215 protein-coding genes, 5 tRNA genes, 3 rRNA genes and 2 pseudogenes (2 of these 225 running past the window's edge) are annotated in these 228427 nt (G+C 57.0%); 108 read left to right on the plus strand and 117 right to left on the minus strand.

Annotated features, from left to right (window positions below):
• On the minus strand, positions 1 to 744 hold the 5' portion of the coding sequence (mak, locus tag B8P98_RS21890) for a fructokinase (RefSeq protein ID WP_087806145.1). 171 nt of this gene lie to the left of the window's left edge; 744 of the gene's 915 nt are visible here — the first part of the coding sequence; its start codon is at positions 742 to 744; its stop codon lies off the left edge, out of view.
• Positions 745 to 835: 91 nt separating this feature from the next.
• Between mak and rdgC the strand changes: the two genes are divergently transcribed.
• Entirely contained in the window at positions 836 to 1747 is a 912-nt protein-coding gene (gene rdgC / locus B8P98_RS21895) for a recombination-associated protein RdgC (RefSeq protein WP_025710616.1), read from the plus strand.
• A gap of 72 nt (positions 1748 to 1819) precedes the next feature.
• On the opposite strand, the gene ppnP is transcribed toward rdgC, so the two are convergent.
• The 4 genes from ppnP to aroL all read right to left on the minus strand — a co-directional run bounded on the left by ppnP (position 1820) and on the right by aroL (position 3909).
• Entirely contained in the window at positions 1820 to 2104 is a 285-nt protein-coding gene (gene ppnP / locus B8P98_RS21900) for a pyrimidine/purine nucleoside phosphorylase (RefSeq protein WP_002890284.1), read from the minus strand.
• A gap of 77 nt (positions 2105 to 2181) precedes the next feature.
• Positions 2182 to 2862 (minus strand): AroM family protein, encoded by a 681-nt coding sequence (locus B8P98_RS21905; RefSeq protein ID WP_087806147.1) that lies wholly within the window; start codon positions 2860 to 2862, stop codon positions 2182 to 2184.
• 250 nt (positions 2863 to 3112) lie between these two features.
• On the minus strand, positions 3113 to 3304 hold the full coding sequence (locus tag B8P98_RS21910; protein ID WP_002890278.1) for a YaiA family protein: 192 nt from the start codon (positions 3302 to 3304) through the stop codon (positions 3113 to 3115).
• 71 nt (positions 3305 to 3375) lie between these two features.
• Positions 3376 to 3909 (minus strand): shikimate kinase AroL, encoded by a 534-nt coding sequence (aroL, locus tag B8P98_RS21915; protein WP_080897015.1) that lies wholly within the window; start codon positions 3907 to 3909, stop codon positions 3376 to 3378.
• Positions 3910 to 4238: 329 nt separating this feature from the next.
• Between aroL and B8P98_RS21920 the strand changes: the two genes are divergently transcribed.
• Positions 4239 to 4937 carry a DUF2076 domain-containing protein gene (locus tag B8P98_RS21920; protein WP_087806149.1) on the plus strand — a complete coding sequence of 233 codons (699 nt, stop codon included), beginning with the start codon at positions 4239 to 4241 and terminating at the stop codon, positions 4935 to 4937.
• Here B8P98_RS21920 and B8P98_RS21925 read toward each other — a convergent pair.
• Positions 4934 to 5392: a YaiI/YqxD family protein gene (locus tag B8P98_RS21925; protein ID WP_080897016.1), complete on the minus strand. Its 459-nt coding sequence runs from the start codon at positions 5390 to 5392 to the stop codon at positions 4934 to 4936. The two genes, B8P98_RS21920 and B8P98_RS21925, sit on opposite strands and share 4 nt — an antisense overlap.
• A gap of 116 nt (positions 5393 to 5508) precedes the next feature.
• Here B8P98_RS21925 and proC point away from each other — a divergent pair, with 116 nt between their 5' ends.
• Positions 5509 to 6318, plus strand: a complete 810-nt coding sequence (gene proC, locus B8P98_RS21930; RefSeq protein ID WP_025710611.1) for a pyrroline-5-carboxylate reductase — start codon at positions 5509 to 5511, stop codon at positions 6316 to 6318.
• Positions 6319 to 6382: 64 nt separating this feature from the next.
• On the opposite strand, the gene B8P98_RS21935 is transcribed toward proC, so the two are convergent.
• The 5 genes from B8P98_RS21935 to B8P98_RS21955 all read right to left on the minus strand — a co-directional run bounded on the left by B8P98_RS21935 (position 6383) and on the right by B8P98_RS21955 (position 10925).
• Complete coding sequence (locus B8P98_RS21935; RefSeq protein WP_025710610.1) at positions 6383 to 6700, minus strand: PsiF family protein; 318 nt, start codon at positions 6698 to 6700, stop codon at positions 6383 to 6385.
• Between the two features lie 91 nt (positions 6701 to 6791).
• Positions 6792 to 8222, minus strand: a complete 1431-nt coding sequence (gene phoA, locus B8P98_RS21940) for an alkaline phosphatase (RefSeq protein WP_025710609.1) — start codon at positions 8220 to 8222, stop codon at positions 6792 to 6794.
• Between the two features lie 89 nt (positions 8223 to 8311).
• The gene (iraP, locus tag B8P98_RS21945; protein ID WP_004204875.1) at positions 8312 to 8572 is read right to left on the minus strand and encodes an anti-adapter protein IraP; all 261 of its coding nucleotides are present in this window, start codon (positions 8570 to 8572) and stop codon (positions 8312 to 8314) included.
• A 300-nt stretch (positions 8573 to 8872) separates the two neighbouring features.
• The gene (locus tag B8P98_RS21950) at positions 8873 to 10072 is read right to left on the minus strand and encodes a multidrug efflux MFS transporter (protein ID WP_025710608.1); all 1200 of its coding nucleotides are present in this window, start codon (positions 10070 to 10072) and stop codon (positions 8873 to 8875) included.
• A 169-nt stretch (positions 10073 to 10241) separates the two neighbouring features.
• Positions 10242 to 10925 (minus strand): extensin-like domain-containing protein, encoded by a 684-nt coding sequence (locus B8P98_RS21955; RefSeq protein WP_080897017.1) that lies wholly within the window; start codon positions 10923 to 10925, stop codon positions 10242 to 10244.
• 99 nt (positions 10926 to 11024) lie between these two features.
• Between B8P98_RS21955 and ddlA the strand changes: the two genes are divergently transcribed.
• Positions 11025 to 12122 carry a D-alanine--D-alanine ligase gene (gene ddlA, locus B8P98_RS21960; protein ID WP_042929014.1) on the plus strand — a complete coding sequence of 366 codons (1098 nt, stop codon included), beginning with the start codon at positions 11025 to 11027 and terminating at the stop codon, positions 12120 to 12122.
• A gap of 32 nt (positions 12123 to 12154) precedes the next feature.
• Here ddlA and B8P98_RS21965 read toward each other — a convergent pair whose 3' ends face one another.
• Positions 12155 to 12358, minus strand: a complete 204-nt coding sequence (locus tag B8P98_RS21965) for a DUF2754 family protein (RefSeq protein WP_012968852.1) — start codon at positions 12356 to 12358, stop codon at positions 12155 to 12157.
• Between the two features lie 252 nt (positions 12359 to 12610).
• Here B8P98_RS21965 and B8P98_RS21970 point away from each other — a divergent pair, with 252 nt between their 5' ends.
• Positions 12611 to 12913 (plus strand): YaiY family protein, encoded by a 303-nt coding sequence (locus tag B8P98_RS21970; protein ID WP_025710605.1) that lies wholly within the window; start codon positions 12611 to 12613, stop codon positions 12911 to 12913.
• Here B8P98_RS21970 and B8P98_RS21975 read toward each other — a convergent pair.
• The 3 genes from B8P98_RS21975 to B8P98_RS21985 form a co-directional block, all read right to left on the minus strand.
• Complete coding sequence (locus tag B8P98_RS21975) at positions 12910 to 14016, minus strand: DUF1615 domain-containing protein (protein WP_025710604.1); 1107 nt, start codon at positions 14014 to 14016, stop codon at positions 12910 to 12912. The two genes, B8P98_RS21970 and B8P98_RS21975, sit on opposite strands and share 4 nt — an antisense overlap.
• Before the next feature lie 18 nt (positions 14017 to 14034).
• Positions 14035 to 15255, minus strand: a complete 1221-nt coding sequence (gene sbmA, locus B8P98_RS21980; protein WP_025710603.1) for a peptide antibiotic transporter SbmA — start codon at positions 15253 to 15255, stop codon at positions 14035 to 14037.
• A 117-nt stretch (positions 15256 to 15372) separates the two neighbouring features.
• Entirely contained in the window at positions 15373 to 15885 is a 513-nt protein-coding gene (locus B8P98_RS21985; RefSeq protein ID WP_165931886.1) for an isochorismatase family protein, read from the minus strand.
• A 219-nt stretch (positions 15886 to 16104) separates the two neighbouring features.
• Between B8P98_RS21985 and ampH the strand changes: the two genes are divergently transcribed.
• The 4 genes from ampH to B8P98_RS22005 all read left to right on the plus strand — a co-directional run bounded on the left by ampH (position 16105) and on the right by B8P98_RS22005 (position 20990).
• Positions 16105 to 17265, plus strand: coding sequence for a D-alanyl-D-alanine-carboxypeptidase/endopeptidase AmpH (gene ampH, locus B8P98_RS21990; RefSeq protein ID WP_004178722.1), 1161 nt, complete (start codon positions 16105 to 16107; stop codon positions 17263 to 17265).
• A gap of 106 nt (positions 17266 to 17371) precedes the next feature.
• A complete protein-coding gene (gene hemB, locus B8P98_RS21995; RefSeq protein ID WP_002890201.1) occupies positions 17372 to 18346 on the plus strand; it encodes a porphobilinogen synthase in 975 nt (324 codons plus the stop codon).
• Positions 18347 to 18601: 255 nt separating this feature from the next.
• Positions 18602 to 19051, plus strand: coding sequence for an REP-associated tyrosine transposase (locus B8P98_RS22000; protein ID WP_071993228.1), 450 nt, complete (start codon positions 18602 to 18604; stop codon positions 19049 to 19051).
• A 220-nt stretch (positions 19052 to 19271) separates the two neighbouring features.
• Positions 19272 to 20990: a bifunctional ornithine lipid synthase OlsF gene (locus B8P98_RS22005; protein WP_080924519.1), complete on the plus strand. Its 1719-nt coding sequence runs from the start codon at positions 19272 to 19274 to the stop codon at positions 20988 to 20990.
• 142 nt (positions 20991 to 21132) lie between these two features.
• Here the strand turns inward: B8P98_RS22005 and tauD are convergent, their stop codons facing one another.
• The 7 genes from tauD to B8P98_RS31175 form a co-directional block, all read right to left on the minus strand.
• A complete protein-coding gene (gene tauD, locus B8P98_RS22010; protein ID WP_004147277.1) occupies positions 21133 to 21984 on the minus strand; it encodes a taurine dioxygenase in 852 nt (283 codons plus the stop codon).
• A complete protein-coding gene (gene tauC, locus B8P98_RS22015; protein WP_008805332.1) occupies positions 21981 to 22808 on the minus strand; it encodes a taurine ABC transporter permease TauC in 828 nt (275 codons plus the stop codon). Before tauC ends, tauD begins: the two co-directional genes overlap by 4 nt.
• Positions 22805 to 23572, minus strand: coding sequence for a taurine ABC transporter ATP-binding subunit (gene tauB, locus B8P98_RS22020; RefSeq protein ID WP_009307890.1), 768 nt, complete (start codon positions 23570 to 23572; stop codon positions 22805 to 22807). Before tauB ends, tauC begins: the two co-directional genes overlap by 4 nt.
• Positions 23573 to 23583: 11 nt before the next feature.
• Positions 23584 to 24546, minus strand: a complete 963-nt coding sequence (tauA, locus tag B8P98_RS22025; RefSeq protein ID WP_025713484.1) for a taurine ABC transporter substrate-binding protein — start codon at positions 24544 to 24546, stop codon at positions 23584 to 23586.
• 225 nt (positions 24547 to 24771) lie between these two features.
• Entirely contained in the window at positions 24772 to 25704 is a 933-nt protein-coding gene (gene mmuM / locus B8P98_RS22030; protein ID WP_025713483.1) for a homocysteine S-methyltransferase, read from the minus strand.
• Positions 25691 to 27100: an S-methylmethionine permease gene (mmuP, locus tag B8P98_RS22035; RefSeq protein WP_025713482.1), complete on the minus strand. Its 1410-nt coding sequence runs from the start codon at positions 27098 to 27100 to the stop codon at positions 25691 to 25693. The genes mmuM and mmuP overlap by 14 nt, the downstream gene beginning before the upstream one ends.
• An 82-nt stretch (positions 27101 to 27182) precedes the next feature.
• On the minus strand, positions 27183 to 27311 hold the full coding sequence (locus B8P98_RS31175; RefSeq protein WP_165931837.1) for a hypothetical protein: 129 nt from the start codon (positions 27309 to 27311) through the stop codon (positions 27183 to 27185).
• Between the two features lie 62 nt (positions 27312 to 27373).
• Here B8P98_RS31175 and eat point away from each other — a divergent pair, with 62 nt between their 5' ends.
• The 3 genes from eat to eutC are packed head-to-tail and all read left to right on the plus strand — an operon-like array spanning position 27374 to position 30924.
• Positions 27374 to 28753 (plus strand): ethanolamine permease, encoded by a 1380-nt coding sequence (eat, locus tag B8P98_RS22040; protein ID WP_004177284.1) that lies wholly within the window; start codon positions 27374 to 27376, stop codon positions 28751 to 28753.
• A 9-nt stretch (positions 28754 to 28762) separates the two neighbouring features.
• Complete coding sequence (locus B8P98_RS22045; protein WP_025713481.1) at positions 28763 to 30151, plus strand: ethanolamine ammonia-lyase subunit EutB; 1389 nt, start codon at positions 28763 to 28765, stop codon at positions 30149 to 30151.
• Complete coding sequence (gene eutC, locus B8P98_RS22050; protein WP_023297110.1) at positions 30148 to 30924, plus strand: ethanolamine ammonia-lyase subunit EutC; 777 nt, start codon at positions 30148 to 30150, stop codon at positions 30922 to 30924. Before B8P98_RS22045 ends, eutC begins: the two co-directional genes overlap by 4 nt.
• A gap of 439 nt (positions 30925 to 31363) precedes the next feature.
• Here the strand turns inward: eutC and B8P98_RS31180 are convergent, their stop codons facing one another.
• Positions 31364 to 31507 carry a hypothetical protein gene (locus B8P98_RS31180; protein ID WP_042929599.1) on the minus strand — a complete coding sequence of 48 codons (144 nt, stop codon included), beginning with the start codon at positions 31505 to 31507 and terminating at the stop codon, positions 31364 to 31366.
• On the opposite strand from B8P98_RS31180, the gene B8P98_RS22055 reads away from it, so the two are divergent.
• Genes B8P98_RS22055 through B8P98_RS22075 form a run of 5 tightly spaced genes read left to right on the plus strand, consistent with a single transcriptional unit; the run spans position 31500 to position 36031 of the window.
• Positions 31500 to 32606: an ABC transporter substrate-binding protein gene (locus tag B8P98_RS22055; protein WP_004147267.1), complete on the plus strand. Its 1107-nt coding sequence runs from the start codon at positions 31500 to 31502 to the stop codon at positions 32604 to 32606. The genes B8P98_RS31180 and B8P98_RS22055 overlap by 8 nt on opposite strands.
• A 19-nt stretch (positions 32607 to 32625) precedes the next feature.
• A complete protein-coding gene (locus tag B8P98_RS22060; RefSeq protein WP_002890128.1) occupies positions 32626 to 33525 on the plus strand; it encodes a branched-chain amino acid ABC transporter permease in 900 nt (299 codons plus the stop codon).
• Entirely contained in the window at positions 33525 to 34574 is a 1050-nt protein-coding gene (locus B8P98_RS22065) for a branched-chain amino acid ABC transporter permease (RefSeq protein ID WP_025713480.1), read from the plus strand. Before B8P98_RS22060 ends, B8P98_RS22065 begins: the two co-directional genes overlap by 1 nt.
• Positions 34561 to 35343 carry an ABC transporter ATP-binding protein gene (locus B8P98_RS22070; protein WP_025713479.1) on the plus strand — a complete coding sequence of 261 codons (783 nt, stop codon included), beginning with the start codon at positions 34561 to 34563 and terminating at the stop codon, positions 35341 to 35343. The genes B8P98_RS22065 and B8P98_RS22070 overlap by 14 nt, the downstream gene beginning before the upstream one ends.
• Entirely contained in the window at positions 35336 to 36031 is a 696-nt protein-coding gene (locus B8P98_RS22075) for an ABC transporter ATP-binding protein (protein WP_004204908.1), read from the plus strand. The genes B8P98_RS22070 and B8P98_RS22075 overlap by 8 nt, the downstream gene beginning before the upstream one ends.
• 116 nt (positions 36032 to 36147) lie before the next feature.
• Here the strand turns inward: B8P98_RS22075 and B8P98_RS22080 are convergent, their stop codons facing one another.
• Positions 36148 to 36318: a hypothetical protein gene (locus B8P98_RS22080; protein WP_002890108.1), complete on the minus strand. Its 171-nt coding sequence runs from the start codon at positions 36316 to 36318 to the stop codon at positions 36148 to 36150.
• Positions 36319 to 37079: 761 nt separating this feature from the next.
• On the opposite strand from B8P98_RS22080, the gene B8P98_RS22090 reads away from it, so the two are divergent.
• The 4 genes from B8P98_RS22090 to B8P98_RS22105 are packed head-to-tail and all read left to right on the plus strand — an operon-like array spanning position 37080 to position 40137.
• Complete coding sequence (locus B8P98_RS22090) at positions 37080 to 37889, plus strand: ABC transporter substrate-binding protein (protein WP_002890106.1); 810 nt, start codon at positions 37080 to 37082, stop codon at positions 37887 to 37889.
• Between the two features lies 1 nt (position 37890).
• Positions 37891 to 38709 carry an amino acid ABC transporter ATP-binding protein gene (locus B8P98_RS22095; RefSeq protein ID WP_025713478.1) on the plus strand — a complete coding sequence of 273 codons (819 nt, stop codon included), beginning with the start codon at positions 37891 to 37893 and terminating at the stop codon, positions 38707 to 38709.
• Positions 38706 to 39458, plus strand: a complete 753-nt coding sequence (locus B8P98_RS22100) for an amino acid ABC transporter permease (RefSeq protein WP_012968860.1) — start codon at positions 38706 to 38708, stop codon at positions 39456 to 39458. The genes B8P98_RS22095 and B8P98_RS22100 overlap by 4 nt, the downstream gene beginning before the upstream one ends.
• A complete protein-coding gene (locus B8P98_RS22105; RefSeq protein WP_012968861.1) occupies positions 39448 to 40137 on the plus strand; it encodes an amino acid ABC transporter permease in 690 nt (229 codons plus the stop codon). The genes B8P98_RS22100 and B8P98_RS22105 overlap by 11 nt, the downstream gene beginning before the upstream one ends.
• 3 nt (positions 40138 to 40140) lie before the next feature.
• On the opposite strand, the gene B8P98_RS22110 is transcribed toward B8P98_RS22105, so the two are convergent.
• From B8P98_RS22110 to ecpR, 6 genes are all read right to left on the minus strand, one after another.
• Positions 40141 to 40851 (minus strand): fimbrial biogenesis chaperone, encoded by a 711-nt coding sequence (locus B8P98_RS22110; protein WP_025713477.1) that lies wholly within the window; start codon positions 40849 to 40851, stop codon positions 40141 to 40143.
• Positions 40820 to 42463, minus strand: coding sequence for a fimbrial adhesin EcpD (gene ecpD / locus B8P98_RS22115; protein ID WP_025713476.1), 1644 nt, complete (start codon positions 42461 to 42463; stop codon positions 40820 to 40822). The genes B8P98_RS22110 and ecpD overlap by 32 nt, the downstream gene beginning before the upstream one ends.
• Positions 42453 to 44978 carry a fimbrial biogenesis outer membrane usher protein gene (locus B8P98_RS22120; protein WP_095033403.1) on the minus strand — a complete coding sequence of 842 codons (2526 nt, stop codon included), beginning with the start codon at positions 44976 to 44978 and terminating at the stop codon, positions 42453 to 42455. Before B8P98_RS22120 ends, ecpD begins: the two co-directional genes overlap by 11 nt.
• 25 nt (positions 44979 to 45003) lie before the next feature.
• Positions 45004 to 45672, minus strand: a complete 669-nt coding sequence (locus tag B8P98_RS22125) for an EcpB family pilus assembly chaperone (protein WP_095033404.1) — start codon at positions 45670 to 45672, stop codon at positions 45004 to 45006.
• A 59-nt stretch (positions 45673 to 45731) separates the two neighbouring features.
• Positions 45732 to 46319, minus strand: a complete 588-nt coding sequence (gene ecpA / locus B8P98_RS22130; protein ID WP_095033405.1) for a common pilus major fimbrillin subunit EcpA — start codon at positions 46317 to 46319, stop codon at positions 45732 to 45734.
• Positions 46320 to 46393: 74 nt separating this feature from the next.
• Positions 46394 to 46936 carry an ECP biosynthesis operon DNA-binding transcriptional regulator EcpR gene (ecpR, locus tag B8P98_RS22135; RefSeq protein WP_025713472.1) on the minus strand — a complete coding sequence of 181 codons (543 nt, stop codon included), beginning with the start codon at positions 46934 to 46936 and terminating at the stop codon, positions 46394 to 46396.
• 815 nt (positions 46937 to 47751) lie between these two features.
• Between ecpR and phnC the strand changes: the two genes are divergently transcribed.
• The 6 genes from phnC to B8P98_RS31830 all read left to right on the plus strand — a co-directional run bounded on the left by phnC (position 47752) and on the right by B8P98_RS31830 (position 53031).
• On the plus strand, positions 47752 to 48594 hold the full coding sequence (gene phnC, locus B8P98_RS22140) for a phosphonate ABC transporter ATP-binding protein (protein ID WP_095033406.1): 843 nt from the start codon (positions 47752 to 47754) through the stop codon (positions 48592 to 48594).
• Between the two features lie 22 nt (positions 48595 to 48616).
• The gene (gene phnD, locus B8P98_RS22145) at positions 48617 to 49555 is read left to right on the plus strand and encodes a phosphonate ABC transporter substrate-binding protein (RefSeq protein WP_095033407.1); all 939 of its coding nucleotides are present in this window, start codon (positions 48617 to 48619) and stop codon (positions 49553 to 49555) included.
• A gap of 67 nt (positions 49556 to 49622) precedes the next feature.
• Positions 49623 to 50495 carry a phosphonate ABC transporter, permease protein PhnE gene (gene phnE / locus B8P98_RS22150; RefSeq protein ID WP_012968864.1) on the plus strand — a complete coding sequence of 291 codons (873 nt, stop codon included), beginning with the start codon at positions 49623 to 49625 and terminating at the stop codon, positions 50493 to 50495.
• The gene (gene phnE / locus B8P98_RS22155) at positions 50492 to 51376 is read left to right on the plus strand and encodes a phosphonate ABC transporter, permease protein PhnE (RefSeq protein ID WP_095033408.1); all 885 of its coding nucleotides are present in this window, start codon (positions 50492 to 50494) and stop codon (positions 51374 to 51376) included. Before phnE (B8P98_RS22150) ends, phnE (B8P98_RS22155) begins: the two co-directional genes overlap by 4 nt.
• Before the next feature lie 274 nt (positions 51377 to 51650).
• A complete protein-coding gene (locus B8P98_RS22165; protein WP_025714927.1) occupies positions 51651 to 52637 on the plus strand; it encodes an IS110 family RNA-guided transposase in 987 nt (328 codons plus the stop codon).
• Positions 52638 to 52896: 259 nt separating this feature from the next.
• A complete protein-coding gene (locus B8P98_RS31830; protein ID WP_265090810.1) occupies positions 52897 to 53031 on the plus strand; it encodes a hypothetical protein in 135 nt (44 codons plus the stop codon).
• 570 nt (positions 53032 to 53601) lie between these two features.
• Here the strand turns inward: B8P98_RS31830 and B8P98_RS22180 are convergent.
• On the minus strand, positions 53602 to 54279 hold the full coding sequence (locus B8P98_RS22180; protein ID WP_025714943.1) for an HAD family hydrolase: 678 nt from the start codon (positions 54277 to 54279) through the stop codon (positions 53602 to 53604).
• Positions 54280 to 54373: 94 nt separating this feature from the next.
• The gene (locus B8P98_RS22185) at positions 54374 to 55243 is read right to left on the minus strand and encodes a DMT family transporter (protein WP_025714944.1); all 870 of its coding nucleotides are present in this window, start codon (positions 55241 to 55243) and stop codon (positions 54374 to 54376) included.
• 412 nt (positions 55244 to 55655) lie between these two features.
• Here B8P98_RS22185 and B8P98_RS22195 point away from each other — a divergent pair, with 412 nt between their 5' ends.
• Entirely contained in the window at positions 55656 to 56222 is a 567-nt protein-coding gene (locus B8P98_RS22195) for an NlpC/P60 family protein (protein ID WP_025714945.1), read from the plus strand.
• Between the two features lie 44 nt (positions 56223 to 56266).
• Here the strand turns inward: B8P98_RS22195 and phoE are convergent, their stop codons facing one another.
• Positions 56267 to 57319: a phosphoporin PhoE gene (gene phoE, locus B8P98_RS22200; protein ID WP_025714946.1), complete on the minus strand. Its 1053-nt coding sequence runs from the start codon at positions 57317 to 57319 to the stop codon at positions 56267 to 56269.
• 290 nt (positions 57320 to 57609) lie between these two features.
• Here phoE and proB point away from each other — a divergent pair, with 290 nt between their 5' ends.
• The 5 genes from proB to B8P98_RS22225 all read left to right on the plus strand — a co-directional run bounded on the left by proB (position 57610) and on the right by B8P98_RS22225 (position 62231).
• A complete protein-coding gene (gene proB, locus B8P98_RS22205) occupies positions 57610 to 58713 on the plus strand; it encodes a glutamate 5-kinase (RefSeq protein WP_025714947.1) in 1104 nt (367 codons plus the stop codon).
• A gap of 10 nt (positions 58714 to 58723) precedes the next feature.
• The gene (gene proA, locus B8P98_RS22210; RefSeq protein WP_080924522.1) at positions 58724 to 59977 is read left to right on the plus strand and encodes a glutamate-5-semialdehyde dehydrogenase; all 1254 of its coding nucleotides are present in this window, start codon (positions 58724 to 58726) and stop codon (positions 59975 to 59977) included.
• Between the two features lie 113 nt (positions 59978 to 60090).
• Positions 60091 to 60166: transfer RNA gene (locus tag B8P98_RS22215), tRNA-Thr, on the plus strand.
• A 287-nt stretch (positions 60167 to 60453) separates the two neighbouring features.
• Positions 60454 to 61503, plus strand: coding sequence for a DUF262 domain-containing protein (locus tag B8P98_RS22220; RefSeq protein WP_095033409.1), 1050 nt, complete (start codon positions 60454 to 60456; stop codon positions 61501 to 61503).
• Positions 61504 to 61505: 2 nt separating this feature from the next.
• Entirely contained in the window at positions 61506 to 62231 is a 726-nt protein-coding gene (locus B8P98_RS22225) for an MAE_28990/MAE_18760 family HEPN-like nuclease (RefSeq protein ID WP_095033410.1), read from the plus strand.
• Positions 62232 to 62234: 3 nt separating this feature from the next.
• On the opposite strand, the gene B8P98_RS22230 is transcribed toward B8P98_RS22225, so the two are convergent.
• Both B8P98_RS22230 and B8P98_RS22235 read right to left on the minus strand, forming a co-directional pair.
• Positions 62235 to 63287 carry a DNA cytosine methyltransferase gene (locus B8P98_RS22230; RefSeq protein WP_095033411.1) on the minus strand — a complete coding sequence of 351 codons (1053 nt, stop codon included), beginning with the start codon at positions 63285 to 63287 and terminating at the stop codon, positions 62235 to 62237.
• Between the two features lie 406 nt (positions 63288 to 63693).
• Positions 63694 to 66459: a LuxR C-terminal-related transcriptional regulator gene (locus B8P98_RS22235; RefSeq protein WP_095033412.1), complete on the minus strand. Its 2766-nt coding sequence runs from the start codon at positions 66457 to 66459 to the stop codon at positions 63694 to 63696.
• Positions 66460 to 66710: 251 nt separating this feature from the next.
• Between B8P98_RS22235 and B8P98_RS22240 the strand changes: the two genes are divergently transcribed.
• The 12 genes and pseudogenes from B8P98_RS22240 to B8P98_RS22300 all read left to right on the plus strand — a co-directional run bounded on the left by B8P98_RS22240 (position 66711) and on the right by B8P98_RS22300 (position 79477).
• A complete protein-coding gene (locus B8P98_RS22240; RefSeq protein WP_002889884.1) occupies positions 66711 to 67670 on the plus strand; it encodes a thiamine pyrophosphate-dependent dehydrogenase E1 component subunit alpha in 960 nt (319 codons plus the stop codon).
• Between the two features lie 11 nt (positions 67671 to 67681).
• Positions 67682 to 68701, plus strand: a complete 1020-nt coding sequence (locus B8P98_RS22245) for an alpha-ketoacid dehydrogenase subunit beta (protein ID WP_002889881.1) — start codon at positions 67682 to 67684, stop codon at positions 68699 to 68701.
• 3 nt (positions 68702 to 68704) lie between these two features.
• Positions 68705 to 70240: a 2-oxo acid dehydrogenase subunit E2 gene (locus tag B8P98_RS22250; RefSeq protein WP_095033413.1), complete on the plus strand. Its 1536-nt coding sequence runs from the start codon at positions 68705 to 68707 to the stop codon at positions 70238 to 70240.
• Positions 70230 to 71627 carry a dihydrolipoyl dehydrogenase gene (lpdA, locus tag B8P98_RS22255; RefSeq protein ID WP_095033414.1) on the plus strand — a complete coding sequence of 466 codons (1398 nt, stop codon included), beginning with the start codon at positions 70230 to 70232 and terminating at the stop codon, positions 71625 to 71627. The genes B8P98_RS22250 and lpdA overlap by 11 nt, the downstream gene beginning before the upstream one ends.
• A 219-nt stretch (positions 71628 to 71846) precedes the next feature.
• Positions 71847 to 72056 carry a hypothetical protein gene (locus tag B8P98_RS22260; protein WP_243812733.1) on the plus strand — a complete coding sequence of 70 codons (210 nt, stop codon included), beginning with the start codon at positions 71847 to 71849 and terminating at the stop codon, positions 72054 to 72056.
• A 513-nt stretch (positions 72057 to 72569) separates the two neighbouring features.
• Positions 72570 to 73361 (plus strand): class I fructose-bisphosphate aldolase, encoded by a 792-nt coding sequence (locus B8P98_RS22270; RefSeq protein WP_002889868.1) that lies wholly within the window; start codon positions 72570 to 72572, stop codon positions 73359 to 73361.
• A 14-nt stretch (positions 73362 to 73375) separates the two neighbouring features.
• Positions 73376 to 73927 carry a glycerol-3-phosphate responsive antiterminator gene (locus B8P98_RS22275; protein ID WP_002889866.1) on the plus strand — a complete coding sequence of 184 codons (552 nt, stop codon included), beginning with the start codon at positions 73376 to 73378 and terminating at the stop codon, positions 73925 to 73927.
• Positions 73928 to 73947: 20 nt separating this feature from the next.
• Positions 73948 to 75486, plus strand: coding sequence for an FGGY-family carbohydrate kinase (locus B8P98_RS22280; RefSeq protein ID WP_095033416.1), 1539 nt, complete (start codon positions 73948 to 73950; stop codon positions 75484 to 75486).
• 11 nt (positions 75487 to 75497) lie between these two features.
• The gene (locus B8P98_RS22285; protein ID WP_095033417.1) at positions 75498 to 76259 is read left to right on the plus strand and encodes an SDR family NAD(P)-dependent oxidoreductase; all 762 of its coding nucleotides are present in this window, start codon (positions 75498 to 75500) and stop codon (positions 76257 to 76259) included.
• A 16-nt stretch (positions 76260 to 76275) separates the two neighbouring features.
• Positions 76276 to 77271 (plus strand): 2-hydroxyacid dehydrogenase, encoded by a 996-nt coding sequence (locus tag B8P98_RS22290; RefSeq protein ID WP_023283243.1) that lies wholly within the window; start codon positions 76276 to 76278, stop codon positions 77269 to 77271.
• Between the two features lie 88 nt (positions 77272 to 77359).
• Positions 77360 to 78622: a PTS galactitol transporter subunit IIC gene (locus B8P98_RS22295; protein WP_004204671.1), complete on the plus strand. Its 1263-nt coding sequence runs from the start codon at positions 77360 to 77362 to the stop codon at positions 78620 to 78622.
• A gap of 217 nt (positions 78623 to 78839) precedes the next feature.
• Positions 78840 to 79477, plus strand: a pseudogene (locus B8P98_RS22300) (glutathione S-transferase family protein).
• Positions 79478 to 79517: 40 nt separating this feature from the next.
• Here the strand turns inward: B8P98_RS22300 and B8P98_RS22305 are convergent.
• Entirely contained in the window at positions 79518 to 80267 is a 750-nt protein-coding gene (locus tag B8P98_RS22305) for an SAM-dependent methyltransferase (protein WP_080897020.1), read from the minus strand.
• 57 nt (positions 80268 to 80324) lie between these two features.
• Positions 80325 to 80582 carry a YjhX family toxin gene (locus B8P98_RS22310; protein WP_095033418.1) on the minus strand — a complete coding sequence of 86 codons (258 nt, stop codon included), beginning with the start codon at positions 80580 to 80582 and terminating at the stop codon, positions 80325 to 80327.
• A 461-nt stretch (positions 80583 to 81043) separates the two neighbouring features.
• On the opposite strand from B8P98_RS22310, the gene glaH reads away from it, so the two are divergent.
• The 6 genes from glaH (at position 81044) to csiR (ending at position 88359) form a co-directional block, all read left to right on the plus strand.
• A complete protein-coding gene (glaH, locus tag B8P98_RS22315; RefSeq protein ID WP_025714951.1) occupies positions 81044 to 82021 on the plus strand; it encodes a glutarate dioxygenase GlaH in 978 nt (325 codons plus the stop codon).
• 27 nt (positions 82022 to 82048) lie between these two features.
• Positions 82049 to 83317, plus strand: coding sequence for an L-2-hydroxyglutarate oxidase (lhgO, locus tag B8P98_RS22320; RefSeq protein ID WP_025714952.1), 1269 nt, complete (start codon positions 82049 to 82051; stop codon positions 83315 to 83317).
• A gap of 23 nt (positions 83318 to 83340) precedes the next feature.
• Entirely contained in the window at positions 83341 to 84789 is a 1449-nt protein-coding gene (gene gabD, locus B8P98_RS22325) for an NADP-dependent succinate-semialdehyde dehydrogenase (protein WP_025714953.1), read from the plus strand.
• A gap of 12 nt (positions 84790 to 84801) precedes the next feature.
• Positions 84802 to 86085 carry a 4-aminobutyrate--2-oxoglutarate transaminase gene (gene gabT, locus B8P98_RS22330; protein ID WP_095033419.1) on the plus strand — a complete coding sequence of 428 codons (1284 nt, stop codon included), beginning with the start codon at positions 84802 to 84804 and terminating at the stop codon, positions 86083 to 86085.
• 135 nt (positions 86086 to 86220) lie between these two features.
• The gene (gene gabP, locus B8P98_RS22335; protein ID WP_002889795.1) at positions 86221 to 87621 is read left to right on the plus strand and encodes a GABA permease; all 1401 of its coding nucleotides are present in this window, start codon (positions 86221 to 86223) and stop codon (positions 87619 to 87621) included.
• A 45-nt stretch (positions 87622 to 87666) separates the two neighbouring features.
• Positions 87667 to 88359 carry a DNA-binding transcriptional regulator CsiR gene (gene csiR / locus B8P98_RS22340; RefSeq protein ID WP_025714955.1) on the plus strand — a complete coding sequence of 231 codons (693 nt, stop codon included), beginning with the start codon at positions 87667 to 87669 and terminating at the stop codon, positions 88357 to 88359.
• 97 nt (positions 88360 to 88456) lie between these two features.
• Here the strand turns inward: csiR and crl are convergent, their stop codons facing one another.
• The 3 genes from crl to gpt all read right to left on the minus strand — a co-directional run bounded on the left by crl (position 88457) and on the right by gpt (position 90721).
• Complete coding sequence (crl, locus tag B8P98_RS22345) at positions 88457 to 88855, minus strand: sigma factor-binding protein Crl (RefSeq protein WP_025714956.1); 399 nt, start codon at positions 88853 to 88855, stop codon at positions 88457 to 88459.
• Between the two features lie 57 nt (positions 88856 to 88912).
• Positions 88913 to 90157, minus strand: coding sequence for an esterase FrsA (frsA, locus tag B8P98_RS22350; protein ID WP_025714957.1), 1245 nt, complete (start codon positions 90155 to 90157; stop codon positions 88913 to 88915).
• 105 nt (positions 90158 to 90262) lie between these two features.
• Positions 90263 to 90721: a xanthine phosphoribosyltransferase gene (gpt, locus tag B8P98_RS22355; protein ID WP_002889733.1), complete on the minus strand. Its 459-nt coding sequence runs from the start codon at positions 90719 to 90721 to the stop codon at positions 90263 to 90265.
• 257 nt (positions 90722 to 90978) lie between these two features.
• Here gpt and pepD point away from each other — a divergent pair, with 257 nt between their 5' ends.
• A complete protein-coding gene (gene pepD, locus B8P98_RS22360; protein ID WP_095033420.1) occupies positions 90979 to 92436 on the plus strand; it encodes a cytosol nonspecific dipeptidase in 1458 nt (485 codons plus the stop codon).
• A gap of 42 nt (positions 92437 to 92478) precedes the next feature.
• Here the strand turns inward: pepD and B8P98_RS22365 are convergent, their stop codons facing one another.
• Complete coding sequence (locus tag B8P98_RS22365) at positions 92479 to 92931, minus strand: GNAT family N-acetyltransferase (RefSeq protein ID WP_080897022.1); 453 nt, start codon at positions 92929 to 92931, stop codon at positions 92479 to 92481.
• A gap of 2 nt (positions 92932 to 92933) precedes the next feature.
• Complete coding sequence (dinB, locus tag B8P98_RS22370) at positions 92934 to 93989, minus strand: DNA polymerase IV (protein WP_025714960.1); 1056 nt, start codon at positions 93987 to 93989, stop codon at positions 92934 to 92936.
• 159 nt (positions 93990 to 94148) lie between these two features.
• Here dinB and B8P98_RS22375 point away from each other — a divergent pair, with 159 nt between their 5' ends.
• On the plus strand, positions 94149 to 95015 hold the full coding sequence (locus B8P98_RS22375; protein ID WP_025714961.1) for a glycerophosphodiester phosphodiesterase family protein: 867 nt from the start codon (positions 94149 to 94151) through the stop codon (positions 95013 to 95015).
• 221 nt (positions 95016 to 95236) lie between these two features.
• Here the strand turns inward: B8P98_RS22375 and nqrM are convergent, their stop codons facing one another.
• The 7 genes from nqrM to B8P98_RS22410 are packed head-to-tail and all read right to left on the minus strand — an operon-like array spanning position 95237 to position 101297.
• Positions 95237 to 95452 (minus strand): (Na+)-NQR maturation NqrM, encoded by a 216-nt coding sequence (nqrM, locus tag B8P98_RS22380; protein ID WP_004204638.1) that lies wholly within the window; start codon positions 95450 to 95452, stop codon positions 95237 to 95239.
• Between the two features lie 2 nt (positions 95453 to 95454).
• Positions 95455 to 96678 (minus strand): NADH:ubiquinone reductase (Na(+)-transporting) subunit F, encoded by a 1224-nt coding sequence (nqrF, locus tag B8P98_RS22385; RefSeq protein WP_025714962.1) that lies wholly within the window; start codon positions 96676 to 96678, stop codon positions 95455 to 95457.
• 12 nt (positions 96679 to 96690) lie between these two features.
• The gene (nqrE, locus tag B8P98_RS22390; RefSeq protein WP_004177335.1) at positions 96691 to 97287 is read right to left on the minus strand and encodes an NADH:ubiquinone reductase (Na(+)-transporting) subunit E; all 597 of its coding nucleotides are present in this window, start codon (positions 97285 to 97287) and stop codon (positions 96691 to 96693) included.
• 6 nt (positions 97288 to 97293) lie between these two features.
• A complete protein-coding gene (locus B8P98_RS22395) occupies positions 97294 to 97932 on the minus strand; it encodes an NADH:ubiquinone reductase (Na(+)-transporting) subunit D (RefSeq protein ID WP_002889716.1) in 639 nt (212 codons plus the stop codon).
• Entirely contained in the window at positions 97925 to 98719 is a 795-nt protein-coding gene (locus B8P98_RS22400; RefSeq protein WP_025714963.1) for a Na(+)-translocating NADH-quinone reductase subunit C, read from the minus strand. The genes B8P98_RS22395 and B8P98_RS22400 overlap by 8 nt, the downstream gene beginning before the upstream one ends.
• Positions 98712 to 99950 (minus strand): NADH:ubiquinone reductase (Na(+)-transporting) subunit B, encoded by a 1239-nt coding sequence (locus B8P98_RS22405; protein ID WP_025714964.1) that lies wholly within the window; start codon positions 99948 to 99950, stop codon positions 98712 to 98714. The genes B8P98_RS22400 and B8P98_RS22405 overlap by 8 nt, the downstream gene beginning before the upstream one ends.
• Positions 99951 to 99953: 3 nt before the next feature.
• Complete coding sequence (locus tag B8P98_RS22410) at positions 99954 to 101297, minus strand: Na(+)-translocating NADH-quinone reductase subunit A (RefSeq protein ID WP_087805551.1); 1344 nt, start codon at positions 101295 to 101297, stop codon at positions 99954 to 99956.
• A 411-nt stretch (positions 101298 to 101708) separates the two neighbouring features.
• On the opposite strand from B8P98_RS22410, the gene dpaA reads away from it, so the two are divergent.
• Positions 101709 to 102449, plus strand: a complete 741-nt coding sequence (gene dpaA, locus B8P98_RS22420; protein ID WP_025714966.1) for a peptidoglycan meso-diaminopimelic acid protein amidase — start codon at positions 101709 to 101711, stop codon at positions 102447 to 102449.
• Here the strand turns inward: dpaA and B8P98_RS22425 are convergent.
• Both B8P98_RS22425 and lpcA read right to left on the minus strand, forming a co-directional pair.
• Positions 102420 to 103187, minus strand: a complete 768-nt coding sequence (locus tag B8P98_RS22425) for a class II glutamine amidotransferase (protein ID WP_004204630.1) — start codon at positions 103185 to 103187, stop codon at positions 102420 to 102422. The genes dpaA and B8P98_RS22425 overlap by 30 nt on opposite strands.
• A gap of 74 nt (positions 103188 to 103261) precedes the next feature.
• A complete protein-coding gene (lpcA, locus tag B8P98_RS22430; protein WP_004145825.1) occupies positions 103262 to 103843 on the minus strand; it encodes a D-sedoheptulose 7-phosphate isomerase in 582 nt (193 codons plus the stop codon).
• Between the two features lie 239 nt (positions 103844 to 104082).
• Between lpcA and fadE the strand changes: the two genes are divergently transcribed.
• The 3 genes from fadE (at position 104083) to B8P98_RS22445 (ending at position 108823) form a co-directional block, all read left to right on the plus strand.
• Entirely contained in the window at positions 104083 to 106527 is a 2445-nt protein-coding gene (fadE, locus tag B8P98_RS22435; RefSeq protein ID WP_087805555.1) for an acyl-CoA dehydrogenase FadE, read from the plus strand.
• A 178-nt stretch (positions 106528 to 106705) separates the two neighbouring features.
• Positions 106706 to 107476: an amidohydrolase gene (locus B8P98_RS22440; protein ID WP_095033661.1), complete on the plus strand. Its 771-nt coding sequence runs from the start codon at positions 106706 to 106708 to the stop codon at positions 107474 to 107476.
• A gap of 246 nt (positions 107477 to 107722) precedes the next feature.
• On the plus strand, positions 107723 to 108823 hold the full coding sequence (locus B8P98_RS22445; RefSeq protein ID WP_025714969.1) for an AI-2E family transporter: 1101 nt from the start codon (positions 107723 to 107725) through the stop codon (positions 108821 to 108823).
• A 28-nt stretch (positions 108824 to 108851) separates the two neighbouring features.
• On the opposite strand, the gene eamB is transcribed toward B8P98_RS22445, so the two are convergent.
• The gene (gene eamB / locus B8P98_RS22450; protein WP_025714970.1) at positions 108852 to 109442 is read right to left on the minus strand and encodes a cysteine/O-acetylserine transporter; all 591 of its coding nucleotides are present in this window, start codon (positions 109440 to 109442) and stop codon (positions 108852 to 108854) included.
• 103 nt (positions 109443 to 109545) lie between these two features.
• Between eamB and B8P98_RS22455 the strand changes: the two genes are divergently transcribed.
• Positions 109546 to 110427, plus strand: a complete 882-nt coding sequence (locus tag B8P98_RS22455) for a LysR family transcriptional regulator (protein ID WP_025714971.1) — start codon at positions 109546 to 109548, stop codon at positions 110425 to 110427.
• A gap of 59 nt (positions 110428 to 110486) precedes the next feature.
• Here the strand turns inward: B8P98_RS22455 and B8P98_RS22460 are convergent.
• A tRNA-Asp gene (locus B8P98_RS22460) sits at positions 110487 to 110563 on the minus strand.
• A gap of 133 nt (positions 110564 to 110696) precedes the next feature.
• Positions 110697 to 111428: a DNA polymerase III subunit epsilon gene (gene dnaQ, locus B8P98_RS22465; protein ID WP_004204621.1), complete on the minus strand. Its 732-nt coding sequence runs from the start codon at positions 111426 to 111428 to the stop codon at positions 110697 to 110699.
• A 64-nt stretch (positions 111429 to 111492) separates the two neighbouring features.
• Between dnaQ and rnhA the strand changes: the two genes are divergently transcribed.
• Positions 111493 to 111960, plus strand: a complete 468-nt coding sequence (gene rnhA, locus B8P98_RS22470; RefSeq protein ID WP_004204620.1) for a ribonuclease HI — start codon at positions 111493 to 111495, stop codon at positions 111958 to 111960.
• On the opposite strand, the gene B8P98_RS22475 is transcribed toward rnhA, so the two are convergent.
• Entirely contained in the window at positions 111957 to 112679 is a 723-nt protein-coding gene (locus tag B8P98_RS22475; RefSeq protein WP_025714972.1) for a class I SAM-dependent methyltransferase, read from the minus strand. The two genes, rnhA and B8P98_RS22475, sit on opposite strands and share 4 nt — an antisense overlap.
• A gap of 32 nt (positions 112680 to 112711) precedes the next feature.
• Here B8P98_RS22475 and gloB point away from each other — a divergent pair, with 32 nt between their 5' ends.
• Entirely contained in the window at positions 112712 to 113467 is a 756-nt protein-coding gene (gloB, locus tag B8P98_RS22480; protein WP_095033422.1) for a hydroxyacylglutathione hydrolase, read from the plus strand.
• A gap of 71 nt (positions 113468 to 113538) precedes the next feature.
• Positions 113539 to 114906: a murein transglycosylase D gene (gene mltD / locus B8P98_RS22485; RefSeq protein ID WP_025714974.1), complete on the plus strand. Its 1368-nt coding sequence runs from the start codon at positions 113539 to 113541 to the stop codon at positions 114904 to 114906.
• Positions 114907 to 114965: 59 nt separating this feature from the next.
• On the opposite strand, the gene B8P98_RS22490 is transcribed toward mltD, so the two are convergent.
• From B8P98_RS22490 to B8P98_RS22500, 3 genes are all read right to left on the minus strand, one after another.
• Positions 114966 to 115736 carry a class I SAM-dependent methyltransferase gene (locus B8P98_RS22490; RefSeq protein WP_080897026.1) on the minus strand — a complete coding sequence of 257 codons (771 nt, stop codon included), beginning with the start codon at positions 115734 to 115736 and terminating at the stop codon, positions 114966 to 114968.
• An 87-nt stretch (positions 115737 to 115823) separates the two neighbouring features.
• Positions 115824 to 116621, minus strand: a complete 798-nt coding sequence (locus tag B8P98_RS22495) for an endonuclease/exonuclease/phosphatase family protein (protein ID WP_087805559.1) — start codon at positions 116619 to 116621, stop codon at positions 115824 to 115826.
• Between the two features lie 102 nt (positions 116622 to 116723).
• On the minus strand, positions 116724 to 117914 hold the full coding sequence (locus B8P98_RS22500) for an MFS transporter (RefSeq protein ID WP_025714977.1): 1191 nt from the start codon (positions 117912 to 117914) through the stop codon (positions 116724 to 116726).
• Between the two features lie 104 nt (positions 117915 to 118018).
• Between B8P98_RS22500 and yafC the strand changes: the two genes are divergently transcribed.
• Positions 118019 to 118924 (plus strand): DNA-binding transcriptional regulator YafC, encoded by a 906-nt coding sequence (gene yafC / locus B8P98_RS22505; RefSeq protein ID WP_008805249.1) that lies wholly within the window; start codon positions 118019 to 118021, stop codon positions 118922 to 118924.
• A gap of 45 nt (positions 118925 to 118969) precedes the next feature.
• Here the strand turns inward: yafC and dkgB are convergent, their stop codons facing one another.
• The 8 genes from dkgB to gmhB all read right to left on the minus strand — a co-directional run bounded on the left by dkgB (position 118970) and on the right by gmhB (position 126335).
• Positions 118970 to 119773, minus strand: a complete 804-nt coding sequence (gene dkgB, locus B8P98_RS22510; RefSeq protein WP_025714978.1) for a 2,5-didehydrogluconate reductase DkgB — start codon at positions 119771 to 119773, stop codon at positions 118970 to 118972.
• A 164-nt stretch (positions 119774 to 119937) separates the two neighbouring features.
• A tRNA-Asp gene (locus B8P98_RS22515) sits at positions 119938 to 120014 on the minus strand.
• Between the two features lie 57 nt (positions 120015 to 120071).
• Positions 120072 to 120187 (minus strand): 5S ribosomal RNA (rrf, locus tag B8P98_RS22520).
• 196 nt (positions 120188 to 120383) lie between these two features.
• A 23S ribosomal RNA gene (locus tag B8P98_RS22525) occupies positions 120384 to 123364 on the minus strand.
• A 165-nt stretch (positions 123365 to 123529) separates the two neighbouring features.
• Positions 123530 to 123605 (minus strand) — tRNA-Ala (locus B8P98_RS22530).
• Between the two features lie 106 nt (positions 123606 to 123711).
• Positions 123712 to 123788: transfer RNA gene (locus tag B8P98_RS22535), tRNA-Ile, on the minus strand.
• A 71-nt stretch (positions 123789 to 123859) separates the two neighbouring features.
• Positions 123860 to 125399, minus strand: a 16S ribosomal RNA gene (locus B8P98_RS22540).
• Together the 16S, 23S and 5S rRNA genes with 3 tRNA genes alongside form the textbook arrangement of a ribosomal RNA operon.
• Positions 125400 to 125768: 369 nt before the next feature.
• Positions 125769 to 126335, minus strand: coding sequence for a D-glycero-beta-D-manno-heptose 1,7-bisphosphate 7-phosphatase (gmhB, locus tag B8P98_RS22545; RefSeq protein ID WP_064142869.1), 567 nt, complete (start codon positions 126333 to 126335; stop codon positions 125769 to 125771).
• A gap of 188 nt (positions 126336 to 126523) precedes the next feature.
• Here gmhB and metN point away from each other — a divergent pair, with 188 nt between their 5' ends.
• The 7 genes from metN to B8P98_RS22580 all read left to right on the plus strand — a co-directional run bounded on the left by metN (position 126524) and on the right by B8P98_RS22580 (position 133013).
• A complete protein-coding gene (metN, locus tag B8P98_RS22550) occupies positions 126524 to 127555 on the plus strand; it encodes a methionine ABC transporter ATP-binding protein MetN (RefSeq protein WP_025712365.1) in 1032 nt (343 codons plus the stop codon).
• Complete coding sequence (locus B8P98_RS22555; protein WP_004204478.1) at positions 127548 to 128201, plus strand: methionine ABC transporter permease MetI; 654 nt, start codon at positions 127548 to 127550, stop codon at positions 128199 to 128201. Before metN ends, B8P98_RS22555 begins: the two co-directional genes overlap by 8 nt.
• Positions 128202 to 128244: 43 nt before the next feature.
• Complete coding sequence (gene metQ / locus B8P98_RS22560; RefSeq protein ID WP_025712363.1) at positions 128245 to 129060, plus strand: methionine ABC transporter substrate-binding lipoprotein MetQ; 816 nt, start codon at positions 128245 to 128247, stop codon at positions 129058 to 129060.
• Between the two features lie 107 nt (positions 129061 to 129167).
• Positions 129168 to 129575 carry an Rcs stress response system protein RcsF gene (rcsF, locus tag B8P98_RS22565; protein ID WP_025712362.1) on the plus strand — a complete coding sequence of 136 codons (408 nt, stop codon included), beginning with the start codon at positions 129168 to 129170 and terminating at the stop codon, positions 129573 to 129575.
• Entirely contained in the window at positions 129572 to 130279 is a 708-nt protein-coding gene (tsaA, locus tag B8P98_RS22570) for a tRNA (N6-threonylcarbamoyladenosine(37)-N6)-methyltransferase TrmO (protein ID WP_025712361.1), read from the plus strand. Before rcsF ends, tsaA begins: the two co-directional genes overlap by 4 nt.
• A 112-nt stretch (positions 130280 to 130391) precedes the next feature.
• A complete protein-coding gene (proS, locus tag B8P98_RS22575) occupies positions 130392 to 132110 on the plus strand; it encodes a proline--tRNA ligase (RefSeq protein ID WP_025712360.1) in 1719 nt (572 codons plus the stop codon).
• Between the two features lie 60 nt (positions 132111 to 132170).
• Positions 132171 to 133013, plus strand: a complete 843-nt coding sequence (locus tag B8P98_RS22580) for a YaeF family permuted papain-like enzyme (RefSeq protein ID WP_080897893.1) — start codon at positions 132171 to 132173, stop codon at positions 133011 to 133013.
• 148 nt (positions 133014 to 133161) lie between these two features.
• On the opposite strand, the gene nlpE is transcribed toward B8P98_RS22580, so the two are convergent.
• From nlpE to B8P98_RS22595, 3 genes are read right to left on the minus strand one after another with little or no spacing between them, the layout of a single operon-like run.
• The gene (gene nlpE, locus B8P98_RS22585) at positions 133162 to 133860 is read right to left on the minus strand and encodes an envelope stress response activation lipoprotein NlpE (RefSeq protein WP_087805079.1); all 699 of its coding nucleotides are present in this window, start codon (positions 133858 to 133860) and stop codon (positions 133162 to 133164) included.
• Positions 133861 to 133902: 42 nt separating this feature from the next.
• The gene (gene arfB, locus B8P98_RS22590) at positions 133903 to 134316 is read right to left on the minus strand and encodes an alternative ribosome rescue aminoacyl-tRNA hydrolase ArfB (RefSeq protein WP_080897891.1); all 414 of its coding nucleotides are present in this window, start codon (positions 134314 to 134316) and stop codon (positions 133903 to 133905) included.
• Entirely contained in the window at positions 134313 to 134858 is a 546-nt protein-coding gene (locus B8P98_RS22595) for a YaeQ family protein (RefSeq protein WP_080897890.1), read from the minus strand. Before B8P98_RS22595 ends, arfB begins: the two co-directional genes overlap by 4 nt.
• Positions 134859 to 135054: 196 nt before the next feature.
• On the opposite strand from B8P98_RS22595, the gene B8P98_RS22600 reads away from it, so the two are divergent.
• On the plus strand, positions 135055 to 135255 hold the full coding sequence (locus B8P98_RS22600) for a YaeP family protein (RefSeq protein WP_002889429.1): 201 nt from the start codon (positions 135055 to 135057) through the stop codon (positions 135253 to 135255).
• Complete coding sequence (rof, locus tag B8P98_RS22605) at positions 135242 to 135502, plus strand: Rho-binding antiterminator (RefSeq protein ID WP_002889424.1); 261 nt, start codon at positions 135242 to 135244, stop codon at positions 135500 to 135502. The genes B8P98_RS22600 and rof overlap by 14 nt, the downstream gene beginning before the upstream one ends.
• A 13-nt stretch (positions 135503 to 135515) precedes the next feature.
• Here the strand turns inward: rof and tilS are convergent, their stop codons facing one another.
• From tilS to rpsB, 20 genes are all read right to left on the minus strand, one after another.
• Positions 135516 to 136829 (minus strand): tRNA lysidine(34) synthetase TilS, encoded by a 1314-nt coding sequence (gene tilS, locus B8P98_RS22610; protein WP_095033423.1) that lies wholly within the window; start codon positions 136827 to 136829, stop codon positions 135516 to 135518.
• Between the two features lie 53 nt (positions 136830 to 136882).
• Complete coding sequence (locus B8P98_RS22615) at positions 136883 to 137272, minus strand: VOC family protein (protein WP_095033424.1); 390 nt, start codon at positions 137270 to 137272, stop codon at positions 136883 to 136885.
• A 46-nt stretch (positions 137273 to 137318) separates the two neighbouring features.
• Positions 137319 to 139472, minus strand: a complete 2154-nt coding sequence (locus B8P98_RS22620) for a lysine decarboxylase LdcC (protein WP_002889384.1) — start codon at positions 139470 to 139472, stop codon at positions 137319 to 137321.
• 113 nt (positions 139473 to 139585) lie between these two features.
• Positions 139586 to 140545 (minus strand): acetyl-CoA carboxylase carboxyl transferase subunit alpha, encoded by a 960-nt coding sequence (gene accA / locus B8P98_RS22625; RefSeq protein ID WP_004145855.1) that lies wholly within the window; start codon positions 140543 to 140545, stop codon positions 139586 to 139588.
• Between the two features lie 12 nt (positions 140546 to 140557).
• Positions 140558 to 144040 (minus strand): DNA polymerase III subunit alpha, encoded by a 3483-nt coding sequence (gene dnaE, locus B8P98_RS22630; RefSeq protein WP_080924769.1) that lies wholly within the window; start codon positions 144038 to 144040, stop codon positions 140558 to 140560.
• Positions 144041 to 144057: 17 nt separating this feature from the next.
• Entirely contained in the window at positions 144058 to 144657 is a 600-nt protein-coding gene (gene rnhB, locus B8P98_RS22635) for a ribonuclease HII (protein WP_025712352.1), read from the minus strand.
• On the minus strand, positions 144654 to 145805 hold the full coding sequence (lpxB, locus tag B8P98_RS22640) for a lipid-A-disaccharide synthase (RefSeq protein WP_025712351.1): 1152 nt from the start codon (positions 145803 to 145805) through the stop codon (positions 144654 to 144656). The genes rnhB and lpxB overlap by 4 nt, the downstream gene beginning before the upstream one ends.
• Complete coding sequence (gene lpxA / locus B8P98_RS22645; RefSeq protein ID WP_025712350.1) at positions 145805 to 146593, minus strand: acyl-ACP--UDP-N-acetylglucosamine O-acyltransferase; 789 nt, start codon at positions 146591 to 146593, stop codon at positions 145805 to 145807. The genes lpxB and lpxA overlap by 1 nt, the downstream gene beginning before the upstream one ends.
• Positions 146594 to 146596: 3 nt before the next feature.
• Positions 146597 to 147052 carry a 3-hydroxyacyl-ACP dehydratase FabZ gene (gene fabZ, locus B8P98_RS22650; protein ID WP_004145858.1) on the minus strand — a complete coding sequence of 152 codons (456 nt, stop codon included), beginning with the start codon at positions 147050 to 147052 and terminating at the stop codon, positions 146597 to 146599.
• Between the two features lie 105 nt (positions 147053 to 147157).
• Positions 147158 to 148183 (minus strand): UDP-3-O-(3-hydroxymyristoyl)glucosamine N-acyltransferase, encoded by a 1026-nt coding sequence (gene lpxD / locus B8P98_RS22655; protein WP_025712349.1) that lies wholly within the window; start codon positions 148181 to 148183, stop codon positions 147158 to 147160.
• A gap of 3 nt (positions 148184 to 148186) precedes the next feature.
• The gene (gene skp, locus B8P98_RS22660) at positions 148187 to 148672 is read right to left on the minus strand and encodes a molecular chaperone Skp (RefSeq protein WP_002889325.1); all 486 of its coding nucleotides are present in this window, start codon (positions 148670 to 148672) and stop codon (positions 148187 to 148189) included.
• A gap of 121 nt (positions 148673 to 148793) precedes the next feature.
• Positions 148794 to 151223 (minus strand): outer membrane protein assembly factor BamA, encoded by a 2430-nt coding sequence (gene bamA, locus B8P98_RS22665; RefSeq protein WP_095033425.1) that lies wholly within the window; start codon positions 151221 to 151223, stop codon positions 148794 to 148796.
• Positions 151224 to 151254: 31 nt separating this feature from the next.
• On the minus strand, positions 151255 to 152607 hold the full coding sequence (gene rseP, locus B8P98_RS22670; protein WP_025712347.1) for a sigma E protease regulator RseP: 1353 nt from the start codon (positions 152605 to 152607) through the stop codon (positions 151255 to 151257).
• A gap of 11 nt (positions 152608 to 152618) precedes the next feature.
• The gene (gene cdsA, locus B8P98_RS22675) at positions 152619 to 153476 is read right to left on the minus strand and encodes a phosphatidate cytidylyltransferase (protein ID WP_025712345.1); all 858 of its coding nucleotides are present in this window, start codon (positions 153474 to 153476) and stop codon (positions 152619 to 152621) included.
• 12 nt (positions 153477 to 153488) lie between these two features.
• Positions 153489 to 154247, minus strand: a complete 759-nt coding sequence (gene ispU, locus B8P98_RS22680) for a (2E,6E)-farnesyl-diphosphate-specific ditrans,polycis-undecaprenyl-diphosphate synthase (protein ID WP_002889316.1) — start codon at positions 154245 to 154247, stop codon at positions 153489 to 153491.
• Positions 154248 to 154484: 237 nt separating this feature from the next.
• Complete coding sequence (gene ispC / locus B8P98_RS22690) at positions 154485 to 155687, minus strand: 1-deoxy-D-xylulose-5-phosphate reductoisomerase (protein ID WP_095033426.1); 1203 nt, start codon at positions 155685 to 155687, stop codon at positions 154485 to 154487.
• Positions 155688 to 155915: 228 nt separating this feature from the next.
• Positions 155916 to 156473, minus strand: coding sequence for a ribosome recycling factor (frr, locus tag B8P98_RS22695; protein ID WP_002889308.1), 558 nt, complete (start codon positions 156471 to 156473; stop codon positions 155916 to 155918).
• Between the two features lie 149 nt (positions 156474 to 156622).
• Positions 156623 to 157348: a UMP kinase gene (pyrH, locus tag B8P98_RS22700; RefSeq protein ID WP_004098747.1), complete on the minus strand. Its 726-nt coding sequence runs from the start codon at positions 157346 to 157348 to the stop codon at positions 156623 to 156625.
• Between the two features lie 149 nt (positions 157349 to 157497).
• Complete coding sequence (gene tsf / locus B8P98_RS22705; RefSeq protein ID WP_025712342.1) at positions 157498 to 158349, minus strand: translation elongation factor Ts; 852 nt, start codon at positions 158347 to 158349, stop codon at positions 157498 to 157500.
• Positions 158350 to 158468: 119 nt separating this feature from the next.
• Positions 158469 to 159194, minus strand: a complete 726-nt coding sequence (rpsB, locus tag B8P98_RS22710) for a 30S ribosomal protein S2 (RefSeq protein ID WP_025712341.1) — start codon at positions 159192 to 159194, stop codon at positions 158469 to 158471.
• A gap of 322 nt (positions 159195 to 159516) precedes the next feature.
• Between rpsB and map the strand changes: the two genes are divergently transcribed.
• From map to B8P98_RS22730, 4 genes are all read left to right on the plus strand, one after another.
• Positions 159517 to 160311: a type I methionyl aminopeptidase gene (gene map / locus B8P98_RS22715; protein WP_025712340.1), complete on the plus strand. Its 795-nt coding sequence runs from the start codon at positions 159517 to 159519 to the stop codon at positions 160309 to 160311.
• A 57-nt stretch (positions 160312 to 160368) separates the two neighbouring features.
• Positions 160369 to 163032: a bifunctional uridylyltransferase/uridylyl-removing protein GlnD gene (gene glnD, locus B8P98_RS22720; protein ID WP_095033427.1), complete on the plus strand. Its 2664-nt coding sequence runs from the start codon at positions 160369 to 160371 to the stop codon at positions 163030 to 163032.
• A 30-nt stretch (positions 163033 to 163062) separates the two neighbouring features.
• A complete protein-coding gene (dapD, locus tag B8P98_RS22725) occupies positions 163063 to 163887 on the plus strand; it encodes a 2,3,4,5-tetrahydropyridine-2,6-dicarboxylate N-succinyltransferase (protein WP_002889295.1) in 825 nt (274 codons plus the stop codon).
• A gap of 107 nt (positions 163888 to 163994) precedes the next feature.
• Positions 163995 to 164381 carry a DUF3461 family protein gene (locus tag B8P98_RS22730; RefSeq protein WP_002889292.1) on the plus strand — a complete coding sequence of 129 codons (387 nt, stop codon included), beginning with the start codon at positions 163995 to 163997 and terminating at the stop codon, positions 164379 to 164381.
• Positions 164382 to 164472: 91 nt separating this feature from the next.
• On the opposite strand, the gene cdaR is transcribed toward B8P98_RS22730, so the two are convergent.
• The 3 genes from cdaR to dgt all read right to left on the minus strand — a co-directional run bounded on the left by cdaR (position 164473) and on the right by dgt (position 168880).
• Complete coding sequence (gene cdaR, locus B8P98_RS22735) at positions 164473 to 165630, minus strand: DNA-binding transcriptional regulator CdaR (protein ID WP_002889289.1); 1158 nt, start codon at positions 165628 to 165630, stop codon at positions 164473 to 164475.
• Positions 165631 to 165797: 167 nt separating this feature from the next.
• Positions 165798 to 167231, minus strand: a complete 1434-nt coding sequence (gene degP / locus B8P98_RS22740; RefSeq protein WP_025712337.1) for a serine endoprotease DegP — start codon at positions 167229 to 167231, stop codon at positions 165798 to 165800.
• A gap of 134 nt (positions 167232 to 167365) precedes the next feature.
• Positions 167366 to 168880, minus strand: a complete 1515-nt coding sequence (gene dgt, locus B8P98_RS22745; protein ID WP_025712336.1) for a dGTPase — start codon at positions 168878 to 168880, stop codon at positions 167366 to 167368.
• Between the two features lie 83 nt (positions 168881 to 168963).
• On the opposite strand from dgt, the gene mtnN reads away from it, so the two are divergent.
• From mtnN to B8P98_RS22760, 3 genes are read left to right on the plus strand one after another with little or no spacing between them, the layout of a single operon-like run.
• Positions 168964 to 169662, plus strand: a complete 699-nt coding sequence (mtnN, locus tag B8P98_RS22750; RefSeq protein ID WP_095033428.1) for a 5'-methylthioadenosine/S-adenosylhomocysteine nucleosidase — start codon at positions 168964 to 168966, stop codon at positions 169660 to 169662.
• A complete protein-coding gene (gene btuF / locus B8P98_RS22755; RefSeq protein WP_025712335.1) occupies positions 169655 to 170455 on the plus strand; it encodes a vitamin B12 ABC transporter substrate-binding protein BtuF in 801 nt (266 codons plus the stop codon). The genes mtnN and btuF overlap by 8 nt, the downstream gene beginning before the upstream one ends.
• A gap of 35 nt (positions 170456 to 170490) precedes the next feature.
• On the plus strand, positions 170491 to 171117 hold the full coding sequence (locus tag B8P98_RS22760; protein ID WP_023292038.1) for a TRIC cation channel family protein: 627 nt from the start codon (positions 170491 to 170493) through the stop codon (positions 171115 to 171117).
• Positions 171118 to 171185: 68 nt separating this feature from the next.
• Here the strand turns inward: B8P98_RS22760 and erpA are convergent, their stop codons facing one another.
• Both erpA and clcA read right to left on the minus strand, forming a co-directional pair.
• A complete protein-coding gene (gene erpA, locus B8P98_RS22765; RefSeq protein WP_002889275.1) occupies positions 171186 to 171530 on the minus strand; it encodes an iron-sulfur cluster insertion protein ErpA in 345 nt (114 codons plus the stop codon).
• 81 nt (positions 171531 to 171611) lie between these two features.
• Entirely contained in the window at positions 171612 to 173030 is a 1419-nt protein-coding gene (clcA, locus tag B8P98_RS22770) for a H(+)/Cl(-) exchange transporter ClcA (RefSeq protein ID WP_095033429.1), read from the minus strand.
• Positions 173031 to 173210: 180 nt separating this feature from the next.
• Between clcA and hemL the strand changes: the two genes are divergently transcribed.
• Positions 173211 to 174491 carry a glutamate-1-semialdehyde 2,1-aminomutase gene (gene hemL / locus B8P98_RS22775; protein WP_025712332.1) on the plus strand — a complete coding sequence of 427 codons (1281 nt, stop codon included), beginning with the start codon at positions 173211 to 173213 and terminating at the stop codon, positions 174489 to 174491.
• A gap of 338 nt (positions 174492 to 174829) precedes the next feature.
• Here hemL and B8P98_RS22780 read toward each other — a convergent pair whose 3' ends face one another.
• From B8P98_RS22780 to mrcB, 6 genes are all read right to left on the minus strand, one after another.
• A complete protein-coding gene (locus B8P98_RS22780; RefSeq protein ID WP_095032646.1) occupies positions 174830 to 175852 on the minus strand; it encodes an IS110 family RNA-guided transposase in 1023 nt (340 codons plus the stop codon).
• A 159-nt stretch (positions 175853 to 176011) separates the two neighbouring features.
• Positions 176012 to 177994, minus strand: a complete 1983-nt coding sequence (gene fhuB, locus B8P98_RS22785) for a Fe(3+)-hydroxamate ABC transporter permease FhuB (protein ID WP_095033430.1) — start codon at positions 177992 to 177994, stop codon at positions 176012 to 176014.
• The gene (gene fhuD / locus B8P98_RS22790) at positions 177991 to 178884 is read right to left on the minus strand and encodes a Fe(3+)-hydroxamate ABC transporter substrate-binding protein FhuD (protein ID WP_095033431.1); all 894 of its coding nucleotides are present in this window, start codon (positions 178882 to 178884) and stop codon (positions 177991 to 177993) included. The genes fhuB and fhuD overlap by 4 nt, the downstream gene beginning before the upstream one ends.
• A complete protein-coding gene (fhuC, locus tag B8P98_RS22795; protein ID WP_087805046.1) occupies positions 178884 to 179681 on the minus strand; it encodes a Fe3+-hydroxamate ABC transporter ATP-binding protein FhuC in 798 nt (265 codons plus the stop codon). Before fhuC ends, fhuD begins: the two co-directional genes overlap by 1 nt.
• Positions 179682 to 179726: 45 nt before the next feature.
• The gene (fhuA, locus tag B8P98_RS22800) at positions 179727 to 181940 is read right to left on the minus strand and encodes a ferrichrome porin FhuA (RefSeq protein WP_080897879.1); all 2214 of its coding nucleotides are present in this window, start codon (positions 181938 to 181940) and stop codon (positions 179727 to 179729) included.
• A 234-nt stretch (positions 181941 to 182174) separates the two neighbouring features.
• Complete coding sequence (mrcB, locus tag B8P98_RS22805; protein WP_080897878.1) at positions 182175 to 184727, minus strand: bifunctional glycosyl transferase/transpeptidase; 2553 nt, start codon at positions 184725 to 184727, stop codon at positions 182175 to 182177.
• A gap of 390 nt (positions 184728 to 185117) precedes the next feature.
• On the opposite strand from mrcB, the gene B8P98_RS31185 reads away from it, so the two are divergent.
• Both B8P98_RS31185 and gspS read left to right on the plus strand, forming a co-directional pair.
• Positions 185118 to 185252, plus strand: a complete 135-nt coding sequence (locus B8P98_RS31185) for a hypothetical protein (protein WP_042929853.1) — start codon at positions 185118 to 185120, stop codon at positions 185250 to 185252.
• 62 nt (positions 185253 to 185314) lie between these two features.
• Entirely contained in the window at positions 185315 to 185689 is a 375-nt protein-coding gene (gene gspS, locus B8P98_RS22815) for a type II secretion system pilot lipoprotein GspS (RefSeq protein ID WP_042929858.1), read from the plus strand.
• A 38-nt stretch (positions 185690 to 185727) separates the two neighbouring features.
• Here gspS and gspB read toward each other — a convergent pair whose 3' ends face one another.
• Together gspB and pulA are read right to left on the minus strand one after the other, a co-directional pair.
• On the minus strand, positions 185728 to 186291 hold the full coding sequence (gene gspB, locus B8P98_RS22820) for a type II secretion system assembly factor GspB (RefSeq protein WP_080897877.1): 564 nt from the start codon (positions 186289 to 186291) through the stop codon (positions 185728 to 185730).
• Between the two features lie 256 nt (positions 186292 to 186547).
• Positions 186548 to 189841 (minus strand): pullulanase-type alpha-1,6-glucosidase, encoded by a 3294-nt coding sequence (gene pulA / locus B8P98_RS22825; RefSeq protein ID WP_087805048.1) that lies wholly within the window; start codon positions 189839 to 189841, stop codon positions 186548 to 186550.
• Positions 189842 to 190025: 184 nt separating this feature from the next.
• On the opposite strand from pulA, the gene B8P98_RS31190 reads away from it, so the two are divergent.
• The 14 genes from B8P98_RS31190 to B8P98_RS22890 are packed head-to-tail and all read left to right on the plus strand — an operon-like array spanning position 190026 to position 201769.
• On the plus strand, positions 190026 to 190145 hold the full coding sequence (locus B8P98_RS31190) for a hypothetical protein (protein ID WP_042929856.1): 120 nt from the start codon (positions 190026 to 190028) through the stop codon (positions 190143 to 190145).
• A gap of 2 nt (positions 190146 to 190147) precedes the next feature.
• Positions 190148 to 190990: a type II secretion system protein GspC gene (gene gspC, locus B8P98_RS22830; RefSeq protein ID WP_087805050.1), complete on the plus strand. Its 843-nt coding sequence runs from the start codon at positions 190148 to 190150 to the stop codon at positions 190988 to 190990.
• 9 nt (positions 190991 to 190999) lie between these two features.
• Positions 191000 to 192973 (plus strand): GspD family T2SS secretin variant PulD, encoded by a 1974-nt coding sequence (pulD, locus tag B8P98_RS22835; RefSeq protein ID WP_087805051.1) that lies wholly within the window; start codon positions 191000 to 191002, stop codon positions 192971 to 192973.
• Positions 192970 to 194463: a type II secretion system ATPase GspE gene (gspE, locus tag B8P98_RS22840; protein ID WP_080897873.1), complete on the plus strand. Its 1494-nt coding sequence runs from the start codon at positions 192970 to 192972 to the stop codon at positions 194461 to 194463. Before pulD ends, gspE begins: the two co-directional genes overlap by 4 nt.
• Position 194464: 1 nt before the next feature.
• The gene (gene gspF / locus B8P98_RS22845) at positions 194465 to 195679 is read left to right on the plus strand and encodes a type II secretion system inner membrane protein GspF (RefSeq protein ID WP_025714380.1); all 1215 of its coding nucleotides are present in this window, start codon (positions 194465 to 194467) and stop codon (positions 195677 to 195679) included.
• A gap of 20 nt (positions 195680 to 195699) precedes the next feature.
• Complete coding sequence (gspG, locus tag B8P98_RS22850; RefSeq protein WP_087805054.1) at positions 195700 to 196122, plus strand: type II secretion system major pseudopilin GspG; 423 nt, start codon at positions 195700 to 195702, stop codon at positions 196120 to 196122.
• Positions 196122 to 196637: a type II secretion system minor pseudopilin GspH gene (gene gspH / locus B8P98_RS22855; protein WP_087805056.1), complete on the plus strand. Its 516-nt coding sequence runs from the start codon at positions 196122 to 196124 to the stop codon at positions 196635 to 196637. Before gspG ends, gspH begins: the two co-directional genes overlap by 1 nt.
• Positions 196634 to 196999, plus strand: a complete 366-nt coding sequence (gene gspI / locus B8P98_RS22860) for a type II secretion system minor pseudopilin GspI (RefSeq protein ID WP_002889025.1) — start codon at positions 196634 to 196636, stop codon at positions 196997 to 196999. Before gspH ends, gspI begins: the two co-directional genes overlap by 4 nt.
• Positions 196996 to 197592 (plus strand): type II secretion system minor pseudopilin GspJ, encoded by a 597-nt coding sequence (gspJ, locus tag B8P98_RS22865; RefSeq protein WP_087805058.1) that lies wholly within the window; start codon positions 196996 to 196998, stop codon positions 197590 to 197592. Before gspI ends, gspJ begins: the two co-directional genes overlap by 4 nt.
• On the plus strand, positions 197589 to 198569 hold the full coding sequence (gene gspK / locus B8P98_RS22870; protein ID WP_025714376.1) for a type II secretion system minor pseudopilin GspK: 981 nt from the start codon (positions 197589 to 197591) through the stop codon (positions 198567 to 198569). The genes gspJ and gspK overlap by 4 nt, the downstream gene beginning before the upstream one ends.
• Positions 198562 to 199758, plus strand: coding sequence for a type II secretion system protein GspL (gene gspL, locus B8P98_RS22875; protein ID WP_025714375.1), 1197 nt, complete (start codon positions 198562 to 198564; stop codon positions 199756 to 199758). Before gspK ends, gspL begins: the two co-directional genes overlap by 8 nt.
• Positions 199751 to 200236, plus strand: coding sequence for a type II secretion system protein M (locus tag B8P98_RS22880; RefSeq protein WP_025714374.1), 486 nt, complete (start codon positions 199751 to 199753; stop codon positions 200234 to 200236). The genes gspL and B8P98_RS22880 overlap by 8 nt, the downstream gene beginning before the upstream one ends.
• A complete protein-coding gene (locus B8P98_RS22885; protein WP_025714373.1) occupies positions 200226 to 200972 on the plus strand; it encodes a type II secretion system protein N in 747 nt (248 codons plus the stop codon). The genes B8P98_RS22880 and B8P98_RS22885 overlap by 11 nt, the downstream gene beginning before the upstream one ends.
• On the plus strand, positions 200969 to 201769 hold the full coding sequence (locus tag B8P98_RS22890) for a prepilin peptidase (protein ID WP_087805062.1): 801 nt from the start codon (positions 200969 to 200971) through the stop codon (positions 201767 to 201769). Before B8P98_RS22885 ends, B8P98_RS22890 begins: the two co-directional genes overlap by 4 nt.
• A gap of 47 nt (positions 201770 to 201816) precedes the next feature.
• Here the strand turns inward: B8P98_RS22890 and hrpB are convergent, their stop codons facing one another.
• Positions 201817 to 204246 (minus strand): ATP-dependent helicase HrpB, encoded by a 2430-nt coding sequence (gene hrpB / locus B8P98_RS22895; protein ID WP_095033432.1) that lies wholly within the window; start codon positions 204244 to 204246, stop codon positions 201817 to 201819.
• Positions 204247 to 204318: 72 nt separating this feature from the next.
• On the opposite strand from hrpB, the gene thpR reads away from it, so the two are divergent.
• From thpR to panD, 9 genes are all read left to right on the plus strand, one after another.
• Positions 204319 to 204855 (plus strand): RNA 2',3'-cyclic phosphodiesterase, encoded by a 537-nt coding sequence (gene thpR, locus B8P98_RS22900; protein ID WP_087805066.1) that lies wholly within the window; start codon positions 204319 to 204321, stop codon positions 204853 to 204855.
• Positions 204855 to 205571, plus strand: a complete 717-nt coding sequence (sfsA, locus tag B8P98_RS22905) for a DNA/RNA nuclease SfsA (protein WP_087805068.1) — start codon at positions 204855 to 204857, stop codon at positions 205569 to 205571. The genes thpR and sfsA overlap by 1 nt, the downstream gene beginning before the upstream one ends.
• 162 nt (positions 205572 to 205733) lie before the next feature.
• Positions 205734 to 206189 (plus strand): RNA polymerase-binding protein DksA, encoded by a 456-nt coding sequence (gene dksA / locus B8P98_RS22910; protein ID WP_002888845.1) that lies wholly within the window; start codon positions 205734 to 205736, stop codon positions 206187 to 206189.
• A gap of 59 nt (positions 206190 to 206248) precedes the next feature.
• Positions 206249 to 207130 carry a tRNA glutamyl-Q(34) synthetase GluQRS gene (gene gluQRS / locus B8P98_RS22915; protein ID WP_087805070.1) on the plus strand — a complete coding sequence of 294 codons (882 nt, stop codon included), beginning with the start codon at positions 206249 to 206251 and terminating at the stop codon, positions 207128 to 207130.
• Between the two features lie 62 nt (positions 207131 to 207192).
• Entirely contained in the window at positions 207193 to 208587 is a 1395-nt protein-coding gene (gene pcnB / locus B8P98_RS22920) for a polynucleotide adenylyltransferase PcnB (protein WP_071993306.1), read from the plus strand.
• The gene (folK, locus tag B8P98_RS22925; protein ID WP_025714104.1) at positions 208584 to 209063 is read left to right on the plus strand and encodes a 2-amino-4-hydroxy-6-hydroxymethyldihydropteridine diphosphokinase; all 480 of its coding nucleotides are present in this window, start codon (positions 208584 to 208586) and stop codon (positions 209061 to 209063) included. Before pcnB ends, folK begins: the two co-directional genes overlap by 4 nt.
• A gap of 119 nt (positions 209064 to 209182) precedes the next feature.
• Positions 209183 to 209974, plus strand: coding sequence for a 3-methyl-2-oxobutanoate hydroxymethyltransferase (gene panB, locus B8P98_RS22930; RefSeq protein WP_025714105.1), 792 nt, complete (start codon positions 209183 to 209185; stop codon positions 209972 to 209974).
• Positions 209975 to 209985: 11 nt separating this feature from the next.
• Positions 209986 to 210840 carry a pantoate--beta-alanine ligase gene (gene panC, locus B8P98_RS22935; RefSeq protein WP_025714106.1) on the plus strand — a complete coding sequence of 285 codons (855 nt, stop codon included), beginning with the start codon at positions 209986 to 209988 and terminating at the stop codon, positions 210838 to 210840.
• A gap of 92 nt (positions 210841 to 210932) precedes the next feature.
• Complete coding sequence (gene panD, locus B8P98_RS22940; protein WP_025714107.1) at positions 210933 to 211313, plus strand: aspartate 1-decarboxylase; 381 nt, start codon at positions 210933 to 210935, stop codon at positions 211311 to 211313.
• 35 nt (positions 211314 to 211348) lie between these two features.
• Here the strand turns inward: panD and B8P98_RS22945 are convergent, their stop codons facing one another.
• From B8P98_RS22945 to B8P98_RS22960, 4 genes are all read right to left on the minus strand, one after another.
• Positions 211349 to 212602 carry a polysaccharide deacetylase family protein gene (locus tag B8P98_RS22945; protein WP_025714108.1) on the minus strand — a complete coding sequence of 418 codons (1254 nt, stop codon included), beginning with the start codon at positions 212600 to 212602 and terminating at the stop codon, positions 211349 to 211351.
• Positions 212603 to 212660: 58 nt separating this feature from the next.
• The gene (locus B8P98_RS22950) at positions 212661 to 213101 is read right to left on the minus strand and encodes a PTS sugar transporter subunit IIA (protein ID WP_025714109.1); all 441 of its coding nucleotides are present in this window, start codon (positions 213099 to 213101) and stop codon (positions 212661 to 212663) included.
• 122 nt (positions 213102 to 213223) lie between these two features.
• Positions 213224 to 213994 (minus strand): ABC transporter permease, encoded by a 771-nt coding sequence (locus B8P98_RS22955; protein ID WP_087805072.1) that lies wholly within the window; start codon positions 213992 to 213994, stop codon positions 213224 to 213226.
• On the minus strand, positions 213991 to 214917 hold the full coding sequence (locus B8P98_RS22960; protein WP_025714111.1) for an ABC transporter ATP-binding protein: 927 nt from the start codon (positions 214915 to 214917) through the stop codon (positions 213991 to 213993). Before B8P98_RS22960 ends, B8P98_RS22955 begins: the two co-directional genes overlap by 4 nt.
• Positions 214918 to 215101: 184 nt before the next feature.
• Here B8P98_RS22960 and can point away from each other — a divergent pair, with 184 nt between their 5' ends.
• Positions 215102 to 215764, plus strand: coding sequence for a carbonate dehydratase (can, locus tag B8P98_RS22965; RefSeq protein WP_012542834.1), 663 nt, complete (start codon positions 215102 to 215104; stop codon positions 215762 to 215764).
• Between the two features lie 58 nt (positions 215765 to 215822).
• On the opposite strand, the gene hpt is transcribed toward can, so the two are convergent.
• Together hpt and B8P98_RS22975 are read right to left on the minus strand one after the other, a co-directional pair.
• Entirely contained in the window at positions 215823 to 216359 is a 537-nt protein-coding gene (hpt, locus tag B8P98_RS22970; protein ID WP_022065048.1) for a hypoxanthine phosphoribosyltransferase, read from the minus strand.
• A 216-nt stretch (positions 216360 to 216575) separates the two neighbouring features.
• Positions 216576 to 216884 carry a DUF3892 domain-containing protein gene (locus B8P98_RS22975; protein ID WP_064144630.1) on the minus strand — a complete coding sequence of 103 codons (309 nt, stop codon included), beginning with the start codon at positions 216882 to 216884 and terminating at the stop codon, positions 216576 to 216578.
• Between the two features lie 167 nt (positions 216885 to 217051).
• Here B8P98_RS22975 and B8P98_RS22980 point away from each other — a divergent pair, with 167 nt between their 5' ends.
• Together B8P98_RS22980 and B8P98_RS22985 are read left to right on the plus strand one after the other, a co-directional pair.
• Positions 217052 to 217411, plus strand: coding sequence for a hypothetical protein (locus B8P98_RS22980; RefSeq protein WP_095033433.1), 360 nt, complete (start codon positions 217052 to 217054; stop codon positions 217409 to 217411).
• Positions 217412 to 217597: 186 nt separating this feature from the next.
• Complete coding sequence (locus B8P98_RS22985) at positions 217598 to 218617, plus strand: DUF4238 domain-containing protein (RefSeq protein ID WP_157738378.1); 1020 nt, start codon at positions 217598 to 217600, stop codon at positions 218615 to 218617.
• Positions 218618 to 218642: 25 nt separating this feature from the next.
• On the opposite strand, the gene B8P98_RS22990 is transcribed toward B8P98_RS22985, so the two are convergent.
• From B8P98_RS22990 to B8P98_RS31195, 5 genes are all read right to left on the minus strand, one after another.
• The gene (locus tag B8P98_RS22990; protein ID WP_167382681.1) at positions 218643 to 219230 is read right to left on the minus strand and encodes a hypothetical protein; all 588 of its coding nucleotides are present in this window, start codon (positions 219228 to 219230) and stop codon (positions 218643 to 218645) included.
• 335 nt (positions 219231 to 219565) lie between these two features.
• Positions 219566 to 221422: a hypothetical protein gene (locus B8P98_RS22995; protein ID WP_095033436.1), complete on the minus strand. Its 1857-nt coding sequence runs from the start codon at positions 221420 to 221422 to the stop codon at positions 219566 to 219568.
• Positions 221419 to 221901: a hypothetical protein gene (locus B8P98_RS23000; protein ID WP_095033437.1), complete on the minus strand. Its 483-nt coding sequence runs from the start codon at positions 221899 to 221901 to the stop codon at positions 221419 to 221421. The genes B8P98_RS22995 and B8P98_RS23000 overlap by 4 nt, the downstream gene beginning before the upstream one ends.
• Positions 221902 to 221921: 20 nt before the next feature.
• A complete protein-coding gene (locus tag B8P98_RS23005; protein ID WP_227819048.1) occupies positions 221922 to 222698 on the minus strand; it encodes a hypothetical protein in 777 nt (258 codons plus the stop codon).
• A gap of 26 nt (positions 222699 to 222724) precedes the next feature.
• Entirely contained in the window at positions 222725 to 222901 is a 177-nt protein-coding gene (locus tag B8P98_RS31195; protein WP_022065042.1) for a hypothetical protein, read from the minus strand.
• 883 nt (positions 222902 to 223784) lie between these two features.
• On the opposite strand from B8P98_RS31195, the gene B8P98_RS23010 reads away from it, so the two are divergent.
• Positions 223785 to 225545 (plus strand): retron Ec67 family RNA-directed DNA polymerase/endonuclease, encoded by a 1761-nt coding sequence (locus tag B8P98_RS23010; protein WP_095033439.1) that lies wholly within the window; start codon positions 223785 to 223787, stop codon positions 225543 to 225545.
• 106 nt (positions 225546 to 225651) lie between these two features.
• On the opposite strand, the pseudogene B8P98_RS32050 reads toward B8P98_RS23010, so the two are convergent.
• From B8P98_RS32050 to B8P98_RS23020, 3 genes and pseudogenes are all read right to left on the minus strand, one after another.
• A pseudogene (locus B8P98_RS32050) lies at positions 225652 to 225751 on the minus strand (phage portal protein); the annotation flags it as partial.
• A 234-nt stretch (positions 225752 to 225985) separates the two neighbouring features.
• The gene (locus B8P98_RS23015) at positions 225986 to 226192 is read right to left on the minus strand and encodes a hypothetical protein (RefSeq protein WP_227819049.1); all 207 of its coding nucleotides are present in this window, start codon (positions 226190 to 226192) and stop codon (positions 225986 to 225988) included.
• A 357-nt stretch (positions 226193 to 226549) separates the two neighbouring features.
• Positions 226550 to 228427, minus strand: the 3' portion of a protein-coding gene (locus B8P98_RS23020; protein WP_095033441.1) for a DUF927 domain-containing protein. Its footprint extends 252 nt past the window's final position; 1878 of the gene's 2130 nt are visible here — the last part of the coding sequence; the start codon falls outside the window, past its right edge; it ends in the stop codon at positions 226550 to 226552.

The following is a 228427-nucleotide window of genomic DNA, read 5'->3' on the forward strand; positions in this document are numbered from 1 at the left end:
GATAACGTCCGGGTCGAGAATATTCACCACGTGGGCCAGCGATTTCGCCAGCCGCTGTTCATAGCGGCTCAGCGCCAGTTCGGCCTTTTCGTCACCCTCGCCCACCAGGCGCATAATCTCGCTGCCGGTTAACCCTTTGCCGCTCAGCCGCTGATAGTCGGTGGCGAAGCCAGTGCCGGAGATAAAGGTTTCGATACATCCCTGTTTACCGCAGTAGCAAGGGACTTCCGCGCGGTAGCGCAGCTCATCGTCGTTCATCCACGGCAGCGGGTTGTGCCCCCACTCGCCGGCCGTGCCGTTGCCGCCACTATGCGCCCGCCCGTTGAGCGCCACGCCCGCGCCGCAGCCGGTGCCGATAATCACCGCGAACACCGTTTGCGCCCCCGCCGCCGCGCCGTCCACCGCTTCCGACACCGCCAGACAGTTGGCGTCGTTGGCCAGCCGAACTTCACGCTCAAGGCGCAGGCTGAGATCCTTATCAAAGGGCTGGCCGTTGAGCCAGGTCGAGTTGGCGTTTTTCACCACGCCGGTATAAGGCGAAATCGAGCCAGGAATGCCCATCCCCACGGTGCCCTGCTGTCCGGTCGCCTGCTCGGCCATCGCTACCAGGGTAGCAATAGTCTCAATAGTTTGCCGGTAGTCCTCACGCGGCGTGGGTAACCGGTGGCGAAACAGCTGCTCTCCCTGGTCGCTCAGGGCTATCACTTCGGTTTTTGTTCCACCTAAATCAATACCAATACGCACGCTCTGCTCCTCAGCCCGATTAACAATGCAAGCATAGCGACAATTCGCTATCATGCCCGCCTGATTTAACGACAAAGCCGTGGAAATTATCATGCTGTGGTTCAAAAATTTAATGGTTTACCGTCTCAGCCGCGATATCGAATTGCGCGCCGAGGAGATGGAAAAACAGCTGGCCGAGCTGACATTTACCCCTTGTGGCAGCCAGGATATGGCGAAAACCGGTTGGGTATCGCCGATGGGATCGCACAGCGACGCGCTGACGCATACGGCGAACGGCCAGATCATTATCTGCGCGCGTAAAGAAGAAAAGATCCTGCCGTCGCCGGTGATTAAGCAGGCGCTGGAGGCGAAGATCCAGAAGCTCGAAGCCGATCAGGGCCGCAAGCTGAAGAAGACCGAGAAAGATTCCCTGAAAGATGAAGTGCTGCACTCGCTGCTGCCGCGCGCCTTCAGCCGATTCAGCCAGACAATGATGTGGATCGACACCGTCAACGGCCTGATCATGGTCGACTGCGCCAGCGCGAAGAAAGCGGAGGATACCCTGGCCCTGCTGCGTAAAACCCTCGGCTCGCTGCCGGTGGTGCCGCTGACCCTGGAGAATCCGATTGAGCTGACGCTGACCGAATGGGTCCGCTCCGGCACCGTGGCGCAGGGCTTCCAGCTGCTGGATGAAGCCGAGCTGAAAGCGATGCTGGAAGATGGCGGCGTGATCCGCGCCAAGAAGCAGGATCTGGTCAGCGACGAAATCGCCGTGCACATTGAGGCCGGAAAGGTCGTCACCAAGCTGGCGCTGGACTGGCAGCAGCGTATTCAGTTTATGATCTGCGATGACGCGTCGATTAAGCGCCTGAAGTTCTGCGATGAACTGCGCGATCAAAACGAAGATATCGATCGGGAAGATTTCGCCCAGCGTTTTGACGCCGACTTTATCTTAATGACTGGCGAGCTGGCTGCTCTGATTCAGAGCCTGGTGGAAGGGCTCGGCGGCGAAGCACAGCGCTAAGCGCCGCTTTCCTTCCTGCCAGGCAGGAAGAAAAAAAACCACCCGGCGGCAGACGCCGGGGATCGCACTGGCTTACAGATAGCGGCACAGATAAGAGGTTGGCTCAGCCACCTGCAGATGGAATTCGCTGTTGCCTGGCACATTGAAGACTTCGCCGGCGGCGTAAACTTTCCACTCAGTCTCACCCGGCAGCAAAACATTCAGCGCCCCGCTGACCACCGTCATCTCTTCCGGCTGCGCCGTCCCGAAGGTGTATTCTCCTTCCGCCATCACGCCAACGCTGGCGCGACCGGTACTGCTGCTGGTGAAGCCAATGGATTTCACTTTTCCGTCAAAGTATTCATTGCTTTGAAGCATAAACAAGCCCTTCTGATCGTCGTTGAAAGGCTCAATATAGGGGGCGCTCCTTGCCCCTGTCACGTGAAATTAACACATTAGACCAATAGTTCTGCCGCCAGTCGGGAAACCAGCACATTCGACAGCAAAACCGGGACATCGAGGGCTTTTTGTAACACATCGCGATGATGCTGATAGTAACCGAGACAGTCGAGCACCAGCACATCGGCGCCCTGCTCGAGCAGCGCTTTGCCGGCGGTTAATAATTCACTGTCGCTACCGGTAAAGGGGTTAGCCAGGGCGTAGTACGGCGACTTTTCTAACAACAGCCATTTTTGCCGCTGCATGGGCATGATCTCTTCCACCGGCACAATCACTCCAACCTGGTGACCATCGACGATCGACGCCACCAGCGGCGGGATGATCCGCTGCGGCTCAAGAAGGATCGCATGCTGCGTCGCAAAGCTGCTTAGCGGTTCCGAACTTAGCAGCAGGATCACATCATAGTTCTGCCGATCCAGCATCGCGATCACGCTGCGGATATCGCGTTCAATTTTCTCTCGCGACACCATCAACAGCTGACCATCCGTCAGCAGGGTCAACAGCCCCTGCTCGCCATCGCCCACCGCGTAGGCTTTCACCACCTCGGCATGCGTCATATCGCCCAGCAGACTAATGTGGGTGATCTGTTCTTCCCTGATATGTTCGGTCAGGAGCGGCAACACTCCCGCCAGCGGCACAACGCCGATGGTCAAAATTGCCATCGTTGCACTACTCATATCATGTACCTTTTCACTACCACTGCTTCAACACAGGCTTACCACACACAGCATTCGCCCCCCTGGTGAGTAAAAATCAACCGTCGAGAAGCGTAGCAGCTGTACGCCACGGCTGAATGTAAAGATTGCCGGGCGACAGCGACGTGCCTGAAAAATCCGTGTGTTAGATATTCATTAGTACGACTGATAAATAAAAAATGTGAGATACGCCCGATATTGCCAGCATGGCGGGCAATTCGGGCTCAGGGGGTTACGATTTGTCAGGATCTTCATAGCGCCGCTTGGCATCCACGGCTTCCTGCTCGGTAGGATGTTCGCTGATCAGCGAATCGGGCTCAGGGTAATCCGCGCGGAGTTGATACCAGGTGACCGTCTGGCCCTGAGGGCCTTTCTCTACCGCGACAACGCGGGCTTCTCTCGGATAAGGGGGCCTGTTTGGCATAGTTCTTCCTTCTTCTGGCGTCAGAACTAGTAAGTATAGGCACCCCTCGCCGCCTTAATGTAAGTAAATTCTTAACTTACCGGGGTCGCCGCTGCACCGCACAGCATCGTCATGATCTGCTCCACTACCCGATCAGGAGAAGCCGTGGCATCGACAATGTGGTGGGCAGCGTCACGGTATAAGGCTTCGCGCTGCGCCAGCACCTCCCCCACTTCCTCACGTACCGGTTTCCCGGTCAGCGTCGGACGCTGTTCCGCTTTCGGGTAGGCTTCCAGGCGGTCTATCAGCGCCGACACCGAAGCCTGCAGATAGATAACCACGCCGTTCTCCCGCATAAACTGGCGGTTACATTCCGCGAGGATGATGCCGCCGCCGGTGGCGATCACCGTATCCGGCAGGGTCACGGCCTTCAGCGACAGGGTCTCCAGTTCGCGAAAACGCGTCCACCCCTCCGCCTGCACGATCTCCGCGACCGTCCGCTGCTCATGAGCCTGCAGTCGATGATCGGTATCGGAGAATTGAAAATGCCGCGCTCGCGCCAGCGCATGGCCGACGGTAGTTTTACCGCAGCCGCGTGGCCCGATGAGAAAGATTGGCTGTGTCATGACCGAAGACCCCCTGGTTCCGTCTGTCGCAAAATAATCAAAAACGAAAGAACGTATTATCGCTGTCTGTTCCGCAACGCATTAGTAAAGAAAACGTTACACAACTTCTTTACACCCCATTACCACAGTGAGAAAAGGGGTTCTTGATGTAAACTTATCATTGCATTTAGTGTTTAACCAGCTTTACTTTCTGCTGGGCGTTATTTTTTATCCACCACTGGCGTAAACGGTAACACATTTATGCATAGCTTTACGAAGCAACATATTTACAACATCATGTTTCAGACGCACCCTGATGCCTATTCGACAGTGTGACAGAGGAATGTAACATGCAATCTGAAGAACAACGCCTTATTGATGGACTGTTTTCCCGGCTGAAAGAGGCTGAGGCACACAGTGCATCGCGCGATACCAGCGCCGAGGAGCGGATTGCCCAACACGTCAGCGCGCAGCCGGCGGCACCGTACTATATGGCGCAGACCATTCTCATCCAGGAAGCCGCCATTAAACAGCTCAACGATCGCATCCAGGCGCTGGAGAGCCAGGTCAGTCAGCTGCAGGCGGCGAAGCCCAGCAGCGGCGGCTTCCTCTCCGGTCTGTTTGGCGGTGGCGGCTCGTCGCGCGGTTCTGACCCGATCCCAGGCGCGGAGCAATACGGTCGCCCGCAGGCCAGCGCCCAGCCGCAGTATGCTCCGCAACAACAGCAGCAGAGCTATGCCCCGCAGGCTGCCGCACGCGGTGGCGGCTTTATGGCAGGCGCGCTGCAAACAGCCGCAGGCGTAGCGGGCGGTGTGGTGCTGGGCAATATGCTGACCAATATGTTCAGCGGCTCGCACCCGCAGGAGATCGTTAACATCATCGAAGAGAAACCGCAGCCTGAGGCGGACACCGCGCAGGATGCCACCGCGGGTGACGATCCGTTCCGCCAGGGAGACGATCAGTTCCTTGCCGACAATACCTGGAACGACGACTTCGACTCCGGCTTTGGCGACGATGATATTGGCAGCGATGACGATAGCTGGGTTTAATCCTGCTGACGCTTAACCGCCAGCAACCACTTCTCCAGCTCGGCGGCAAACTGTTGCCGATCGCGCTGCGATAAACTATCCGGGCCGCCGGTCTGAACGCCGCTGGCCCGTAATGTCTCCATAAAATCCCTCATCGTCAGCCGCTCGCGGATCGTCGCCTCGCTGTAGCGTTCCCCGCGCGGATTGAGCGCCGCCCCGCCCTTCGCCAGCACCTCCGCCGCCAGCGGGATGTCGGCGGTGATCACTAAATCTCCCGCCGCGCACTGACGCACGATTTCGTTATCCGCCACGTCAAAACCCTGCTCAACCCGCAGGGTGCGGATGAAGCGCGACGGCGGTACGCGCAGCGGCTGGTTCGCCACCAGCGTCAGCGGAGTCTGGGTCCGCTCTGCCGCGCGGAACAAAATTTCTTTAATCACGTTCGGACACGCGTCCGCATCCACCCAAATGGCCATGCCAGCTCCTGTTACCTGCAATAAGTGACGCCAATGTTACCTGCTTTTCTCCCCCAGGAAAGCGCCAGGATGGTAAGCTAATCAGATCGTAACGAAAAAAGCAGAGGGGAATGGTGATGGATAAGAAAATTGGCTTTATCGGCTGCGGCAATATGGGTAAGGCCATTCTGGGTGGGCTGATCGCCAGCGGCCAGGTACAGCCGGGACAAATCTGGGTCTACACCCCGTCGCCGGACAAGGTTGCGGCGCTACGCGACCAGTATGGCATCAACGCCGCCGCCAGCGCCCAGGAAGTAGCGCAGATTGCCGATATCGTCTTTGGCGCGGTGAAGCCGGGGATTATGACCAAAGTGCTGGGCGACATCGCCTCCAGCCTGAATAAAGAGTCGCTGGTGGTGTCCATCGCCGCTGGCGTCACGCTCGAGCAACTGGCGCGCGCCCTCGGTCACGATCGCAAAATCATTCGCGCGATGCCTAATACGCCGTCACTGGTTAACGCCGGCATGACCTCTGTGACACCAAACGCGCTGGTCAGCAGCGAAGATGTGGCCGAAGTACTGACCATGTTCCGCTGCTTTGGCCAGGCGGAGCAAATTGCCGAGCCGATGATCCATCCGGTGGTGGGCGTGAGCGGCTCCGCGCCGGCCTATGTCTTTATGTTTATCGAAGCGATGGCCGATGCTGCCGTTCTCGGCGGCATGCCGCGTGCCCAGGCCTATAAATTCGCCGCCCAGGCGGTGATGGGCTCCGCCAAAATGGTGCTGGAGAGCGGTGAACATCCGGGCGCGCTGAAAGATATGGTCTGCTCCCCTGGCGGAACCACCATCGAAGCCGTGCGCGTACTGGAGGAGAAAGGGTTCCGCTCGGCGGTGATCGAAGCCATCACCCAGTGCATGGAAAAATCAGAGCAACTGAGCCGCTCCTGAAGCTGAACAGATGGGCTGCCATGCCCTGAGACGTAAAAAGGGAGCGCCTGAGCGCTCCTTTTTTTCAGGCTTTCTTCAGGCAAGTACTCATGAAGGTATTACGTTCATCACCTTTCAGTGATTTCGCTGTGGCCGCTTTGCTGCAATCGCTCATCTTCTGCTGCTGAGGGGTGAGCGCCTTTCCTTGCGAGGTCGTGCTCTCTTTTTTCAAACACTGGCTCATAAAGGTTTTGCGCTCCTCTCCTTTCAGCGCTTTAGCTGACGCTTGCTGATTGCAGTCCGTCATCTTTTGCTGCTGAGGAGTGGGCGTTTTTTCTGCCGCGCCAACCGCGCTGATAAAGATCAAGCCAAACAGTAGGGTCATCAGTAAGGTTATTTTCATCGCACCATCCTTCTGTGAGTGGATCGTTGTAAGTCTGGACGCAGATAGAAAAAAAACCAGCCGGTGACGCGATTTCGCCACCGGCAGCGACTTATTTCAGACTCAGGGCAGCTTTCATAGTTGAGAACAGGTCAGTCTGATCGGTCAGGCCAACGACGTTAGCCGCGTGTGGCCCGTAGGCCGCAATGCGCAGCTGGGTACCAGTATGCTCCATCGACTCTTCCTCAGAGTTGCCATAGCTCATGACCATCACTGCGCCATCGTGGGTATTCAGCGCCTGGGTCAGCCCCGGGGCTTTGCTATCCGCCGGGATGATCTGACTGGCGTGCGCATGGTCGGCGGTGACGATCACCAGGGTATTGCCGTCTTTTTTGGCAAATTCCAGCGCCTTCTGCACCGCCTCATCGAGATCAACCGTTTCGCCGATCTGGCCGCACGGATTCGCCGCATGATCCTGCTTATCGATGGAGGCGCCTTCCACCTGCAGGAAGAAGCCTTTCTCGTTGCGGCTCAGCAGGTCAATCGCTTTCTCCGTCATCTGCGCCAGCGTCGGCACCGAGGCGTCGCGTTTCGGGTTTGGGGTACAGGTCACCGGCGGCTTATCGATATTACCGTGATAAGACGCCTTCGGCCCTTCCCAGCGTACCGGCATATTGCCGTCGGCGAAGAGTCCCAGCAGCGGTTTAGCCTGACTGGCGTCAGTCGCAGCGGCAAGGGACGCCGCGTCGGTCACAATCTGGTAGCCGCGCGCTTGTGCCTGCTCGCGCAGGGTTTTTCCCTGCCACTCGCCCGCCGTCGCCGTTTCGGCAAACGTCTTCGCGCCGCCGCCCAGCGTCACATCCGGCCGGGCGTTCAGCAGCTGTTCGGTAATGGAGCCTTTGCCCCCTTTCTCCAGCGCATTGCTGGGGCATTTTTCGCTGGTGACCGTGGGGCCGTAGCATTTACGCGATGTTACATGCGCTACCAGCGCCGCGGGGGTCGCGTCCTGCAGTTCGGCGGTGGAAACGTTGCCGGTAGCCAGCCCCGCCGCTTTCGCCAGTTCAAGGATGGTCTGATGCGCGTTCTCATGAATATCGACGCCCAGCGCGCCGTTATAAGTCTTCACGCCGGTGGTCCAGGCGGTGGCGGACGCCGCCGAGTCGGTCACATAGTCCGGTTTACCGGTTTTTTTATCCAGCGAATAGTGCGTGTACTGCCCGGTTAATGGCAGAGCGTCAATTCCTTTAAAGAAACCGCCCGCCCCTTCGGCATAATTTCGCGCCGCGGTAATTTCCGAATCACCCATACCATCGCCAATCAGTAAAATAATATTTTTGGCCGGCTTGTTGATTAATGAGGCGCGCAGCGCTTCGGTTTGATCGCCTGTTAAACGACGCGCGCCGCCGGGGGTGGTGATATCCCCCTGCGCAGCGCGATTTTCCAGAACCGGCGCAGCCGTGGTTTCGGCATGAATAACCGGCGAGCCCAGCAGAGGCAGCAGGGCAATAAACAGGGCGCTTAATTTCACTTTTGTCATCTCCATGTAAAAAATACTTAAAAAAACAAAACGAGGGAGACTTTATAAAAGGGAGATGACAGAAAAATGACGGCATCCTTGTCGTGTCACAAAGACTAACTACGAGGATGCCGCAACAGCTTCTTTAGATATTGCTGCAGCAAAATGGCATCCTGGTCGTTGACCGGCGGACAGGGCGTCACCTGGTCTATCGCCTGTTCAATATCCTGAATCAATGCCTGCTGGGCATCATGCTCCATATGGCGCAATAATGCGGTGACCACGATCTCCAGCGCTTCAACCTGCACCGTCAGTTCCTTTGCTTCTTCTTCCTTTTGCGCCAGTTTAACCAGTAACTCAGCAATGAGATTCTTCATAGCACCAGTTCCTTATGCGAGGCCTGTTTTTGGTTGGGATGTCATGCCCGATGACGAACATCAGAATTACTTAAAATAAGAATCGTCGCAACACCCAATATACAGCGAAACGTTTAACCACAATAAAATACCACTATAAATAGTATTGTTTAATGACAAGCGAGGCGGGCGATCCTCAGATGACGCGGGAAATAATTAAATGGAATATTACTCACGAAATGGTGATAACAAAAAGTAATGGTAAATCTCCCGGCGGGGAATAACGCTGACGGTAGCGGGATAAATACCGTCAGCGGAGGTTCAGGCGTTAGCGCGACGGGTGCGGCGCAGCATCCATGCCAGTTGCCAGAGGTTAATGAAGACGATAATGGCGGTGGCAATAAATACCCAGCGGAAGCCGGCCATTGCCGACACCGAAGCGCCAATCAGCGGCCCGGCGACATTGCCCAGATACATAAACGACTGGTTATAGCCAAAGATGCGCCCGGTGACGCTGTCGCTGCTGTATTTCAGCAATAAGGTCTGCACCGCCGGAAGCATCGCGCCATCGGCAAAGCCGAGCAGGAAACGCAGCGTCCCCAACTGCAGCGGGGTGGTGACAAAGGACATGGCGAAGAACATCACCACCGCGCAGCAGAGCGTTGCCAGCAGGATCCGCGAGGTGCCAATGCGGTCGCCTAACTTACCCAGCCGCGGGGCAGAGATCAGCGCCGACACGCCGGGCACCGCGGCAATCATCCCCGCCAGAAAGGCGATATTGTTGCTGTCCGGCGCCATCGATTTGATAAACAGCGCCAGGATCGGGCCAATTGAGCCGTTGCACAGCTGGATCACCAGGGTGGTGAAAAAGAGGCTGATCACCAGCCCCGGGTAAGGCAAGGTGGCAAAAACTTGTTTCCCGGTGAGGCGCTCGCTTTTGCTGACCTGCGGGCGAACGCCCTCTTTAATCAGGAACAGGGTCACCAGGAAACTGATGGTCAACAGGACAGCCGTAATAAAAAAGACCATCCGCAGTCCGACGTGGTCCGCCAGGAAGCCGCCCAGCAGCGGGCCGCCGATCACGCCGCTAATTTGCGCCGTCGACAGTGTGCTTAGCGCCCAGCCGCTGCGCTCGCGCGGCACCTGCGAAGCCACCAGCGCCATGGCGTTGGGAATATAACCGGAGGTTAAGCCCATGATCGCCCGCAGGATAAACAGCTGCCAGACGTTGGTGGCGAAAGCCTGCAGTAAAATGGCGACCGCCATCCCCAGCGAGGCGCGCAGCAGCATCAGCTTGCGGCCTTTGCGGTCTGCCAGGCTTCCCCACATCGGCGAGACGATCGCCGAGACCAGGAAGGTGACGCTGAAGGTCAGCCCCGACCACATCGACAGCGCTTCATGCGAAGTCACGCCCAGCTGGGAGACGTAGAGGGGTAAAAAAGGGAGAATTTGACTGATCGCCAGGCCGGTAAAAAAGCAGCCAAACCAGACGGAGATGAGATTAACCTTCCAGGATTCCATAACTACGCGTATTCATTAATGATTTGTCAATTATTACCTAGCTTAGCAATTTCATTCCGCTGGTGTACTACCATAGATGCGCTGGCGATGAGTTTGGTGTTTTATGACTGGGGAAACGAGCCTGACAAATCATTTTCTGGTTATTGCGCCTGCTCACAGCGCTTTATGCTCAAAAACAGAAACCCTGCCCGCGCATCCCGAAGTGAAAATGGTTGGCGTGAGCCGCATTGTATTCTGGCCCCAGCGCGTTGCCGAAATAGTGGCAACTGTTGCTCAACAGCGCCGCCAGCCAGGGCCGGGAGGTCTCGCTGCGCCAGCCCTGCAGAACGCTGACGCGTCGGCCGTTGGCGAGGCGGAAACCGCTGACGTCCAGCGCGTCCGCCGTGGCGTGTTCACTGCGCCGCGCCTGTGCCCGATGGTAGATATTGCGACAGGCAAAGCTGCCAAGATGATCGATCTGGCGCAGATCGCTCGCCATCAGCTGGCGGGTCAGCGGCTTCGCCTGCTGCTCGACATACAGCGCACTGCTCAGCGCCAGCGGGCAGCTGGCGAGGAAACTGCTGCTCAGCTTCACCGGGCCAAAATTCGCTACCCGCACCACGTTGCGCAGAGGGCAATTTCCCTCGCTGTCGGCCACCGGCTGGCTGGCGATAAGCCGCCGGCGATTAGCCTCCGCCAGCAGGGAGGCACACTGGTCTGCCGTCAGCCCGCGCAGCTTGTATGACGTCAACCAGCCCGGGGGATCGTCCAGCGTCAGCGGCGCCAGCGGATTCAGGTGCGGCGGCAGAGAGCGATATCCCAACAGGCCCGCGCCGAGCAGCCCCGCCAGTACCAGCAGCGTCTTTCCTCTCACGCCCACTCCCGTCAATTGATCAGGTAAATATTATGGCAGCCAGGCAGCGGTTTCACATGGTATGTTATGCCCTTTGATGTAATCTGGATGGAAGTTGAAATGGCAAAGATGAGGGTTGGGATCGTTTTTGGCGGTAAGTCGGCAGAGCATGAAGTGTCGCTGCAGTCAGCGAAGAATATCGTGGAAGCGATTGATAAATCGCGCTTCGATGTGGTTCTGTTGGGTATTGATAAACAGGGTCTATGGCACATTAACGATGCCGGCAACTACCTGCTCAATGCTCAGGACCCTGCCCGCATCGCCCTGCGCCCTTCCACAGTGACTCTGGCGCAGATCCCGGGCCGCGAAGCGCAGCAGCTGATTAACGCCGAAAGCGGCCAGCCGCTGGCGGCCATCGATGTGATTTTCCCGATCGTCCACGGCACGCTGGGCGAAGATGGTTCCCTGCAGGGGATGCTGCGCATGGCGAATCTGCCTTTCGTCGGCTCCGATGTGCTGGGCTCCGCGGCCTGTATGGACAAAGACGTGACCAAACGTCTGCTGCGCGATGCCGGGCTCAGCGTCGCGCCGTTTATCACGCTGACCCGCGCCAACCGCGCGCAGTTCAGCTTTGCCGATGTCGAAGCGAAGCTCGGCCTGCCGCTGTTCGTTAAGCCGGCTAATCAGGGGTCATCGGTTGGCGTTAGCAAAGTTAAAAACGAAGAGCAGTACCATCAGGCGGTGGCCCTGGCCTTTGAATTTGACCATAAAGTGGTGGTGGAACAAGGCATTAACGGGCGGGAAATTGAGTGTGCGGTGCTGGGTAACGATCACCCGCAGGCCAGCACCTGCGGTGAAATTGTCCTTAACAGCGAATTTTACGCCTACGATACCAAGTATATTGATGACCAGGGCGCGCAGGTGGTGGTTCCGGCCGCTATCGCCCCTGAGATTAACGACAAGATCCGCGCTATTGCGGTACAGGCCTACCAGACCCTGGGCTGCAGCGGCATGGCCCGCGTCGACGTGTTCCTCACCGCCGACAACGAGGTGGTGATCAACGAGATCAACACCCTGCCGGGCTTTACCAACATCAGCATGTATCCGAAGCTGTGGCAGGCCAGCGGCCTCGACTACACCAGCCTGATCACCCGGCTGATTGAGCTGGCGCTGGAGCGCCACGCCGCGGACCGGGCGCTGAAAACCTCCATGAACTAAAACCGGCTTTACCGCGCCTGGCAGCGGCGGCCTCAGGCCTCTTCTGCCGGGCGACGACGGATCACCAGGCCCGCGGCCCAGAAGCTTATCACCCAGGTCACCAGACCGACGGCGTAGGATTGCCAGCCCTGAGTCTCAAACCCCAGCAGCCCCACCACCCCGTTGAGAATGAAAATTAACCCCAGCGCCACCGCGTAGTAGTGCCAGTCGCGGCGAATTTTATCAGTGAGCTTCATGCGGCCTCCAACAGCGAAAAACGCATCTTCGCATAGCCGCTCGCGGCGGTCTGTAGCGCAAGGGAGAATGTTGCTGGATTGCGACGTCAGTCTCCCTTTTGCGCTCCTGTGGCACGGTTAACACAACGGCGAAAACAGGATTATTCCTGGACGGCAATTACCAGCAATCTGATACTGACAACGGCGCCTCACTGCCAGAATACCTGCCATAGAGCTGGAGAAAAAACCAGCAGCACAGAGTTAGGAGGGCCTATGGCTGAATTCAGTTTTTCAAAATCGCTTTTGGGAAATAAAAAAAGAGGGGCCCTGACCGGCAGCCATATCGCCTACGGGCTGTTCGTGCTGTTTTGCTGCTGGGCCGGCGCGCAGATGCTCAGTATGTTGATCCACGCCCCGGGGGTCTTTGAACGTCTGATTCAGGCGCAGGACGCCGGCCGTCCACAAGTTGACATCAGCCTCGCCGTAGGTACCCTCTTTGGCCTGATCCCGTTCCTGATCGGCTGCTCGTTCATCGGGCTGCTGGCGCTAATCGTGCGCTGGCGTCAGCGCCGTTAACGCCGCGCCATACAGTTAGCCCGCCGCTCATCGACCCGTTTCGCAAACCACGCCGTCGTCAGATTACGGGTAATTTTCGGACTCTCAAGCTGGATCCCCGGCAACATTTCCCGCGGCAGGGCTTTGCCCGCTTTTTTATCGGCAAGACGGAAAACCTGTTGATAGAGATCGGTCTTCTCAAACGCCAGGCTGTCGCCCTTTTTCAGCTGACGATGGATCTCGCTGTCGCTCATTCCCAGCTGACCCGCCAGACGGCGCACCGCCAGCTCGGTATTACCCGGTTCATCGCTGTCGTAGCGGATAAGGTCGCCATCGAGCGCCAGCTTCACCCCGCTGGCTTTCACCACCGCGTTCTGGAAGGCGGCGTTACGGCTGGCATACCAGCCGGCGTTGAAATCGGCAAAGCGGTACAGCGGCACGCTGTAACTGGCCGGGTAGTTCAGCAGATGATAGGTGCCAAACCACAGACCACCGCGCAGGCTAAAGACCTCCTGGCGCACCGTGCCGTTCATTTTCCACGGGTAGCCGGAGGTGTGCTGCTCGGCAAAGGCAATGCTGACCTGCATCGGCCCGCCGGTATGCACCGGGTTAAGCGAACCGAACAGCTTCTGCCCCATCGGCACCATCCCGATAAAGTCATCAAAAATAGCGCTCAGCTGCTTTTCCGTCTTCACGTTGTCCAGACGGTCGCTGTAGCTTTTGCCGTTTGGCGAGGTGATCTTCAGCGCGGTATGGACCAGAAACAGCGGAATGTGCATTTTTTCCGCCCGGCGGTCGATCTCCTGCCAGGCAATTTTATTCAGCCCCGGCACTACCGGATCGGACTGATAGTTAGACTCCTGCTGCGCCACCGCCAGCACCGAGCAGACATTCTCTTCCGTCGGCGCCAGCTTCTGGCTGTCAAACGCGGTAGCGATGGCCTGCGCCCAGGCCTCTCGATCCTTAACGCTGGCGGGCATTTTCTGCCGCACCACCGACGCCACGTCTACGGGCTTCTCCCCCTCTTTCAACACCGGGGCCTGCTGGCTGGTACAGGCGCTCAGCACCATCGCCGCCAGCAGCGGCAACGAACCGGGAATAATGCGCGATAAACGTGCGGCCATCATGCTTCCTTGTCTTGATTAACGTAATGTCGGGATCGCTTCCTGCAGCGGTTTGCCGTCCAGCTCGCGTTCAAAACTACGCAGACGTTTATAGATGGACATCAGTTCCACCAGCGTCGTCCACGAGCTGATCAGGTACTGGAACGAACCGCGCACCTGGCCGAAGACGTTGGTAATTTGCGTCATCAGCCCAAGGGTAATCGTACCGGCAACGATCGACGGAAACAGCAGGAAAAGGCCGAAAACGTTATCCACCTGCAGATAGAGAATGCGGGCGATATTGAAATACATATAGTGGAAATAGAGACGGAAATAGTTGCGACGCACTGCGCGGAACAGCTCGCGCACCGTCGGCGGCGTGGCGCGGGTTTCATCGTCCTCGCCGTAGACCAGCTCTTTACGATACGCCGCTTCCACGCGCTGGTTTTTAAACTCCAGACCCGGCAGCTTAATCCCCACCACCGCCAGCAGGCCGGTGCCCATCAGCGACCAGACGATAGCGGCAATCACCAGGCCATACGGCAGATGACCAACGATGGGCAGGTCGGGAACGTGTTCGGAGAGCGTCACCAGCACCGGCAGGAAGGCGATCAGGGTCATCACCGCGTTGATAAAGCTCACCCCCATATCTTCGAGGGTGGAAGCAAAACGCATGGTATCTTCCTGCACACGCTGCGCGGCGCCTTCGATATGGCGCAGATGCTGCCAGTGGGCCATATAGTGTTCGTTCATCGCCGTGCGCCAGCGGAAGACGTAGTGGCTGACGAAGAAGTTGTTCATCACGCCAATGATCACCGCGATGATCGCGATGCCGAGAAAGACGCCGATTTCCTGATAAAACTGGTTGATGCTGACCTTATGCGGGGTGGCCAGCGCGCTCTGGATCAGGTCGTAAAATGGCGCGTACCAGGCGTTGATCGCCACGCCCACTTCCACCAGAAACCAGGTGACGAAGATGATGAGCGACGTGCCGAGAATCGACCAGTACTGCCAGCGATGGGGGCAGTAAATAAACCAGAAGATCGCAAACACGCCGACGCAAAACAGATAGTAAGCGTAGAACACCAGATAATTAAGCGACCAAAAGCGCGCCGCGCTGATTGCCACATTGTGCGATGCTCCGGTGACCCGCAGCAGCCAGTCGCCGCCGCCCGCCTGCCAAAAAATCACGGCCAGTAGCGACCAGATTAAGGCAGAAATAAAAAACGGCCCCGGTTTGGGGAAAAAAGATTTAAACATCATTGTCTCCTGCTAACTTCTTATCGTTCTGCTATTGCTGTGTACGACGCATACGCCGGCCGCCGCGTGGGTGCGCTCTCGCGGGGCAGACGAATGATAAGACCGGATATCAACAGCTTAGTTCTGCTGCCAGGCGTGCAGAATTGTTTCTGTGGGTTTCACCTGTAAAGGATTGCCAGGAACGGTCAGCGTACGCCACACCTCATTGTAGTGGGCGATAAGCGTCGCGGCCGGCGCGGCGGGACGGTCGGCGGTGGTATGGGCATCTTCCGCGACAACGATGCCGTAACCACGGCTGGCGCCGTTTTTAATGGTGGTGTCGAGGCAGTAGTCGGTGGCGCAGCCGCAGATGACGAACTGCTGGATGTCGTGTTCGCGCAGCACCTGCGCCAGCGAGGTGTGGTAGAAAGCGTCGCAGGCAGTTTTGGTGACATACAGCGCGCCAGCTGGCTGTTCCAGCTCGGGAAGCAGGGCAAAGCCTTCGCTGCCGGCTTCGAGGCCACCGGCTTCATCATGCTGAATGAAAATGACCTTGTCCGCCGCACGCACCAGACGGTTTATCTGCGCGACGCAGCGCTCGCGCGCCAGACGCGGCGTGGCAAACACGCCATTTTGCATATCCACGACCATCACTACCCGTTGAGCCGTCATTGTTCTCTCCCACGAACGTTCAGCCAAACGGCCATCATACGCGCCGGCGAAAAAAGCCGATATCCGAAAGCGTAAAAAAGTCTTTTTTACGCACCGTTACCTTTTTCCTGCAGGAATGTCGTGAATCCCACTTTGTTCTGCGCCACTTCGTAGTATAAATACCCTCTTCTCTTTTATTTATTTAATGGATGATCTCCGTTGAAACGTAGTTTGCTCATTTTTGCTGCGCTGTGCGCGGCGTCGTGGACCTCGGTGCAGGCCGCACAGCCTACCGTTGACCCGGTTTTCGCCTCGGATGTGGTCGATCGGTACGCCAATCATATCTACTACGGCAGCGGCGCCACCGGCATGGCGCTGGTGGTTATCGATGGCAATCAGCGCGTTTTTCGCAGCTTTGGCGAAACCCGCCCGGGGAATAATCAACACCCGCAGCTCGACTCGGTGATCCGTATCGCTTCTCTCAGCAAGCTGATGACCAGCGAAATGCTGGTGAAACTTCTCGACCAGGGCGTGGTGAAACTCAACGATCCGCTGAGCAAATACGCCCCGCCGGGCGCCCGGGTGCCTGACTGGCAGGGAAAACCGATCACCCTGGTGAACCTCGCAACCCATACCAGCGCCCTGCCGCGCGAGCAGCCTGGCGGCGCCGCTCATCGTCCGGTGTTTGTCTGGCCGACCCGCCAGCAGCGCTGGAACTGGCTCTCAACGGCGACCCTGAAAACCGCGCCGGGCTCACAGGCGGCCTACTCCAATCTGGCCTTCGATTTACTGGCGGACGCGCTCTCCACCGCCGCCGGCAAACCGTATCCGCAGCTGTTTGAAGAGCAGATCACCCGGCCGCTTGGGATGAAGGACACCACCTTTACCCCGTCACCGGATCAGTGCCAGCGGCTGATGATCCCGGAAAAAGGCGCCAGCCCCTGCAACAACACCCTGGCGGCGATCGGCAGCGGCGGGGTCTACTCGACGCCGGGAGATATGATGCGCTGGATGCAGCAGTTCCTGTCATCCGATTTCTATACCCGCAGCCAGCAGGCCGACCGAATGCAGACGCTGATTTATCAGCGCAACCAGTTGACCCGGGTGATTGGTATGGATGTGCCGGGCCGGGCAGACGCGCTGGGTCTCGGCTGGGTGTACATGAAGCCAAAGAATGGCCATCCGGGAATTATTCAGAAGACCGGCGGCGGCGGCGGGTTTATCACCTATATGGCGATGAATCCACAGGCTAACGTCGGCGCTTTTGTGGTGGTGACCCGCTCGCCGTTAACCCGCTTCAACAATATGAGCGACGGCATTAACGATCTGGTCAGCGAGCTGAGCGGCGCACAGCCCAACATGCAGACGGCCAGCCAGTAAGCCCGGGAGAGGTTTCGCCGATGCGACATAACGATCGTTTTGGCGAAACATCCTGCTGCCATTTCAGTTACACTAACGTCTTTCATTTCACAAAATCAGGCAAACCATGACAGATTTAATCACTCGCCCCCGCCGCCTGCGTCAATCCGCTGCGCTGCGCGCCCTGTTTGAAGAGACAACACTGAGTTTGAACGACCTGGTGTTGCCGATCTTTGTTGAAGAAGAAATTGATGATTACAAAGCGATCGAGGCCATGCCCGGCGTGATGCGCATTCCGGAAAAATATCTGGCGCGCGAGATCGAACGCATCGCCAACGCCGGGATCCGCTCGGTGATGACCTTTGGCATCTCTCATCACACCGATGCCACCGGCAGCGATACCTGGAATGAAAATGGTCTGGTGGCGCGTATGTCGCGGATCTGTAAGTCCACGGTGCCGGAGATGATTGTGATGTCCGATACCTGCTTCTGCGAATACACCTCCCACGGCCACTGTGGCGTGCTGTGCGACCACGGGGTGGATAACGACGCGACCCTGGAAAACCTCGGCAAGCAGGCCGTTGTCGCTGCCGCCGCGGGCGCGGATTTCATCGCCCCTTCCGCCGCGATGGATGGACAGGTGCAGGCGATTCGCCGCTCGCTGGACGCCGCCGGCTTCACCAATACGGCGATCATGTCCTACTCGACCAAGTTCGCCTCTTCCTTCTACGGCCCGTTCCGCGAAGCGGCCGGTACCGCGCTGAAGGGCGATCGTAAAACCTATCAGATGAGCCCGATGAACCGCCGGGAGGCCATTCGTGAGTCGCTGCTTGATGAAGCCCAGGGCGCCGACTGCCTGATGGTGAAACCGGCTGGCGCCTACCTGGATATTCTGCGCGACATCCGCGAACGCAGCGATCTGCCGCTCGGCGCCTATCAGGTCAGCGGGGAGTACGCGATGATCAAATTCGCCGCCCAGGCCGGGGCTATCGATGAAGAGAAAGTGGTTCTGGAAAGCCTCGGCGCTATCAAACGCGCGGGCGCCGACCTGATCTTCAGCTATTTCGCCCTCGATCTGGCCGAGAAAAAAATCCTCCGTTAAATCAGTCTCTCCCCGGTAGCGCTTCGCTTACCGGGGCTACCAAACCTCATCTCCGATGTGCTGCATTTATCGCGACCACCACACCGTAGCCCGGATAAGGCGCTTGCGCCGCTATCCGGGGACAGGCGCTAACCACTATCTGTAGCTGAAATTTTGCGCGCCGCTTTCCATCTTCTGCGCCTTCTCCTTGGCGTACCGGATTTCGCCTTATAACGTGTTAAACCACATCATAAATACCGAATTCCAGGAGATCCTGTGGTTGCTTATCGACGTTATTACATTAAAGGGGGAACCTGGTTCTTCACCGTTAACCTTAAAGACCGTAGAAGCATGCACCTAACTGAAAACATAGAATTATTGCGCTACTCTGTCGCCATTGTTAAACAACATCGCCCCTTTATGATTGATGCCTGGGTGGTGTTGCCTGAACATCTCCATTGCATCTGGACACTACCTCATAATGATGACGATTTTTCTTCACGCTGGAGAGATATCAAAGGCTGTTTTACCAGAACGTTAAAACGACAACCCCTTTGGCAACCGCGCTTCTGGGAGCATGCCATACGCGATGAAGATGATTACCGTCGACACGTTGATTACATCCATATCAATCCACTTAAACATGGCTGGGTCACCCGAGTGATCGATTGGCCATTTTCAACCTTTCATCGCGATGTCCAGCGCGGGCTATATCCCCCAAATTGAGCTGGCGATAGCTTTGATCTTAGCTGCGGTGAACGCCTATAGCTTCTCCCCGGTGGCGCTGACGCTTACCGGGGCTACAAATCGGCGCCAACCGTAGCCCGGATGAGGCGTTAGCCGCTATCCGGGAAACCTCCCCCGCTGCGACCGAAACTTCACCCAACTGTAATCTGAACGACATCTCTACCTTCTACTGTCTGGGCAGGACGGAGGAGGAGCCACTATGTTTAGTCTCGACAACGTACTCGATGACCTGTGGCCTCAGGCGAGGCCCGCCCCCTGGCAAAAGAAACTGTTAAAAAAGCTGTTTTATGAGGAAGAGTTTCAACAATTTGCCGACCGTCATCGCCATCTGAAGGGGCTTGATACGGTCGAACAGGTACTGGAATACCTCAATATCCGTTGTGCCATCCCGGCACACGATCTCGAACAAATCCCCGAATATGGCCCGCTGGTCATTATCGCCAACCACCCCACCGGCACCCTCGATGGCCTGGCGCTCCTGTATGCGGTATCCCGCGTGCGCCGCGATGTCAAAGTGGTCACCAACCGCATGCTCACCCACCTTGAGCCCCTGAGCTCGCTGTTTATCCCGGTGGATAACATTCATGGCCGCACCGCTAAAGCAGCGCTGCAGCAGATGGACCAGCAGCTGCAGGCCGGCGGGGTGCTGATCTTCTTCCCGGCGGGGGAAGTCTCCCGTCTGACCCGTCGCGGCATCCGCGATAAAAAATGGCACTCCGGCTTTATTAAGCTGGCGGCAAAATATCGCGCCCCGCTGCTGCCGGCGTGGATTAACGCCCGCAACAGCGCCCTGTTTTACGCCAGCACGCTGGTCTCCGACAACCTGCCGCTGCTCCTGCTGATGCAGCAGATGTTTCGCCGGCGCAACAGCAGCCTGCCGGTGCGCATCGGCCAGCAGATCCCCTGGTCGAGCTGGTTCGATGCCAAGTCCAGCGCTCGCGAGCTTACCGGCCGCTGCTATCAGCACCTTGAACAACTGCGCAAAGGGCTGCCGGGGCAGTTCAAAACCGAAAGCGCCATCGCCCGTCCGGAAGACCGGGCATTGCTCAAACGCGAACTGCATAAGGCCGAGTGTCTGGGCCGCACCGCCGACGGCAAAGTGATTTACCTCTGGCAGCGCAACGGCCAGGAGGACGCGCCGCTGCTGCGCGAGCTGGGGCGTCTGCGGGAAATCGCCTTCCGCGCGGTCGGGGAAGGCAGCGGCAAACGGCGGGATATCGACGGATATGACGACGACTATCTGCATCTGATCCTGTGGGATGAAGACGATCTGGAAATCGTCGGCGCTTACCGCTTTATGCCGACGGCCATCCAGCTGGCACAGCGCGGCCTGAAAGGGATCTACAGTTACAGTCTGTTCCATTACGACGGGCGGATGGACGATGTCCTGCAGCACGGCATTGAGCTGGGGCGCAGCTTTATCCAGCCGCGCTACTGGGGGCGTCGCGGGCTGGACTACCTGTGGTCCGGCATCGGCGCTTATCTGGCGCGCTATCCGCACTATCGCTATCTGTTTGGTCCGGTGTCGATTTCTGGCGGATTGCCGCCCGCCGCCCGCGATCTGCTGGTGGCATTCTACCGGATGTGGTTCCCGGCGACGCATCCGCTGGCGGAGTCGCGTCGACCTTATCCGGCGTCGCTGCCCGACGTGCTGGCGCAGTTTGGCGGGGAGGATTACAACGACGACCTGGCCCGGCTGAAGTCCCTGCTCGGCAACCTCGGCTGCGCGATCCCGCCGCTGTATAAGCAGTACTCGGAAGTGTGCGAGCCGGGCGGCGTGCAGTTTATCGATTTCGGCAGCGACCCGGATTTCAACAACTGCGTGGATGGTCTGGTGCTGGTGGATCTCACCTACCTGAAGGCCAATCGCTACCAGCGCTATATTGGCGCGCATCTGGGTGCGCAAAAATCGGCATAAAAGCTTTTTCCCGGCTTGCGGCGCGTTGCGCCTTAGCCGGGCTACCGTTTCCGACGGATCGGTAGCCCGGAAAAGGCGCGTCAGGCGCCGCCTCCGGAAAGCAGCGGGCAATGTTCTCCGCGGCTCGCGGCTGATACAAGCCTTACCCCGCCCGGTAATACGGCTTATCGCCGAGGATCGTCGCCCGGTGCATGATCCGCCGCTGAGGCAGATAGTCGGCGTTGGCGTAATGCTGCGTCACCCGGTTATCCCAGATAGCGACATCGTTCGGCTGCCAGCGCCAGCGCACCTGAAACTCCGGTTTAGTGACATGAGCAAACAGGAAGTTCAGCAGCGCTGCGCTCTCTTTCTCACTCACCTCGACAATTCGCGTGGTAAAGCCTTCATTAACGAACAGCGCCTGCTTGCCGGTCACCGGGTGGGTACGCACTACCGGATGCAGCAGCGGCGGATGCTTCGCCACCGCTTCCTGCCAGCGCCGATGCTCGGCTTCGGTCTTGTTGTACTTATACTCCTGGAACGATTTGCGGAAATCGTGTTCGGCATGCAGGCCGCTCAGCAGCTGCCGGAAGGGTTCTGACAGCGCTTCCCAGGCGGCGATGCCGCTGGTCCACAGGGTGTCCCCGCCGGTCGTCGGCAGCTCTTTCGCCGCCAGAATGGCGCCGGCGGGCGGCGTGTCGATAAAGGTGACATCGGTATGCCAGTTGTCATTATCCGGCGGATTATCGTTGTGGGTATCGAGGACGATAATCTCCTCCACCCCTGGGGCGTGAGGGTAGACCGGATGGATATGCAGGTCGCCAAACCGCAGCGCCAGATCGCGCTGTTGCGCCGGGGTGATATTCTGCTCGCGCAGGAATACCACCTGATGACGCAGCACCGCGTGATACAGCTGTTCAAACTGGTTGTCGCTCAGCGGACGGGTTAAATCTGCCCCGCTCACCTGCGCGCCAATATACGGCCCCAGCGGGGTAATGCTCAGACGTTCACTCATTGTACTTCTCCATGCCAGGGCGTCAGGCGCCGCTGCAGCGCGCGCAGACCCAGTTCCAGTAAAAAGGCGATAATGGCAATCACCGCGATCCCCGCCAGCACCACATCGGTGGCGAGAAACTCGCCGGCAGACTGCACCATAAATCCTAATCCGCGGGTGGCGGCGATCAGCTCAGCGGCCACCAGCGTTGACCAGCCCACCCCGAGACCAATGCGCAGCCCGGTGAGGATCTCCGGCAGCGCGCCGGGCAGGATCACCAGCCACAGCACCTGCGCCCGGCTGGCGCCCAGCGAACGGGCGGCGCGAATCCGCACCTGCTGCGCGCTTTTTACCCCTGCCAGCGCCGACATGGCTACCGGCGCGAAAATCGCCAGGTAGATCAGCAGGATCTTAGAGGTTTCACCGATGCCAAACCAGATCACCATCAGCGGTAAGTAGGCCAGCGGCGGCACCGGACGATAGAGTTCGATCAGCGGGTCGAGGATCCCGCGCACCGTTGAGTTGAGCCCCATGGCGATCCCCACCGGCACGCCGATAAGCACTGCCGCCAGCAGGGCGATAACGATCCGCGTCAGGCTCGCCGCCAGGTGCTGCCAGAGCGTCGCATCCATAAAGCCCTGCGGCCCGGCGATAGTGATAAGCTTTTGCAGCACCTGGCCCGGCGGCGGCAGAAACAGCGGACTAATCAGCTGCAGCGCCGCGACCGCCCACCAGACGGCCAGCAATACCGCCAGGGTCGCCACGCTGAGGGTAAGCTGACGGGAGAGCGGCCAGCGCCATTTCAGCGTCGTCTGACGCGGTTTGTCGTTCAGTACCACGCTCATGAGAAAGCCTCCCGTTGGTCAAACACCCGGCTCAGAATGTATTCCCGCTGTTCAATAAACTGCGGGTCGGATTTGATGCTGCGGCAGGATTCGCCCGCGACAAAGCGACGGCTGAAATCAAGCCGCAGTCGCTCCACCACCCGTCCCGGCCCCGGCGACAGCAGCACCAGCTCGGTGGCCATAAAGATAGCCTCTTCAATGTCATGGGTGATCAGCAGCACCTGTTTGCCGGTCTCATGCCACAGCTTCAGCAGCAATGTCTGCATCTGCTCGCGGGTAAAGGCGTCAAGCGCGCCGAAGGGTTCATCCAGCAGCAACAGCTGCGGATTCGCCGCCAGCGCCCGGGCGATGCCCACCCGCTGACGTTGACCGCCGGACAGCTGCCAGATAAAGCGCTTTTCCGCCCCTTCGAGGCCGACCTTCTTCAGCATCTGCGCCGCCGCTTGCCGGCGCTGCGCTTTATCCACGCCCGCCAGCTGGAGGCCCAGCGCCACGTTATCCTGCACATTGCGCCACGGCAGCAGACCTTCATTCTGGAAGACCACCCCGCGCTCTGCGCCCGGCCCGGTCACCCGCTGACCTTCGAGGGTGATGCTGCCGTGCTGATAGGGCACGAATCCGGCAATCAGGTTCAGCAGAGTGGTTTTACCGCAGCCCGAAGGCCCCAGCACCACCAGCAGCTCCCCACTCTCCAGCGTCAGATTGATATCCGCCAGCGCCGGTTTACCGCCGTAGTCGGCGGAAAGATGCGAGATTTGCAGCATCGCCGCCTCCTTTACTTCACAAAGCGGTCAGTAACGTACTGACGATAATCGGTTCCCGCCGCAGGCACTTTGCCCTGCTCTTTCAGGAAGCGCGCGGTATCGACGATGGCCTGATTGACCGGCCCGTTCAGCGCCTGCGCCTGCTCAGCGGCGGTCAGGTAGGTGTTCCCCTTCACCAGCCCGGGGACATCAGCCTCCGGCACGCCGCTCAGGCGCGCCAGCTTGCTGATGTTGTCCGGCTGTTTCAGCCATGCCTCCGGGTTGGCGATGTAGGGCTGCTGGGCGTCGATGGCGCTTTTAGCGAACGCTTTGACGATCTCCGGATGCTGCTCGGCGAAGTCCTTACGGACTACCCAGACGTCAAGCGTCGGCGCGCCCCACTCCCCCACCAGGGAAGAATCGGTCAGCACCTTGCCCTCTTTTTCCAGTTCGTTAACCGCTGGCGCCCAGACGTAAGCGCCATCGATATCCCCGCGCTGCCAGGCGGCAATGATCGCTGGCGGCTGCAGGTTAATAATCTGCACCTGACCCGGCTTGATGCCCCAGTGTTTGAGCGCCGACAGCAGGCTGTAATGGGTGGTGGAGATAAACGGCACGGCAATGCGCTTGCCGATCAGATCTTCCGGTTTGGTGATGCTCTTTTTCACCACCAGCGCTTCGGAGTTACCGAGCTTTGAGGCAAGCAGGAACACTTCGATCGGCACCTGCTGACTGGCGGCCACCGCCAGCGGGCTGGAGCCGATATTGCCGATCTGCACATCGCCGGAGGCCAGGGCACGCACCACGCTGGCGCCGCTGTCGAATTTCCGCCAGTCGACGGTCGCGCCGCTGGTTTTGGCGAAGGTGTTGTCCGCCTGGGCGACTTTCGCCGGCTCAGCGGAGGTTTGATACGCCACGGTCACGTTGACCGCCTGCGCCTGGAAGGCGGCGACGGCCAGCGCCGCCAGAAGAGTAATTCGCGATGTGAATGCCATAGTGTCTGCTTCCCCTGAGTTGTTATAGGTGCAGTATTTCCGGCATCAGGATGCAGATGAAGTAATTAAAAATTCTGGCTAATAGCGAATCGTTTTTAGAACAAAAGCGGGAAAGGATAGTTGGTTTTGTGCGGTTGATGAGTGGCAGAGGGTTGGCGCCGGGTGGCGGCGACGGATCGCGCAAGGTGTAGGCCGGGTAAGCGCAGCGCCACCCGGCAAAAAAACTCAGCGCTTCGCGTTAAGCTCAGCAATATCCTTCGGCGTGGTGCGGCAGCAGCCGCCAATCAGCTTCGCCCCGGCCGCCAGCCACTGCGGCAGATAATCCGCCAGGGTGGCGCAGGCTTCGCCATGATGGTGCCAGGTCTTGCTCACCGCGTCATAATGTTCGCCGGAGTTAGGATAGACCACCAGCGGCAGCGTCGTCAGGCTGTGCAGATGCGCCAGCGCCGCGGGCGTATTTTCCAGCGCGATACAGTTGATCCCCACCGCCACCACCTGCGGGTTATCCGCCAGGGCGGCCATCACCTCGCGCAGCGGCGTGCCGTCGCTGAGATGTTCGGCATCGCGCAGCGTAAAGGCGTACCAGGCGCGGGCGCGGGGATACGCTTGCAGCAACGCCGTCAGGGCCTGGATCTCGGCGAAGGACGGCAGGGTTTCACAGGCCAGCAGATCGGCGCCGGCATCCAGCAGCGCTTCGACGCGCGGGCGGTGGAAGGCCTGGAACTCTGCCGCGCTGCGCTGATAATCGCCGCGATACTCCGAGCCGTCGGCGAGAAACGCGCCATACGGCCCCACCGAACCGGCCACCAGCAGCGTACCGGCCTGCGGGTTCTCGGCGAGGTACGCCTCGCGCGCTTTGCGCGCCAGTTCGACGCTTTTGCCGATCAGCGCCCGGGACTGCGCCTCATCCAGCCCGCGCGCGGCAAAGCCCGCCGGAGTGGCCTGATAGCTGGCGGTGATCGCCACCTGCGCCCCGGCGCGAAAGTAGTCGAGATGCACATCGCGGATCAGCTGCGGGTTCTCCAGCAGCACTTTCGCTGACCACAGGCTGTCGGCCAGATCGCAGCCGCGCGCCTCCAGCTCGGTGGCCATGGCGCCGTCCAGCAGCACAAACGGCTGGGCGGCAAGCAGGGCGGTAAACGGATTAGTCTGCGACATGTTGGGGCTCCTGAGTCATATTCCGTGAACGAGTAAGATACCAGGCACCATAGCACAGGGCCACAAAGGGGATCCCGCACCACAGCGCAATTCTCTGGCTCGGGTCAAAGGCAAGGCCCACGCAGGCCACCAGGCACAGCACAAAGCCCAGCACGGGCACCACCGGATACCAGGGAGCGCGATACTGCAGATCGCTCAGCGCCCTGCCCTGCTGCAGATGGCGGCGGCGGAACATAAAGTGCGAGGCGCAGATGCTTAACCACACCGCCACCACCGCAAAGCCGGAGATCGCCGACAGCGCCACAAACACCGTATCGGGCGCCACCACGCTGGAGAACAGCGCCAGCACGCCGCCCAACATACTGACCGACAGGGCGGTCACCGGCACGCCCCGTTTATTGACTTTGGCAAAGCAGGCCGGCAGCGTCTTCTCGTTCGACAGCGACCACAGCATCCGTCCGGAAGCGTACAGGCCGGAGTTGGCCGCCGACAGGATCGCCGTCAGGATCACGAAGTTGAACATGTCCGCCGCGTAAGGGATGCCCACCTTCTCAAACACCAGCACGAAGGGGCTTTTCTCCACCCCCGCCTGCTGCATTGGGATCAGCGCCGCCAGCACAAACACGGTGCCGATAAAGAAAATAATCAGCCGGGCAATAGTGGTGCGGATGGCGACCGGAATAACCTTATGCGGGTTTTCCGTTTCCCCGGCGGCAATGCCGATAAGCTCCGTTCCGGAGAAGGCGAAGTTCACCGCCACCATGGTCATCAGGATCGGCAGGCCGCCATGCGGGAACCAGCCTTCGGCGGTGATATTATTCAGGCCCGGCGCCGGCGAGCCATCCTGCATCGGAATGAAGCCGAAAATGGCCGCGCCGCCGAGAACAATAAACGCGATGATGGTGATCACTTTCACCAGCGAGAACCAGAACTCGCCTTCGGCGAAGAAGCGCGTCGAAATGATATTAAGGCCGAAGATCACTGCGCAGAACACCACGCACCAGATCCAGACCGGCACCTGCGGGAACCAGTACTGCATGCAGAAGCCGGCGGCGGTGAAGCTCGACCCCAGCGCCACCGTCCACGTCAGCCAGTAGAGCCACGCCACGGTATAGCCTGTCGCCGGGCCAAGATAGCGCGCTGCGTAAACGTGGAAGGCGCCGGTCTCCGGCATCGCCACCGACAGTTCGCCGAGGCACTGCATCACCAGCCAGACCACCAGGGCACCAATCAGATACGCCAGCAGCGTCCCGGCCGCGCCGGTGGTGGAGATGATATACCCGGTATTAAAGAATAAGCCGGTGCCAATCACGCCGCCGAGCGACAGCATGATCAGATGGCGCGTTTTCATGGTGCGCTTCAGTTGCCCACCTTGTTGTTGTGTTGTGCTTTGCATTTTATTTTCTCACGCCAGCCCGCTTGCCCGGGTCTTGATGCGTATAAACGTATAGACATCTAAACATCCAAAAGAAGAGGTGTTATACCGTGCCGCCGCGGAAAAAGCAAAGCCGCTGCACCAGGGCACGCGCCGACAGCGTGCAGCCTGCCCCATTTTTGCGCAGCGCCGGCTGGCGCGCCACGCGCTGATGCCTTATCGCGGCAGGCAACGTTCTGGCACTCTCTTTGCAGCCTGTCGTTCAGAACCTTTCTATCTGGCGAGGCAACACGTATGACAGAGCACACCACCACCTTAAAAAGAACGCTCGGCAGTTTTCGTTTATGGGGGATCGCCGTCGGACTGGTGATATCCGGGGAGTACTTCGGCTGGAGCTACGGCTGGTCGCAGGCGGGCACGATGGGGTTTATGGTCGTCGCCCTGGCGGTCGCCGCCATGTACTGCGCCTTTATTTTCAGCTTTACCGAGCTGACCACCGCCATCCCGCACGCTGGCGGCCCTTTCGCCTATGCCTACCGCGCCTTCGGGCCCACCGGCGGCTTTATCGCTGGTTTTGCCACCCTGATTGAATTCGTCTTCGCCCCGCCGGCCATCGCCATGGCCATCGGTGCCTACCTCAACGTGCAGTTTCCGGCGCTGGATCCGAAATGGGTCGCCTGCGGCGCTTACGTGATCTTTATGACGCTCAATATTCTCGGCGTCGGCATTGCCGCCACCTTCGAGCTGATCGTCACCCTGCTGGCCATCTTCGAGCTGCTGGTGTTCATGGGCGTGGTCGCCCCCGGCTTCTCCTGGAGCCACTTCACCACTAACGGCTGGGCGGGCGCGGACAGCTTCAGCGGCCTGGCGCTGCCGGGGATGTTCGCCGCCATTCCGTTCGCCATCTGGTTCTTCCTCGCCATTGAGGGGGCCTCCATGGCGGCCGAAGAGGCCAAAGATCCGCAGCGCACCATTCCCCGCGCCCTGGGCGGCGGCATTCTGACGCTGACGGTGCTGGCGATCGGCGTGATGGTCTTCGCCGGCGGCGTCGGCGACTGGCGCGCGCTGTCCAATATTAACGATCCGCTGCCCCAGGCGATGAAGACGGTCGTGGGCAACGGCAGCGGCTGGCTGCATATGCTGGTGTGGCTGGGGCTGTTTGGCCTCGTCGCCTCCTTCCACGGCATCATTATGGGCTACTCGCGGCAGATCTACTCCCTCGCCCGCGCCGGCTATCTGCCCGCCGGGCTGGCCTCCCTCAACCGCCGCACGCGCACCCCGCATCTGGCGATCCTCGCCGGCGGCGTGGTCGGTATCGCCGCGATCTTCTCCGACTCGCTGATCACCATCAGCGGCATGCCGCTGACCGCCTGCATCGTCACCATGTCGGTATTTGGGGCTATTGTTATGTATATCACTTCCATGGCGGCGCTGTTCAAACTGCGCCGTAGCGAGCCGAAGCTGATCCGTCCGTTCCGCGCCCCGCTCTACCCGCTGGCGCCGGCCTTTGCCCTCGGCATGGCGGTGCTCTGCCTGGTGGCGATGGTCTGGTATAACCTGCTGCTGGCGCTGATTTTCGCGGCGATGATGCTCGGCGGCTACCTGTGGTTCCGCAAAACCGCAGCGGCCCGTGAACGGGCGCCAGTGGATCCTCAACTGCGCACGGTCTCCTGAGGAGGCGGCATGTATAAAACCACGCTATCGGGCCAGGTATGGCGCTTTGATAGTCTGAAAACGCTGATGGCGAAAGCGTCGCCGGCCCGCTCCGGCGACGCCCTCGCAGGGGTTATCGCCACCTCAGCCGAAGAGCGGATGGCGGCGAAAATGGCCCTTGCCGAGGTGCCGCTGACCGACATACTCGACAACCCGCTGATCCCTTACGAGCAGGATGAAGTGACTCGCCTGATCCTCGACACCCATGATGCGCAGGGCTTTGCCGCCCTGCGTCACCTGACGGTCGGCGATTTTCGCGACTGGCTGCTGGATGATGCTACCGATACCGCCACGCTGCAGCGGGTCGCCCGCGCCATCACCCCGGAGATGGCGGCGGCGGTCAGTAAGCTGATGCGCAATCAGGATCTGATCCTTGCCGCCAGCAAATGCCAGGTGGTGACGCGCTTTCGCAACACCATCGGCCTGCCCGGCCACCTCAGCGTGCGCCTGCAGCCCAACCATCCCACCGACGATCTGAAAGGCATCGCCGCCAGTATGCTCGACGGGCTGCTGTACGGCGCCGGGGACGCGGTGATTGGCATCAACCCGGCCAGCGACAGCTTACCGGTGCTGGCGCAGCTGAACGTCATGCTGGACGATATTATTCAGCGCTTCGCCATCCCCACCCAGTCCTGCATCCTGACTCATGTCACCAATACGCTGCAGCTGATTGAGCGCGGCGCGCCGGTGGATCTGGTGTTTCAGTCGGTGGCGGGAACCGAAGCGGCCAACAGCGGCTTCGGCATCAATCTTGCCATGCTGCAGGAGGCCCGCGAGGCGGCCCTCAGCCTCAGGCGCGGTACCCTCGGCAACAATGTGATGTATTTTGAGACCGGCCAGGGAAGCTGCCTGTCGGCCAACGCCCACCACGGCGTCGATCAGCAAACCTGTGAGGCGCGGGCCTACGCCGTCGCCCGTCACTTTGAACCGCTACTGGTCAATACCGTGGTCGGCTTTATCGGTCCGGAGTATCTCTATGACGGCAAGCAGATTATTCGCGCCGGGCTGGAGGATCATTTCTGCGGCAAGCTGATGGGCCTGCCGATCGGCTGCGACGTCTGCTATACCAACCACGCGGAAGCGGATCAGGATGATATGGACACCCTGCTGACTCTGCTGTGCACCGCCGGGCTCACCTTCCTGATCGGCGTGCCCGGAGCGGACGATATCATGCTCAATTACCAGAGCACCTCGTTCCATGACGCGCTGTACGCCCGTCGCCTGCTGGGCTTAAAGCATGCCCCGGAGTTCGCCGACTGGCTGGCGAAGATGCAGATTATCGATCCGCACGGCGCGCTGCGGCTCACCGACGCCCGCCATCCGCTGTTGTCCGTTCTGCCGCAAGGAGCCCCTGTATGAACCGTCCCGATGCCTGGAACCCGCTACGTGAATTTACCGATGCGCGGATCGCCCTGGGGCGCAGTGGCGCCAGCCTGCCGACCCGCGAAGTCCTCAACTTTGGTCTGGCCCACGCCAGAGCGCGGGACGCCATTCATCAGCCGTTCGCCAGCCAGCAGCTGGTGGCGCCGCTGGCGGCGCTCGGCCTCGACGCCCTGACGGTGCGCAGCGCCGCGCCGGACCGTCACACCTATCTGCGGCGCCCGGATCTCGGGCGGCAGCTCGCCGACGAAAGCCGCGCCGATCTCGCCGCCAGCGGCGTCCGCCCCGCCGACCTGCTGCTGGTAATCGGCGATGGCCTCTCTTCCTGGGCGGTAGAGCGCCAGGCGGTGCCGTTGATCCGCGCCCTGCTGCCCTATCTGCAGACGCTGGGTATCGGCCTGGCGCCGGTGGTGCTGGCGCATCAGTCGCGGGTGGCGCTGGGGGATGATATTGGCGAAACCCTGAAAGCCCGCGCGGTGGCGATCCTGATTGGCGAACGACCGGGTCTCTCCTCACCGGACAGCCTCGGCGTCTACCTCACCTGGCAGCCCCATCGGCAGCGGCTGGAATCGGAGCGCAACTGTATCTCCAATATTCGTCCGGAGGGATTAAGCCATGACGCCGCCGCCTTTAAACTGGCCTGGCTGCTGGAGCAGGCTTTTTTACGCCGCGTCACCGGCGTGCAGTTAAAAGATGAAAGTGATAATCCGGCGCTGCATGGAAAAATAAAACCGTTAACCCCTTTAAAATAATAAGTCACACCAGCCGCAGAATAGATTTTTAATATTATCTTGCGCATCTGACTATTATATTCCGCCGCGTGCTGAAATTGCCCGGCGGCGCTTCGCTTGCGCGGGCCTACGGAAGCCGTTCAACCGGTTTATATGGCGTATTTTCCAGGCCGGATAAGGCGCCAGTCGCCATCCGGCAAAATGCGTTCACCGTCCCCAAAACCGTGTTGTCATCAGCCTTATACCCTTGCCTGCAGGTAATAAGAATATTGCATGAGTAAAAACGAAACGGACGTTGTAAGGTAAATCAGCGCATTAAAAATACCCGTCATACTTCAAGTTGCATGTGCGTTGGCTGCGTTCTCTCCCCAGTCACTTACTTCGGTAAGCTTCCGGGGACTCGCTCACTTGCCGCCTTCATGCGACTCGAATTATTTAGGGTATATATCTCGTTATCTATTCAACATAACAGCCAATAATTCGTCGGACACGCTGGCGAATTATTCCTCAATGTTATGCAGTCATTGATGGTTAAAGATAAATAATCGACCGACGGAGAAATACCCATGAAATCGTTTTCCGGGAAAGCGTCTTTAATGGCCACGCTGGTTGCCGCGCTGGTCGGCGCCAGCAGCGCGCAGGCAGCGGAAATTAAAATCGGGGTGGTATTACCCCTGAGCGGCGCCCTCAGCGGCTACGGCCAGCCGTCGCAGAAAGGGCTGGACATTATTCAGGCCATCACTCCGACCTTAAAAAATGGCGATACCATCAAGCTTATCGTTATCGATGATAAAAGCGACAAAGTCGAAGCGGCCAACGCCATGCAGCGCCTGGTCTCCAGCGATAAAGTGGATGCCGTGATCGGGGAAGTCACCTCCTCCAACACCCTGGCGATGACCAAGATCGCCGACGACAGCAAAACGCCGCTGGTCTCCTCCACCGCCACCAACGACCGCGTCACCCGTAACCATCCGTACGTCAGCCGGGTCTGTTTCTCGGACAGCTTCCAGGGGGTGGTCGGGGCCAATCTGGCCTCCCGCGATCTGAAAGCCAAAACCGCCGCCATCGTGTTTGATAGCAGCAACGACTACTCCGTCGGCCTGGCGAAAGCGTTCCGCACCCAGTTCCTGAAAAACGGCGGCACCATTCCCATCGAGGTACAGGCCCCGGGCGGCAGCAAGGACTTTAAAGCCCAGCTGGCGAGCGTCAAGGCGAAGAATGTCGACATGATTTACATGCCGATCTACTACACCGAAGGGGCGCTGATTGCCGTGCAGTCTAAACAACTGGGGCTCAACAAACCGGTGGTGGGCGGCGACGGTCTGGCCGCGGATCAGGTCTTCTTCGATGTCGGTAAAGACGCGGTCAACGGCTATATGACCACCGATTATTACTCGCCGAACGCCAAAGAGCAGACCCCGGCCGGGGAAACCTTCATCAAAGCCTGGGAAGCAAAATACCAGCAGCCGACCCATACCTGGGGCGCAATGGCGGCGGACGCCTATAACGTCATCGTCAACGCCATGAACCAGTGCAGCGATCCCCACGATCGGGTCTGCGTGAATGAAAAAATCCGCGCCACCAAAGATTTCCAGGGCGTGACCGGCACGCTGACGTTACAGAACGGCGATGCCATTCGCAGCGCGGTCATCAACGAAGTGAAAGATGGCAAGCTGGCGTTTCGTACCGTGGTTAACCCTTAAGTTGTGACGAGGCTACAAAATGGACGGCGCCATTTTTCTCCAGCAAGTGGTCAATGGAATGAGTCTTGGGGGCATGTACGCCCTGATTGCCATCGGTTATACGATGGTTTATGGCGTGCTACGGCTGATCAACTTCGCCCATGCGGACGTGATGATGGTCGGCGCGTTTAGTACGCTGTTTTTATTTTCTTCGGTTGGGCTACCCTTCGGGGTAGCCGTTTTCCTGACCCTCGGGCTGTGCGGCCTGTTTGGTATGCTGATTGACCGGGTCGCCTATCGTCCGCTGCGTCAGGCCTCGAAAATCTCCATGCTGATCACCGCCATCGGCGTCAGCTTCTTCCTCGAAAACCTGTTTAACGTGCTGTTCGGCGGCAGCTCACGCTTCTTCTCCGCCCCTGACTTTTTCAACCAGACCCGCGCCTTCGGCAGCGTCATCATTACCAACGTGGCGTGGATTGTGCCGCTGATCACCGTCCTGCTGCTGCTGGCGATCCTCTGGCTGCTGTACCGCACCCGCTATGGGATGGCGATCCGCGCAGTGGCCTTTGACGTCAACACCGTGCGCCTGATGGGCATTGACGCCAACCGGATCATCTCCCTGGTCTTCGCCCTCGGCAGTAGTCTCGCGGCGCTCGGCGGCGTGTTCTACTCCATCAGCTACCCCACTATCGATCCCCTGATGGGCGTGCTTATCGGCCTGAAGGCCTTCGCCGCCGCCGTGCTGGGCGGGATCGGCAGCGTCACCGGCGCGGTGCTGGGCGGCTTTATCCTCGGTTTTACCGAGGTGGTCGCCGTGGCGATCTTCCCCGAACTGGGCGGCTATAAAGACGCTTTCGCCTTCCTGTTCTTGATTCTGGTCCTCTTGTTCCGCCCGGTCGGCATTATGGGCGACGAACGTCTGGAAAGGAGCCGTTTCTGATGCTCAACGCGACGACGACCGCCGGGGCGCAACTGCGCAACCTGGCCATTATTGTCATCTGTATCGCGCTGCTGGCCGGAATCAACGTGGTTTTCAATGACTACATTGTTCGCGTCATCAGCACCATTTTTATCTTTATGATCCTCGCGGTCAGCTACAACCTGATCAACGGCGTGACCGGCCAGCTGTCGCTGGAGCCGAACGGCTTCGTGGCGGTGGGCGCCTACGTGACCGCCCTGCTGATCCTCTCCAGCGACAGCAAGGTAGACATGTTTGAAATGGCCGCCCCCAGCCCGTGGATCCTCAGCCTGCACGCGGGCTTCCTCCCTGCCCTGCTGATAAGCGGCCTGTGCGCGGCGGCGCTGGCGGTGTGCCTCGCCGTACCGGTCTTCCGGGTACGTGGCGACTACCTGGCCATCGTCACCCTCGGCTTTGGGTTTATCATCAAGATCCTCGCCATTAACAACCCGCAAATCACCAACGGCGCCATCGGGCTGAACGATATTCCGCAGCAGCCGAATCTCCTGTTCTGGTGCGGGCTGTTCGCCCTGCTGGCCACCGGCATGATCCTCCAGCTGGTGTGGTCGAAGTATGGCCGGATGATGAAAGCCATTCGCGACGATGAAGATGCGGCGATCGCCATGGGGGTCAACACCTTCCGCATCAAAACCTGCGCCTTCGCCACCAGCGCCTTCTTCGAAGGGATCGGCGGCGGTCTGCTGGCTTCGCTGCTGACCACCATTTCCCCGGGGCTGTTCGACTTTATGCTCACCTTCCAGCTGCTGATTATTATCGTCCTCGGCGGACTCGGCAGCACCACCGGCGCCCTGCTCGGCACCGTACTGGTGGTCGGCAGCGGCGAGTGGCTGCGCTTCCTCGACCAGCCGCTGCAGTTTTTTGGCCACGATCTCGGCGCGTATCCGGGCCTGCGAATGGTGGTCTTCTCCCTGCTGCTGCTGATCATCATGCTTTTCGCCCGCGAAGGGCTACTGGGGAAAAAAGAGATTTGGCAGATCGGAAGAAGGAGCCGCGGCTATGGCGGAAAATAAAGTCATCCTGCAGGTGCAGGACGTTACCATGCAGTTTGGCGGCCTGCGGGCCATCGACAACGTCAGCTTCCATGTTGACGAGGCGGAGATCTTTGGCCTTATCGGCCCTAACGGCGCGGGCAAAACCACTTTGTTTAACGTCATCACCGCCAACTATAAACCCACCCGCGGCAACGTCACCCTGGCGGGCACGTCGCTGAAGGGGCTGAAGCCCAACCAGGTGGTGAACGCCGGGATCGCCCGTACCTTCCAGAATATCCGTCTGTTTAACTCCATGACGGTGCTGGAGAACGTGATGGTCGGACTCGACCGCGCCAGCCGCTACTCCCTGCTGGAGGCGGCGCTGCATATTGGCCGCTACTTTCCGGCCGAACGGGCGGCGAAAGCCAAAGCCATGGCCATTCTGGAGGACATCGGCATCGCCCACTTCGCCCATATGCAGGCCACAAACCTGAGCTATGGCAACCAGCGCAAAGTGGAGATCGCCCGCGCGCTGGCCACCGCGCCGAAGCTGCTGCTGCTCGATGAGCCGGCCGCCGGGATGAACCCGAAGGAGACCGAGGATCTGGCGGAGCTTATCTTCCGCATGCGCCATGACTATCAGCTCAGCGTCCTGCTGATTGAGCACGATATGCCCTTCGTCAACCGCCTGTGTGAGCGGGTGATGGTTCTGGAGTACGGTAAGCCGCTGTTCAGCGGCCTGATGGCCGAGGCAATCCAGCATCCGGACGTCATTTCCGCTTATCTGGGAGAAGCCAATTATGCTTAACGCCCGGGAACTTAAGGTCTTTTACGGCGTGATCCAGGGGCTGAAAGGCGTTGATATCGACGTCTATGACCGGGAAATCGTCACCCTGATCGGCAGCAATGGCGCCGGTAAAACCTCCACCCTGAACGGGATCGTCAACCTGGTGCGCTCCAGTGGGCGCGTCAGCTTCCTCAACGACGATATCTCACGTAGCCAGACCCACCAGATTGTGCGCCGCGGGCTGGCGCTGGTGCCGGAGGGACGCCGGGTCTTTACCAACCTGACCATCGAAGAGAACCTGCGCATGGGCGCTTACAATAATCTCGCCGGCTACACCCGCCTGCGCGATCGCATGTATGCCCTCTTTCCACGGCTCAAGGAGCGGCGCCATCAGATGGCGGGCACCATGAGCGGCGGCGAGCAGCAGATGCTGGCCATCGCCCGGGCGCTGATGAGCGAGCCGGTGTTATTGATGCTGGATGAACCGAGCCTCGGACTGGCGCCGAAAATTGTCGGCGAGCTGTTCGGCATCATTAAGCAACTGCGCGAAGAGAATATGACGGTGCTGCTGGTGGAGCAGAATGCGACGGCAGCGCTGGCGATCGCCGATCGGGCGTATGTCCTGGAGAATGGCCGGATCACCTTGTCAGGCGCGGCGCGGGAGATGCTGACTAACCCGGAAATTAAGCGGATGTATCTGGGGGGATAAGCATGATCAAAACTGCCTGGGCTGCGGCGGCGCATCCTGTGATGCCGCAACCTCAGGCAGTCTCTTGCTACACAAAGCACACCTCGTTCCAGTAGGCTTCACGCGTCCTGCGTCGCTCAGTATGTCTTATCATGACGGAACCACCGGGTTTCCACGTTGCCAATATCCACGCCGTAGAGGCTGGCCACCGGCAGGATCGCCTCCATGACGCGCTGGGTATCCTGCTGTCCGGCTTCACCGTTGGACAAAAAAGCCAGCCAGCCCGTTAATCGTTGCCACAATGCCACTTTCGTTTTCTCCTCTGTCGGGAAGCGAATCGCCTGGGTCTATTTCAACCACAGTTGGCCGGGGGCGGGAAATATTAATTCCGAATTTGCAATCCTGGCTGGCGCATATTACGCCCGGTCCTTTCCCCTCACCCTAACCCTCTCCCTGAGGGAGAGGGAACCGCCCGGCAATCGTTACCGCCCCGGTATACACCGCGGGGCCACAGGGAAAGGCACATACCATTTTTAACGGATATGTTCTGATTGCTATGAAATGGCTCCTGAAACCTACGGGCGTGCAGCGGGCCGATTCCCGCTGAAATCGGCGAACCGGAGGTCGGCAGACAAGGGCTGGCCGCCACGGAGGGCGGCCAGAGGCGATTCGAGACACGACGTCGAGTTGAGCCGACCGCAGGCTGATGACCGGGAGGTGAGCGTAGTGCGCAGCACCGATTTCTCTGCGGGACCGGGGGGATTGTAAAGGGGGAGACGGTTTTCTCCCCCTTTACCCGTTCACCGGCAAAGAACCACCATTTTCTCGCAAACGCAAAGTGAACGGAAAATTACCCCTATCCCTCCCCCTCCCACTCTCTCCGGAGGGAGAGGGAACCGCCCGGCAATCGTTGCCGCCCCGGTAAAACGCCAGCGGCGCATAAAGAATACCCACAGGTTTGTTAAGTTCTTTTTCGTTATAGATAAGAATTTTTTCTTCTTTGCCGCCGACGGGGAATTTGTGGGAGCGTGATGTCCACAAAACAAAACAGGGATTCAGGGGAAAAACTATGCGCAACAAAACCACAAAAATAGCACTGGCGCTGGGTATGCTGCTGCTCGCCTCGCAGGCACAGGCAGACCAGCTGGCTGACATCAAAGCCGCCGGCGTCGTGAAAGTCGCCACCTTCGACGCTAACCCGCCGTTCGGCTCGGTGGATGCCAAAACCCACCATATCGTCGGCTACGATGTCGACTTTGCCCAGGCGCTGGCGAAAGCGCTCGGCGTCAAACTCGAGCTGGTGGCGACGAACCCGGCCAACCGTATTCCGCTGCTGCAGTCCGGCAAAGCCGACCTGATCGTCGCCGACATTACCATCACCCCGGAGCGGGCCCAGGTCATTGATTTCTCGACGCCGTATTTCGTCACCGGCCAGCAGTTCCTCGTGCCGGCCGGCTCTCCGGATAAGCTCGATGAGTACAGCAAAGCGCGCATCGGCGCGGTGAAAGGCACCACCGGCGAACAGGCCCTGCACCAGCGTTTCCCGCAGGCTCGCGTTCTCTCCTATGACGATATTCCGCTGGCCCTGACCGCCCTGCGCAACGGCAACGTCCAGGCCATCACCCAGGACAGCACCATCCTCGCCGGTCTGCTGGCGGAAGCGCCGGATAAAGCCAAGTTTAAAATTCTGCCCGACCTGCTCAGCAAAGAAGAGATTGGCGTGGGCGTGAAGAAAGGCGAACCGGCCCTGCTGAAGGCCGTTAACGATGAGCTGGTGAAGCTGGAGAAAACCGGCGAAGCCGCAAAAATCTACGATGTCTGGTTTGGCCCTGCCACCAAAACGCCGCAGCCGCGCGCCTTTACCATAGAAGCGAAATAATATGTTCTCGGGTTTACTCTCCCACTCCGCGGCCCCGGCCGCGGATTTTTCACGTCTGCGGCGCGCCAGCATTACGTTCCGTGATGTGGCCAAGCGCTACGGCGATCATCAGGTGCTAAATGCGATCAACCTGCAGGTCGAGCCCGGCGAAGTGGTGGCGATCCTCGGCCCTTCCGGGTCGGGAAAATCGACCCTGATCCGCTTGATCAACCAGCTCGAATCCTTAAGCGGCGGCGAGATCCTGATCGACGATAAACCGACCAGCCGGCTGAGCGGCAGCGCCTTGCGCCAGCTGCGCAGCCGCGTCGGTTTTGTCTTCCAGCAGTTCAACCTTTACGCCCACCTGACGGCGCAGGAGAACATCACTCTGGCGCTGGAGCGCGTCCACGGCTGGGGAAAAAGTGCGGCTCAGGAGCGGGCGCTGGCGCTGCTGCGCCAGGTCGGGCTGGAAGAAAAAGCGCAGCAGATGCCGGCGCAGCTCTCCGGCGGCCAGCAGCAGCGGGTGGCGATCGCCCGCGCCCTGGCCTCCTCGCCGCAGATTATCCTGTTCGATGAGCCCACCTCGGCGCTCGACCCGGAGATGATCGGCGAAGTGCTGCAGGTGATGAAAACCCTCGCCCACAGCGGGATCACCATGCTGGTGGTGACTCATGAGATGCAGTTTGCCCGCGAAATTGCCGACCGGGTGGTGTTTATCGACGGCGGCGACATTCTCGAGGTCGCCCCGCCGGCTGAGTTTTTCGCCCATCCGCAGCATGCCCGCGCACGGCGTTTTCTGCAGAAGGTGCTGGATCCGCTGCACCAGGAGAGCCTCGAGTGACGCCGATGCTTGACTGGCACGGCGTCCTGAGCGGGCAGCCGTTGCAATGGATTATCTCTGGTTTTCTCACCACCGTCTGGGTCAGCGTCGCCGGGATCCTGCTCGCCACCCTGCTGGCGGTCCTGCTGCTGGCCCTGCGCCTCGGCGGCGGCCGCGCGGGGCGCGGGCTGGTGGCCGCGTGGGTCTCGCTGTTTCGCAATACCCCGCTGCTGGTCCAGCTGCTGTTCTGGTACTTTGCCGCCTGGAACCTGCTGCCGCTGGCGGTGAAGGAGGTGGTGAACGACGAACACGCCTGGTCCATTTTGCCGGGTAACGTCTGGTGGCTGACGCCAGAGTTCCTCTGCTCGATGTGGGGGCTGGGGGTCTTTACCTCCGCCTTTCTGGTGGAAGAGATCGCCTCCGGACTGCGCGCCGTCAGCCACGGGCAGCGGGAAGCCGCGCTGTCGCAGGGCTTTACGCCGTGGCAGGAGCTGCGCTTTATCCTCCTGCCGCAGGGGCTGGCCAACGCCTGGCAGCCGATTGTCGGCCAGTATCTTAACCTGATGAAACTCTCATCGCTGGCCAGCGGCATCGGCTTTGCGGAACTGACCTATCAGGTACGACAGATTGAGAGCTATAACGCGCACGCCCTGGAGGCGTTTGCCGTCGGCACTGCGCTGTACCTGGCGCTGGGGGTGGCGATGGGCGTGGCGCTCACGCGTCTCGGCCCGGGAAGAAAACTGCAACGGAGCGCCCAACATGAACGCTAATCTGGCGGTGATCGCCGATAACCTCGATTACCTGCTGTGGGGGCGACTGGCGGAGGGCCAGCCCGGCGGCGTGGCGCTGACCCTGCTGATGGCCATCGGCGCCACCCTGCTGGCGCTGCCGGGAGGCATTGCGCTGGCGGGCCTGGCCTGGCGCTACGGGGGGCTGGTGCGGCGTCTGCTGTTTCTGTGGGCGGAAATTATTCGCGGCATCCCGCTGATATTTGTCATCTTCTGGCTGTGGTATCTGTTGCCGATGCTGACCGGCGGCGATCTGCCCGGCGCGGTGACCGTGACCCTGGCGCTGGCGTGGTTTACCGCCGCATCGGTGATGCACTCGGTGCTGGCCGGGCTGCAGTCGCTGCCGAAAGGACAGTATGAGGCGGCGCTGACCCAGGGGTTCGCCCCCGGGCAAACGCTGCGCCTGGTGCTGCTCCCGCAGGCGCTGCGTAACGTTCAGCCCTCGCTGGTGGGGATCTTTATCGGCCTGCTGAAAGACACGTCGCTGGCGTTTATCGTCAACGTCCCGGAGCTGACTACCGTGGCCGGCCAGGTCAACAACCGGGTGCAAATCTATCCCCTGGCGATCTTCGTCTTCACCGGCGCGGTGTACTATCTGCTGTGCTGCGGTCTGAGCCTGCTGGCCAGCCGGCGTTTTACCCGCCGCGCGACCACCGGATAAGGCTCACTCCGCGGGACGGGGTTTCACCGGGCAGGTATCGCTGATCTTAATAAATTTATCGTTATAGACCAGATAGTGGTTCCCCGGCTGGCGCAATGCCGGCTGGCGAACCACGTCGCCGGGACGCAGATACCACGCGTCGCCCTCCTCTTCGGTCGAATCGCATCCGGGTTTAATCAGCAGCTTGAACCAGGTATTGCCGGTGTTGCTCACCGTCCCGGCCACCTTATCGAAAGACCATTTAAACTGCACATCGCGCGGGCGCACCACCAGAATGGTATCCATCACCACCACCGGCTCCATGCTGACTTCGCCGCCGGTCGGGCTGCGCCTCGTCAGGTTACGGGTGGGAATTTCGCGAAACGAGACCCGATAGTAGCGCTCTCGGTTATCCCGCGGGCCATGATAGTAAAATTTAAAATACTCGCTCTCACCGGCCTGCAGCGCCAGCTGGCGGGGGGCGAACAGCAGCTCGCCGTCCACCGGCCGGGCGCGGACTTCGCTACCGCCCGGGCGATCGATGGCGCTGACGGCGATGCGGTACAGCCGCGCGCTTTTATTGTTGTTGACCACCCGTTTGCTGGCAAAATCCGCTTCGGCTGGCAGGGAAAAGGTCAGGTTGCCGACCGAGATGGCCTGCGCCAGCGGCGCTGTCAGCAGGCAGCCTACCGTCAGCAGGGCCTTAGTTAATGTTGCGCCACGTCGCCTGGACATGAATTTCTCCTGAAGCGCTGACATCGCCAAACCAGCCGTTATCGTCTACCGTCCGCAGCGAAATGGCGTTATCCATCGGAATCGAAAATTTCACCGTGGTCTTATCCATCTGCCCCACTTCGCCGGAGATATCGGTCCATGGCGTGGTCAGCCACAGCGCATCGGTCATATCCCGCCAGCTGTCATCGCACCCGGCATCGTAGGTCTGCGTCGTGCCGCTGCGGGTGATAAAAGAGAGCGTCGCCGGGAACGGCACTTTCGCCGTACCGTCATCAGAGCTGAAGAGACAGTAGGAACGCCCGCCAATCACCTGCGCCGGTCCGGTCACCTTGATCAGCACTTCATCGGCGGCCGTTTTACCGCTGGTGGTGACGATGTAGCCGAAATCGAGCGCCGGTTCGCCGCTGCCGACATATCCCTCGCGCGACGGCGCCGAGGTATATTCGTCCGAGATAATGCTGATGCTGAAATCACGGGGCTTGATAATCAGCGTGTTGGAGGTGGAAAACTCATACCAGCCTGACTCCGGCGAGGTGGTGTTCTGAAAGCGAAAGTTGAACAGATCCTTGGTGTTGATATCGCTGATCCCGAGATTCACCATCTGCTTAAAGAAGTTGCTGGAGAAGAAAACATAGATCGAGTCTGAGCTCTTCATCTCGTTGAAAGTGTAGTAATAAGCGGTATTGCTCACCGGCTTCCAGGAGCTGCCGTTGAGGCTGAACTGCATATCGTACGCCCCGACGGCCGAGGCCAGCGACGAGTTGGCGATCGCCGGGAAAATATGGATCGAGGTGTTGCTTAAGCCGTTGGTCTGCAAGGTATAGTTGACCATCTTACAGCTTAATCCTGCGCGGCTGCCGATGGTCTGCGTCTGGCAGTCGGCGTTCCCTTCACCCAGGGTCGGCACGCCGTCGCTGTTGATAAACACCTCCGCCAGCGAGTGGGTATTAATCAACCGCAGGTTCGCGGCTTTGGTGTGGGTGACGTTGCGCACATACCAGTTACCGGAGGCCTGATCCTTACAGCGCGCACCGCTGCTGGCATCGTAGTTCACCGAGGTCTGACAGGCATTGATGGTCATCGTAAAGCTGCCGCCGACCGGCATCTGCTGCAAATATTGATAAAACGCGTCCGACATCATGCCGTGCATCCACTTCGCGCCGCCGCTGGTCACCGTCGCGCCATAAAACCCGCTGGCGTCGGTGGATTGCGGCAGGATCAGGCTGGTGGCCATATCGCACCCGGCGTACCAGTTGATGCAGCGCAGGCCGGTTAAGGGGTGCGAAACCGGCGAGTTTTCCAGCCACATATCAAACTTCCAGTTGGCATTGAGCCCGGTGTTGTAGCCGTTATCGATATAGCCGAGACTCTGCTGATAAATGGTGCCGGAGCCGGTGTATTTTAAGCCGGTCCAGCGGTTAGCGCCGGTCATACGCGGATCCAGCGCCCCGCCGGGGGTGACGAAAAAGTTGTCGTCGGAGTTGTTTTCAACAAACACAAACTCGCGCGCCGGCGCATCCGACCAGGTGGTCTTGGTCACCGCCGCCCTGAGCGCGGCTGCCGGCCAGAGCAGCGCGAGGATCGCCAGCGCCATCAGTGCATTAACTTTCATTCTCTTCTCCTGTCTGCTGCGCCGCCGCCCACGACGAGAGGCCGCTGCAGACCACATCCCCTACCCAGACGGCGCCGCGCGCCTGGCTGAGCTCCAGCGCCACTTCGCAGGTTTTATTGCCGCCGTAGCTGAAATCGATAGTGGGGTATTTCTTATCCACGTCCATGACAAACTCGCCGTTTTCATCGGTCCGGGTACGGCCGATATGGTTGTTAATCCGCGCATTCGCCAGCAGCGTGCCGTCTTCTGCACGAATACGACCGGAGACGGTGACCATCTGCTTCACCTCTGGCTCAATCACCGCGACGTTGCCCGGATAAAGGGTCAGATGACTCTTACGCCCGCTGACGATGTCGTAGCTATCGAGGGAGTTTTTGCTGTTCTGCAGCTCCACCTCATAGCGGCCATAGGGAGAGAGCGGCAGGTAGTTACGCTTGCCGCTGAGCGGGAAAATCCGCCCGTTAACCCTGGCGCTAATCTGACCATCGTCCTCCAGCCCGGTGTTGAAGATCACTCCGGCGTTACCGTCGGTTCGTCCGCTGGCGGCGATGTTTTTGCCCTGCCAGCCGACGCTGCCGCTGGCGGTGAGGTTAGTGTTGACGTAGCCGTCCGCCGCGCTGTTGACGTTCAGCGTGCCGCTGGCGTAGCGGGCGTCGAACTGAGCATACGCTCCGCCGCTGAGGGTTTTGTCATCCCCGGTATCGCCGGAGATGGCCCGCGACAGATTGGCGCCGATGGTGCGAATGGTGCCTTCATCAAACTGCTTGCGCGCTGAGAGGTTAGCCATGGTGTAGCCGTTCTGATGGGTCATCCCGGCGCTGAACCAGTTGCCCAGCGGCAGCGAGAGATCGAGGGCGATATATTTCCCGGTGTTGGCGCTGCTGTCGCCATTGTTATAGCGCTGGATCCCCGCCCGCAGGCCGAGCGATCCAAAGGCGCCGCTGTAGACCGTCTGATAGTAATCCGCGGTGTAGTAATGACTGTTGTAGCGGCGGTCATCGTTGTAGCTGACACTGAACGTCCCCAGCTTCGACCACAGCGCGTTCAGGTTGAGGGTGCCGCCGATCGCCCGGTTGTCGGCATCGCTGCGCCGCAATTGATCGCCAATGCGGGTTCTCTCCTGGTTGACCCACACTGAACTGAAGCCCCCCGGCAGCGTGGCGCTAATGCTGCCGACGCTGCTCCAGGAACTGTCGCTGGCCAGCATATTCTGCAGGTTAACGTTGATCGACTCACCCAGCGGCAGCGTCAGGCGGGTTTCACCCACCGCCTGGTTGTCGTAGCCATAGCCCGTAGCCGCCCAGCTCAGGGTGCTGAGCGACCCGGAGGTCGAAAGGCCCGCCAGCCAGCTCTCTTTTGCCGGCCGGGTCTTTTTTCCGCTTTCCGACCAGCGATCCATATGGAAACTGCCGCCCCATACCTGCCACGCCAGCGGCGCGCCGATGCCGCGTCCGCGGCTGAACAGCTTATTGACCCGCTGGGTGCGTTTGCTGACCACGCGCCCGTTGACGATCACCTCCACTTCGACATCGTAAATACCGTACGGCAGGCCGCGGGTATCCACTTCATGGTTGCCCATGGCGAAGTTCTGGACGCTCAGCAACCGGCCGTCACGGGTGAGATGCACCTCGCCCGCCGCCGGTAAAAAGGCAATCACCGGCGTGGCCGACTGGCTGTTGTCGAAGACGGTGGAGCTGGCCTGGTTTCCCCAGGAAAGGCCGTAAATCTTGCCGGCCGAAATGGCGGTCATCGGTCCCAGGGACTGCAGGTTCCAGGTGTCGAGCATCCCGCCGGCAAAACGGTGGCCGGCGAAATCGCGCTCATACATGGCCTTATATAATTCACTGTCCTGTTGGCCGCTGCCGATCCCATACAGCGAGCCGTCGAGCACCACGTGATGCTCCCGCAGCGCGGTAACGTTGTTCAGCGACAGATAGCTGGAGGTGTTGCTCCCGCCATTGCGCATCTGGTTGTTATAGACGCCGAGGTTATAGCTCAGGTTGCTGCTGAGGGTATTGACGCTGGACTGACCGATGTCTTCGCTGCGCGAGCGCAGCACGGTGCCCAGCGCCTCGCGCTTGACCACCAGCTGCAGCAGGAGCTGGCGCAGGCTAAGATCCAGCTGGGCGCTGTCGGTCAGGGGAATGGTGAGTGCCTCGCTGAACGGGGTGTTGGCCAGGCCGACCAACTGCTGACGGGTCTGTTCACTGACGCTGGCGTTACCTTCACTGTCCTCCAGCCGGATCTGCCGGACGCGCAGCTGGCCGCCGTCCAGCCAGATAAAGGCGCTGCCGATCCGCTGATCGTCCTTGATGCCCTGGCTGCCGGCAAGATGAATATAGAGCGGGATGCTCATGCCGTCCTGCAGCGCCTGGCTGAAGGCCTGCGGAATAATCACCCCGCCAATCTGCTGCGCGCCTGGGGCAGCCGCGCTGGCGTCGGGCTGAACGAACAAAAATATCATGCCGAAGGCAAGCCGCGTTTTCAGTCCTGGGGAAATCCGTCGTAGAGGCATCGTCGTTATCCATCTGCACAACTGTCTATTTCACGGGAACAAACTGCTCACCCTGCCAAAGCGCAACCCGTCCTTTTTTATCTGCCGTATTCACCTGCGTAAAACGGCGCGATTTACCCGGCATCAGGTAGTAATTCTCTTTACACTCCTTACCGTCGGCGGCCTTCAGGCAGGGGCCGTAGGCGAGGATCCGCAATGTCGCATTCCCGGTGTTGGTCAGAGAGCCGTTGGCGTACTGAAAGCGGTAATTCACCTGACGCGGCGCCACCACCAGAATGGTGCCGATGCGGGCGGACGCCGTGGCCACCGCGCTGCGTTTAGCGTTATCGCGCTGGGCATCGCTGAGCGCCTGATCGAACCAGACAATGCGGTAGTAGCGCTCTTTGTCATCCGCCGGGCCTTTGTAGAAGAAGCGGATGACATCGCTGGCCTGGGCGGGTAGCAGCAGGCTGGCGGGGGTAAGCAGCACCTCATCCGGTTTGTCCATCGGGATAACCTGCCCGCCGTCCAGCGGGGAAGAGAGCCGTTCGAGATGGATATTGATCAGTCGACCGCTGTCGGTACTGTTTTTGATCGTTTTGCTGAGCGTGCTGCTGTCGCTGTTCATAAAGGATGAGATATCGCCGACATCCAGCGCCTGTGCCGGCGACGTCCCGGCAAGCAGCAGCCCGAGGGCCAGAAAATGCTTTTTCATAACAATTCCGTCCGTGAAAAAAAGCAGGGGGAGAGCCCCCTGCTGGTACAGCAGAAGGATCAGCTGGTCCAGGTGGCGTCGAACTGTACGCTGACGTCGCCGCTCCAGATCCCTTCCGGCAGGGTGCTGTAATCGGTCACGGCGGTAGAACCGTCGGTGGTGCCGCTGATGATGGAGAAGGTGAAACCATCCTGCGCGGTGGTACGGCCGCCGACGTTGTAGCCATTTGCCAGCGCGCTGAGGTTGCCACCCAGTACACCGTTGGCGGTATCGATCATCACGGTATCCGCGGCTTTTTCGACCGCTGTGCCGTTATAATCCACACCCACGCTCAGCGTGGAGCCGGAGGTGTTCAGCTGGGTTAAGGTGTTGGTGATAAGACGTGAGGTCAGCTTAAAGGCAGTCGCCGTTGCGTCACCCTCAATCGCCACGTCAAACAGACCTTTCTGCGAGTTAAAACCTTTAATGCCTTCGGCGTACTGGAACGCCAGGCTGCCGATCGGGGTCACAACCAGCTTGCTGGTGGTGTCTTTTTTGGCGGTCGCCGACCAGGTCGCTACAGCCTGAGCCGTTACGTCAGCAGCCTGCGCCACGCCCATACCGTTAAACGCAGTTACCAGAGCTATTGCCAGAACCTTTTTTTTCATCGCTTTTTCATCCTGAGTTGAATTAAGGACATGATGTCCCGGTGAACCATTTAAAAAACAGAGTTGCCTAGGTGTTACTGAACCAATTTATATATTTTGGAATACAGCTTGGCCTCAGCATTGCGCCGATGGGTATATACTGTCTTCACGCTACAATTTTCAATTCTGGCGATCGATTTTGGCTGCATGCCCTGGGCGGTCATGCGGATTATTTTCATTTCCCGGTCAGTAATTTTATCTTTCTTAATATCTTTACGCAGAAACCTGCCATTAATCACATAGGCCAGCTCTTTTCGAATATCACGACTCAGGCCAACATATACCACGCCACGAATATCACTATTGTAATACCAGTAATTTGCTAAGGCTTCCGACTTTCTGGCCGCAATCAATACGACCTGTTTCCCCTTTACCGCGGAGAGCCATTCGCTATCGCGCCTGATAAACTCGTTTAACGAAGCCGTATTGAGATTGATAAACACAAAATCCTTTCTAATTTTCTCCTGCGACAGATAAATTAATTCGTCAATATCCACAATCAGTTCGGACAGACCTTTATAGAAGTAGGAGTCATGGGCAGACCAAATATACTTATCGGAACAGCATTTATATTCCATATAGATTTTAACCTCATAGTCCTTGAAGTAATCATTTTCACAACGTCACTGCTTGCCAGGCCTACAAAGTTTACTGGCGCATTCGATTCCTTTAATAAATCGCCATTAAATAAGACATGCATTACTTATCAATATTTGATAAGCGAGATTTAATTATTTTGTGCTTGGCGTTGAATTTAAGTTTTTTCCTATGGAGTGTCAACACGCGGACGGGCGATGGATTTCGCGTCTGGGTCAATATTTACAAAAACTGAAAATATGATATTTTTGCGATGAGGAAAAAGACATTTATTTTCATGAGGTTATTGGCAATATAGCTGTCGATTCTTATTTGTTTTTTATATTGACCAGGATCTTCACCCTAATATCTTAGGAACATTCTTAATAGTGATTATTAAGCGGTTATTGAATAAACCAGAGAAATTAAAAAAAGAAGGATATAAAACCAAAAATACTCTATAACCAGGATGATTCACCAACACATAATAACCATGAATAGATTAACCTGCCGCACAAATAGTTATACATATGTTAATCCTGAGCGATGTTGAATGCTAAACAAAGGCAGACGCATTATCTATTCGATAAAACAGACCCGAATAACAAGATTAAGCGAAGATTGCCGACGACTTCCTGCTGCCCTGCCTCCGCGCCACCCGAAAGCATAGTCGCTTTTCAATGCTTCGCCAGCGCGCTGCGGGCTGCGGGTTGCCGCTCTGTCGCGCCTGTTCACGGTTTGTTCGCAATACCGTCATCGAATTTTCATATAAAGACCTATTAATAGTGCCCAGTTAATGACGAACCTGGACACTCTTATGAACAGCTCTCTTGCCGCAGTGGCCGAAACTGATTTTCAGGCGTTCACTGATCTCAATGCCAGCCGGCAGCGGAAGGTCTTAAGCGTGCGTAACCTGACGAAAGCCTATCATGCCCAGCACAAGGTGCTGGACGGCATCAGCTTTGACCTGCACGCCGGCGAAATGGTTGGGGTCATTGGCCGCTCCGGCGCCGGTAAATCGACGCTCCTGCATGTCCTCAACGGCACCCATAGCGCCAGCGGCGGCGAAATTCTTAGCTATCCGGAAGTCGGTATGCCACACGATGTCTCAAAGCTGAAAGGCCGCTCACTCAACGCCTGGCGCAGTCAGTGCGGGATGATCTTTCAGGACTTCTGCCTGGTACCGCGCCTCGACGTGCTCACCAACGTCCTGCTTGGCCGCCTCAGCCAGACTTCAACCCTGAAGTCGCTGTTTAAAATTTTCCCCGCCGCCGACCGGGCGCGCGCCATTGCGCTGCTCGAATGGATGAACATGCTGCCGCACGCGCTGCAGCGGGCGGAGAATCTCTCCGGGGGACAGATGCAGCGGGTGGCAATCTGCCGGGCGCTGATGCAAAACCCCGGCATTTTGCTGGCCGACGAACCTGTCGCCTCGCTGGATCCGAAGAACACCCAGCGCATCATGGATGTGCTGCGCGAGATCAGCGAGCAGGGCATCAGCGTGATGGTGAACCTGCATTCGGTAGAGCTGGTGAAGGCCTACTGCACCCGGGTTATCGGCGTCGCCAGCGGCCAGCTTATTTTTGACGATCACCCCTCCCGGCTGACGCAGGATGTGCTGCAGCAGCTGTACGGCGATGAAGTTAGCCAATTGCATTAATTTCACTCACACGGGCAACATAATGAAAAAATATATGACTGGCGCAGTTCGTTTATCCGCAGTGGTCGCGGGCATGATGATGGCATGGCAGGCGGCGGCAGCGCAGCCGAAAGAGCTGAATCTGGGCATTCTCGGCGGGCAGAACGCCACCCAGCAAATCGGTGATAACCAGTGTGTGAAGACCTTCCTCGATAAAGAGCTGAACGTGGATACCAAACTGCGTAACTCTTCCGACTATTCCGGGGTGATCCAGGGTCTGCTGGGGGGCAAAGTCGACGTGGTGCTGAGCATGTCCCCCTCCTCTTACGCTTCGGTTTATATCAATAACCCGAAAGCGGTGGATATCGTCGGCATCGCCGTGGACGATAAAGATCAGTCTCGCGGCTATCACTCCGTGGTGATCGTCAAAGCCGACTCCCCGTACAAAACGCTGGACGATTTAAAAGGTAAAGCGTTCGGCTTCGCCGATCCGGATTCCACTTCCGGGTATCTGATCCCTAACCATGCGTTTAAAGAAAAATTTGGCGGAAACGCCGACAACAAATACAACAATACCTTCTCCAGCGTCACCTTCTCCGGCGGCCACGAGCAGGACATCCTCGGCGTGCTGAACGGCCAGTTCGCGGGCGCGGTGACCTGGGCCTCGATGGTCGGCGATTACAACACCGGCTACACCACCGGCGCGTTCAACCGTCTGATTCGCATGGATCATCCGGATCTGATGAAGCAGATCCGCATTATCTGGCAATCACCGCTGATCCCGAACGGCCCGATCCTGGTAAGCAATGCGCTGCCGGCGGACTTTAAGGCGAAGGTCGTGGCGGCAGTGAAAAAACTGGACACCGAGGATCACGCCTGCTTTATCAAAGCGATGGGCGGTACCCAGCACATCGGTCCGGGCAGCGTGGCTGACTTCCAGCAGATTATCGACATGAAACGCGAGCTGGTGAGCGCACGTTAATCCTGCCTCAACGCCGCCTGCTTGCCCCCAGGGTGAGCGGCGGCGCTACGTTGAAGATCCCCGACGCATGAAGACGACCCACACCGAATTTGAACGCTATTACCAGCAGGTACGCTCGCGGCAAAAGCGCGATACCGTCTGCTGGTCGTTACTCCTGCTGGCGCTCTATTTTGCCGCCGGCAGCGCCGCAGAATTTAATCTGCTGACCATCTGGCACTCGCTGCCCCACTTCTTTGACTATATGGCAGAGACCATTCCGCCTCTGAGTGCCGGTAACCTGTTCGCCGATGTGCAGACCAAAGGCTCGCTGGCCTGGTGGGGCTATCGCCTGCCGATCCAGCTGCCGCTCATCTGGGAAACCCTGCAGCTGGCGCTGGCCTCGACGCTGGTGGCGGTCGCCATTGCCACCATCTTCGCGTTCCTCGCCGCCAACAACGCCTGGACCCCAGCGCCGGTACGCTTTGCCATTCGGGTACTGGTGGCGTTTTTGCGCACCATGCCCGAGCTGGCGTGGGCGGTGATCTTTGTCATGGCGTTCGGCATCGGCGCGATCCCGGGATTTCTGGCGCTGATGCTGCACACCGTCGGCAGCCTGACCAAACTGTTCTACGAGGCGGTGGAGAGCGCGCAAAACAAACCGGTACGCGGCCTGGCGGCCTGCGGCGCGTCGCCGCTGCAGAAAATCCGCTTCGCCCTGTGGCCGCAAGTGAAACCGCTGTTTCTCTCCTACGGCTTTATGCGGCTTGAAATCAACTTCCGTTCGTCGACGATTCTCGGCCTGGTGGGCGCGGGCGGTATCGGCCAGGAGCTGATGACCAATATCAAGCTCGACCGCTACGATCAGGTGAGCATCACCCTGCTGCTGATCATTCTGGTGGTGTCGGCGCTGGACATGCTGTCCGGTCGTCTGCGCCTGTGGGTACTGGAGGGTAAGAAATGAGCGTCTGGCACATGCAACCGGATATCGCCGCCAGCCGGCGGCAGCATAAACAGCTCTATCAGGTCCAGGGGCGCTACCTGCGCTACCTCGGGCTGGTAGCGCTGGCCTGCGTGCTCTATTACGTCTGGTTTTTTCTGCAGTTCGGCATCAGCGGCGAACAGCTGACCACCGGCCTGCAGCAGATTGGCCGCTACCTGGCGCGGATGTTCGTCTGGCACGACTTCTGGAACTGGCCGTTCGGCTATTACTTCACGCAAATCGTCATCACTCTGGCAATCGTCTTCGCCGGGACGCTGACCGCCACGGTGCTGGCGCTGCTGCTCTCCTTTTTTGCCGCCCGCAACATCATGCGCGGCGTGGTGCTGGGGACCCTGGCCCTGCTGATGCGCCGTCTGTTTGATGTGCTGCGCGGGATCGATATGGCTATCTGGGGGTTGATTTTCGTGCGCGCGGTGGGTCTCGGGCCGCTGGCCGGGGTGCTGGCGATCATCATGCAGGACACTGGCCTGCTGGGACGGCTGTACGCGGAAGGACACGAAGCTGTGGACCGCTCCCCCGGGCGCGGGCTGACCGCCGTGGGCGCGAACGGCCTGCAAAAGCATCGCTTTGGCATTTTTACCCAGTCGTTCCCGACTTTTCTCGCGCTGAGCCTGTATCAGATTGAATCCAACACCCGCTCCGCGGCGGTGCTGGGCTTTGTTGGCGCCGGCGGTATTGGGCTTATCTATGCCGAGAATATGCGCTTGTGGAACTGGGATGTGGTGATGTTTATCACCCTGCTGCTGGTGGCGGTGGTGATGATCATGGATACCCTTTCCGCCTGGCTGCGCCGTCGTTATATCGGCGGCGCCGCGGTGCCGCTGTATCAGGGCGGACGCTAGCGCGCCTTTGCGCCGGATGGCGGCTTATAAGGCCTTTTATGCCGATATTTTGTCGGGTGGCGCTTCGCTTACCCGGCCTTGTATTATTCCTTTCGTGCAGAGAGAACCGGCCAGTTCTTTCTGCCATGCAGTCCGGATGCCGCACCCGACCTTAGATCCTCAAATCTGTGTCGTAGATAATTCGCACCGGACTGCGCTCCTCCACAAGTGATAAACCGAACAGTATCATGGACCGGAACACCCGGTACCCCGCATTTGCAAGGATGGTTACACCATGGAAAACAAACTCCACTTTATCGGCATTGATGTTGCCAAAGCTAAACTCGATGTCGATATGCTGCGCCCTGATGGCCGTCACCGCAGCAAGAAATTTGCCAACACCCCAAAAGGCCATAACGAGCTCGTCAGCTGGTTGTGCGGTCATCAGGTCAGCAATGCCCACGTCTGCATGGAAGCGACCGGGACGTATATGGAAGATGTCGCCGCTCATCTCTCTGACGCGGGGTATCTGGTCTCCATTATCAATCCGTTGCTCAGCAAAGCGTTCGTCCAGAGCCAGGGAATACGCAGCAAAACCGATACGGTGGATGCCCGCCAGCTGGCGTATTTTTGCCGGGAGAAACGCCCGGTGATATGGGAAGCCCCCCATCCGGTTGAGCGGGCCCTGCGGGCGCTGGTGCTGCGGCATCAGGCACTGACGGAAATGCATGTTCAGGAGCAGAACCGGCGGGAAAGTGCCCGTGAAGTTCAGTTGCCGAGTATCGACATGCACCTGCTGTGGCTGGAGACGGAACTGAAGCGTATCGAAAAGCAGATAAAAGACCTGACGGATGATGATCCGGATATGAAGCACCGTCGCAAACTGCTGGACAGTATCCCGGGGATCGGAGCGAAAACATCGGCGGTGTTGCTGGCTTACGTGGGGCTGAAAAACAGATTCCTGGAAGCGAGGCAGTTCGCGGCGTTCGCGGGTCTGACACCAAAGCAGCATGAATCAGGCAGCAGCATCCGGCGGGTGAGTCGGATGAGTAAAATGGGTCATATGTCGCTGCGCCGTGCGCTGTACATGCCGGCAATGGTGACGCTGTACAAGACAGAATGGGGTCGGATATTCAGGGAACGACTGGAGAAGAGCGGAAAAAATGCAAAGCTGATCATCGGTGCAATGATGCGGAAGCTGGCACAGGTGGCGTACGGGGTCCTGAAATCGGGACGCCCGTTCGATGCCACGCAGCATACGGAAAATGCTTGCATGGCATAACAGTATCTACGGTTCGTGCGGCCTGCCTTTAATTTATTCACCATGCTGGCTGAAACTGCCGGTATTGGCGATCTCAAAACCCCCGGTGGCGCTGCCGCTTACCGGGGCTACAGCGCTTTGCGATTTGGTAGCCCGGACAAGGCGCAGCGCGCCGCCTCCGGGAAAACGCCTGCGCCATGAGAGACATAACGCAGAAGAAATATCGGGAGCGCAATCTGCTCTGAAATAATAAAAAACTGTTTTTCCCGGACCAAAACAGTTGCAAATCGATAACAGTATCTACAACCCCAAATCACCGCTGGCGCAGGGGCTGCTGAAACTGCCGGTGCTGGCGGCCTCAACATCGCTGAGACGTTCCCGGAAGGCCGGGGCAGCCCGCATGGATGCGGGCTGAGGGCCGTGTTTTGCAGGGACGCTGCCTCGGCCCGACCCGAAGCCTGCAGGGATAAGTCGAAGGGACCACGCAGTGGCGATGTTGCTGGCCGGAGCCCGGGGGTACAGGGGGCGGCGGCGACTGGCCGCCCCCTGTGCGCTCCAGGCGCCATAAGTGACATAGCGCAGAAGACATATCGGGAGCGCAATCTGCCCGGAAATAGCCCTGGATGGTAGCCCTGCTAAGCGCAGCGCGGGCAGGGACATTTCCGGTTGCGCCGATATTTCGCCGGGTGGCGGCTGGCGCCTTACCCGGCCTACCGGGGCCTCTCACAGGCTCACACCTCGTAGGCCCGGTAAGCGCAGCACCACCGGGCGATGCCATCCGGCACGGAGCCGCTTTATTGCCGGGTGGCGGCTACGCCTTACCCGGCCTACCGGGGCCTCTCACACGATCACACCTCGTAGGCCCGGTAAGCGCAGCGCCGCCGGGCGATGGCATCAGGCACGGAGCTGCGTTTATGCCGGGTGGCGGCTGCGCCTTACCCGGCCTACTCGTCCGGCTCCGACTGTCTGTAGGCCCGGCAAGCATTTATCCGCTCCGCGATTCCAGCCGCCAGCTCAGCACCGGCCAGCCGTATCCGGCAGCGGCTGCCTGCAGCTGCGGACAGGGATTGACCAGCCGCACGCGATCCGCATGCAGGCACAACGGCAGATCGTTAATGGAATCGGTATAAAACGTCACCTCGCCGTCATACTGCGGATGCGCCTCGCGCCACTGCGCCAGACGCGCCACCTTCCCCTGCTGATAGCTGGGGATCCCGGTGATTTCACCGCTGTAGCCGCCGTCGACCATCGCCACGTCAATGCCCAGCGCCTGATCAATCTCCAGCGCGGCGGCCACTGCCTGCACCAGCAGGCTAACCGAGGCGGAGATAATCAGCATCTGCTCCCCCTCGGCCCGTAGACGACGGATAAGTTCCCACGCCTGCGGATAGACCCGGGGCAGGATCGCCTCGCGCACGCAGCGGGCCACCAGCGCGTCAACGTCCGACTTTGGTATTTCGGCCAGCGGGGCCTGGATCAGGGCCACATAATCGGCGATATTCATCTCTCCCCGGTCATAATCCGCCATCAGCCGCGCCTCGCGGGCAAGATACCCCTTCTGCGTCGCCAGCCCTTCGCGAACCATAAACTGGCTCCAGACCGTACTACTATCGCCCTGTATCAGGGTGTTATCGAGATCGAAAATCGTCAGCGAGTTGCCCATGTACTTTCCCTTGTTGATCAAAATAAGCGGCCGGGATCATGCGTAAAGAAGATGACAGGAAAATGAACCGGACGCCGCAGCGCCCGGCTCGCCATCAGCCGGCGCGGACCTTCGCGGTGCGGAACACCAGCACGATCCCGCCGATGATCGCCACCATACCGACCATCGCCGCCGCCGGCAGCCGGTTGCCCAGCAGCAGATAATCCAGCAGCGCCGTGATAACCGGCACCAGATAAAAGAGGCTGGTGACATTAACGATATTTCCCGCGCTCAGCAGACGGTACAGCAGTAGCTGGGCGACCACCGAAATCAGCAGCCCGAGAAACAGCACCGGAATAATCAACCCGGCGTTAACGGTAAACTGGAAGCCGCTGACCGGGGCGATCAGCAGGCACAGCCCCAGACTGACGGCGTACTGCAGCGGCAGGACATCCGCCGGCGCCTGACGGCTGCGCTTTTGCCACAGCGCGCCAAAGGTCATCAGCAGCAGCGCCGCCAGCGCAAACAGGATCCCCGCCGTCGCCATCGGCGAGGCCGCCAGGCTGCGCCACACCAGCAGCACCAGCCCCGCCAGGGCAAGCAGCAGCCCTGACAGCCGCCGCCCCTGCAGGCGGCGCTCCACCACGCAAAGCGTAAGGATGGGCTGGATCCCCATGATGGTGGCGATAAGTCCCGGCGTCACGCCGTTGGCCATCGCCTCGAAGTAACAGACCGAATAGCCGCCAATCAGCATCAGACCGGTGGCCGCTGTTTGCAGGCGGGTGCCCGGCGCGGGCAGCCAGCGCCGACGGACGATAGCCAGCGGCGCCAGCGCGACCAGGGCAACCAGAAAACGAAAGACCAGCAGCGCCATCGGCGAGGCGTTATCCAGTCCCCAGCGGGTGAAGATGGCCGCGCTGCCCCACAGCAGCACAAAAAGGGCCGTTGTCGCCTGCGAGGCGAGCAGAGAATAGCGAACGTGCATAGCATGCTCCAGAACGTCAAACACAAGGTATCAAGCGTCATACCGGCAGGTAAGCGCCTGCTAAAGACGGCGTTAAGCGCCGAAAACAACCCGGTCTGGAGGGGGAGGCGGTGGACAGACAGTGGCGAAGCGATAATGAGGCGCAGACGTTATCCACCCCGCGTCGAAAGCGGCGCCGGGCAAAGTCTCACCAGAGATGGCGTAATGCGTCATGAAATGCCTCGTGGAATGCTTAATCAGAATCCTGGCACAGGCCGTTCGGAAGTGACAACTGCCTTTTATGGGTGATCCGCCTCGCAGGTTGTTTATTTTTAATCGTAAATAAACGTAAAGGCGGCCTCGGCTTATTTAGCCGTTGTTTTTAATCGGCTATAAAACAAAGCAGTCTGCTTGCTACTTCGAAAATAACGATATGAAGCCAAAACTGACGCATGCTCTCTTTTTAATTCCTTTTTTGTTGTTGGCAGGATGCTCCTCCTCACCGAAACAGGCAAAGAACACCAACTCTCATGCGGAGATGACCATTGATGGCGGTTCGGACGATCTGATCCCGGTGGTGGCGGCCCTGCATGACCAGATGCACACCTGGCAGGGTACCCCTTATGAATGGGGCGGTACTGAACAAAGCGGCGTCGACTGCTCGGGTTTCGTCTGGCGCACGCTGAAGGATCGCTTTAACCTGCCGATGGAGCGGATCACCACCCGCGAGCTGCTGCACATGGGCGTGCGGGTCAATAAGCGGGATTTACGTCCCGGCGATCTGGTTTTCTTCCGTACCCGGGCCGGCATGCACGTTGGCTTTTACGATACCGATCATAATTTCCTTCACGCCTCGAGCAGCCAGGGCGTGATGCGCTCTTCGCTGGACAACCCTTACTGGGAGTCGGCGTTCTACCAGGCGCGCCGTTTGCCGAAGGAGTATAACGCGCAGATCACCATGAACAGCGACACCCTGCATCTGGCGAAGAATCGCCGCTAAAAAAAAAGCCGCAGCAGGGCTGCGGCGGATGGTTCTGCGATTAATCAGAACTGATAGGTCATGCCCAGCGCCACGATGTCGTCATCATTGATGCCGAGTTTGTTATCGCTTTTCAGCTGGTTGATTTTGTAATCCACGAAGGCGTTCATGTTTTTGTTGAAGTAGTAAGTCAGGCCCACGTCAATGTAGTTAACCAGATCTTCGCTCCCTACCCCTTCGATATCCTTCCCTTTCGACAGCACATAGCCGAGGGACGGACGCAGACCGAAGTCGAACTGATACTGCGCCACCGCTTCAAAGTTCTGCGCCTTGTTGGCAAAACCGCCGCTGATCGGGGTCATTTTGCGGGTTTCAGAGTACATGGTCGCCAGGTAGATATTGTTGGCGTCATATTTCAGGCCGGTCGCCCAGGCTTCCGCTTTCGAACCCTGGCCACGAGCCAGCAGGTTCTGATCGTTGGTACGGTCGGAGCTGGTGTAGGCCGCGCTGATGGCGAAGTCGCTGCCGCCGAAATCATAGCTTAATGAGGTGCCGACGCCGTCGCCGTTCTGTTTCTTCGCTTCACGGCCTTCGTTTTTACCCTGGTACTGCAGGGTCAGATCCAGGCCATCCACCAGACCGAAGAAGTCGGTGTTGCGGTAGGTCGCCAGGCCGCTGGCGCGCTTGGTCATAAAGTTATCGGTCTGGGCAGAGGAATCGCCGCCGAATTCCGGGAACATATCGGTCCAGGCTTCCACATCGTACAGGGCGCCAAGGTTACGACCGTAATCGAAAGAACCGTAATTTTTCAGCTTCACGCCGGCGAACGCCAGACGAGTCTTCTGGCTGGAGTCGCTCTCGGTTTTGTTGCCGGAGAATTCAGATTCCCAACGGCCATAGCCGGTCAGGTCCTCGTTAATCTGCGTTTCGCCTTTAATACCGAAACGCACGTAAGTTTGATCGCCATCTTTGCTGTCATAATCGCTGAAATAATGCATGGCTTTAATCTTGCCGTACACATCCAGCTTGTTCGCGTTCTTGTTATAAACTTCCGCTGCCTGCGTCGCCGTTGAAGCCACAAAGCCCATCATCATTAATGCCAGAGTACTCTTTTTCATTATTCAGTCCTGGTGATTTATTTATACGCGCTATTCAATTGCGGGCGCTCGCCCCATCAAAAACTGGAGGTTTTTTAACGCCGGGATATTAAATATTTATGACAATGTGGAACTTTTTATAAAAAAGAGTATTTAAATGTATCTGACATATTTTTGTCACATCCCCTCTCCAGAATGCCCGATCCCGCGCAATAAAATGGCGCGCCCGCCGCCCCGGGTGTTGGCAAGCGGGCCGACTCCTGCTACAACATCAGCTCGATATCGATATTCCTTTTGAACGGCAGAGAATCATGAGTGAAAGCCAGACGCTGGTGGTAAAACTGGGCACCAGTGTTTTAACAGGCGGGTCCCGTCGCCTGAACCGCGCCCATATCGTCGAGCTTGTGCGCCAGTGTGCACAGCTGCACGCCATGGGACACCGTATTGTCATCGTGACCTCCGGGGCCATTGCCGCCGGGCGCGAGCACCTTGGTTACCCGGAACTGCCCGCCACCATCGCCTCCAAGCAGCTGCTGGCGGCGGTGGGACAAAGCCGCCTTATCCAGCTGTGGGAACAGCTGTTTTCTATCTATGGCATTCACGTTGGCCAGATGCTGCTGACCCGCGCCGATATGGAAGACAGAGAGCGGTTCCTTAACGCCCGCGACACCCTGCGCGCCCTGCTGGATAACAGCATCGTCCCGGTCATTAACGAAAACGACGCCGTCGCCACCGCTGAAATCAAAGTAGGCGATAACGACAATCTCTCCGCGCTGGCGGCGATCCTCGCCGGGGCGGATAAACTGCTGCTGTTAACCGACCAGCCAGGCCTGTTCACCGCCGACCCGCGCAGCAACCCGCAGGCGGAGCTGATTAAAGACGTCTACGGCATCGACGACGCGCTACGCGCCATCGCCGGCGACAGCGTCTCCGGACTCGGCACCGGCGGCATGGGCACCAAGCTGCAGGCCGCGGACGTCGCCTGCCGGGCGGGGATTGATACCATTATCGCCGCCGGCAACCGCCCGGACGTCATCGGCCATGCGATGGAAGGCCTGCCGGTAGGCACCTGCTTCCACGCCCAGGAATCCCCGCTGGAGAACCGTAAGCGCTGGATCTTCGGCGCGCCGCCGGCGGGTGAAATCACCGTCGATGCGGGCGCAACCCAGGCGATCCTCGAAAGAGGCAGCTCGCTGTTGCCAAAAGGCATCAAAATCGTCAGCGGCAACTTCTCCCGCGGCGAAGTGATCCGCATCCGCAATAGCGAAGGACGCGATATCGCTCACGGCGTCAGCCGCTACAACAGCGATGCGCTGCGCCTTATCGCCGGCCAGCACTCGCAGCAAATCGATGCCATTCTGGGCTACGAATACGGCCCGGTGGCCGTCCACCGCGATGATATGATCATCCGTTAAGGAGCTGAAAATGCTGGAACAAATGGGCATTGCCGCCAAAGCGGCCTCCTGGCAGCTGGCGTTACTCTCCAGCCGGGAAAAGAACCAGGTACTGGAAAAGATCGCCGATTATCTGGAAGCGCAGACCGACGATATTCTGCGCGCCAACGCGGAAGATTTAGCCGAAGCGCGCGCCAATGGCCTGAGTGAAGCGATGCTCGATCGCCTCGCGCTGACCCCGGCGCGCCTGCGCGGCATCGCCAGCGATGTGCGCCAGGTGTGCAATCTGGCCGATCCGGTCGGCCAGGTGATCGACGGCGGGCTGCTGGACAGCGGTCTGCGTATTGAACGTCGCCGCGTCCCGCTGGGGGTGATTGGCGTGATTTATGAAGCACGTCCCAACGTGACGGTCGACGTCGCCTCCCTGTGTCTGAAAACCGGCAACGCGGCGATCCTGCGCGGCGGGAAAGAGACCTGGCGCACCAACGCCGCCACGGTGAAGGTGATCCAGCAGGCGCTGCAAGAGTGCGGTCTGCCGGCCGCCGCGGTACAGGCTATCGAAAGCCCGGATCGCGCGCTGGTGGGCGAAATGCTGAAGATGGATAAATACATCGATATGCTGATCCCCCGCGGCGGCGCTGGCCTGCACAAGCTGTGCCGTGAGCAGTCAACGATCCCGGTGATCACCGGCGGGATTGGCGTTTGCCATATCTTCGTTGATGAAACGGCCGAGATCGCCCCTGCGCTGAAGATCATCGTCAACGCCAAGACCCAGCGGCCGAGCACCTGTAATACCGTGGAAACGCTGCTGGTGCACCGCAACATCGCCGACACCTTCCTGCCGGCGTTAAGCAAGCAGATGGCCGAGAGCGGCGTCACCCTGCACGCCGCCCCTTCCGCCCTCTCCGCGCTGCAAAACGGCGCGGCGAAGGTCGAGCCGGTGAAAGCGGAGCAGTATGACGACGAGTATCTGTCGCTGGATCTGAACGTCAAAGTGGTGGCTGATATGGATGAGGCTATCGCCCATATCCGCGAGCATGGCACCCAGCACTCCGACGCTATCCTGACCCGCACCCTGCGTAACGCCAACCGCTTTATCAATGAAGTGGACTCTTCCGCCGTCTACGTGAACGCCTCCACGCGCTTCACCGACGGCGGCCAGTTCGGCCTTGGCGCGGAAGTAGCGGTCAGCACCCAGAAGCTGCACGCCCGCGGCCCGATGGGGCTGGAAGCGTTAACCACCTACAAGTGGATTGGTTTCGGCGACGATACCATTCGTGCGTAAATGAGAACGGGCGATGCAAAAATAGGCAGTTGATTCCACTGGCTATTGACGCATCGCCCGCTAAGTTCTAACCTTTTGCCTCGTGATTCACGCTCGTGAACACCTCTTGCAGGGCCGATATAGCTCAGTTGGTAGAGCAGCGCATTCGTAATGCGAAGGTCGTAGGTTCGACTCCTATTATCGGCACCATCTTTTCTAATAAAATCATGTGGTTACTATTGCATTGTTTTGCTTTGTTTAACACTAATGTGCAATTTTGCGCGTTGTGCGTGAGGCAAAATTGTGGCAGGTACAGTGAGATTGTGTGTGGCGCAATGCAAGGGTATGCTGACAGCATGTGTTACCTTGAAGCTCCCCCTCTATCTTGTCTTTTGAGCAATATTACTACTTTGATGGCTTCTGGTTATGGATGTTGTCAGAGATTGCTATCACAAGGGGAAGGTACTGAAAATTCATCCTAAACGATTGAGGCTAGCATGGAAAAGGAATTACAGCTCAAAGCTGATGAACAAATAAAAGCTTACTCCAAAAAAATCGGTTTTTTTACCTCAGAATATACAGTAGAAATACTCGCACAAAAAGTGCATGACGGTGAGTATACTGTCCCTGGATATCAGCGTGAGTATACTTGGGATGAACCAAGGAAATGTAAATTTATTGAGTCGCTTATCATAGGTCTTCCTATACCATTCATATTTTTCTGGATGAATGATGATACCGGAAAACTGGAAATTGTAGATGGTTCTCAGAGACTTAGAACTATTGAAGAATATTTTTATAATCGTTTAGTTCTTGATGGGCTAGAGCGGTTAGATCTTCTCAATGGTACAAAGTTTGAAGATTTGCCATTAGCACGCCAAAGAAAAATATTAAATCTATCTATCCGTGGAATTATACTATCTGACGATACTGATATGGAAGCAAGGGTTGATTTATTTGAAAGGATAAATACCGGTAGTAAAGTTGCTAATCCTGCGGAGGTTAGAAGAGGTGTATTACGTGGGCCATTTATGGATTTAATCAATGAATTGGCTGCTAATGAATTATTTATTAAATTAGCACCTGTATCTGCTAAGCAAAAAAGAGAACGAGAACCAGAAGAACTAGTAACTAGATTTTTTGCATACTCCGATGGTCTTGAGGGATATAGAGATGATGTATCATCATTTATATTTAGATATATAAAGCGAATGAATGATTTGTTCGAGGAGGATGCAGCTCTGGCTCAACAATATAGAGATCGTTTTTCTCGAATGTTAGCATTCGTAGAACAAAGTTTCCGTCTCGGATTTAAGAAAACAGTAAAAAGTACAACAACACCACGTGCTCGTTTCGAGTCTATTGCAATAGGCTCGCATTTAGCATTAGAAATTAATCATACGCTCCAAGTAACTAAGGAACAAACTGACGAAATATTGGAAAGTAATTCCTTCAAAGCTGAAATTCGATCTGATGGTGCTAACGCAATAAGAAGATTGCAGGGAAGAATTGGTTATATTAGAGATGCTCTTTTAGAGAGGGCTTGATCATGCAACTAGTAAAAGATGTATTTGATGAAAGAGTTGCTGATATCGAGAGCTATTTTGAATTGGTGAATAATGTTGAGCTTGCAATTGGCTCTGGAGGAGCGATATTCAGTGTTAATGGAACACCGTACCAAATAAATCCTGATCAGCAGAAGATAATGTATTCTGGAATATATCTTCATTTGTATAATTTGGTCGAGTCGACGATATCTATGTTAATAGATGCTGTCGAACGGCACGCGGCGCAAGGAATTAATGGGCAACTGGTTCTACTAACTGAAAAAATGAAGAAGCTGTATGTTAAATCTGTAGCAGCCCCTTTTGAATCAATAAATAATGATTTACGGTTAGAGAAAGCGTTAGAACTATTTGACCAAGTATTAAATATAAAACCTCTTGAACTTAGGATCCCACCGGGAGGCGGAGGCAATTGGGACTTAAAAGAAATAGAAAGGATAAGTAAGAGTATAGGTGTTGATGTCACCCTTCCCAGAGCGCTTAGGACAAAGGTAAATGCTCCATTTAGAGACGATAAAGGACCTATTCGGTTAGTTAAAGAAATAAGAAACAAATTAGCTCATGGTTCTCTTTCATTTACACAATGTGGTACGAACCATGTAGCCAGTGATTTTAGGCGGTTGATTGATATAGTCAAAGAATATTTAGCCTATATAATCCTGTCTTATGAAAACTTCATAACCGCACAAGGTTATAAGATTGCACAATGATATTTATTTGGCCAAGGACGTAATTATACTTTGGCCAATAATCTCTCCCAACTTGACCGGAACTGCATTTCCGATCATTTTAGCTAATGTAGCGACGCTTAGCGGGTTTTCATCATCATGAAACTTATAAGCTAAAGGAAATGATTGTAGTAATGCAGCCTCCCTTAGACTGATCGCTCGATCTTGCACAGGATGCCCAAATCTACCATTCCCATAACCATTACATTGAGTAGTAATTGTTGGTGATGGCTCATCCCATGTCATCCGTCCATAAACACTTGGATAAGTTTTTCCTGTCATTTTCTTATGGCAGCTAGCCCTTAATTCTTCCGGCCAATCCAGCCAAGAACCGCCAGGTTTTGAATATTGAATCCGCTTTAAGTTTATAGGGCTTAGAATTGATGAGCGATGTATAGGATCAGCTTTATCCTTTTCGCCTGCTGTTATGCGAGGAAGATGCTCAATCGCATCTCTTACAGTGACATATTTATCTGCAGTATGCGTAGCTGGTATTATTGATATATCGCTAACCTTTGATGCAATTAATACCAATCTTTTTCGCGTTTGAGGCATTCCATAATCAGGACAAAATACGATTTTATAATCAAATGAATAACCGTTATGCCGAAGAGTTGCTAAAAACGTATTAAAAACCCCCTGTTCTGCCAAGCCAGGAACATTTTCCATTGTAACGAAATCAGGAGTGATCTCATTAATCAGGCGCCCAAAGCTTTCCAGAAGGTTCCATCGTTTGTCAGGAGAAGTAGTTCGTTTAATATTTGCTCTGGAATATGTTGAGAAGGGTTGGCAAGGTGCACATCCAGCAAGGAGGGTGTAATCGCCGCCAGCCAAATACTTTGCAACATCATTTCCTGAAAGATGAGTTACATCTTGTTTTATAAATCTGGCGTTGTTATTGATTTCATACGCATAACGACAGGATTCCTCGATATCATATCCGGCAGTCACGGATATGCCTGAACGCTGGAGACCATGCGTTAGCCCCCCGGCTCCACAAAAAAGATCCACTGCCTTGATTTTTGTATGATTTTTCAACGTAAACCTCACTACTTAGACGTGGCGAATTATAGCAAAATTTACAATGATCATTGAGGGATTTTATTTTCTTTAAAATCATAGATATAGTTAATTTTTAAAGTTAATACTCACCAGTTAGATGTTGAGGTACTCTTTCCTGCCAGACTGCTCTCCTCCCGGAAAATAGTACCACTCTACATCCAGATAAAAGCCTCTCTGGGTTTACACCAAGGTTGCTTTCCCAGGAGACCGATGCACTTAAATTCCATGCGCTTATCGCTGAGCCAGGGCATTAAAACTGCCATCACTGTTCAGAGATAGCCCCATGGGCTTAGCAGTATCTCGATTATCAGTGGCTCATAGCCCCGTTAAGAAAGTGGCTCATCTTAATAATATTTTGTATCCAGCCCCCCTGTTCAAACCATTAATCCAGTAATTTCATCTCCAGCGCCCGGCTCATCGCTTGAGTGCGGCTATTCACTTTGAGCTTCGCGTAGATGTTTTTGATGTGCCATTTGACCGTCTCGGCAGAAATAGCGAGGGAGCGAGCGATTTCTTTGTTCATCTGACCTTCAGCGATCAGTTGTAATATCTGAAATTCTCGCTCGCTGAGTTCCCCTTGAATATCGGGGCTTCCACTATTAAACGGTGTTCCATCTGCAGGCGCGCGCTTGCCGGCCCAGGGTTCATGGACTATCCCTTCCTCAGTACAAGCCGAAGAGGTTTCATTCATACCGGCAAGCAAAGGTTGCAAGGTATCGCCAGCTTCAAGAAAGAGGCCTTTGAGATGCTGTTGTTCAGCCAGCTGCACGACTGGCTGAAATGTCGTGCGCGCAGCGGCAGTTTTGCCACTGTTCCACAAGGCCAATGACCAGAGCGTACGCAGACGCGCTGCGGTTAACCTGTCCCCCCGGTTTTCCTGATCAGGGACCATGTCAGCCAGGAGAATACAGGCTTGCGGCGCCTGGCCTCTGGCGAGAAGAAGGCGACAGTGGCTAAGGGATGCATACAGAACGATAGCGCGTTGACAGGGATGTTCGGCATCCATTCGGAAGCTGGCGGCCATTTGTTCAAGCTGTCGTTGCAGTTGCTCTGCGCCTGTGAAATTGCCGCGCTGCAGTCGCACCCTCACCTGCTCGGCTAACATCATGGCCTGGAGCCGTTGCCAGCCGCGAGACACGGCAAGACGCTGCGCATGCTCCAGCAATCGCTCGGCCTCATACGGCATATCGCTATCTAAGGCCTGACGCGCGAGATAGGTATAGCAACGACTCAGCGCGTCGGGTGGACTGAATCGGTCGATGAATTCGAGCCGGTCGGCTAACAGATGCTCGGGCGAGTCACCCCTCTGACATTCATAGGCTATCTCCGCCAGCAGCGGCGCCAGCGTCGCGCCACTGGTCGACTGGGTACCGGTATAACATTCAGCCTGGCGCAACGTTTTCTCTGCGTACCACCCGGCTTTTCCCAGATCGCCCTGACAAAGATAGCACTGGGCAATGATAAAAGCGCGATAAACCGAGACAAACAGATTATCTAAAGGACTTTCCGGAGAGGGCATATGCTGTTGAACCTCCAGCGCGTCGTGATAGCGCTGGTTAACAACATGGCAATAGCTGAGAATATTGCATATCAGACCATCAACCCAGGTGTCACCGCAGGGCACTTCGGCCAGCAACGGCTGAACAATAGCCAGACTCTCCGGGATGTTTTCCGCAAAGGCTTCGCAAATTGCCCGCACAACGCGCAATTTACACCAGGTGCTGCGGGTTAAATCCTCACGATGATGAAGTACCATCTGATCGAGGTTATCAAGCAGCTGCCTCGACTCATCAAAGTGGAAATAATGCGCCAGTGCCCAGGCCAGATTAATTTGCAGGTCAATGCGCGAAGGATCGGTGCTGGGCGGTAAATGATGCATCCATGAGATCAGGGTATCGATATCCCCTTCTTCCGCCAGTGACTGAGCGCTTGCGCCGTCCTGTACGGGGCTATGCACCGGCTTGCCTGCGCTGAGCGCATGGCGTACCGCCTCAGACCACAGCTTCTGTTCGACGAACCAATGACTGGCTAATTCATGTAGCTGTTTGCGATCAATATCGTTGTTCTGCTGCAGCATGGTCCGAAGATTTTCCTGCAACAGAGGATGGTAGCGGAACCAGTAGCCTTGTTCGTCAAGGGCTGACAAAAAAAGGTTGTGTCGCTCAATCCATGCCAGCATCGCTTTACTATCATCACGTCCAGTCACTGCATTGCATAATTCGGCATTTAACCGACTGAGGAAGGACGTTTTCACCAGAAAATCAAGAACCTCTTCCGGCAGCGGATCCAGTACCACCTCTTTCAGATAGCGGGCAATAGACCGTGTTCCTCCATGCATATTGCGCAACAGATGCTCGGGATCATGCTGTAATTCTGCGGACAATGAAGCGATCTTCATCCCTGCAATCCAGCCCTCTGTCACGGACTGTAGCCGCTGTGCATGGTGGTTGCTGAGGGGTAGCGCAACCGTGCGGCTAAAATAGTGTTTTGTTTCTTCGAGCGTGAATTGCAGGTCTCGATCATAGATTTCCACCAGTTGGTCCTGGGCCTGCAGCTGGCTCAGCGCAAGATTCGGGTGGAAACGGCTGCCAATGATCAGATGCAAAGCGGCAGGCGCATGCTTGATTAAATACCCCAGCGCTTCATAGACCCCACGATCGTTAATCACGTGGAAGTCGTCGATGATCAGGTATACGTCATGCGGGCAATAGTGTAGCTGGTTAATGAGCCCGGCCAGCAGTTGCTCGGAGCTGGAGAGCTTCTGTTCTTCCATGTCACGCCAGAAATCGGCGTCCCAGTCAGCATAGAGTGGACGCAATGCTTGCAGCAGATAAGGAATAAACTGCCATACGTCATCATCATCCTCATCGAGGCTCAGCCAGGCGATACGTTCCCCCTGCGCGACCATCTGCTGATGCCATTGCGCCAACAGCGTGGTTTTGCCAAATCCAGCGCCGGCGCAGACGACGCCCAGCCGGCACTGCTGAACGGGATTGAGAAGCTGAAGAAGCCGGGGGCGCTCCAGCAATTGTATCGAGGAGCGAGGCGGGACGAATTTGGTCAGGATTAACGGCAAGCCTCGCGTCAGCCGCAATGGCCCGGAGACCAGTGAGGGTGATTGACGACCTTCTAAATCCAATGGCTTCATCCGTGGTGTCTACTCGTTTTGTTTTTTTCAATTGTACGCCAGCCACCGGGATGACATGGGGCAGGCAAACTTTATGGCCACACAAAATTTAGAAAGTTTGACCTCAAGCATGAAAACCCCCACCTCCCCCCCCATGAAGGTGGCTTCGCACTATCTCTAACCGCTCGTAGATTCATTGCATGGGTGTGGCCAGGGTTATTCGCCCTGTCTGTTGGCCCCGCCTGGTGACCTTTATTGAGGAGAATTAAACGATGCTCAGCAAACAGGCGTTATTGCAGGCTTACCGCAAGATGCGGGAGATCAGGACCTTTGAAGAGCGGTTGCATCAGGAAAATACCAGCGGTGATATTCCGGGCTTCATTCACCTTTATACCGGTGAGGAGGCCATCGCGGTGGGGGTCTGCGAAAATTTAACGAGCGCAGATTTCATTGGTTCAACACACCGTGGACATGGCCACTGTATTGCTAAAGGTTGTGACATTCACGGCATGATGGCCGAAATATTCGGTAAGGACAGCGGGTTATGTCGCGGTAAGGGCGGGTCGATGCACATTGCCGATCTGTCGAAAGGAATGCTGGGGGCGAACGCTATCGTTGGGGGGGCCCCTCCACTGGCCATCGGCGCCGCGCTAACGGCAAAGACGCTAAAAACCGGCAACGTCGGTGTCTCTTTTACGGGCGATGGGGGTTCTAATCAGGGCCTGGTCTTTGAAGCCATCAATATGGCCGTCGTGCTCCAGCTTCCAGCCGTCTTTATTTTCGAGAACAACGGTTACGGCGAAGGGACCGGCCATGACTACGCCGTGGGTGGGCGTGATATCGCCCGGCGCGCCGCTGGCTTCGGCCTGCCGGCAGTGACCGTCGATGGCACCGATTTCTTTGCCGTTTATGAGGCAACCTCAGAGGCGGTCAAGCGTGCGCGAGAAGGCGGTGGCCCAAGCGTCATTGAGGCCAAAGCCTTCCGCTGGCATGGTCATTTTGAGGGCGATCCCGCGCTATACCGCGCGGAAGGTGAAGTGCAACGCCTGCGTGAACAACATGATCCGCTGAAGATTTTCACCGCTAAGGTCAAGCAACATATCACCCAGGAAGAACTGGCGGCGATTGACGAGGAAGTAGAAGCCCTGGTCAACGATGCCGTATTGAAGGCCCGCGCCGCTGCCTACCCGGCTCCGGAAGACCTGCTGACAGACGTGTACGTCTCATACTGAGGGTGATAACCATGACAATAAAAACCTATCGTGAAGCGGTCAAGGAAGCCCTGGCTCAGGAAATGGAACGCGATGAACGGGTGGTGCTCATCGGTGAAGACTTGCGTGGCGGTCATGGCGGAAATGCGCCCGAAGAGGCGAAGATTGAAGCCTTTGGCGGTGTACTGGGTGTCACTAAAGGGCTGTGGACGCAGTTCGGCTCCGATCGGGTGATCGACACGCCCATTACCGAGTCGGCCATTATCGGTATGGCGGCCGGCGCCGCAGCAACGGGGCTGCGGCCAGTCGCGGAATTGATGTTCATGGATTTTTTTGGTGTGAGTCACGATGCACTGTATAACCAAGCGGCTAAGTTCCGCTACATGTTTGGTGGCAAAGCCAGAGCTCCGCTGGTAATGCGAGGGATGATCGGCGCAGGGTTTTCCGCCGCGGCCCAGCATTCACAGTCACCCTATAATATCTTTGCCACCACGCCTGGACTGAAAGTGGTGGTGCCCTCGACGCCTTATGACGTCAAGGGTCTGTTAATCCAGTCCATTCGCGACGACGACCCGGTGGTATTCTGCGAGCATAAAATGCTGTACGACCTCAAGGGCGAGGTACCGGACGAGATCTATACCATCCCGCTAGGTGTAGCCAACTACACGCGCGAAGGGGAGGACGTCACCATCATTGCGTTGTCGGCAATGGTACATAAAGCAAACCAGGTGGCGGACAAACTGGCCAGAGAGGGGATCTCGGTCGAGGTGGTCGACCCGCGAACCATTTCGCCGCTGGATGAGGAAGGTATTCTGGAATCGGTGGCTTCCACGGGGCGGGTAGTGATTGTCGACGAATCCGCTGCACGCTTCGGTTTTGCTCATGATGTCGCGGCGCTGATTGCGTCCCAGGCATTCCATTTCCTCAAAGCGCCCGTTCTGCTGGTGACGCCGCCACACACGCCGGTCCCGTTCTCCCCTGCTCTCGAAAAACTCTGGATCCCTGGCGTTGAACGTATCGAAGCCGCCGTCCGTCAAGTGCTGGAGGATTAACCTATGAGCGAAATCAAGACGCTTGAAATGCCAAAGTGGGGGCTTTCCATGGAGGAAGGCTTGCTCGCTCGATGGGCAATCCAGGAGGGTGACGATTTCACCAGAGGGCAGGAAATCTGTGAGATTGAAACCAGTAAAATCGTCAATGTGCTGGAGGCACCTTTTGCCGGTACATTACGCCGGATAATCGCCCGGGAGGGTGAGACGCTTCAGGTTGGCGCCGTGCTGGCTCTGGTGGCTGACGCTTCAGTCAGCGATGCTGAACTGGACGAATTTGCTGCCAGTCTGGCGACGGTGAAACCCGCAGCCCCTGACCCGGAGGCTGCCGCGCCGGACGTAGCGGCACAGGCAGGCGCTAAGCCACCTTCCGTTGTTTCGCCGCCATCCAACAGTCCGGAGCCCCCTATTGGGCAGACCGTCATACCCGTCAGTCTGCAAGGCGTGACCGATGTGACTCAGGTTAATGCTACGCCCCATGCGTTACGACTGTCCGCCCGCTGGGGTGTCGACCTGAAAAAGGTCCGCGGCAGCGGGCGCGGGGATCGTATCTCTGTTTCTGATCTGGAAAGCGCGATCGTTGCCGCCGGCGGTCGCCTGGCCTCTCCGACGCCACCCGTTCGTCGCAGCAAAGCGCCCCGCTCGCATGCCGATGATAGCCAGGTATCGGCCACCCCGCTGGCGCGCCGCCTGGCCGGCAAGCTGGGTATCAACTTGCATGACTGCCGAAGCTGCGGTTCACGCGGTCGGGTGAGTCGCGATGATGTGCTGGCCGCGGCGTTGTTGCTCGACGGGCACCCGCCGGTCAGCCCTGTGCAGGAGAGTGCCCCGGCACCCTTTGAGAGCATCCCCATGTCCGGTATGCGGCGGGCGATCGCTTCTCGCCTGCAAACCTCCAAGCAACAGTCTCCCCATTTCCGTTTGAGTGTCGATCTCGATCTGGAACGACTGTTAGCGTTTCGTCAGGAAATTAACCGCGAAGTACCCGGCGTCAAGATTTCGGTTAACGACCTGCTGGTGAAAGCTTGTGCCCTGGCGCTGGTGGCCGTGCCAGACGTCAACATCCAGTTTGATGAAGCGACACAAAGTATCCGCCGCTTTGCGGATGCCGATATTTCAGTGGCTGTTGCGCTGCCTGACGGGCTAATTACCCCCATTGTTCGCTCGGCGAACCGGAAATCGATCAGCGACATATCGGCCGAAATTCACGCCCTGGTGACCAGGGCCAAAGCGGGCACGCTGAAGCCGGAAGAGTTCCAGGGGGGGACCTTTAGCGTGTCAAATTTGGGGATGCTCGGCATCCGACAGTTTGACGCCATCATCAATCCACCGCAAAGCGCAATCCTCGCCATTGGCACCGGCGAGATGCGGGCGGTAGTACGCGACGGGCAAATCGTCGCGCGCCACCAACTGACGGTATCGCTATCCTGCGATCACCGGGTCATCGATGGGGCGGCAGGTGCAGCTTTTCTCCAGGAACTCAAGCGACTGACTGAAACCCCTACCCTGATGTTTATCCAGGAGACGAGCTATGCACGATAATTACGATGTGCTGATCATCGGCGGGGGTCCAGGGGGATACGTTGCCGCCATCCGTGCCGGCCAGCTAGGGCTTCGTACCGCATTAGTTGAAAAACAACATCTGGGCGGCATCTGCCTGAACTGGGGATGCATTCCAACCAAGGCGCTGCTGCATGGCGCTGAGGTTGCGCACACTATCACCCATGCCAGTCAACTGGGCATCAGCGTGGGTGAGGTGAATGTCGATCTGCAGAAACTGGTGCAGTTTAGCCGTGCCGTTTCGCAACAGCTCACCGCTGGGGTTGCGTATCTGTTGAAGAAAAATGGCGTGAGGGTGATTGATGGTACCGCGCGGCTGCGCGGTAAGGGACAAATAACGGTAGCGGATGCCCGGGGGGAAGCGCACGATTACCGGGCCGATCACGTGATCCTGGCCACGGGCGCCCGACCACGCGCATTACCAGGCATAGCGCCAGATGGCGAATATATCTGGACCTATTACGAGGCACTACAGCCTAAGCGATTGCCCAGGTCGCTATTAATCATCGGTTCAGGCGCGATTGGCGTCGAGTTCGCCAGCCTTTATAACGATCTGGGCTGTAAAGTGACGCTGGTCGAGCTAGCGTCGCAGATTTTGCCCGTGGAAGATGCCGAAGTGTCAGCGGCGGTGCGTAAGTCATTCGAAAAGCGCGGGATTCAGGTCCATACCCAGACCCAGGTAACGCAAGTACAGCTCACCGATACCGGGGTGCGCTGTACAATGAAAAATACGAGCGCCGAATCTTTCCTGGAAGTCGAACGCGTGCTGCTGGCGGTTGGCGTACAGCCGAATATTGAAGATCTGGGGCTGGAAGCACTGGGCGTCGAGTTAGACCGCGGTTTTATCAAGACGGATGCGGCTTGTCGCACTAATGTATTTGGGCTTTATGCCATCGGCGATGTAGCCGGCCCGCCGTGTCTGGCGCACAAGGCCAGCCACGAAGGCGTGATCTGCATTGAGACACTGGCTGGTGTCGAAGGCACCCACCCTCTCGATCGCGACTATGTGCCCGGTTGCACTTATGCCCGGCCCCAGGTTGCCAGTCTGGGCCTGACGGAATCGACGGCCCTGGCCAGAGGACGACCCGTCAGGATCGGTAAGTTCTCTTATCAGAGCAATGGTAAGGCGCTGGCCAGCGGCGAGATGGAGGGTTTTGTGAAGACTATTTTCGATGCTGAAACCGGCGAGTTGCTGGGCGCGCATATGGTTGGCGCACAGGTCACGGAACAGATCCAGGGGTTTGGTATCGCCCGACACCTGGAGGCCACCGATGAAAGTCTCCTGTCGATGATCTTTGCGCATCCGACACTTTCCGAAGCGATGCATGAATCCATACTCGCGGCCTGTGACCAACCGTTGCATCAATAAGAAATAAGGGAGGCGATAGCGTCGTGATACGGAGTAAGTTGCCCGTTATCCCTCCCGCACTCCCCGACAGAAGATCCCCAACAACGGTTACGGCAGGATCTATTGATCTGAAACGCTAAGCGCCATGCGTAAATTCTGTATGTTTAGTAGACAACCAAACGACAGGAGGAGCGATCTATGACACAGCACGAAAGTTTTTGCCAGGCCTGCGGAATGCCGATGTCCGCACCTGATACGCAAGGGACCAGCGATAAATATTGCGCGTTTTGCAGCGACAGCGACGGTAATCTGAAATCCTGGGAAGAGGCCGTATCCGGTCTGGCGGCTTTTCTCGACTCCTGGCAAAAGGTGGGCGTAGCGGAATCACGGAAACGGGCAAAACGTTATCTGACGGCGATGCCTGCCTGGGCGCACAAAGCGGACGAGTAATTTGCCCGGGCGGCAGGATGAAATCAGTAAGGACAGATCGCCATGCCGACAACATTGCTATAGCGTTTTTGTACGCCATCCGGACAGGAATAAATACGCGTTTGGGGATGACGACCTGCAGGCTGGAGCATGAATGGATGCGTTCTTCATGCGGATGATATAAACGCCTGGCGTTCTCCCCCTTGTCCGGATGCGTTATTGTCTGGTTTTTAAGGGGTCGGTTTCTGTATTTAACCCGGCACTTCTCAGGTAATACAACATATTGATGTGATGAATCTCTCATTTCAACGATACCAACTGGACAATAAGTTATCGCGTGTGTTAGTTATTTAATCACGCAAGAGAACAGATTTAATTTAAACAAAAGTTAAACCTTTCTCACTTTGCTAAAAAATTGCATTGATAATGCTTTGGATCCCTGAACCATTATCAAAAGGGTATGTGAACAGAAAGCCCTCAGAGACGCGAGTCTCTGAGGGCTTTTTTTTGTTTTTTTATCTCAGGAGTAAATAAATGTCTAAAGAACGTCGTCTCTCAAGAATATTCGCAAAAGACGGTAAATCCGTGACCTTAGCGCTGGATGGCTACTATTTTTCCACGAAAACAAATGGTATTGATAATACGATAAATCAGCTCCCTGCTCTGGTGGAACACGGCCTGGATTGCGCGCTTGTCACGTACGGCATGTTGAAGAATTATCGGGAAGCATTGAACAGCGTTCCCGTTGTGTTACGCGTCGACAGCACGGTCAGTATCTTTGACAATACCGTTCCCGATACTACCCCCGTTTTTTCCGTCGAAGATGCGCTTAAAGTCGCTGCCGAGGGCGTGGTCTGCATGACCTTCCCCGGCGCCTTCAATGAAGAAAAAACCCACATTATGGCGATGCAACTCGCGCAAGCAGCGGATCGCTGGAACGTACCGCTGATTGTCGAATCGCTCCCGTATGGTTATCCCGTCACCAGCGATGACTCTAACAATCCGGCCATCATCGCTGCATCGGCCCGCGCAGCGGTGGAGTTGGGTGCGGACGTCATCAAAACGCGTTTTACTGGTTCACCAGAGGACCGACTGATCGTTGAAGCTGCTGGCGTGCCGGTGCTTGCCTTAGGGGGGCCAAAAACCGGCATCGATGGTTACTTCAAATTTGTTCAGCACTGTATGCAGATGGGTGCGAAAGGCGTGGCTGTGGGACGAAACATTACCCAGGATCCGCAGCCGGCGAAAGTGGTAGCAGGCCTGAATGCCATCATCCATGAAAACGCAACAGCGGAAGATGCATACAGCCTCTACATGGCTAAATAACATCGGAAATTAATATGATTTCAAATAACACCATCATCCCTTCCATCAGGAAGTATAAATACTTTGAGAAAGCATTATCCTGCCAGTCAGAATATGTGCTGCTATCCGAAGCGAATATCGGCAATCTGCAGTCGCTGATTGGCAAATGCCATCAAAGCGGTAAGAAGGTTCTCGTTCACCTTGAATTACTGGGCGGCTTCAAACCGGATCAGGCGGGGATCAATCTGCTGAAAAATTATTACAAGGTTGATGGTGTTATTTCTTCCAATCTCTCCGCGCTACGCTACGCCAAAAAAGAGGGATTGCTGACCGTATATCGGGTTTTACTTATCGATTCGCGATCGCTTGATCAGTCGCTCGATATTGTTAAGCACAGTCCACCGGACGCAATTGAAATCTTACCTGCTGAATATGCCTGCCAGTGTCTGGAGTTGATTAGCCGAAATTTGAAAGGCTTTGATGTGGTATTCATCGCCGGAGGCTTTGTTAAGCGCAAATACCTTGTAGATAAAATATTCCATGCCGGATTTAAAGGGATAACCACCAGCGAGCCCGGCTTATGGTAACCAATAAGGAGTCCACGCGAATGAAAGATGAATACGTCATGGGCATCGACAATGGTGGAACCGTCACCAAGGCAGCCATCTATGACCGTAAAGGACAGGTGCTCGCCATCGCCTCAAAATCCACGCAGATGCTGATACCCCGGGAATTCCACACAGAGCGCAGTATCGATGAGCTGTGGGCCGCTAATGTCGAAGTGATTAAAAAAGCGATTGAGCAATCAGGTATCGACGCCAGCCAGATAAAAGGAGTGGCCGTCACCGGTCATGGTAACGGTCTGTATCTGGTCGACGAAGAAGGTCACCCGGTGCGTAACGGCATTATATCCACCGATAGCCGGGCAAAAGAGTACGTTGAGAGATGGCAACGCTCACCAGAATTCCTTACCGACATTTTGCCAAAAACGATGCAGTCCATCTGGGCCGGACAACCTGTCGCCCTGCTGGCATGGCTGAAGGATTTCGAGCCCGAGACGTTGCAAAAAGCGCGTTATATTTTTATGGTCAAGGACCTGATCCGTTTTTACCTGACCGGAGAGGCTTTTCTTGAGCTGACCGATATCTCAGGGACCAACCTGATCAACGTACGTGACTGCAAGTATGACGATGAACTACTGGCATGGTGGGGACTTGATGAACTGCGGGACAAATTGCCCCCCATCAAACGCTCAACAGAATGCTGCGGAAAAATCACTGACGACGTGGCCCGTCTGACCGGTTTATGCGCAGGTACGCCGGTTTCTGGCGGGGTGTTTGATATCTCGGCCTCTTCCATTGCCTCGGGGATTAACAGTCTCGATAAGATGGCGATCGTCACCGGCACCTGGAGCATAAACGAATACGTTACCGACCACCCGGTTATTGATAAAGATCTGTTTATGACCTCCATTTATCCCATTGAAGGTAAATGGCTCATCACCGAGGCCAGCCCCACCTCCGCGAGCAACCTGGAGTGGTTTATTAACAACTTTATGGAGAGCGATCGGAAAACCTCCGCCGAACAAGGATCGTCGGTCTATGACCTGTGTAATAAGCTGGTTTCATCAACGACGCCGGATGAAAGCCACCTGCTGTTCTTTCCGTTCGTGTTTGGCTCTAACACCATTCCCGACGCCTCGGCCGGCTTTATCGGTGTCAACAGCTTTCATAAAAAAGCCCATTTTCTGCGGGCGATTTATGAGGGCGTGGCCTTCAGCCATCTCTACCACACCGAGCGCTTACGCAATATTAACCCGAAGCTAAGCCACACTATTCGTATTGCTGGCGGCGTCACGAACTCCCCGGTCTGGCTGCAGATATTCGCCGATATCTTCCAGGCCACGCTGGAAATCGTTGACGTCAAAGAGCACGGGACCCTGGGTACCGCGATGACCGCCGCCGTTATGGTGGGCTGGTTTGCGGAGGTATTTGCTGCCTCAAACGATATGGTCCATGTCTCACGCACCGTCTCCCCTAATCCGGAAAACCACCGGGTCTACCAGACCAAATACCAGCTTTATAAAAACCTGTTATCAGAAATGCAGTCGCCGTGGAAAAGCTGCAGTAACTACATCGCGCACTAAGTGAGGAAAAAATGGATCTGAATTTAACGAATCGTACGGCCATCGTGACAGGCGGCGCAACCGGCCTGGGGAGAGAGTTTGTTCTTTCTCTCGCCAAAGAAGGCGTCAATATCTGCTTTACCTATATGCGTGAGGAAGAGCATCCCGAACGGCTGATCGAAACGGTGAAGACCAGCGCGAACGTAGAGATCATCGCGGTCAAAACCGATCTCTCTGACGAGCAGAGCCGGGAAAATCTGTTTGCCACCTGTATCGACAGACTGGGCAAAGCCGACATTCTGGTGAATAACGCCGGGATCTGGCTGAGCGGCTACGTCACCGAGATCAGCCCGCAGGACTGGGATCTGGTTATGAATGTCAATCTGAAAGCCATCTTCCATCTCAGCCAGCTGTTTGTAAATCACTGCCTGCAGCATGAACAGATGGGCAGCATTCTGAATATTACCTCGCAGGCCGCGTTCCACGGCTCCACGACGGGACATGCGCACTACGCGGCAAGTAAGGCCGGCCTGGTCGCCTTTGCTATCTCTCTGGCGCGGGAAGTCGCCAAACAAAAAATCAATGTGAACAATATCGCCGTCGGGATCATGGATACTGCGATGATCCGTAAGAACATTGAGCAAAACCCTGACTATTACGTCAGTCGTATTCCGGTGGGCCGCGTGGCCCAGCCGCAAGAAATTGCCGACATCGGTGTCTTCATGGTTTCTCCTAAGACCAGCTATATGACGGGAGCAACTCTGGACGTTACCGGCGGTATGTTGATGCGTTAATCTAGGGAGAATCATTATGAAATGTCTGGCAATTGCCGATCTGTTTATCAATGCAGCGATGATGGAATCAGGACTGAAAGCGCTCAGGGATAACGGGATTGAAGTAGAAGTACGCGAGTGGTCACATGACTCCGTTGAGAAACTTCAGGAAGATAATCTGCGGGTTGAACAGGAAGGAGCAGAAGCCGTGGCCTTACCGGAAGCGCTGCTTCAGGGAACGGATGATATTGACATCCTGATCACTCAGTTTGCCCCCGTCAATACTGCGGTGTTCGATAAACTACCAAAGCTGAAATATGTAGGCGTGCTCCGCGGTGGTGTGGAAAACGTGAATCTTCAGGTGGCGAACGCCCGGGGCGTTGAGGTGATGAACACCCCGGGGCGTAACGCTCGCAGCGTCGCCGAATTCACGGTCGGCATGATCCTGGCGGAAATGCGCAATATTGCCCGTTCACACGATGCCCTGCGTGACAAATACTGGCGTAAAGACAGCCCGAACCATCAGGCAATCCCTGAGCTTGGCGGAAAAGTCGTGGGGCTGGTTGGCCTCGGTCATATTGCCCAACTGGTCGCGGGATTTCTCAGCGGCTTTGGCACGGAGATTATCTTTTACGATAAGTACGTTGCAGGCCATGAACGTTATGAGAAAGTCGATTCTCTGGACGAACTGGTACAACGCGCCGACGTTATCTCGTTACATGCTCGCCTGACGCCGGAAACCGAAAATCTGATTAACGCACACCATTTCGCGCTGATGAAGCGCAGTGCCATCATTGTTAACACAGCACGCTCCGGGTTAATCAATGAAAAAGAGATGATTGATGCGCTCAGATCCGGGCAAATCATGGGCGCCGCGCTTGATACGTTTGATGACGAGCCGCTTCCTGACGACAGTGAATTCTATACTCTGAATAACGTGACCATTACGCCGCATATTGCCGGGAGTACCATTGACGCATTCAGTAATTCGCCCAAACTCTTCGCTGAGATCCTTTTAAAGAAACTCAGTTAAATACTAAAAGAACCATTAAAGGTATTAACAGGGCCCAATGGGCACGGGTTTACTCGTGCCCAATTCGCCCGCCTTTTAAGGAATCATTATGGATATTATCAACAGCATTATTAGTCTGGGGGCATCAGTAATGATGCCAGTAATATTCTTTATTATAGCGCTTTGCTTTGGCGTTAAAATCGGTACGGCATTTAAAGCAGGAATGCTGGTAGGCATTGGTTTTGAAGGGGTGGGGCTGGTGATTGGCCTGCTGCTGACAAACCTGGGCCCGGCATCGCAGGCGATGGTTGAGCGTATCGGCCTGCAGTTAACGGTCGTTGATACCGGTTGGCCTACCGCATCGACCATTGGCTGGGGTTCGCCGCTGATGCTGCCCGTCGTGGTGGGCTTTATCGTCATCAACCTGGCCATGCTTCTGTTGAAATTAACCAAAACGGTGAATATCGATATTTTTAACTACTGGATCTTCCTGATCATGGGGTCCGTGGTCTATGCCGGAACGGGAAATTACTGGCTTTCGGTCGGTATTACATTCGCTATTTTTGTGTTGACGCTATTGGCGGCAGATTTAACGGCTCCATATTTACAAAAAAACTATAATCTAAAAGGGATATCATTCCCACATCTTACCTGTATAGCTTACGTGCCGTTTGGCATTGCCTGTAATTACATCATTGATAAGATCCCGCTTATCAATAAAATCAATTTCGATCCGGAAAGTATTAATAAAAAATTCGGCGTTTTTGGCGAGCCTCTTACCCTGGGGTTTGTGCTGGGACTGCTGTTGGCCTTCCTGGCTGGATATGACGTTTCCGCTGCCGTTTCACTGGCCATTAAGGTTTCAGCCGCCATGCTGCTGCTGCCTAAAATGATTGAAATTCTGGTGCAAGGATTGTTGATTGTCCGTGATGCCGCTGAAGCAAAACTGAAGGCTAAATTCCCGGGGCGCGATTTTTACATCGGGATGGATACGGCGTTATTGATCGGGGAACCTTCGGTGCTGGCGACCGGTCTGCTGTTAATCCCTATGGCTGTGGTGCTGTCTATCATTCTGCCCGGCAACCGCGTACTGCCCTTTGTCGATCTGGCTTCATTAATGTTCCTGCTGGCAATGGTCACGCCGTTCTGTAAACGAAATATGTTCCGCATGTTCATAACCGGAACCCTGATCGTGACCTGCATCCTGTATGTCGGGACGGACATTTCGCAAGAATACACTCAGGCGGCGGTGAACTCGCATATTCCGGTGCCGGAAGGGATGGCCGAGATCACCAATATCGTCGGCGGCGCCACGACGCCTGTCGGCTGGCTGGCCGTCAAATTTGGCGAGTTTTTTAGCGCCACACCTTAGTACAAGGCCACTCAAGTAAACAGAGGGCAAACTGTTGCCCTCTGTTTCTTCCTCTTATTCTGTGCGCTGAATAGCTAGCTCAGCTAAGCCCCTGGTTTGAACATCTGACCAGCGCGTCCGCCCCCTGCGCGGCGAGGTGGCTCATTTCTTTTGCGCCCCCTCACGTTTTCAACCCAACCTGCTATGCTCCTTCTTTCCCTGTTCTCTGGAGAACTCAATGCTGACCATCTGGGGCCGAAAAACCTCCTCTAACGTGCAGGCGCTGATGTGGTGTGTTGGCGAGCTTGGGCTGGACTATCTCCGGTTCGACGTGGGGCATCGCTATGGTGGTACCGACGGCGAGGCGTTTTATCAGCTCAATCCCAATCGCACGGTGCCAGTGCTGCAGGATGGCGATAATCCGCCGCTGTGGGAAACGGGCGCGATCCTTCGCTATTTAGCCAGTCGCTACGCCGATGACGCCTTCTGGCCGGGCGACCTGCTGGCCCGCACTGAGGTTGATCGCTGGGCCGAGTGGTCAAAGCAGAATATCGCCCTCGGCTTTACGGCGCCGGTGTTCTGGCACGTGGTGCGCACGCTTGCCGCCGAACGGGATCAGCAGGCCATCGCCGCGGCGGTGACGGCCCTGGAGCAAAAGCTGGCGATTGCCGAGGCACGTCTCGCCGGCAGTCGCTATCTGGTGGGCGAGACGTTCACCCTGGCCGACATCCAGTTTGGTCATGTGCTGTACCGCTACTTTGCCATCGATATCACCCGTCGTCCCCTCCCCATCTTGCGGCGTATTATGCACGGCTAACCGCACGGCCCGCCTTTCGCCAGCACGTCATGGTCAGCTACGACGAACTGAAGGTCTGAAGATGGTCGGTAGCGCCTTACGACGCTACCGACATGCCGGTTAACGCGCCATCAGAACAAACACGCCCCAGCCGAGATATTCCCGGGTCCAGGTGACATGGTGCAGCGGCGCGGTGGTCAACTGCTGGCGAACCTCCGGCGCGAAGTCATCGTGCGGATTGGCCTCCAGCCAGCGGCGCATCGTCAGCCATTTCGCCGCTTCATAACGATCCCAGCCCTCCTGGTCGGCCAGCACCATCTCCACCACGTCATAGCCCAGTTCGCCAAAGTGAGCGACCAGCGCCGGCAGCGTCAGGAAGTCATCGGGTGACTGCGCGCCGCAGGCGGTCGCCTCTTCTGCGGTGGCCGGAAGTTTGCGCCACCATGGCTCGCCGATGAGCAACATGCCGCCTGGGTTAAGGCTCTGCTTCAGCAGCTCAATCGTGCCGGCCACTCCGCCGCCGATCCACGTTGCCCCCACGCAGGCGGCAATATCGCATGGCTGGCTGGCGACATATCCGCTGGCATCCTGATGCACAAAGGTCACCCGGTCGCTGACGCCGAGCGCCTCTGCCCGGGCGGCCGCCTGCTGACTGAACAGCAGACTCATGTCCACCCCGGTGCCGACGATCTGATGATCGCGCGCCCAGCTACAGAGCATCTCGCCGGAGCCGCTGCCGAGGTCAAGAATGGTGGTGCCCGGCGCCATTCGCAGCGCCCGTCCCAGCGTGGCGTACTTTTCCGGGGTAAAAGGGTTATGAATACGGTGTTCGCTTTCACTGATAGTAAAAATGCGTGGGATATCGATCATGAGGTTTTCTCCTTGAGAGCCATACGCCCGGACAGCGACCCTGCCCGGGTCGCTATTTCAGCGGTTGTCCGGCTGCGCGCGAACGTTATTCAAACCGGTCGTGTTGATCCGGTACGGCTGACCATTCACCGACTTAATCAGCTTTTTGGTTTTGAGCTTTTTGAAGACCGCAAGGGTGCAGTCGCTCAGCAACAGCCCTTCGCGGGTGTAGCATTCAACGGCGGTAATGCGGCCGGAGGTATCGCGGACGTGCGCAATACGGCCACCTTTGGCGAGTACGTGTAAGGTCCGTTGTTCCTGACGGGATAAATTCATACTGAAACCTGTTCATTATCATGTGCGAAAACATGCCTACACCCGCAGGTGTGTGCGTAAGGTTTAAGCGCAGCGATAATCAGTCCGGCCTGGGCAGGTCGGGAAGCTGATTATCTGATAATGACATTCTCCAGCATCGAAGCCTCTATGAGCATTGAAAGGTATTTACCCGCTGAATACTAACACCCTCGTTTCATAAGGGTATTGCACAGATTAAAAACTGTGATCGGTGTTACGATTTACCCTCAACCTTCTCCACATTTTGCGCTATCCGCCATCCGCTCTGTTCCTCAACGTTAGCCTCCACCTTATCTCCCCTCCGCATTGTTAAATAATTGTTGTTAGATCACAAAATAGAAACAAAAAGCCTATTTCGTACGCATTTTATAAAAATGTAGATATTTTTAATTTATGGCTACGAAATGAACATCACCCTGACCTTATAGCGAGGAACGATTCTGATGAACGCCCTGACCGCAGTAAAACCGACACCCGCACCGTTAGCCCAGCAATACCCTGGCTTTACCGTCGCCCCTTCCGCCCAGTCGCCGCGCCTGCTGGAGCTCACCTTTTCCGCCGAAACGACCACGCAGTTCCTGCAGCAGGTCGCGCAGTGGCCGGTGCAGGCGCTGGAGTATAAATCTTTCCTACGCTTCCAGGTCGGCAAGATCCTCGACGATCTGTGCGGCAACCAGCTGCAGCCGTTGCTGATCAAAACATTGCTCGATCGTGCGGAAGGCGCGCTGCTGATCAATGGCGAAGGGATCGATAACGTCAGCCAGGCCGAAGAGATGGTCAAGCTGGCCACCGCCGTCGCCCACCTGATTGGCCGTTCCAACTTCGACGCCATGAGCGGCCAGTATTACGCCCGCTTCGTGGTGAAAAACGTCGATAACTCCGACAGCTATCTGCGCCAGCCGCACCGCGTGATGGAGCTACACAACGACGGCACCTACGTCGAAGAGCAAACCGACTACGTGTTAATGATGAAGATCGACGAGCAGAACATGCAGGGCGGCAATTCCCTGCTGCTGCATCTGGATGACTGGGAACATCTTGACGAATTTTTCCGCGACCCGCTGGCTCGCCGCCCGATGCGCTGGGCCGCGCCGCCGAGCAAAAACGTCAGCAAGGATGTTTTCCACCCGGTGTTCGACGTCGATTCGCTGGGCCGCCCGGTCATGCGCTATATCGACCAGTTCGTCCAGCCAAAAGATTTCGAAGAGGGTACCTGGCTGAGCCGCCTTTCCGACGCGCTGGAAACCAGCAAAAACATCCTTTCAATACCGGTGCCGGTGGGCAAATTCCTGCTGATTAACAATCTGTTCTGGCTGCACGGCCGCGACCGTTTTACGCCGCACCCGGACCTGCGCCGCGAGCTGATGCGCCAGCGCGGCTACTTTGCGTATTCCACGAATCATTACCAGACTCATCAATAAGGGTTCTCAGGCGAAGGAATTGAGCGGATGTATGATTTCGTGATTATCGGCGGCGGCATCATCGGCATGTCGACCGCCATGCAGTTAATTGAGATTTACCCGGACGCCCGCATTGCGCTGCTGGAAAAAGAGACCGGTCCGGCCTGCCATCAGACTGGCCACAACAGCGGCGTGATCCACGCCGGGGTGTATTACACCCCCGGCAGCCTCAAGGCGCAGTTTTGCCTCGCCGGCAACCGCGCCACCAAAGCGTTTTGCGAGCAGAACGGCATCCGCTATGACGTCTGCGGCAAAATGCTGGTCGCCACCTCGCCGCTGGAGATGGAGCGGATGCGCGCCCTGTGGGATCGCACCGCCGCCAACGGCCTGCAGCGCGAGTGGCTAAGCGCCGGGGAGCTACGCGAGCGCGAACCGAACATCAGCGGGCTCGGCGGGATCTTCGTCCCTTCCAGCGGCATCGTCAGCTACCGCGACGTGGCGGCGGCGATGGCGAAAAACTTCGAATCGAAAGGCGGAACGATCGTCTACGACGCCGAAGTCAGCGCCCTGAAAGAACATGCCAGCGGCGTGGTGATCCGCACCCGCCAGGGCGCCGAATATGAGGCCTCCACGCTGATCGCCTGTTCGGGCTTGATGGCCGATCGGCTGGTAAAAATGCTCGGCGTCGATCCCGGGTTTATCATCTGTCCGTTCCGCGGCGAGTATTTCCAGCTGGCGCCGCAGCACAACCAGATCGTCAACCATCTGATCTATCCGATCCCCGATCCGGCGATGCCGTTCCTCGGCGTCCACCTGACCCGCATGATCGACGGTAGCGTCACTGTCGGCCCTAACGCGGTGCTGGCGCTGAAGCGTGAAGGCTACCGCAAGCGCGATATCTCGCTGGCCGATACCCTCGAGATCCTGACCTCGCCCGGCATTCGCCGGGTACTGCACAACAACCTGCGCGCCGGACTGGGCGAAATGAAAAATTCGCTGTGCAGAAGCGGCTATCTGCGGCTGGTGCAGAAATACTGCCCGGGTCTGACGCTGAGCGATTTACGCCCTTGGCCCGCCGGCGTGCGGGCGCAGGCCGTCTCGCCGCAGGGCAAGCTGATCGACGATTTTCTCTTCGTCACCACCGCGCGTTCCATTCACACCTGCAATGCGCCATCGCCGGCGGCCACCTCCGCTATCCCGATCGGCGCGCACATCGTCAGCAAGGTACAGACCCTGCTGGAAAGCCAGAGCAACCCCGGACGCACGCTGCGTGCGGCACGTAGCGTGGAGACACTACACGCCGCTTTTACCCGTTAACCCCCTGAAGACAGGAAGCGATTATGCAACTCAACGATATGACACTGTTTCGCCAGCAGGCGCTGATCGATGGTCAGTGGCGCGATACGCCCAACGGCGATGTGATTGCGGTGACCAACCCGGCCAACGGCGAGCAGCTCGGCAGTGTGCCGAAAATGGGCGCCGACGAAACCCGCGAAGCAATTGAAGCCGCCAATCGCGCTCTTTCCGCCTGGCGTGCCCTGACCGCCAAAGAGCGGGCGAATATTTTGCGCCGCTGGTTCGATCTTATGCTGGAGAATCAGGACGATCTCGCCCGCCTGATGACCCTCGAGCAGGGAAAACCGCTGGCGGAAGCCAAAGGCGAAATCAGCTACGCCGCCTCCTTTATTGAGTGGTTCGCCGAAGAAGGTAAGCGCATTTACGGCGATACCATTCCCGGCCATCAGGCCGACAAACGCCTGCTGGTGATTAAGCAGCCCATCGGCGTTACCGCCGCCATCACCCCGTGGAACTTCCCGGCGGCGATGATCACCCGCAAAGCCGGCCCGGCGCTGGCCGCCGGCTGCACCATGGTCCTGAAACCGGCCAGCCAGACGCCGTTTTCCGCGCTGGCGCTGGCCGAACTGGCGAATCGCGCCGGGATCCCCGCCGGAGTGTTCAACGTGGTCACCGGCTCCGCCGGCGCGGTCGGAGGCGAACTGACCAGCAACCCGCTGGTGCGCAAGCTCTCCTTTACCGGCTCGACCGAGATTGGCCGCCAGCTGATGGAGCAGTGCGCGAAAGACATCAAAAAAGTCTCCCTGGAGCTGGGCGGCAACGCGCCGTTTATCGTCTTTGACGATGCCGACCTCGATAAAGCCGTCGAGGGGGCGCTGGCGTCGAAGTTCCGCAACGCCGGACAGACCTGCGTCTGCGCCAACCGCCTGTACGTCCAGGACGGGGTGTATGACCGTTTCGCCGAGAAGCTGCAGCAGGCGGTGGAAAAACTGCGCATTGGCGACGGCCTGCAGGACGGCGTCACCACCGGCCCGCTGATCGACGAGAAAGCCGTGGCCAAAGTTGAAGAACACATTGCCGATGCCATCGCCAAAGGCGCGAAGGTGGTCACCGGCGGCAAACCGCACGCCCTGGGCGGCAACTTCTTCCAGCCGACCATCCTGGTCAACGTTCCCGACAGCGCCAAAGTGGCGAAAGAGGAGACCTTCGGCCCGCTGGCCCCGCTGTTCCGCTTTAAAGATGAAGCCGACGTCATTGCCCAGGCCAACGATACCGAATTCGGCCTCGCTGCCTATTTCTACGCCCGCGATCTGAGCCGCGTCTTCCGCGTCGGCGAAGCGCTGGAGTACGGCATCATCGGCATCAACACCGGCATTATCTCCACCGAAGTCGCGCCGTTCGGCGGCGTCAAGGCCTCCGGCCTCGGCCGCGAAGGGTCGAAGTACGGCATCGAAGACTATTTAGAAATCAAATATATGTGTATTGGCCTGTAACAGGAGCGACGGATGAACAGCAATAAAGCAATGATGGCGCGTCGCAGCGACGCAGTCCCGCGCGGCGTCGGCCAGATCCACCCTATTTTCGCCGAACGGGCGGAGAACTGCCGGGTGTGGGACGTCGAAGGGCGGGAATATCTCGATTTTGCCGGCGGGATCGCGGTGCTCAATACCGGGCATCTTCATCCGCAGATTGTCGCCGCCGTGGAAGACCAGCTGAAAAAGCTGTCGCATACCTGCTTCCAGGTGCTGGCCTACGAGCCCTACCTGGCGCTGTGTGAAAAGATGAACCAGAAGGTGCCCGGTGATTTTGCCAAGAAAACCCTGCTGGTCACCACCGGGTCGGAAGCGGTGGAGAACGCGGTGAAAATCGCCCGCGCGGCAACCGGGCGCAGCGGCGCTATCGCCTTCACCGGCGCCTATCACGGCCGTACCCATTACACCCTGTCGCTAACCGGGAAAGTGAACCCGTATTCCGCCGGTATGGGGTTAATGCCGGGCCACGTCTACCGCGCCCTCTACCCGTGCGCGCTGCACGGCGTCAGCGATGACGAGGCGATCGCCAGCATTCATCGCATCTTCAAAAACGATGCCGCGCCGGAAGATATCGCCGCCATCATTATCGAGCCGGTGCAGGGTGAAGGCGGATTCTATGCCGCCTCCCCGGCCTTTATGCAGCGCCTGCGCGCCCTATGCGACGAGCACGGCATCATGCTGATCGCCGATGAGGTCCAGAGCGGCGCGGGCCGTACCGGCACGCTGTTCGCCATGGAGCAGATGGGCGTGGCGGCGGATATCACCACCTTCGCCAAATCCATCGCCGGTGGCTTCCCGCTGGCGGGCGTCACCGGTCGCGCGGAGGTGATGGACGCCATCGCCCCCGGCGGACTGGGCGGCACCTACGCCGGCAACCCCATCGCCTGCGCCGCCGCCCTGGCGGTATTGCAGATTTTCGAGCAGGAAAACCTGTTGGAAAAAGCCAACCAGCTCGGCGATACCCTGCGCCAGGGCCTGCTGGCGATCGCTGAAGAGCACCCGGAGATCGGCGATGTGCGCGGTCTGGGGGCGATGATCGCCATCGAGCTGTTTGAAGAGGGCGACCGCAGCAGGCCGAACGCCAGGCTGACGGCGGATATTGTCGCCCGCGCGCGAGACAAAGGCCTGATCCTGCTCTCCTGCGGGCCGTACTACAACGTGCTGCGCATCCTGGTGCCGCTGACCATCGAACAGGCGCAGATCGAGCAGGGGCTGAAGATCATCGCCGACTGCTTTAGCGAGGCGAAACAGGCATAGAACAACAGACATGCGGACACGAAGTACGTTTGTAAGGGAATGAAGACGAGACCTGCAAAACAACAATAATACGCGTGCCCCGGCGCGGGAACGTCGGGGCGCTCTCCCAGGTGACACACTTCGAGAGGGTAAATGATGGGGCAACTGTCGCAATCACAGGATTTAGGGGCGGGGCTGAAGTCGCGCCACGTCACGATGTTATCTATCGCCGGGGTGATCGGCGCGAGTTTATTTGTCGGTTCCAGCGTCGCCATTGCCGAGGCGGGCCCGGCGGTGCTGCTGGCCTATCTGTTTGCCGGGCTGCTGGTAGTGATGATAATGCGTATGCTGGCCGAAATGGCGGTTGCCACGCCGGATACCGGCTCCTTTTCCACCTACGCCGATAAAGCCATCGGCCGCTGGGCGGGGTATACCATCGGCTGGCTGTACTGGTGGTTCTGGGTTCTGGTTATTCCGCTGGAAGCCAATATCGCGGCGATTATTCTGCATTCGTGGGTCCCGGGCGTCCCGGTGTGGTTGTTCTCGCTGGTCATCACTCTCGCCCTCACCGGCAGTAACCTGCTGAGCGTCAAAAACTACGGCGAATTCGAGTTCTGGCTGGCGCTGTGCAAAGTGATCGCGATACTGGCGTTTATCGTCCTCGGCGCGGTCGCCATTACCGGCTTTTATCCGTATGCCGAGGTCAGCGGCATTTCGCGTCTGTGGGATCACGGCGGCTTTATGCCGAACGGCTTCGGCGCGGTGCTGAGCGCGATGCTGATCACCATGTTCTCGTTTATGGGCGCAGAGATCGTCACCATTGCCGCCGCCGAATCGGACACGCCGGATAAACACATCGTCCGCGCCACCAACTCGGTGATCTGGCGTATCTCTATTTTTTATCTGTGCTCGATCTTTATCGTCGTCGCCCTGATCCCCTGGAATATGCCGGGGCTGAAGAGCATCGGTTCCTATCGCTCAGTGCTGGAGCTGCTGCATATTCCCTACGCGAAGCTGATTATGGACGGTGTGATCCTCCTGTCGGTCACCAGCTGTCTGAACTCGGCGCTGTATACCGCCTCGCGGATGCTCTACTCCCTGAGCCGTCGCGGCGATGCGCCGGCCATCATGGGCCGGACCAACCGCAGCAAAACGCCGTACGTGGCGGTCCTGCTCTCCACCGGCGCGGCGTTCCTTACCGTGGTGGTGAACTACTATGCCCCTGCGAAGGTGTTTAAATTTCTCATCGACAGCTCCGGCGCCATCGCCCTGCTGGTCTATCTGGTGATTGCCGTTTCACAACTGCGGATGCGTAAAATCCTTCAGGCGCAAGGCGGCGAAATCCGTCTGAGAATGTGGCTCTATCCGTACCTGACCTGGCTGGTGATCGCCTTTATCACCTTCGTGCTGGTGGTGATGCTGTTCCGTCCGGCACAGCAGCTGGAGGTGATCTCTACCGGCCTGTTAGCATTGGGAATTATTTGTACGGTACCGATTATGTCGCGCTGGAAAAAGCTGGTATTGTGGCAAAAACTGCCGCTGCAAAATACGCGTTAACCCTGTTCCCGGCGCCCGCCGGGAAGAGTATTCAGGAGTAAGAACATGACCGCCATTTCCCAGGCGACGGCCATTGACGGGTACCGTTGGTTGAAAAACGACATCATCCGCGGGGTCTACCAGCCCGATGAGAAGCTGCGGATGAGCCTGTTAACCTCGCGCTATGCCCTGGGGGTCGGTCCGCTGCGCGAGGCGCTCTCGCAGCTGGTGGCCGAGCGGCTGGTGACGGTGGTTAATCAGAAAGGCTATCGGGTGGCGCCCATGTCGGAACAGGAGCTACTCGATATCTTTGACGCGCGCGCCAACATGGAAGCCATGTTGGTGCGTCTCGCCATCGAACGCGGCGGCGACGAGTGGGAAGCGGAGCTGCTGGCCCGCGCCCATCTGCTCAACAAGCTGGAGTCCTCTGACGCCAGTGAGCGCTTACTCGATGAATGGGACCAGCGCCATCAGGCGTTTCATACCGCCATCGTCGCCGGCTGCGGCTCGCAGTACTTACTCCAGATGCGCGAACGGCTGTTCGATCTGGCGGCGCGCTACCGCTTCATCTGGCTGCGCACCACCGTGCTGTCGGTAGAGATGCTGGAAGATAAGCATGTTCAACACCAGACCCTGCTGGACGCCATTCTGGCGCGCGATGCCGGGCGAGCCAGCGCGCTGATGCGCGAGCACTTACTGACCCCGATCCCGATTATTCAGCAGGCGATGGCTGGCAAGCTGCAGCCACAGGTAGGGTGAGTCAGAGGGCGGGGTTGGGAGTACTGATGAGGCGGCAAAGTCTTCGCTACGCTTCTCCACGCCGCACGGGCGCGGAGAAATCGTATCCGTAGATCAATCAGGCCCGCAGGCGAACCGGTTCGCTGAAATCGTCGGCCGGTTCCAGCTTCAGATTAAAGGTGGTCAACAGCGCCGCGGCGCGGTCGTGAAACTCGCGTAGCGTTTTTTCCAGTCTGTCGCTCACTTCCGGGTCGTCAATGTCGACCGCCTGCCATGTGCCCTCTTTATTGAACAGGCCAAACTGGTAGCTGTAGGTGAAACGTGACTCTTGTGCTTCCATTTCCATCCACCAGCCCCAGAACTCACGCTTCTCCGGTGCGGGCTTAACGTTGACGCAAACTGCCAGGCAATCGAAAAAGAAACGGTTGTCATGGCACTGCTCTTCGCGAATGTAAGGCCCCAGCGCCGTGAATTTCTTGATCAACTTACTTTTCAGGTGTCCACTCGGTAACGTCATTGCGATCTCCTTTAGTGATGCAACTGTTTTACCAAACCAATAGAATTTAGCAATAAATTAACCAAATCTATGATTAATCCAGCGGGCGATCTGTCGTAATGCGTGATCAAAATTGCGATACACCGGGTTAAACGGGATCTCCAGCAGTTTGCCATCGGCGGATGACGAGGTGATTAACCGCGACTCCTCTTCGGGGCTGAACGGATCGTCCTTCCAGAAGCCGGAAAGCATCGGCGTTGGGCAACGGCGCCCCAGCAGTCCCTGGGTTTTTAAAGAATAGCGGTTGAGCTCCACGCGCAGCGCTTCGTCAGACGCGTCATGCATGCCCAGCCGCGAGGCCAGCACGTCGAGATACATCTCCGGCACGCGGCCCTGATGCAGGGGATCCACCAGCAGGCCGTGAACCACCGGGCCCAGGCAGGCTACAGCCTTCAGCCGCTGCGGCTCCAGGTAGCCCAGACGCACCGCGATATTCGCGCCAAAGCGGAAGCCGAAGGCGGCGACCCGGGTATGGTCAATCCATGGTACATTTTCCAGATGACGCAGCGCGTGCTGATGCAGCAGGCTGGTGTCCTGATTGAGCGTCCATTTTGACGAGAAGCCGATGGAGGGCATATCAATGGTCAGCATGGCAATGCCGAGCGGTGAGAAGTAATTCTCATACAGGTTGTAATAATCAGTCTGCAGCGAGTCCAGCCCGCCGCACATCAGCACCGTCGGAAACGGCCCCTCGCCTTTCGGCATATGCAGAAAGCCGGTTATCGGCGAACCGCCAGGGATAGTGAACTCCAGCTCGCGCAGCGAGCCCGGCAGCCGCTGGGCCGCTTCTTCATAGGCCCGGTTGGCCAAAGCCTGCGCCTGTTCAGCCAGCTCATCGCCTTTAATATGCGGATAAGCGGCAATGCTATACAGATTCGAGGCGTGCAGCCAGTGACGGCCGCTCAGCAAAGGATCGGCTTCCTGTCCGGCCTTTTGTTGCCACAGCATCGCCTCTTTCGCCCACTCAAAGATCCAGTTGCCGCCGCGATAGCCGATGACGGTATCGAACAGCTCCGGATCGGTTCGTTCGGCCTCGCTCATCACAATACGCGCCTGCACATCAAGGATCTCCTGCGGGGTCACACCGCGCCAGATCCACATCAGGCGGTTGATCAACCGGTACCAGTGATCCACATGATTGCCGCTCAGCGCCGACTGCATCGCCTGGGGTTTTCCGGCAGAAAACCGACGCACCAGCGTAGAAGTTTCGGGATGTTTGAAGCGAGGTTTAAACAGCGTTTCGCTGAGGTTAGCCTGTGACATGTGCAGTCTCCGTCGTAGTGCCACTCCTGTTATTGTAACCTGCTAAAGGATAAAAAAAACCACGCCCGGCAAGCCGGGCGTGGTAAATAGCACTGTCCTGTAGAATTAACGACCTGCGATAGGCGGTACAAATACCACGCCCATATCCCACGGCTGCTCAATCCAGGTATCCTGCGGAATATCCACCACGTAATCGTCCACCAGCGGGCGGCCTGCCGGCTTGGCGAAAATGGTGACAAAGTGCGCTTTTGGATACATTTCGCGGATCGCCACGGCGGTACCGCCGGTATCTACCAGATCGTCGATGACGATAAAGCCTTCGCCATCGCCTTCCGCGCGTTTCAGCACTTTCAGCTCGCGCTGGTTATCATGGTCGTAGCTGGAAATGCATACGGTATCAACATGACGAATGCCCAGTTCACGCGCCAGTAAGGCTCCCGGTACCAGTCCACCGCGGCTCACGGCAATAATGCCTTTCCATTGCTCAACCGGCAGCAGACGGCTGGCCAGTTTGCGGGCGTGAATCTGCAACATGTCCCAGGTGACGACGTATTTTTCGCTCATGTGAAGTGTCCCAGCCTGTGTAATACGGCTTAAATAATGTTCGAGGGGGAAAATGGTTGCGCGAGATTATAGAGATCTGACGCACTAAAAACCAGTGTTAAGCGGTTTGCGCAACGCTTTTTGCGTTGTTTACACTACCTGCGGCGGTGGAAAGTGGTATTCTCAACCCCATCGCGCAAGCCCGGGCTTGTTGTGTATTTTAATGCTAACCCTCGTCCTGCAACCGCTGTATGCAGGCGTCTGTAAGGAGACTTACCGTGTCTGAACTGTCTCAATTATCCCCGCAACCGCTTTGGGATATTTTTGCCAAGATTTGCTCCATCCCGCACCCGTCCTATCACGAAGAGCAGCTCGCCGAGCACATCATGGGTTGGGCAAAAGAAAAAGGCTTACACGCGGAACGCGACCAGGTTGGCAACATTCTGATTCGTAAAGGCGCGACTGCCGGTATGGAAAACCGCAAACCGGTAGCGCTGCAGGCACACCTCGATATGGTGCCGCAGAAAAATAACGACACCGTCCACGACTTCGTTAAAGATCCGATCCAGCCGTACATTGACGGCGAATGGGTGAAAGCGCGCGGCACCACGCTGGGCGCGGACAACGGCATCGGGATGGCATCCGCACTGGCGGTGCTGGCCGACGACAGCGTCGCTCACGGCCCGCTGGAAGTGCTGCTGACCATGACCGAAGAGGCCGGTATGGACGGCGCGTTTGGTCTGCAGGCCAACTGGCTGCAGGCCGATATCCTGATCAATACCGACTCCGAAGAAGAAGGCGAAATCTACATGGGTTGCGCCGGCGGAATCGATTTCACCTCTAACCTGGCGCTGACCCGCGAAGCGATTCCGGCCGGCTTCCAGAGCTTTAAAGTAACCTTAAAAGGGCTGAAGGGCGGCCACTCCGGCGGTGACATTCACCTGGGTCTGGGTAACGCCAACAAGCTGCTGTCGCGCTTCCTCGCCGGCCACGCCGATGAGCTGGATTTGCGTCTGGTCGATTTCAACGGCGGTACGTTGCGCAACGCCATCCCACGCGAAGCATACGCGACCGTCGCCGTCGCCGCGGATAAAGCCGATGCGCTGAAAGCGCTGGTCAATACTTACCAGACGCTGCTGAAAAACGAGCTGGAGGCCAAAGAGAAGAACCTGGTGGTGCTCCTGGAAGCGGTCGATAACGACAAAGCGGCGCTGACTCAGGCTTCCCGCGACGGTTTCATCCGCCTGCTGAACGCCACGCCGAACGGCGTTATTCGCAACTCTGACGTGGCGAAAGGCGTAGTGGAAACCTCGCTGAACGTCGGCGTCGTCACCATGACCGATGACAACGTACAGATCCACTGTCTGATCCGCTCGCTGATCGACAGCGGTAAAGACTATGTCGTCAGCATGCTGGATTCACTGGGCAAACTGGCCGGGGCGAAAACCGAAGCCAAAGGCGCTTACCCAGGCTGGCAGCCGGATGCCAACTCGCCGGTGATGCACCTGGTGCGCGAGACCTATCAGCGTCTGTTCAACAAGACGCCGAACATCCAGATTATCCACGCCGGTCTGGAATGCGGTCTGTTCAAAAAACCGTATCCGGAGATGGACATGGTCTCCATCGGGCCAACCATTACCGGCCCGCACTCCCCGGATGAGCAGGTACATATCGAGAGCGTCGGCCAGTACTGGACACTGCTGACCGAGCTACTGAAAGCCATTCCGGCTAAATAAGCACCACAACCGGCGGCTGTCTGCCGCCGGTTTTCCCCCGCATCACCGTAGTGCCACGCGTTTTTCCATTCGGTAGTTAATAAACCACTCCCCACGGGCAGCCACCCGCTGCTCCGCCACCACGTCAAAACCATGGGCCGTAAAACAGGGCTTTGCGGTAATGCTCGCGTCCACCGTCAGGATTTGCTCTGGATACTGAGCGCAGAGCGCCTCGATAAGCGCGCCGCCGATACCCTGGCGGGCATGATCCGGCGAGACAAAGAGTAAATCGATATGCGTCCCGATGGCGGTGATAAAGCCAACCGGCTGGCTGTTGACCACAGCCACCCGCCCGATTGAGTCAGCCAGCTTTTGTCGCCAGCGCGTCTCATCCACCTGCGCCCAGGCCGCGATCTGCGCCGGAGTATAGTCCCGACTGGCCGTTTCCCGCACTGCGCGCAGGAAAATCTGGCAGAGCAGGGACAAATCACTGTCGCGGTAAGCACGAATATCCATGGTTAAATCCCTAATAAAAGCTGCCTTTCCAGCTGCGGATCGAGCAGCGTCACGTGGAGCCCAACCAGGCGCACGCCCCGTCCGCCGCGGCGCTCATCCCAGGCTTTCTGCGCGGTGGCAATCAGATCTTCTTTGTTCAGCCGCGGCCAGACGTGCTCCTGAGTGGTCAGCTGGAAGTCATTGAATTTCAATTTAATCCCCTGACGGGCGATCAGCAGGTCCGGTTTGACCTTCGCCAGCCGCCGCTCCAGCTCGGGATAAAGATGTTCGATAATCGCTTCGCACTCTGACCATTCATGAATATCTTCCGCTAAGGTGCGCTCCACGCCCACCGATTTTCGTTGCCGATCGTTATGGATTTCCCGCTCATCAATCCCGTGGCTGCGCTCCCACAGAATACGTCCGAATTTACCGAAGCGCTTGAGCAGCATAGCCAGATCGCTGTTCTGCACATCGCCACAGGTACGCAGACCCATATTTTCCAGCTTCGCCGCCGATACCTTCCCGACGCCGGGTATTTTCGCCAGCGGCAGCGCCCGCACAAACTCGGCTACCTGATGGGGAGCGATAACGAACTGGCCGTTCGGTTTATTCATGTCGGAGGCGATTTTGGCGAGAAACTTTACCGGCGCCACGCCCGCCGAGGCGGTGAGATGCAGCTCCCGTTCGATGGTTTCGCGGATCTCCTGAGCTATCAGGGTGGCCGACCCGTGACAATGCACGCTGTCGCTGACGTCAAGGTAGGCTTCATCCAGCGACAGCGGCTCAATGCGCGAAGTATAGCGGGAGAAAATTTCGCGGATATGGTTCGAGGCTTCTTTGTAGGCATCGAAGCGGCCGGGAAGTAGCGTGAGATGAGGGCACAGCTTGAGCGCTGTCGCCGTCGGCATGGCGCTGCGCACGCCAAACTTACGCGCAGGATAGTTCGCGGTACTAATCACGCCACGCTGTACCCGACTGCCGCCTATCGCGAGCGGAATATCGCGCAACGCCGGATTGTCGCGCATCTCCACCGCCGCAAAGAAACAGTCCATATCGACATGGATAATTTTACGCATCGTCAGACTCAACACTGTATACCCATACAGCATAGCAAAATCAGGTACGAATTTTATGCTTTTTTTATTTCATCGGCTAAAAAAGCGGTTAAAACATAAAACTGCAATAAATAATGTTTATTTTCATTGAGTTAAAAGATAAATCAGGAAGATGTAATCATGAAGAAAATACTTACCGCGCTTTGCCTGCTGGCCACCGCCACCGCCAGCGCCTGGGCCGCACCACAGCTGATAGCCCACCGCGGCGGCACCGGCGATGCGCCAGAAAATACCCTGCCGGCCATTAAGCTGGCGCTGGAAAATCACGCCGAGGCCATCTGGGTGACGGTACAGCTAAGCCGCGACGGCGTGCCGGTGCTCTATCGGTCAAGCGATCTTTCCGCCCTGACCAATGCCGAGGGTAAGGTCTCAAGCTTAAGCGCCGCCGAGCTGGCGAACGTCGATGCTGGCTGGAAATGGGGGGATGACAGCCACCCGTGGCGCGGTAAGCAGGCCACTATTCCGACCTTGCAAAGCGTTTTACAGCAATGGCCGCACACTTTTTTCTATATCGATATCAAATCTCCGGATGCCGATCCGGCGATAATGGGTGAACGCCTGCTCGAAGTGTTAAAAGCCACCAACAGCCTCGATCGCGTGCGGGTTTATTCTACCGAAGACCGCTATATCGCCGCCCTGCCGCCAGCCATCCCTCGCTTTGTCACTCGCAGTGAAACCCGCACCAGGCTTGCCAATATTTCGCTCAGCCATCAGTGCCAGCCAGGGAGTCAACGCGATGGTGAGCAGTGGTATGGACTGGAGCTGAAGCGCAAGGTGGAGGTGGTGGAGAAGTTTACCCTTGGGGAAGGGAGCTCCCCGGCGACGCTTACCTGGGATAAAGAGGCGATGGATTGTTTCCGTTCGCAGGGCAAAGCGCACATTATTTTCTTCGGTATCAACAGTGCGGAAGACTACCGCACGGCGAAGGAGCTGGGCGCCGACGGGGTGATGGTGGATTCTCCGGCACAGGCGAAAAGCTGGCAGTAAGGGAGTCAACGGCTAAAAAGGCCACGAAAGCGGCCTCACATTGCTGGCATGTTGTTGCCGGGTGGCGGCTGGCGCCTTACCCGGCCTACAAAACCGAAGCAGCAGACCCGGCAAGCGCAGCGCCACCGGGCACGGAGCCGCTTTATGCCGGGTGGCGGCTGCGCCTGACCCGGCCTACAAAACCGAAGCCGCAGGTCCGGCATGCGCAGCGCCGCCGGGCATTACAAAATACGCCGCTGCTGACGCTGCGCCTCGCGAGCGAGACGTTTCTTACGCGCGTCACACGGTTCCGGACAGTCGCAGACTTTCTCCAGCCCCAGCGACGAGATCCCGCCGCAGCTGCCCTGAATGCTCTTACGCTTCACCAGGTAGCCCAGCGACATCCCGAGGATCACCAGCGCAAAAATCACAAAGGTTGCGACAAATACCGTCAGCATCATCAGCCTCCAAAGTCGTCGAGCATGATGTTCTCATCTTCGACGCCCAGGTCTTTGAGCATTTTAATCACCGCGGCGTTCATCACCGGCGGCCCGCACATATAGAACTCGCAATCTTCCGGGGCCGGGTGATCGCGCAGATAGTTTTCATACAGAACATTATGGATAAAGCCCGTATGCCCGGTCCAGTTATCTTCCGGCAGCGGATCGGAGAGCGCCACGTGGAAAGTAAAGTTTGGATTGTCGCGCGCCAGCTGTTCAAACTCCTCATCGTAGAACATCTCGCGCAGCGAACGGGCGCCGTACCAGAAGCTGATTTTGCGCGTGCTGTGCAGCCGCTTAAGCTGATCAAAGATATGCGAGCGCATCGGCGCCATGCCGGCGCCGCCGCCGATAAACACCATCTCAGCGTCGGTCTCTTTAGCAAAGAACTCGCCGAACGGCCCGGAAATCGTCACCTTATCGCCAGGCTTCAGCGACCAGATATAGGACGACATGATCCCCGGCGGCGCATCCGGTACTTTCGGCGGCGGCGTGGCGATGCGCACGTTGAGCATAATGATGCCCTTCTCTTCCGGATAGTTAGCCATCGAGTAGGCGCGCAGGGTCGGCTCTTTCACCTCAGAGACATAGCGGAACAGATTGAATTTGTCCCAGTCTGAGCGATATTCATCGGGAATATCAAAGTCGGCATAGGCCACTTTATGCGGCGGGCATTCAATCTGAATAAAGCCCCCGGCGCGGAACGGCACCACCTCCCCTTCCGGGATCCGCAGCTTGAGCTCTTTAATGAAAGTGGCTTTGTTATCGTTAGAGATAACTTCGCACTCCCATTTTTTGACGCCAAAAATCTCTTCCGGCAGCTCGATCTTCATGTTCTGCTTCACCGCCACCTGGCAGGCCAGACGGCAACCGGCTTTGGCATCCCGCTTGGTAATATGCGAAAGCTCGGTCGGCAGGATATCGCCGCCGCCCTCTTTAACCGTCACCCGACACTGGCCGCAGGAGCCGCCGCCGCCGCAGGCGGAGGAGACAAAAATCCCGTTGCTGGACAGCGTGTTCAGCAGTTTGTCGCCCGCCGGGGTGCGGATCTGCTTATCCGCTTCGTTATTGATCTCAATAACCACGTCGCCCGCGTTCACCAGCTTTGAGCGCGCTGCCAGGATAAGCCCTGACAGCACCAGCACAATCAGCGTGAACATCACGACGCCAAGAATAATTTCCATACTTATTCGCCCTTATAGCTGCACGCCGGAGAAGGACATAAAGCCCAGCGCCATCAGTCCGGTGGTGATAAAGGTGATCCCTAACCCGCGCAGACCGGCGGGCACGTTGGCGTACTTCATTTTTTCGCGGATCCCCGCCATCGCGACGATCGCCAGCATCCAGCCGATGCCGGAACCAAAGCCGTAAACAATGGATTCCGGGAAGTTGTAATCGCGCTGCACCATGAACGACACGCCGCCGAAAATCGCACAGTTGACCGCAATCAGCGGCAGGAAGATCCCCAGCGCGTTGTACAGCGCCGGGAAGTATTTATCGAGGATCATCTCAAGTATTTGCACCAGCGCGGCGATCACTCCGATAAAGGTGATGAAGTTAAGAAAGCTGAGATCCACCCCCTCAACCAGCGCGCCGTCGCGCAGCACCAGGTTATAGACCAGGTTATTGATTGGCACGGCAAGCCCCAGCACTACCGTCACCGCGACGCCGAGGCCGAAGGCGGTGGAGACCTTTTTCGACACCGCAAGAAAGGTGCACATCCCAAGGAAGAAGGCCAGCGCCATGTTCTCAACGAACACCGCGCGGACAAACAGGCTGATATAATGAGCCATCACCGATTACTCCTTTTCCTGCTGCTCAGGCTTCCAGCTACGCAGGGCCCAGATCAGCAAACCGATAATGAAGAACGCGCTCGGCGCCAGCAGGAACAGGCCGTTCGGCTGATACCAGCCGCCGTTCTGTACCGTTTCCAGCACCGTGATACCGAACAGCTTGCCGCTACCGATAAGCTCGCGCAGGAAACCGACGATAATCAGGATCGCGCCATAGCCGAGACCGTTGCCAATACCGTCCATAAAGCTCGCCAGCGGCGGCGACTTCATGGCGTAGGCTTCGGCGCGCCCCATCACGATGCAGTTGGTGATGATAAGCCCGACGAATACCGACAACTGCTTGGAGGTCTCATAGGCGAAAGCCCGCAGCAGTTGATCCACCACGATAACCAGCGAGGCGATGATCGCCATCTGCACGATGATGCGCACGCTATTGGGAATATGGTGGCGGATCATCGAGATAAACATGCTGGAGAACGCCGTCACCAGCGTCACCGCAATGGTCATCACGAAGGCGGTTTCCAGTTTGGTGGTTACCGCCAGCGCGGAGCAGACGCCGAGCACCTGCAGGGCGATGGGGTTATTGGCGATAAGCGGCCCCACCAGCACGCGCTTCACCTCTTTCATATCGCTCTGTTCAGCCATTATTCAGCCCTCCCTCACGCACTTTTTTCAGGAACGGACCAAAGCCCAGTTCGCCCATCCAGAAATCAAAGCTATGCTGCACGCCGTTTGACGTCAGCGTGGCGCCGGATAAACCGTCAACCGCGTGGAGATCGCCGGCGCGCGCGCCGCCTTTCACCACCCGGAGTGCCGGCATGCCGCTGTCATCCAGCACCTGCTTGCCAATAAACTGCTGGCGCCAGTTCGGGTTCTCAACTTCGCCGCCCAGCCCCGGGGTTTCCCCCTGATCGTAATAAGTGATGCCTTTCACCGTGCGGCCATCGACGTCCAGCGCCACAAAGGCGTACATCATCGACCACAGGCCATTGCCGTAGATCGGCAGTACCATCTGCTCAATCTTCTGCTGCGCGTCGCGCACCAGATAAATTTCCGCCAGGTTGCTACGCCGCTTAATGCCGGCCGGATCCTGACTGGCGTCGAGCGCGATGCTCTGCTGCGGATCTTTCAGCGCCTGGGCCTGATTAAATTTACCCGGGTCTTTATCCAGCAGCTCGCCGGTCGCCAGATTCACCAGCCGCGGGGTAATGCGCGCCGCGAAGGTATCGGCTACCGCATCGGCATCCATCCCGGGCTGCATCAGGCCGGCGACGGCCAGAATATTGCGCTGCTTATCCAGCGCCCGCTGCGCCTGCTGGCGGGATTTCAGCCCCACGGCCGAGCCCGCTACCACGATGGAGCAGACCAGACAAAGCACCAGCACCACCAGCAGCGTTTTGCCGATGCTATCGTTACTTTTCTTCTCAGCCACGCGACTTCCTCCGCTTAATATTGGCCTGCACCACCAGGTAATCGAACAGCGGTGCGAAGAGGTTGGCGAAGAGGATGGCCAGCATCATCCCTTCCGGATAAGCCGGGTTCACCACGCGGATCAGTACACACATCACGCCGATCAGCACGCCGTAACTCCATTTTCCTTTATCGGTAAACGAGGCGGATACCGGGTCCGTCGCCATAAACATCATGCCGAAGGCAAAACCACCGAGCACCAGGTGCCAGTACCACGGCATAGCGAACATCGGGTTGGTGTCGGAGCCGATAACGTTAAACAGGGTGGCAGTGGCGATCATGCCGATCATCACCCCGGCGACAATGCGCCAGGACGCGACGCGGCCAAAAAGAATGATCGCCCCGCCAATCAGGATCATCAGCGTCGAGACTTCGCCTATTGAGCCGGGAATGTTGCCGAGGAAGGCGTCCATCCAGCTCACCGGGATGCCGGTCGCCACATTCACCAGCGCTTCACCGCCGCCGCTGGCCCACTGGGAGAGCGGCGTGGCGCCGGAGAAACCGTCTGCCGCCGTCCATACCAGGTCGCCGGAAATCTGCGCCGGATAGGCAAAGAACAGGAACGCGCGCCCCGCCAGCGCCGGGTTGAGGAAGTTGCGCCCGGTGCCGCCGAAAATCTCTTTGGCAATCACCACGCCGAATGAGATCCCCAGCGCCGCCTGCCATAGCGGCAGCGTGGGCGGCACAATCAGCGCAAACAGAATCGAGGTAACGAAAAAGCCTTCGTTGATCTCATGTTTGCGCACGATAGCGAACAGCACTTCCCAGAATCCACCGACGATAAAGACGGTGAGGTAGATAGGCAGAAAGAAGACCGCGCCCAGGGTCATCATGCTAAGCCAGCCGGCGTCGGCGTTGAAGCTGACCCCTAACCACTGGGCGACGCTATAGTGCCAGTTGTTGGCAATGACCTGCTGCAGCTGTTCGGCGCCGTACAGTTTGTGCAGCGCCGGAATGGTCTGCAAGCCGACGTTGTACATGCCCCAGAACATCGCCGGGAACACCGCAAACCAGACAAGGATCATCATCCGCTTGAGGTCGATGGCGTCGCGCACGTGCGCCGCGCCGCGGGTGACCTGCCCTGGCGTGTAGAAGATGGTCGCCGCCGCTTCATACAGCGGGTAATATTTTTCCAGCTTGCCGCCATGCGTGAAATGCGGCTCAAGTTTCTCAATCAGGTGCTTTAAGCCCATCTCTTATCCTTCCTGCTCAATCTGGGTTAACACGCTGCGCAGCGCCGGGCCGTATTCATATTTGCCCGGACAAACGTAGGTGCAGAGCGCCAGATCTTCTTCATCCAGCTCCAGACAGCCCAGCGCCTGGGCGCTATCGGTGTCCCCGGCCAGCAGATCGCGCAGCAATATGGTCGGCAGAATATCCAGCGGCATGACCCGCTCGTAGTTGCCGATAGGCACCATCGCCCGCTCGCCGCCGTGAGTATCAGTGGAAAAATTAAAGCGCTTGCGCTTAAAGAAATGACCAAGGGTGGTGCGGGTAATCGAGAACTTCTCTTTGCCCGGCATCACCCAGCCAAACAGCTCTTTTTCCCGACCTTCCCGAACCACGCTCACCTGCAGATGGAAACGCCCGAGGAAAGCGTGCGGGCCGTGGGCGCGGGTGCCGCTAAGTACCGAGCCGGAAATAACGCGGTTTTCACCCGCTTCCAGCTCGCCCGCCAACAGATCGTCCAGGCTGGCGCCCAGCGTCGTTTTGACCAGCCGCGGCGACTTTACCTGCGGGCCGCCGAGCGCAATCACCCGTTCGCAGTTCAGCTCGCCTTCAAGGAAAAGCTGACCGATAGCGATCGCATCCTGATAATTGAGGTGCCAGACCTGCTTATTCAGGCTCACTGGCTCCAGGAAGTGAATATGCGTTCCCGGCAGCCCCGCCGGGTGCGGCCCGGAGAACTGATTAAAACAGACCTGGCCGGCAGGATGGCCACCCAGCTTGCCGCCGCTGGGCTGGCAGACGTGCACTTTCCCGTCGGTCAGACGCGTCAGCACGGTAAGTCCGGCGTCAAAAGCGGCGCGTTCGGCCAGAATAATCGGCTGCGGCTCTGCTGCCAGCGGGTTGGTATCCATGGCGTTGACAAAAATAGCGGCGGGCACGCTGCCCGGGCGCGGCGTTTTACTGAACGGCCGGGTACGCAGTGCGGTCCACAGGCCCGACGCCAGCAGTTGCTGCTGTACGGTGTCGCGCGGCAGGTCGGCCAGCGCGTCCGCGGCGTAGCGGGTAAACGTCACCGCGTCATTGCCCTCGATATCTATCACCACCGACTGCAACACGCGCCGTTCACCGCGATGAATCGCGCTGACGACCCCGCTCGCCGGGGCAGTAAAGCAGACGCCGGGGATCTTTTTATCTTCAAACAGGATCTGACCTTTTTTGACCCGATCGCCTTCTTTGACCGCCATCGCGGGACGCATACCGACGTACTCTTCACCGAGTAGCGCGACGCGCTTCACCGCTGGCGCGGGAGAAATCTGCTGTAATGGCATGCCAGCTATGGGCAAATCCAGCCCTTTCGTGATTTTAATCATATTGTTAGCAGGTATCCGTAACCTCAACCCCGATGCATGCCGGGGCCAGCTTATTGACAGAATGGCAGAGAAGAAAGGGCGAAACAGCGCCCGTAGCGCTCAGAGCGGAAGAGAAGCATCCTTTCTTACTCTGGTGATGAACCGGCGCAAGTGTAACATTTCGTGAGCGACGGCTGTAGCGCGAGGGGCAATAAGTGCTTCTAAAATGCGAGCTATTGCGCAAAGTTCTCACTGTGTTTTTGTCGCAGGCAGGTTATAAAGTGAGGCTAAATTGTAAACGCCGCCACGTCGCCCTTGCGAAAAAATGCCGTGATGCTAATGTGAGCGCTCTAAATCCAGAAAACTCTGATTTCGGGTCTCTCTTGCCGTCCTGGCAATGTGGCTATTTTGTTTTATCAAGGAACAAGCAGTATGCGCAAAATCGCATTATTTATTGCGATGCTTCTGCTGCCGTGCGTGTCATTTGCCGGGCTGCTCAGCAGCAACAGCCCGACGACGCCGGTTAGCAAAGAATACAAGCAGCAATTAATGGGTTCACCGGTTTACATTGAGATCTTTAAAGAAGAGCGCATGCTCGACCTTTACGTCAAAATGGGTGAGACCTACCAGCTTCTCGATAGCTATCGGATCTGTAACTACTCCGGTGGCCTCGGTCCGAAACAGCGCCAGGGCGATTTCAAGAGTCCGGAAGGGTTCTATAACGTCACCCGCAGCCAGCTCAAACCTGACAGCCGCTTCTATAAAGCGATTAACATCGGCTTCCCGAACGCCTACGATCGCGCCCATGGTTATGAAGGGAAATATTTGATGATCCACGGCGACTGCGTCTCTATCGGCTGCTACGCCATGACCGACAGCGGGATCGATGAGATCTTCCAGTTCGTGACCGGCGCTTTAGTCTTCGGCCAGCCAAGCGTGCAGGTGAGTATCTATCCGTTCCGCATGACCAACGCTAACATGGAACGCCACAAATACTCCTACTATGCGGATTTCTGGAAACAGCTTAAGCCTGGCTATGACTATTTCCAGCAGACCCACAAGCCGCCGATCGTGTCAGTGACCGACGGCCGCTATGTGGTGAGCAAGCCGCTCAGTCACGAAGTTGTCCAGCCGCAGCTGGCCTCAAACTATACGCTCCCCGAGACAAAATAACGCCCACTCGCCTGGCATGATCTTGTGCCAGGTTTCATTGGCCGTCAGCGGCTGCGTGGCGATAACCGTGACCACATCGTTGGGTGTGGTCTCGCGTTGAAAGTCGATCTCCACATCCTGGTCCAGCAGTTTTGCCACCCCGAACGGCGCCCGCCGGGTGATCCAGTGCAGATTGGTCGAGCAGAACGCCATCACGTAGCGTCCGTCCGACAGCAGCATGTTGAACACCCCTTTCTCACGCAGCTCACCCGCCAGGGTGGCGATATACTTGAAAACGCCCAGCATATTGCCCGGCGTGCGCGGGTAGCGCTCGGTTAAGCGGTGCAGCAACCAACAAAACGCTTTTTCACTGTCGGTCTCGCCCACCGGATGGAAATTGCCGGTTTTCAGCGATTTATAGCCTTTAAGCTGCCCATTGTGCGCGTAGGTCCAGTTGCGCCCCCACAGTTCACGGGTAAACGGATGGGTGTTCTCCAGGGCCACCATCCCGCGATTGGCCTGACGGATATGGGCGACGACGGAACAGGACTTAATCGGGTAATCCTGGACCAGTTTCGCGATCGGCGACTGAAAGCTCGGCTGCGGATCTTTGAATGTGCGACAGCCTTTACCTTCATAGAAGGTGATGCCCCAGCCGTCTTTATGCGGCCCCGTCCCGCCGCCGCGCTGCACCAGCCCGGTAAAGCTAAAACAGATATCTGTTGGCACATTGGCGCTCATCCCGAGCAGTTCGCACATAGGTCACCTCACCATCACAAATCATGACGGCGCCGGAGCGAGGCCGCCGTCAACAGTACACACTCGCCTGCCTGTTAGCCTTTCGCCATCTCTTTTTCGATCAGCATAATCAGGATATGGATCACTTTGATGTGGATCTCCTGGATGCGGTCGGCGTAACCAAAGTGCGGCACGCGAATTTCAACATCGGCGGACCCCGCCATTTTGCCGCCGTCTTTGCCAGTCAGGGTGATCACTTTCATCCCCTGCGCGCGAGCGGCTTCAATCGCTTTGATCACGTTGCCGGAGTTGCCGGAGGTGGAGATCCCCAGCAGCACATCGCCTGCACGGCCGACGGATTCAACGTAGCGGGAGAACACATACTCATAGCCAAAATCATTGCTCACGCAGGAGAGGTGGCTGACGTCGGAGATCGCGATGGCCGGGTAACCCGGGCGGTTTTCGCGATAACGTCCTGTCAGCTCTTCCGCAAAATGCATCGCATCGCAATGGGAACCGCCGTTACCGCAGGACAGCACTTTCCCACCCGCCTTAAAGCTATCCGCCAGCAGGACAGCGGCACGCTGGATAGCATGGATATTGGCTTCGTCCTGCAGAAAGTTAGCCAGCGTTTCCGCGGCTTCGTTCAGTTCGTTACGAATAAGATCCTGGTACATGAGGATAATCCTTCAGTATGAGTGGAATAACCCTGGCAGTGTACCGGATAGCCGCCGAAGCGAGAAGCAGCAGGCAGCGTTATCCCCCGTCCTTTTGATTTTATGTGCCGCTTTTGCATACAACAATGTGAGCAAGGTTGTAATTATTTTGTAAACACATTGCTAAATAAAAACGCATACACTACAACCAATACATCACAAGTGGTCAGACCTCCTACAAGCTCAGGGAGAATTTCTCTATGATGATTTTGAGTATTGTTGCAACCATCGTTTTACTCGGTGCGCTCTTCTATCACCGGGTCAGCCTGCTGCTCAGCAGTGTAATTTTGCTCGCCTGGACCGCGGCGCTCGGCGCGGCCGGACTGTGGAATATCTGGCTGCTGCTGCCGCTGGCAATTATTCTGTTGCCGTTCAACTTTGCGCCAATGCGTAAATCCATGATTTCCGCACCGGCATTTCGCGCTTTCCGTAAGGTGATGCCGCCGATGTCGCGTACGGAAAAAGAAGCCATCGACGCCGGCACCACCTGGTGGGAAGGCGATCTGTTCCGCGGCAACCCGGACTGGCACAAGCTGCATAACTATCCGCAGCCGCGCCTGACCGCCGAAGAGCAGGCATTTATTGACGGCCCGGTGGAAGAAGCCTGCCGGATGGCTAACGACTTCGCCATCACCCACGAAATGGCCGACCTGCCGCCGGAGCTGTGGGCCTATCTGAAAGAGCATCGCTTCTTCGCGATGATCATTAAGAAAGAGTATGGCGGGCTTGAGTTCTCGGCTTACGCTCAGGCACGGGTACTGCAGAAACTCTCTGGCGTCTCCGGTATCCTGGCGATCACCGTCGGCGTCCCGAACTCGCTGGGCCCGGGCGAATTGCTGCAGCATTACGGTACTGAAGAGCAAAAGAATCATTATCTGCCGCGTCTGGCTCGCGGTCTGGAAATCCCCTGCTTCGCCCTCACCAGTCCGGAAGCGGGCTCTGACGCCGGCGCTATCCCGGATACCGGCGTGGTGTGCATGGGCGACTGGCAGGGTCAACAGGTGCTGGGGATGCGCCTGACCTGGAACAAACGCTATATCACCCTGGCGCCAATCGCCACCGTGCTGGGGCTGGCCTTCAAACTCTCTGACCCGGACCGTTTGCTGGGCGGTGAAGAAGAGCTGGGCATCACCTGCGCGCTGATCCCCACCTCAACGCCGGGTGTGGAAATTGGCCGCCGCCACTTCCCGCTGAACGTCCCGTTCCAGAACGGCCCAACCCGCGGCAAGGATATCTTCGTGCCGATCGATTACATCATCGGCGGCCCGAGCATGGCCGGTCAGGGCTGGCGCATGCTGGTTGAATGTCTGTCCGTGGGCCGCGGCATTACCCTGCCTTCCAACGCCACCGGTGGCCTGAAATCCGTCGCCATGGCGACCGGCGCTTACGCCCATATTCGCCGCCAGTTCAAAATTTCCATCGGCAAAATGGAAGGGATTGAAGAGGCGCTGGCGCGCATCGCCGGTAACGCCTACGTGATGGACGCCGCGGCGTCTCTTATCACCTACGGCATTATGCTCGGCGAGAAACCGGCAGTGTTGTCCGCGATTGTGAAATATCACTGTACCCACCGCGGCCAGCGCTCAATAATTGACGCGATGGATATTACCGGCGGGAAAGGCATCATGCTGGGCGAAGGTAACTTCCTCGCCCGGGCCTATCAGGGCGCACCGATCGCCATCACCGTTGAAGGCGCAAACATTCTGACCCGCAGCATGATGATCTTCGGTCAGGGGGCGATTCGCTGCCATCCGTACGTGCTGGAAGAGATGGCCGCCGCGCAGAATAACGACCTGAACGCCTACGATAAGCTGCTGTTCAAACACATCGGCCATGTCGGCAGTAATAAAGTTCGGAGTTTCTGGCTGGGCCTGACCGGCGGACGCACCAGCAGCGCGCCGACCCGTGACGCCACCCGTCGCTATTACCAGCAAATGAACCGCCTGAGCGCTAACCTCGCGCTGCTGTCAGACGTGTCGATGGCGGTACTGGGCGGCAGCCTCAAGCGTCGCGAACGTATCTCCGCGCGTCTGGGCGATGTGTTAAGCCAGCTGTACCTGGCCTCGGCGGTGCTGAAACGCTATGACGATGAAGGACGCAATGAAGCCGATCTGCCGCTGGTTCACTGGGGAGTGCAGGATGCACTGCACCAGGCGGAGCAAGCCATTGACGATCTGTTGGACAATTTCCCGAACCGTCTGGTGGCAGGCGTCATGCGTCTGGTCGTCTTCCCGACCGGCCGTCATCATCATGCGCCGTCGGATAAGCTGGACCATAAAGTCGCCAAAATTCTGCAGGTGCCCAGCGCCACCCGCTCCCGTATCGGTCGCGGTCAGTACCTGACGCCGAGCGAGCATAACCCGGTTGGTCTGCTGGAAGAAGCACTGCTGGAAGTGATGGCGGCCGATCCTATCCACCAGCGGATCTGCAAAGAGTTGGGTAAAAATCTGCCGTTCACCCGTCTGGATGAGCTGGCACATAACGCGCTGGCCAAAGGATTAATTAATCAGGAAGAAGCCGCTATTCTGACCCGTGCAGAGCACAGTCGCCTGCGCAGCATTAACGTCGACGACTTTGCACCAGAGGAGCTGGCAACGCAGCCGGTAAAGCTGCCGGAAAAAGTTCGCAAGGTTGAAGCCGCATAATAAAACAATCACCACATCACACGCCGGGCGGGGAATTTTCCCCGCCTTTTTTTCGTCATCCCCTCCTTCGTGGCTTCTGTCAGTAGCATTTTTTTAACAAAATATTCCGCTGACCGCCGCGAGGCTGATATGGTGTTACAGTTAACCTAACCCCCTCATGAGAATGGAGTTGACCATTGTGCCTGGCCTGAAAATTACGCTGTTGCAACAACCGCTGGTCTGGATGGACGGCCCTGCCAACCTGCGCCATTTTGATCGCCAACTGGAAGGGATTATCGGGCGCGATGTGATTGTTTTACCGGAGATGTTCACCACCGGCTTTGCCATGGAAGCGGCAAAACAGTCTTTACCCGAAGCCGACGTGGTGGAGTGGATGCATGCCCGGGCCGCGCAAACCCAGGCGCTGATTGCCGGCAGCGCCGCGCTGCAAACCGAACACGGCGCCATTAACCGCTTCCTGCTGGTCGAGCCCGACGGTACGGTGCACCATTACGATAAACGGCACCTGTTCCGGATGGCCGATGAACATCATCACTATGAGGCCGGAAACCAGCGCGTGGTCTTTGAATGGCGCGGATGGCGGATCCTGCCGCTGGTCTGTTACGACCTTCGCTTCCCGGTATGGTCGCGTAATCTGAACGACTATGATTTGGCGCTGTACGTCGCCAACTGGCCGGCGCCGCGCTCCCTGCACTGGCAGTCGCTGCTGGTCGCCCGCGCGATTGAGAACCAGGCCTACGTCGCCGGCTGTAACCGGGTCGGCACCGACGGCAATGGTCATCATTACCGCGGCGATAGCCGAATTATCAGCCCCCAGGGGGAGATTGTCGCCACCGCCGATCCGCATCAGGCCACCCGTCTTGACGCCGAACTGTCGCTGACTGCCCTCCAGGAATATCGGGAAAAATTTCCCGCCTGGCGCGATGCCGATCCTTTTACCCTCGATTAATATTTCCTCCGCTTTCTTCCTCATTCAGCGGCTAAAGAAAGCGGAATTTTGACTGTCAGCACACCACAGAATATTTGCCGGGCGCATTTCATTTCTGTTCTACACTGATTAAAAGACTCCATAACCAAACGGGCGGAGATCACCTTCAACTCACTTCTGCGTTGTAAATCATGAATTTTCTGTTGCTGGCGTTTTGTTAAATCACGCTGAGCGTTGCGTAAGAATATTATGTGAGCGTAATAGAAAATGGATAATAATAATCTGCTGTTAATAGAGAAGCGGCTGGTCACCCGTTTTCTCGATATGTTTATTCGGTTCGGGCTTATTCTGGCGCTAGCCTCATTCTGTTTTACCGTCTTTTCTCCCTTTATCAATATGATGCTCTGGGCGCTGATCCTCGCCGTGGCGCTCTATCCTTTACATCAATATTTTGCCGGACTGTTAGCCGGCAGACAGGGGCTGGCCTCGCTGGTGCTGGTGTTGTTAGGTATTTTACTGATCGTGATCCCCACGGTGCTGATGATCACCTCGCTGGCGGAAAGCGCCAGCGCCATGATTGATAAGATGGGCAGCCAAAGCTTTACCATTCCCCCGCCCTCCTCGCGCATTGCCGCGTTACCGATCATTGGCGAACGGCTTAGCGCCCTGTGGATGAGAGCTTCCGTCGATCTCCCGGGACTGCTCAGTAATTACCGCTCGCAAATCGGCGACATTGCCAAACAGTTTCTCAGCATTTTAGCCAGCATGGGCGGCGGGCTGATTGGCTTTATTATTTCGTTTATCGTCTCGGGAATTATGATGGCCTGGGGCGCAGCAGGCGCCATCAGCGCCCAGCGTATTGCCATCCGTATTACCGATGAGAATAAAGGCATAACCCTTACCCGCCTGTGTACCAGCACCATCCGCGCGGTCGCCCAGGGCGTCATCGGGGTGGCATTGATCCAGGCGCTGCTGGTCGGTGTGATCATGCTGATAGCCAGCATTCCCGCCGTCGGGATCTTCTTTATTCTGGCCCTGATCCTCGGCATCGCCCAGGTGCCGGTGATCCTGGTGACGGCCCCGGCCATTGCGCTGATGTGGAGTATCGGCACTCACAGTACCGGAATGGATATCTTCTACACCATCCTGCTGATCGTCGCCGGCATGGCCGATAACGTCCTCAAACCGTTGCTGCTGGGGCGCGGGGTCGATGCGCCAATGCCAGTGGTGCTGTTGGGCGCCCTCGGTGGAATGGCCTCTAACGGCATTCTCGGTATGTTCCTCGGCGCCACCCTGCTGGCCATCGGGTATCGGATCTTCATGACCTGGGTCAATGAAGGGCAACCCGCCCTGCCGCAGGATAAATAACCTCAAGGGAGCGTTACGCTCCCTTAATTCATTCCATAAACATCCGCACCGCACACCAGACCAGCAGCAGCGCCAGCAGCAAATTTAATTTTCTGCCATGACGTTCAAAAATCGGTTGAAACAACTGCCCGGCCAGCGCCCAGCAAAGATTACCGGCTATCCCAATTGCCGACAGCAACAGACCTGTCACCACCAGCCAGAATGGCTCGCGGGTCACCGGCAAAACAAAAGTCGACAGGGCCGTGATGCCGTACAGAATAATTTTGACATTCACAAACTGCAGACCGAGGCTGGCCCAGAAGCTGACAGGCCGCTCCGCCTGGCCGCCGCTGGCAGGGTCGCTGCGGGCAATATGCCAGGCCAGCCACAGAATATAGCCCGCGCCGATCCAGCGTAACAGGGAGGTAATCCCCCCATCCAGGGTGACGAGAGTGAACGTCAGCCCGGCACAAATCAGCATGATGATCACAAATCCGAGGCTCATGCCGGCCAGGACCCGCATGCTCCGTCGGAAGCCATGAGCAGTGACGCTGCTCAGTGCCAAAATATTATTCGGCCCGGGCGTCAGGGCGGTGATCAGGGTATAGGTTAAAAATGCGCTAATCAGGGTAGGTGTCACGGGTTTTCTCCTCTTGTCTGGCAGACAGTACCCGAAGCTGATAATTTAAAAAAATGAATGTTTTTTCATTCTGACTTCGAGAATATCGATATAAAGAGGAACTATGGATCTGCGACGCTTTATCACCTTCAAAACGGTTGTCGAAGAAGGGTCCTTTCTGCGCGCGGCGCAAAAGCTGTGCTGCACCCAATCCACCGTGACCTTTCATATCCAGCAGCTGGAGCAGGAGCTTGCCATCCCGCTGTTTGAGAAAATCGGCCGGCGGATGTGTCTCACCGCCGCCGGTAAAAATGTCCTGCCGCATGTCTACGACCTGACCAAAGTGATGGCGTCGATTCGTCAGGCGGCGCGCCAGGACGATGAGCCCAGCGGTGAACTCCGCGTGGCCACCGGCGAAACCCTGCTCGCATATAAAATGCCGCCGGTGCTGCAGCGTTTTAAGCAACGCGCCCCGAAGGTCCGGCTGTCACTGCAGTCGCTCAATTGCTACAGCATCCGCGATGCGCTGCTCGCTGACGAAGTCGACCTGGGGGTGTTTTACCGGGTGGGTAACGATGATGCGCTGAACATGCTCGAGCTTGGCCCGCAGCCGCTGGTGCTGGTCGCATCTGTCGATCAGGCGCCGGTCGATTTTTTGCGCCCGCAGCAGCATATCCCGCTGAGCTTTATCATCAACGAGCCCCAGTGCGTGTTTCGGCAGATTTTTGAAAGCACCCTGCGCCAGCGCGGTATTACTATGGAGAACACCATTGAACTGTGGAGTATCGAAAGCATCAAGCAGTGCGTGGCGGGCAACCTTGGGGTGAGCTTTCTGCCGCGCTTTGCTGTGGAGGAGGAGCTGAAGCGCGGGACGCTGGTCGAGCTGCCGTTCAGCGAGACGCCGCTGACAATCCATGCGCTCTGCGCCCGTCACGCCGGGAAGGCAATCAGTCCGGCGATGCAGGTATTTATGCAGTGCATGCAGGAAGCACTGCAGGAGAGCTAAACTCGGGGGATGAAAACGACGAAAGCCTGAATCATTGCTGATTCAGGCTTTCTGAATAGTGGCGGAACGGACGGGACTCGAACCCGCGACCCCCTGCGTGACAGGCAGGTATTCTAACCGACTGAACTACCGCTCCGCGTTGTTGTTCCGTTGGGAACGAGGCGAATATTACGGATTCCCCTCTACCCCGTCAACGCTTTTTCTACCGTTTTGAATCGTTTGCTGCAAAAATCGCCCAACCGCCTACTTTTAATCCATTTTAGTGGTTATCAGGCACGCCACAGGCAGCTTCCGCCTTTCTTTTGTACCAGGTCGAGGCGGGATTCATGGTTCACCAGTTCCTCATCAGAAGCATAAACCACGCGTAACTGGCTGGCGGCGCGAACGACGCGCTGAATGCCCATCTCTCCTGCCTGCTGCTGGCTTTCACCTTCCATAGAGAACGCCATCGACGTCTGGCCGCCAGTCATCATCAAATAGACATCGGCCAGGATCTGGGCATCGAGTAATGCCCCGTGCAGCGTACGCTTGCTGTTATCTATTTCGTAGCGCGAACATAATGCATCCAGACTGTTGCGCTTGCCGGGGAACATCTTCCGCGCCAGCGCCAAACTGTCGGTAATTTTACAAAAGGTCTCGGTTTTCCCGATGCCGCGGTTGAGCTTACCGAACTCATAATCCATAAAGCCGATATCGAACGAAGCGTTATGGATGACCAGCTCCGCGCCGCGGATGTAATCCATAAACTCATCGGCAACGTCGGCAAAGGTGGGTTTATCCAGCAGAAATTCGTCAGCGATCCCATGCACGCCGAACGCCTCAGGATCCACCAGCCGGTCGGGCTTCAGATAGACGTGGAAATTGTTGCCGGTCAGGCGGCGGTTGATCACCTCCACCGCGCCGATTTCAATGATCTTGTGTCCTTCGTAGTGCGCTCCGATCTGGTTCATACCGGTGGTTTCGGTATCGAGAACAATCTGGCGCGTAATTGCAGTGCTCATAGCGGTCATTTATGTCAGACTTATCGTTTACAAATCGATTTCAATTACAGGAAGTCTACCAGAGATGCTCAAACAGGTAGAAATTTTCACCGACGGCTCTTGCCTGGGAAATCCAGGACCCGGCGGTTACGGCGCCATCATGCGCTACCGCCAACACGAAAAAACGTTCAGCGCCGGCTACCGTCTGACCACCAATAATCGTATGGAACTGATGGCGGCGATCGTCGCCCTGGAAGCATTAAAAGAGCATTGCGAAGTGGTGCTCAGCACCGACAGCCAGTATGTTCGTCAGGGGATCACCCAGTGGATCCACAACTGGAAAAAGCGTGGCTGGAAAACGGCAGAGAAAAAACCGGTGAAAAACGTCGACCTCTGGCAGCGACTGGATGCCGCGCTTGGCCAGCATAAAATCAAATGGGAATGGGTGAAGGGCCACGCCGGCCATCCTGAAAACGAACGCTGCGACGAACTGGCCCGCGCGGCGGCCTCTCATCCCACTCAGGACGACATCGGCTACCAGCCGGAAAGCTAATTCTGCCCCTTGCGCCACTGCCGGGTGGCGCCGACTGCCGGCCGCAGCTGCGTTTTCGCTTTGCCGGATTTCATCGGATTGAGCGTCAGCGGAATGGTCCGTTTGCGGGCGATAATCAACTGCAAACAGCCTAACGCCGGCAGATGGGTACTCAACAGTTTTCCGCCATGACGTGACCAGGGTAAAACCTGGTAACGCCCATAGTGCAGCACTTCAAAGTTGAGCAGCGACAGCCAGTCCAGCTGCCGCATCAGCGTAAACATACGGCTATTGTACGGCGTACCTTTGCGCAGGACCGGCACCAGCTTACGCAACCCCATCAGGCTGACCGGATTAAATCCGGTCAGAATCATCCAGCCATCATCAATCAGTACGCGATCGGCTTCCCGCAGCAGACGATGCGGATCGCTACACCACGGCAACGTATGCGCCAGCAGGCAGGCGTCGACAGACTTTTCGGCAAAGGGTAAATGCAGCGGATCGGCCCGAACCTGCATCGGGTTTCCTGCCAGCGAGACATTGACCTGGTGCGAGATGGCGCAAGCTTCGGTATTGATTTCCGCGCTCAGATTGCCAATCTTAAGCAGATGAAAGCCATATAATTTAGCCAGCCACGGTTTCATCTGCTGCTCCAGCGTTTCGCGATAGTATTCGCCCCACGGCATACTGGACCAATGCTCAGGCGCTGTCACTGTGTGAGGTATCCTTGCCGGCTTCATTGCCACCTTCCGCTACGCTTTAGAGGTAATTTATGAATCTTATCAGCATTCCCGCGTTTCAGGACAACTACATCTGGGTTCTCAGTGAGAATAACGGCCGCTGCGTCATCGTTGACCCGGGCGAAGCCGCACCGGTTCTGGCGGCAATCGAAGAAAACCAGTGGCAGCCCGAAGCCATTTTACTGACTCATCATCATCAGGATCACGTCGGCGGCGTAAAACAACTACGGGAGAAATTCCCTTCTGTGGCGGTTTACGGTCCGGCGGAGACCCAGGATAAGGGAGTCACTCAGGTGGTAGGCGATGGCGATCGGCTGTCAATTCTCGGGCACGATTTTTCCATTTTCTCCACGCCAGGTCACACATTAGGACATATCTGTTACTACAGCGAACCTTATTTGTTTTGCGGCGATACGATGTTTTCCGGCGGCTGTGGAAGGCTGTTCGAAGGTACTGCAGAGCAGATGTATCAATCATTTATGAAAATTAACGCTCTTCCGGCAGAAACCCTCATATGTTGCGCACATGAATATACGTTAGCAAATATGAAGTTTGCTTTAAGTATCCTGCCAGATGATAGGGATATAAACGATTACTATCATAAAGTTAATGAGTTACGTGCAAAAAAACAAAAAACACTACCCGTAACTCTGAAAAATGAGCGCCGTATAAATTTATTTTTACGCATAAATGATGTTGATTTAATTGATAAAATTAACAAAGAAACAAATTTGCAACACTCTGTGGCGCGATTTGCATGGTTAAGGTCAAAGAAAGATGACTTCTGATATTTAATTCTTGTCATCGGACAACTTCGCCGTTATCCTTGGTCGTCTTTTAAGCAACTATTGACACACACATGAAGGCACGAGCGATATTATTCGCCTCTGTCCTGCTGGTGGGGTGCCAGGCGTCTAAGCACGATGGCACCGTCGAACAGCGAGCACAGAGCCTTTCTGCGGCTGGTCAAGGGGAAGCAGGCAAGTTCACAAGTCAAGCGCGCTGGTTAGATGATGGAACCTTCTACGCGCAAGACCAGGATCTGTGGACTTCCATAGGCGACGAGCTAAAGATGGGAATTCCGGATAACCCCCGGATTCGCGAACAGAAACAGAAGTACTTAAGAAATAAGAGCTATCTCCACGATGTAACTTTACGGGCAGAGCCGTATATGTACTGGATAGCCGGGCAGGTTAAGAAACGTAACATGCCAATGGAACTGGTATTACTACCCATAGTGGAGAGCGCTTTTGACCCACACGCGACGTCTGGCGCCAATGCCGCAGGCATCTGGCAGATCATTCCGAGCACAGGGCGCAATTATGGTTTAAAACAGACCCGCAGTTACGATGCGCGTCGTGACGTCGTCGCGTCTACTACTGCGGCGCTGGACATGATGCAACGTCTGAACAAAATGTTCGACGGCGACTGGTTGTTAACGGTCGCAGCCTATAACAGCGGTGAAGGTCGGGTCATGAAGGCAGTAAAAGCGAACCGTTCGCGTGGTAAACCCACCGATTTCTGGTCGCTGTCTCTGCCGCATGAAACGAAAATCTACGTACCGAAAATGCTGGCATTGAGCGACATTCTCAAAAACAGCAAGCGTTACGGCGTAAAGCTGCCTACGGCCGATGAAAGCCGTGCGCTGGCGCGCGTTCGCCTCGACAGCCCGGTTGATATTTCTCAGCTCGCGGACATGGCAGGAATGCCGGTCAGCAAACTGAAAACCTTCAACGCTGGCGTAAAGGGGTCAACGCTGGGCGCTAGCGGGCCAAAGTACGTCATGGTGCCGCAGAAGCACGCCGCTCAGCTGCGTGAATCGCTGGCCTCTGGCGACATTGCCGCCGTGCAGCCAACGCAGCTCGCGGACAATACGCCGCTGACCAGCCGTAGCTATAAGGTACGCTCTGGCGACACGATTTCCGGGATTGCTTCGCGTCTCGGCGTCACGACCCGTGATTTGCAGCAGTGGAACAATCTGCGCGGTTCAGGGTTGAAAGTCGGGCAGAATCTGGTTGTCGGCGCCGGCAGCAGCGCACAGCGCCTGGCGAACAACAGCGATAGCATCACCTATCGTGTTCGCAAAGGTGATTCGCTGTCGAGCATCGCCAAACGTCACGGTGTTAATATCCGCGACGTGATGCGCTGGAACAGCGATACCGATAATCTGCGGCCTGGCGATCAGCTAACGCTGTTTGTGAAAAACAGCGATCGACCAGAGTCCTGATACCTCAGGGTTCGATAAAAAGGCACCGACTTCCCCCGGTGCCTTTTTTGTTGCCCGAGTTAGACGGCCTTATGCGCTTCGAACAGGATGGTATCGCTGGTAAACGATCCGTCCTGCTGTAACTCGAAGTACGCTTTGACCTCCGCCGAAGCGCTCTGCTGATATAAGCGAATCGCCTCCACCAGCGGCTCAGGTGTACGCATCCGCGCCACCCATGAGCTGAACTCCAGCGGCAGGCGATCGGTCGATAAATGATTAATCACCAGACCTGCGTCATTGGCCAGCGCCAGCCACTCGCCGCTGGAATAATTACGCACGTGCGAGGTATCGCGCAGCGCTTCCACGGTCTGCAACCAGATATCACGCACCGGATGACCCGGCGACATCACATCCATAATGATCATCACCCCGCCCGGCTTCAGCACCCGTTTCACCTCACGCAGCGCCTGGCCGACATCATGCCAGTGGTGAGCGGAGTAGCGGCTAATCACCACATCAAAACTGGCATCAGCGAACGGCAGCGTTTCGGCATATCCCTGCTGGGTCACGATATTGCTAAAGCCTTTCTCTTTTGCCGCCGCGGTAACCACTTCCAGCATCTGGCTTGATAAATCATAGGCGGTCACCTTGGCAACCTGTCCCGCCGCGGCAAAGCTGGCGTGCCCTGCCCCGCAGCCCATATCCAGCACTTTCGCCTGGGGGAAATCGGCCAGCCGTTCCGCCAGCCGCTGCAGATCGCGCCCGGAGGCGTGCACGGCGCTGGTCAGATAGGCGCTAGCCTGGGAGCCGAACTGCTTTTCGACGTTGTCATGGTGAGAGCGTGTTGTCATTGTGTTGTCCTTCGGTTGTGTGAGTAATTTAGGGCAGCATCATGCTGAACGCAGACCTGCCCGATGGCAGGCCTGACATACCTTAAATTAATCAGGCTTGCCGGGACTGAATTCGACTAGTAGCGGGTTGTGATCGGAGGCGCGGGTCACCAGCACGGAAGCATCGTGCACGCTTAACCCACGATAGAACACAAAATCGAGCGGACGGCCAAACGCACGGCGGCGCTGGTCATCAGAGAAACGAACTTCGCGTAACGACATCTCGCGCGCAAAGCGGTACAGCGCGTTCATCCGCGGCCGGCTCCAGGCATTGAAGTCTCCAGCCATGATCACCGGCCCGCTGTGATGGGCAATCTGATCGCCAATCGGCAGCAGCTGTTTGCTGTAAACGTCGACGCCGAGGCTAAAGTTGACGGCATGGATGTTGACCACCATCAGCAGCCGCGCATCGGGCAGCGGATAGACGGTCACTAATGCTGATTTCGGCAGGCGCAAAATAGGCTCACGCTCGCGCAGTGGGCAGCAATAGATGGGGTGAGCAGAGGCCAGCGTCATGACGCCAGAAGGATGCTGCGGCAGCACCAGAGCGGGTACCTGATCGGCAGCCAGGTAGTTGGTGGTCGCAAACCTGACCAGCTCAGGTGTGGTTTGCGCCTCCTGCAGCAGGACTAAATGCGCATCTTTGCCAAAGTTCTTAAGGACCGACTGCCACTCTGCGCGCTGTTGTTTGAAGATATTCCATACCAGCACGCGGATTTTGTCATCGCTGCTTAACGGCGTGCCGGCCGGATAAACCGGACTCACGCCCGCAAACGCCCCCGGAGGCAATATTCTCTCCGCAGGTTGTCCGGCGACGTAGCGCATGGCATAGGTATTCTTTCGCAATTTGGGCATTAATCCTCAATAACAGAAACCAGCCCAACAACGACTGGTTCTTCCGTTATAGGGATTTTCCCACCCACTTTCAATGCAATTTGCGATTAACGCTTAACCTTCGACAGAAACCGCTGCTGAACGGCGCGGCGATTTATCTAAACGACCGCTCAGTACCACCAACAGCAAGGCGACCAGTACGATCACCGCACCAATCCACGGCGTCTGCGCCAGGCCGTACCGCTCAACCGTCTGCCCGCCGACGATTGACCCCAGAGCAATGCCCACATTGAAGGCGGCAATATTCAGGCCGGAAGCGACGTCGACGGCGCCAGGCGTGTACTGTTCGGCTTTTTGCACCACATACACCTGCAGACCCGGCACGTTGCCGAAAGCGAAGATGCCCATCACCAGCACCGTTGCCAGCGCGGCATAGTGGATGCTGGCGGTCATCTGGAAGACCAGCAGCAGCACCACCAGCGCGGCAAAGATGAACGTCAGCGCGGAGACGGCGCCATGCTTATCGGCCAGTTTGCCCCCCCACACATTACCGATAGCGACCGAGACACCATAGCCCAACAGGATCCAGCTCACCGCTGACGGACTAAAACCGGCCAGCTCCTGCATCATCGGCGCAAGAAACGTAAACGCGGTAAATACGCCACCGTAGCCCAGCGCGGTAATGGCGTAGATCATCAGCAGACGCGGATGGGTTAATACTTTCATCTGATCGCGCAGGCTGGCGCTGGCGCGGCCCGGAATATTATTCGGTACCAGAATCAGGCTGCTGATAAGGGCAATGACGCCCAGAATCGATACCGCAAGAAACGTTTCCCGCCAGCCAAAATGCTGGCCGATGAAAGTCCCGAACGGTACCCCGGTTACCAGTGCGACCGTCAGGCCGCCGAACATAATGGCAATGGCCGAGGCCGCTTTCTCTTTTGCCACCAGGCTGGTGGCGATTGTCGAGCCAATAGAGAAGAACACGCCGTGTGCCAGGCCGGTCAGCAGACGGGCCAGGATCAGCGTTTCATAGCCCGGGGCCTGCCAGGCCAGCACATTACCCGCCGTAAACAGGACCATCAACGCCAGCAGTAGCTGTTTACGCGGCATACGCCCCGTTAACGCCGTCAGCACCGGAGCGCCGATAGCTACGCCCAGCGCGTAGATAGAGACCAGCAGTCCTGCAGAAGGCAAAGAGATAGAGAGTTGCTGGGCGATGGTCGGGACCAGGCCGACAATCACAAATTCAGTGGTGCCAATTGCGAAGGCACCGACAGTTAAGGCAAATAGCGCCAGTGGCATAATTTACTCCGTAGCATCAGGATTAAGATGACACGTAGTATGAAGGGTTGTATAAATAACAAAAACTATCAAAGTATCAATAGAATTTTGCTACAGGTGTAATAATGAGAGCCACATCAGAGGAGATCGCCATCTTTGTGGCGGTGGTGGAAAGCGGGAGTTTCAGCCGGGCGGCCGAGCAGCTCGGACAAGCCAACTCTGCCGTCAGCCGGGCGGTCAAGAAGCTGGAATCAAAGCTGGGTGTGAGCCTGCTCAATCGGACCACCCGCCAGCTCAGCCTGACCGAAGAAGGCGAGCGCTATTTTCGCCGGATGCAGGTGGTCTTGCAGGAGATGGCAGCGGCAGAGAATGATCTGCTGGAGACACGCACGACCCCGCGCGGTCTGCTGCGGGTAGATGCGGCAACGCCGGTGATGCTGCATTTTCTTATGCCGCTGGTAAAGCCGTTTCGCGAGCGCTACCCGGAAATGACGCTATCGCTCGTCTCTTCAGAGACGTTTATCAATCTGATTGAGCGAAAAGTGGATGTGGCTATTCGGGCCGGGACCTTAACGGACTCCAGCCTGCGCGCCCGACCGCTGTTTACCAGCTATCGTAAGATCGTCGCCTCGCCCGACTATGTCGCGCGCTACGGTATGCCGCAGCATCCGTCAGATCTGAAACAGCATCACTGCCTCGGCTTCACCGAACCGGTATCGCTGAATACCTGGCCGGTCTCCTGTTGCGATGGTCAGCTGTTAGAGATCGAGTCGGCGGTGTCCTCCAACAGCGGCGAAACGCTCAAGCAGCTGTGCCTGACCGGTAACGGCATTGCCTGTTTGTCGGATTACATGGTGGATAAAGAGATTGCCAGCGGAGAGTTTGTCGAACTACTGGCCGATAAGCGCTTACCGGTGGAGATGCCCTTCAGTGCCGTCTATTACAGCGACCGGGCGGTCAGTACCCGCATCAGGGCATTTATTGATTTTCTGAGCGAGCATGTAAAACAGCTCCCGAAGGAGCTGTCGTAATACAATCTCAGGCGGCAATGCGAGTGGCATCCCGGTATCGGGAGATTAATCCCACTGCGGCGCCAGACCTTCCGGACTCACCAGACGATCGTTGCAGTCCAGTGCGGCGATCGCTTGACGATCTTCATCATCCAGCTGCAGATCCTGCGCTTTCAGGTTGCTGGCCAGGTTGTCACGCTTGGTGGACGATGGGATAACCGCATAGCCTTCGCCCATTGCCCATGCCAGAATAACCTGCGCTGGGGTCGCACCATGTTTCGCCGCGATGCGGGCAATCACTTCATCTTTCAGTGCCTTACCGTAGGCCAGCGTCATGTAAGAAGTGATATGGATGCCGTGCTCACGCGCCCAATCGACGACTTTACGGTTTTGCAGGTACGGAGAAAGCTCAATCTGGTTAGTCGCGATGTTTTCCGCACCAACGGCGGCAATCGCACGCTCCATCAGCGGAATAGTGAAGTTGGAGATACCAATCTGACGGGTCAGTCCCAGTTTCTTCGCTTCCATCAGGGCCGCCATAGACTCTTCAACCGCAACCGCATCGTTCGGTGACGGCCAGTGGATCAGCGTCAGGTCAACATAGTCCGTGCGCAGCTTCTGCAGGCTCTCTTTCAGGCTGGCGATGAGTTTGTCTTTGCTCAGGTTTTCGATCCAGATTTTGGTAGTGATGAACAGCTCATCACGCGGCACGCCGCTTTCGGCGATAGCCTGACCCACCGCGGCTTCGTTGTCATAGATTTGCGCGGTGTCGATAGCACGATAGCCCAGCTCCAGCGCGGTTTTTACGGATGCGATAACAACATCATCTTTCAGACGGAAGGTGCCAAGACCAAATGCAGGGATTGCCATGATTTTCCTCGTTATTTCTTCATTTCGGTTAACGGATAGAATTATGGCTGAGGGTGAAGTGGAGAAAAAGAGTGATTAATGCAGAGGATTTTTGCTGATTTAGCAATAATCGAATACAGAGCAAACAAAAAAGCCCTGAGCAAATGCTCAGGGCTCTTAATAAGTGGCGGAACGGACGGGACTCGAACCCGCGACCCCCTGCGTGACAGGCAGGTATTCTAACCGACTGAACTACCGCTCCACCGAATTTCTTCGCTTTATTACCACCGGTTGTCACCCCGGCTTACTGCAATTTGATGCCTGGCAGTTCCCTACTCTCACATGGGGAGACCCCACACTACCATCGGCGCTACGGCGTTTCACTTCTGAGTTCGGCATGGGGTCAGGTGGGACCACCGCGCTAGTGCCGCCAGGCAAATTCTTTGTGCTCAGTACGCAATTCTTTATCGCATCAGCCGCGTTGCCTGCGCTCGTAAAGTCAGTCACATACTTCAGTATGCTCCTTCCTTTCCTTCGCTTGCCGCCTTGCTGCTGCGCAAATTATTGCGTACTCAACTCTGAATCTAAGCTGAAAATTCTCTCAAATCCGCCAAAACATCTTCGGCGTTGTAAGGTTAAGCCTCACGGTTCATTAGTACCGGTTAGCTCAACGCATCGCTGCGCTTACACACCCGGCCTATCAACGTCGTCGTCTTCAACGTTCCTTCAGGAGACTTATAGTCTCAGGGAGAACTCATCTCGGGGCAAGTTTCGTGCTTAGATGCTTTCAGCACTTATCTCTTCCGCATTTAGCTACCGGGCAGTGCCATTGGCATGACAACCCGAACACCAGTGATGCGTCCACTCCGGTCCTCTCGTACTAGGAGCAGCCCCCCTCAATTCTCCAGCGCCCACGGCAGATAGGGACCGAACTGTCTCACGACGTTCTAAACCCAGCTCGCGTACCACTTTAAATGGCGAACAGCCATACCCTTGGGACCTACTTCAGCCCCAGGATGTGATGAGCCGACATCGAGGTGCCAAACACCGCCGTCGATATGAACTCTTGGGCGGTATCAGCCTGTTATCCCCGGAGTACCTTTTATCCGTTGAGCGATGGCCCTTCCATTCAGAACCACCGGATCACTATGACCTGCTTTCGCACCTGCTCGCGCCGTCACGCTCGCAGTCAAGCTAGCTTATGCCATTGCACTAACCTCCTGATGTCCGACCAGGATTAGCTAACCTTCGTGCTCCTCCGTTACGCTTTGGGAGGAGACCGCCCCAGTCAAACTACCCACCAGACACTGTCCGCAACCCCGATAAGGGGCCAACGTTAGAACATCAAACATTAAAGGGTGGTATTTCAAGGTTGGCTCCACGCAGACTGGCGTCCACGCTTCAAAGCCTCCCACCTATCCTACACATCAAGGCTCAATGTTCAGTGTCAAGCTATAGTAAAGGTTCACGGGGTCTTTCCGTCTTGCCGCGGGTACACTGCATCTTCACAGCGAGTTCAATTTCACTGAGTCTCGGGTGGAGACAGCCTGGCCATCATTACGCCATTCGTGCAGGTCGGAACTTACCCGACAAGGAATTTCGCTACCTTAGGACCGTTATAGTTACGGCCGCCGTTTACCGGGGCTTCGATCAAGAGCTTCTCCTTACGGATAACCCCATCAATTAACCTTCCGGCACCGGGCAGGCGTCACACCGTATACGTCCACTTTCGTGTTTGCACAGTGCTGTGTTTTTAATAAACAGTTGCAGCCAGCTGGTATCTTCGACTGGTCTCAGCTCCGTCCGCAGGGACTTCACCTACACACCAGCGTGCCTTCTCCCGAAGTTACGGCACCATTTTGCCTAGTTCCTTCACCCGAGTTCTCTCAAGCGCCTTGGTATTCTCTACCTGACCACCTGTGTCGGTTTGGGGTACGATTTGATGTTACCTGATGCTTAGAGGCTTTTCCTGGAAGCAGGGCATCTGTCACTTCAGTACCGTGGTACCTCGTCATCACACCTCAGCCTTGATTATCCGGATTTGCCTGGATAACCAGCCTACATGCTTAAACCGGGACAACCGTCGCCCGGATGACATAGCCTTCTCCGTCCCCCCTTCGCAGTAACACCAAGTACAGGAATATTAACCTGTTTCCCATCGACTACGCCTTTCGGCCTCGCCTTAGGGGTCGACTCACCCTGCCCCGATTAACGTTGGACAGGAACCCTTGGTCTTCCGGCGAGCGGGCTTTTCACCCGCTTTATCGTTACTTATGTCAGCATTCGCACTTCTGATACCTCCAGCATGCCTCACAGCACACCTTCACAGGCTTACAGAACGCTCCCCTACCCAACGAACGTATCCTTAAACCGACTCGACTTTGTAAACGCTTTGACGTCGCTTCGCTCCGTCAATCGTCACTGAAATCGTTTTAAGTGATACGTTCGCTGCCGCAGCTTCGGTGCACAGTTTAGCCCCGTTACATCTTCCGCGCAGGCCGACTCGACCAGTGAGCTATTACGCTTTCTTTAAATGATGGCTGCTTCTAAGCCAACATCCTGGCTGTCTGGGCCTTCCCACATCGTTTCCCACTTAACCATGACTTTGGGACCTTAGCTGGCGGTCTGGGTTGTTTCCCTCTTCACGACGGACGTTAGCACCCGCCGTGTGTCTCCCGTGATAACATTCTTCGGTATTCGTAGTTTGCATCGGGTTGGTAAGTCGGGATGACCCCCTAGCCGAAACAGTGCTCTACCCCCGAAGATGAGTTCACGAGGCGCTACCTAAATAGCTTTCGGGGAGAACCAGCTATCTCCCGGTTTGATTGGCCTTTCACCCCCAGCCACAAGTCATCCGCTAATTTTTCAACATTAGTCGGTTCGGTCCTCCAGTTAGTGTTACCCAACCTTCAACCTGCCCATGGCTAGATCACCGGGTTTCGGGTCTATACCCTGCAACTTAACGCCCAGTTAAGACTCGGTTTCCCTGCGGCTCCCCTATACGGTTAACCTTGCTACAGAATATAAGTCGCTGACCCATTATACAAAAGGTACGCAGTCACACCCGAAGGTGCTCCCACTGCTTGTACGTACACGGTTTCAGGTTCTTTTTCACTCCCCTCGCCGGGGTTCTTTTCGCCTTTCCCTCACGGTACTGGTTCACTATCGGTCAGTCAGGAGTATTTAGCCTTGGAGGATGGTCCCCCCATATTCAGACAGGATACCACGTGTCCCGCCCTACTCTTCGAGTTCACAGCCTGTGCATTTTGGTGTACGGGACTATCACCCTGTACCGTCGGACTTTCCAGACCGTTCCACTAACACACAAGCTGATTCAGACTCTGGGCTGCTCCCCGTTCGCTCGCCGCTACTGGGGGAATCTCGGTTGATTTCTTTTCCTCGGGGTACTTAGATGTTTCAGTTCCCCCGGTTCGCCTCGTTAACCTATGTATTCAGTTAACGATAGTGTGACGAATCACACTGGGTTTCCCCATTCGGACATCGCCGGCTATAACGGTTCATATCACCTTACCGACGCTTTTCGCAGATTAGCACGTCCTTCATCGCCTCTGACTGCCAGGGCATCCACCGTGTACGCTTAGTCGCTTAACCTCACAACCCGAAGATGTCTTCAGATTGCGAAAATTTGAGAGACTCGAACACACTTAAACAGTGTGTCGTTTCAATTTTCAGCTTGATCCAGATTTTTAAAGAGCAAAACTTCGCAGTGAACCTTTTCAGGTACACTCTGAAGTTTTCTTGTTTTTGCAGTAAAGATGGTGGAGCTATGCGGGATCGAACCGCAGACCTCCTGCGTGCAAAGCAGGCGCTCTCCCAGCTGAGCTATAGCCCCATCGAATGAATCTCTTTTAACCTTAATTCTTTCTGAGACAAGGCGTGGAACGGCGAAGCATACTCAGGTATGCGAGTCGTTTCACAACGCGGTATCAGGAAGAATTTGGTAGGCCTGAGTGGACTTGAACCACCGACCTCACCCTTATCAGGGGTGCGCTCTAACCACCTGAGCTACAAGCCTGCAGAGATTACTTACTGCTCTATTTTCATCAGACAATCTGTGTGAGCACTACAAAGGCAGGTTCTTTAAGGTAAGGAGGTGATCCAACCGCAGGTTCCCCTACGGTTACCTTGTTACGACTTCACCCCAGTCATGAATCACAAAGTGGTAAGCGCCCTCCCGAAGGTTAAGCTACCTACTTCTTTTGCAACCCACTCCCATGGTGTGACGGGCGGTGTGTACAAGGCCCGGGAACGTATTCACCGTAGCATTCTGATCTACGATTACTAGCGATTCCGACTTCATGGAGTCGAGTTGCAGACTCCAATCCGGACTACGACATACTTTATGAGGTCCGCTTGCTCTCGCGAGGTCGCTTCTCTTTGTATATGCCATTGTAGCACGTGTGTAGCCCTGGTCGTAAGGGCCATGATGACTTGACGTCATCCCCACCTTCCTCCAGTTTATCACTGGCAGTCTCCTTTGAGTTCCCGGCCTAACCGCTGGCAACAAAGGATAAGGGTTGCGCTCGTTGCGGGACTTAACCCAACATTTCACAACACGAGCTGACGACAGCCATGCAGCACCTGTCTCACAGTTCCCGAAGGCACCAATCCATCTCTGGAAAGTTCTGTGGATGTCAAGACCAGGTAAGGTTCTTCGCGTTGCATCGAATTAAACCACATGCTCCACCGCTTGTGCGGGCCCCCGTCAATTCATTTGAGTTTTAACCTTGCGGCCGTACTCCCCAGGCGGTCGATTTAACGCGTTAGCTCCGGAAGCCACGCCTCAAGGGCACAACCTCCAAATCGACATCGTTTACGGCGTGGACTACCAGGGTATCTAATCCTGTTTGCTCCCCACGCTTTCGCACCTGAGCGTCAGTCTTTGTCCAGGGGGCCGCCTTCGCCACCGGTATTCCTCCAGATCTCTACGCATTTCACCGCTACACCTGGAATTCTACCCCCCTCTACAAGACTCTAGCCTGCCAGTTTCGAATGCAGTTCCCAGGTTGAGCCCGGGGATTTCACATCCGACTTGACAGACCGCCTGCGTGCGCTTTACGCCCAGTAATTCCGATTAACGCTTGCACCCTCCGTATTACCGCGGCTGCTGGCACGGAGTTAGCCGGTGCTTCTTCTGCGGGTAACGTCAATCGCCAAGGTTATTAACCTTAACGCCTTCCTCCCCGCTGAAAGTGCTTTACAACCCGAAGGCCTTCTTCACACACGCGGCATGGCTGCATCAGGCTTGCGCCCATTGTGCAATATTCCCCACTGCTGCCTCCCGTAGGAGTCTGGACCGTGTCTCAGTTCCAGTGTGGCTGGTCATCCTCTCAGACCAGCTAGGGATCGTCGCCTAGGTGAGCCGTTACCCCACCTACTAGCTAATCCCATCTGGGCACATCTGATGGCATGAGGCCCGAAGGTCCCCCACTTTGGTCTTGCGACGTTATGCGGTATTAGCTACCGTTTCCAGTAGTTATCCCCCTCCATCAGGCAGTTTCCCAGACATTACTCACCCGTCCGCCGCTCGTCACCCGAGAGCAAGCTCTCTGTGCTACCGCTCGACTTGCATGTGTTAGGCCTGCCGCCAGCGTTCAATCTGAGCCATGATCAAACTCTTCAATTTAAGTTTGATGCTCGTGAATTAAACTTCGTAATGAATTACGTATGTTCACTCAGAGACTTGGTATTCATTTTTCGTCCGAGGACGTTAAGAATCCATGTCACTTTGAGTGCCCACACAGATTGTCTGATAAATTGTTAAAGAGCAGTTGCGACGCGCTTTAGCGCTCTGTCGCGAGGTGGCGTATATTACGCTTTCCTCTTTCAGAGTCAACCCTGAATTTCAGGATTTTTCTCTTCAACCGAACCGGCTGTTTGTGTGAAGTGATTCACATCCGCCGTGTCGATGGAGGCGCATTATAGGGAGCTCTCCGGGAATGACAAGCGGAAAAATACAATTTTATTTCAACCGCTCATCTTTTAAACGTAACGCTTATTTTTGCTGCTTTTTAATCGCCGCAGGCAGCTCTGCCAGGCTATTTAGCACCCAGTCCGCCGCTTTTTCCGCTTCTTCAGTCAGGGGCTTACCGGTACGCACCAGCACTTTAGTACCAACATCCGCAGCCGCTGCCGCCTGCATATCTTCCAGTTTGTCCCCTACCATAAAGGAAGCAGCCATATCGATATGCAGATAATCGCGGGCGGAGATCAGCATCCCTGGATGCGGTTTACGGCAATCACAGGTCTGGCGGTACTCCTCCACCGCACCCTGCGGGTGGTGTGGGCAATAGTAGATACCATCCAGGTCGACGCCGCGGTCTGCCAGAGACCAGTCCATCCATTCGGTCAGCGTTTCAAACTGGGCTTCGGTAAATTTGCCGCGAGCAATACCGGACTGGTTAGTGACCAGCACCAGCGCGTAGCCCATCTCTTTTAGTTCGCGCATCGCGTCAATGACGCCATCGATAAATTCAAAATTGTCGATTTCGTGGACGTAGCCATGATCGACATTAATAGTGCCGTCACGGTCGAGAAAAATTGCGGGTACTGACTTTGCCACCGGTTTGCTCCTGAAAAAGGCTAGTGCCGTTAGTATCGCATGTTTCCGCATGCAAGAAAGTGCTCATTATAAAGAGTCAGATTGATTTAGACGTCTGGATGCCTTAACATCCATTTCATTGCCAGGCATCGCCTGGATACGGCAGAAGAAAATGCCACGGCAAACGGCTAAACGATAATAAATAACTGATGATTAAACTTTCCAATATCACCAAAGTATTCCAGCAGGGGAATCGCAGCATTCAGGCGCTCAATAACGTCAGCCTGCATGTCCCTGCAGGACAGATTTACGGCGTCATCGGTGCCTCCGGCGCCGGTAAAAGTACGCTGATTCGCTGCGTCAACCTGCTGGAGCGCCCGACCGAGGGCAGCGTACAGGTTGACGGCCAGGAATTGACTGCTCTGTCGGAAAAGGAGTTAACCCGCGCACGCCGTCAGATTGGCATGATTTTCCAGCATTTTAATCTGCTGGCCTCGCGGACCGTTTTCGGCAACGTGGCATTACCCCTGGAGCTGGACAACACGCCGCAAGCAGAAATCAAACGCCGAGTCACCGAGCTGCTGGATCTTGTTGGCCTGGCTGATAAGCAGGACAGCTACCCGGCCAATCTTTCCGGCGGCCAGAAACAACGCGTCGCCATTGCCCGCGCGCTGGCCAGCAACCCCAAGGTTCTGCTGTGCGATGAAGCCACCAGCGCCCTGGACCCGGCCACTACCCGTTCCATTCTCGAACTGCTGAAAGACATTAACCGTCGCCTGGGCCTGACCATCCTGCTGATCACCCACGAAATGGATGTGGTGAAACGCATCTGCGACTGCGTGGCGGTCATTAGCAACGGCCAGCTGATCGAGCAGGACACGGTGAGCGAAGTCTTCTCCCATCCGAAGACGCCGCTGGCGCAGCAGTTTATTCAGTCCACTCTGCACCTCGATATTCCGGATGACTATCAGGCGCGCCTGAAACCTACCGCCACAGCGGATAGCGTACCGATGCTGCGCATGGAATTTACCGGCCACTCCGTCGATGCGCCGCTGCTCTCGGAAACCGCGCGTCGCTTCAATGTAAATAACAACATTATTAGCGCGCAGATGGATTATGCCGGCGGTGTGAAGTTCGGCATCATGCTCACCGAAATGCACGGTACACAGGAAGACACTCAGGCGGCGATCGCCTGGCTGCAGGAACATCATGTAAAAGTAGAGGTATTGGGTTATGTCTGAGGCAATGATGTGGCTGCTGTTGCGCGGCGTATGGGAAACGCTGGCAATGACTTTTGTCTCCGGCTTCTTCGGTTTTGTCCTCGGCCTGCCGGTGGGCGTACTGCTGTACGTGACCCGTCCGGGACAAATCGTCGCCAATGCCAAACTGTACCGCACGCTGTCGGCGCTGGTGAACATTTTCCGATCCATCCCGTTCATTATCCTGCTGGTCTGGATGATCCCGTTTACCCGCGTGATCGTCGGCACCTCAATCGGCCTGCAGGCGGCGATCGTGCCGTTAACCGTCGGCGCCGCGCCGTTTATCGCCCGTATGGTGGAGAACGCACTGCTGGAAATCCCGACCGGTCTTATCGAAGCTTCCCGCGCGATGGGCGCCACGCCGCTGCAGATCGTGCGTAAAGTCCTGTTGCCTGAAGCGCTGCCGGGTCTGGTCAACGCTGCCACCATCACGCTTATTACCCTGGTAGGCTACTCCGCCATGGGCGGCGCGGTGGGCGCCGGTGGTCTGGGGCAGATTGGTTATCAGTATGGCTACATCGGCTATAACGCGACGGTAATGAATACCGTACTGGTATTACTGGTTATTCTGGTTTATTTAATTCAATTCTCTGGCGATCGCATCGTCCGGGCTGTGACTCATAAATAACGTTATTGGCAGACAACACTCATTCTTACAGGAAGGAAATAACATGGCCTTTAATTTCAAAACCTTTGCGGCAGTTGGCGCGTTAATCGGTTCTCTGGCGCTGGTGGGTTGCGGTCAGGATGAAAAAGATCCGAATCATATTAAAGTTGGCGTTATCGTCGGGGCGGAACAGCAGGTCGCGGAAGTGGCGCAGAAAGTAGCAAAAGAGAAGTATGGCCTCGACGTTGAGCTGGTGACCTTCAACGATTACGTGCTGCCGAACGAAGCGCTGAGCAAAGGCGACATCGACGTGAACGCCTTCCAGCACAAACCCTATCTCGACCAGCAGATTAAAGACCGCGGCTATAAACTGGTTGCCGTCGGCAATACCTTCGTCTATCCAATCGCGGGTTACTCGAAGAAAATCAAATCGCTGGATGAACTGCAGCCGGGCTCACAGATTGCCGTTCCGAACGATCCGACCAACCTCGGTCGTTCCCTGCTGCTGCTGCAGCAGGTGGGTCTGATTAAACTGAAAGAAGGCGTGGGCCTGCTGCCGACTTCTCTGGACGTGGTTGAGAACCCGAAAAACCTGAAGATTGTTGAGCTGGAAGCGCCGCAGCTGCCGCGTTCTCTGGACGACGCGCAAATTGCGCTGGCCGTTATCAACACTACTTACGCCAGCCAGATTGGTCTGACCCCAGCGAAAGACGGTATCTTTGTTGAAGGCAAAGAGTCGCCGTACGTGAATCTGATCGTGGCGCGTGAAGACAACAAAGATGCTGAGAATGTGAAAAAATTCGTTCAGGCTTACCAGAGCGATGAAGTTTACGAAGCGGCGAACAAGATCTTTAACGGCGGCGCCGTGAAAGGCTGGTAATCTTTTCTCACCGTAATATCATTCAGGACGGGCTTCACGCCCGTCTTGTCATTTATGCAAGCACCTGATTCAATAACGCCCTGTTTTTTATTCATTGAGGAAATACTATGCGTGCTTTACCGGTCTGTTTGTTAGCACTCATGTTAAGCGGTTGTTCCATGCTAAGCAGATCTCCCGTTGAGCCTGTTCAAAGCACTGCAACTCCCCCGGTTAAATCGGAGCCGAGCAAACCACGCGCAACCCGTCCGGCGCCAGTACGTATTTATACCGATGCGTCAGAGCTGGTAGGTAAACCGTTCCGCGATCTGGGTGAAGTCACTGGCGAATCGTGCCAGGCCTCGAATCAGGATTCACCACCAAATATCCCTACCGCCCGCAAGCGCCTGCAGATTAATGCCGCGCGTATGAAAGCCAATGCTGTCCTGCTTCACCGCTGCGAAGTGACCAGCGGCACGCCAGGCTGCTACCGTCAGGCGGTATGTCTCGGCTCGGCGCTTAACGTCTCGGCACAATGAGTGCATTCCAGTTCGCACAGATAGGCGTGATCCGCTCGCCGTATAAAGAGAAATTTGCCGTGCCTCGCCAGCCAGGCCTGGTAAAACACGGCGGCGGAGAACTGCATCTGGTCGCGCCCTACAACCAGGCCGACGCCGTGCGGGGCCTGGAAAACTTCAGCCATCTGTGGGTCCTGTTTGTGTTTCATCAGACGATGGAAGGCGGCTGGCGTCCCACGGTGCGCCCTCCCCGGCTGGGAGGCAATGCGCGGATGGGCGTCTTCGCCACCCGTTCGACGTTTCGCCCTAACCCCATCGGCATGTCTCTGGTTGAACTGAAAGGCGTCCGCTGTCAGAAAGATCAGGTGATACTGGAGCTGGGTAGTCTTGATCTCGTCGACGGGACGCCGGTGGTTGATATCAAACCGTATCTTCCTTTCGCCGAAGCCCTGCCGAATGCCAGCGCCAGCTATGCGCAGCAGGCGCCGCTGGCGGGTATGAACGTCAGCTTTACGCCGGAAACAGAAGCACAGTTACTGACGCTGGAAAAACGCTACCCGCATATCAAAGCGTTTATCCGCGAAGTACTGGCACAGGATCCGCGCCCGGCCTACCGTAAAGAGGAAGAAGCAGGAAAAACGTATGCCGTCTGGCTGCTGGATTTCAACGTCCGCTGGCGGGTTATTGCCTCTGGTTTTGAAGTCTTTGCCCTCGAAGCGCGCTAATTTTATTTTTCCTCTCTTTTGGCATCTTTGCCACACTGGTAAACTAAACCACTTTTTTGTTTCAGGCTGGACAACCAGCCTGTTCCGCTCGTTTAACTGGAACCGTTACAACATGCGTACTAGCCAATATCTGCTCTCCACTCTGAAGGAGACACCTGCCGACGCCGAGGTAATCAGCCACCAGCTGATGCTGCGCGCCGGGATGATCCGCAAGCTGGCCTCCGGGTTATACACCTGGCTGCCGACCGGCGTGCGCGTCCTGAAAAAAGTCGAAAACATCGTGCGTGAAGAGATGAACAACGCCGGTGCGATCGAGGTGTTAATGCCGGTCGTTCAGCCTTCTGAACTGTGGCAGGAGAGCGGTCGCTGGGAGCAATACGGCCCGGAACTGCTGCGCATTGCCGATCGCGGCGATCGCCCGTTCGTCCTCGGACCAACCCACGAAGAGGTCATTACCGATCTGATCCGCAACGAGCTGAACTCCTATAAGCAGTTGCCGCTGAATTTTTATCAGATCCAGACCAAATTCCGTGACGAAGTGCGCCCGCGTTTCGGTGTGATGCGCTCCCGTGAATTCCTGATGAAAGATGCTTACTCTTTCCATACTTCGCAGGAGTCGCTGCAGGAAACCTACGATGCGATGTATACCGCCTATAGCAAAATCTTCAGTCGTATGGGGCTGGATTTCCGCGCGGTACAGGCTGATACCGGCTCCATCGGCGGTAGCGCTTCCCATGAATTCCAGGTGCTGGCGCAGAGCGGCGAAGACGATGTGATCTTCTCCGACAGCTCTGATTACGCGGCAAACATCGAGTTTGCAGAAGCCGTTGCGCCAAAAGAGCCGCGCGCAGCCGCCACCCAGGAGATGACGCTGGTCGATACGCCGAATGCCAAAACCATCGCCGAGCTGGTGGAGCAGTTCAACCTGCCGATCGAAAAAACCGTGAAAACCCTGCTGGTGAAAGCCGTTGAAGATAGCGCTTCCCCGCTGGTTGCCCTGCTGGTGCGCGGCGATCACGAGCTGAACGAAGTGAAAGCGGAAAAACTACCGCAGGTCGCCAGCCCGCTGACTTTCGCCACCGAAGAAGAGATCCGCGCCCTGGTGCAAGCTGGCCCGGGTTCCCTGGGTCCGGTGAACCTGCCGGTGCCAGTGATTATCGACCGTACTGTGGCGGTGATGAGCGATTTCGCTGCCGGCGCCAACATCGATGGCAAACACTACTTCGGTATCAACTGGGACCGCGATGTTGCCACGCCGGAAGTCGCCGACATCCGTAACGTCGTTGCCGGCGACCCGAGCCCGGACGGTAAAGGTACCCTGCTTATCAAACGCGGTATCGAAGTAGGCCATATCTTCCAGCTCGGTACCAAGTACTCCGAGGCGATGAAGGCTGCGGTGCAGGGCGAAGATGGCCGCAATCAGATCCTGACCATGGGCTGCTATGGTATCGGGGTGACTCGCGTGGTGGCGGCAGCAATTGAGCAGAACTTTGACGATCGCGGCATCGTCTGGCCGGATGCGATCGCGCCGTTCCAGGTGGCGATCCTGCCGATGAATATGCACAAGTCTTACCGTGTGCAGGAACTGGCGGAAAAACTGTACGCCGAACTGAGCGCTCAAGGTATTGAAGTGCTGATGGACGACCGTAAAGAGCGTCCGGGCGTCATGTTCGCCGATATGGAGCTGATCGGTATCCCGCACACCATCGTGCTGGGCGATCGGAACCTCGACAACGACGATATCGAATACAAATATCGTCGCAACGGTGAGAAGCAGCTGATTAAAACCGGTGATATCGTGGAATATCTGGTTAAAGCGATAAAAGGCTAATTCTCCCCCTCAAGGCCCTGAACGGATGTCAGGGCCTTTTTTTTTACAAGGACAGTACGCATGGCTTCACAAATCCTCCGTGGCGGGCTGCTTACCTCTGCCCTGCTCCTGCTTACCGCCTGTACCGTAGACGTTGGCCGCAGCGCCTCTTCTGCCTCCGCTACCGATGGACGCTCCCCGCCATGGGCTATCACCCTCCAGCGGCAAAGCTCGATTGCCGGCAGCGAGCTACACGAAATCAACGAAAGCGACCTCCGTTCCGGTGACCTGCTGTTCTCCTCCAGCCTGGGCGTCACGTCGCTTGGGATCCGCGCCTTCAGCGCCTCTTCTGTAAGCCACGTCGCATTGTATCTCGGTGACGGTCAGATTGCGGAAGCTACCGGCGCCGGCGTTCAGATCATTTCTGTTCAACAGGCGCTGGCGCACAGCGATAAACTGTTTGCCCTCAGGGTGCCCGACCTGACGCCAGATCAGGTGATGGCGATGAAAAACTTTGCCTGGCAGGTCAAAGACAGCGGGTATAACTATCGCGGCATTATGCAGTTTATTCCTTATATGGTCACCAAGCCGCTCTGCTCGCTCAACCCCTTCTCACGAGACTTTCGCCAGCAGTGCGTCAGCGGCCTGGCCAAAGCGCAGCTGGGCGATGCGGCAAGCGCTGACAAGAAAGCGTGGTTTTGCTCGGAGTTTGTCAGCGAGGCCTTTGTCCGAGCCGGGCATCCGCTGACGCTCGCGCAGGCGGCGTGGATCAGCCCCTCAGACCTGCTGCACATGCGGGAAGGAGACGTCGCCACCTTTAAACCGGAAACGCAGCTGCAGTATGTCGGGCATTTGAAGCTGGGGGTTTATCTTCAGGCCGGTCGGCTGGTGGGATTAAACAGAGCAACAGCTGGTATGAATTAAACTATTTACCTTTCCCCCTACAGCTAACGCTTTATACGCTATGGTGGGCGGAAAGAAGCAGAATGACAGTGCCACAATGACGAAAATCAGCTAGTTGGCGACCGTCAGAGGAGCGCCCCTGCCCGGTTCGCGGGCAGGGGCCGGACAATCAGTGCCCGCAGTCTTTCCCCTGGATAAATTCTCCGTCTTTATCCGTCATCAGCGTTTTCATCATCTCGCCGGTATCCGGGTTCGCTTCGAGAGTGAAGTGCCCCTCCACCACCAGCAGCACCGGGCGTGAATCATTGCCGCGGGCAGCGGCATAATCCCGCTCAAGCCGGGCATTGTTCGCCACCGCGACGCGTTTACCGGTCGCGCAATCGGTAAAGGTTGCCGCATCGGCCATATAGAAATACATGCCGCGCATCGCCATCGGCGTCGTCGGCAGGCTGGCCTTCACTGGCTCCAGGGTATAGTTGAGAGGAGACTGAATGGGGCTTCCGTTGCGGTCGAGCATCTCCAGCTTGTCGCCTTTCGCGCGAAAGTAAGATTTCTCGCCCTTGCTGTTGGTCAGCACCAGTTTATCCGCGGTACGTGCCCAGGTGCCGTACGAGGCAAAGGATGACGGCTCACGACGGGCGTCCTGGTAGTGCTCATTCATCACCCAGGTCCCGTCTTTTTCCAGGAACAGCGAGGTGTCGATACCTTCGCAATCCGCGCAAGGCAGCACGCCTCGCCAGCTTTGCTGCATCGGCTTGAGCTCTTCCATCGCCGCTGGCTGGACCGTGTCAGTCTCGGCGCGATGGTTACAACCAAACAGCGCGAACAGCGAACAGGCCGCTATCACGGAGAATACGATTTTCTTCACTTTGCTTTCCTTATCATCCATTTCACCCGTTCGCCGACGCCTTCACTGGCGAACTTTCCCACGCAGCGCCTTGACTGAGGACTTCTGTGCCTTGGAAGCAAGGCGTCGCTCTTTCGATGCCCGAGTCGGTCGCGTCTCCCGGCGACTTTTTTGCACTGCGGTTAATTCTTTAATAAGGGCCACCAGCCGGGCGATCGCCGCTTCACGGTTCATCTCCTGGCTGCGGTATTCCTGAGCCTTAATGATAACCACACCGTCAGCAGAAATTAAGTGGTGGCTGGCGGCGAGCAGGCGCTCTTTGTAAAACTCCGGCAGGCTTGAAGCTTTAATATCAAAGCGCAAGTGGATGGCCGTCGACGCTTTATTCACATGCTGCCCCCCTGCTCCCTGGGCGCGAATACCTGAAAGCACGATCTCGTCGTCAGGAATGGCCACGCTGCGGCTGATGGTAATCATGCCGGCGCTTGCCAGGCGGTAAGCTGAATTTCCAGATTATTCTGAGCGTCGGATAACCAGATACCACCGTCCTGCAGAGTAGCCTGCAGCGTCATGGTGCGGTCGGCAAAAGCGCTAAGCTGTGCCAGTTGCGCATCATCAAGATACCAGATGCTCAGCTTCGGGTACGCCGCAAGCTTGCTCTGATTCTGCTGCCACCACACTTCCGCCGCCCGGCTGTTATAGGCAAACAGCGCCACCGCTTGCGCCCGTGAGCAGGCTTTCTTAATCCGCCGCTCATCCGGCAGACCCAGTTCGATCCACAGATCGACCCCGAGATGATCGTTAAGCAGCCACAGCTCCGGCTCGTCGTCCGACGAGAGGCCGCGGGTAAACTGTAGCCGTTCATCGGCATATTTGATCCACGCCAGCAGGCGCAGCATCATGCGCTCCTGGGTTTCCGACGGGTGCTGCGCCAGCGTCAGGTTAGCATCCAGAAACTGGTTGCGATCCAGATCGGCTACATTCACCGCGGCTTTATATATCGTCGCTTTCAGCGCCATGAATAAACTCCTGAAAAAAATGGCGTCCATTGTAGCGAAACTGGTAGCAAAAGGCTGTCGGCAATCGCAGCAACCTGTTTCATCCTGCTGAAAATGCTTAAATGACTATGATATAGTTCCCTTGCTAAACAGAGTTTATCTTCGTAGGCTTAAACTTGCATCCCACGGTTGAGTCAGAACGCTGACAGGAGGGCATGTGGATCACTATTGTGAGTTAATACGCAAGCGGTATGCGGAAATAGCCAGCGGAGACTTAGGGTATATCCCGGATGCGCTGGGTTGCGTGTTGAAAGTATTGAATGAGATTGCGGCGGATGAGGCCCTTTCGGAGTCAGTCAGGGAAAAGGCCGCTTATGCGGCAGCAAACTTACTGGTGAGCGATTATGTCAATGAATGATACTTATCAACCCATTAACTGCGATGATTACGACAACCTGGAGCTGGCCTGCCAGCATCACCTGGTGCTGACGCTGGCGCTGAAGGATGGCGAACAGCTGCAGGCCAAGGCCAGCGATCTAATCTCGCGTAAAAATATCGAGTATCTGGTGGTCGAACTCGCCGGTAATGTCCGCGAGCTGCGCCTGGATAAAATCGCCAGCTTCAGTCACCCGGAAATCGGCACCGTGGTGGTGAGCGAATCCTGAATCAAAAACGGGCTTAATCGCCCGTTTTCCTCCACGTCAGTCTGACCCCTTCCCCGTCCTTCACTTCACCTTCTGTGGTCACAAACAGATCGTCCGCTGCGGCAATCAGCGTTTCGCCGTAAAACAGCAGCGGCGTGGTGTCTCGTCGCCACGGAGCAACGCCCAGTTCCTGCCAGAGCTTCTTCAGCTTACGTCCGCCGTGGCGCCCGACGATATGCAGGTGGCCGCTGGCGCGAAAGCGGACAGTGACCGCTTCTCCCTCAGACGGCGGGCGCAGCCTGCCGCCCGGCTGCAGCATCAGCTCGCCGAGACCGTCCGCCAGCCGCAACGGCTGGCGCCAGTCGGGCCAGCGCTGGACGCTATCCGCCTGCCCGGGTACATATCTCACCCAGTACAAGCGCTGCTGAAAACGGCGGACGGTAAAATCCCCCAGCCGCAGACAAGGGCTGGCATCTTCCCGCGCCAGCGCCACCTCATGCCAGAGGCGCTCTGGCACCTCGCGGGCCGGCATCGGCGCCTGCTGCCCGGCGAGCCAGCGACGCAGCAGCGCCGCGCGGCGGGGTGGGCTCATCGACGTCAGCGGGGTGATAGCCAGCGAGCCATCTTCGGCCACCAGCGACGCCAGCTCCGCCGCCAACATCTCGTCCAGCAGCTGCTCCTGCTCGGCGCACAGGCTGGCGCTGCGGGCAACGGCCTCGCTAAAGTGCGGCCAGCGCTCGCGCAGCACCGGGATCACCCGCAGGCGCAGGAAATTGCGGTCATAGGTATCGTCCTGATTACTCTCATCTTCAATCCACGACAGCTGATGGGCGAGCGCCCACTGGCGCAGCGATTCGCGGGTTTCATTGAGGAGAGGACGCAGTAGTCGACTGTCGGCAAAGGCAGAGGATGGCGCCATCGCCGACAGGCCGGTAGGACCGCTGCCGCGTTTTAACGCCAGCAGCAGGGTTTCACACTGGTCATCCTGGTGCTGGGCGGTCACTAACACCTCACCGGCGTTGAGCGTCTCCTGAAAGGCCTGATAGCGCGCCGCACGAGCGTGGGCCTCGACGCCGAGCCCTCCCCTGGCTAACGTCACGTGATGCACCACCAGCGGCACCTGCCACTGCTGGCAAACCTGCCGACAATGTGCCACCCACTGGTCTGCATGGGCGCTAAGGCCGTGATGAACATGCACCGCCCGCAGCGTCAGCGCGGGATCCTGTTCCCGCAGCTGCACCAGCTGGTGCAGGAGAACCGTCGAGTCCAGACCGCCGCTGAAGGCCACCAGCAGCTGGCGATGGGGATGAAGCGTATGCGCAATATCAGCCAACATATCCACAAACATACCGAGAAGTGATGGCCCGGCACGTTACCGGGCCAGGGTCGCGCTGGCAAGGTTTACTGCTGATATATTTCCAGCGGCAGGTCGTCCGGATCGCTAAAGAAGGTAAAGCGTTTGCCGGTAAAGGGATCGACGCGAATCGCTTCGCACTCGACGCCATCGGCCGTCAGATGCGCCACCGCAGCGTCGATATCATCCACGCTAAAGGCCAGATGACGCAACCCACAGGCTTCGGGGCGGCTGGGTCGGGCCGGCGGAAACGGGAACGAGAACAGCTCAATCACGTACTCGCCGTTGAGCGCCAGATCGCCCTTCCAGGAATCGCGCTCGGCGCGATAGAACTCGCTTTGCAGCGTAAACCCCAGAATGTCGCAATAGAACGCTTTACTGCGGGCGTAATCCGTCGCAATGATGGCAATATGGTGAACCCGTTTCAAACCCAGCATGGTTAAACTCCTTCTGTTAAGCCAGCCACGTTACGCGTGTGCGCCGTTAACGCGCAAGCCTTTCGTCATTTTTTAAGACTCGTACCCGATACACGCCGTCTTCATCGCGCTTCGCTCCATGAATATCGGTCTCAAAGCCCGGATAATGACGCCCGATGGAGCAGAGCATCAGCAGGAAATCGAGCACCGCCCGGCTTTCCTCCGTGATCATCTCTCCCGGCATCAGCAGCGGTACGCCCGGCGGATAAGGGAGGATCATATTGGCCGAAATCCGCCCCACCAGGTTCTCCAGTTCAATAGTTTCTACCTCACCCTTGATCTGGCGCTGCCAGGCGTGATGCGGCGTCATTTTCATTTCCGGCAGGACGTCAAAGGCGCTGAGCATCAGCTGCGGCAGCTGGTGCTGACGGATCAAGCGGTGGATCCCCTGCGCCAGATCCTGGATCCGCATGTTGCGGTAGAAGTCGGGATCTTCGGCGTACAGATCCGGCAGCATATTTTTCACCCGCAGATTGAGATCGTAGGCGCGTTTGAACTCAGTCAGACCGCGCAGTAGCCCCATCGCCCGGGTTTTATCAATGCCGATGCTGAACAGGAACAGCAGGTTATAGGGGCCCGTTTTTTCCACCACCACGCCCCGCTCGTCGAGGAACTTCGCCACCAGCGCCGCCGGGATCCCCTCTTCATCCATATTCCCCTGCTCGTCCATGCCCGGCGTCAGAATGGTGACCTTCACCGGATCGAGATACATATGATCCGCATCGGCATCTTTGAAACCATGCCAGTCTTCGCCCGGCGCCACCGGCCAGCATTCGGCTTTATCCACCGCTTCCGGCTGCCAGATATCAAAGAACCAGCCGTCCGACTCCTCGCGCAGTCGCTGCACCTCTTTGCGGAAGTCCAGCGCCCGCTCAATGGAGCGCTGGATGAGACGTTTACCGGAGTTACCGCGCAGCATCGCCGCCGCGGTCTCAATCGACGCGACGATGGGGTAGCTCGGCGAGGTCGAGGTATGCATCATAAAGGCTTCATTAAAGGTCTCTTCATCATAGTTGCCCTTAATGTGGATCAGCGAGGCCTGCGACAGCGCGGCCAGCATCTTATGCGTGGACTGCGTCTCGAAGATGACTTTTCCGGGGATCCGCTCCCCGCTCATACCGCTTTTCCCCTGATATATCGGATGGAAATGGGTATACGGCACCCAGGCGGAATCAAAATGGATCGACGGGACGTCGAGCGTCTCCTTAAGCCAGGTGGTGTTGTAGAGCAGTCCATCGTAGGTAGAGTTGGTGATCACCGCATGCACGGGCCACTGCGCCCCGCCCGTGTCGCGCACTTTCTGTTGAATGCTGTCGCGGGTGAACTCGCGCCGGGGGATACCGCCGAGGATCCCCAGCGCGTTGCGGGTCGGCTTCAGCCACAGGGGAACCACATCGCTCATCATCAGCAGGTGGGCCAGCGATTTGTGACAGTTACGGTCAATCAGCAGCGTGCTGCCGGCGGGCGCCGAGTACATACCGACAATTTTGTTGGACGTCGAGGTGCCGTTGGTCACCATGTAGCTCTGTTCAGCGCCAAAGGCGCGGGCAATATACTCCTCCGCCTCCAGGTGCGGGCCGGTATGATCCAGCAGGGAGCCCAGCTCAGTGACCGAAATCGAGACATCCGCCTTCAGCGTATTGCCGCCAAAAAAATCATAGAACAGGCAGCCCACCGGGCTTTTCTGATAGGCGCTACCGCCCATATGGCCCGGCGTACAGAAGGTATATTTTCCCTCCTGCACGTAGTTAAACAGCGCGCGGGTAAATGGCGGAGTGATATTCTCCAGGTATTCGCGGGTGTACTGCCCGATGCGAGTGGCGATCTCTTCGGAGAGTCCCAGCGCATATTCGAAGAACCACAGCGTCATGCGCAGATCCTGACTGCTGACGTCCATCGTCGAGTGGGCGTTAATAAAGGCATACAGGGGGAGGTATTCATTGAGCTGATTGATATCGCTGCACAGATCGACGCTGTATTCATCCCAGTCGAAGATCACCCCGCAGATGCGCGGATTGTGCTCGATAAACTGCAGCAGGTCGGCGCTGTTTTGCGGCCAGATGGTCTGGAAACCCTGGCGCTGCAGCGCCGCTTCCAGTTCTTTGATCGGTTCGTCTTTGTGATAGACGCCGTGAGGCCCCATGATGGCGATGATATTCACGCTTTCCTCCTGGTATTCACCTAAGTCAAGCATCATAGCAATCCCCCGGGCGCATCGCACATAAAAAAAGGGCCGGAAAATCCGGCCCTTAGTGTTTAGTCCTGGCGAAAAAGTTAAGCGTAACCGTAGCTCATCAGACGCTGATAGCGGCGGTTCAACAGCTCTTCTTCGCTGAGCAGATCGAGATCCGCCAGGTCTGCCAGCAGCTGCGCCTTCAGGCTTGCCGCCATCGCTTCCGGGTTGCGGTGAGCGCCGCCCAGCGGTTCCGGAACGATAGAATCGATCAGCTTCAGCTCTTTCAGACGCGGGGCGATAATGCCCATCGCTTCCGCAGCCAGCGGCGCTTTATCCGCGCTCTTCCACAGAATGGAGGCGCAGCCTTCCGGAGAAATGACCGAATAGGTGCTGTACTGCAGCATGTTGACCTTGTCGCCCACGCCGATCGCCAGCGCGCCGCCGGAGCCGCCTTCACCGATCACGGTGCAGATAACCGGCACGCTCAAACGCGACATTTCACGCAGGTTACGGGCGATCGCTTCCGACTGGCCGCGCTCTTCCGCGCCGACGCCCGGATAAGCGCCCGGGGTGTCGATGAAAGTGATGATCGGCATTTTAAACCGCTCAGCCATTTCCATCAGGCGCAGCGCTTTACGGTAACCTTCCGGCGCCGGCATGCCAAAGTTGCGACGGATCTTCTCTTTAGTTTCACGGCCTTTCTGGTGGCCGATAATCATCACCGGACGACCATCAAGACGCGCGATACCGCCGACAATTGCTTTATCGTCAGCAAAGGCACGGTCACCGGCCAGTTCGTCAAATTCGTCGAACGCCAGGCGGACATAATCCAGGGTGTATGGACGGCGCGGGTGGCGCGCCAGTTGCGCAACCTGCCATGCACCGAGATCGGCGAAGATTTTGCGCGTCAGTTCTACGCTTTTCTCGCGCAGACGATGCACTTCTTCGTCGATGTTAATATCCAGTTTCTCATCCTGACGGCTTACCGCAGTCAGGGAATCGATTTTCGCTTCCAGCTCTGCAATCGGCTGTTCAAAATCTAGGAAATTCAGACTCATAGTATTCCTGTATTAGTCAAACTCCAGTTCCACCTGCTCCGAGCCGATAAGGCCCCGCAGATCGTTAAGTAAACGATCGCTCGGAGAGACGCGCCATGTTGCGCCGAAACGCAACCGCGCGCGTGCATCCGCCCTCTGATAATAGAGGTGCACTGGAATGGTTCCCGAACGGTGGGGTTCCAGAGACTGACGGAGTCGGTTTAAAAGCTGGTCATCAATTTGCCTGTCCGTCAGCGAGATAGCAAGCCCGCGAGCATATTTTTCCCGGGCTTCGTCAATGTCCATGACTTCACGGGCGGTCATTTTAAGCCCCCCGCTAAAGTCATCAAAGCTGACCTGTCCGCTGACGATAAGTATGCGGTCTTTTTCCAGCAACTGCTGATATTTATCCAGCGCGTCAGTGAATAACATCACTTCCAGACGCCCGGAACGGTCATCCAGAGTACAGATGCCGATACGATTGCCGCGCTTGGTGACCATTACCCGCGCCGCAATCACCAGCCCCGCCGCCGTGGTGACTTTCCCACGTTCGGTCGGATGCATGTCTTTGAGCCTCACGCCACCGACGTAGCGTTCAATCTCTTTCAGATACTGGTTAATCGGGTGCCCGGTCAGATATAGCCCCAGGGTCTCCCTTTCACCATCCAGTACCAGCTGTTCAGGCCACGGCTGACAGCTGGCGTAGGATTGCTCAATCTGCTCGGGCTCTTCCGCCAGCACGCCGAACATATCGGCCTGACCGATGGCCTCGGCTTTCGCGTGCTGGTCGGCGGCTTTCAGCGCATCGCCCAGCGAATTCATCAGCGCCGCGCGATGTGGACCGAGACGATCGAACGCCCCGGACATAATCAGTTTTTCCAGCACCCGACGGTTGAGCTTTTTAATATCGGTCCGCGCGCAGAGGTCGAACAGCTCGCGGAAATAACCACCGTTGTTGCGCGCCTCAATGATCGCTTCGATCGGCCCTTCGCCGACGCCTTTGATGGCGCCGATGCCGTAGACGATCTCGCCGTCGTCGTTGACGTGGAAATGGTACAGGCCGGAGTTAATATCCGGGGGCAAAATTTTCAGCCCCATACGCCAGCACTCATCCACCAGGCCCACTACCTTCTCGGTGTTGTCCATATCGGCGGTCATCACCGCCGCCATAAACTCGGCCGGATAGTGCGCCTTGAGCCACAGCGTCTGGTAGGAGACCAGCGCGTAGGCGGCGGAGTGCGATTTGTTAAATCCGTACCCGGCGAATTTCTCCACCAGGTCGAAGATTTTCATCGCCAGTTCGCCGTCAACGCCGTTTTTCTTCGCCCCATCTTCAAAGATAGAACGCTGCTTGGCCATCTCCTCCGGCTTTTTCTTACCCATTGCACGACGCAGCATATCCGCGCCGCCAAGGGTATATCCGGACAGCACCTGGGCAATCTGCATGACCTGTTCCTGATACAGGATGATGCCGTAGGTCGGCTCCAGCACCGGTTTCAGACTCTCATGCTGCCACTGCACGTCCGGATAAGAGATCTCTTCGCGGCCATGCTTACGGTCGATAAAGTTATCTACCATCCCCGACTGCAGCGGGCCCGGGCGGAACAGGGCCACCAGCGCGATCATATCTTCGAAGCAGTCAGGCTGCAGGCGCTTAATCAGATCTTTCATGCCGCGCGATTCAAGCTGGAAGACCGCGGTAGTTTCCGAGCGCTGCAGCATGTCGAAGCTTTTCTTGTCATCCAGCGGGATAGCGGCGATATCCAGCGGCCCTTCGCCATTCTTCTCACGGCGCTTGTTAATCATCTCCAGCGCCCAGTTAATGATAGTAAGCGTACGCAGACCGAGGAAGTCGAACTTCACCAGCCCGGCATATTCCACGTCGTTCTTATCAAACTGGGTGACCGGATGCAGCCCCTGTTCATCGCAATACAGCGGCGCGAAGTCAGTGATTTTAGTCGGAGCGATAACCACCCCACCGGCGTGTTTACCGGCGTTTCGCGTCACCCCTTCCAGCTTACGCGCCATGTCTATAAGCGCTTTAACTTCTTCGTCCGCTTCGTAGATTTCCGGCAGTTGCGGTTCGGCCTCAAAGGCTTTCGCCAGCGTCATGCCCGGATCGGGCGGCACCAGCTTGGAGATACGGTCGACAAAGCCGTACGGGTGACCCAGTACGCGACCCACGTCGCGGATAACCGCTTTCGCCGCCATGGTACCGAAGGTAATGATCTGCGATACCGCATCGCGGCCGTACATGTCCGCCACGTGCTCGATAACCTGGTCGCGTTTCTCCATGCAGAAGTCGACGTCGAAGTCGGGCATCGAGACACGTTCCGGGTTAAGGAAACGTTCGAACAGCAGGTCGAATTCCAGCGGGTCAAGATCGGTTATCTTCAGCGCGTAGGCCACCAGCGAACCGGCGCCGGAACCGCGGCCCGGGCCTACCGGCACGCCGTTATCCTTCGACCACTGGATAAACTCCATCACGATCAGGAAGTAGCCCGGGAAGCCCATCTGGTTGATAACCTGCAGCTCGATGTCCAGACGTTCGTCGTACTCCGGTCGACGCTTTGCGCGCTCTTCCGGATCCGGGAACAGAAACGCCAGACGCTCTTCCAGACCTTCTTTCGATTTCATGACCAGGAAATCTTCGGTGGTCATATCGCCGGTCGGGAACTGCGGCAGGAAATATTCGCCAAGCCGCACGGTGACGTTGCAGCGCTTGGCGATTTCTACGCTGTTTGCCAGCGCTTCCGGGATGTCGGCGAACAGCTCGCACATCTCCTCCTCACTGCGCATATATTGCTGCGGGGAGTAGTTACGCGGCCGTTTCGGATCGTCGAGCGTGAAGCCGTCGTGAATGGCGACGCGGATTTCGTGGGCGTCGAAGTCGCCGGTTTCAAGGAAGCGGACATCGTTGGTCGCCACCACCGGCAAACCGCGCGCTTCAGCCAGCGCCACGGCGGCATGGAGATAGCTCTCTTCATCCTGACGCCCGGTGCGGATCAGCTCCAGAAAATAGCGATCCGGGAAATGCTCTTCATAGAAGGCGACGCACTGTTCCACCAGCGGCATATTGCCGCGGATCAGGCTGACGCCGACGTCACCTTTACGGCCGCCGGAGAGCAGAATCAGCCCTTCCTGATGATCGACCAGCCAGTCACGGTCGATCCAGGGGCCCAGTGCGCCATAGCCGCGCTGATAGGCACGGGAAATCAGCAGCGTCAGATTCTGGTAGCCGGTGTTGTTCGCCGCCAGCACGGTCAGCTCGGTAAATTCGTCACCAAGCAGGTCGCACTGCACATGGAAGTCGGCGCCGACGATCGGCTTAATGCCCGCGCCATGTCCCGTCCCGTAGAACTTCACCAGCCCACACAGGTTAGTGAAATCAGTGATCGCCAGCGCTGGCATGCCAAGCGAGGCCGCCTTCTTGACCAGCGGCCCGGTCTTCGCCAGCCCATCGATCATGGAATAGTCGCTGTGCACCCGCAGGTGTACGAAACGTGGTTCAGCCATCTTTAGATCCCGGTGACTTAGTTGGACGCCAGGCCCAGGGCACGCTTCACCGGGCCAAAACTGCGCCGGTGATGCTCTGTTGCGCCGTGTTCCTGCAGCTTCTGCAGGTGAACAGCGGTGGGATAGCCTTTATGCTGGGCAAATCCGTAGTGAGGAAATGCGAGGTCCAGCGTGGCCATTTCGGCGTCACGAGTGACTTTTGCCAGAATAGACGCTGCGCTGATTTCTGCCACCCGGCTGTCGCCTTTTACCACCGCCAGGGAAGGCATCGGTAGCGACGGACAGCGGTTGCCATCGATCAGGACAAACTCAGGAACAATGCTCAGGCCGGCGACGGCGCGCTGCATTGCCAGCATGGTCGCGTGCAGAATATTCAGCTCGTCAATTTCATGCGGCTCGGCGCGGCCCAGACTCCAGCACAGCGCTTTCTCTTTAATCTCATCGTATAGCGCCAGACGACGCTTCTCGCTGAGTTTTTTGGAATCATTCAGACCCATAATCGGCTTCGCCGGATCAAGGATCACCGCCGCGGTCACCACCGCGCCGACCAGGGGGCCACGCCCAACCTCATCGACGCCGGCAACCAGATGGGTATGCGGGTAGATGAACTCCATCATTGTTTTGCTAACTCCAGTACGGCGTCCGCCGCCTGCTCATCGGCGTTGCAGCGGATCTGCTGATGCAGCGCGCGAAACGTCTCATGCATCTGGTGGCTGGTTTTGCCATCGGCCAGCAGCGGCTCAAGAGCAGCAGCCAGCGCCTGCGGCTGGCACTCATCCTGCAGCAGCTCTTTGACCAGCTCGCGACCGGCCAGCAGGTTCGGCAACGAGACGTAGTCGGTTTTCACCAGCCGCTTCGCCAGCCAGAAGGTGAACGGCTTCATGCGATAGCCCACCACCATCGGACATTTTGCCAGCATGCACTCCAGCGCCGCCGTCCCGGAGGCCAGCAACGCGGCGTCGCTGGCGATCATCGCATCGCGCGCCTGACCGTCCAGCATATGCACGATCATATCCGGAGCCGTCTCAGCTTTGATTCGCTCAAACTGCTCCCGACGTTTGGCATTGACCAGCGGCACTACCACCTGCAAATCGGGATAAGTGACGCGTAATAACTGCGCGGTATTAAGGAAGTCCGCGCTGAGCATTTCGACTTCCGCGCCGCGGCTGCCGGGCAGCAACGCCAGACAACGCACATTGTGCGGGATCCCCAACCGGTCGCGCGCAGCGCCTTTGTCAGGATCCAGCGGCATCGCATCCGCCATGGTATGACCGATAAAGCGGCAAGGGACGTTAAATTTGTCGTAAAACGCTTTTTCGAAAGGCAGAAAAGCCAGCACCAGGTCGGTCGCTCTGCCGATTTTGAAAACGCGTTTTTGTCGCCAGGCCCAGACCGACGGGCTGACGTAGTGAATCGTTTTGATGCCCTGCTTTTTCAGATTCCCTTCGAGGGTAATATTGAAATCAGGGGCGTCGATGCCGACGAAAACATCGGGGCGCAGCTCGCCAAAGCGGCGGGTAAGATCGGCACGAATATGCAATAAGCGGCGTAAGCGGCCGAGCACCTCAACAATGCCCATCACCGCCAGCTCTTCCATTTCATACCAGGCTTCGCACCCTTCCGCCTGCATCAGCGGTCCCGCCACGCCGACAAAGCGCGCGTTCGGGATGCGGGCTTTAAGCGCGCGGATGAGGCCTGCACCAAGAATATCGCCGGAGGTTTCTCCGGCGACCAGGGCAATCGTCAGGGGACGCGGTTCAGCCATTAACGAATCAAGCCGCGAGTGGAACGAGCGAAGAAATCGACAAAGGGTTGAACTTCCGCATGCTGAGTCGCCAGTTCGGCGATCTCCGGCTTCGCTTCTTCCAGCGTCTTACCACTGCGGTACAGCAGTTTATACGCGTTACGAATCGCGGTGATCGCTTCCCGGCTAAAGCCGCGGCGTTTCAGGCCTTCGATGTTGACGCCGAACGGCGTCGCATGGTTGCCCTGGGCAATCACGAACGGCGGAACGTCCTGCGCCACGCCGGAGCAGCCGCCAACCATAACGTGTGAGCCAATGACGCAGAACTGGTGCACCGCCGTCATGCCGCCGATAATGACATAATCATCCAGCGAAACATGGCCGGCGAGCGTCGCGTTATTGGCCAGAATGCAGCGATCGCCAAGCGTACAATCGTGCGCCACGTGGGCGTTGATCATCAGCAGGTTATCGTTGCCCACCTTTGTTAATCCACCGCCCTGTACTGTGCCGCGATGAATGGTGACGCTTTCGCGAATGCGGTTGCGATCGCCAATTTCCACTCGTGTCGGTTCGCCAGCATATTTTAGATCCTGGTTAACTTCACCGATGGAAGCGAACTGATAGATCTCATTGTCACGACCGATTTTGGTGTGGCCGTTAACGACAACGTGAGACTTCAGTACGGTGCCTTCGCCGATTTCAACGTTGGCGCCAACAATACAAAACGGACCAATGTGGACGTTAGCGCCAATCACGGCGCCTTCTTCTACAATGGCGGTAGGATGAACAAAAGCGGTTTTATCAATCACGTATCAGGCCTCCCGGCTACGCGCACACATCATCGTCGCTTCGCAAACCACTTTACCGTCAACCAGCGCAACGCCTTTGAAACGGGTCAGGCCGCGGCGGGTTTTCTCGAAAGTGACTTCCATAATCATCTGATCGCCTGGTACTACCGGACGTTTGAAACGTGCTTCATCGATGCCCGCGAAGTAGTACAGCTCGCCTGGTTCCAGTTTTCCGACGCTTTTAAATGCCAGAATCCCGGTGGCCTGGGCCATTGCTTCCAGAATCAGCACGCCCGGCAAAATCGGCTTACCAGGGAAGTGCCCCTGGAAAAACGGCTCGTTTACAGAAACATTTTTTACTGCGCGCAGAAAACGACCTTCTTCAAAATCCAGCACGCGGTCTACCAGCAGGAACGGGTAACGGTGAGGCAGAAGTTCCAGAATCTCTTCAATGTGCAGAGTATGAGTGTCAGTAGTCAAAATACTCTTCCTGTCTAAATGTACTAAAAGGCAATAATAACACGGCCTGCGGCAATCTTTTAGCGAATGCAACAGGCCGGAAATGTCATGTGACCAAATGATGAATTAGTCTTGTTGATTAACCTTGCGCTCAATCGCTTTCAGGCGCTTGCTCATCTCGTCAATATTCATCACCAGCGCCGCAGTTTTACGCCACGCCTTGTTCGGCTGCAGCGGAATACCGGAGGAGTATACGCCAGGTTCAGAGATAGGACGCATCACCATCCCCATCCCCGTGACGGTGACTTTATCGCAGATTTCCATATGGCCGTTAATCACGCTGGCGCCGCCAATCATGCAGTAGCGGCCAATTTTCAGGCTGCCCGCCATGATGACACCGCCGGCAACCGCGGTATTGTCGCCAATCACCACGTTATGCGCAATCTGGCACTGGTTATCAATGATAACGCCGTTACCGATCACGGTATCGTCCAGCGCGCCGCGATCGATAGTGGTACAGGCGCCGATCTCCACGCGATCGCCAATAATGACGCGACCAAGCTGCGGGATCTTAACCCAGTTACCGCGATCGTTAGCGTAGCCGAAGCCATCCGCACCGATCACCGTGCTGGACTGGATCAGGCAATTTTCGCCGATCTCAATCTCATGGTAAACGGTCACATTGGCCCACAAACGCGAGCCGGCGCCTATTTTCGTATTTTTCCCAACGAAGCAGCCTGCGCCGATCACCACGTTATCGCCCAGTACAACACCGGATTCAATAACCGCGTTGGCGCCGATGGCGACGTTGTTACCCAGCTTCGCCGACGGATCGATGACCGCGCTCGGCGCGATATCCTGTGCCGGCTGCGGCGTGGTATCAAGAATTTGAGCCATGCGCGCGTAGGTCAGGTAGGGGTTACGCACTACCAGCGCGGCGCTATGGGCAAAAGGTAAATCATCCGGCGTCATCACAACGGCAGAAGCCTGGCAAGCGGCCAGGTGCTCACGGTACTTAGGGTTGACCATGAAAGTGATTTGGCCCGTTTTCGCGCTCTGCATGGACGCAACGCCGGTGATGACGATATCGCCATCACCGTGTAATTCTGCATCCAACTGCTGCGCGAGATCAGCCAGTCGAATTGAAGGCATTACTTATTTAACCTGTTTCAGCACATCAGCGGTGATGTCTTTTACATCGCTGCTGTTGTATGCAACGGCATTCGCGTCAACCACCAGATCGATGCTCTGATCTTTCGCTACGCTCTGTACGGCAGTCTGGATACGGGTAACCAGTTTGCCGCGCTCTTCGTTGGAACGACGTGCGCGATCCTGCTCAAACGCCTGCGCTTTCTGGGAGAAGGTCTGGCGCTGTGCCATCACGTCTTTTTCCAGTTTGGTACGATCGGCGCCCGGCTTCATGGACTGCAGACGCTGCATTTTAGACTGCAGGTCGCCTTCCATACGCTGCAGTTCGCTAGCGCGGCCTTTGAACTCGTTTTCCAGCGTGTTGGAAACGCCAGTTTTCTGGGCAACCTGTTGGAACAGGCTGTTCATGTTCACCAGGGCAATTTTATCTGCCGCCTGAGCGGAAGTTACCATTGCCAAACCCAGACCTGCAGCTAATAACCACTTTTTCACAATAAACTCCTTACCATCCCATGAGTACCCAGGGGTACCGTTATTTGCGTGGCGAGGCGATAACCGCGTTATCGCCTACAGTCAGCGCTATACTGCACTTGCATTCCGTTGCCGCCAACAATTACCAGGTTTTACCAATGTTAAACTGGAACTGTTCGGCTTTGTCTCCATCGTACTTTTTGAACGGTTGGGCGTAGGAGAAGACCAACGGCCCCAACGGCGACATCCACTGCACGGCAATACCCGCAGACATACGGATGTTGCTCGGATCGCTGTAATCCGGATAACCCGCGTACGCGCTCGAATCCCAGTGAGTATCCCATACGGTACCCATATCCCAGAAGACGGAAGTACGGACCGAGTTCGCATATTTGTCACTAATAAACGGCGTCGGGGTAATCAGCTCCAGGCTGGCCACCGCCATCGCGTTACCGCCCACCGCATCATCGGATTTACACGGCGCGGATTCGGTGCTCTTACAGTCATTGGTATAACCGCTATCGCCATCATGACGGCTGCTCGACGGGAAGTACACCGCCTTCGGACCAATGGTGTTCGACTGGAAGCCACGCACGGTGCTGGAACCACCGGCATAGAAGTTCTCATAGAACGGCATCTCTTTGCCGCCGATACCATCGCCATAGCCAAAGCGGGTACGACCCAGCACTACCCACTGGTGATCGTTGTCGATCGGCACATAGGTGGCGGTATCCAGCGTCGCTTTGTAGTATTCGTTGTCTGAGCCCGGAATGGTCACCTTACCGTTCAGGTTGACGCGCGAACCTTCCGTTGGGAAGAAGCCGCGGTCAAGCTTGTTATAGGTCCAACCGTAGTTGAAGGTGAAGTCATTCGCACTGAACGAGTTCCGGTCGTTGGTGTTGTCCGGATACTGGCCCATCGAGTTCAGGTAACGCCACATCGCCACCTGCGGCTGCATATTGGACAGGGAGTTATGAACATAACCGACCCCGGCGCGCAGCGTGTTGTATTCGTTGATCGGGAAGCCCAGCGTAACGTCTGTACCATAGCTTTTGTTGGTATAGTCAGACAGATCCGCATCGTTCGCATCAAAGTCATTATAGAAGATACGGCCGCCGAGGCTTACACCGTCTACGGTGAAGTACGGGTTGGTGACCGACAGTTCGGTATAGGTCTGGTAGTCGTTTTTGGTGCCGTTGATCCCGACAGCGTAACCGGTACCTAACCAGTTATCCTGCTGGACGCCTGCCTGGAAGCTGACGCCGCTCTCGGTGCCGTAGCCGATACCAAAGTTGAAGCTACCGGTGTTACGTTCTTTCACCTTGTAGACAACGTCGACCTGGTCCGGGCTGCCCGGCACGCGCTGGGTATCAGTATCTACCGTTTCGAAGAAGCCTAAACGGTTGAGACGGTCTTTACCCTGATCAACGAGGTCGCTGCCCAGCCATGCGCCTTCCATCTGGCGCATTTCGCGGCGCAGAACCGCGTCTTTGGAGGTATCGTTGCCTTCGAAGCGAATTTTACGCACGTAATAGCGATTGCCCGCGTCAACGTTGACGTGCAGCTTAACGGTCTTATCGCTGTCGTTAATCTCCGGCTGCGACTGCACGCGCGGATAGGCGTAACCATAACGACCCAACAGTTTCTTGATGTCGTTTTCCATCTTGGTCACTTTCGCGCCGTTGTACAGTTCACCCGGCTCGACTTTGGTCAGCGCTTCGATTTCCGCGGAATGGCCGGCAAGGTTGCCCGTCACCTGCACCCCGGAAAACTTGTACTGATCGCCTTCGGTGATGTTAACGGTGATGTAGATCCCTTTCTTATCCGGCGTCAGGCTGACCTGGGTAGAATCGATGTTGAAACGGGCATAGCCGCGATCCAGGTAGTAGCTGCGCAGGGTTTCAAGGTCGCCCGCCAGCTTCTGCTTCTGGTATTTACGGTCGCCGACCACGTTCCACCATGGCACTTCATCGCGCAGCTGGAAGTGGGAGATCAACTCATCAGTCGAAAACGCATGGTTGCCGACAATGTTGATCTGCTGAATTTTTGCAGAGACGCCTTCCTGGAATACCAGCTTCAGGTCGACACGGTTACGCGGCAGCGGGGTAACCACTGCTTTGACGCTGGCGCTGTATTTACCGACGCTGTAGTAGAAGTCTTCGAGCCCCTTCTCGATGTCCGCGATGGTCGTGCGGTCAAGCGACTCGCCCACCCGAACGCCAGAGGCTTCAAGGTTCTGCTTAAGCATGTCATCTTTCACCGACTTGTTGCCGGAGAAAGTGATGCTGGCGATCGTCGGACGCTCTTTCACCTGCACCAGCAGGGTATCACCATCGCGCAGGACGCGGACGTCCTCGAAGTTGCCAGTGGCAAACAGCGCGCGAATAGTGTTACTGATATCATCGTCGGTCACCGTATCGCCAGGACGCACTGGCATACTGAGGAGGGCCGCACCAACAGCGACACGCTGCAAGCCTTCGAAATGAATGTCCTTCACCACGAACCCTTCAGCACCGTATACAGTCGCGCTGCTAAACAGCAGCGACGCTATGAGCAACTTTTTCATCGCCATCGTTATTATGCGTTCTTCCTAACAAACTCTCTTATAACCGAGAGAAATCATTGAAAAGTGCAAGCCCCATTAACAGCACCAGCAGTATTGAGCCAATGCGATAACTAAAGTCTTGAACTCGCTCGGATACCGGCCCGCCCTTCAGCTTTTCAATCGCTAAAAACAGCAGATGTCCCCCATCCAGTACGGGTAGTGGGAACAGGTTGATGATTCCGAGGTTCACGCTAATCAGCGCAAGGAACATCAGATAATAAATCAACCCAAACTCCGCTGACATTCCAGCCCCCTGAGCGATAGAGATCGGCCCACTGAGGTTGTTCAGTTTGACATCACCGGTTATCAATTTACCCAGCATCCTGACCGTCAGTGACATCAGCTGCCAGGTTTTATCCGTGGCTTCAGCGATGGCGGCAAACGGTCCGTACTGACGTACTGTCTTGTATTCTTCAGGCAGCGGGATGACCTTTGGCACCACCCCTGCGAACCCTTCAGCCTTACCTTTTACCGTTTTCGCATCCGGCGTCAGGGTCAACGGCAGCGCACTCCCCTGCCGTTCAATCTCCAGCGCCAGCGCTTTGCCCGGATTATCGCGCACCAGATTAACAAACGTCATCCACTGCGTTAACGGTTGACCATCGACTTTAACGATCCGGTCGCCCGCTTGCAAACCCGCTTTCTGGGCTGCCGAACCCGCCTGGACTTCCGCCAGCACCGTATCAATCTGCGCGCTACGCGGCTGGATCCCCAATGACGTCACGGGATCTTGCTTGTCGGGCTCAAAGGCCCAGTGCCGCAGATCGACGATTTTATCCTGGCGCTGATTAGTCCCGAAAGGGGCGACGGTAAGTATTGTTTGCGCGTTGCCAATTTTGGCTACCAGCTGCATACGCACCGCATCCCAATCAGGCGTTTCGATACCATCTATCGCTTTAAGTTCCGTTCCTTTTGCAATTTGTGCTTGCGCGGCAACCGAATTGGGCGTTATTTCACCCACCACCGGCCGCACGCCGGGAACGCCGATGATGAACACCAGCCAGTAAGCAAAGATAGCGAAAATGAAGTTGGCGATGGGACCAGCAGCAATGACTGCTGCACGCTGACCGACGGTTTTATTGTTGAACGCGTAATGGCGCAACTCCGGCGCCACCGCTTCAACACGCTCATCCAGCATCTTGACGTAGCCGCCCAGCGGGATCAGGGCAATGACAAACTCGGTCCCCTGTTTGTCTTTACGCCGCCACAGCGCTTTGCCAAAGCCGATAGAAAAACGTTCAACCCGGATACCGCAGCGGCGCGCCACCCAAAAATGGCCAAACTCATGCACCGTAATCAGTACGCCAAGCGCAATGATAAAAGCCGCCAGATTCCAGAGCACGCTCAGCATATTACCTTCCGTCAAATCGTCCTGAAGACTAACAGTAGCAGACAGGCAAAGACCGGTACCGCCGCCGTCAGGCTGTCGATACGATCGAGAATACCGCCGTGTCCGGGAATCAAGTGCCCGCTATCCTTAATGCCAGCCTCGCGCTTAAACATACTTTCCGTCAGGTCGCCCAATACCGAAGCCAGGGCCGCCACTACCGAACAAACCAGCAGTACCGTCGGTGTGACGTCAAGATGGGCCCACACCCCGTAGGCCCAGGAGATCACGGCCGCGGTCAGCAACCCGCCAAAAAAACCCTGCCAGGTTTTTCCCGGCGAAACCTTCGGCGCCAGCTTATGCTTGCCGAACATTTTACCGAACATATAGGCGCCAGAGTCCGCGCCCCAGACCAGGATCATGACGTACAGCAGCCACAGCGCACCGCTGTAATGGTTATCGGTATAATGCCAGGCGCGCAGCGCCAGCATGCCCCAGAAAAACGGAACGATGGTCAGGATGCCGAAGATCAGGCGCAGGACTTTAGAATGGCGCCAGAGGGCCGCCGACGCCGGGTAGGAAAGCACCAGCAATAGCGCGACGATCCACCAGGCGAAAGAGGCCCATAGCGAACCTTCGACCATCGGCTGATGAACGTCATAATGGTATTCAGGCAGCAGAAAAAGCATCGCCGCCAGCAGAAGGCCGCAGAGCACCGCCAGCCAAACCCGCTGCGAAGTCGAGGTGAAACCGCTCAGTTGTCCCCACTCCCAGGCGGCAAGCATGCACACGACCAGGGTGACGATAGCAAACCCCATCGGCGGCAATAAAAACAATGCCGCAATGACGACGGGGATTAAGACGAAAGCAGATATCAGGCGATACTTCAGCAAAAGTGACCCCCATCAGGCATGACTGCCACCCGGCTCAGTGCCGCCGAAACGACGCTCTCGATTAACAAAGGCATGGAGTGCACCTTCAAAGTCCTGTTCAGCAAAATCGGGCCAAAGAACATCCGTAAAGTAAAGTTCGGCATAGGCAATTTGCCAAATCAGAAAATTACTTATTCGGTGCTCTCCCCCGGTCCTAATAACTAAATCAACGGGAGCCAGTTCATGCATGCAGACCTGCTGGCTCAGCATATCCTCTGTGATCTGCTCAGGCAGTAGCGTCCCGTCCTGTACCTGTTTCGCCAGCAAACGAACGCCCTGGGTAATATCCCAGCGACCGCCGTAATTTGCCGCAATGTTCAGCGTTAAGCCGGTATTGTTTGCGGTCAGCGCTTCCGCTTTGCGGATACGCTCCTGCAGGCGCGCATTGAAGCGCGTGGTGTCGCCAATAATCCGCAAACGCACATTGTGTCGATGCAGACTTTTGACTTCGCTATCCAGCGCCCAGACGAACAGTTCCATCAGCGCACTGACTTCCTGAGCCGGACGGTTCCAGTTTTCACTGCTGAACGCGTATAACGTTAACGCTTCAATCCCATTATTCGCCGCGAAGGAGACCGCACGACGCACGGATTTCGCACCGGCCTTATGCCCGAAAGCGCGAATTTTACCTTGCCGTTTCGCCCAACGGCCGTTGCCATCCATAATAATGGCGACATGACGGCAGCCATGGGTGGGCGATATTTCGCTGACAGTTTGATTAGCAGACAACATCACGCGTTTTAAGTCCATAATAAGGATTAACTAGCCACCAAACAGAGGCCACCGGGCCGCGCTGGATACGCATTTTTATCCGATGCCGGGGCTGCAGCCAATCGCAGAGAACAACCAAAAGCTTTACGCAAAAAAGCCGTGTTTTGCCACGGCCACCGTAATCTTTAACAACAAAATGCAACGATCGGGTGGCGCAGACTATATCACTGAAGCCTTGCGCCCACAAATATCACCGCGTTACGCCTGTGCGCTCCACCGCTTCAGCTGCTGGTGAGCAACCGCGCGGGCATCGGCGTCGATAATCAGAACGTCATCAATGCTTTGCGGCTCTTGCAGGTTTACCTTATCCAGTACCGCCAGGTTAACTGCCGCAATATCGGTAAAACGGATATCCCCCTGCAGAAACGCCGCAACCGACTCTTCATTGGCCGCATTTAGCGACGTGGTCGCCGCCTGGCCGACCTCAAACGCCTCCATCGCCAGCTTCAGGCAGGGGTAGCGCGTATAGTCTGGCGCGGAGAAGCTCAGATTGCTCAACTGGCAGAAGTCCAGCGGCTTAACGCCGGAATTCAGGCGCAGCGGCCAGCCCATGGTATGCGCGATAGGCGTGCGCATATCCGGCTCCCCAAGCTGCGCCAGCACGCTGCCGTCCTGATAGCGAACCATCGAGTGGATCACCGACTGCGGGTGGATCAGCACTTCCATCTGCTGCGCAGAGGCATTGAACAGCCAGCGCGCTTCAATGTACTCCAGGCCTTTATTCATCATCGTGGCTGAATCGACGGAGATCTTACGTCCCATCGACCAGTTTGGATGGCGGCAGGCCTGATCCGGGGTCATCGCCGCCAGTTCAGCCACGGCGGTCTCGCGGAAAGGCCCGCCGGAGCCGGTTAGCAGAATTGACGAGACGCCATGCTGTGCGAGATCAGCGTATCCCAGTTGCTGTTGAATTGTCTCCGGCATACTCTGAAAAATCGCGTTATGTTCGCTATCAACCGGCAACAGGCGAGCGCCATATTGCTGAACTGCATCCATAAACAGGCGGCCGCAGGTCACCAGCGATTCTTTATTCGCTAACAGCACTGTTTTCCCGGCACGGATCGCCGCCAGCGTCGGTACCAGCCCCGCCGCGCCGACGATGGCGGCCATGACCTGATCGACGTCATCCAGCGCCGCGACATCAGCCGCCGCCTGCTGGCCGCTCAGCACTTCGGTTCGACTGTTATGCGCCTGCAGACGGATGCGCAACCGCTCCGCGCTTTGCGCATCATCCATCACGGCATAACGGGGGGTAAATTCCAGGCATTGTTCAACCATGCGGTCAACGTTTTTCCCCGCGACCAGCGCGGCGATGGAAAAGCGACCAGGGTTATGGCGTACCACGTCCAGCGTGCTACAGCCAATGGAACCGGTCGAACCGAGAACGGTTAATTGCTTCATGAAACGTCCAGAAGAGTGGAAACAGAATAAAAAGCAAAACGCCGTCAGCGAGCCCCTACGCTACCACTCTCGGGGAATAAGACGACGGCATTAGGCCTTCAACTAGCGCTAAAGGCTACAAGGCCAGCCCTCTCAACGCAATCCCGAGAATTGAGCGTACAGTCTCCTGTACGGCGTTTCAGATTTTACTCAGACCAGCCAGTACCCGGCCCAAGCAACGGCAGAGCATCAGAACTGCATCAGTTCCGCTTCTTTATCTGCCAGCGCCGCGTCAACTTTCTTGATGGCGGCGTCAGTCATTTTCTGCACGTCGTCCTGAGAACGGCGATCGTCATCTTCGCTGATCTCTTTTTCTTTCAGCAGCGCTTTGACTTTGTCGTTAGCGTCGCGGCGAACGTTACGCACGGCAACACGCGCCTGCTCAGCTTCACCACGCACGATCTTGGTCAGATCTTTACGGCGCTCTTCGGTCAGCGGCGGCAGCGGAACACGAATGTCGCTGCCGGCAGAACTTGGGTTCAGACCGAGGTCAGATGCCATGATCGCTTTTTCAACGGCCGCAGACATAGAACGGTCGAAGACGTTGATTTTCAGGGTACGGGAGTCTTCTACGGTGACGCTGGCCAGCTGGCGCAGCGGAGTCGGCGTACCGTAGTACTCAACAACAATCCCGTCCAGCAGGCTCGGAGAAGCACGACCCGTGCGAATTTTGCTGATTTGGTTTTTGAATGCTTCGACGCATTTTTCCATGCGGATTTCAGCATCTTTTCTGATATCGCTAATCACGTTACGAATCCTTGAAAGCTTGTCTCAGTCAGACCAGACGGTTGCCCGTCGGAAAATGAGCTAAGTATAGTCAGATTTAATGAAAATCACCGGGCAATATCCCCGCGAAAGTAAAGCGGAATATTACCCGGATTTGGCGCTGACGGGAATTATTCCGTGATCAATGTGCCTTCTTTTTCGCCCATCACCACGCGACGCAGCGCGCCAGGTTTGTTCATGTTGAAGACGCGAATCGGCAATTTGTGGTCACGCGCCAGAGTAAAGGCGGCCAGATCCATCACTTTCAGCTCTTTATCCAGGACTTCGCTGTAGGTCAGCTGATCGTACATGGTGGCAGAAGGATCTTTTGCCGGGTCAGCGGTAAATACGCCGTCAACCTTGGTCGCTTTCAGCACTACATCGGCTTCAATTTCAATACCGCGCAGGCAAGCTGCGGAGTCGGTGGTAAAGAACGGGTTGCCGGTACCCGCGGAGAGGATCACCACGCGGTTGTTACGCAGCAGGCTGATCGCCTCTGCCCAGCTGTAGTTGTCGCACACGCCGTTCAGCGGGATGGCGGACATCAGACGAGCGTTCACATAGGCGCGGTGGAGCGCATCACGCATCGCGAGGCCATTCATGACCGTTGCCAGCATGCCCATGTGGTCGCCCACAACGCGGTTCATACCCGCTTTCGCCAGACCAGCACCACGGAACAGGTTACCGCCACCAATTACTACGCCAACCTGAATACCCAGCTCAACCAGCTCTTTGATCTCCTGAGCCATGCGGTCAAGTATGCTTGCATCAATACCGAAGCCTTCTGAGCCCTGCAGCGCTTCGCCACTTAATTTCAGCAGAATACGTTTGTAGACGGGTTTTGCATTGGTAGCCATGTTTCTTTCCTGAGACTGTCAACGAATGAGATGTGAGAATTCCGGCGACATTGTATGTCGCATTTCAGCGCGGTCACTATAAGCAGTTGGCTGAATTTACAAAATGGGCGCAAAAAGAAGCCGCCCTCAGGCGGCTCCTTTTTTAAAAATTAAGACTGCTTGGACATCGCAGCAACTTCTGCTGCAAAGTCAGTCTCAACTTTCTCGATGCCTTCGCCCACTTCAAAGCGGATGAAGCCAGTCACGTCAGCGTTGTGCTCTTTCAGCAGCTGACCAACAGATTTGCTCGGCTCCATAACGAAAGGCTGACCAGTCAGAGAAACTTCGCCGGTGAATTTCTTCATGCGGCCTTCAACCATTTTCTCTGCGATTTCTTTCGGCTTACCGGACTGCATCGCGATGTCCAGCTGAACCTGGTACTCTTTTTCTACCACGTCAGCAGACACGTCTTCCGGTTTAACGAATTCCGGCTTGCTTGCTGCAACGTGCATTGCCAGCTGCTTAACCAGCTCTTCGTCAGCGCCTTTAGCGGCAACCAGAACGCCGATGCGCGCACCGTGCTGGTAGCTGCCCAGAACGTCGCCTTCCAGAACTGCGATACGACGGATGTTGATGTTCTCACCGATTTTAGCAACCAGGGCAACACGTTCTTCTTCGAACTGTGCTTTCAGAACTTCAACGTCGGAGATTTTACCCGCAACAGCTGCGTCCAGTACTTTGTCAGCAAATGCCTGGAAACCACCATCTTTAGCAACGAAGTCAGTCTGGCAGTTAACTTCCAGAATGTAACCGTAGTTGCCTTCGATTTTGGTTTTGATCACGCCGTCAGCAGCCACGTTGCCTGCTTTCTTCGCCGCTTTGATCGCGCCGGATTTACGCATGTTTTCGATTGCCAGCTCGATGTCGCCATTCGCTTCAGTCAGCGCTTTTTTGCAATCCATCATGCCTGCGCCAGTACGTTCGCGCAGCTCTTTTACCAGGGAAGCGGTAATTTCAGCCATTCTAAAATCCTCGGGAGATGTGGATACTGCCCGGCCAGAGGCCAAACAGCGTAAATTGAAAAAAGGGGCCGATAATGGGCCCCTATTCATACACGGTACTAATAAGGGCTTAAACCTTATTATTCAGCTTCTACGAAGCTTTCTTCCGCCTGAGAAGCCAGGTCCTGAGAGCGACCTTCACGAACGGTAGCAGCCACAGCGCCCAGGTACAGGCTTACTGCGCGGATTGCATCGTCGTTACCCGGGATAACGAAGTCAACGCCGTCCGGATCAGAGTTGGTATCAACGATAGCAAATACCGGGATACCCAGGTTGTTTGCTTCTTTGATAGCGATGTGCTCGTGGTCAGCGTCGATAACGAACAGTGCGTCCGGCAGGCCGCCCATGTCTTTGATACCGCCCAGGCTGTTTTCCAGCTTGTCCAGCTCACGAGTACGCATCAGCGCTTCTTTTTTGGTCAGCTTGTCGAAAGTACCGTCCTGGGACTGAGTTTCCAGGTCTTTCAGACGTTTGATGGACTGACGAACGGTTTTCCAGTTAGTCAGCATACCGCCCAGCCAGCGATGGTTCACGAAGAACTGGTCGCAGCTGTTAGCAGCGTCTTTTACCGCTTCGCTTGCAGCGCGCTTAGTACCAACGAAAAGGATTTTACCTTTACGAGCAGCGATCTTGTTCAGTTCAGCCAGGGCTTCGTTGAACATCGGTACAGTTTTCTCAAGGTTGATGATGTGAACTTTGTTACGCGCACCGAAGATGAACGGCTTCATTTTCGGGTTCCAGTAACGGGTCTGGTGACCGAAGTGAACACCAGCCTTGAGCATGTCGCGCATGGAAACAGTTGCCATGTTTAAAACCTCTATAGATGAAATTGGGGTTATGCCTCCACGTATCCCATATTACCGACCCCGAAGGGCACCCCGGAATATGTGCCGATACGTGTGTGTTATTACACAAAGTGAGCTATGTCGCTTACGTCCATCCTTGTGTATCTGAGATGGAACGGAAGTCCGGCGCGCTTTATACCACAAAACCCGGCCAGACACCAACTCTTGTTGACGTGTCGTGCTGTTAATGATTCTCAATTTGGCACCAGCCTGCCCGGACTGTTACCATTGACAAGACTTACTCTATTATTGTCGAAAAAATCGACACTGCTGGACATATTCCATGGCTATCTCTATCAAGACACCTGAAGACATTGAAAAAATGCGCGTTGCCGGCCGCCTGGCCGCTGAAGTGCTGGAAATGATTGAACCCTGGGTTAAACCGGGCGTGAGCACCGGCGAGCTGGACCGCATCTGTAACGACTACATCGTTAACGAGCAGAAGGCCATCTCCGCCTGCCTCGGCTACCATGGTTATCCGAAGTCCGTCTGCATTTCGGTTAACGAAGTGGTCTGCCACGGCATTCCTGACGACGGCAAGCTGCTGAAAGATGGCGATATCGTCAATATCGACGTGACGGTCATTAAAGATGATTTCCATGGCGATACCTCCAAAATGTTTATCGTCGGCAAACCGACGATTCTCGGCGAGCGCCTGTGCCGCATCACTCAGGAAAGCCTGTATCTGGCGCTGAGAATGGTGAAGCCCGGCATCAACCTGCGCACTATCGGCGCGGCCATTCAGAAATACGTGGAAGCGGAAGGTTTCTCCGTGGTGCGCGAATACTGTGGTCACGGTATCGGCCGCGGCTTCCATGAGGAGCCGCAGGTGCTGCACTACGACTCGCCGGAGACCAATGTTGTGCTCAAACCAGGCATGACCTTCACCATCGAGCCGATGGTCAACGCCGGTAAAAAAGAGATCCGCAGCATGAAAGACGGCTGGACGGTGAAAACCAAAGACCGGAGCTTGTCTGCGCAGTATGAGCATACTATTGTGGTGACTGACAACGGCTGCGAAATTCTGACGCTACGCAAGGATGACACCATCCCGGCGATAATCTCGCACGATGAATGATGAAAAGCCGGCGCCCGCCGGCTTTTTTATTAGATAGTTTTTTCTTATGGTGACGCGATGAGCAACTCATTACCTGACACAGCCTCCCCTCTTCTGCCCGTCCCGCCGGAACATCCGGTGAGCTGGCCGCAGGGCGATCTGAACTGTGCTGCAATTAAGGCGCACATCGATACCTTCCAGCACTGGCTGGGCGAGGCGTTTGACTCCGGCATCGCCGCGGAGCAGCTCATTGCGGCGCGCACCGAATTTATCGACCAGCTGCTGCAGCGGTTGTGGATCGCCTGCGGTTTTGAATCCGTCAGCGACCTGGCGCTGGTCGCCGTCGGCGGCTATGGCCGCGGCGAACTGCACCCGCTCTCAGACGTCGATCTGCTGATCCTCAGTCGTAAAAAACTGCCGGACGACCAGGCGCAAAAAGTCGGCGAACTGCTCACCCTGCTGTGGGACGTCAAGCTGGAGGTGGGCCACAGCGTACGCACCCTCGAAGAGTGCCTGCTGGAAGGTCTGTCGGATCTGACCGTCGCCACCAACTTAATCGAATCGCGCCTGCTGATCGGCGACGTCGCGCTGTTCCTTGAACTGCAAAAACATATTTTTAGCGACGGCTTTTGGCCATCGGAAAAGTTCTTCGCCGCCAAGGTCGAAGAGCAGAACGTCCGTCATCAGCGCTATCATGGCACCAGCTATAACCTGGAGCCGGACGTGAAAAGCAGCCCCGGCGGCCTGCGCGACATCCATACGCTACAGTGGGTGGCCCGCCGTCATTTTGGCGCCACCTCGATGGATGAGATGGTCGGTTTCGGCTTTCTGACCGAAGCCGAGCGCAATGAACTCAATGAGTGTCTGCACCAGCTGTGGCGTATCCGCTTCGCGCTGCATCTTGAGCTCACGCGCTATGACAACCGTCTGCTTTTCGACCGCCAGCTCAGTGTGGCCCGCCGGCTCGGCTATGAAGGCGACGGCAACCAGCCGATTGAGCATATGATGAAGGACTTCTTCCGTGTCACCCGCCGGGTGAGTGAGCTGAACCAGATGCTGCTTCAGCTGTTTGAAGAGGCCATTCTCGCCCTGAGCGAGGATGAAAAGCCGCGTCCGATAGACGATGACTTCCAGCTGCGCGGCACCCTTATCGATCTGCGTGACGACACGCTGTTTATTCGCGAACCGCAGGCCATTCTGCGCATGTTTTATATGATGGTGCGCAACAGCACTATCACCGGCATCTACTCCACGACGTTGCGCCATCTGCGCCATGCCCGCCGCCATCTGACCCAACCGCTGTGCTATATCCCGGAGGCACGCACGCTCTTTCTCAGCATGCTGCGCCACCAGGGGGCGGTAAGCCGTGGGCTATTGCCGATGCACCGCCACAGCGTGCTGTGGGCCTATATGCCGCAGTGGTCGCATATTGTCGGCCAGATGCAGTTCGACCTGTTTCACGCCTATACCGTCGATGAGCACACTATCCGGGTGATGCTCAAGCTGGAGAGCTTTGCCAAAGAAGAGACCCGCAGCCGCCACCCGCTGTGCGTGGAGCTGTGGCCGCGCTTAACGCACCCGGAGTTGATTTTAATCGCCGCCCTGTTCCATGACATCGCCAAAGGGCGCGGCGGCGACCACTCGATCCTCGGCGCGCAGGATGTGCTGAAGTTTGCCGAGCTGCACGGGCTGAACTCCCGCGAGACGCAGCTGGTCGCCTGGCTGGTGCGTCACCATCTGCTGATGTCGGTCACCGCCCAGCGGCGCGACATTCAGGATCCGGAGGTGATTAAGCAGTTCGCCGAGGAGGTGCAAACGGAAAATCGCCTGCGCTATCTGGTGTGTCTGACCGTCGCCGATATCTGCGCCACCAACGAAACCCTGTGGAACAGCTGGAAGCAGAGCCTGCTGCGCGAACTCTATTTCGCCACCGAGAAACAGCTGCGTCGGGGCATGCAAAGTACCCCGGACATGCGCGAACGGGTGCGTCATCATCAGCTGCAGGCGCTGGCGCTGCTGCGGATGGACAATATTAATGAAGAGGCGCTGCATCAGATCTGGAACCGCTGCCGCGCCAACTATTTCGTGCGACATACGCCGACGCAGCTCGCCTGGCACGCCCGCAACCTGCTGCGTCACGATCTGAATAAGCCGATGATCCTGCTGAGCTCGCAGGCCACCCGCGGCGGTACGGAGATTTTTATCTGGAGCCCGGATCGCCCTTATCTGTTCGCCGCGGTGTGTGGCGAACTGGATCGTCGCAACCTCAGCGTCCACGACGCGCAGATCTTCACCACCCGCGACGGTATGGCGATGGATACCTTTATCGTCCTCGAACCCGACGGCAGTCCGCTTTCCGCCGACCGCCACGAGGCGATCCGCCAGGGTCTGGAGCAGACCATCACTCAGCGCAGCTGGCAGCCTCCGGCCCCGCGTCGTCAGGCGGCAAAGCTACGCCATTTTTCCGTGGACACCGAGGTGAATTTCCTGCCGACCCATACCGATCGAAAATCGTTTCTGGAGCTGATTGCGCTCGATCAGCCAGGGCTGCTCGCCCGCGTCGGCCAGGTGTTCGCCGACCTCGGCATATCGCTTCACGGGGCGCGAATTACGACAATTGGTGAGCGAGTAGAAGATTTATTTATAATCGCCACCGCCGACCGGCGTGCCCTTAATAATGAGCTGCAACAAGAAGTGCAACAACGGTTGACAGCGGCCCTCAATCCAAACGATAAAGGGTGACGTATTTTTTTTAGTGAATGGAAAGAAACAATGCAGCAGTTACAGAACGTTATTGAGTCCGCCTTCGAGCGTCGCGCCGACATCACGCCGGCCAATGTGGATACCGTGACCCGCGAAGCGGTTAATCAGGTTATCGCCCTTCTGGATTCCGGCGCGCTGCGCGTCGCTGAGAAGATCGACGGTCAGTGGGTGACGCATCAGTGGCTGAAAAAGGCGGTACTGCTCTCTTTCCGTATTAACGATAACCAGGTTATCGATGGTGCGGAAAGCCGCTACTTCGATAAAGTGCCGATGAAATTCGCTGACTATGACGAAGCGCGTTTCCAGAAAGAAGGTTTCCGCGTGGTGCCGCCGGCCGCGGTGCGCCAGGGTGCGTTCATCGCCCGCAACACCGTGCTGATGCCCTCCTACGTTAACATCGGCGCCTACGTTGACGAAGGCACCATGGTTGATACCTGGGCCACCGTCGGTTCCTGCGCGCAGATCGGTAAAAACGTGCACCTGTCCGGCGGCGTCGGCATCGGTGGCGTACTGGAGCCACTGCAGGCGAACCCGACCATCATCGAAGATAACTGCTTCATCGGCGCACGCTCTGAGGTGGTTGAAGGGGTGATTGTCGAAGAAGGTTCCGTCATCTCCATGGGCGTTTACCTCGGTCAGAGCACCAAAATCTACGATCGCGAAACCGGCGAAGTCTTCTACGGCCGCGTACCGGCTGGCTCGGTGGTGGTCTCAGGCAACCTGCCGTCGAAAGATGGTAAATACAGCCTGTACTGCGCGGTGATCGTGAAGAAAGTCGATGCCAAAACTCGCGGCAAGGTCGGCATTAACGAACTGCTGCGTACCATCGACTAAAGCAAATAAAAAGCGGGAGATATCCCGCTTTTTTTATATTTGATGCTGGCGAGAATGGATTTTTTCGTTAATTATTCAATGGTTATGATGCTATCAAAGGTACCGTTATGTACGATAATCTGAAAAGTCTTGGCATTACCAACCCTGATGAGATCGATCGCTATAGCCTGCGGCAGGAAGCTAACAACGACATTCTGAAAATCTATTTTCAGAAAGACAAAGGCGAATTCTTCGCCAAGAGCGTCAAGTTCAAATACCCGCGTCAGCGCAAAACCGTGGTTGCCGACGGCGTCGGCCAGGGCTACAAAGAGGTCCAGGAGATCAGCCCCAATCTGCGCTACGTTATCGATGAGCTGGATCAGATCTGCCAGCGCGATCGCACTGAAATCGATCTCAAGCGTAAAATCCTCGACGATTTACGTCATCTGGAAAGCGTGGTCACCAATAAGATCAGCGAAATTGAAGCCGATCTGGAAAAGCTCACTCGTAAGTAAGCGCATCCCCGGGCTGGCGGTTTTCCTCCGCTACAGACAACACGCATCGTCCAGGCCGGGTAACGCTACCCGGCATTTTTTGCCTAACGCCTTAGCGTTGTTCATCCAGCTGCAGCGCGATATACAGCAGTAGCCTGTCGTCAAAGCTCCCGAGATCGAGGCCGGTCAGCTCCGAGATACGGTTCAGCCGGTATTCCAGCGTATTCCGATGAATAAACAGCGCCTTTGACGTCGCCAGCGGCTGCACGTTATGGCGAAACCACGCCTGCAGCGTCCGCCGCAGCAAACCGTTGTTATCCATTGCCTTCAGACGCGCCAGCGGACGGGCCAGCTCATTGGCCTGCCAGCCGCCGCGCAGGCTGTCGAGCAACACCGGCAGCATCAGATCCTGATAGAAATAACTACGGCTCTCCGGCATCCTCTGCTTGCCAACCATCATCGTCGTGCGTGCGGTACGGTAAGAGCGGGCGATACTTCCTGGGCCGGTGAAGAAGTTGCCCAGCGCCACGCGAAAGCGCAGCTGGCCATTCTCTTTCATCCTGGCGATAAGCTGCTCGACGCGCCGGACGTGATCGTCAGCGTCCCAGCGGCCAAAGCTGTTCAGCGCCGGTTTCAGCACCACCATTTCCGTGAGCGAGACAATGGCGACCAGATTATTGCGATCGGGGGTGGTCAGCGCGTTCTGCAGCTGCTGCAGTTCAGCCATTGCGCTGTCCACGCCGAGCTGGCCGCTGTCCACCTCAATCATCGCCACCACCCGCGGCTGATTGAGATCGATGCCTAAACGCTGGGCCCATTCGTTCAGCGCCGGGGTATGCTCTTCCGCCTGAATCAGGTTCATCACCAGCTCTTCGCGCAAGCGGCTGTCCTGGGCCAGAAGATGCATTAGCCGCGACTGCTCCAGCATCATCTCAGCGGTCATGCACACCAGCTCGCCATATTTTCGCAGCGATTCCGGCTCGCCGGTCAGGCCGATCACCCCGACGATTTCACCTTCGAGACGCAGCGGCAGGTTGATCCCCTGGCGTACCCCGTGCAGATGGCGAGCGACCGCATCGTCGATATCCACCACCCGCCCCTGGGAAAGCACCAGCAGCGCGCCTTCGTGCAATTCACCAATCCTTTCCCGATCGCCGCTGCCGATAATCCGCCCGCGGGCATCCATCACGTTGATGTTGGTATCGATGATGCGCATCGTCCGCGCCACAATATCCTGCGCCATTTTGGTATCAAGATGCCAGCCAGCCATGTAATCCTCCCCCTTTGCAGGGCACCAGCATAAAAGAGTCATCGTTGTAGCGCATTGTGCATATGCACTAAGCCGGGGAGAGATATGTGGAGTTGTGGAAGCGGTCACAGAACGAAAAAAAGCCCCTGCCCTCGGCGAGGACAGGGGCTTGCGGATGGCGCTGACGGTTATTGCATCAGCAGGTAGATAGAGGTGTCGCCGCGCTGAATGTTCAGCGCCAGCACAGATGGTTTGGCATCGAAGATTTTCCGCAGATCGGCGATGTTTTTCACCGCTTGCTGGTTCGCACCGACGATGACGTCGCCTTTCTTCAGACCAATCTGTGCCGCCGGGGTACCGGCTTTCACATTATTGACCACCACGCCCTTATCCTGACCCTTATTGCTCATTTCCGCCCCTTCAATCCCGTTGAAGATGGTGCTGGAGTCAACCTGGGTCTGGTTGCTCTGCTGCAGTTCGACGGTAACGGTCACCGGTTTGCCGTCGCGCAGCAGGCCAAGCTCAACTTTGCTGCCGATAGGCATGGTGCCAACCTGGGCACGCAGCGCGGCGAAGCTGCTGATCGCTTTCCCGTTGAGGGAGGTGATCACATCGCCGGCTTTAATGCCCGCTTTCGCCGCTGCCGAACCTGGCATCACCTGGCTGACGAAGGCGCCGCGCTGGGCGTCGACTTTCATCGCTTTCGCCAGCTCAGAGTTCAGTTCGGTGCCCATAATGCCGAGCTCACCGCGCTTCACCTGGCCATATTTCACCATCTGCTCGGTCAGGTTTTTCACCATGTTGCTTGGGATAGCAAAACCGATACCGATGTTGCCGCCGTCCGGCGCCAGGATAGCGGTATTGATACCGATCAGCTCGCCGTTGAGGTTCACCAGCGCGCCGCCGGAGTTCCCGCGGTTAATGGCCGCATCGGTCTGAATAAAGTTTTCGTAGTTTTCCACGTTCAGGCCGCTACGGCCCAGCGCGGAGACAATCCCGGAGGTCACGGTTTCGCCCAGACCGAACGGGTTGCCGATAGCCACAGTATAATCACCGACGCGCAGCGCATCGGAGTCGGCAAGCTTAATCGCCGTCAGGTTTTTCGGATCCTGAATCTGAATCAGCGCGATATCAGAGCGCGGATCTTTGCCCACGACCTTGGCATCAAACTTACGGCCATCGCTCAGCTGAACCTTGATGGTGGTGGCATTGTCCACAACGTGGTTGTTGGTGACCACATACCCTTTGGCGGCATCAATAATGACGCCAGAGCCCAGGGCCATGAATTTCTGCTGCTGGCCGCCGTCAGGCTGACCGCCCTGTCCACCGCCCTGGCAAAACGGCGAACTCTGGAAAGGAGAACCATCCTGGCAGAACGGCGAGTTATCGCCAAAGAACTGCTGGAAGTTACGCGGCATCCGTGGCGTATTCACGGTGGTGCTGCCTTCGACGTTAATGCTTACTACCGACGGCATTACCTTCTCCAGCATTGGGGCCAGGCTTGGCATCTGCTGTGCATTAGTGGCCGAAGATGCCGTTTCTGCCGCGCTCGCAGAGAGCGGGGACAATGCCAGACCTAAACTCAGAGCCAGTGCACTCATTGCTAACGTGGTTTTTTTCATCAGTTTCAATCTCAATATCAGATAACGAAAGTTGCTGTGTACGTGACTATCAGAGTCATTTTATAGCGTTAAGTTCCGGAATTAAGTCTCTGGAAAAAGTAAAAATTTATTGTCCATCTTTACAAAACTCAGACCTATTCCACCGCCATCAGCCGCCGATATTCATCCCACGCATACAAATCCGTCATCCCGCTAATATAATCCTGAATCAGACGGCAGCGATAATAGTATTCCAGCACCGTAAATTCGGGCGCCGTGCGCGCCAGCTTATTTACCGCTTCAACATACGCCAGCCGATGGCGGGTCGAAAGTTTCTGATACAGTCGGGAGGCAATGGGTAAACGCCGTACCCGCTCCTGCGCCACTAATTCGCTGAAATCCTCCAGCGATAATTTCAGCAGCGGCTGATAGATATCCAGCAGGCCGCTAATCACCCGGTAGCCCTGCAATTCAAGCTGTTCAACATCCGGATGGCTAAAGACCTGTTTCATCGCCACATTTTTATAGAGTTCCAGCAGCTGGCTGCAATCGCTGTCGTCCTCGAGCAGCGCGTGATTAAAGTCTCCCGTGAAAATGGCCGGCAGATTATCAATAAATCGGCGCGCCGCGTAGGGCACCAGCTTATTCAGCGTATTCACCCGCAAATACATAAAAAACTGATCTTCCGCGCTCTGCTTCAGGGAATTGGCTCGCGATTTCTCCCAGGCGTTTTCTACTACCTGTGAGAATAACGATCCTTTTTCATGGCGACCCCAGGCGTCATAAAGATGCTGATAGAGCTGCTCTGCGCTAAAAATACGTTTTTCCACCGCGTCTTCAAGATCTGCGACGCAATATGAGATGTCATCCGCAGCTTCCATAATCCAGGTTAATGGGAATCGATTGTAAGGCGCCAGATCCAGTTCTTTACGCAGGCGCGCCACATACTCTTCTTCGGCCAAATAATAACCCGGCTTCTTCATTAAATAACTGTGGCTGGCAGGCGTCGCCTCGGACCACCACGCCGGACGAGTATATTTCAGAATACAGCCCACCTGCGCCCACGTTAGATTCATCCTCATCAGCGTATGCACCAGGCGAATGCCCTGCGCGTTCCCCTCAAAGCAGCAAAGGTCCTGGCGCACTTTGCGCCGCAGCGTATTGAGCGCCGTTTCTCCGTCATGCAGCCGTAATGCCTGCACTTCGCAACGATCGTCGGTCAGCGGTTGTCCAAGCGCATCGCCAGGGGCCAGCCGCTGGCGGAACCAGTCGTTAATCGCCGCCTCGCCAAAATGGCCAAACGGCGGATTGCCGATATCGTGCATCAGGCAGGCCATCTCCACCACGCTCTCGAATGGCCCGGTCAGTTCTTCCAGACCATACTCTTCCAGCAGCTTCTGCTCTTTCAGCCGGCTCAGCACCTCTTTGGCGATATAGCGGCCCACCTGCTGCACCTCCAGCGAGTGGGTCAGGCGGGTGCGCACCGCCGCGTTTCGTTCCAGCGGGAAGACCTGGGTTTTTTGCTGCAGGCGGCGAATTGCCGGTGAGTTGACGATCCGTCCCCGATCGCTTTCGAAGATCCGCAGGATGTCACGCTCCGTCTCCACCCGTGGCGGTGAACGGAAGCGTCGACGCCAGTTTATCTTGTTGCGAAAATCAATCTTTGCCATAGCCTCTCCCGCGCGAGCAATACGCTTCCCCTTAAGCGCATGATAGACTATGCAACTAAACCTGACACATCGCGAGTAAATCTATGAAAATTGGCATTATTGGCGCTATGGAAGAGGAAGTTACCCTTCTGCGCGACAAAATCGAAAACTGCCAGACTATCACCATTGGCGGGAGCGAAATCTACACCGGCCAACTTCACGGCGTTGACGTCGCTCTGCTGAAGTCTGGTATCGGGAAAGTGGCGGCGGCCATGGGCGCGACCCTGCTGCTGGAGCGTTGCCAGCCAGACGTGATCATTAATACTGGTTCTGCCGGCGGCCTCGCGCCGACGCTGAAGGTTGGCGATATCGTCGTCTCCGACGAAGCGCGCTACCACGACGCCGACGTCACCGCCTTCGGTTATGAGTACGGCCAGTTGCCGGGCTGCCCGGCGGGCTTCAAAGCGGACGAAAAACTGGTGGCCGCTGCAGAGAGCTGCATTAACGCGTTAGATCTCAACGCCGTTCGCGGCCTGATCGTCAGCGGCGATGCCTTCATTAACGGTTCCGTTGGTCTGGCGAAGATCCGCCATAATTTCCCGCAGGCGATCGCCGTGGAAATGGAAGCGACCGCCATCGCCCACGTCTGCCATAACTTTAAGGTTCCCTTCGTGGTGGTTCGCGCCATCTCCGACGTGGCCGACCAGCAGTCCCACCTCAGCTTTGAGGAGTTCCTTGCGGTCGCCGCCAGACAGTCCACCCTGATGGTGGAGAATCTGGTACAGAACCTGGCACGTGGCTAAGTCGTTATCCTTCGCGCTTGCCGCGCTGCTGTTACTCGCCCCGGCGTGGCTGCTGGCCGCGCCGCGGGTGATTACCCTCTCCCCTGCCAATACCGAACTGGCCTTTGCTGCCGGGATCACGCCGATCGGCGTCAGCAGCTATTCCGATTATCCTCCGCAGGCCAAAACCATCGAACAGGTTGCCAGCTGGCAGGGAATGAATCTGGAGCGCATCGTGGCGCTCAAGCCAGACGTGGTGCTGGCCTGGCGCGGGGGCAATGCCGAACGCCAGGTTAACCAGCTGCAGTCGCTGGGTATTCACGTCCTGTGGGTGCAGACCTCAACGATCGAAGAGATTATTGCCACCCTGCGTCAGCTGGCGCAGTGGAGCCCGCAGCCGGAAAAAGCGCAACAGGCGGCGCAGACAATGCAGCAGGAATACGATGCGCTGAAAGTGCGCTATGCCAACGCGCCGAAGAAACGCGTCTTCCTGCAGTTCGGCTCTACGCCGCTGTTCACCAGCGGCCCCGGCTCGATTCAGGATCAGGTGCTGAGACTGTGCGGCGGCGAAAATATCTTCGCCACCAGCCGTGTTCCCTGGCCGCAGGTGAGTCGCGAGCAGGTACTGGCTCGCCAGCCGCAGGCGATTGTAGTGACCGGCGACGCCAGCCGCGCTGCCGATGCCCAGCGCTTTTGGCAACATCAGCTCACCATTTCGTTGATTGCGTTACACAGTGACTGGTTTGAACGCGCAGGCCCACGTATTATCCTCGCTGCCAAACAACTTTGTACGGCGCTCGACCAGGTAAAATAACCTCCGGTAACCCGGATGCTCAGTGGGAATCAACGATGCTTGTCTATTGGCTGGATATAATTGGTACGGCCGTTTTCGCGATCTCCGGCGTTCTGCTGGCCGGAAAATTACGCATGGACCCGTTCGGCGTGCTGGTATTAGGTGTGGTGACGGCAGTGGGCGGCGGGACCATTCGCGACATGGCGCTGGCGAATGGCCCGGTGTTCTGGGTCAAAGATCCCACCGATCTGGTGGTGGCGATGGTCACCAGCATGCTGACCATCCTGCTGGTCCGCCAGCCGCGCCGGCTGCCAAAATGGATACTGCCGGTTCTTGACGCTGTCGGTCTGGCGGTGTTTGTCGGTATCGGCGTGAATAAAGCCTTTCTCGCCGGCAGCGGCCCGCTGGTGGCCGTGTGCATGGGCGTGGTAACCGGCGTGGGCGGCGGCATTATTCGCGACGTACTGGCGCGCGAAATACCCATGATCCTGCGTACCGAGATCTACGCTACCGCCTGTATTGTCGGCGGTATTGTCCACGCTACGGCGCACGACACCTTTCACCTGCCGCTGGAGAATTCGGCAATGATGGGGATGGTGGTCACCCTGGCGATCCGTCTGGCGGCTATCCGCTGGCATCTGAAGCTGCCGACGTTTGCGCTGGACGATAACGGACGCTCATAAAAGCAAAACGGTAACCTTAAGGTTACCGTTTTTAGGGTTTGCTCCCTCCCGCTGGGGAAGAGTTCGCTTTAAACGCTGAACGAGGAGCCGCAGCCGCAGGTGCTTTTCGCGTTCGGGTTGGTCACGATAAAGCGCGAACCTTCCAGCCCTTCGGTATAGTCGACAGAGCCGCCGACCAGATACTGCAGGCTCATCGGGTCAACCACCAGGCCGACGCCCTGTTTCTCGATGGTCATATCCCCTTCGTTCACCTGATCGTCAAAGGTGAAGCCATACTGGAAACCGCTGCAACCACCGCCGGTGATGTACACGCGTAGTTTCAGGTTCGGATTATCTTCATCCGCAATCAGGTGTTTTACTTTGTTGGCTGCGGCTTCGGTAAACTCCAGCGGCAACGCTACGTCATCACTCATTTTTTGCTCCCATTGATACTTCCGGCCGGTTAAAGAATAACCGGACCTTTTGAGCCATTATCTAATACCCTGGTAAATCGTTCAAGTATTCTCCCGGGGTGCTTGCTGCGCTTTTGCCGCCTGCTCGGCCTCCTGCTTCGCCAGAGTCCGTTGCAGAATGGTCGAATACAAAGGATTACCGCCGAGGAATTGCGCCAGTAGTGTTGCGCCAAGGCAGGTAATAATCATTGGCAAAATGAGCTGATAGTTATCGGTCATCTCCAGCACCAGCACGATCCCGGTCAGCGGCGCACGCACCGAGGCGGCGAGCAGCGCCCCCATCCCGGCAATGGCGAAAGTGCCGGCATCCAGATGATAGGCGGGGAACAGCGGAATCGCCGCCATGCCGAACGCCGTGCCCAGCAGCGTGCCGAGCGCCAGCATCGGCGCGAAAATGCCGCCCGGCGCACCGGAAGAGAAGCAGATTAGCGTGGTCACCACGCGGGCAATAAAGATAAACAGCAGCAGGCCGACGGAGAAGTTACCGGCAGCGGCGATAGGGATCAGGTTAAAGCCGCCGCCCACCGCGGAGGGCTGCATCAGCCCCAGCAGACCGCAGAGCCCGCCGATTAATCCGCCCATCAACACCCATTTTTTGATGTTGCCACCGTGGAGGCGCTGAAACAGGTCCTGGGTGCGCAGCACCAGAAAATTAAACAGTGGACCAAAGCAGCCAAACAGCATGCCCAGCACCAGATACAGCCACAGGGTGTTCACCGGGGCGTTGCTCAGCTTGCCCACCTCAATGATCGCCGCTTCGCCGTTGAAAATACGAAACACAATGCTCGACATGATCACGCCGGTAAACACCGCTTTAATAGAGATCAGGTTGTAGCGGAACTGCGGGCGCATCTCTTCGATGATAAACAGAATCCCGGCCAGCGGCGCGTTAAAGGCCGCCGAAAGCCCCGACGCCGCACCGGTCGCCAGCAGCGTGTGCCGCGCCTCCGGGCTGCGCATGCGGAAAACGTCCAGCACCATGCGCCCAATGTTGCCGCCAAGCTGCACCATTGGCCCTTCGCGACCCAGCACCATCCCGGCGCCGAGCGTCCCCATGCCGCCGATGAACTTCACCGGCAGCACGCGCCACCAGCGCACCGGACGCAGCTCCTCCAGCGCCCCTTCGATCTCCGGGATACCCGACCCGCCAGCCTCTGGCGCGAAGCGGCGCACGAGGAAATAGCCAACCATCGCCAGCAGCGCCGACAAGATAAACGCCAGCGGCCAGACCAGATACCAGTGATCCGCGACCTGCGCCAGCGCACCAATCCGCTGGTTCTGCACCCAGTTCACGCTCTTTTCAAAAGCGACGCCCACCAGCCCCGCCAGTGTGCCGACCACCGCCGCCATAAACAGGACTGCCAGCGGCGTTTTATCGCGCTGAATCAAACGGCGCACCGCATCGCCGCGACGCACCCGCACGAACTGATGTGCTTCAAAAGAGGGAGTTTCTGCTTTCATGCCATTATCAATTATTGGTAATACAAATGAGGAGAGAGGCATTTTAGCCGTCCCGGCGCACTGCGTCGTCAAAAAAATGCCCTTGCGGCACATTGTTTCAATTGGGCAAAACTTTCATAACCATCCTGGAATAACTTAGAATAGCCGATAAAACATTTTTCACGAACCAGGACCCTGGCCATGAGCAAATCTGAAAATCTGTACCACGCTGCGCGCGAACTGATCCCCGGCGGCGTCAACTCGCCGGTCCGCGCCTTCACCGGCGTCGGCGGCACACCGCTGTTTATCGAACGCGCGGATGGCGCCTACCTCTATGACGTCGACGGTAAAGCCTATATCGATTATGTCGGCTCCTGGGGTCCGATGGTGCTGGGCCACAACCACCCGGCGATCCGCAATGCGGTGATCGAAGCGGCCTCCCGCGGCCTGAGCTTTGGCGCGCCGACTGAAATGGAAGTGAAAATGGCGGCCCTGGTGACCGAGCTGGTGCCGACCATGGATATGGTGCGGATGGTAAACTCCGGTACCGAAGCGACCATGAGCGCCATTCGTCTGGCGCGCGGCTTCACCGGCCGCGACAAAATCATTAAGTTCGAAGGTTGCTACCACGGCCATGCCGACTGCCTGCTGGTGAAAGCCGGGTCCGGCGCGCTGACCCTCGGCCAGCCGAACTCACCGGGCGTACCGGCCGATTTCGCCAAACATACCCTGACCTGCACCTATAACGACCTCGCCTCAGTGCGGGCGGCGTTCGAGCAATATCCGCAAGATATCGCCTGCATCATCGTCGAACCAGTGGCCGGAAATATGAACTGCATTCCGCCGCAGCCGGAGTTCCTGCCGGGCCTGCGCGCGCTGTGCGATGAGTTCGGCGCCCTGCTGATCATCGACGAAGTGATGACCGGCTTCCGCGTGGCGCTGGCGGGCGCCCAGGCTTATTACGGCGTGGAGCCGGATCTGACCTGTCTCGGGAAAATCATCGGCGGTGGGATGCCGGTAGGCGCCTTCGGCGGCCGCCGTGAGGTCATGGACGCCCTGGCGCCCACTGGCCCGGTCTACCAGGCGGGCACCCTCTCCGGCAACCCGATCGCCATGGCGGCGGGCTTCGCCTGCCTGAACGAAGTGGCGCAGCCGGGGGTTCATGAAACCCTGACCGAACTGACTAATCAGCTGGCGCAAGGCCTGCTGGACGCGGCGCGTGACGCCGGGATCCCGCTGGTGGTTAATAACGTCGGCGGCATGTTCGGCATCTTCTTTACCGATGCCGAAACCGTCACCTGCTATCAGGACGTGGTGAAATGCGATGTCGAACGCTTCAAGCGTTTCTTCCACCTGATGCTGGAGGAGGGCGTGTACCTGGCGCCGTCTGCGTTTGAGGCCGGCTTTATGTCCGTGGCCCACAGTGAACAAGATATCGACAACACCATCGACGCCGCGCGTCGGGTATTTGCCAAACTGTAAGGTGCCTGAATGCCTGGTGGCGCAGGGATTTTCCCGGAGGCGGCGCGCTGCGCCTTATCCGTATATGGACACCTCCCGTTATGCAAGTCATCTCTGCATTTTGTGTAACGGGGTAAGGTGCGTTCGTATATCCGGCCTCTCTTACGATACCGTCGTATCCGGGCCATGATGTTATCTGCGCATCTGTTTCCATTCGGGCTAGCGGCTTTGTTTTCCAGGGAGCCTTCGGATAAGTCGGAATGACAGATGCCGGTCTTACCTGTTACTCATCACACTTTGCTGACTGCACTCTCACGGCAGGTTATTGCTCTTTTACTGCATGGGTTACAGGCCGCCGGTTAACCGGCGGCCTGTAACCCATGGTAATCTTCTTCGCGGCTCAGTATCGCCCATGCTATTCGCGCATTCTTGTTCGCCAGCGCCACCGTCGCGATATTCCGGTTTCGCCTTTCCGATAACGCCTTCAGCCACTGGCTGCGTCTGTCGGTTTTATTCTGACACGCGTTCAGCACCGCACGCGCACCGTGGATTATCAGCGTCCGCAGGTAACTGTCTCCCCGTTTGCTGATAGACCCCAGCCGCGCTTTCCCGCCACTGGAGTGCTGCCGCGGGACCAGACCCAGATACGCCGCCATCTCCCGACCACTTTTGAACTGTCTGCCATCGCCGACCGCCGCCACCAGCGCACTGGCCACCACCGGCCCCATACCCTCTATCGCCAGCAGCCTTTTTATCCGGATATCATCCCGTGCTGACTGCTCAAGCCGCCTGTCATGGCGGGCGACCCGCTCATCCAGCATCTGCAGCTCTTCCGCCAGTTCGCTCAGCAGGCGGATAAAGCGGTCATCCCACAGCTCTTGTTGCGACAGTATCTCCGGCAATGCCTTACGTAGCTGCCTTATTCCCACCGGCAGTACCAGACCAAACTCACCCAGCAGTCCCCGCATCTCATTACTCAGGGCTGTCCGGGCGCGGACGAGCCGGGCCCGGACGCGGTGCTCTGCCTGCAGCGTCTGCTGCCGCTCTGTCTTCATGGCCACAAAGCGCATTCCGGGACGGCTGATAGCCTCGCAGATAGCTTCCGCGTCGTTGGCGTCATTCTTCTGCCCTTTAAGATAGGACTTGACCCGCTGAGGCGGGATAATGCGTACGGTATGCCCCATACGGGTCAGCTCGCGGGCCCAGTAGTGGGCGGCGCCGCAGGCTTCAATCCCGATAAGGCAGGGAGAGAGTTGAGAGAAAAAGGCGGTCATGCGGTCCCGGCGCAGGGTTTTACGCAGGACAACATGTTCATGGTGATCCACGGCATGTATCTGGAAGATATTTTTAGCCAGGTCGAGACCAATACGTTTAATATTCATGATGGACACCTCCTCCGGGGATCTGGGGTTAACACCTCAGTCTGGCACTTTGATGCCGTAAGGTGGGAGGTGTCCATCACATCGGGCTACCAAATCGCACAGCGCTGTAGCCCCGGTAAGCGCCAGCGCCACCGGGGATGTTGAAGCCATCCAGGATCGTTAGCGACTCTGCTTTCTCAGCAAATAAATAAAGTACGGCGCGCCGATAAAGGTCGACAGCAGCCCCGCCGGGATCTGGTACGGGAACATCATCATCCGTCCGCACCAGTCGGCAAAGACCAGCAGCACACCGCCGGTCAGGCCGGAGATCACCATATGCGGCAGCGTTCGCCGGAAGCCCATCATGCGCGCGATATGCGGCGCCATCAGGCCGACAAAGCTCAGCGGGCCGATGGTCAGCGTCGCCGCCGCCGTCAGACAGGCCGCCAGCAGCAGCAGAATGATCCGCGATGACGTCAGCGCCATCCCTACCGCTCGCGCCGCCTCCCCACCCAGCGGCAGAATGGTTAACCAGCGGCGGCAGAGCGGCGCCAGCGCCAGTAGCACCAGCATTACTGCGCCGCTGCGCACGACCCTCTCCGGCGTCGCGCTATAGGTCGACCCCGCGATCCACGTCAGGATCTGCGCCATACGCGGATCGCCGCTGGCCTGCAGCATCATCAACAGCATGGTGAAAGCGGTACTGAGCGCCATCCCCGCCAGCAACATCCGGTGCGGCGAGAAACCGCCGCGCCCGGCGGCCAGCAGAATAATCAGCAACGTGGCCGCCGCGCCAAGGCTGCCGGCTGGCAGCAGCCAGCCAAAGGCGTCGCCAGGCACGAAAAACAGCATCAGCACCACGCCAAAGGCGGCGCCGGAGCTAATGCCCAGCACTTCCGGGCTGGCCATCGGGTTGCCGGTCAGGCGCTGGATAATGCAGCCAGCGACCGCCAGCATGACCCCGGCGAACAGCGCCGACAGCACCCGCGGCCAGCGCCAGGGCAGCAGTTGCTCCAGCAGATCGCCATGAGCCCACAGCCAGCCGTGAGCATCGCGGCCAAAAGCCAGCGCTACGCTCACCGCCAGCAGCAACAACACGACGCCACCGAGAGCAAACCATTGCACGTGATAACGCTCCGGCAACACTTTATCGCCGCCGTTCATCACCGGGGCGCTGATGCTGCGCAGCCGCGGCAGCAGCCACAGCAGGAGCGGCGCGCCAATCAACGCGGTGACCGAGCCGGTGGAGACTTCCCGCCACACCCGGCTCAGCCAGAGGATAATCTGATCCGAAAGCCACAGGAGCAGCGCGCCGATCAGCGCCGCCAGCAGCAGCCGCGCCAGCAGCCGACGGGCGCCAAGCATTTTCGCCAGCAGCGGCGCGAACAGGCCGATAAAGCCGATAATGCCGACCGCGTTCACCAGCAGCGCGCTGATGACGATCGCCAGCGTCAGGGCGCCAAGGCGCGCCAGAGAAAGCGCCAGCCCGAGGTTACGCGCCACCCCGTCATCGAGCCCCATCAGGGTCAGCGGACGCAGCAGCAGCAAGATGAGTATTGCCCCGCCAAGCAGCTGCGGCCACAGGCGCTGCACCACGCTCCAGTCGGTTTGCGTCAGCGTCCCGGTGCTCCACAGGAACATGCTCTGCAGTTGGTCGTGATGGAAAATCACCATCAGCTGGTTAAGCGCCCCACAGTAAAGGCTGACCACCAGGCCGGCCAGGATCAGCGTTACCGGCGACAAGCGCTTGCCCCACGAGACGCCAAATACCAGCGCGCCCACCAGACAGGCCCCGGCCAGCGCGGCGAACTGCGACGCCAGCACGCCGGGGATGGCCCACAGGGTGGTGACGGTTATCCCCAGCTGCGCGCCGGTGGCGACGCCAAGGGTGGTCGGCTCCGCCAGCGGATTACGCAGCACCTGCTGGAACAGCACGCCGACGAGTCCCAGCCCGGCGCCGACCAGCAGCGCGACAGCCAGCCTCGGCAGCAGGCTGTAATGGAACAGCATCTGGGCGATATTATCGATATCCGGCTGCCACAGCGCCTGACGCCATTGCGCGTAAGGTAAAGCGACATTGAGGTTGACGATGCTCAGCGCGAAAGCGGCAACCAGCAGCCCGGTCAGCAGGAGAATGGCTAACGGCGAGAGACGCGCGTTCATATCGCCGCCCTCCCCTGCGCATCGGCCAGCACGCGGGCGAAATGCATCGCCGACAGCGTCGCGCCATAGAACCACACCGCCGGAACCCGCTGGAAACGCCCCGCGCGCACGAACGGCATCGCCTGCCACAGCGGGGTCGCCAACAGCTGGGCCATCTCCCGATCGTTGCCATGATCGAAACAGATCACATCGGCCTCGTTAAATGCCGCCAGCCGATCAATACCGACGGTGACGCTGCCCCAGAATGCCGCTTCGCCGCGCCAGGCGTTTTGAATGCCAAAGCGGTCAAGCACCTCCTGGAACAGGCAGTTCTCACCGAATACCAGCACGTGGCGCGGATCGAGCAGGGAGATCATCAGCAGAGAGCGATCGCCGCGCCCGGCAAAACGCGGGCGCAGGCTCTCCATTAGCGCGTCGAACGCCGCCAGGTGGCGCTTCGCCTGCTGTTGCTTACCCAGCAGGTCAGCCATCTCCAGCAGCGAACGCTGGGCCATCGCCAGCGGCCGTTTGCCGTCGCTGAAGGTGAAGCCGCGGCCGGGCGCAATACGCGCCAGCTTTTCCGGCGATGGGCCATAGCCTGCCGACCAGACGATAAACGACGGTTTCATCTGCGTCAGCAGTTCAAGGTTGGGTTCGGTGCGCAGACCAACATCGATCACCGAGTCGGGCAGCGCGGGTTCGTTCACCCACAAGCGATAGTTGGGAATATCGGCCACGCCGTAGGGCGTCACGCCGAGCGCCAGCAGCAGCTCCGCGGGCAGCCACTCCAGCGCGACGACGCGCTGCGGATCGACGTCGGCCGCCTGCGCGCCGCGCATCTGCCACAGCAGCGGCGACAGCGCCATCGCGGTCAACAGGCGGCGTCGGGTTATCAAAGTCGGGTTCATCATTAATAGACAAAGCTTACCGGCGCCGCGCCGGCCGGGTGCGGCAGGATCCCCATCGGGATGCCGTAGATCTGCTCCAGGGTGTCGCTGCGCATCAGTTCCGCTGGCGTCCCCTGGGCGATCATTTCTCCGCCGCGCAGGGCCACCAGATGGTCGCAGTAGCGCGCCGCCATATTAATGTCATGCAGCACCGCGATCACCGTCAGGCCACGCTGCTGGCTGAGACGATGCACCAGCGCGAGGACATCGACCTGATGGGCGATATCCAGCGCCGAGGTCGGTTCATCGAGCAGCAGACAGCGGCTGTCCTGGGCTACCAGCATGGCAATCCACGCCCGCTGGCGTTCACCGCCGGAAAGACTGTCCACCAGCCGATGGGCGAGCGGCTTCAGCCCCACCAGCGCAATCGCCTCTTCCACTTTTTCGCGGTCTGCCGCGCCGAAGCGCCCCAGCGCGCCGTGCCACGGGTAGCGGCCTATCGCCACCAGCTCACGCACCGTCATGCCTTCCGCCGGCGGCAGCTGCTGCGGCAGATAGGCTACTTTACGGGCAAAAGCTTTACTGCTCCAGCTCTCCAGCGGCTGGCCATCCAGCAGCACCTCGCCTGCGGAAGGCGGCTGATGGCGGCCGAGCATTTTCAGTAATGTGGATTTGCCGGAGCCATTATGGCCGATCAGGCCGGTGACTTTTCCAGCCGGGAAGGTGAGCGAGAGCGGATGAAGCAATGTGCGGCCAGGCACACGGAAAGTGACACGATCCAGTGCGAAGGTGGTTTCAGCGTGCGGAGTCTGTTCCTGCATAGCGGTAACCTGGTAGAGGGCGCGGCGAACCGCGCCCGTAGGTGGTTAGAAACGGAAGGTTGCGGTAGCGACGACCTGGCGTCCGGCGCCCCAGTAGCAGGCGTATTCGCTATAGCAGCTGGAGACATAGTCGCGGTCAAACAGGTTGTTGACGTTGACGCCGACCGAAGACCCCGGCAGGCCGAAGCGCGCCAGATCGTATTTCACTGTCGCATCCATCAGCGCATAACCGGCCACATTGAAGGAATCGTTTTTCTTACCGGTGCTGGTGTCATTTTTGTAGTAACTGACCGTTGAACCGATATAACGCGCCCCGGCACCTACCGTCAGACCGCTGAGCGCGGTTTCGTGGAAGGTATAATCCCCCCACAGGGAGGCCATGTTACGCGGCACTTCCGCCGGACGCTTGCCTTCGAAGACGGTGTCGTGAGTGTATTCGGCATCGGTATAGCTGTAAGCCGCGGTCAGGTTGATATTGGCATTAACCGCCGCTTTCGCCTCCAGCTCAAAGCCGCGGGAGCGGATTTCGCCGGTTTGTACGCTGAACAGTCCGGTAGGATCGTTAGGATCTGCCGTCAGGTTCTTATCTTTGGTCAACTGATAGACCGCCGCGGTCACCACCACCGGCATATCTTTCGGCACGTATTTCACGCCGGCTTCATACTGCTTACCGCGCGACGGATCGAACGGTTTGCCGGTGCTATTGGAACCCGATACCGGTTCAAACGATTCGCTGTAGCTAAAGTACGGGGAGATGCCGTTATCAAAGAGATAGTTGATCCCGCCGCGCCAGCTGAACTGCTGGTCGTGATTCTCCGCCAGGCTGTTACTGGAGCGAGTTAATGTTGAGGTGGTGGCGTAATCGTAACGGCCGCCCAGGGTCATGACCCACTTATCCCACTCCATCTGATCCTGCGCGTACAGGCCCGTCTGCTCCATACGGTTAAGGACCGCGTACGGGAAAGTGACCTGAATATTCGGGTTGCCGTACTGCGGATTGGTCATGCTAATGGCATCGGCCGTACCGTAGTCTGCGTCAACGTCGTTACGCATCCGCGAGTAGTCCACCCCGGTCAGCAGCGTATGGCTGACCGCGCCGGTGGCGAAATCAGACTGCAGTTGCGTATCAACGGTAAAGGTGTTCAGGTGCTCATCAGAACGTACGTAGGCGCGATTCATGTAGCCCGGCGCGACATAGCCGTTGCCGTATACCGAACGATACAGCGTATGCACATCGGCATAGCGCAGGTTCTGACGCACGGTAAAGGTGTCATCGAACTGATGGGAGAAGCTATAGCCCACCATCTGCTGGCGACGCGCCATTTTGTTATCGGACTCGCCTTCGTTGAAATCGGTCGGCAGCTTGTGCGCTTTACCGTTGGCATCGTAATACGGCACCACGGTGCCTTCGCGCGGCAACCAGCCGTAGTAGCCCGCGTACGGGTCATTCTGGAAGTTGCTCAGGAAGGTGAAATCGGTTTTATCATCGGGGCGCCAGCTAAAAGATGGCGCCACCGCGTAGCGGGTCGATTTCGCCATTTGCTGCTGCGCATCCTGGCTGCGTCCCAGGCCGGTCAGGCGATAGGACCAGACGCCGGCATCGTCAATGGCGTCGCTGAAGTCAAACCCAGTCTGCCACAGATTGTCGGTGCCCATCTTGAACTGCACTTCTTTCAGCGGCTCGGTAGTCGGGCGCTTGCTGACCATACTGACGATACCGCCCGGGTTGCTGTTGCCGTACAGCACCGAGGTTGGCCCGCGCATCACTTCCACGCGTTCCAGGAAATACGGGTCCATGGAGACTTCAGAGTAGTTGTTACCCTGCAGCTTCATGCCATCCAGATACTGGTTGGTATTGACGGTCGACGAAGTGGTGAAGCCGCGGATGGTGACCACATCATAGGTAGTTGAACTGCCGCGGGTGGAGAAGACGCTTGGCGTATAGGAGAGCGCCTCTTTTACCGTCGTCGGCTGGCGCATCTCCATCTCCTGGCGCGTTACCACCGAGACAGACTGCGGCGTTTTTTCGATCGGGGTATCGGTTTTGGTCGCCGTGGCAGAGCGTTTTGCCGCAATGGTCGGCGCCGGTCCCCAGGCGCTTTCCTGGGCGGTCGGGGCCGCGACGACGGTGATAGTTTCTTCTTGCTTCGGTTGTTCTGCTGCCTGTGCGTAGACAGACATGCCGCTAACCGCCGTGGCTACTACAACTGCGACTTTACGCAGCGAGTGATTTGGCTGAGCAGTTTTTGGACGCGCCATGGGTATATCTCTGATGAAAGTGAATGATAACGTAAACGAGAATTATTATTATGACGGGCGATATAATAGGCGAAACGTTGAAGGCAAGGCAAGCGATATGCCTGTCGGGTCGGACCAAAGGCCGAATTAATAACCAGATAGTTATTATGGGGTTAAAGAGCGGTTAAGTTTTTTACAGGGATAAAAAAACCCCTTAATACTTTCGTATTAAGGGGTCTGGTCAGACGACGCGAATCAGTTGCTGCCGAACATATCCTTGATCCAGCCCGCCACACCGTCGCTCTTTTCCTGCTGCTTCGGCGGCTGTTGCTGCTGTTGTTGTTGCTGCGGCTGCTGCTGCCCGGACTGATTGAACGGGTTGTTCGCTTCCTGCTGCTGCAACTGCTGCTGCTGCATCATCTCGCCCTGACGACACAGCGCATCCGGCTGCGTGGTCCAGACCGGCAGCGAACGCATACCGCCGCTGCAGACGAAGTTGCCATTACTGTCCACGCCCATGTCGACGACATCTTCCGGCGCCGTCAATACCAGCGGCGTCGGCGTCTGGTTCGCCAGATAGCGCTGGTAAATCGACATCGCACCGCTGGCGCCGTACAGTTTGGTCGGCTGGTTGTTATCGCGTCCCACCCAGGTGATAGTCACCTGGCTACCGTCGATGCCGGCGAACCAGGTATCGACGTTATTGTTGGTGGTCCCGGTTTTCCCCGCCAGATGCAGGCCAGGATACTTCGCGCCCAGCTGACGCCCCGTCCCGCGCTGCACCACCTGCTGCATGGTCCACAGCGTCATGTAAGCCGCCTGGGCAGGCACGGCGCGCTCTGCCTGTGGATAGCTCTGATAGAGCACGGTACCATCTTCAGCAATTACTGACCGCAGGGCGGACAGCGGCGCACGGTTACCACCGCTGGCGATCGTCTGGAAGGCCTGGGCCACTTCAATCGGTGTCAGGTTCAGCGCACCCAGCAGCATCGACGGCACCGCGTTAAGCTGATTCTTCGGCGCCCCCAGCTTCGTCCAGGTATCAACCACCGCCGGCAAGCCCAGCGCCATCCCGAGGTTAACCGTCGGCACGTTCATCGAGCGGGTCAGGGCATCCACCAGCATGACCTGGCCGCTGAAGCGACGATCGTCGTTCTGCGGCGACCACGTCTGGCCGTTGGACAGGCGAATGGTCACCGGCGCATCGGCGATCCAGGTATTCAGGCGATATTGATTCGGCTGGCTCAGCGCGGTCAGATAGGTTGCTGGCTTAGCCAGAGAACCAATCGACCGGCGGGCCTGCATCGCGCGGTTGTACCCCGCGAACTGTGGCTCCGCGCCGCCGACCATCGCCCGCACTTCGCCGGTAAAGCGGTCCACCACCACCATGGCGGTTTCCAGATCTGCCAGTTTGCGCTGTTTCTTCAGTACCGGGATCCCTTCGGAGGCCGCTTTTTCCGCCGCATCCTGGGCCACCGAGTCGAAGGTAGTGAAGATCTTCACGCCGGAGAGATCTTTGACTTTATCGCCCAGCTTCGCCTGCAGCTCCTGGCGCACCATCTGCATAAACGCCGGCTGCGGTGAAATCACCCCACCGCGCGGCTGCACGCCCAGCGGACGGGCGCTCAGCATATCGTACAGCTCCTGGTCGATAACCTGCTGCTGTTGCAGCAGACGCAGCACCAGATTGCGTCGCTCCAGGGCCAGCTTCGGGTTGCGCCACGGGTTATATACCGAGGCCCCCTTCACCATCCCCACCAGCAGCGCCTGCTGATCGAGGCTCAGCTCTTCCACCGGACGGCCAAAGTAGTACAGACTGGCCAGCGGGAAGCCGCGAATTTCGTTATCGCCGCTCTGACCGAGGTACACCTCGTTCATATACAGCTCAAGGATGCGATCCTTGCTGTAGCGGGCATCGACGATCAGCGCCATATACGCTTCATTGGCTTTACGCCAGTAGGAGCGTTCGCTGGAGAGGAACAGGTTTTTCACCAGCTGCTGAGTCAGGGTACTCGCCCCCTGCACCGTCCGGCCCGCCGTCAGGTTCGCCAGCACCGCACGGCCGATGGAATAGAGGCTGATGCCATCGTGCTCGTAGAAGTGGCGGTCTTCGGTCGCCAGCAGGGTATCCACCAGCAGGTCGGGGAAGCCGCTGCGCTTCACGAACAGGCGCTGCTCGCCGTTCGGCGATTGCAGCATGGTGATAAGCCGCGGATCGAGACGGAAGAAACCGAACTGGCGGTTATTATCCATATTCTCGATAGTTTCCAGATGGTCGCCGTCGAAGGTCAGACGCGCGCGCACCTGCCCTTCTTTACTGTCCGGGAAATCAAACGGACGACGGATCATCTCGATGCTGTTAGCCTGCACGGTGTATTCGCCCGGACGCGTCATCGCGCTGACCTGACGATACTGGGTGGCGTTCAGCAGACGCACCATTTCGTTTTTGCTGATCTGCATGTCCGGCTCAAGGTTCACCATCCGGCCATAGACCGCGGCCGGCAGCTCCCAGACTTTACCGTCAATGCGACTGCGGATTTTCTGATCGAGGTAGACGCCATAGGCGGCAATCAGCACCGCGAAGACAATCCCCAGCTTAACCAGCAGCCACAGCCAGCTGCGCTTCCGACGAGGCTTGCCCCCTTTGCCTTTAGATTTTCGCGGCACCGGTTTCTCATCCTCATAATCATCGTCATCATATTCGTCGTCGTAGTCCTCTTCCCGAACCCGGCGACGGGTGACTTTTTGTTTTGCCGGACGTGAGGGTCTTCCCTTACGTCCGATAGGCTCGCGGTCATCTCCCGCCATGCTTTTTCTCCGCAACGTTCAGGCGCAAAGGCCTGATTCTCAATACTTCCTCTGTTCAGAGGAAGAAGAAATCTCTCAAATTAACGTCCAGGCTGCTTATCCTTCGGACGACAACCTGCTGGCTGGCAGAACGCGCCGCCAGCCTTTCAGGGGGTTGGTTTGCTTCGTGTCACATGATACTAACAATAAAAATTCACCATAAAATCATTGTGTTAAACGCATCATCAGCAGAATAAGTCAGAACATAGCACGTAATGTTCAGGGCATACAGGATAGCACTAAAATGCGACATTCTTAACCAGCATTTTACCGCCTGCGCACGTAACAAGATGGGAAAGAGTATGTTTTTTAATAACATAAAAAACGGCGTGATCCCTTCCGGTCAACGCAGTGGCATCATCCGCGGATGAAAATATATTTTCCCGGGGCCAACGTTTATTATTGAAAGAAGTAAAGTCGATTAAGCGGCTTTCCGCTGATAAAAATGAGAGGCTGTTAACATTTATGCAGAATAATATTTTATGATGACACCGGGGAAATATTTGTTAAACTAGCGGCCAGTGATTCATTATTTTGATTACTCTATGATGCGTATTCCGCTTATATTTCCGCTTTGCGTGGTAGCCCTTCTCTCTGGCTGCCAACAAAAACCCGCCTCAACGCTCAGCCCGGCCATCAGCAGCCAGGCGCAGCTGGAGCAGCTCTCGTCCGTGGCGGCAGGAACGCGCTATCTCAAGAATAAATGTAATCGTAGCGATCTCCCCGCCGATGAAACGATATATCGGGCGGCGGTGAATGTCGGTAAAGCGCGCGGATGGGGAAATATTGACGTGGCGACGTTAAGCCAAAATAGCGACCGGCTTTACCAACAGCTTTTACAGGACAGCACTCCGGAAGCCACGCAGTGCAGTCAATTTAATCGCCAGCTGGCTCCCTTTATTGCCAGCCTGCGCGGCGACTAAGCGAAATATCCTCAACGCGCCTGTTATTGTGCGCGCTTTTATTCCCCTTTCGGTTCCTCGTCAATTTTTCCGCCGGGCCAGTCCTCCAGCGCCGCCAGGGTAAAGGTCACGCCGTTGAAGCTGAAGATCGTCACATCCTGCTGGATCTGCTCCACCACCAGATTGGGCAGCGGGGAATCGCCCTCCGACCACGCTTTGCCGTTTAACACAATGCTGCGTTTTTCCGCCACCGAGGCGTAGACATGGGCGCTGTAGCGCAGAGGCGGCAGCGTATCGCTGTCCACCACCGGCGTCGCGGGCGCGCTGGGGGTGAGTTTAACCGCCGGTGGCGGCGTTTTTGCCGCGCTATCCTCGGCGGCGGTTAACGGCAGAAGCGCCGCATGGGCTACCGGCAAGGGCAGCGTTTGCGGCGGTGACGGATGGCGCCACTGCTCGCCGCCAAACCAGCCGAGGGCGATAAATAATCCGGCGTACAGCGGGAGGATCCAGCCAGGGATCTGCACCATCCGGCCGCGGATCACCGGCGCGTCAGCCAGCGCCGACGGCGGCTGATGCGCCACCAGCGGCGGGAGCCCTCTTTCACTGTCATCACGAACAATCACAACGGTCTCCTGTTCCCTCACGATAACGAGAAGGCGCCCTTACGGACACCCCAGACTGCTGACAACGTGCAATCTTCAGGGATTGCCCGGCGGCGCTACGCTTGCGCGGGCCGCCAGTTAACTGCATAACTGTTTGATATTGCAGTCTTTCGTAGGCCGGGTAAGGCGTAAGCCGCCACCCGGCAGAAAGGCGAGCACAATAACGAAACAGGTTTGTCATCAGCCAGAGGCGCCCTTACGGGCGCCCCACGTTATGTTATTTACTGCTCACCGGCAGGCCAGCGCCCTGCGATTCCCCCTGTGGCAGCTCGAGAACAGCGACCGACCAGGCCGGCAGCGTGACCGAGCCGTCAGCGGCAACCTGCACGCCGCTCGCCAGCGAACGGTCGCCTGCCGCCTGCTGGATGGCGCTCAGCTGCAGCGATGTTCCGGCGAAGTCCTGCAACGTCCGGCTTTCCGGTGCGGCGTTGATCGCCACCACAATGCCGTCGACGCGGCTGTCCAGACTGGCCCCAGCCTGCATCCCGTCATCAATGGTCATCACCAGCAGACCGGTTTGCTGATCGGCGCCGGTATTGCGGAAGTCCACGCGCTTCATCACCGTCGCGCCATCGCCAAGGGTAAACAGCGGGGACGATTTACGCAGCGCGGTCAGCTCCTGATAAAACGCGGTCATCTGCTTGAGCTCCGTTTCACCCGGAGTAGCCACCGCGTCTTTCACCCGGGCGATAATGTCATAGTTGCTGCCATCATCGCTGCTGCGCGGCATACCCACGTTGTAGTTGTTGTCCTGCAGGGAGTAATCCACGCGGTTAAACCAGTCACCGGAATCATACGAATCGCGGGTAAAAGATTTAGAGCGCAGCAGCTCTGAGCCCTGCTGGTCAAAGGCGATCCCCTGGCCGAGCATCACCGTCGCCAGCGACACCGCCTGCATCCGGACGCGGGTATCGAGATCCGCCTCCTGAGCAGCTTTATAGCTGATCATGTCCCACAGCGTTTGGTTGTCGTGTTTTGACACATAGTTCACGACTTCCGTCGGGTCAGCCGCATAGCCGCCAGGCGCGCCGTTATAGTCAATCTCGCTGCCTTTCTTCACCGCGCCGTCTTTGTCGATCAGCACAAAGTCCGCAAGGTTACCGGCCATGCCCAGACGGGTCAGATCGGCGAGGTGGCGCGCCTGATCGTCGGTCATGCTGGTCAGCTCATTCGGCAGGACGCCGGCGCCGCTGCCCACCCCCTGATTCTGGCGCAATGCATCGCCGGAATCGAACGGCCCGCCGCCGCGCACAGCGTCGCGCAGACGATCGGAGAACGTGCCGATCCCGGTGCCTTTCAGATTGATTTGCGAGGCAATTTCAAAACGATCGCTCTGGTTGGAATCCCAGCCTTCACCAAAGAAGTAAATGTCCGGGTTCAGCGCTTTAATGCGCTCCCAGGCCGAGAGGATCTGCGCTTTCGGGTGGTAGCCCATCAGATCGAAGCGGAAGCCATCGATCTTATAATCGGTGGTCCATACCGCCAGTGAATCAGCGATCAGCTTGGCGAACATCCGGTGCTCTGGCGCCGAGTCGGAGCAACAGGTGGCCGATTCCACGCTGCCGGTGGTTTCATTCAGGCGCTGATAGTACCAGGGGACGATCTTATCCAGCACCGAGGTGCGGTCAGTCGGGCCGGCGGCGTTGGTGTGGTTATACACCACGTCCATAATAACGTTCATCCCCAGATCCTGCTTGATCGCCTGAATCATGGTGCGGAACTCTTTAATGCGCGCCGTGCCTTCCGGGTCGGTGGCATACGAACCTTCCGGCACCGTGTAGTGGAACGGATCGTAGCCCCAGTTATAGGAGTCGGTCTGCGCCACCAGCGTATTCAACGCCTGCACCTGCGGGTTATCCTTGCTGTCGTTCTGCTTCAGCTGAGTCAGCACCTCTTCGACCGTCGAACCGCTGTCGCAATAGCCCGCGAACTCGCTGCTCTTCACCGCGCTGTTGACCTCACAGAGGCGGCTGAACGGCTGCTGAATATCGGCGACTTTGTCGCTGAACTCATTGACCGTCGCCAGATCGAAGACCGGCAGCAGTTCAATATGGGTCACCCCTGAATCCGACAGCTTTTTCAGATGCTGGACCATATTGCTCTCCTGGGCGGTGAGCGCCAGATACTTACCGCGCAGTTCGGCAGGTACGGTTTGATCCCAGGCAGACAGATCGCGAATATGCGATTCATGAATCGTCATTTTCGCCAGATCGGCTTTGGTTTTCTGCGCGTGCGGCATCGTCAGCCCATCCCAGCCTTCCGGCTTCAGCGCGCTGTCGTTCAGATCGACCACCTGGCTGTACTCTGAGTTGGTCGACAGACTGTGGGCGTAAGGATCGGTTACTTCGTACTGCTCAACTTTGCGCGACTGCGGGTGGTAGACCGTCATCGCGTAGCGGTAGAAGGCGCCTTTCAGGTCGCTTCCCCCCTGCCAGGACCAGGCGCCGGAGGCGCTGTCGCGGGTCATCGGATGGCTGGCTACCACTTTCTTGTCGGCGCTGTAGAGCACCAGCTCAACCTGCTGCGCTGTGGGTGCCCAGACGCGGAAGGTTACGCCGCCATCGGTTAGCTGGGCGCCGTAGCTCAGCGCCTCGGCGGCGGCGGCATAGGTATCGTCCAGCACGCCGGCGGTCTGCACCTGGGTGGCGGAGCTCAGGATCCCATCGCTTTCCGCGGCTATCGCCACCGTCTCGCCCTGCAGCAATTCATCGACGTTGACATCATCCGGCAGCTTAAAGGCTGGATAGCTGGCGAGATGCGGGAAGCGCATGCTTACCTGCTGGCTGATGGTGGTGGGGGTCAGCTTGACATATTTATCGGTAAATTCGCCGTTACTGTCGGCAGCGACTTTACTGCTGTGACTGTAATAGAGACGCACAATCGGTTTATTTTCCCCGCCCGGCCACAGCAGGGTGGATTTATCAACCCAGTGCGCCTCGGCCAGCGCCACGCCAAAGGCGGCGCGGAAGGCGTCGGCGCGGGAGTCATAGACCGCGCTGTTGCCGGCGATAACCGATACCGTGCGATCGGTAAAATCACTGAAGGAGACGCGCAGATCGCTGTCGATAAGCTTATCGGTGCCATCGCGAACGATAACGTTGATACATCCGCTCTCTTTGGTCAGCGGGATCACCCAGTAAGGGCCATATTTGTCGCTGCCGGTTGGCGTGGTACTGACATCATTCCAGTCCGCCACCGGTGCGCTCAGCGCATCACAGGTTTCGTTGTTCCATAAATAGAGGTTTTTCGTCGCATAGTCGACCGGCGTACTGCTGGTAATACCGGCGATATCGACAAGATGAATGACAGCCTGATTGGCGGAAGCTTGTACCGCTTCACCAGGGACAGCGACATCCGGTAAACGGACGACGACATCCTGCGGGTCGGGCGTGCCGGGAGTACCTGGATCGCCAGGTGAGCCAGAGGAAGAGGAAGAGGAAGAGCTGTTATCACAGCCACTCAATAATACTAACGATCCAAGAAATAGGGCATGACAGGTATATCTGAGCATTCGATAGTCCCTAATATGCTTATTAAATTATAAAAGGTAAGAAAGGATGAATATTTTTACAGCGCGCTAATTAGATATTTTTGCTTTCGCAGGTGCAATCATCCCCTGAAAATGAGAGGGGGGCGTAGGAAGCCGGGGGAGTAAATCAATAAAGGGAATGACGACCGGAAACCGCAAACTGATTATGATTCGCCACGCTTATCGCCATTCTCCGGCAATAAATAATTCAAAAGCCAATAATCACCTACCTGTTTCGGTAGGGTATGACGTCAGCGTGCAGAAAAATAAATTTGCAAAGGAATAAAGATGCCAATTTCTGTGATGAGGTTAACAAATATAAATAAGGGGATAATTAAATTATTACCTCAAATTGTGACACTCATCATATTAATAACTACCATTCCGCAGCTGGCCAAATTAACCTGGCGCGTGGTATTCCCTGTCAGTCCTGAGGATATTTCCGCCCTGCCACTAACTGCTTCTCCAGGGGCAGAAGCGGAATTAAAAAGCGTGCGCCCCGTATTTACCCTGTTTGGTCTGGCGGCAAAAAATATCCCGGCGCCAGCGGAGGCTACCGACCTCAATCAGGTGCCGGTTTCCAGTCTGAAGTTACGCCTTACCGGCCTGCTCGCCAGCAGCAATCCGGCACGTTCTATCGCCATTATTGAGAAAGGAAAACAGCAAGTTAGCCTTAGCGTCGGCGATACCACCCCGGGATATGATGCGCGGATCGCCGCCATTCTGCCCGACCGGATTATCGTCAACTATCAGGGGCGCCAGGAGGCCATTTTATTATTTAACGACAGCCGCGCGGCGCCGCCGTCAGCCGCCGCGGTGGCCAGTCCTCCCCTCGTGAAGCGACTTCGCGAGCAGCCACAAAATATCCTCACTTATTTATCTATTTCGCCCGTGCTCAGTGGCGACAAACTGCAAGGCTATCGCCTAAACCCAGGCAAAGATGCCTCACTGTTTCGCCAGGCCGGCCTGCAGGAAAATGATTTAGCCATTGCCTTAAATGGCATTGATTTACGCGACCAGGAACAAGCGCAACAGGCGATGCAACACCTGGCCGAACTGACCGAAATAACGCTAACCGTTGAGCGAGAAGGCCAACGACACGATATTGCTTTCGCGCTGGGGGATGAATAATTGCCAACCATGAAACGCCTGCGGAAAATGCTGCCTGTGCTGCTGGTATTAACACCACTTATATTTAGCCCGGTCGTCGCAGAGGAATTTTCCGCCAGTTTTAAAGGCACCGATATTCAGGAATTTATCAATACCGTCAGCAAAAACCTGAATAAAACGGTGATTATCGATCCCAGCGTACGCGGCACCATCACCGTACGCAGTTACGATATGCTTAATGAAGATCAATATTATCAATTCTTCCTCAGCGTACTGGATGTATATGGTTTCGCCGTGATTAATATGAATAACGGCGTGCTAAAAGTGGTACGTGCCAAAGATGCTAAAACCTCAGCCGTTCCGGTCGCCAGCGCGGCCGCACCCGGCGAAGGCGATGAGGTCGTCACCCGGGTGGTACCTCTGACTAACGTCGCCGCCCGCGATCTGGCGCCGCTGCTCCGCCAGCTGAACGATAACGCTGGCGCCGGCAGCGTGGTCCATTATGAGCCCTCCAACGTACTGCTGATGACCGGCCGCGCGGCGGTGATCAAACGCCTGCTGACCATTGTCGAGCGCGTCGACAACGCCGGGGATCGCAGCGTGGTCACCGTTCCCCTCTCCTGGGCCTCCGCCGCGGAGGTGGTCAAACTGGTTACCGAGCTCAATAAAGACACCAGTAAGTCGGCGCTGCCGGGTTCGATGGTGGCGAACGTGGTGGCCGATGAGCGCACCAACGCGGTACTGGTGAGCGGCGAACCGAACTCGCGCCAGCGCATCATCGCCATGATCAAACAGCTCGACCGCCAGCAGGCGGTGCAGGGCAACACCAAAGTGATCTACCTGAAGTACGCCAAAGCCGCCGATCTGGTGGAAGTTCTGACCGGGATCAGCAGCTCGCTGCAGAGCGATAAGCAAAGCGCCAAACCGGTAGCCGCAATCGACAAAAACATCATTATCAAAGCCCACGGCCAGACCAACGCCCTGATCGTCACCGCGGCGCCGGACGTCATGAACGATCTCGAGCGGGTGATCGCCCAGCTGGATATCCGCCGCCCACAGGTACTGGTAGAGGCGATTATCGCCGAAGTGCAGGATGCCGACGGCCTTAACCTCGGTATTCAGTGGGCCAATAAGAACGCCGGCATGACGCAGTTCACCAACAGCGGTTTGCCGATATCGACGGCTATCGCCGGCGCCAACCAGTACAACAAAGACGGTACCATCAGCAGCTCGCTGGCCAGCGCCCTCGGCTCGTTTAACGGTATCGCCGCCGGCTTCTATCAGGGGAACTGGGCGATGCTGCTGACCGCCCTCTCCAGCAGTACCAAGAACGATATTCTGGCCACCCCCAGCATCGTCACCCTCGACAACATGCAAGCCACGTTTAACGTCGGCCAGGAAGTTCCGGTATTAACCGGCTCGCAAACCACCTCCGGCGACAACATCTTCAATACCGTCGAACGTAAAACCGTCGGCATTAAGCTGAAAGTGAAGCCGCAAATAAACGAAGGCGATGCGGTACTGCTGGAGATTGAGCAGGAGGTGTCGAGCGTCGCCGACTCGGCCTCCAGCACCAGCAGCGATCTTGGCGCGACCTTCAATACCCGGACGGTGAATAACGCCGTACTGGTCGGCAGCGGCGAAACGGTGGTGGTTGGCGGGTTGCTGGATAAAAGCGTCACCGATACCGCCGACAAAGTGCCGCTGCTCGGCGACATCCCGCTGATCGGCGCCCTGTTCCGCTCCGAGAGCAAGAAAGTGTCGAAACGCAATCTGATGCTGTTTATCCGCCCGACGATCATTCGCGATCGCGATGAGTACCGCCAGGCCTCTTCCGGCCAGTACACCGCCTTCAACAATGCGCAAACCAAACAGCGGGGTAAGGACAGCAACGAAGCGTCGCTCAGCAACGACCTGCTGCATATCTATCCGCAACAGGAGACCCAGGCCTTCCGCCAGGTCAGCGCCGCCATTGACGCTTTTAACCTCGGAGGCCGCCCATGACGCCAGCCGCCGAACGCCGTCCGCTGCTGCCTTTTGCCTGGGCCCGTGCGCACCATCTTGTGCTGCTCAGCGACGGCGAACGCTGCGAAGCGCTGTGCCGCCCCGATACCACCGCCCGGGCGCTGCTGGAGGCGCGCCGCCTGGCGGACGGTCCAATGAACGTCAGCCGTCTGGCGCCGGAGGCATTCGAGAAAGTGCTGGTGCTCAGCTATCAGCGCGACTCGGCGGAAGCGCACCGCATGATGGCTGACATCGGCAATGAACTCGACCTCTATACCCTCGCCGAAGAGCTGCCGGACACCGACGATCTGCTCGACAGCGAGGACGATGCGCCGATCATCCGCCTGATCAACGCCATGCTCACCGAGGCCATCAAAGAGAAAGCCTCAGATATCCATATCGAAACCTACGAGCGCCATCTGCAGATCCGCTTTCGCGTCGACGGCGTGCTGCGCGAAATTCTGCGCCCGCAGCGGCGGCTGGCCGCGCTGTTAATTTCGCGCATCAAGGTGATGGCCAGCCTGGATATCGCCGAAAAGCGGGTCCCTCAGGATGGTCGCATGGCGCTGCGCATCGGCGGCCGGGCGATCGACGTGCGCGTCTCCACCCTGCCCTCCAGCCACGGCGAACGCGTGGTGCTGCGCCTGCTGGACAAAAACAGCGTCAACCTGGATCTGCTGACGCTGGGTATGCCGCCCGCCCTGCTCGATCGGGTCGACACGCTGATCGCCCGTCCGCACGGCATCATTCTGGTCACCGGTCCGACCGGATCCGGGAAAAGCACGACGCTCTACGCCGCCCTCAGCCGCCTCGACGCCCGGGAGCGCAACATTATGACCATTGAAGATCCGGTGGAGTATGAGCTGGAGGGCATCGGCCAGACCCAGGTCAACGCCAAAGTCGAGATGACCTTCGCCCGCGGTCTGCGCGCCATACTGCGCCAGGACCCCGACGTGGTGCTGGTAGGGGAAATCCGCGATGGCGAAACCGCCCAGATTGCCGTTCAGGCCTCACTGACCGGGCACCTGGTGCTGTCGACCCTGCACACCAACAGCGCGCTGGGCGCTATTTCCCGTCTGCAGGATATGGGCGTGGAGCCTTTTTTACTCTCCACATCGCTGCTGGCGGTAATGTCGCAGCGGCTGGTGCGCCAACTGTGCCCGCACTGTCGTCAGCCCAGGCAGGCGGATGCCGACACCGCCCGGCAGATGGCGGTCCCGACCGGCACGCCGCTGTGGCAGCCAACAGGCTGCGCCCAGTGTAATTTCACCGGCTATCGCGGGCGTACCGGCATTCATGAGCTGCTGCTAATCGACGATCGCGTGCGTGCCGCCATCCACCGCGGCGAGAACGAGATCACCCTGATCCAGCAGCTGGGGCCAACCTGGCAGACCCTGCGCCATGCCGGGCGCGACAAAGCGCTGGCGGGGATCACCAGCTGGGAGGAGGTGATGCGGGTCACCGAACAGCAAACGGCGGAAAACGACTGAGATGGCCCTGTTTCGTTATCAGGCGCTGGACGCGCAAGGCAAAACCCGCCGCGGCGTTCAACAGGCCGACTCCGCCCGCCACGCCCGCCAGCTGCTGCGCGACAAGGGCTGGCTGGCGCTGGAGCTGACGGCCGCCGATCCGGCGCGGCGACTGTGGCGCGGCGAGTTGCTCACCCGGCGCACCAGCGCCGGTGATTTAGCCCTGCTCACCCGCCAGCTGGCCACCCTGGTGGCGGCCGGCATTCCGCTGGAAAAGGCGCTTGATGCCGTCGCCCAACAGTGTGAAAAGGCGGCGTTGAGAACGTTAATGGCCGGGGTGCGCGGCAAAGTGCTCGAAGGCCACTCGCTGGCGGAGGCGATGCGCGGCTATCCCACCTGCTTCGACGGCCTGTTCTGCGCCATGGTGGCGGCCGGCGAAACCTCCGGTCATCTCGACGGCGTGCTTAACCGGCTGGCGGATTATACCGAGCAGCGCCAGCAGCTTCGCGCCCGCCTGCTGCAGGCGATGATCTACCCCATCGTGCTGACGCTGGTCGCCATCAGCGTGATCGCCATTCTGCTCTCCACCGTGGTGCCGAAAGTCGTTGAGCAGTTTGTGCATCTGAAACAGGCCCTGCCGTTCTCCACCCGGCTGCTGATGAGCCTGAGCGATATCGTACGCAGCGCGGGGCCCTGGCTGGTGCTGCTGTCGCTGCTGGCGCTGCTGACGTTACGCTATCTGCTGCGCCAGCCCGCCCGGCGGCTCGCCTGGGACCGGGCGCTGCTGCGCCTGCCGGTCATCGGGCGCGTGGCGCGCAGCGTCAACAGTGCGCGCTACGCCCGCACCTTAAGCATTCTCAATGCCAGCGCGGTGCCGCTGCTGCTGTCAATGCGCATCAGCGCCGGCGTCCTCAGCAACGCCTGGGCGCGCAGCCAGCTGGAAACGGCCAGCGAATCGGTACGCGAAGGCGTCAGCCTGCATCGCGCGCTGGAGGCCACCGCCCTGTTTCCCCCGATGATGCGCTACATGATCGCCAGCGGCGAGCAGAGCGGTGAGCTGACCGCGATGCTGGAGCGCGCAGCGGAGAACCAGGACCGGGAGCTGAGCGCGCAGATCCAGATGGCCCTCAGTCTGTTTGAACCCCTGCTGGTGGTCACCATGGCCGGCATGGTGCTGTTTATCGTGCTGGCCATCCTGCAGCCGATCCTGCAACTGAACACCCTTATGAGTATGTGATTGTATTAATGGAGAAAACTATGCAACGGCAACGCGGTTTCACGTTACTGGAAATTATGGTGGGGATCGTCATTCTCGGCATCCTCGCCAGCCTGGTGGTGCCTAACCTGATGGGCAACAAAGAGAAAGCAGATCGCCAGAAGGTGGTCAGCGATCTGGTGGCGCTCGAGGGGGCGCTGGACATGTATAAACTCGACAACAGCCGCTATCCGAACACCGAGCAGGGGCTGCAGGCGCTGGTGACCGCCCCGACCGCCGAGCCGCACGCGCGCAATTATCCGGAAGGCGGCTATATCCGACGTCTGCCGCAGGACCCGTGGGGAAATGAGTATCAGCTGTTAAGCCCCGGTCAGCATGGCGCCATCGATGTCTTCAGCGTCGGTCCTGACGGGATGCCTGACACCAATGACGACATCGGCAACTGGACGCTCGGGAAGAAATAGTGCCTCAGCGCGGTTTCACGCTCCTTGAGATGATGCTGGTTCTGCTGCTGATCGGCGTCAGCGCCAGCATGGTGCTGCTGGCGTTCCCCTCCGCCCGCACCCAGGAGGCCACGCAGATCCTGGCGCGCTTTCAGGCGCAGCTGGATTTTGTCCGCGAGCGCGGGCAGCAAACCGGCCAGCTTTTCGGGATCGTCATCCACCCTGACCGCTGGCAGTTTATGCGCCTGCAGCCTGCCGATGAAGGCGCTCCGGCGGCGGCCGACGACCGCTGGGGCAACGCGCAGTGGCTGCCGCTGCAGGCCGGGCGCGTCGCCACAGCGGAAAGCCTCCCGCGGGCCAGGCTGACGCTGCGCTTTCCCGATGGCCAGGCGTGGGATCCGGGCGAGCAGCCCGACGTGATCATCTTTCCCGGCGGCGAAGTCACGCCGTTTCAGCTGCGGATTGACGCCGCGACGGGCATCAACGTCGACGCCCAGGGCGACAGCCAGCCGCTGGCGGCGCGGGAGCAGCCATGAAACGTGAGGCCGGGATGACGCTTATCGAAGTAATGGTCGCGCTGGTGATTTTCGCCCTCGCCGGCCTGGCAGTGATGCAGTCCACCCTGCAGCAAACGCGCCAGCTTGGGCGTATGGAAGAAAAAATCCTCGCCAGCTGGCTGGCGGATAATCAGCTGGTGCAGCTGCGGCTGGAGAAACGCTGGCCTGCTCTTAGCTGGTCCGAAACCACCGTGGAGGCCGCCGGGACGCGCTGGTTCGTTCGCTGGCAAGGGGTGGAAACCGCGCTGCCGCAATTGCGGGCGCTGGACGTGGAGGTCCGACGGCAAAAAAGCGATCCCGCGCCGCTGGCGACCCTGCGCACCTGGGTGACGCCGCCATGATAACGAAAATGCGCGGTTTCACCCTGATTGAAACGCTGCTGGCGCTGGCTATCCTCGCCGTCCTTAGCGCCGCCGCCGTGATGGTGCTGCAGAACGTCATCCGCGCCGATGGCCTGACCCGCGAGAAGAGCCAGCAGATCGCCGCCCTCCAGCGCGCCTTTCGCCAGATCGCCGACGATGTCACGCACATCATTCCCCGTCGCGCCAGAAACAGCGACACGCTTTTCTTCGCCGGACGTTTCCAGTTGCAGAGCGACGACTGGGGGCTGGCCTTCAGCCGCAGCGGCTGGCCAAACCCGCTGGGGATCCTGCCGCGCTCGGAGATCCAGAACGTCAGCTACCGTCTGCGCCAGCAGCAGCTTGAACGGCTGAGCTTCGATCAACAGGATCCGCTGACCGGCAGCCAGCCGACGGTCCGGGTGCTGCTGCGCGAGGTGACGGCGTTTCGCCTGCGGTTTTACGCCGACGGGCGCTGGCAGGAGACCTGGGACCGCTCGCAGACGCTGCCCCAGGGGCTGGAGATCACCCTGACGCTGGCGAAAAGCGGGGAGATAACCCGCCTGTTTTTACTCACCCCGGGAGGCAGCCAGTGAAAAATCGGCAACGCGGCGTCGCGCTCCTGATGGTGCTGTTCATCCTAGCCCTGATGATGATCCTCGCCAGCGCCATGACCGAGCGCACCGCGGTCATGTATCAGCATACCGCCGTGACCCTCGATAATTTGCAGGCCAGATGGTACGCCCTGGCGGCGGAAAATATGGCCGCCGCGCTGCTGCAACGCGATGCGCTGGACTCACCCAGTCAAACGAACCTGGCGCAAAGCTGGGCGCAGGAGGGGCGCCGTTTTACCCTCGACGATGGCGAAATCCGCGCGACGATCCGCGACGGGCACGCCTGCTTCAACCTCAATGCCATTGACCATCGCGCGGACGAGGCTGGCGACGGAACGCCCTACCCGACCGACGTCTTCGTCCGGCTGCTGACGCTGCTCGGCGAGCCGCCGCTGCGCGCCAGCCAGATCGCCGCCGCCCTCGGTGACTGGACGGACAGCGACGGCCTGCCGCGGCTGAACGGGGCGGAGGACGAGGTCTATATGGCGCAAACCCCGGGCTATCTCGCCGCCAACCAGCCGATGCAGGATGTCAGTGAGCTGCGCCTGCTGGCCGGTATGGACGCCGCGCTCTACCAGCGCCTGCTCCCCTTCGTCTGCGTCCAGCCGGATGACGCGCTGCAGGTCAATATCAACACCCTGCGCCCCTCCCAGGCTGCCCTGCTGGTGGCCCTCTTTCCCGGCGATCTGACGCTGCAGGAGGCGCAACAGCTGCTGCACAACCGCCCGCGAACCGGGTGGAGCAGCGTCGCCGCCTTTCTCGCGCAGCCGACGCTGCAGAAAACCGATACCACGCTTGCCCGTCCCTGGCTGACGGTGCACAGCACACGCTTTATCGCCGCCTTTACCGTGGTGACCGGCAATCTCCGCTTTCAGCTGCACAGCGTCCTGCAACAATCGGGGCGCACCTTTACCGTCGTCCAGCGGCGATATGGACTCTCTATGGTGGTCGATGAATAAGATTAACGCTTCTCCCCAGGCCATGCTGATCGTGCGCCTCGCCGCTACGCAGGCGCCGCTGCACTGGCAACTCTTTGCCCCCGGCGAGCCGCACCACGAGGCCAGCGGCCGGTGGCCGGCTGACGACGCCAGCCCTTTCCCGGCGCTGGCGGCGCATTACCCTGCCTGGGTGCTGATCCCGGCCAGCGACTGCGCGTTTCACTCGCTCACCCTGCCAGCGGGCCTGCGTAAACCGCCGCTGCAGGTCGCCCCGTTTCTGCTGGAAGAGCAACTGGCCGACGATGTCGAAGCCACTCATTTTGCTCTGCTCCACCGCCAGCAGGCCCAGTGTGAGATCGTCGCCGTACAGCGGCAAAAAATGCACGACTGGCTGGCCCGCTGCGAGTCGCTCTCCTTAAGGCTCCTGGCGTTGACGCCCGACGTGCTGGCCCTGCCCTGGCATCCGCCGGCGTGGAGCGCGGTGCAGGCGGACGAGCAGTGGCTGATCCGCCACCAGCCATGGAGCGGCATGGCGGCGGAAAGTCCCTGGCTGGCGGAGCTGCTGCAGAGCGAGGCGGAAGAACCAGTCATCGACAGCTATTCACCGCCGCCCGCAGCGCCGGGCGTCTGGCGGGCGCAACCTGCGCAGACATTGCTGACCCTTGCCGCACGCCATCCGGCGGCGCTGAAGCTCAGTCTGCTGCAGGGGGAGTTCGCTCTCCGGCGGCGGCGGCTGGCGCAGGCGAGCTGGCGTCCGGCGCGGTATGCTGCGCTGGCTCTGGCGCTGCTGGTGGGGACAAACAGCGTGCTGGACCATCTCGATCTGGCGCGCCAGGCCGAGGCGGCGCAGCAGGCCAGCCGGGCCTTCTATCGCCACTGGTTTCCGGCGGAGAAAAAGGTAATTAATCCGCGACTGCAGATGCAGCAGCACCTGCAGGCTCTGGCCCGTCAGGCGCATCACGCCCCCCTTGTCGATCGCCTCAGCGCCTTGCAAAACATCCTCAGCGACACGCCAGGGATCCGTCTGCGGGCGCTGAGCTGGGATGCCGCGGGCAACCGTCTGCAGCTGGAAATCGCCGCGGTCTCTTCCCGGGCGCTGGAGCAGTTTACCCAGCGGGCGCAGCCGCGGTTTCGCGTCCGGCCGGGCGACATGATCACGAAACCGGATGGCATTGAAGGACAACTGACGCTGGAGGAAATCGATGGCTAATCTGCTTATCTGGTGGCGGCAGCGCACACCGTCCGAGCAGCGCCTGCTGCTGTGCCTCGCGGGGCTGCTGGTGGTCTGCGCCCTCTGGTATGGACTGTGGCAGCCCTGGCGAGCCCGCGAGGCGCAGTGGCGGCAAACCCTGGTGAAAGAACAGGCCAGCCTGCGCTGGATGACGGAGCAGGCTCCGCGCCTGCAGCAGCTCAGCCAGCAGCCCACGCCTGCGGCAAAAGAGGCCCTCACCGCGCTGGTGATGCGCGAGGCGGCGAGCCACGGGCTGGCCGTCGTCCGCCTGCAGCCGCAGGGAAAACGTCTGCAGGTCACCCTCCAGCCCTGTACCTTCCAGGCGCTGATCGACTGGCTGGACGCCCCGGCGATGCGCGGCGTCAACGCGGTTTCGCTGTCCGTGACCGGGCAGCCGTCGCGGCCCGGCTGGGTCACGGTCAACCATCTGCTGCTGGAGCGCGACGATGAAAGCTAAAGCGATCGCCGGTGGACTGCTGCTGGTGCTCTATCTGTTGTGGCTCGCCGCCACGGCTCCGGCGCGCCTGCTGACCCCCATGCTGCCGCCCGGCGTTCAGGTGGGCCACCTCAGCGGCAGCGTCTGGCGCGGCGAGGCGCAGCCGATCTACTGGCATGGCGAACGGCTTGAACGACTGGCGTGGTCGCTGACCCTGGCTGGCTGGCAGATCGCGCTCAGCGATCCGCGCGGGGTGGAAGGCCAGGCCCGGCTGTGGGGCCTGCGCGAACTGAGCCTGCAGGAGGGGCGGCTCACCGCTCCCGCCAGCCTGCTCAGCCGCTGGTTGATGCCAACGATGCCGGTCAGCGCGGATGGGGAAGTCACCTTCACCCTCACCGAAGGGCGGTTCAGTGACGGGCGCTGTCGGCAAATTACCGCCGGTGGCGCGCTGTGGCGGCAGGCCCGACTGCACTCCCCGGTCGGCAGCCTGGAGCTGGCTCAGGTTAATGGCACCTTCCGCTGCACGGCAGACGGCGCCGTGGCGCTGACCCTCCGTCAGGACTCTCATCAGCTGAGCCTCAGCGGCCAGGGAACCCTGTCGCCCGATGGCCGCTATCTGTTTCGCGGTACGCTGCAGCCCCGGCAGGGGATGCCGCCGCTGCTGGCACTGCTGGTCACGCGCCCGACAGGGAATAACGCCCCGGGCCCGACGCCGTGGCAGCTACAGGGAAAATGGTTACACCAGGAGCAAAAATGACGACATTAGCCGCATTATCGCTGCACTTCCCCCTTGTCTGGTATGGCTTCCTGCTGCTGTTCGGTCTGGCGCTGGGCAGCTTTTACAATGTGGTGATCTATCGTCTGCCGCGCATGCTGACCCAGACCGCGGACGATGAGCGGATAACCCTCAGCACCCCGGGATCATCCTGCCCGCAGTGCCGCCAGCCGATCGCCTGGCGGGACAATATCCCGCTGCTCAGCTTCTTCTGGCTGGGCCGTCGCGCCCGCTGCTGTCAGGCGAGCATCGCGTGGAGCTATCCGCTGACCGAGCTGGCCACCGGCCTGTTGTTTATGCTCGCCGGGGCATTGCTCGCGCCGGGCCTGCCGCTGGCGGGCGGGCTGGTGCTACTCTCGTTCCTGCTGATACTGGCGCGGATTGACGCCCGGACCCAGCTGCTGCCCGACCGTCTGACGCTGCCCCTGCTGTGGGCCGGGCTGCTGTTCAATCTTAACGAGGTGTACATTGCCCTGCCGGAGGCGGTCGCCGGGGCGATGGCCGGTTATCTGGCGCTGTGGTCGGTGTACTGGCTGTTCCGCCTGCTGACCGGGAAAGAGGCGCTGGGCTATGGCGATTTTAAGCTGCTGGCGGCGCTGGGCGCCTGGTGCGGCTGGCAGGTTCTGCCGCAGGTGCTGTTGCTCGCTTCGGCCAGCGGGCTGGTATGGACCCTGCTGCAACGCCTGTGGACCCGGCAGTCGCTACAGCAGCCGCTGGCCTTTGGCCCCTGGCTGGCGCTGGCGGGAGGGGGCACTTTTCTCTGGCAGCAGATGGTCTAGCGTTTACGAGCCGACTGGCCGGGCAGGATACCGCCCGGCAGCGGCGGCTACGAATATTTTTTGCTACGGCGGGTCGGGGCGGTGTTGGCCGGATCGTCCGGCCAGACGTGTTTCGGGTAGCGTCCCTTCATCTCTTTCTGCACCTCACGGTAGCTCCCCTGCCAGAAGGCGCTCAGGTCGCGGGTGATCTGCAGTGGACGCTGGGCGGGCGACAGCAGCTCCAGCACCAGCGGCACTCGCCCCTCGGCGATCACCGGGTTCGTGGCTTCGCCGAACATCTCCTGCATACGCACCGCCAGCGCCGGCGGGTTTTCCGCATGGTAGCGGATCGCCAGACGACTGCCGGTCGGCACGGTATAGTGCGTCGGCAGCTCGCGATCCAGCTTCTGGCGCAGCGGCCACGGCAGCCAGTCCTGGAGCGCCTGACGCAGATCCAGCGCCTTCAGCGCCCGCAGGGAATGGACGCCGTTCATCTGCGGCAACAGCCATGCCTCCAGCGAAGCCAGTAGCGAAGCGTCATCCACCGCGGGCCATGCCTCTTCCGGCAGCCACTGCGCCGCGCAGTGCAGCCGCAGGCGCAGCTGCTCGGCCTCTGGCGTCCAGTTAAGCACCCCGAGGCCTTTCTCACGAATACCGTTGAGCATCGCCTGATGCAGCTCCGCCTCAGAGGGCTTCGCCAGCGGCTGGGTCTTGATCACCAGCTGGCCTATTACCGTCCGCCGCCAGGCTTTCAGGGTACCCTGGGCCTCATCCCACTCCACCGTGTCGGAACGCTGCGCCAGCTCGGGACGGGCGGCGATCAGCTCGCCGATATCCACCGGCAGAGCCAGCAGCATGCGGGCATCCGGCGAGGCGCTGCCCTGCAGCAGCAGCGGAGCGATCAGCCACTCGTGGCGGCCGAGCGCGTCGTCGGCGTCCAGCATCGCGCCCATGCCGTTCGCCAGCTGGTAGCGCCCCTCCTGGCCGCGGCGACGAGCGATGCGATCGGCGAAGGCCGACGCCAGCAGCGCCGCCATTTCTCCGGCATCGGGCTGGCCGCCGCGGCGGGCCAGACGCTTCATCAGCTGCTGCGCCCGCTGCTGCCAGTTGGCCTGCTGGCGGGAAAAGACAGCGCCCAGATCCACCAGCCCGCCGCGCGGCGGCTCCTCGAGGATCGCCGCCAGCCTGGCCGCTGTCGCCGCCTCGTCATCGGTCTGCGCAGCGGCCAGCATCGCCGCCAGCCGCGGCTCGTTGCCAAGGGTCGCCATTTTGCGGCCAAACGCCGACAGCCGCTCGCCGTCCAGCGCCGACAGCGCCTCCAGCAGGCGGCGCGCAGCGGCCAGGTTGACCGCCGGCGGTTGATCCAGCCAGGCCAGGGCGGCCGGATCGTGGCAGCCCCACTGCAGCAGCTCCAGCAGCAGCGCCGACAGATCGCTGTGCAGGATCTCCGGTTCGCTCTGCGCCGCCGCCCGTTCGGCCTGTTCTTTGCCGAGCAAATGCAGGCAGATCCCCGGGGAGAGGCGTCCGGCGCGCCCGGCGCGCTGCGTCATTGATGCCTGGCTGATGCGCTGCGTCACCAGCCGGGTCAGCCCGGTGCGCGGGTCGAAGCGGGCGACCCGCTCCTGGGCGCTGTCGACCACCAGGCGGATCCCCTCGATGGTCAGACTGGTCTCGGCAATGTTGGTGGCCAGCACCACTTTGCGCTTTCCGGCTGGCGCCGGAAGGATCGCTTTGCGCTGCTCGCTTAAGGGCAACGCGCCATACAGCGGGCAGAGAATGACATCCTCCGCCACGCGCTCCGTCAGCTGTTCCTGAACGCGCTGGATCTCGCCGACGCCGGGCAGAAACAGCAGCATCGACCCCGGTTCCTGCCGCAGGAGATCCGCCGCCGCGACCGCCACCGCCTCATCAAAACGCTGGTGCGCGGAGAGCGGGCTGAAGCGACGCTCCACCGGATAAGCGCGCCCCTCCGAGACCACCACCGGCGCGTCAGGCAGCAGACGCTGCAGGCGATCGTTATCGAGGGTCGCCGACATAATCAGCAGCTTGAGATCGTCACGTAACCCCTGCTGGACGTCGAGCAGCAGGGCCAGGGCCAGATCCGCCTGCAGGCTGCGCTCGTGAAACTCATCGAGGATCACCAGCCCCACGCCCGCCAGCTCTGGATCGCGCTGGATCATGCGCGTCAGGATCCCCTCCGTAACCACCTCCAGGCGGGTCTGCGGCCCGACGCAGGTTTCGGCGCGCATGCGGTAACCCACGGTCTCCCCCGCCTTTTCGCCAAGTAATTCAGCCAGCCGCTGCGCGACATTACGCGCCGCCAGGCGCCTCGGCTCCAGCAGGATAATGCGTCCCGCGATGTGGCCCTCGGCGAGGATCTGCAGCGGCAGCCAGGTCGATTTCCCGGCGCCGGTCGGCGCATTGAGCAAAACCTGCGGCGCATGCTGCAGGGCGGATAACAGTTCTGGGAGGACAGCGGCAACCGGCAATGAGGACACAAAAGGCTCCGGGGGTTAACATTCAGGGGCTCGCATTGTAGCATCCCCCTAATTCATTACCGAGTCTCTATCATGTCTGAGCCGAAAAGGCTGTTTTTTGCGCTTGAACTGCCGTCTGTCGTCCAGAAGCAGATTGTCCAGTGGCGGGCAACGCACTTCCCCGAAGATGCCGGCAGGCCCATCGCGGCGGATAATCTTCATCTGACGCTGGCGTTTCTCGGCGAGGTGAGCGCGGAAAAACAGCGGGCGCTGGCCGCCCTTGCCGGCCGCCTGCGTCAGCCGGGCTTTACCCTGACGCTGGACGATGCCGGACAGTGGCTGCGCTCGCGGGTGGTGTGGCTCGGAACCCGTCAGCCGCCGCGCGGCCTGCTGCAGCTCGCCAGCATGCTGCGCGCTCAGGCGGCGCGCAGCGGCTGCTACCAGAGCCCGCAGCCGTTTCACCCGCATATTACCCTGTGGCGCGACGCCCGCCAGGCGGTGCCGATCCCGGCTCCCGGCTTTCGCTGGACGTTTCCGGTGAACGAGTTCGTGCTGTTTGAGTCCAGCTTTAGCCGCGGGCGCACGCGCTACACGGCGCTGGAACGTTATCCGTTTGATAAGGAAAGTTGATGCAGTTTGATCCGCCGTTGCAGCCCGCCATTTTGCTTAAACGTTACAAACGATTTCTTGCTGACGTGGTCACCCCCGATGGTCGCGAGCTGACGCTCCACTGCCCGAATACCGGGGCAATGACCGGTTGCGCCGCCCCGGGCGACACCGTCTGGTATTCCACCTCGGCCAATGCGAAGCGCAAATATGCCCACACCTGGGAATTAACTGAAACGCAGCAAGGCGCGATTATTTGCGTCAATACGCTGCGCGCAAATTCGCTGGCGAAAGAGGCGATTTCTGCCGGGATAATTCCTGAACTTTCAGGCTATAACCAGCTGAAAAGCGAAGTGAAATATGGCGAAGAAAATAGCCGTATCGATATTATGTTACAGGCAGATGACCGACAAAACTGCTATATTGAAGTGAAATCGGTTACGTTGGCGGAGAAAGAATACGGTTATTTCCCCGATGCAGTGACCACGCGCGGCCAGAAGCACCTGCGGGAGCTGATGGCCGTCGCGGCGAATGGCGACCGCGCGGTGATTTTATTTGCCATCCTGCATTCGGCAATTGACCGTTTTTCTCCCGCGCATCATATTGATGCCAGATACGCACAGCTGTTAACAGAAGCCCAGGACAAGGGGGTGGAAATTCTCGCCTGGAAAGCGGAACTTTCTACGACGAGGATGACTCTGAATAAGCCGATCGCCGTGGTGTTAAACCCCGGTAAATAAGTGGCTAAATAGTGTTCGGGTCGCAAGCGCGAATACGCTTTTCTTCACAGGGTTGTCAAGTGTAACGTTTAGATAATTGCTATCCGGAAAAGCATCTGCTATTTATAGCGGCCTGATTTTCCCCCACATGGGGATCGATAGTGCGTGTTAAGGAGAAGCAACATGCAAGAAGGGCAAAACCGTAAAACATCGTCCCTGAGTATTCTCGCCATCGCTGGGGTGGAGCCGTACCAAGAGAAACCGGGCGAAGAGTATATGAACGAAGCCCAGCTGGCGCACTTCAAGCGTATTCTTGAAGCATGGCGTAATCAACTCAGGGATGAAGTGGATCGCACCGTATCGCACATGCAGGATGAAGCAGCTAACTTCCCGGACCCGGTAGACCGTGCCGCCCAGGAAGAAGAGTTCAGCCTGGAACTGCGTAACCGCGACCGCGAACGTAAACTGATCAAAAAGATCGAGAAAACGCTGAAAAAAGTTGAAGACGAAGACTTCGGCTACTGCGAATCCTGCGGCGTGGAGATCGGCATTCGCCGTCTGGAAGCGCGTCCGACAGCGGATCTGTGCATTGACTGCAAAACCCTGGCGGAAATTCGCGAAAAACAGATGGCGGGCTAATCCCCTGCTGCCTCACTCTCTGGCGGGAGTCTCTCCCGCCTGGTTCTGTTGTCCGTACCATGACTGACTCACACTATATAGGGCGCTTTGCTCCCTCCCCCTCCGGTGAACTCCACTTCGGCTCTCTGATTGCCGCGCTCGGCAGCTACCTGCAAGCCCGCGCGAACCAGGGTATCTGGCGTGTTCGTATTGAAGATATCGATCCACCGCGCGAAGTCCCCGGGGCCGCCGATACCATCCTGCGCCAACTTGACCACTATGGCCTGCACTGGGATGGCGACGTGCTCTGGCAGTCGCAACGGCACGAGGCCTACCGCGAGGCGCTGGCGTGGCTGGGCGAGCAGGGGCTGAGCTACTACTGCACCTGCACCCGTGCGCGGATCCACGCCGTCGGCGGGATTTACGATGGTCACTGCCGCGACCTTGGGCTGGGGGCGGAAAACGCCGCGCTGCGCCTGCGCCAGACTCGCCCGGTGCTGCAGTTTAGCGACCGCCTGCGCGGCACGCTCGTCGCCAATGAGCCGCTGGCGCGGGAGGATTTTATTATCCACCGTCGCGACGGGCTGTTTGCCTATAATCTGGCGGTGGTGGTCGATGACCACTTCCAGGGGATCACCGAGATCGTTCGCGGCGCCGATCTGATTGAGCCGACGGTGCGGCAGATTTCGCTGTATCAGCATTTTGGCTGGCAGGCCCCGGACTATCTCCATCTGCCGCTGGCTCTCAATGCTGACGGGAATAAACTCTCTAAACAAAACCACGCGCCGGCGCTGCCGGAAGGCGATCCACGCCCCGAAATCGTCCGGGCGCTCCGCTTTCTGAATCAGGCAATCCCCGGGGAGTGGCAGGCCCTGAGCATCGACGATTTACTCGCCCAGGCCGTCGCCAACTGGCAGCCGGCGAAAATCGAGCATTCTCAAATGGCTCCCGCTGAGCTATGATTAGCCGCTATTTTTACACTGTACAGTTGATCTGAAGTCCGTCTGACACTACGAGGTGCACCATTTTTACCCGAGTCGCTAATTTTTGCCGTAAGGTGCTAAGCCGTGAGGAGCGCGAGGCAGAAGCCGCCGTCGAACCAACGCCTATGACGGTGATCCCGCGTGAGCAGCATGCTATTTCCCGCAAAGATATCAGTGAAAACGCCCTCAAGGTCATGTACCGCCTCAACAAGGCGGGCTACGAATCCTGGCTGGTCGGCGGCGGCGTCCGCGACCTGCTGCTTGGCAAAAAGCCAAAAGATTTTGACGTCACCACCAACGCCACGCCGGATCAGGTACGCAAGCTGTTCCGCAACTGCCGTCTGGTTGGGCGACGTTTCCGCCTGGCGCATGTCATGTTCGGGCCGGAAATTATTGAGGTCGCCACCTTCCGTGGCCATCACGAAGGGCACACCACCGATCGCGTCACCTCCCAGCGGGGCCAGAACGGCATGCTGCTGCGCGATAACATCTTCGGCTCGATCGAGGAAGATGCCCAGCGTCGCGACTTCACCATCAACAGCCTCTATTACAGCGTGGCGGACTTTACCGTCCGCGACTACGTCGGCGGTATGAAGGACCTGCAGGATGGCGTGATCCGCCTGATCGGCAATCCGGAAACCCGTTATCGTGAGGATCCGGTGCGGATGCTGCGCGCCGTGCGCTTTGCCGCCAAGCTGAATATGACCATCAGCCCGGAAACGGCTGAACCGCTGCCGCGCCTGGCCGCCCTGCTCCACGACGTGCCACCGGCACGTCTGTTCGAGGAGGTGCTCAAGCTGCTGCAGGCCGGGTATGGCTACCAGACCTACATGCTGCTGCGGGAATACAACCTGTTCCAGCCGCTGTTCCCAACCATCACCCGCTACTTTACCGAGCGCGGCGACAGCCCGATGGAGCGGATCATCAGCCAGGTGCTGAAGAATACCGATACCCGCATTCATAACGACATGCGCGTCAACCCGGCTTTCCTCTTCGCAGTGATGTTCTGGTATCCGCTGCTGGAAACGGCGCAGAAAATCGCCCAGGAGAGCGGTCTGGCGTACTACGACGCCTTTGCCCTGGCGATGAACGATGTGCTGGATGAAGCCTGCCGCACGCTGGCGATCCCTAAGCGCATCACCACCCTTATTCGTGATATCTGGCAGCTGCAGCTGCGCATGTCCCGTCGCCAGGGCAAACGCGCCTGGAAGCTGATGGAGCATCCGAAATTCCGCGCCGCCTATGACCTGCTGGAGCTGCGCGCAGGCGCCGAGAACAACCACGAACTGCAGCGCCTGACCAAATGGTGGGGCGAATTCCAGGTCGCCGCGCCGCCGGCGCAAAAAGATATGCTCAACGACCTCGGGGACGATCCGGCGCCGCGCCGTCGCCACCGTCGTCCGCGCAAGCGCGCGCCGCGCCAGGGTAACGCATGACCCTGGTCTATATCGCCCTTGGCAGTAACCTTGCTTCTCCCCTGGAGCAGGTACAAGCGGCTATCCACGCGCTTGGCGATATTCCGCACAGCCGCGTGGTAAACGTCTCTTCGTTCTACCGCACGCCGCCGCTGGGCCCGCAGGATCAGCCGGACTATCTCAACGCTGCCGTTGCGCTGGACACTACGCTGACCCCTGACGCGCTGCTCGATCACACTCAGCGCATCGAGCTGCAGCAGGGACGAGTGCGTAAAGCCGAACGCTGGGGGCCGCGTACGCTCGACCTCGACATCATGCTGTTTGGCGACGCGGTCATCAACAGCGAGCGCCTGACCGTTCCGCACTACGATATGAAAAACCGCGGCTTTATGCTCTGGCCGCTGTTTGAGATCGCTCCTGACCTCCGTTTTCCTGACGGCCTGGCGCTGCGCGCCGTGCTGGATAATCTCGGCGCGGAAAAGCCCGCCAGCTGGTAATCCCCTCGCCTTTTTTAGCATTTGCGGCGATCGTCGTAATCGGTTGCCCAAAATCATTGCCCCTCTGAATGCTGCTGTTAGAATGCCGGTTAATATGACTTTCATCATCAGGAAATGTTATGAAACCGACCACCATTGCCCTGCTGCAGAAATGCAAACAGGAAAAGAAGCGCTTTGCCACCATTACCGCCTACGACCACAGCTTCGCGAAGCTGTTCGCCGATGAAGGCATCAATGTACTGCTGGTGGGCGACTCGCTGGGAATGACGGTGCAGGGTCACGACTCCACCCTGCCGGTTACCGTGGAAGATATCGCCTATCACACCCGCGCCGTCCGCCGCGGCGCGCCGAACAGTCTGCTGCTTGCCGACCTGCCGTTCATGGCCTACGCCACCCCCGAGCAGACCTTTGAAAACGCCGCCATCGTCATGCGCGCTGGCGCCAATATGGTCAAACTCGAGGGCGGCGCCTGGCTCGCCGACACCGTGAAGATGCTGGCGGAACGCGCGGTACCGGTTTGCGGCCATCTTGGCCTGACGCCGCAGTCGGTGAACGTATTCGGCGGGTATAAAGTGCAGGGCCGCGGCGATGCGGCGCAAACTCTGTTTGAAGACGCGTTAGCGCTGGAGGCGGCTGGGGCGCAGCTGCTGGTGCTGGAGTGCGTGCCGGTCGAACTGGCGAAGCGCATCACCGAAGCCCTGACCATTCCGGTGATCGGCATCGGCGCAGGCAACGTTACCGACGGGCAAATCCTCGTAATGCATGATGCTTTCGGCATTACCGGCGGCCACATTCCGAAATTTGCCAAGAATTTCCTTGCCGAAGCGGGCGACATCCGCGCCGCGGTGCGGCAGTATATTGCCGAAGTCGAATCCGGGGTCTATCCGGGCGAAGAACACAGTTTCCATTAAGGAGTCTTGTTGTGCTGATTATTGAATCCGTGCTGCTGCTGCGTCAGCATATCCGCCGTTTGCGTCAGGAAGGTAAGCGTATTGCGCTGGTTCCGACAATGGGCAACCTGCATGATGGTCATATGAAACTGGTTGATGAAGCCAAAGCCAGCGCGGACGTGGTGGTGGTCAGTATTTTCGTCAATCCGATGCAGTTTGACCGCGTCGATGACCTGGCGCGCTACCCGCGCACCCTGCAGGATGATTGCGAAAAGCTGAACAAGCGTCATGTCGATTTTGTCTTCGCGCCGACGCCGGCGGAAGTTTACCCTCAGGGCACCGAGGGCCAGACTTATGTCGACGTTCCGGGACTGTCCACCATGCTCGAAGGCGCCAGCCGCCCGGGCCATTTCCGCGGCGTATCGACCATCGTCAGTAAGTTGTTCAACCTGGTCCAGCCTGACGTTGCCTGCTTCGGCGAGAAAGACTTCCAGCAGCTGGCGCTGATCCGCAAAATGGTCGCCGACATGGGCTACGATATCGAGATCATCGGCGTACCGATCGTCCGCGCGAAAGATGGCCTGGCGCTGAGTTCGCGCAATGGCTACCTGACCGCTGACCAGCGCAAAATCGCCCCGGGTCTGTATAAGGTGCTAAGCGCGGTGGCGGAAAAACTGGCCGCCGGCGATCGCCAACTCGACGAGATTATCGCTATCGCTGAACAAGAGCTGAATGAAAAAGGCTTCCGCGCCGACGACATTCAGATCCGCGATGCCGACACCCTGCTTGAGCTGACCGATGCCAGCCAGCGTGCGGTGATCCTGATGGCCGCCTGGCTGGGTCAGGCCCGCCTGATCGACAACCAGATCGTCACGCTCGCTCAGTAGACAGCGGGTAAATATCGGGCAATACTGCCCGGGCTTTTCTCAGGGCGGGCGCCGTGTCCGCACTGCTACATTAAGGTTGAAGGGTAGAAGTTATGATGCGTAATATGCTGCAGGGCAAGCTCCACCGCGTAAAAGTCACGCAGGCGGACCTGCACTATGAAGGTTCTTGCGCCATTGACCAGGACTTCCTGGATGCGGCCGGTATTCTGGAGAATGAAACCATTCATCTCTGGAACGTCACCAACGGCAACCGTTTCTCCACCTACGCCATTGCCGCCGAGCGGGGCTCCCGGATCATCTCCGTTAACGGTGCCGCCGCACACTGCGCCAGCGTCGGCGATATTTTGATCATCGCCAGCTTCGTTACGATGTCGGATGAAGAAGCGCGTAACTGGCAGCCTAACATCGCCTACTTCGAAGGCGATAACGAAATGAAACGCCAGGCGAAAGCCATTCCGGTACAGGTCGCCTGATGGCCGCGGCGCTGTGCTCAGGCACAGCGCTGGTATTACCCCTGCGGCTGATTACTGATCAGCCGCGACATCGTCTCCAGCGAATCCGTGCGTAAAATATATAAGCGCTTCAGCAGAAACGGATTATCCCCCGGCTTCACCTTCCCCCGCACCGTCGTTACCGCCATATGAAACCCGGCGTCATTCGCCGCCTGTACCGCGGTGGCGTTATAGCCGCCGAAGGGGTAGGAAAGGTAAAGAACGTGCGGATTAAACTGGCCCAGCGCCCGACGCGAGCGGGCAAAATCAAACAGAATATTGTGGTAATTACGGCTGAATAAGATCGGTCGCCGGTAGGCGTCCACCCGATGCAGAAAATGGGTATGCGACTGAATATCAAAGACGTCCTGAATCTGGCGTAGCTCGGAAATGCTCATAAACTGCAGCGATTTCGGATCCCATTTTTGCGGATAGCGCTTAATGCGCGAGGAGATAATAAAGGCGGTGGCGTGGAAGCCGTACTGTTTCAGCACCGGATAGGCGTAGCGGTTTACCGATTTCAGACCATCATCGAAAGTGATCGCCACCGCCCGCGCCGGGAGATTGATTTTATTGCGCACATAGCCTTCGAGCTGGTACAGGGTCAGCGTGGTGTAGCCCTGATCGCGCAGCCAGGTCATCTGGTTATTGAAGGCGCGTACCGAGGTGGTGGTCGACGTATGACGAAACCGGGTGTTCTCTTCGTCGCGCAGAATATGGTGATAGGTCAGCACGGGAATGCCATTATCTTCCTGCGCATCCAGACTGCTGACCCACGCCAGCCGGTCGCCAATGCGGATCTGAAACCAGGTCTGATTAAGCCGGTCCTTCAGCTTGCTGAGGATCGGATAGCGCAGATTCGTGGCCAGCGTGCCGAACGGCGCGCTGCTTACCGAGGGTGCGTCATAGAGCGGAGTGTCTTTCCAGGTGAGTAAATTCTGGTTACTCAACGGCTTATTGAGATCCCCTAAACGGTCCTCCACCCGCTGCTTACCCTGTACCGGCTCGAGATGGCCTTTATCAATAAATCCGGTGCCGAAACCGAAACGAAATTCATAATAGTCAGCCGCCGTCGGGACGACCGCGAGGATCTGCCCGGCACGCACATTGCCGACGCTTATGACATGGTTCCCCACCTGCGCCCAGATAACCGCATCTTCGGTGGTTTGCATATAGCGTACAGGCTTGCCCTGCTGGCTAAGCAGGCTGGCAGAGGCGCTGAGCGAGGTCAGTAAAAGAAGCAGAGTAAAAATTCGGGCAAGCATGCGCATCGAACCGGTCAACCATCAACGGCCGCTATTGTAACAAAAGCGGCATCAATGCCGATGCTTAATTTCCGAAGGTATCGTGGCGCAGCCGGAACGGGGGATTTTTCTGCTGTTGATGCCACAGGCTGCTCACCAGCGGCCCACCCGCGCTGACGATAGTCTGGCGAAACGCGTCGCTGCTTAACGTGCCTCGCAGCAGATACATTCGTTCAAGTAATGAATAGCTGATGCCGGAGATGACTTCACAGTGGGTATGCTTGTGACTCATCAGCGCGGCGGCCCGATAAGGCGCCGCACCGGTTTTGTCGGTGAGGAAAATGACCCCATCCCCGGAGTCGGTGGCATGTAGCGCATCGCACATCATCCGGCTCAACATATTGCTGCTGAGATTGCGCCAGTAATTGACCGCCCGGCACTGGGCCAGCGGTCCAAACTTTTGTTCAAGACGATCCAGCATCTCCTGCGCCAGTTCATCGTGACAGGTAATGACCCAACCGAGCATGTTTCCCTCCTTAGCCAGCTAATAATGTAGCAAGGGGAAGGTGACGTATCGGTGATGACGGTCAAAGATAAGCGGTTAGCGCCCCACCTGTTTGCCTCGGGAAGCGCTAACCGTGAGCCGTATCAGCTACGCAGGCCGCGGCCGCGCTGAATTAACGACCAGCAGAGCAGATAGAAGGCGACAATGAAGACCACCAGCACCGCAAAGGTCGTCACCAGCGGGACATCGTTAATCCCGAGGAAGCCGAAGCGGAAACCGCTGATCATGTAGACGATGGGGTTCAGATGCGACAGCCCCTGCCAGAAGGGCGGCAGCAGCGTCAGCGAGTAGAACACCCCGCCGAGGTAGGTCAGCGGCGTCAGCACAAAGGTCGGGATCAGGCTGATGTCATCGAAGGTCTTGGCAAACACGGCGTTCAGCAGGCCGGCCAGCGAGAACAGCACCGCGGTAAGGATCAGCGTCAGGGCGACAAACAGCCATGAGTGAACCTGGAACGGCACGAAGAACAGCGAGACGGCGGTCACCAGGATACCCACGCACAGCCCACGCGCCACCCCGCCGCCCACGTAGCCGGCGATAATCACATGCGTCGGCACTGGCGCCACCAGCAGCTCTTCAATATTGCGCTGAAACTTGGCGCTGAAGAACGACGAGGCGACGTTGGCGTAAGCGTTAGTGATCACCGCCATCATGATCAGGCCCGGGACGATAAACTGCATATAGGTAAAACCATACATTTCGCCGATACGCGAGCCGATCAGGTTGCCAAAAATGACGAAGTACAGGGTCATGGTGATCACCGGCGGCACCAGCGTCTGCACCCAGATGCGCATAAAACGGTGGATCTCTTTGGTCCAGATGCTTTTCAGCGCGACCCAATAAAGCTGCATCATGCTGACTCTCCTTTTCGCTCATGCACCAGCGTGACAAACAGCTCTTCCAGACGGTTGGCTTTGTTACGCATACTCAATACCTGTACCCCCTGAGCGCTCAGTTGGGCAAAGACGCTGTTAATCCCCTGCTCGCGCAGGACCTCCACTTCCAGCGTCGACGTATCGACCAGCTGGTACTGGTAGCCTTCGAGCTTCGGTACCGGGCTTTTTGGCGCGAGATCGAGAATAAAGGTCTCAGACTTCAGCTTTGACAGCAGCGCTTTCATCGACGTGTTTTCCACCAGCGTCCCATGCTGGATGATGCCGATGTTGCGACACAGCATTTCCGCCTCTTCGAGATAGTGGGTGGTCAGGATAATGGTGGTGCCGCGATCGTTGAGATCCTTGAGAAAGCCCCACATGGAGCGACGCAGTTCAATATCCACGCCAGCGGTAGGCTCATCGAGGATCAGTAGCTTCGGCTCATGCATTAACGCGCGGGCGATCATCAGCCGGCGCTTCATCCCGCCCGAGAGCATCCGCGCGCGTTCGTTGCGTTTTTCCCACAGATCGAGCTGTTTTAAGTATTTTTCGCTGCGAGCGATGGCTTCTTTACGCTCAACGCCGTAGTAGCCCGCCTGGTTAACAACGATCTGCTGCACAGTCTCGAAGGGGTTAAAGTTAAACTCCTGCGGTACCAGGCCAAGCTGACGCTTGGCGTTGACGACGTCTTTCTCCAGATCGTAGCCAAAGACATTGACCTGACCAGAGGTTTTGTTCACCAGCGAGCTGATGATGCCGATCGTCGTGGATTTTCCGGCCCCGTTCGGGCCCAGCAGGGCATAAAAATCCCCCGCTTCGACCTGCAGGTCGATTCCCCGCAGCGCCTGAACTCCGCCGGGGTAGGTTTTTTTGAGCTGTTTTAATTCCAGAGCAATGGTCATTAAATATCTCTTCTCGAGTCGTGACACGTATTTACCCGTCTAACGCACGTTTCGCGCTATACGGGCGCTGGCGCGGCCAGCGTACCACTAGCCTGAAGTATCACGGGTTAAGATGGTTTTAAAAAAGGTGAGCTTACCCTATATTAGCGCAACGCACTTACTTGGTTACAGGCCGTAAACGTCCATGAATGATATAGATACACTCATCAGCAACAATGCACTATGGTCAAAAATGCTGGTGGAAGAGGACCCCGGCTTTTTCGAAAAACTGTCGCAGGCGCAGAAACCACGCTTTCTGTGGATTGGCTGTTCTGACAGCCGTGTTCCGGCTGAGCGACTCACCGGCCTGGAGCCTGGCGAACTGTTTGTCCATCGTAACGTGGCGAATCTGGTGATCCACACCGACCTGAACTGTCTGTCGGTGGTGCAGTATGCCGTCGATGTCCTCGAAGTCGAGCACATTATTATCTGCGGCCACTACGGCTGCGGCGGCGTGCAGGCGGCAGTGGAGAACCCGGAGCTGGGACTCATCGACAACTGGCTCCTGCACATCCGCGATATCTGGTTTAAGCACAGCTCGCTGCTGGGTGAAATGCCGGAGGAGCGCCGTCTGGATACCCTGTGTGAACTGAACGTGATGGAGCAGGTGTACAACCTGGGACATTCGACGATTATGCAATCGGCGTGGAAGCGCGGACAGAAGGTCACCATTCACGGCTGGGCTTACGGCATTCATGACGGACTGCTGCGCGATCTGGATGTCACCGCCGTGAGTCGGGAAACCCTCGAACAGCGCTATCGCCACGGCATCTCCAACCTCAAGATCAAGCACATCAACCACAAATAGCCTTCAGGCTTATCCACCCTGGAGAGCGCGGCGCGCGCTGTCCAGGGTGGATTTCCCCTTACTCGTCCAGCAGGGTGACTTTGCCGATATACGGCAGATGGCGGTAACGCTGAGCGTAGTCGATACCGTAGCCCACGACGAACTCATCCGGAATGGCGAAACCGACAAATTCAACCGGGACATTCACTTCACGGCGGCTCGGTTTATCCAGCAGCGTACAAATAGCCAGCGATTTCGGCTCGCGCAGGCTGAGGATTTCGCGAACTTTAGACAGGGTATTGCCGGAGTCGATGATGTCTTCCACGATCAGAACGTCTTTACCACGGATGTCTTCATCCAGATCTTTAAGGATTTTCACATCACGAGTGGTGGACATGCCGCTGCCGTAGCTGGAGGCGGTCATAAAATCGACTTCATGCGGCACCTGCACTTCACGGCACAGGTCGGCCATGAACATAAATGAGCCGCGCAGCAGCCCCACCAGCACCATTTCGCTGCCGCTGTCCTGATAGTGTTCGTTGATTTGACGACCCAGTTCCGCGATACGCGCTTTGATCTCGGATTCCGGGATCATCACTTCTACAATATGTTTCATAAACTATATATCTCACTGATTTAAATCAGTTAAATTCAATCTCAAGCCATGCAATCTAGTAAGTATTGATACACCGATTGATATACGGCCTATCGCACAAACTCGAAATGATGCGAAAGCATGAGTACCGAAGAAAGGCGGCGAGTATACATTATTAGGAAGAAGAATAAAAAAAGCATCAGAGCTCCTCTGATGCTTTCTAGATACTACTTCAACTCAGTATTCCGGGAGATTCTCAAGGTTGTCCTTAGCGGTTCCATTGGGCCTTGTAGTGATGTAGTTAGTCCCGTTTACGGGGTCTTTTATCACTTTCTGTCCCTTGCTCCATTTACCATTATCGTCTTTGAAGATGGTGTAAAACGTATAACCACTATCGATCTTATTTACTACCCATTGTCGCGTTTCTGATGTCCCCCCTCCAACAGAGTCCCCCTTATCAACGTGTACATACACGTGGGTAATGTGAGTGTGGGAATCATTGTACCGGACCTTAGAAATGAGGTAGTCAGCCCATTTATCAGTCATATATCACCAGAAGTTTGAACAGGAAAACCCTGCAATACATTTATAAACAACAAAACAGACTTTTCCCATTGCACGCATAAGATAGATTGACTTTGCGCAAAAATTTCTTAAGTACGGATACCTGTCAATGTATGACAGCGCTATCCCACATTAAGGAATCTCCCACCATGAGACTGATCAACCGCAAACAAGAAATATTGAGCTACTTCGAACCTGATAAACGCGACTTGGTGACGGATGAGATCGGCACACCTCCGCTTGATGTATCCGGCGTGGCATACCTGCTGCATGGAACTGGTATTAACAATAACCAGTACTGGCTCGAATCTACCATGCGCACACTGGAAGCAATTGTGAAAGACGGGTTGCTTGAGAGGTATCGGAGCCGTGAGACAAGGAACATCATTCTGGGCGGTGAGACGACGGCTACAGTTGTCCGCTATGGCCTTCCGGGTACAATCTCAGTGGTACGTGATACGGAAGGTGCAGTTAACGCCATAGCAGGTGAATGCACGCGGCTTAGTTAAAATTCATCAGGTATTCATAGTGCATAGCGATGCCTCACCAGATCGATGGTTATGTAGCAATAGCAGGATCTGCTATGCTCGCACAGTGTTATTTTTATTGCAGAAGCAGTCTAGATCGTTGATGAGTTGGAAATGGTTGTTTAATATTTGGGTTCAATGCACTGCACAGTAAACAGGTTGATAATTATGGCTGAAAAAACAAAGCAACATTTTGTTCCGAAGATGCTTTTAAAACGCTATTCATGGGATGGTATCCATGTGAACCTCTGTAACATAAGGAAAACATTGGAATTAAAACCTGTACCGTACGAACCACAGTGCCAAAAAAGATATTTTTATGGCAAAGACAAAAAAATAGAGAATAATCTTTCAAAGGTTGAGGGCGTTATAGATCTAGAAATTACTAAATTGGTAAGTGGTTGCTTAGTCCCATTAATGAATCTTAGCTGTGTATACCTTGATAGCAAGGAACTAAGACGTGAGATCTTATCTTATATTTACATTCAGTACACTAGAACGCAAAAAGCTAAGAATCTTGTGAGCAGAGCGCTAGATAATCATTTTGATATATTTAAGAAACAAAAAAAAGAAGATATTTTAAACGATCTCATTAAAAAAAGTGAGTCTAATTCTTGGGGGTTAACAAGAGACGACATTAATAACCTCATCGATTCTTGTACTATTGAGAAAAACAATTTATTTGAACACATATTCAACGAAGCATATAGACAGTATAACAGGAACAGTAACTTAAAAGGAGTGTTGTTATTTAATTTATCAAAAATACCATTTATCACAAGCGATAATCCAGTTTTAAATATAGTCACACTCTTCCCTGAAAATGTCCTTTCATTTTTTATGCCAGTAAGCCCAGCACATTGTTTGTTCTTTTATGACGAACATTACTTTACGGTACAACACATTGAAAACGTTGTTTTCATCTCCAACACTAATGAGATTTCTTACATTAATATGATGCAGTGTGAAAACTGTGAAAGCAATATCTATCTACCTCATCTCTCTAGTGACCTTACGCTAAGAGATGTATTAGGAGAGAATATACATGGAGGCCAATTCTTCAATCACATTAAGGCCATTTCATTGAGCGAGGATTATAGCGATAATATAATTATTCCTATTGCTGGTGGACATGCGACTACTTTACCACTTAGGCAAGAAAAAACCAGCCCCGAAGGGCTGGAATAACAGGAGCCAACTGGCACACTTTGCTTTAGTCGGTATCGTCGGCCAGGGCATACAGCAACGAAGGAATAACCCTCCGCATAGCTGTTTCTTCGGTTTCATCGCTCATGAGGGTCAGGGTGTAATCCCGGCACTCGTAAACCACATCATACGCAGTCAGGCCAAACGCGCCGCCAGCGATGATCTGCCCAATTTCATCGTCTGGCGTTTCAACAATCGACAGCCGGTAGCCGCCGAACGTCACAGGCGGGTTATAGGGGCCTTCGCTTACAAACAGCTCTACGGCCTTTGCAGCAACCTGGGCTCGTTCGTCCGGATCCATTCCGGCCACCTTGCTGGCGCCTGACGCCATGATGCGCTTAATCTCCGCGACGCTCATTTCCACCAGCATATTCCCCTGCACCTCACCAGCTGGAGCAGGCCTGGTTTTACCCCTGGCATTCTTCGTGCGCGGGTCACTGGCGCTGCGGTATCGGGCCAGATAAGTATCACAGGCCTCCTGGTCAATCTTCCCGTCAACCCGCGCCGGGAATCCTTCATGGCTCTCCCAGTTATACAGTGCCTGCCGGCTCATTCCGGCATGTTTTGCGTACTGGCTGACGCTCATTAGTGACATAACTTTTTCTCCTGCCTCATTGTCGCCGGATGGCCAGAGTGTCAACCCGCCAGCGGAAAACTGTCAATCAAACGTCAAGGGTTCAACCGCTTGACACATTTTTATGTCAACCTGACACTTTTCGGGCTGAAAGTGTCAATCAAAATTCTCACGAACTCCCCTGCATCACGCGCCACCTCCGGACTTTAACAACCTGACAACAAAAAAGTGTCAAGTGTAAAGTGTCAATCAAATTGAAAACCCGTAGCAAGGAAAACACTGCGGCGCGCAATGCCCGTGCCTTACAAAAGTCTCAGGAAGGACCCATTTTTGTAAGGCGACGACGGAAGGCCGCATCAATAGTTCATGGGCGTAATTATTTTCCCATTATTTTCAACGTTGTACGTCTTCCTCTCGCCTTTATCGTTAGTCATAACGATCTCCAGTCTTAACGGTTGTTCTGTGAAAGCATCCTTGAGGGAACGGGCCAGGTTATCGGTGACGGCATTCGAGTCACTGTTGCTTTTCTTTGGCGCCAGTATTGATTCTGGGCGATAGCCAGCAGTCGGCATCGAGTTGATATTGTTCCGCTGCTGAGAGAGTAGCTCCGGGCTGCGCTTTCCTGACCATCGTTCATCCGTGACGGCCGTTCTTATTGCGTTTTTGAGTTGTTCTTCCGTGTAGGGTTGAGAGCCCTGCTCATGCCTGATCATTGCGGCCATCAACGTCTTAAGGACTTCAGGGTTATGGAGGTCAAGACGCTGGACAGCACCAAACCCAGTTCTGGAAGTCACATCATCGATATAAGCCCGTGTATTGTTTTCAGAGCTCGGGGCATACGTATGAAGAAAGCCCCTTGGGGTATTATTTCCGCGGTCACCGTATAACATCAGCTGGCGCGCCATTGCGGCAAGCCCATCATGATCACTGGCGAACGACGAGAAACCGCCGTTCTTCCCTGTTGTGTTTGAGGCATCTCTCAAGTTGCCAGGATTGTGATTCCGAAATCCCAGTGTGTTAGAGGCATTATGGCCATCGTTATAAGGGACTTTGTCATTGCCGGATATTTTGGGAATGGCAGATAAATCATCCTGCAACCGATATGCCTGCCACATTGCGCCGTATCGGGAATTAAGCTTTTTCTCCACCTCGGGGTCGGGTCTGTTAAGTGTAAAGTTGAGCCTTTCAGAAGCTGACAGGCTGGCTTTAAACTCATCATCCCTTAATGCTTTCCAGCGAATATCTTTATCCCGATCGCCATGATAAAACTGAGTTCCATTATATTTCAGACCATCATTCAAACTGTCCTGCCAGCGATTACCATTTATATCTTTTGAATCATTGGCCGGAGATACAATAAATTTACCTACCCGCTGTGTAGCCTGAACTTTAAGACCACCCCAAATCGCCGCCATTTCATTCATCTGGCGATTAGCTTCTGACATTTCCTTATTAAACTCAGGATCCACTGTCAGACCAAACTTCTCCGCCTTCGACAAGAGCGTTGCATATTTGGCCCCCTCACGCATCAAGGTCAGCAGATCTGGAGTAAGCCCAACCGCATCAGCAAAGGATTTTTGCTGGTCAGGCCGCAGGGTCGGGAAAATTTTAGCAATCGACTCCAGTGTTTTGAGGGTATTTACTGAGCCGTCACTGTTCTTTTCGATCTGCGCACCAATTTGTGCCATAGCGGCCATAACACCTGCATTCTTACCGCTGGCTGCCTCATTAAATGCTTTGAAAATACCCTCAATTGATGAGGCTGCACTTTCACTGTCCGCCCCAAGAATACGCATCGCACCTGCCAGTTGCGTAAAGTCCCGGACGCTCATAGCGGTGTTCTGCGCGTGGGTATCGAGGTTGTAAGCCTCTTTTGCCGCGTCCCGAAAACCGTCAGCAACCTTTTGAATGCCGAACCCTACGACGCCAGCTGCACCGAAGCCAGCCACCTTGCCAGCCAGTTCACCTACAATTTTTAGTGGAGGGATAATATCCCCGATGAACTGGACGTTATCCCGCGCACTACGAGACATTTTATCCAGACGCCCGCCAACGTCATCTAGGTTATCAACTGTCCCATCACCGCCCAGATTAAGCTTTTCCTGCGTCTCATCCAGTTGAGGGAGCAGGTTTTTAATGGCCTCGTTGATTTCGTCAATGGCAGCCGTGGCCCTGTCATCAGCAACCAGCTCAAAATCGAATGAATTACTCATACTTCCTCCACCAGCGAATTAACGCTATTCACGATATCGTCAAACGTAACTGGCTCTACAAACTTCTCCAGCGCCGACAGAGCAGCATTAAAACCTGAACGATAGCCGTTTGTGTCACCGTTAATCATGCTGTGCTGGAATGCCGCCATGTTCTGGTCTTCGGCATCAAGGAACTCCCAGCCAGGATAAACTTTCTCCATAGCCCGACGGGTAAAACGACTGAGCTGGCGAGCGCTGCCTTTTAGTCTGGCAATAGCCTGCTGATGTGGGATCCCTTCCGCGATAAGATGAAATGCCTGTATCGGATTTTGTTTTGCCTCTTTGCTCACCGCTATCAGATGCGCATCAGAATGGGGGCATTCGGGGAGTTCCTCTTCTTCAACCGATTGCTGAAGCTGGTGCATACGCTGCATACGGCGCCCGGAAAAGCCATACGACTGCGCATCAGATTGCGGCTTGTTGAGGTGCTGAAAGTTCATAACGCTCATCTCCGCAGCTCTCAGAGAGGAACCTGTGATTTAAGCAGCTCGGCTTCACGCGCTGGCCCTTCAATCTTGCCATTCACCCGACGTGTATCCCCCGGCAGGCTCACACCAGATGCCCGGATACGATCGTTACGGCGTGCAGCAGCCTGCGCGACCTCTTCTCGGTACTCTTCGTCAGCCTTACGGCGAGCATTCACATTCTGAGGTGACATAGGGTCATAGTCGTTTTGCATCTTAGATGCCTTGCTGGCTAATGCTTTAATCTCGTCTTCTGTCAGAGGCTCTTCCATCTTCTTCAGCGCCTTCAGAGCGCTACTCTGGGCAGCAGAGTAACCATTTGCGTCGCGATTCTGCGTCGAAAACATCAGCGCCGTGCGGGCTTTTTCTTCATCGTCCTGAAATTCCCAGGTTGGATCGTTCTCTTCCATAAATTTCATGGTAAAGACAGAAAGGGCCGCCGGTGACGATGCCAGTTTCAGCTTAATTTTCTTCGAAGAAAGCTCGGTCTCCTTCAGCAAACGAACCGCCAGAACCGGGTTATCTTTAGCTTCAGTCGATACCGCGACATTGTGGCCGCGACTGTGCTGCTTAGGTCGGGTGATCTGGGTGTCGTCATTGTCCAGTTTCAGCGGCGCATTCCCGTTATCGGACTCGCCTTTCGTTTTGGTTTTTCCTGACAGATGCGAGAAATCGAACATGGATGGGTTTTCCTCAGATAGTTGGGGCTGTTTTTTCTTACCTTTCGTACCGAACGCTGTTAGCGCCCATGTGGGTAATTTCATTAACGGCATTGGTTTCTCCTTTTCGGGCGGTAGCGTTACTTCTTGCCCGCCTCATGCCGGTGGATGCCCTGGCGCAAAAGGTGACGCGCCAGCTCCTGAATGCTTGGGGCTGCGCCAACGGTAGAACGCCGGCATTCATCATCCCGCAGGCGCTGTAACCCTTCGAGAATAGGCTGATCGACAAGAATCGGCTTTTTGCTGGTTACTGCCATTTCCTGACCTCCTGATACTGGTTAAACATACAGACTTCTTCTGCATGGGGTTAACTTATGATCAATAAAATGAATCGTCAAGATAAAATATTTTAATCATAAAAATTACGGATTATTTGAGAGGTACTGGATGAGTTACCGAATGGAGGGGGAAGTTAAGTAGCCCTCAAGGGAGCTGAAGAAAAGATGCGTGGAGATGAGGCCGGGCTGGGTCCTTTCCTTGCCAGATGGATCATAAATCTGCCCTTATAGACAGAACACATCATTCCTGCCATACATAGCCAGAACACGTCACTTCTGCCTATAAATAAGATATGGGCATTTTCATGGTGCGGTTTGATTCTACGTGAAACGCCCAAACTGCCACACAGCAAGGGACACCAGCATAAACAAAGCGACGGAGACAACGCCCAGTCTTCTGCGCTGCGTATAGAGTACCAACTCTGTTTAGAGACTAATGAACGTCAGCGTAACCGGCCAGCCAGCAACTCTATGGGAGGGCAACTATCAAGTAATGTCAGCCTTACTATTGAGCTGAACGCTGCCCATCATCTGCCTTTGCATCCATTTTTGGTAGGTTTTGCATAAATCATACAGGGACATGAAATCACTACACAAAGCGGGCAGGCATGGCGGGAATACGAATACACGCATCAGTGTAAGTGTTGAAATATAGTACTGGAAATGGAGAAGTTGAAATGGTAGTTTCATTCTCGCGCATGTAGGCAGATTTGTTGGTTGTGTATCACAACCAGTGATTTTAATGGCAGGAGGAATCGCATCCCTGACATCCTTGTTTCGTCGCTATAGGGCCATTGTGCTGTGCGAGGGAGTGCCTACATGCGTTTTTCCTTCCTTATTAACTTTACGATGAAATATAATCATGGTTGCAACTTCTAAATTACATCTTTTGAAAGTCGCATCATCTCGTGCTGACTTGGCAAAATTGCTAGATGTTAAGTTGGTTTTTTTGACAAATGTTCTTTACAGAATTGGCACAGATAATCAGTATAAAGATTTCTCTGTACCCAAAAAAGGTAGAGGAACCAGATTGATATCCGCTCCAAATGAAAGTCTGAAAGACCTTCAAAAGCGAATAGCTGATCTTTTAATGGAGTGTAGAGATGAGATATTTAAAATCAAAAAAATCAAAAACAACTATTCTTTTGGGTTTGAGAAACATAAATCAATAATTTCAAATGCTTTTAGACATCGCGGAAAAAGAATAATACTTAACATCGATCTCAAGGATTTTTTCAATAGTTTTAATTTCGGACGTGTAAGAGGATACTTTCTATCCAATAGGGATTTCATATTAAATCCTATCGTCGCTACTACCTTAGCAAAAGCTGCATGCTATAAGGGTAGTTTGCCTCAGGGTAGTCCTTGCTCTCCAGTAATAACAAACTTCATTTGTAGTATCATGGATATGAGATTAGCTAAACTAGCCAAGAGCTTAGGGTGTTCCTATAGCCGTTATGCGGATGACATCACTTTTTCAACAAATAAAAAAGAATTCCCAATCGAATTAGCAATATCTCACCATGAGGGAGTGGTATTAGGGAGCGTTCTAGTTAGAGAAGTTAAGCGTGCAGGCTTTGATATTAATGATGCCAAGACAAGGCTTTCATATAAATCCAGTAGGCAAGAAGTTACGGGACTTACTATAAATCGCTTTGTTAATGTGGACAGAAATTACTCCAATAAGACAAGAGCACTAGCTCATTCGCTTTATAGCAAAGGCGAGTATAAGCTACCAGATGAGGATGGTAATCTCGTTGTTAGTAGCATCGAAATACTTGAAGGGAGATTTGGGTTTATTGACCAGATCGATAAATTTAATAATATACAAAATAAATTGAGCAAGCAGCCTGACAAACATGCACCTGTTCAAATCACATTAAAAAATTACAGATTAAAGCTGAATGTACGTGAGAAGGCTTATAGTAAATTCATATACTTCAAATATTTTCATGGGCACGTTTCCCCAACAATATTGACAGAAGGTAAAACAGATCGGGTTTATTTGAAGTCAGCTATTCGTTCACTTTCTTCAAAATTCCCCGAATTGCTCAAGAAAAGCGCTGATGGTAAACGCAATGATATTGATTTGAATATTTTCAAATCCGATGAAAAATCAAGTTATTTCATTAATATGTCTGGTGGGAGCGCGGATTTAAAGAAGTTCATCGAGAGATATATGGATGAATATTCAAAGTATTATGGTTCCATACCTAAGCAACCGGTTATTATGTTGCTGGACAACGATTCTGGTTCTGATGAGATTTTGAATTTCCTTAAAAATAAAGTGAAAAGTTGTCCAGATGATACCGCTACAATGAGAAAAATGAAATTCATCCATGTCTTCAAAAATTTATACATCGTTTTAACACCATTAAGTGCCACTGGTGAGCAGACCGCGATGGAGGATCTATTTACTCATGATACTTTATCTATCATCCTTGATGGTAAAAAGTTTAATAAAAAGAACGATGGAGACTCGAAAACTGAATATGGGAAGCATATTTTCTCTGTTAAAGTAGTGAGGGATAAGAAACGCAAAGTTGATTTTAGTGGTTTTGAAGTAATATTCAATACTTTTAAAGAAGTTTTCGAACATTATAAAAAAATAATCAGCATTTAGGAAAACGGGCCCTAGTGGAGATGCTAATGTACTAGGGCCATAATTCTAGACCTCTGGTAAAGTATATGGTTTTCTATTCTAACCACGAATTAAGCCCTTCTAATCATCTTTGCAAAGGTATTAATTCATTTCTAACAAAAACATTTGCCGTCTTCTCCACATCCCCCAACATAACTCGGTATAATCTCCATCATCTGTGGCGGTAGGTCTGCTGAGCAGTACAATCTTGGCCCGTCCACTTATTGATCTGAATATTGCATAACAATATATCAAGATTACCTTTACAGTTTCAGGCGGCCAATAGCCATATTCGTACCTTTTCCAGTAGTCCGGTTCGTGGGTCAGACACCAGCCGCCCATATGCTGAGATCTGTGCTGTCATTTTCGGAGCCTCCACAGCTTAAGGAGGCATTCAGACGGTTAAGGGTTTGCTATGTGCTTCAAGCCAGAGAGCCGGGCCATAAATCCAGCGTTTCCACCAGTGACCGAATATACATTCCAGCCTGATCAATGGCTGCTGCCTGCATGAACCCCGCCACCAGCTCAGGGTGTTCTCTGGCATAGCCAACCCCAAACTGTTTATCTATTGCCTCTACAGCCTCACGCATCCAGAGGGCTGCGCTACCTGCTGATTTCTTCTCAATCATTCCGGCTCCCAGCATTTTTACACCTCTCATTTTTACCGTATATAAACAAAACTAACGTGGTTCACGTGGTTTACGTGGTTCAATTTGTAAAGACCGTTGTTTTATATGAAAAAATAACAGAAACGTGAACCACGTAACCCCCGTTTTGAACCACGTAAGGGCTTTTTTTACGTGGTTCACTCAGTCGCTGATTTAATTCGTGGTTCAAACATGCACATTCGTGGTTCAAAATTGCTGTTTCGTGGTTCAGTCGTGGTTCATTTATTTAGTATAAAGTTATTAAATAACATACACATAACAATTAACCTTACAGACTGAACCACGTGAACCACGTAAATTATTGCTCATACATGTAAGTTATTCCTTAACACCCTCTGCCTGATACTGAAGGACGTAGACGTTAATCTGCCGCCCATCAATGCGCGGTGATTTCTGCTGGAAACGCTGTCCATCAGTGGAAGCTGACAACACACCAGCACTGGCCAGCGCCCTGGCAAACTGCCTCGCGTTAAAACCCTGCGCTATCTCCTTCTCAAACGTCGCGGGAAACGTGTAAAACACCAGAGGCGCATCATCATGGCTGCTTTTACGCTTGCGATATCCGGCAAGGTTGCTGATTGGCAGGCTTGCCGGGTCATAAGGCAACGGAGCGAACCGGCTAAGACCATAGGCATTCAGAAATGCCTCGCACTGATCAATGATCTGCTGGTGCTCCTTGTTCCCCGTGCCGAACTCTTTCACCCAGGCGTTAAAGCTGTGCTGGATAGCATCACGGCTGGCCTGCTCACCCCATCCGGTGACTGGAGCCCCAGTTACAAGCGCCGCCTCAAGAATGGCGAAACGTTCGGCTACGCGGTGTACCTGCTCACCATAATCAGCCGGAATAAGACCGCGCCAGCGTTCCTGCGCATCCCTCACAGCCTGTTTAGCCTCCTGCTGGTGGCCTGCCAGCCATTTAACCCACTCACGCCCCGCCGCGCCGTGGTTATCAGTCCAGGCTTCTTTCAGCGCGTCGGCGTGGGCCTTACCGTTCAGCAGACCATTAAAGACCGTCGATTTCTCCATCGGGATATTCAGCAGGCGCACCAGCTGGCCCGCCTTAACTCTTATCCCACCGGCCGACAGGAAGGTTTCAATATCCATTTCCCCGGTGCTGATCGCCACGGTGCGCCAGCGTTTCAGCTCCCGGTTGCCTCCCTCTTTGGCTCCCTGCAGCTTTCCCGCACCGTTAAACAGGGTGTAAGCAGACGTGGCAACATCTTTGGCGCTGCTGCCCTGCCCTACCTCATCAAGCGGTAACAGGCTATCGTTATGCGCCTCCGCCTCGTTGGCGATGCCAAGCGCAGTACCGTACCAGGTCAGCCGCAACGCATCCGGCTCTCCCCACAAGCTGCTCGCAATATTGGCGGTGGTGGTCTTACCGGCGCTCGACTGTTCGAACAAATGGACGCCGAAACCATCAGCACCCACCAGCCCAATAAGCGGTGCAGATAACGCCGCGGCCACGCCCAACATCATGGAAGGGTTACCGCCGGCCAGACGGGCGACTGAATCCCGCCAGCTGGCAGCCGTACCAGCAACGGCATAACCGGAAGATGCCGCGCTGCGACCGTTAAAAAGAATGGGCGTCTCTGGATCACCAATTACTTCACCATCAGGCATGATATATGCACCATGATGCCATCCAGTGGTATGGGTGATAATCCACTCATGACCCGCTCCGCACTGCTGCAGCCAGTCTGCCAGAATCGCCCTGAATGTGCTTTTCGTCGTCACGTTCACTCCGCCAGCCTTGAGAGAGCGCCAGCCATCACGCTCTCCGATATCAGCACAAGGGATCGCTCTGGTAATATCTTCGTGACCGCGCGGAGAGCGCCAGCGCAAAACAAGATAGCGTTCAGCCCCGTCACTGCCGGAACCAACCACCTCAAGCGGTGAGCACAGCCACGTTTCATTATTGATGATCTCGCCGCTATCCTTGTCCACCTTTGGCGTAATCCAGTACAGGCCATCGTGGCGGCTATCGACGCGTGGCTTTAGTTCATCGCTAGGGGTTGGCTTAGACTCCCGTTTCTTCACTGGCAGATCGACCACCGTGCTTTCCCTCCGTTCCGCTTGTTCACGCAGTCGACTCAGATAATCGTGCCAGTCCTCAGGCTGGCGATCGGGAATACCTTTATACAATTTGGCATCCTGGACACCTGCCTGCGCCAGCTTTTCACCAATAGCGTTAAT

This window comes from Klebsiella quasivariicola, from assembly GCF_002269255.1.
In the GTDB taxonomy this organism is placed as follows: domain Bacteria; phylum Pseudomonadota; class Gammaproteobacteria; order Enterobacterales; family Enterobacteriaceae; genus Klebsiella; species Klebsiella quasivariicola.

Bases quoted from the DNA above. Each gene is read 5' to 3' on its own strand.
- rdgC (WP_025710616.1), top strand. From the start codon at position 836: ATGCTGTGGTTCAAAAATTTAATGGTTTACCGTCTCAGCCGCGATATC.
- ppnP (WP_002890284.1), bottom strand. From the start codon at position 2,104: ATGCTTCAAAGCAATGAATACTTTGACGGAAAAGTGAAATCCATTGGC.
- B8P98_RS21905 (WP_087806147.1), bottom strand. From the start codon at position 2,862: ATGAGTAGTGCAACGATGGCAATTTTGACCATCGGCGTTGTGCCGCTG.
- B8P98_RS21910 (WP_002890278.1), bottom strand. From the start codon at position 3,304: ATGCCAAACAGGCCCCCTTATCCGAGAGAAGCCCGCGTTGTCGCGGTA.
- aroL (WP_080897015.1), bottom strand. From the start codon at position 3,909: ATGACACAGCCAATCTTTCTCATCGGGCCACGCGGCTGCGGTAAAACT.
- B8P98_RS21920 (WP_087806149.1), top strand. From the start codon at position 4,239: ATGCAATCTGAAGAACAACGCCTTATTGATGGACTGTTTTCCCGGCTG.
- B8P98_RS21925 (WP_080897016.1), bottom strand. From the start codon at position 5,392: ATGGCCATTTGGGTGGATGCGGACGCGTGTCCGAACGTGATTAAAGAA.
- proC (WP_025710611.1), top strand. From the start codon at position 5,509: ATGGATAAGAAAATTGGCTTTATCGGCTGCGGCAATATGGGTAAGGCC.
- B8P98_RS21935 (WP_025710610.1), bottom strand. From the start codon at position 6,700: ATGAAAATAACCTTACTGATGACCCTACTGTTTGGCTTGATCTTTATC.
- phoA (WP_025710609.1), bottom strand. From the start codon at position 8,222: ATGGAGATGACAAAAGTGAAATTAAGCGCCCTGTTTATTGCCCTGCTG.
- iraP (WP_004204875.1), bottom strand. From the start codon at position 8,572: ATGAAGAATCTCATTGCTGAGTTACTGGTTAAACTGGCGCAAAAGGAA.
- B8P98_RS21950 (WP_025710608.1), bottom strand. From the start codon at position 10,072: ATGGAATCCTGGAAGGTTAATCTCATCTCCGTCTGGTTTGGCTGCTTT.
- ddlA (WP_042929014.1), top strand. From the start codon at position 11,025: ATGGCAAAGATGAGGGTTGGGATCGTTTTTGGCGGTAAGTCGGCAGAG.
- B8P98_RS21965 (WP_012968852.1), bottom strand. From the start codon at position 12,358: ATGAAGCTCACTGATAAAATTCGCCGCGACTGGCACTACTACGCGGTG.
- B8P98_RS21970 (WP_025710605.1), top strand. From the start codon at position 12,611: ATGGCTGAATTCAGTTTTTCAAAATCGCTTTTGGGAAATAAAAAAAGA.
- B8P98_RS21975 (WP_025710604.1), bottom strand. From the start codon at position 14,016: ATGGCCGCACGTTTATCGCGCATTATTCCCGGTTCGTTGCCGCTGCTG.
- sbmA (WP_025710603.1), bottom strand. From the start codon at position 15,255: ATGTTTAAATCTTTTTTCCCCAAACCGGGGCCGTTTTTTATTTCTGCC.
- B8P98_RS21985 (WP_165931886.1), bottom strand. From the start codon at position 15,885: ATGGTCGTGGATATGCAAAATGGCGTGTTTGCCACGCCGCGTCTGGCG.
- hemB (WP_002890201.1), top strand. From the start codon at position 17,372: ATGACAGATTTAATCACTCGCCCCCGCCGCCTGCGTCAATCCGCTGCG.
- B8P98_RS22005 (WP_080924519.1), top strand. From the start codon at position 19,272: ATGTTTAGTCTCGACAACGTACTCGATGACCTGTGGCCTCAGGCGAGG.
- tauD (WP_004147277.1), bottom strand. From the start codon at position 21,984: ATGAGTGAACGTCTGAGCATTACCCCGCTGGGGCCGTATATTGGCGCG.
- tauC (WP_008805332.1), bottom strand. From the start codon at position 22,808: ATGAGCGTGGTACTGAACGACAAACCGCGTCAGACGACGCTGAAATGG.
- tauB (WP_009307890.1), bottom strand. From the start codon at position 23,572: ATGCTGCAAATCTCGCATCTTTCCGCCGACTACGGCGGTAAACCGGCG.
- tauA (WP_025713484.1), bottom strand. From the start codon at position 24,546: ATGGCATTCACATCGCGAATTACTCTTCTGGCGGCGCTGGCCGTCGCC.
- mmuM (WP_025713483.1), bottom strand. From the start codon at position 25,704: ATGTCGCAGACTAATCCGTTTACCGCCCTGCTTGCCGCCCAGCCGTTT.
- mmuP (WP_025713482.1), bottom strand. From the start codon at position 27,100: ATGCAAAGCACAACACAACAACAAGGTGGGCAACTGAAGCGCACCATG.
- eat (WP_004177284.1), top strand. From the start codon at position 27,374: ATGACAGAGCACACCACCACCTTAAAAAGAACGCTCGGCAGTTTTCGT.
- B8P98_RS22045 (WP_025713481.1), top strand. From the start codon at position 28,763: ATGTATAAAACCACGCTATCGGGCCAGGTATGGCGCTTTGATAGTCTG.
- eutC (WP_023297110.1), top strand. From the start codon at position 30,148: ATGAACCGTCCCGATGCCTGGAACCCGCTACGTGAATTTACCGATGCG.
- B8P98_RS22055 (WP_004147267.1), top strand. From the start codon at position 31,500: ATGGCCACGCTGGTTGCCGCGCTGGTCGGCGCCAGCAGCGCGCAGGCA.
- B8P98_RS22060 (WP_002890128.1), top strand. From the start codon at position 32,626: ATGGACGGCGCCATTTTTCTCCAGCAAGTGGTCAATGGAATGAGTCTT.
- B8P98_RS22065 (WP_025713480.1), top strand. From the start codon at position 33,525: ATGCTCAACGCGACGACGACCGCCGGGGCGCAACTGCGCAACCTGGCC.
- B8P98_RS22070 (WP_025713479.1), top strand. From the start codon at position 34,561: ATGGCGGAAAATAAAGTCATCCTGCAGGTGCAGGACGTTACCATGCAG.
- B8P98_RS22075 (WP_004204908.1), top strand. From the start codon at position 35,336: ATGCTTAACGCCCGGGAACTTAAGGTCTTTTACGGCGTGATCCAGGGG.
- B8P98_RS22090 (WP_002890106.1), top strand. From the start codon at position 37,080: ATGCGCAACAAAACCACAAAAATAGCACTGGCGCTGGGTATGCTGCTG.
- B8P98_RS22095 (WP_025713478.1), top strand. From the start codon at position 37,891: ATGTTCTCGGGTTTACTCTCCCACTCCGCGGCCCCGGCCGCGGATTTT.
- B8P98_RS22105 (WP_012968861.1), top strand. From the start codon at position 39,448: ATGAACGCTAATCTGGCGGTGATCGCCGATAACCTCGATTACCTGCTG.
- B8P98_RS22110 (WP_025713477.1), bottom strand. From the start codon at position 40,851: ATGTCCAGGCGACGTGGCGCAACATTAACTAAGGCCCTGCTGACGGTA.
- ecpD (WP_025713476.1), bottom strand. From the start codon at position 42,463: ATGAAAGTTAATGCACTGATGGCGCTGGCGATCCTCGCGCTGCTCTGG.
- B8P98_RS22120 (WP_095033403.1), bottom strand. From the start codon at position 44,978: ATGCCTCTACGACGGATTTCCCCAGGACTGAAAACGCGGCTTGCCTTC.
- B8P98_RS22125 (WP_095033404.1), bottom strand. From the start codon at position 45,672: ATGAAAAAGCATTTTCTGGCCCTCGGGCTGCTGCTTGCCGGGACGTCG.
- ecpA (WP_095033405.1), bottom strand. From the start codon at position 46,319: ATGAAAAAAAAGGTTCTGGCAATAGCTCTGGTAACTGCGTTTAACGGT.
- ecpR (WP_025713472.1), bottom strand. From the start codon at position 46,936: ATGGAATATAAATGCTGTTCCGATAAGTATATTTGGTCTGCCCATGAC.
- phnC (WP_095033406.1), top strand. From the start codon at position 47,752: ATGAACAGCTCTCTTGCCGCAGTGGCCGAAACTGATTTTCAGGCGTTC.
- phnD (WP_095033407.1), top strand. From the start codon at position 48,617: ATGAAAAAATATATGACTGGCGCAGTTCGTTTATCCGCAGTGGTCGCG.
- phnE (WP_012968864.1), top strand. From the start codon at position 49,623: ATGAAGACGACCCACACCGAATTTGAACGCTATTACCAGCAGGTACGC.
- phnE (WP_095033408.1), top strand. From the start codon at position 50,492: ATGAGCGTCTGGCACATGCAACCGGATATCGCCGCCAGCCGGCGGCAG.
- B8P98_RS22165 (WP_025714927.1), top strand. From the start codon at position 51,651: ATGGAAAACAAACTCCACTTTATCGGCATTGATGTTGCCAAAGCTAAA.
- B8P98_RS22180 (WP_025714943.1), bottom strand. From the start codon at position 54,279: ATGGGCAACTCGCTGACGATTTTCGATCTCGATAACACCCTGATACAG.
- B8P98_RS22185 (WP_025714944.1), bottom strand. From the start codon at position 55,243: ATGCACGTTCGCTATTCTCTGCTCGCCTCGCAGGCGACAACGGCCCTT.
- B8P98_RS22195 (WP_025714945.1), top strand. From the start codon at position 55,656: ATGAAGCCAAAACTGACGCATGCTCTCTTTTTAATTCCTTTTTTGTTG.
- phoE (WP_025714946.1), bottom strand. From the start codon at position 57,319: ATGAAAAAGAGTACTCTGGCATTAATGATGATGGGCTTTGTGGCTTCA.
- proB (WP_025714947.1), top strand. From the start codon at position 57,610: ATGAGTGAAAGCCAGACGCTGGTGGTAAAACTGGGCACCAGTGTTTTA.
- proA (WP_080924522.1), top strand. From the start codon at position 58,724: ATGCTGGAACAAATGGGCATTGCCGCCAAAGCGGCCTCCTGGCAGCTG.
- B8P98_RS22220 (WP_095033409.1), top strand. From the start codon at position 60,454: ATGGAAAAGGAATTACAGCTCAAAGCTGATGAACAAATAAAAGCTTAC.
- B8P98_RS22225 (WP_095033410.1), top strand. From the start codon at position 61,506: ATGCAACTAGTAAAAGATGTATTTGATGAAAGAGTTGCTGATATCGAG.
- B8P98_RS22235 (WP_095033412.1), bottom strand. From the start codon at position 66,459: ATGAAGCCATTGGATTTAGAAGGTCGTCAATCACCCTCACTGGTCTCC.
- B8P98_RS22240 (WP_002889884.1), top strand. From the start codon at position 66,711: ATGCTCAGCAAACAGGCGTTATTGCAGGCTTACCGCAAGATGCGGGAG.
- B8P98_RS22245 (WP_002889881.1), top strand. From the start codon at position 67,682: ATGACAATAAAAACCTATCGTGAAGCGGTCAAGGAAGCCCTGGCTCAG.
- B8P98_RS22250 (WP_095033413.1), top strand. From the start codon at position 68,705: ATGAGCGAAATCAAGACGCTTGAAATGCCAAAGTGGGGGCTTTCCATG.
- lpdA (WP_095033414.1), top strand. From the start codon at position 70,230: ATGCACGATAATTACGATGTGCTGATCATCGGCGGGGGTCCAGGGGGA.
- B8P98_RS22260 (WP_243812733.1), top strand. From the start codon at position 71,847: ATGTCCGCACCTGATACGCAAGGGACCAGCGATAAATATTGCGCGTTT.
- B8P98_RS22270 (WP_002889868.1), top strand. From the start codon at position 72,570: ATGTCTAAAGAACGTCGTCTCTCAAGAATATTCGCAAAAGACGGTAAA.
- B8P98_RS22275 (WP_002889866.1), top strand. From the start codon at position 73,376: ATGATTTCAAATAACACCATCATCCCTTCCATCAGGAAGTATAAATAC.
- B8P98_RS22280 (WP_095033416.1), top strand. From the start codon at position 73,948: ATGAAAGATGAATACGTCATGGGCATCGACAATGGTGGAACCGTCACC.
- B8P98_RS22285 (WP_095033417.1), top strand. From the start codon at position 75,498: ATGGATCTGAATTTAACGAATCGTACGGCCATCGTGACAGGCGGCGCA.
- B8P98_RS22290 (WP_023283243.1), top strand. From the start codon at position 76,276: ATGAAATGTCTGGCAATTGCCGATCTGTTTATCAATGCAGCGATGATG.
- B8P98_RS22295 (WP_004204671.1), top strand. From the start codon at position 77,360: ATGGATATTATCAACAGCATTATTAGTCTGGGGGCATCAGTAATGATG.
- B8P98_RS22305 (WP_080897020.1), bottom strand. From the start codon at position 80,267: ATGATCGATATCCCACGCATTTTTACTATCAGTGAAAGCGAACACCGT.
- B8P98_RS22310 (WP_095033418.1), bottom strand. From the start codon at position 80,582: ATGAATTTATCCCGTCAGGAACAACGGACCTTACACGTACTCGCCAAA.
- glaH (WP_025714951.1), top strand. From the start codon at position 81,044: ATGAACGCCCTGACCGCAGTAAAACCGACACCCGCACCGTTAGCCCAG.
- lhgO (WP_025714952.1), top strand. From the start codon at position 82,049: ATGTATGATTTCGTGATTATCGGCGGCGGCATCATCGGCATGTCGACC.
- gabD (WP_025714953.1), top strand. From the start codon at position 83,341: ATGCAACTCAACGATATGACACTGTTTCGCCAGCAGGCGCTGATCGAT.
- gabT (WP_095033419.1), top strand. From the start codon at position 84,802: ATGAACAGCAATAAAGCAATGATGGCGCGTCGCAGCGACGCAGTCCCG.
- gabP (WP_002889795.1), top strand. From the start codon at position 86,221: ATGGGGCAACTGTCGCAATCACAGGATTTAGGGGCGGGGCTGAAGTCG.
- csiR (WP_025714955.1), top strand. From the start codon at position 87,667: ATGACCGCCATTTCCCAGGCGACGGCCATTGACGGGTACCGTTGGTTG.
- crl (WP_025714956.1), bottom strand. From the start codon at position 88,855: ATGACGTTACCGAGTGGACACCTGAAAAGTAAGTTGATCAAGAAATTC.
- frsA (WP_025714957.1), bottom strand. From the start codon at position 90,157: ATGTCACAGGCTAACCTCAGCGAAACGCTGTTTAAACCTCGCTTCAAA.
- gpt (WP_002889733.1), bottom strand. From the start codon at position 90,721: ATGAGCGAAAAATACGTCGTCACCTGGGACATGTTGCAGATTCACGCC.
- B8P98_RS22365 (WP_080897022.1), bottom strand. From the start codon at position 92,931: ATGGATATTCGTGCTTACCGCGACAGTGATTTGTCCCTGCTCTGCCAG.
- dinB (WP_025714960.1), bottom strand. From the start codon at position 93,989: ATGCGTAAAATTATCCATGTCGATATGGACTGTTTCTTTGCGGCGGTG.
- B8P98_RS22375 (WP_025714961.1), top strand. From the start codon at position 94,149: ATGAAGAAAATACTTACCGCGCTTTGCCTGCTGGCCACCGCCACCGCC.
- nqrM (WP_004204638.1), bottom strand. From the start codon at position 95,452: ATGCTGACGGTATTTGTCGCAACCTTTGTGATTTTTGCGCTGGTGATC.
- nqrF (WP_025714962.1), bottom strand. From the start codon at position 96,678: ATGGAAATTATTCTTGGCGTCGTGATGTTCACGCTGATTGTGCTGGTG.
- nqrE (WP_004177335.1), bottom strand. From the start codon at position 97,287: ATGGCTCATTATATCAGCCTGTTTGTCCGCGCGGTGTTCGTTGAGAAC.
- B8P98_RS22395 (WP_002889716.1), bottom strand. From the start codon at position 97,932: ATGGCTGAACAGAGCGATATGAAAGAGGTGAAGCGCGTGCTGGTGGGG.
- B8P98_RS22405 (WP_025714964.1), bottom strand. From the start codon at position 99,950: ATGGGCTTAAAGCACCTGATTGAGAAACTTGAGCCGCATTTCACGCAT.
- B8P98_RS22410 (WP_087805551.1), bottom strand. From the start codon at position 101,297: ATGATTAAAATCACGAAAGGGCTGGATTTGCCCATAGCTGGCATGCCA.
- dpaA (WP_025714966.1), top strand. From the start codon at position 101,709: ATGCGCAAAATCGCATTATTTATTGCGATGCTTCTGCTGCCGTGCGTG.
- B8P98_RS22425 (WP_004204630.1), bottom strand. From the start codon at position 103,187: ATGTGCGAACTGCTCGGGATGAGCGCCAATGTGCCAACAGATATCTGT.
- lpcA (WP_004145825.1), bottom strand. From the start codon at position 103,843: ATGTACCAGGATCTTATTCGTAACGAACTGAACGAAGCCGCGGAAACG.
- fadE (WP_087805555.1), top strand. From the start codon at position 104,083: ATGATGATTTTGAGTATTGTTGCAACCATCGTTTTACTCGGTGCGCTC.
- B8P98_RS22445 (WP_025714969.1), top strand. From the start codon at position 107,723: ATGGATAATAATAATCTGCTGTTAATAGAGAAGCGGCTGGTCACCCGT.
- B8P98_RS22455 (WP_025714971.1), top strand. From the start codon at position 109,546: ATGGATCTGCGACGCTTTATCACCTTCAAAACGGTTGTCGAAGAAGGG.
- dnaQ (WP_004204621.1), bottom strand. From the start codon at position 111,428: ATGAGCACTGCAATTACGCGCCAGATTGTTCTCGATACCGAAACCACC.
- rnhA (WP_004204620.1), top strand. From the start codon at position 111,493: ATGCTCAAACAGGTAGAAATTTTCACCGACGGCTCTTGCCTGGGAAAT.
- B8P98_RS22475 (WP_025714972.1), bottom strand. From the start codon at position 112,679: ATGAAGCCGGCAAGGATACCTCACACAGTGACAGCGCCTGAGCATTGG.
- gloB (WP_095033422.1), top strand. From the start codon at position 112,712: ATGAATCTTATCAGCATTCCCGCGTTTCAGGACAACTACATCTGGGTT.
- mltD (WP_025714974.1), top strand. From the start codon at position 113,539: ATGAAGGCACGAGCGATATTATTCGCCTCTGTCCTGCTGGTGGGGTGC.
- B8P98_RS22490 (WP_080897026.1), bottom strand. From the start codon at position 115,736: ATGACAACACGCTCTCACCATGACAACGTCGAAAAGCAGTTCGGCTCC.
- B8P98_RS22500 (WP_025714977.1), bottom strand. From the start codon at position 117,914: ATGCCACTGGCGCTATTTGCCTTAACTGTCGGTGCCTTCGCAATTGGC.
- yafC (WP_008805249.1), top strand. From the start codon at position 118,019: ATGAGAGCCACATCAGAGGAGATCGCCATCTTTGTGGCGGTGGTGGAA.
- dkgB (WP_025714978.1), bottom strand. From the start codon at position 119,773: ATGGCAATCCCTGCATTTGGTCTTGGCACCTTCCGTCTGAAAGATGAT.
- metN (WP_025712365.1), top strand. From the start codon at position 126,524: ATGATTAAACTTTCCAATATCACCAAAGTATTCCAGCAGGGGAATCGC.
- B8P98_RS22555 (WP_004204478.1), top strand. From the start codon at position 127,548: ATGTCTGAGGCAATGATGTGGCTGCTGTTGCGCGGCGTATGGGAAACG.
- metQ (WP_025712363.1), top strand. From the start codon at position 128,245: ATGGCCTTTAATTTCAAAACCTTTGCGGCAGTTGGCGCGTTAATCGGT.
- rcsF (WP_025712362.1), top strand. From the start codon at position 129,168: ATGCGTGCTTTACCGGTCTGTTTGTTAGCACTCATGTTAAGCGGTTGT.
- tsaA (WP_025712361.1), top strand. From the start codon at position 129,572: ATGAGTGCATTCCAGTTCGCACAGATAGGCGTGATCCGCTCGCCGTAT.
- proS (WP_025712360.1), top strand. From the start codon at position 130,392: ATGCGTACTAGCCAATATCTGCTCTCCACTCTGAAGGAGACACCTGCC.
- B8P98_RS22580 (WP_080897893.1), top strand. From the start codon at position 132,171: ATGGCTTCACAAATCCTCCGTGGCGGGCTGCTTACCTCTGCCCTGCTC.
- arfB (WP_080897891.1), bottom strand. From the start codon at position 134,316: ATGATTACCATCAGCCGCAGCGTGGCCATTCCTGACGACGAGATCGTG.
- B8P98_RS22595 (WP_080897890.1), bottom strand. From the start codon at position 134,858: ATGGCGCTGAAAGCGACGATATATAAAGCCGCGGTGAATGTAGCCGAT.
- rof (WP_002889424.1), top strand. From the start codon at position 135,242: ATGTCAATGAATGATACTTATCAACCCATTAACTGCGATGATTACGAC.
- tilS (WP_095033423.1), bottom strand. From the start codon at position 136,829: ATGTTTGTGGATATGTTGGCTGATATTGCGCATACGCTTCATCCCCAT.
- B8P98_RS22615 (WP_095033424.1), bottom strand. From the start codon at position 137,272: ATGCTGGGTTTGAAACGGGTTCACCATATTGCCATCATTGCGACGGAT.
- accA (WP_004145855.1), bottom strand. From the start codon at position 140,545: ATGAGTCTGAATTTCCTAGATTTTGAACAGCCGATTGCAGAGCTGGAA.
- dnaE (WP_080924769.1), bottom strand. From the start codon at position 144,040: ATGGCTGAACCACGTTTCGTACACCTGCGGGTGCACAGCGACTATTCC.
- rnhB (WP_025712352.1), bottom strand. From the start codon at position 144,657: ATGATGGAGTTCATCTACCCGCATACCCATCTGGTTGCCGGCGTCGAT.
- lpxB (WP_025712351.1), bottom strand. From the start codon at position 145,805: ATGGCTGAACCGCGTCCCCTGACGATTGCCCTGGTCGCCGGAGAAACC.
- lpxD (WP_025712349.1), bottom strand. From the start codon at position 148,183: ATGCCTTCAATTCGACTGGCTGATCTCGCGCAGCAGTTGGATGCAGAA.
- bamA (WP_095033425.1), bottom strand. From the start codon at position 151,223: ATGGCGATGAAAAAGTTGCTCATAGCGTCGCTGCTGTTTAGCAGCGCG.
- rseP (WP_025712347.1), bottom strand. From the start codon at position 152,607: ATGCTGAGCGTGCTCTGGAATCTGGCGGCTTTTATCATTGCGCTTGGC.
- ispU (WP_002889316.1), bottom strand. From the start codon at position 154,247: ATGTTGTCTGCTAATCAAACTGTCAGCGAAATATCGCCCACCCATGGC.
- ispC (WP_095033426.1), bottom strand. From the start codon at position 155,687: ATGAAGCAATTAACCGTTCTCGGTTCGACCGGTTCCATTGGCTGTAGC.
- pyrH (WP_004098747.1), bottom strand. From the start codon at position 157,348: ATGGCTACCAATGCAAAACCCGTCTACAAACGTATTCTGCTGAAATTA.
- tsf (WP_025712342.1), bottom strand. From the start codon at position 158,349: ATGGCTGAAATTACCGCTTCCCTGGTAAAAGAGCTGCGCGAACGTACT.
- rpsB (WP_025712341.1), bottom strand. From the start codon at position 159,194: ATGGCAACTGTTTCCATGCGCGACATGCTCAAGGCTGGTGTTCACTTC.
- map (WP_025712340.1), top strand. From the start codon at position 159,517: ATGGCTATCTCTATCAAGACACCTGAAGACATTGAAAAAATGCGCGTT.
- glnD (WP_095033427.1), top strand. From the start codon at position 160,369: ATGAGCAACTCATTACCTGACACAGCCTCCCCTCTTCTGCCCGTCCCG.
- dapD (WP_002889295.1), top strand. From the start codon at position 163,063: ATGCAGCAGTTACAGAACGTTATTGAGTCCGCCTTCGAGCGTCGCGCC.
- B8P98_RS22730 (WP_002889292.1), top strand. From the start codon at position 163,995: ATGTACGATAATCTGAAAAGTCTTGGCATTACCAACCCTGATGAGATC.
- cdaR (WP_002889289.1), bottom strand. From the start codon at position 165,630: ATGGCTGGCTGGCATCTTGATACCAAAATGGCGCAGGATATTGTGGCG.
- degP (WP_025712337.1), bottom strand. From the start codon at position 167,231: ATGAAAAAAACCACGTTAGCAATGAGTGCACTGGCTCTGAGTTTAGGT.
- dgt (WP_025712336.1), bottom strand. From the start codon at position 168,880: ATGGCAAAGATTGATTTTCGCAACAAGATAAACTGGCGTCGACGCTTC.
- mtnN (WP_095033428.1), top strand. From the start codon at position 168,964: ATGAAAATTGGCATTATTGGCGCTATGGAAGAGGAAGTTACCCTTCTG.
- B8P98_RS22760 (WP_023292038.1), top strand. From the start codon at position 170,491: ATGCTTGTCTATTGGCTGGATATAATTGGTACGGCCGTTTTCGCGATC.
- erpA (WP_002889275.1), bottom strand. From the start codon at position 171,530: ATGAGTGATGACGTAGCGTTGCCGCTGGAGTTTACCGAAGCCGCAGCC.
- clcA (WP_095033429.1), bottom strand. From the start codon at position 173,030: ATGAAAGCAGAAACTCCCTCTTTTGAAGCACATCAGTTCGTGCGGGTG.
- hemL (WP_025712332.1), top strand. From the start codon at position 173,211: ATGAGCAAATCTGAAAATCTGTACCACGCTGCGCGCGAACTGATCCCC.
- B8P98_RS22780 (WP_095032646.1), bottom strand. From the start codon at position 175,852: ATGAATATTAAACGTATTGGTCTCGACCTGGCTAAAAATATCTTCCAG.
- fhuB (WP_095033430.1), bottom strand. From the start codon at position 177,994: ATGAACGCGCGTCTCTCGCCGTTAGCCATTCTCCTGCTGACCGGGCTG.
- fhuD (WP_095033431.1), bottom strand. From the start codon at position 178,884: ATGATGAACCCGACTTTGATAACCCGACGCCGCCTGTTGACCGCGATG.
- fhuC (WP_087805046.1), bottom strand. From the start codon at position 179,681: ATGCAGGAACAGACTCCGCACGCTGAAACCACCTTCGCACTGGATCGT.
- fhuA (WP_080897879.1), bottom strand. From the start codon at position 181,940: ATGGCGCGTCCAAAAACTGCTCAGCCAAATCACTCGCTGCGTAAAGTC.
- mrcB (WP_080897878.1), bottom strand. From the start codon at position 184,727: ATGGCGGGAGATGACCGCGAGCCTATCGGACGTAAGGGAAGACCCTCA.
- gspS (WP_042929858.1), top strand. From the start codon at position 185,315: ATGCGTATTCCGCTTATATTTCCGCTTTGCGTGGTAGCCCTTCTCTCT.
- pulA (WP_087805048.1), bottom strand. From the start codon at position 189,841: ATGCTCAGATATACCTGTCATGCCCTATTTCTTGGATCGTTAGTATTA.
- B8P98_RS31190 (WP_042929856.1), top strand. From the start codon at position 190,026: ATGATTCGCCACGCTTATCGCCATTCTCCGGCAATAAATAATTCAAAA.
- gspC (WP_087805050.1), top strand. From the start codon at position 190,148: ATGCCAATTTCTGTGATGAGGTTAACAAATATAAATAAGGGGATAATT.
- pulD (WP_087805051.1), top strand. From the start codon at position 191,000: ATGAAACGCCTGCGGAAAATGCTGCCTGTGCTGCTGGTATTAACACCA.
- gspE (WP_080897873.1), top strand. From the start codon at position 192,970: ATGACGCCAGCCGCCGAACGCCGTCCGCTGCTGCCTTTTGCCTGGGCC.
- gspF (WP_025714380.1), top strand. From the start codon at position 194,465: ATGGCCCTGTTTCGTTATCAGGCGCTGGACGCGCAAGGCAAAACCCGC.
- gspG (WP_087805054.1), top strand. From the start codon at position 195,700: ATGCAACGGCAACGCGGTTTCACGTTACTGGAAATTATGGTGGGGATC.
- gspI (WP_002889025.1), top strand. From the start codon at position 196,634: ATGAAACGTGAGGCCGGGATGACGCTTATCGAAGTAATGGTCGCGCTG.
- gspJ (WP_087805058.1), top strand. From the start codon at position 196,996: ATGATAACGAAAATGCGCGGTTTCACCCTGATTGAAACGCTGCTGGCG.
- gspL (WP_025714375.1), top strand. From the start codon at position 198,562: ATGAATAAGATTAACGCTTCTCCCCAGGCCATGCTGATCGTGCGCCTC.
- B8P98_RS22880 (WP_025714374.1), top strand. From the start codon at position 199,751: ATGGCTAATCTGCTTATCTGGTGGCGGCAGCGCACACCGTCCGAGCAG.
- B8P98_RS22885 (WP_025714373.1), top strand. From the start codon at position 200,226: ATGAAAGCTAAAGCGATCGCCGGTGGACTGCTGCTGGTGCTCTATCTG.
- B8P98_RS22890 (WP_087805062.1), top strand. From the start codon at position 200,969: ATGACGACATTAGCCGCATTATCGCTGCACTTCCCCCTTGTCTGGTAT.
- thpR (WP_087805066.1), top strand. From the start codon at position 204,319: ATGTCTGAGCCGAAAAGGCTGTTTTTTGCGCTTGAACTGCCGTCTGTC.
- sfsA (WP_087805068.1), top strand. From the start codon at position 204,855: ATGCAGTTTGATCCGCCGTTGCAGCCCGCCATTTTGCTTAAACGTTAC.
- dksA (WP_002888845.1), top strand. From the start codon at position 205,734: ATGCAAGAAGGGCAAAACCGTAAAACATCGTCCCTGAGTATTCTCGCC.
- gluQRS (WP_087805070.1), top strand. From the start codon at position 206,249: ATGACTGACTCACACTATATAGGGCGCTTTGCTCCCTCCCCCTCCGGT.
- folK (WP_025714104.1), top strand. From the start codon at position 208,584: ATGACCCTGGTCTATATCGCCCTTGGCAGTAACCTTGCTTCTCCCCTG.
- panB (WP_025714105.1), top strand. From the start codon at position 209,183: ATGAAACCGACCACCATTGCCCTGCTGCAGAAATGCAAACAGGAAAAG.
- panD (WP_025714107.1), top strand. From the start codon at position 210,933: ATGATGCGTAATATGCTGCAGGGCAAGCTCCACCGCGTAAAAGTCACG.
- B8P98_RS22945 (WP_025714108.1), bottom strand. From the start codon at position 212,602: ATGCGCATGCTTGCCCGAATTTTTACTCTGCTTCTTTTACTGACCTCG.
- B8P98_RS22950 (WP_025714109.1), bottom strand. From the start codon at position 213,101: ATGCTCGGTTGGGTCATTACCTGTCACGATGAACTGGCGCAGGAGATG.
- B8P98_RS22955 (WP_087805072.1), bottom strand. From the start codon at position 213,994: ATGATGCAGCTTTATTGGGTCGCGCTGAAAAGCATCTGGACCAAAGAG.
- B8P98_RS22960 (WP_025714111.1), bottom strand. From the start codon at position 214,917: ATGACCATTGCTCTGGAATTAAAACAGCTCAAAAAAACCTACCCCGGC.
- can (WP_012542834.1), top strand. From the start codon at position 215,102: ATGAATGATATAGATACACTCATCAGCAACAATGCACTATGGTCAAAA.
- hpt (WP_022065048.1), bottom strand. From the start codon at position 216,359: ATGAAACATATTGTAGAAGTGATGATCCCGGAATCCGAGATCAAAGCG.
- B8P98_RS22975 (WP_064144630.1), bottom strand. From the start codon at position 216,884: ATGACTGATAAATGGGCTGACTACCTCATTTCTAAGGTCCGGTACAAT.
- B8P98_RS22980 (WP_095033433.1), top strand. From the start codon at position 217,052: ATGAGACTGATCAACCGCAAACAAGAAATATTGAGCTACTTCGAACCT.
- B8P98_RS22985 (WP_157738378.1), top strand. From the start codon at position 217,598: ATGGCTGAAAAAACAAAGCAACATTTTGTTCCGAAGATGCTTTTAAAA.
- B8P98_RS22990 (WP_167382681.1), bottom strand. From the start codon at position 219,230: ATGTCACTAATGAGCGTCAGCCAGTACGCAAAACATGCCGGAATGAGC.
- B8P98_RS22995 (WP_095033436.1), bottom strand. From the start codon at position 221,422: ATGAGTAATTCATTCGATTTTGAGCTGGTTGCTGATGACAGGGCCACG.
- B8P98_RS23000 (WP_095033437.1), bottom strand. From the start codon at position 221,901: ATGAACTTTCAGCACCTCAACAAGCCGCAATCTGATGCGCAGTCGTAT.
- B8P98_RS23005 (WP_227819048.1), bottom strand. From the start codon at position 222,698: ATGCCGTTAATGAAATTACCCACATGGGCGCTAACAGCGTTCGGTACG.
- B8P98_RS31195 (WP_022065042.1), bottom strand. From the start codon at position 222,901: ATGGCAGTAACCAGCAAAAAGCCGATTCTTGTCGATCAGCCTATTCTC.
- B8P98_RS23010 (WP_095033439.1), top strand. From the start codon at position 223,785: ATGGTTGCAACTTCTAAATTACATCTTTTGAAAGTCGCATCATCTCGT.
- B8P98_RS23015 (WP_227819049.1), bottom strand. From the start codon at position 226,192: ATGATTGAGAAGAAATCAGCAGGTAGCGCAGCCCTCTGGATGCGTGAG.